This window comes from Mameliella sp. LZ-28, from assembly GCF_012274245.1.
Classification (GTDB): Bacteria; Pseudomonadota; Alphaproteobacteria; order Rhodobacterales; family Rhodobacteraceae; genus Antarctobacter; species Antarctobacter albus.
In genome coordinates this window covers 219,674-431,057 of record NZ_JAANYX010000034.1, presented here as the reverse complement: position 1 = coordinate 431,057, position 211,384 = coordinate 219,674, and the positions used below count along the sequence as shown (strand labels likewise).

The window sequence follows — 211,384 nt, the reverse complement described above, 5'->3', positions numbered from 1 at the left end:
CCGCCCTTGATCAGCTGGTCGCTGAGCGCCTGGGCGTTGCGGATGACGTTCTGCTGGTAAGTCTTGAACTCCGGGCGCAGCGCCTCGCCGAAGGCCACCGCCTTGGCGGCGATGACATGCATCAGCGGGCCGCCCTGGATGCCCGGGAAGATCGCCGAATTCACCTTTTTAGCGATGTCTTCATCATTGGTGAGGATCATGCCCCCACGCGGACCGCGCAGGGTCTTGTGCGTGGTGGTGGTGGCCACATGGGCATGCGGGAAAGGCGAGGGATGTTCGCCCGCGGCCACCAGGCCGGCGAAATGCGCCATGTCGACATGCAGCCAGGCTCCGACCATGTCGGCGATCTGGCGCATGCGGGCGAAATCGATCTGGCGCGGGATGGCAGAGCCGCCGGCGATGATCATCTTGGGCTGGTGTTCCTTGGCCAGCGCCTCGACCTGGTCATAATCCAGCGTGTTGTCCTGCTGGCGCACGCCGTACTGGATGGCGTTGAACCACTTGCCGGACTGGTTCGGCTTGGCACCGTGGGTCAGGTGGCCGCCGGCGTCCAGGCTCATGCCCAGGATGGTGTCGCCGGGCTTGATCAGCGCCTGGAAGACGCCCTGGTTGGCCTGACTGCCCGAGTTCGGCTGCACGTTGGCGAATTCGCAGTCGAACAGCTGCTTGGCGCGGTCGATGGCCAGGTTCTCGGCCACGTCGACCCACTGGCAGCCGCCGTAGTAGCGCCGGCCGGGATAGCCTTCGGCGTATTTGTTGGTCATGACGGAGCCCTGCGCCTCCATCACCGCGCGCGAGACGATGTTCTCGGAGGCGATCAGCTCGATCTCGTCGCGTTGCCGGCCAAGCTCGCCGGTGATCGAGCCAAACAGTTCAGGGTCGCGCGAGGCGAGGGACTCGGTGAAAAAACCGTCGTCACGATGGGGGGCGTTCATGGCGCTGCTCCTTTGGATTCGGATTGCGGGGTTTCGTATAGGAAACCGGCTCTGACTCAAAGTAGGTAAAGCGACGGGCTGCGACATACCAGCGGCATGGCGGCCCGGGCACTGGTCCCTGCCGGGAGTTTGTGCTTCCATCCGCTCCGGATGGAGACGACAGGAAACCCCCGATGAGCTTACGGATCGCCTTTTGTGCGTCCAACGCGCCGATTGCGCAATCGGCGCGCGCAGGCCTGACGCGGCGCTATGGCGACCATGCCGAGCGTGGCGCGGACGTGATCGTCGCGCTGGGTGGCGACGGTTTCATGCTGCACACACTGCACCGGACGCAGGAGCTGGCGGTGCCGGTCTACGGCATGAACCGGGGCACCGTGGGCTTTCTGATGAACGAATATTCGGAACACGGGCTGGTCGAACGGCTGACCGCGGCGGAAGAGGCGGTGATCAACCCGCTGGCCATGCGCGCGACCTGCACCGACGGCGAGGAACACGAGGCGCTGGCGATCAACGAGGTCTCTCTGCACCGTTCGGGCAGCCAGGCGGCGCGGCTGCGGATCAGCGTCGATGGCCAGGTGCGGATGGCGGAACTGGTCTGTGACGGGGCGCTGGTGTCGACGCCCGCCGGATCGACCGCCTACAATTACTCTGCGCACGGGCCGATCCTGCCGATCGGCGCGGATGTGCTGGCCCTGACCCCGGTGGCGGCCTTTCGGCCCCGGCGCTGGCGCGGCGCGCTGCTGCCCAAGGCGGCAGAGGTCAGTTTCGAGGTGCTGGAGGCCGAGAAGCGCCCGGTCATGGCAGAGGCCGACGGGGCGGAGGTGCGCGACGTGCTGGCGGTGCAGATCCGGTCAGAGCCGGGTGTGGCGCACCGGGTGCTGTTCGACCCGGGGCACGGTCTGGAAGAACGGCTGATCCGCGAGCAGTTCGTCTGAGACAAGAGGCGCGATGCATGGAGAAAATGAGCCTCGTCCTGCTGGGAACAGTCGCTTTGATCCTGCTGGTATCCCTCTTGGGCTCACTGCATGCGTTTTTCTCAGAGCGAAAGATCCGCCGCTTTTGGCGTGCCCAACGTGACGCCGCGCGTTTGCAGCGGCGCGTCGGGTTGGAGGATCCGCGCGGTCGCCACTGAGATCGCCTTTCGTTGTGGAGAGGGAAGCGGCAGGTGCCGCCTGCGGAGTCCTCGTCCCATCGCAGGCCTCAGGGTTGCTGTTCTTTCAGCTCGAACCCGTCCAGTTCGTAGCGCTTGCCGCAGGGGCCGGCCTCGTCCCCGTCGCCGCATTGCGATCCCTTGACGATCAGGGTCAGGACGCCCGGTTGCCCGGTGATGGCCGCGTCCTGGATCGCGTTCAGGAAGACGCGACGATAGCGGCCGTCCTCCATGCCCAGCCAGAAGGAGGTCAGACAGCCGGCCGGGCCGCAGACCATGTCGGGCGTGCTGTCGCACAGCATGGCGCCGTGGTTGATCCGCAGGTCCATCGGCGGTTTGCCGTCGATGTCGATCTGCTGCGAGAAGCCGTCGCTGACGGTCAGCTGCCCGTCGAGGACGGTGCAGGCCTCGCGCATGTCGCCAAGGATCTGCGCGGCGGGATCGGGCAGGGTGCGCCGTTCCAGCTCGCGCTGGTCGAAGTCGGGCAGCGGGCAGAATTTCTGGACCTCGGTGATCGCCGCGTTCGACCCGATCAGGGTAAAGCGATGGATCACCGGCGCGCTGTCGGCGCTGTCCCAGACATGCAGTTGCGCACGGATGCCGGCCTTGAGCCGGTCGATGCCGCGCAGCTGGGTTTCCTCAAGCGGGGCATGGAAGCTCTCCAGCCCGGTATGGCTGAAATCCAGCGACCCGGCCAGTTGCGAGCCGACGAACAGCAGGCTGTCGAGGCGTGGCGCCGCCACCATGCCGGGCATGTTCCGCGTCGTCAGGCGGTAGGCCAGCGGCTCTCCGGTGGAGCAGCCCAGTTCAAAGCAGATCACTTCGTCATCGCCGTTGCAGACGCGGGCAACATGTTCGGTCGCCTCCTCGCCGCCGACGAACTCCCAGTTGGCCCAAGCGGCACCGGTCCAGGCGCAGAGGCCGACAATGGCCAGGGTCAGTGCCTTGAAGGCCTTGCTTTGCATGAAGAATCTCCTTTCGCGCGGTCAGGGGATGAGTCCACGCCGCGCACGGCAGGTCAAGTCACACGACAGATCACAATCGCGCAAGCGGATTCCGCGCCATAGTATCGGGCGACTTGGGGGCAGGGCAGGGCGAGTCGCTTTTCAACTTTGCAAAGTCTCGCGATCATCAAAGATCACAGCAAGGATTTCGTGGGTTTGCAAATCTTTGCAGGGCGAATTCGCAAATCTTCTGCGATAATCTGTCCTGACCGCCGGTAACAGACTTGCCCGTTTGGCGGTGCTGCGCCTAAGCGGTTTGTCAGGGAATAGAGGAGGCTCTCTCATGGGGTATCAAGACGTTTATGACCGCGCGCAGGCCGATCCGGAAGGCTTCTGGATGTCGGCGGCCGAGGCGATCGACTGGGAGAAGAAGCCCTCGAAGGCCCTCTTTGACCGTGGCGATCACATGTACGAATGGTTTGCCGACGGCATGGTGAACACCTGCTGGAACGCGGTGGACCGGCACGTCGAGGCCGGGCGCGGCGAGCAGACGGCGATCATCTACGACAGCCCGATCACCCATACCAAGCGCGAGATTTCCTACGTCGAACTGCGCAACCGCGTGGCCAACCTGGCCGGCGCGCTGCGCGCCAAGGGCGTCGAGAAGGGCGACCGCGTCATCATCTACATGCCGATGATCCCCGAGGCGCTGGAGGCCATGCTGGCCTGCGCGCGGCTGGGCGCGGTGCATTCGGTGGTCTTCGGCGGCTTTGCCGCGAGCGAGCTGGCGGTGCGAATCGACGACGCGCAGCCCAAGTGCATCATCGCCGCCTCCTGCGGGATGGAGCCGGGCCGCGTCGTCCACTACAAGCCGCTGCTGGACGGAGCCATCGACCAGGCCAAACACAAGCCCGACTTCTGCGTGATCTTCCAGCGCGAGCAGGAAGTGGCGCACCTGGAAGAGGGGCGCGACTACAACTGGCACGGGTTCCAGTACGGCGTCGAGCCGGCGGACTGCGTGCCGGTCGAGGGCAACCATCCCGCGTACATCCTCTATACCTCGGGCACCACCGGCCAGCCCAAGGGCGTCGTGCGCCCCACGGCTGGGCACCTGGTGGCGCTGAACTGGACCATGAAGAACCTCTACAACGTCGATCCCGGCGACGTGTTCTGGGCCGCCTCGGACGTGGGCTGGGTCGTGGGTCATTCCTACATCTGCTACGGCCCGCTGATCCACGGCAACACCACCATCGTCTTCGAGGGCAAGCCCGTGGGCACCCCCGACGCGGGCACATTCTGGCGGGTGATCTCGGAACACAAGGTAAAGTCCTTCTTTACCGCGCCGACCGCCTTCCGCGCGGTCAAACGCGAGGATCCCAAGGGCGAATTTGTCGGGAAATATGACCTGAGCTGCCTCAAGGCCGTCTACCTGGCGGGCGAACGCGCCGATCCGGACACGATCCAATGGGCGCAGGACCAGCTGAAGGTGCCGGTGATCGACCACTGGTGGCAGACCGAAACCGGCTGGTGCATCGCGGGCAACCCGCTGGGCATCGAGGAATTGCCGACCAAGCTGGGCTCTCCGGCCAAGCCGATGCCGGGCTACGACATCCAGATCCTGGACGAGGGCGGCCACCCCATGAAGCAGGGTGAACTGGGCGCCATCGCGGTCAAGCTGCCGCTGCCGCCGGGCACGCTGCCGACGCTGTGGAACGCCGAGGCGCGGTTCAAGAAGAGCTACCTGGAGCATTTCCCCGGCTACTACGAGACCGGCGACGCGGGCATGATCGACGAGGACGGCTACGTCTACATCATGGCGCGCACCGATGACGTCATCAACGTCGCGGGCCACCGCCTGTCGACCGGCGGCATGGAAGAGGTGCTGGCCTCGCATCCGGACGTGGCCGAATGCGCCGTGATCGGCGTGACCGACCAGCTGAAGGGCCAGCTGCCGCTGGGGTTCCTCTGCCTCTCTTCCGGCGTGAACCGCCCGCACGAGGAGATCGTGGCGGAAAGCGTCAAGCTGGTGCGCGAGAAGATCGGCCCCGTCGCGGCCTTCAAACTGGCCTGCGTGGTGGACCGCCTGCCCAAGACCCGCTCGGGCAAGATCCTGCGCCGGACGATGGTTCAGATCGCGGACGGAGAAGCGTTCAAGATGCCGGCGACCATCGACGACCCGGCGATCCTGGACGAGATCAGGGAAGCCCTGCAGGGGCTGGGCTACGCCAAGGGCTGACACCCGGCGGGCGCTGCGGGCGTTTTCCCAACGGGTGTGAGGGGCGCTGCGGCGCCCTTCTTTGGTTTGAAAAATACCTCGGGGGAGGCGCCGAAGGCGACGGGGGCAGAGCCCCCATCGCGCGGGTTCGGGCCCGCGACGCCGTCTCAGCTGTAGTGATCGACCGGCGTACCTGCGATGGCGGCCATGTTCAGCAGGCCCCGCGCGGTGATCGAGGGTGTCACGATATGGGCGCGGTTGCCCATGCCCATCAGGATCGGCCCGACCTCCAGCCCGCCGCCCTTCATCTTGAGGATGTTGCGCGTGGCCGAGGCGGCATCCGCATGGCCGAAGATCAGCACGTTGGCCGCGCCCTGCATCCGGTTGCCGGGGAAGAGGCGTGCGCGCAGCTCGGGGTCGAGCGCGGCGTCCACGTTCATCTCGCCCTCGTAGCAGAAGTCGCAGCCGCGATCGTCGAGGATCTCGAGCGCCGCGCGCAGCCGCTGGCCCGAGCCTTCGGCCTGGTTGCCGAACTGCGATTGCGAGCAGAGGGCGATGTTGGGCTCGATCCCGAAGCGCCGGACGTGCCGTGCCGCGCCGATGGCGGTCTGGGCCAGTTCCTCGGGCGTGGGCAGCAACCGCACGTGGGTGTCGGCGATGAAGAGCGGCCCGTCTTCGAGGATCATCAGCGATAGCGCGCCATGCGGGTGCAGCTTGGCCGAGCCGAGGATCTGGCGGACATAGTTCAGGTGCCAGCGGTATTCGCCGAAGGTGCCGCAGATCATGCTGTCGGCCTCGTCGCGCTGCACCATGATGGCGCCGATGGCGGTGGTGTTGGTGCGCATGATCGCGCGGGCGAGGTCCGGCGTGACGCCGCGCCGCGCCATGATCTGGTGGTAGGTTTCCCAGTAGTCGCGGTAGCGCGGGTCGTTCTCCGGGTTCACGATGTTGAAATCGCGGTCCGGGCGGATTTCAAGACCCATGCGTTCACATCGGGTCTCGATCACCTCGGGGCGGCCGATCAGGATCGGGGTTTCGGTGGTTTCCTCGAGGATCGCCTGGGCGGCGCGCAGGACCCGTTCGTCTTCGCCCTCGGCAAAGACGATGCGGCGGCTGGCGGTGGCGGCGGCCTGGAAGACCGGGCGCATCAGCAGGGCGGACTTGTAGACGCTTGCGTCAAGGCGCTGCTTGTAGGCCTCGATGTCCTCGAGCGGGCGCATGGCGACGCCGCTTTCCATCGCCGCGCGGGCCACTGCGGTCGAGACGACGCCGGAGAGGCGCGGATCGAAGGGCTTGGGGATCAGGTAGTCGGCGCCGAAGGTCAGCTGCTCGCCCCGGTAGGCGGCGGCGGCCTCTGCCGATGTCGTGGCACGGGCCAGCGCCGCGATGCCCTCGACACAGGCGACCTGCATGGCGTCGTTGATCTCTGTCGCGCCGACGTCCAGCGCACCGCGGAAGATGAAGGGGAAACAGAGGACGTTGTTGACCTGGTTGGGGAAGTCGCTGCGCCCGGTGGCGATGATCGCGTCCGGGGCCGCCTCGCGGGCGAGGTCGGGCATGATCTCGGGCGTGGGGTTGGCCAGAGCAAAGATGATCGGGCGCCGCGACATGCGCCTGACCAGTTCGGGTTTCAGGACGCCGGGACCGGAGAGACCCAGGAAAAGGTCGGCGCCGTCGATCACCTCGTCCAGCGTGCGCTTGTCGGAAGGCTGGGCAAAGGCGGCCTTTTGCGGGTTCATGTCCTCTGCCCGGCCTTCGTAGACCAGCCCGTGAATGTCGCAGAGCCAGACGTTCTCGCGCTTGACGCCCAGTTTCAGCAGCATGTTGAGGCAGGCGATGCCCGCCGCGCCGCCGCCGGTGCTGACGACCTTGATGTCGCCCCAGGCCTTGCCCGCGACGTGCAGAGCATTGGTGGCCGCGGCGCCGACGACGATGGCGGTGCCGTGCTGGTCATCGTGGAACACGGGGATGTTCATCCGCTCGCGGCAGAGTTTTTCGACGATGAAACAGTCGGGCGCCTTGATGTCCTCGAGGTTGATGGCGCCGAAGGTGGGCTCCAGCGCGCAGACGATCTCGGCCAGCTTCTCGGGGTCGGGTTCGTTCACCTCGATGTCGAAACAGTCGATGTCGGCGAATTTCTTGAACAGGACGGCCTTGCCTTCCATCACCGGCTTCGATGCCAGCGCGCCGATATTGCCCAGCCCCAGGACGGCGGTGCCGTTCGAGACAACGGCCACCAGGTTGCCGCGGGTGGTGTAGCGGGCGGCGGCGGCCTCGTCGGCCTTGATCTCCAGGCAGGCCTCGGCGACGCCGGGGGAATAGGCGCGGGAGAGGTCGCGGCCATTGGCCAGCGGCTTGGTCGCGCGGATCTCGAGTTTCCCGGGCTTTGGGTTCTCGTGGTAGAACAGGGCCGCCTGGCGCAAGGTTTCGTTGCTGGATTCGGTCATGGGCAGGCCTTTCGGACAGGGGTAGTTCAACGGTAAACAATCGTGAACGCCGGGTGAAGACTCCTCTTTGGCGGTACAGTTTTCGGCTAATTTTGTAAATCGCGAGAGAGGACCGGTGCCGGGGATGGCGGATTTTCCGACCAGGGCGACCCGGCGTTCACGCTTGCAATCGCGGCGCGCCAGTTTCACGATGAAGGCCCGAAGTCCCGGAGGTTTCATGTCCCTTGCCGATGCGGCCCGCGCCGTGCGCGAAAACGCCTATACGCCCTATTCCAATTTCAAGGTGGGGGCCGCGCTGCGCACGCCCTCGGGGGCGGTCTATGTCGGATGCAACGTCGAGAACGTCGCCTACCCCGAAGGCACCTGCGCCGAGGCGGGGGCAATCGCGGCGATGGTGGCGGCGGGCGAGACCGAGATCGCCGAAGCCTATGTCATCGCCGACAGCGCGCATCCGGTGCCCCCCTGCGGTGGCTGTCGGCAGAAACTGTTCGAGTTTGCCAAGGGGCACACGCCGGTGACGCTGGCCACGCTGGACGGGGTCGAAGAAAAGGTGACCGTGGCGGACCTGCTGCCCGGTGCCTTTGCCAACAGCCACATGGACCGCGCGTGATGGACGCAAGGCGGGTCATTGCCGAGTTGCGGCGGGGCGAGGACCCGTCGCCGCGCGACCTGGCCTGGTTCGCGCAGGGCCTGGCCGATGGCACGGTCAGCGCGGCCCAGGGCGGGGCCTTCGCGATGGGTGTCTGCCTGCGCGGCCTGTCCGAGGCCGGGCGCGTGGCACTGACGCTGGCGATGCGGGATTCGGGCCATGTGCTGGACTGGGACCTGGACGCGCCGGTGGTGGACAAGCATTCGACCGGCGGTGTGGGCGATTGCGTCAGCTTGGTGCTGGCGCCCGCGCTGGCCGCCTGCGGGGTCTACGTGCCGATGATTTCCGGCCGGGGGCTGGGCCATACCGGCGGCACGCTGGACAAGTTGGAAGCGATCCCCGGCTATTCGGTCGGCGTGGACGAGGCCATGTTGCGGCACGTGGTGGGCGATGTCGGCTGCGCCATCGTCAGCGCCTCTGCCGACATCGCGCCCGCCGACAAGCGGCTGTACGCGATCCGCGACGTGACGGCGACGGTCGAGAGCCTCGACCTGATCACCGCCTCTATCCTGTCCAAGAAACTGGCCGCCGGGCTGCAGTCGCTGGTGCTGGACGTCAAGACCGGCTCCGGCGCCTTCATGAAGTCCCCCGACGAGGCGCGCGCGCTGGCCGAGGCATTGGTGAGCACCGCCAATGCCGCCGGGTGCCCCACGACCGCGCTTATCACCGACATGTCGCAACCGCTGGCCCCCGCGCTGGGCAACGCGCTGGAGGTTGATGTTTCGATGGCGGTGCTGACGGGCGAGGCGACGGGGCCGCTCCTGGAGCTCAGCATTGCGCTGGGGTCTGAGCTGCTGACCACCGCCGGGATCGAGGGGGGCGAGGCCAAGCTGCGCAAGGCCATCACCAGTGGCGCGGCGGCGGAACGGTTTGGCCGCATGGTCTATGCCCTTGGCGGGCCGCTGTCCTTTGTCGAGGACTGGCGGCGGTTTCTGCCCGAGGCCACGGTGATCCTGGAGGTGCCCGCCCCCGCCGACGGCGTGGTGACGGCGATGGACGGCGAGGCGCTGGGCCTCGCCGTGGTCGACCTGGGCGGCGGGCGCCGGGTCGAGACGGACATGGTGGACCCGGCGGTGGGCCTGTCGGACATGGTGCGCCTGGGGGACAGGGTCCGCCGGGGGCAGCCGCTGTGCCGCGTGCACGCGGCGCGCGAGGGACAGGCGGCGGCAGCGGCGCAGGCGGTTCTGGAGGCGATCACGCTGGGCGAGAGTGCGCCCGCCGCGACGCCTCTGATTCTGGAACGGGTGAGCTGATGCGGGCCTTTCTGGTGGTCATGGATTCAGTCGGCATCGGCGGGGCGCCGGATGCGGCCAGCTATTTCAACGACAGCGTGCCCGATACCGGCGCCGATACGTTGGGCCATATCTTTGACGCCTGCGCGCGGGGCGCGGCAGAGGAAGGGCGCAGCGGGCCGCTGCACCTGCCCACCCTGGCCGGGCTTGGCCTGTACCAGGCCGCCGACCTGGCCTCTGGTGGCGCCCGCGCCGGGGATCAACCCGTGACCGGCCTATGGGGGGCGGCCACGGAAGTCTCGAAGGGCAAGGACACGCCCTCTGGCCACTGGGAACTGGCCGGCCTGCCGGTGCCCTGGGACTGGCATTATTTCCCCGACAGGGTGCCCGCCTTTCCGCAGGATCTGACCGACGAGGTCTGCCGCCTTGCCGGCACCGATGGTGTGCTGGCCAATTGCCACGGCTCCGGCACCGTCATGCTGGACCAGTTCGGCGAGGAGCATCTCCGCACCGGCAAACCGATCTGCTACACCTCCGCCGACAGCGTCTTTCAGATCGCCGCGCATGAGGAGTACTTTGGCCTCGACCGGCTGCTGACGCTCTGTGCCGATCTGGCGCCGACCCTGCACGCGATGAAGGTGGGCCGGGTGATCGCGCGGCCCTTTGTCGGTGGACCCGGCAGTTTCACCCGCACCGGCAACCGGCATGACTATGCGATCAAGCCGCCGCAACCGATCCTGACCAACTGGGTGCAGGAGGCGGGCCGCCGGGTCTACGCGGTGGGCAAAATCGGCGACATCTTTTCCATGAGCGGCATCGACGAGGTCCGCAAGGGCGACGATGCCAGCCTGATGCGGCACCTGTCGGACCTGGTGGATGAGGCCGAGGAGGGCTCGCTCACCTTTGCCAATTTCGTCGAGTTCGACAGTCTGTACGGCCACCGCCGCAACGTCTCGGGCTATGCGCGGCACCTGGAATGGTTCGACGCGGAACTGGCCCGCCTACTGCCGCGGCTGCGCGAGGGCGATCTGATGCTGATCACCGCCGACCACGGCAACGACCCGACATGGACCGGCACGGATCACACCCGCGAACGGGTGCCGGTGCTGATCGCCGGTCGGGGCGACGGCAGCATCGGGCAGGTAGGGTTTGCGGATGTGGCGGCCAGTATCGCCGCGCATCTGGATGTGCCGGCCCAAGGGCCGGGAAGGAGTTTCCTGTGAAAGACGAAGACGAGCGCCGCCCGATCACGGACGAGGAACAGCTGGACCGCATCGCGCGTCTGCCCAAGGTCGAACTGCACCTGCATTTCGAGGGCGGTGCGCCGCCCGCCTTCATCCGTGGGCTGGCCAAGCAGAAGAAGGTCGACATCGCGCGGATCTTCAACGAGGACGGGTCGTACGCCTACCGCGATTTCTGGCATTTCCTCGAGGTTTACGAGGCGGCGACCTCTGTCCTGAAAACCCCCGAGGATTTCGCCCGCCTCTGCACCGCCGTGCTGGAGGAAAGCGCGAAGAACGGCGTGGTCTATTCGGAAACCTTTCTCAGCCCGGATTTCTGCGGTGGCGGCGATCTCGGCGCCTGGCGTGAATACCTGCAGGCGATCCGCGAGGCGGCAGAGGCGGCGGAACGCGACATGGGCGTGACCCTGCGCGGCGTGGTCACCTGCATCCGCCATTTCGGCCCGGAAAAGGCCAAGCGCGCGGCGTTGTGTGCGGCGGAAACCGCCGGCGACTGGCTGGTGGGCTTTGGCATGGCGGGGGACGAGAAACAGGGCAAGCAACGCGACTTTGCCTATAGTTTCGACATGGCGCGCGAAGCGGGGCTGCGGCTGACCAGCCATGCGGGCGAATGGAACGGCCCGCAGGAGGTGCGCGAGGCGGTCGAGGATCTGCGGGTCGAGCGCATCGGCCACGGCGTGCGCGCCGCGCCCGATCTGGCGGTGGTCGACATGCTGGCCGAGCGGGGGATCACGCTGGAGGTCTGCCCGGGGTCCAATGTCTTCCTTGGGGTCTATCCCGCGCTCAGGGCACATCCCATCGACATGCTGCGCAAACGGGGCGTGAAAGTCACCGTTTCGACCGATGATCCGCCATTCTTCCATACCAGCATGCGGCAAGAGTACCTTGGCCTTGCGCGCGCCTTTGGTTGGGACGAAGAGATATTCGCAGAGATCAACCGCACCGCCCTTGATGCCGCATTCTGCGACGCGGCCACGAAAGAGGCGGTCCTGAAGAAACTGGAGCAGGCATGAGCGAGACCCTTACGATCGTCAAACACCCGCTGGTTCAGCACAAGCTGACCCTGATGCGCGAAAAGGACACCTCGACCGCCAGCTTCCGGCGGCTGTTGCGGGAAATCAGCCTGCTTCTGGCCTATGAGATCACGCGTGATCTGCCCCTGTCGGAGCGACGCATCGAGACGCCCCTGTGCGAGATGGACGCGCCGGTGATCGAGGGCAAGAAACTGGCGCTGATCTCGATCCTGCGGGCGGGCAATGGCCTGCTGGACGGCATCCTGGAGCTGGTCCCGGCGGCGCGGGTCGGCTTTGTCGGGCTCTACCGCGATGAGGAGACGCTGCAGCCGGTCCAATATTACAACAAGCTGCCGACGCAGATGAACTCTCGCCTTGCGATCGTGGTGGACCCGATGCTGGCCACTGGCAATTCCTCGGCCGCTGCCGTCGACCTGGTGAAACAGGCAGGCGCCACTGACATCCGCTTTCTCTGCCTACTGGCGGCGCCCGAGGGGGTTCAGCGCATGGCAGAGGCGCATCCGGACGTGCCGGTCGTCACCGCCGCGCTGGACGAGCGGCTGAACGAAAAAGGCTATATCGTGCCGGGCCTCGGTGACGCGGGCGACCGGATGTTCGGCACCAAATAGAGGCGCAGGCGGCAGGGCGGGCGCAACTCTTGGGACAGGCGCCTCGCCAGCCATGAAAGACACCGGGAAAACCTCCCGTTTTCGGCAGGCCCTTCTGTGGACAACTCGGGCAGCCTAAGGTTTTCAAGGCTTTACAGGTCATGTTTTGACGCGGTACTCTGCTGGGTATCATCTGTGGGGACAGACATGACCTTGAAAACGCTCTCTATTTTTGCGCTTGCCGTTTCCGGATTCGGAATTTTCTCTCTGCCAGCGGCGGCGCAAACCTCCGCCCGGGACGTCCCGGCCAACTTTCCGCCCGCCTCTTACACGGGGCGCCAGTTCGTCGATAACCGGGGCTGTGTCTATGTGCGCGCCGGCTATGACGGGGCGGTGACCTGGGTGCCGCGCGTCTCGCGCCAGCGTGAGCAGATCTGCGGCCAGACACCGACCTTCGGATCGCAAAAGGTGGCCGAGCCTGCCGCGCCGGCGCCCACCACGACCAAGCCGGTCCAGATCACGGCGACACCGCCTGCCGCTGCCCCGGCCCCGGTGCGCACGACGACCACGGCCCCCGCCGCCAAGCCGCGCGCCACCGTCCGCGCTGCCAAGCCGATGGCGGCACAACAGCCGCGCGTCGTCCGCCGCGTGCCCAAAGCCGCCGCACCGGTTGCAAAGGCCCCCGCGCCCCAGGCCGCACCGGGCGAATATGCCTGCGTCAACGGCGAGACCTTCCGCGTCGTGAACGGGATGAAGCTGCGCGCCAGCTGCGGCCCGCAGACGGCGCCCCATGCCACCATCATCCGCCGTGGCGAGGCGCCCGCGCCGGGCAAGAACGTCTACTACAACAAGAACAGCTGGGACGGCAGCAGCCTGAGCCTGCCGCCGGAAACGCGCATCGTGCCCAGACATGTCCTCGAGGAGCAGGACACCCAGGTCGCGCATGTCCCGACGGGCTATCGCCCCGCCTGGAGCGATGACCGGCTGAACCCCTACCGCGCCTGGCAGACCGTCAAGGGCCATCAGGACACCCAAAAGGTCTGGACCAACACCGTTCCGCGCAAGCTGGTCGTCCAGGCCCGCCGCCACGAGGTCAAGCCGCCGGTCATCGCTGGCCGGGCCAAGTCGCCCCTGCCGCTGACCGCCATCGTCGCCTCCAGCGGCAAGGCGCCCAAGTCGACTGGGGAACCTGAGGTCAAGGTGGGCCGCTGGATCGAGGTCGGGGCCTTTACCACGTCGGACAAGGCCCGGTATGCGGCGCATCGGCTGCAATCCTCGGGTCTCAGCGTGCGCATGGCGAATGTCAGCCGCAACGGGCAGGACCTGTCGTTGCTGCGGGTTGGGCCTTATGCCTCTTTCGATGAGCTGAAGATGGCGCTGCGCCGGGTCCACGGCACCGGGTATACCCAGGCCTACATCCGCTGAACGCAATCCATCGCGATCCTTCGACGCCCGCGTGCCCTCGGCAGGCGGGCGTTTTCCTTTGGGTCGCCTTGTCAGGCTCTCAGGCGCCGCAGATCCCCTGCAGGCGCACCCAGTCCGCATCGCTCAGCACCTGCCGGCTGCCGTCGCCGGCGCGGGGGTCCGCCTCGATCAGCGCAAGCGTCCGCTCTCCGGTGATGTCCAGCGCATAGGCAAAGGGCGTGCTGCGGATCTCGGCGCGGTCAAAGGCGGCGATCAGGGGATCGACCGGCGGCAAGGCAGGCGTTTCGGCCATGAGGTATTCGGCATAGGACGATAGTGCGCCATCGGGCAGGGCGCCCGTCGTCAAGAGCCGCAGGCTGGCCACCAGTCCCGCGTGATCCAGCAGCGCGGCCAGCGGATCGGTTTCCGAGGCCCGCACTGCCTCGGTCAGCACAAAGCCCGCCGCGACGTCGGGATCCTCGAAATCCTCGACGACCCCGTGGTTCAGCAGGACGATCCCGCCGGGCAGATGCGCGCTGACCCGCGCGCCGCCGGGCAGGATCACGATCCGCCCGCGGGTGAGCAGGCGGTTGGCCAGCCGGTCCAGCGGTTGCTGCGCATCCCGCGTGGCGCAAGGTTTGCCCGCGACCCTCTCGATATGCTGCAAGAGGTTGTTGCCGATCTCGACCCGCTTGACCGGCGGCACCACGGTTACCGCGTAGCGTTCCAGCGCATCCGGCACCCAGAAGATGGCCGCCGCCGCGATCGCGGCGAGGGTGCCGCCCGTCAGCAGGAACCGCAGCTTGCCGGGGCGCGGACGGCGCCGGTCGATGGCACGCAGCAGCCGGTCGATCCCGTTGATCATCTCGCTCTCGGAGCCGTCCAGTTCCAGCGTTTCCTCGGGCGCGTTGTCGGGATGGTAGATGGCCGGAATATCCTTGCCGTTGGCCCGGTTGACCGCCCCCAGGGACCAATGCGCCAGCGCGGTGCCATTGATGTCCGAAAGCGTCAGGGTCGCCTCGCCCAGGGACACGATCACCTCGCGTCGCTGCTCGTCCGGCGACGGACGCCAGAGGCCGGTCGCTTCGAGACGGGAAAACTGTTTCAGGGCGGTCATCGGGGCCTGCTCTGCCTCGCGTTTTCGCGACGCTAGCACGGGGCGCGGGGCTGGGCAATCTGGCCCGCGTAGCGGACGGGACGATCAGCTGACGATGGAGACGCTGTAGGTGCTGAAGGCCCGATCCCGCACCGGGATCAACTGCTGGTACTCGTCGCTGTCGAACAGGGCATGGACCGCCGCGATGTCGGGGTATTCGACCACCATGATCGCCTCGGCGGGCTTTTCGCCCACCACCACATCGCCCACCGGGAAATGCTGCGATAGCTTGCCGCCCACCTTTTCCAGCAGCGGCAAGGCCGTCGCCATGTAGGTCTGGTAGGCGTCCATCTGCTCCGGGTCGGGCGTCAGGCAGGCAATGACGTAAACACTCATCTATCCCCCCAAGGGTCGGCAAAGGCAATTGTATCTGAGGACACAACATGCCCTGGCCGATGGGAAGATAATATTTCGCTACAGCATTTGAGGGCGTGACAAAGATGACGCTAGGTCACCCCAACGATTTGGCCGCCTCGCGCAGGGCGAATTTCTGGATCTTGCCGGTCGAGGTCTTGGGCAGCTCCTGGAAGACCACGGCCTTGGGCGTCTTGAACCCGGCCAGCCGCTCGCGGGCATAGGCGACCAGGTCGGCCTCGGTGACCTCGTGCCCGTCTTTCAGCTCGACGAAGGCGCAGGGCACCTCGCCCCATTTCTCGTCCGGCTTGGCGACCACGGCGCACAGCAGTACCGCGTCATGGCCCATGAGAACGCCCTCGACCTCGACGGACGAGATGTTCTCGCCGCCCGAGATGATGATGTCCTTGGCCCGGTCGGCGATCTGCAAGTAGTTGTCCGGGTGCATCACGGCGATGTCGCCGGAATGGAAATAGCCGCCGGCGAAGCTTTCCGACGTTGCCTTGGGGTTCTTGTAATAGCCCTTCATCACGCCGTTGCCGCGGAACTTGATCTCACCCTTGGTTTCGCCGTCCCGGGTGACATCCGTCCCGGCCTCGTCATGGACGGTGATGTCCTCCATGAAGGGCATGGCGACCCCCTGGCGGGCCTTTATGGCTGCGCGTTCGTCGCCCCTTGTCGGCTCCCATTCGGCTTTCCAGGTGCATTCCGTGGCCGGACCGTAGGTTTCGGTCAGCCCGTAGACCTGCGTCACGTTGAACCCCATCGGCTCGATCTTGGCCAGGGTGGCGGGGGCGGGCGGGGCGCCGGCGGTAAAGACCTCGACCACATGGTCGAATTCGCGCCGCTCGGACTCGGGCGCGTTGATGAGCGTGTTCAGGACGATCGGCGCACCGCCGAAATGGGTCGCGCCCTCGTCCGCGATGGCGTCATAGATCGCCTTGGCGCGGATCTCGCGGCAGCAGACGATGGTGCCGCCCAGCGCGGGCATCATCCAGGTGTGGCACCAGCCGTTGCAGTGGAACAGTGGCACGATGGTCAGGTAAACCGGGTGCAGCACCATGCGCCAGGACAGGATCTGCCCCATCGCGTTCAGGTAGGCGCCGCGGTGGTGATAGACCACGCCCTTGGGCCGCCCGGTGGTGCCCGAGGTATAGTTGAGCGCAATGCTCTCCCATTCGTCCTCTGGCATGATCCAGTCGAACTCGGGGTCGCCGGTTTCAAGGAAGGCCTCGTAGTCGGTGTAATGGCCGTGGCCATGCACGCCGGCGTGGTCGTCTGCGACCTCGACGATCATGGGCGGCTCACCTTCCATGATCTCGGTCGCCTCGGCGAGGATGGGGAGGAACTGGGGATCACACAGCACGACCTTGGCGCCGCCGTGGTCGAGGATATAGGCCACGGTGGTCACGTCCAGCCGGGTGTTGATCGCGTTCAGGATGGCACCACAGGCGGGCACGCCGAAATGCGCCTCGGCCTGGGCGGGGATGTTGGGCAGCATGGTCGCCACCACGTCGCCGGGGCGGACGCCGGATTGCGCCAGGGCAGAGGCCAGCCGCGTGACGCGGTTGATGTACTGGGCATAGGTCTTGCGGTGCGGGCCGTAGACCACGGCCAGGTGATCCGGCCAGATCGTGCCCGCGCGACGCAGAAAGCTCAGCGGGGTCAGCGGAACGAAATTCGCCGTGTTTTTGCCCAGTCCGGTTTCGTCAGCAAGCCAGCCCATGAGATCCTCCGTTGCCAGGTTTCGGGCGGACTATGCGCAAGAAAGTTGCGCAAGAAAAGCCCCGTTCGGAGGAGCATTTCGCCACGGTGATCGTCCGGAGGGTGCCGCGCTATCGCCTTTCCTCCGGATCGGGTCCTAGTCTAACCTGACGCAATGATCCTGTCGCCCGGTCGCCGGTATATCTTTGTCCATATCCCCAAGACCGGCGGCACCTCGATGGCGCTGGCGCTGGAGGCGCGCGCGCATCGGGACGACATCCTCATCGGAGACACGCCCAAGGCGCGGCGGCGGCGGCCCCGGGCCAAGGCATTGGCGGAACGCGCGCAGGGGCGGATCTGGAAACATTCGACCCTTGCGGATCTCGACGGTGCGCTGACCGCCGAGGAGATCGCGGGGATGTTCTGTTTCTGCCTTGTCCGCAACCCCTGGGACCGGGTGGTCAGCTATTATCACTGGCTGCGCGAACAGGCGTTCGACCATCCCGCCGTGACCCTGGCCAAGGCGCATGATTTCGGGGGTTTCCTGCGCCAGGGGCATACGCAGGCCACGCTGGGCGCCTGGCCCTACGCGCGGTACATGCGCGACGCCGGGGGGCGTGAGCATGGGCATTTCCTGCGCCTGGAACAGCTTGATGCGGACATGGCGCCGCTGGTCGCGCATCTTGGGTTCCGGCCCGAGGTGCCGCACGAGAACCGCTCGGACCGGCGGGCGGACCATGCCGGGTATTACGACGCCGAAACCCGCGCCATCGTGGCCGAGGTCTGTGCCGAGGACATCGCGCGCTTTGGCTATCGCTTTGGCGCGCAGGGCTGACCCGTCCCGCGATCAGGGGCAGACGCCGCCGATGTTGAGATACTGGCCATAGACCCAGCCGTTCGGGTTGGCCGCGCCCCAGAGCGGATTCAGGCAACGGCCCGACATGCATTGCACCTGGTACCAGCTGCCCGATCGGTTCCAGACCGCGATTTCATCGCCCAGGTACAGCTCGCCGATCTGCTGGTAACGCGAGCCGGGGCCGGTGCGCACCGCCAGGAACCCGTTTCCGGTGGCGTGGTTGTATTGGCTGATCGGGCGCAGGCCGACGACCCAGCCGGTGCAATCCCCGGCCCGGGCCTGCGGGGCGACGGTGGTCAGCAGGGCTGCGGCGGTTAGGGCCAGTAAACGTGTCATGTCATGAACTCCTGTCGCAAGGGGGCGCCGGGGGCGGCGCATGTAAAGTCATGCACCGATTCCGGGACACGTCCTTGACCTGCGTCAGAGAGCCGGGGCGCGCCTCAGCGCAGGGGTTCGAACCGCGCGTCCGTCATCCGGCAGTCCCGTACCACGTCCCGGCCGCAGGGCACCGGGTCCAGCCCCTTGGACAGGCAGATGCGCACCTCCTGGATGTGGCCATCCCGGCAGGTGACGGTGATCATGTCCGGCTCCAGCTGCGGATTGGCCTTGATGAAGGCCTCTTCGACCAGCGAGGCGGGCAGGGTCACGGATTTGTCCAGCTTGCGAAAGGCCTCGGGGCGGGTGATCTTGCCATAGGCCTCACGCGAAAGCGCGTAGTATTGCGCCGCCGAAAGGCCGGAACAGACGCCGTGTTTCTTCCACTGGTGCCAGGCCAGCCCGCCAGAGCCCATGATGTCGGTCATCTCGCCGGTCATGCGGCGCGAGGGGGCGCGTTCCACCGTCGGGCAGTAGTCGGGCCAGCCGCGGTGATATTGCGGCCAGAGCCCGTGCAGCAGCCAGCCGGCGTCGCTCTCGCATTGCTCGGCGTTGCGGGCGTCGCCCTCAAGCACGCACCAGTTCGGGGACCAGCTGAGCGCCATGACGTAGTAGTCGAACTCTCCCGCCCGGTCGCCGTCTGCACGCAAACTGCTGCCGATGGACAGGGCGGCCAGCAGCAGAACACTCATCAATCGCATTTTCACTTCCCCTTTGACTGCGAGATCACTATATAGACGCCGAGTTTCCCGACAACGGTAACCCGCTCCGCCCGCCGGAGCCGCCCTTGGCCCCCGACCGGCCTCGGGCCGCGCAGGAGGCATGCCAGCGGGTCCCGCAAGACCAAGGAGTATTGAAATGTCCAAGCTGCTGCACCCCAAGGCGACCGCCGTCTGGCTGGTGGACAACACCACGATGACCTTCAAGCAGATCGCCGATTTCACCGGATTCCACGAGCTTGAGATCCAGGGCATCGCCGATGGCGACGTGGCCACGGGCGTCAAGGGCTTTGACCCGGTTGCCAACAACCAGCTGGAACAGAGCGAGATCGACAAGGCCGAGAACAACCCGCTGCACAAGCTGAAGCTGAAGCACAACCCGGCCGCCCGCGACGAGGAAAAGCGTCGAGGCCCCCGCTATACCCCGCTGTCCAAGCGGCAGGACCGCCCGAACGCGATTCTCTGGCTGGTGAAATTCCACCCGGAACTGGCCGACAGCCAGATCGCCAAGCTGGTCGGCACGACCAAGCCGACGATCCAGTCGATCCGCGAGCGCACCCACTGGAACATCCAGAACATGCAGCCCATCGATCCGGTCGCCCTGGGCCTGTGCAAGCAGTCCGAGCTGGACGCGGCGGTGGCCAAGGCGGCCAAGGACCTGGCCAAGGTCATGACCGACGACGAGCGCCGCAAGCTGGTCTCGACCGAGCAGAGCCTGGAGATGGAGCCGGAACCGCGCCTGCCTTCGGCCATCGAGGGACTCGAGACCTTCAGCCTGTCCGATCCGCGCGGCGAGGAGGACGACGAGGAAGACAGCAAGAGCGACAACGATTACCTCGACGCCGACAGCTTCTTCAACCTGCCCGGTGGCGGCAAGGACGAGGACGACGAAGACGAGGACCGCTGAGGTCCGGCGGGGCGCCGCTTCTGGCCCTCCGGGCCAGATCGCCCCGCCCGCCGTCCCACTGACAGGCGCCCCCACCGGGGCGTCTTTTTTGCTTGCCCCCTTCGATTACCCCCGGGGGCCTGCGGACGTGCCTCAGAACTGCATGCCCAGCTTGATCCCCCAGGAGGTATTGTCGTCCGCGTCGCGCGAGACCTCGAAGCGGCCTTTCAACCCGTTGCCGCCGGTCGCAAAGCTGGCCCCCAGGGCCAGGGCATTGCCGCCGCTGACGTCGTCCGCGTCGAAGGTGGTGCTGGCGCCGCCGACCGAAAAGGTGATGTCGTCGGGAGTGCCGCCGAAGCTGGTCAGGGCCAGGTAAGGGCGCATCGACATGTCGTTCACCTGCATCGGCAGGCCCATTTCGACGCGCAGCGCGGTGGTGGTTGTCGTCCGTTCGCTGATCTTGCCCCCGGCCAGGCCGGACAGGTCGTGGCGCTCTGTCTTGTGGCGCAGGTAGTCGCCCTGCATCACCAGGTCGATGCCGTAGCCTGCGGTCGGGTTCTGCCACAAAAGGCCCCCGCCGCGCAGGCTGATCCCCAGCAGCTGGCCGTCGAAATCGGCGCTGCCGGTATGGCTGTCGGGGCTGTTGATCTTGTTGTGGGTCCGCCCGGCATAGAGCGCGGCGTCATAGCTGAACCGCCCGCGCTCTCCGGTCAGGCCAAGACCCACGAAATACGATCTGATCCGCGTTTCGGTAACTCCGTCGTCGAGGTCGCTGGCGCCCTGGCCGTAGCCCACGAAGGGAGAGATCCCCTGCCAGCCGGTGCCAAAGCCCACCGCGATACCACGGCTGGCATAGTCGGCCCCCTGGGAGCTGTCCGGCGCGATGGTGCCCGCGTTGGCGAAGGTGCCCAGCCAGGGCCCCCGGGCCACCTGGAAGTCCAGCACGCTGCCGCCGATCCCCATGCCCAGTTCCCGCGACAGCCGGTCCGGGGACGAGACCGGTGCCTCGTCCACGACGATCAGCGTCGGCGCGGTGACCACGGCCGCAGGTTTCGCCCCGGGCGCGGGCGCTGCATTCAGCAGGACAAAGCCGCCGCCCCGAACGGTGATCGTTTCTGGCACGGTGGTGCCGAAGGTCAGCACCTGCGACCGGCGGGTCATGACGGCCAGCGTGTCAAGGCCTGCGCCCATCTCGATGGCGCCGGAAACCACGCTGCCGTCCAGCAGGCGCAGGATGTCGTCGCCGCCGCCCAGGTTCACCGCGACACCGCCGCGCCCGATCAGCGTGCCGGAATTCACGATTTCCTGCACGGCGAGGTCGGCGGCATCGGTGTTGATGGCGATATTGCCCTCGATATGGCCGGTGTTGCGGACAAAGGAGGGGCCGGCGGCGGGGGCGTCGAAATCGATTCCGTCCTCGGCGCCGAGGCTGATCAGCCTTCCGTGGTTGGTGATCTTGCCGCTGTCCAGGTCGATGGCATCCTGGTCTCCGGTCGACTGGATCAGGCCGGAGTTGAAGATGTCCGCGAAGTTGCCCGCGTTCACGCCGTCGTCGCCAGCGATCACGGTGCCGGTGTTGGCGACCTGCGCGTAATCGACGTTGACGTTGATGCCCTCGTCCGGTGCGGTGATCGTGCCGTTGTTGATGACCAGCGGGCGTTCCTCCAGCTGTACGCCGTCGTCGTCAAGGCTGGTGATCACGCCGTTGTTGATCACCACGCCATTGTCGTCGATGTTGATGCCGTCGCCACCGACACCGATCACCGTGCCGTTGTTGGTGACAAGGACATCGTTGTCGCCCTGGATGCCGTGATCTCCCGGCCCGCGTACGAAACCGTCGTTGACGATGGTCACGCCGTCATCCACCCGCAGCCCCCGGTCGCCGCCGTCGATCACTCCGGTCGGGGTGATGGTGATGGTGCCGTCATCGAAGCCGTTATCCTCGATCCCCAGGCCGCTGCCGGCGCAGATCACGTCGTCGCCGTCCGCGGGATCGGAGGGCAGGCAGGCCGACTGGGCAAAGGCGCCCGCAGGCAGAAGGGCCATCAGCGCGGCGGCAAGGGCAAGGGGGGAAACGCGGTTCATGGAGAATCCTGGAGTCACTTGGTGATAATCGCGGAGGCCAAGGCCTCCTGTCGGGCGCGGCTACGCCGCGATTGTAACAGTTTCATGTGCGGGGGCGTGAACCCGGCGGCCCCGCGTGCCGGCGCGGCAAACGGGCAACTCCGGGTTTCGGTCACAGCCGTTTGCGCGCGTTCAGCGCGGCGGTGATGGTGCCATCGTCGAGGTAATCCAGTTCGCCGCCGATGGGCACGCCCTGCGCCAGCGAGCTGAGCTGGACGCCCCGGTCTTCCAGCTGGTCGGCGATGTAATGGGCGGTGGTCTGACCGTCGATGGTGGCGTTCAGCGCCAGGATCACCTCTGTCACGCCCTCGGCCCCGATCCGTTGCAGCAGTTGCGGGATGCGCAGGTCCTCTGGTCCGACGCCGTCCAGCGCAGACAGCGTACCGCCAAGGACGTGATAGCGCCCCTTGAAGGTGCCGCCACGTTCCATTGCCCAGAGATCGGCGACCTCCTCGACCACGCAGAGCAGCCCGTTGGCGCGCCCTTCGTCGGCGCAGATGGGGCAGATGTCCGAGGTGCCGACATTGCCGCAGTTCAGGCATTCGCGGGCGCGTTCGGCCACGTCCGCCATTGCCTTGGCCAGCGGCGCCAGCAGGATCGCCCGCTTGCGGATCAGGTGCAGGACCGCGCGGCGGGCAGAGCGGGGGCCAAGCCCGGGCAAGCGGGCCATGAGGTCGATCAGGTGCTCGATCGGGTTGGCGTCACGGGCCATGTCAGGGGGCCTCGCCCGGCAGCGGGATACGGGTCACGTCAAACCCCTCGGCGCGCAGCAGTTCGATCATGCCGTTTTCGCCGGGCAGGTGGAAATTGCCGACCCCGATGAAAACGCCGCCTTCGCGCAGCGCGTCGCGGGCGGCGTTCACGAAGTCCTCGTTGCGCTCATCAACCAGGTATTCGGTCATCCGGGCATAAAGCGCGGGCCCCTCGTTGCCCAGGGCTGCTGTCACCTGCGCCTCGTCCCAGGCCATCATCAGGCCGACCCGCCCGGTCCGGTAAAGCGCCAGCGCGGTGGCGCGCGCCTCGGGGGTGGCGCCGGGCATCAGGTAGACGGCGTAGGTGCCGATGATCGCGCGGGCCAGATCCTCGTTTCCGGGGGTGTTCAGCTTGGCCGACAGCCGGTCGCTGTCTTCCAGCGGCAGGACGGGGATGCCCTCGATATGGGCGAGCGTCTGCAGATAACTGTCCTGAGAGGGCAGGACCCCGGCAGAGAAATCCTCGCACGGATCGTAAAGCAGCAGTTCGGCCAGGGTGCCCAGCTTCAGTTCCGGCAGGGCGTCGGGGGACCAGCCGAGGGCACGCAGGCGCGTGACAAGGTGTTCTTCGAACCGCGCCGGCAACTCCAGGTCGCGGTAGGCCGTGACCGATCCATCCCTGCGATAGACATCGTCGCCGCGCATGTAAGCGTCATGGCTTTCGCGGTCCGGAAAGGTCGGGTCGATTTCCAGCCCCAGCCGGTCGGCGCTGGCCAGTGCCTCGCGCACGGCGGCGGGCAGGCCCAGCACGCTGCGGTGGCTGCTGTGCATCGTCCCCCAGAGATGGGAGACGCCGCCACCCGGTGCCGTGATGCGCCAGAACCGCCCGGTGGCATGGGGGATGGCGGCGGCGCGCGCCTCCAGTTCGGCCCGGCCCTCGGGGGCAAAGACCTCGTCGTGAATCTCGATCCGGGGCGGAAAGCAGAGCTCGCGCGTGGCCCAGTCCTGCGCCACGACCGGGGCCGCGGCGACAAGCAGGCCAAGGCAGGCGATCCCGCCGCGCAGCAGATCCCGACCCCGCCCCGGCATGGATCAGAACGGCAGCTTCATGTCGGCCGGCAGGCCCATTTCCTGGGTCAGCTTCTGCATCTCGGACTGTGCGCGCTCGCTGGCGCGGGCCTGCGCGTCCTTGATCGCGGCCAGGATCAGGTCCTCGGCCACTTCCTTTTCGGACGGGACAAAGATCGAGGGGTCGATTTCAAGGCCCGTCAGTTCGCCCTTGGCGGTGGCGGTCGCCTTGACCAGCCCGGCGCCGGATTCGCCGGTCACGGTCATGCTGGCCAGGTCTTCCTGCATCTGGGCCATCTTGCCCTGCATTTCCTGCGCCTGTTTCATCATCTTGGCCATGTCGCCAAGTCCGCCCAAACCTTTCAGCATGTTCTGTCTCCCGATTAGATGGACCGCCGACCTGATGGCGCGGTGTGAAGGATGCTTGGTCTACATATCGCAGCCACGGCGGCAATGAACAAGCCGCAGGCGCGCCGTCAGGCCGCGTGAGCGGCGAATTGGCGCCGCAGCGGGCGCGCGGTGACCAGCCTTATTCCTCGAAAGGATCCCATTCGTCCTCGACCTCGGGCAGGGCCTCTTCCAGCGCCTCAGTCGCGGCTTCCTGCGCGGTTCGGATATGGGTGATCGTCGCTTTCGGAAAGGCGGCCAGCGCGGCCTGCACAAGCGGGTGTTCCTGCGCCTTGGCCTTCAGCGCCAGTTCGGCGGCGTCGCGTTTCTCGACCACCGTGGGTGTCTCGCAGCCGTTGACCAGGATCACCGCCCAGCGATTGCCGGTCCAGCGTTGCAAGGCCGCGCCCAGCCGTTGCGCCAGATCGGGGGCGGCGTCGTCGGTGGGGGTGAACTCGATCCGGCCCGGCTGATAGGCGGCAAGGCGCACCGATCCCTCGACCTCGACCAGCAGCTTGACGTCGCGGTTGGCGCGGATCAGCTCGAGCACATGGTCGAAGGTGGGGTAGCGGGCCAGCGCCTCGGCGGCCTCGGTGGCAAGAGCCGTGACGGTCCCGCCGGAATGACCGCCGCCGCCGGCGCGTGGCGCATGGGCCTGTGGCGCGTGGGTCATGCCGCCGGAGGGGCCGGCAGGCGCGCCGCCGGGACCGCCGTTCGGCGCGGGCGGCGGCGGGCTGTCCTGCAGCTTGCGCATCAGTTCCTCGGGCGAGGGGCCCTCGGCCACATGGGTCAGGCGGATCACAGCCATCTCGGCGGCCATCATCGCCGAAGGCGCGTTCGAGACCTCCTCGATGGCCTTCAGCAGCATCTGCCAGGCCCGCGCCAGCGCCCGCATCCCCAGGCCATCGGCAAAGGCCTGCCCGCGCCCGCGTTCGTCGGGGGACACGGTGGGATCGTCGGCGGCCTCGGGCGTGATCTTGACCACGGAAATCCAGTGCGTCAGCTCGGCCAGGTCGCGCAGCACCGCCAGCGGGTCGGCACCATCGGCATATTGCGCCGACAGTTCCTCGAGCGCGCCTGCCGCGTCACCGCGCATGATGCGCTCGAACAGGTCCATGACCCGGCCCCGGTCGGCCAGGCCCAGCATGGCGCGCACCTGTTCGGCTGTGGTTTCCCCGGCGCCATGCGAAATCGCCTGGTCCAGCAGCGAGGTCGCGTCCCGCGCGGACCCTTCGGCGGCGCGGGTGATCAGCGCCAGCGCCTCGTCGGTGATCTCTGCCGCTTCGGCCTTGGCGATCTTGCGCAAGAGGCCGATCATGTCCTCCGGCTCGATCCGGCGCAGGTCGAAACGCTGGCAGCGTGACAGGACCGTGACCGGCACCTGCCGAATCTCTGTCGTGGCAAAGATGAATTTCACATGGCTGGGCGGTTCCTCCAGCGTCTTCAAGAGCGCGTTGAACGCGCTCTTGGACAGCATGTGCACCTCGTCGATGATGTAGATCTTGTAGCGTGCGCTGGCCGCCCGGTAGTGCACGCTGTCGATGATCTCGCGGATGTCGTTCACGCCGGTCCGGCTGGCGGCGTCCATCTCGAGGATGTCGACGTGGCGGCCTTCCATGATCGCGACGCAATGTTCGCACTTGCCGCAGGGGTCCGTCGTCGGCCCGCCGTTGCCGTCCTCGCCGATGCAGTTCATGCCCTTGGCGATGATCCGCGCGGTCGTGGTCTTCCCGGTGCCGCGGATGCCGGTCATGATGAAGGCCTGGGCGATCCGGTCGGCGGCAAAGGCGTTCTTCAGCGTGCGCACCATCGCGTCCTGCCCGACGAGATCGGCAAAGGTCTCGGGGCGGTACTTGCGGGCGAGCACCTGGTAGGCGGGGGCGTCGGTCATGGGGGTCCTGTCTGGTGTTGCGGCCAAGGTAAGCGCTGCGCGCCGGGCCGTCCACCGCCCTCTGACGGCAAGCGCGCAGGCAAGGCTTGATTTCCGCGCGGCGACGCGGCACATCTGGGGCAGGGCCGCTTGCCGGGGGCCTCCTGATCCGCGGAAAGCACCTGCGCCGGCCCATATGGAAGACCACCGATCATACGGTTTTCTCTGGCCCGACATGGCGGATCGCGGGCAGTGACGGAGGAACCCGATCATGACCGAGCTTTCCCTCGATTCCCTGCGCCTTGAGGCCAAGCGCCTGCACCGTGCCTATGTCGCGCGCGAGGTCTGGGCCCTGCAGCGCCTGCAACAGCACCCGCCACGGCGCGCACCCGACACCCCGCGCCGCGCCGATTTCCTGCACGTCATCGCGCAGGAAAACGGTTTTCCCAGCTGGCCGCGTCTGAAACTCGCCGCCGAAACCACGGGGCTGGACCGCGCCGCGAAACTGCAACGGCTGAAGATCGCGCTGTTTCACGGCCAGACCCCTGCGGTCGAGGCGCTTCTGGCCGATACGCCCGACCTGGCGGATGGTGTCTTTGGCCTGGAATGCGCGCTTTACCGGCGCGAGGCGGTGGCCGCCGCACTGGCGCGCGATCCCGGCCTGGCCACGCGGCCCCTCGGGCCTCGGACACCGATCCTGCACCTGGCCTTTTCGCGCTGGTTCAAGGCCCGCCCCGAGCTTGAGGGCGACATGCTGGCGGTGGCCGACCTGTTGCTGGCGCATGGGGCCGACGTGAATGATGGCTACCCGGCCGCTGAGGGAGAGGATCACCTGCTCTCGGCGCTCTACGGTGCCATCGGCCACGCGGACAACATGGTGCTGGGCCGCTGGCTGCTGGACCACGGCGCCAACCCCAACGACAACGAGTCGCTCTACCACGCCACAGAACTGGGCCATCACGAAGGACTGCGGATGCTGCTGGAGGCGGGTGCCGATCCGCATGGCACCAACGCGCTGCTCCGGGCGATGGATTTCCACGATCACGCGGCGGTCGAGATGCTGCTGGCGCACGGCGCGCGGCCGGATGACTTCAATCCGGACGAGGTCGGCGGAGAGGCGCCCTGGGTGGTGCCCGCGTTGCACCAGGCGGCCCGGCGGGGCTGTGACCGGCGCATGGTGGACCTGCTGCTGGGGGCGGGCGCCGACCCGGCGCGCACCTGGCAGGGGGCCACGGCCTATGCCTATGCCCGGGTGCATGGCAACCATGCTGTCGCGGAGGCGATCGAGGCGCGCGGTGCCGCGACCCCGCTCAGCCGCGAGGAAGCCCTGCTGGCCCGCGCTGCCGAGGGGCAGGACAGCCCGGGCGAGTACATCGACCCGGCACGCCTGGCCCCGGCCTACGCCAACATTTTGCGTGAGACGTTGCACCTGCCGGACAGGTTGCCGGTGCTGGAACGGCTGGTGGCGCTGGGTCTGCCCTGGGATCTGCCGGACGGCATGGGCGTGACGCCCGTGCAGGCGGCGGGCTGGGAAGGCCTGCCCGAGGTCATGGGGTTCTTCCTGCGGCTGAAGCCGGACCTGTCCCATGTCAACGGCTATGGTGGCACGCTGTTGAGCACGATCCTGCACGGGGCCGAAAACGCGCCCGATCGCGCCGGCCGGGATCACATCGGATGCCTGGAACGGGCCCTGCATCACGGCGTTGCCCTGCCTCGTCGCGAGATCGGCTTTGCCGGTCGAGAAGACATTCGCGCCTTTCTCGAGGACTGGGCCGAGTCGCATCCCGGGCAGGTTGTCTGAGCCGGTCCGCGCCTTCGGGCGCGGGCCTTTGCGTGGCATTCTGAACGCACAACGTGAAAAACTGGCCGCAAGTGCCCGACTCTGGTGGGGATTGCCGGCTGTCTGCGGCCCGAATCGCTAGGCCGGTCTGGACATGCGTGTATTATCCCCGTTGGCGGAAATCCGCGGCCGTTGGGGCGGTCGCCGGCGCCGTCGCTGCCGATTGGGGAGACATTGCATGGTCGAGGATGAGCAGAAAGCAGCCGGCACCGCCGGGCCTGTGGTTCTGCATGTCCTGCCCGTGGGGGGCGGCATCCTTGCCTTTTCCCAGCTGCCCGGCACCGGGGGTGACTATCGCGGCGATCTGGAACACCTGTCCAGCTGGCGCCCGGCGATGGTGATTTCCCTCGTCAGCCATGTCGAGATGCTGGAGGCCGGGGCCAAGACCCTTGGCCAGGACGTACAGGACAAGGGCACGCGCTGGGTGCACATGCCGATCAAGCGCGGCGAGGCGCCCAATGCCACCGTCGAAGAGGACTGGCCAAAGGTCAGCACGCAGGTTCGCAAGGCGCTGCTGGGCGGCGGGCGCGTCATGCTGCACAGCCGTGACGGCAAGGGCCGGTCGGGCATGATGGCCCTGCGCCTGATGATCGAGGCGGGAGAGGCCCCGGACGAGGCCGAGGCCCGTCTGCAATCGGTCCAGCGGGGAGCCTTTCTCGAATCCTGGCAACGCAACTGGTCTCTGCAGGCAGAGCGTGAGCCAGTGCCCTTCGTGCGGCACGCCCGGTCGGGCTGATCGGTTTGCAAACGGTTGGACCGGAAAGGCAACGGCCCGGCGCTTGCGCACCGGGCCGATTGAGGTGAGAGATTGCAACGACCCAAGCGGGGCTCGTTACGGCTGCTTCCTTCCGGACCTGACCGGGTTGGCGAGGCGCTTGCCCGCACAACCTCTCGACCGTCTATCTAAGACGCCGGCGCGGATTTTGCAATGGGGTGCGATGCACTCTCCCGTTTGCCGTGCGGGGCGTTTATGAGGGCGGGATGGACGAGACATTCGAGATTTTCGCAAGCGTGCCGCCGGGGCTGGAACCGCTCTTGCTGGACGAGGTGCGCGCGGCGGGTTTCGCGCAGCCTGCGCAGGTGCCGGGCGGCGTGACCTTTCAGGGCGGCTGGCCCGAGGTGGCGCGGGCCAACCGTGAACTGCGCGGGGCGGGGCGGGTCCTGGCGCGCTTTGCCAGTTTCCGGGCGATGCACCTTGCGCAGCTGGACAAGCGGGCGCGGAAACTGGACTGGGCGGCCGTGCTGCGCCCTGATGTGCCGGTGCGGGTTGAAGTGACCTGCCGCAATTCCAGGATCTACCACGACCGCGCGGCGCGGCAGCGCGTCGAAGGCGCCATCGCCGAGACGGTGGGCGCGCCGGTCCTGAAAGAAGCCTCGGACGAGGCGGTGCGCATCATGCTGCGGATCGAGGACGATCTGGCGGTGTTTTCCGTCGAGACCTCGGGCGAACCGCTGCACCGGCGGGGCCTCAAGCAGCAGGTGGGCAAGGCCCCGATGCGAGAGACGCTGGCGGCGCTTTTCCTTCGCGCCAGCGGCTACGACGGGTCCGAACCTGTGGTGGACCCGATGTGCGGGTCCGGCACCTTTGTCATCGAGGCGGCAGAGATTGCCGCCGGGCTGGCACCCGGGCGGGCGCGGAGCTACGCCTTCGACCGTCTGGCGGTCGAGGTGTCCGAAGCGCCGCAGCCGGTGCGGCGCGAGGTCGGCGCGCGGTTCTACGGATCGGACCGGGACGACGGGGCGATCCGGATGAGCCAGGCCAATGCCGAACGGGCGGGGGTTGCGGATCTCTGCACCTTCACCCGCGCGGCGATCAGCGACCTGCAACGGCCCGAGGGGCCGCCGGGGCTGGTCATGGTGAACCCGCCCTACGGCGCGCGGATCGGCAACCGCAAGCTGCTGTTTGCGCTATACGGTACGCTTGGCGCCGTCCTGCAGGACCGCTTTGCGGGCTGGCGGCTGGGCATGGTGACCTCTGACGGGGGGCTGGCCAAGGCCACTGGCCTGCCCCTGGACGCCGGCCCGCCGGTGAGTTTCGGCGGGCTCAAGGTCAAGCTTTACCAGGCGCGTCTCTAGCGGGCCTCACTCCTCGGCGTCGAAAGCCTCGGCAAAGGCGGATGTGACCATGTCGATCATCTGCGCGTGCAGGTCCGCGCGCGGGCGCCCGGTGCCATCGGGACAGATCGGGTCTTCGATCCCTTCTTCCCGCGCGATTTCGGCGGCCTTGGGATTGCATTCGGGGAACATGGCGGCGTGGGTTGCGCCCTCGATCACCGTGTAATCGGCCCCGGGAATGCCCTGTGCCAGCGGTGCGGCGCGTATCGTCGCGGGAATCCCGGCCTCCTGGCCCAGGTTCACCAGCGCGACCGGCACCGCCACCTCTGCCAGGCTCTCCGCCGCGAAGACATCTGCCGGGGCCGGGTCGATCGCCATGACAAAGCCGATCCGATCGTCCGAGTTGTCGCGGCCCGCGACGGTCATGTCCATCGCGCGCAGGTCCACGCCGCTCATCCGGACCCAACTGCAAAGCGAGGGATTGCGCTCCGCGTCGTCGCAGTATCCCGCCAGCAGGTCCGGGTCGATCCGCGCACCGGCCAGCCCAAGGGCGCTGTTGCCGCCCATCGACAGGCCCAGGGCACCGACCCTGTCCAGGTCGGCATGGGCCGTCAGGTCCGGCGCCATCTCCAGCGCGTCCAGTGCGCGCGACAGGTCTGCGGGCCGCTGCCACAGCTTCATTGTCTGCTCCGCCGAGCGGTCCGGCCCGGTGTTGCCGGGATGGGTGGGGGCGGCGACGATGTACCCCGCCTCGGCCAGCGGCGTGGCCAGCCAACTGGCCGCCGAGGGGCGCCCGCCCAGGCCCGCGCCATGCGACAGCACGATCACCGGGTGTTGTCCGGGCGCAACCGGCGCGTCCTGCATGGCGGCGGTGCCCTGGAAAAAGATGTTTTCGCCCAGTGTCACCGGGGTGCCGCCGCTTGCCGCGGGATACCAGACCGTGACGTCCAGCTCTGTCCCGCGTTCCGCCGAGGGCACCGAAAGTGTCCGCACGCCCGCGGCATGGTCACCGGCGAAAGCCGCGCCGGCGGTGGCAAATGACAGCGTGACCGCCGCGGTCAGTGCCGCGCATGTCCTGCCTGTTGGAAACGAAAAACTCATCACGAGCCTCATCGGGTTTGCATCCTCTGCGGCCAGAGCTATGCGCCCCCCGTCCCGCTTGCAATGGCCGACAAGGTCCCCTGCGGATTTATTCGCGGATCAGCCCGCCGGGGCAGAAGAACCGGGTGTAAAGACCGTAGCAGGTGGCCGTCATCTTGTAGCCGCGCAGGTCGATCCGGGCGTAGACGTAGCGGTCCTCGTAGGTCAGGTCGATGCCGGACATCAGCAGATCGGTGCAGGCGCGATTGTCGGCGCGGCACAGCAGCAAGGCCGCCGCGTCGAGGCCGGACTTGCCGTCGAGCCCTTCGTTCGCAACAGACAGCTGGATCTGACGGCGCACCTCTGCCTCTGCGGCCTCGGGGCCGGGCTTGGTGACCAGGGCACCGATCAGCGCCATGGCAATCATGCCGAGAAGAAAACGATACATGGCAATTCCATTGTCTGACCTCGATGCCTGATGGAGTAGGCGAGCGCGGGCCCCTGCGCAAGCGCGTCAGATGAGGCCCGCCAGTGCCGCCCCCCGCAGCAGGTCGTCGGCCAGGTGATGGGCATGCCCGCCAGAGGGCGGCACGAGGTCGGGCACCTGTACGACGGTCATGCCGGCGGCAAAGCCGGCCTCGGCGCCGGTGTTGCTGTCCTCGAACACAAGGCAGCGGCGCGGCTCTGCTCCCAGCCGGCTGGCGGCCAGCAGGTAGGGCTCGGGCGCCGGTTTGGGCCGGGTCACGCAATCGCGCGTCACGACCACGTCAAAGCGCCGCGCCAGGTCCGATTGCGCCAGCTTGTGCAGGGCAGAGGCACGACGCGACGAGGTGGCGATGGCCACGGGCACCGCCCGCGCCGCAAGCTGGTCCAGCAGGTCGGTCGCACCGGCTTTCAGGGGGATGCCCTGCGCGGTCTGGCGGCGGTCCTCTTCCAGCCAGTCGGCATGGATCGCGTCGAAATCCAGCGCGCCGAAATGCCGTTCGAGGATCGCGCGCCCGGTGTCGTTGGCGGTGCCGACCAGTTGCAGAAAGATCGCCTCTGTCAGGTCGGCGCCGTGGCGGGCCAGCACCCGGCGCCCGGTGACAAAGGCAAGGCTTTCGGTGTCGACCAGCGTTCCGTCCAGGTCGAAGATCACGGCATCATAGGGCATCGGTTTTCCGGTTCGCAGATTTTGGCCAAGGCCTAGACGGAAAACGGGCGGCCCGAAAGCCGCCCGCCATAACGTTTCGTGTCCCGGTCTTACAGCGAGATTCGGAAGAGTGCGAAACCGTCGGCGCCTTCGCCTGCGTCCTCGATGGTGACGCCCTTGACGTCATCGGCATAGTCGCGCGCCTTGGGGCCGGTCTCGAACAGGACGGTGGTGCCTTCCATAGGCTTGAACGACCAGTTGGCATCGGCCGAGGGGTTGATGGTGCCCTGCTCGACGATGTAGCGCACGATCACGTCGCGGTTGGTGTCCGGCGCCTCGAAGATGATGGTGTCGCCCTTGGCGCCGGGGAACGATCCGCCGCCGGAGGCGCGGTAGTTGTTGGTGGCGATGACGAATTCCATGTCCGCCGTCACCGGCTCTCCGTTGAACATCAGGTTCACGATGCGGTTGGCATCGGGGTTTTCCAATTCTCCCTTGGGGCCGAATTTCGACGGCTGGCTGAGGTCGATCTGGTAAGTCACCCCGTCGATCACGTCAAAGTTGTAGGACGGGAAAGAGGGGTTCAGCAGCGGTGCGTCCTGCGTGCCCGGATCGACCTGGTTGAACATGCCCGCCGAGCGTTCCAGCCAGTCCTTGACCTGTGCACCTGTCACCTTCACCGCGCGCACGGTGTTGGGATAAAGGTACAGGTCGGCGACGTTCTTGATCGCCACGGCGCCGGGCGCCACGTCGGTGTAATAGTCCGGCCCGCCACGACCACCGGCCTTGAACGGCGCGGCGGCGGACAGGATCGGCAGGCCCTCGTACTCGGTCCCCTGCATCATCTGTTCGATGTACCATTTCTGCGCGATCGAGACGATCTGGACCGAGGGATCATCGGCCACCAGCGCGAAATAGCTGTGCAGGGGCGCCGAGGTCTGGCCCACCGCGCGGCGGACATAGGCCAGTGTTTCCTCGTGCTCCTTTTGCGTCGCGTCGATGACCGGCTGGTAATCCTCGACCAGCGCGGTGATCGAACGGTCCTCGTTGCGTTTCGAGATCGGACGCGCCTCGGACATGGTGTTGACCACGCGCCAGGTATTGCCGTCACGTTCCAGCAGCAGGTCGATCAGCCCCATGTGCGAGCCCCAGAAGCCCCCCATGACGGCGGGCTTGCCGTGGATCGTGCCCTTGTCCGCGTCGACGGCGGCATAGTCGGCATAGGTGGGCGAGGGGAAGACGAGGTGCGAATGCCCGGTCATCACCGCGTCGATGCCTTCGACCCCGGCCAGCGGCACAGAGGCGTTTTCCATGCCGTCGCTGTGGTCGGCCGACCCGATGCCCGAATGCGACAGGGCCACGATGATTTCCGCCCCCTGTTCCAGCATCTCGGGGACGTAGGATTTCGCCGTCTCGACGATGTCTCGGGCGGTCACGTTGCCCTCAAGGTGCTTGCGGTCCCAGTTCATCACCTGCGGCGGGGTAAAGCCGATGACGCCCACCTTGATCGGATGCGTGTCTCCGGCGCCGTCGGTCAGCATCCGGTCGAGGATGACGTAGGGCTTGAACAGCGTCTCGTCCTCGCGCGCGGTGGCGCCTGTCGTCTTGGCGATGTTGGCCAGGACCACCGGGAAATCGGCGCCCGCCATTGATTTCATCAGGAAGTCGAGGCCGTAGTTGAACTCGTGGTTGCCGATGGTGGCCGCGTCGAATCCCAGCGTGTTCATCGCGGTCACGATCGGGTGCATGTCCCCCTCTTTCATGCCGCGTTCATAGGCGATGTAATCGCCCATCGGGTTGCCCTGCAGGAAATCGCCGTTGTCCAGCAGCATCGTGTTTGTCGCCTCGGCGCGGATGCCCTCGATGATCGAGGCGGTGCGCGACAGGCCGACGGTGTCGCGCGGGCGGTCGGCGTAATAATCGTAGGGATGGACGTGGACGTGAATGTCCGTCGTTTCCATGATCCGCAGGTGCGCCTGATTGGCCGCCGCATGGGCCGAATAGGGGTGCAAGGTGATCAGGGCGGCCCCGGCGGTGGTGCCGGCAAGGAACTGGCGCCGCGTGAGACGTGCATCAAAGGACTGTGACATGGTTTTCCCCAAAGTTTGGCTGCGTGATGGTATTGACCCGGAAATTCCAACAGTGATGTGACGCTAACACGATTCCCGCGCGCCGTGGCGGCTTGACCTTGGGGAAATCGCGCGGGCTTTGGGTTTGCATCCCGGTCCGGGGCGGGCAAATGTGCGGGGCGCTGGAACGGGGGACGGGATGCGGCACGCGGAAGAGGTGACATTCGGGGGATCGGGGCTGGATCGCGCGGCAGAGATCCGGGGCGACATCGGCGCATTGGCCGCCGCGATGCAGGATGCGCGGGCGCGCACGATCCCGATCTGGCGCGGCAAGCCGCTGGTCGCGGGGGAGGGCGCGCTGCAGGCAATGCGCCTGCCGCTGGATCATCCCATCCTGGCGGAGGCCGACGGGCCGCCCATCCTGCTGGGGCGCGAGGACGGCGCGGCGGTCTTTTCGCACGACATCTCGGGCTGGGTGCCCGAGGATTTCGACGCCGAGGCGCAGGCCAGTTTCCTCGACCCCAGCGAGTATGCCCACCCGAGCTGCCCCGACGGCCGCTTTGCTGAACTGCGGCGGATCATGACGCGGGTGAGCGCGCGGGATGCGGAACTGGCGGCGACCGCCAAGGCGGTGCACGGCTGGCACGGAAGCCACCGGTTCTGTTCGCGCTGCGGCGCCGAATCCGAGATGCACCAGGCCGGTTGGACCCGCATCTGCCCGGCCTGCGGCGGGCAGCATTTCCCGCGCACCGACCCGGTGGTCATCATGCTCATCACCCGGGGCAACCGCTGTTTGCTGGGCCGCTCGCCGGGCTGGCCCGAGGGGATGTATTCCTGCCTCGCCGGTTTCGTCGAACCGGGCGAGACGATCGAGGCCGCCGTGCGGCGCGAAGTCTGGGAAGAGGCCGGCATCCGCGTCGGCCCGGTCCGCTACCTGGCCAGCCAGCCCTGGGCCTTTCCCGCCTCGCTGATGTTCGGCTGTCACGGCGAGGCGACAAGCGACGAGATCACCGTGGACCCGGCCGAGCTGGAAGACGCGATATGGGTCACGCGCGAAGAGGTGGCCGAGGCGGCGGCGGGCCTGCGCGAGGGGCTGTTGCCCGCCCGCAAGGGCGCCATCGCGCATTTCATGTTGCTTAACTGGATGGCGGATAGGCTGGACTGAGGCGCAGGTTGCGGTAGGGTGCCGGAAAACAGCCGGACAGGATGAGGCGAAAGCAGGCAGATGGAACTCACGGCACGCGAAGATATCGAGGCCCCGCAGGACCGGGTCTTTGCCATGATGGCGGATTTCGACAGCATCGAACGCCAGGCCATGCGGCGCGGCCTTGACGTGACACGCACCGGGGACGGCCTGGGCGCCGGGATGGCCTGGGACGTGACCTTCCGGTTCCGTGGCAAACGGCGCGAGGCCGCCATCACCCTGGCCGACTACCAGCCGCCAGAGCGGATGGTCTTTGATACCGTGTCAGGCGGGTTGGACATGACGCTGACGCTGGATGTGGTGGCCCTGTCGCCCTCGCGGTCGCGGATCAATGTCACCACGGTCATGGCGGCGCGCAGCCTGTCGGCCCGGCTTCTCCTGCAGTCGATGAAGCTGGCCCGTGGCGGCATGGACAAGCGGTTCCGCAAGCGCGTGGCCGAATTGGCCGGAGAAATGGAAACAAGGCTGCGCGGCGCGGCCTGATCCCGTTGCGTTGAGGTGACATGGCGCTAGATTGCCGCAAAAGGCATAAAGGAGCGCCGCATGTTGCGATTGACCTGGGTCTTGGCCCTGCTGGCCGGGCCGCTGTCGGCTCATGAATTCTGGATCGAGCCCGAGGGCTTTGTGATCCCCGACGAGGCGCCGGTGCTGGCACAGACCCTCGTCGGCACGGAACTGAAGGGCGCGACCTACAGTTACAACCCCCGTAACTTCACCCGTTTCGACATCGTCACCTCCGAAGGGGTCGAACCGGTCGAGGGGCGGCTTGGCGACAAGCCGGCGCTGAACATGGTGCCCGAGGGCACGGGGCTGGCGACCATCGTGCATGTCACCCGCGACTACAGCCTGACCTATACCGAGTGGGAAAAATTCGTCACCTTCGTCGAGCACAAGGATTTCGCCTGGGCGCTTGACCGGCACCTGGATCGCGGACTGGGGCAGGACCGGGTGCGCGAACGCTATTCCCGCCACGCCAAGAGCCTGGTGGCGCTGGGCGATGGCGCGGGTGCCGACCGAGTAGTGGGCCTGTTGACCGAGATCGTGGCCGAGGCGAACCCCTACACCGACGACCTCTCTGACGGGTTGCCGGTGCGCGTCCTCTACCAGGGCGAACCGCGCGTGGACGTGCAAGTGGAACTGTTCGAACGGGGCCCCGAGGGCACGGTGACGATCCGTCTATACCGCACCGACGACGAGGGACGCGCCCGGGTCGAGGTGAAGCCGGGGCATTTCTACCTGGTCGATGCCGTGGTCATGCGGGAACTGGAGATCGAGGAAGAGAAGGATCCGGCATGGGAAAGCCTCTGGGCCTCGCTGACATTCGAGGTCCCGCAATGAGCCTCGTGGATCACCTGCGCGGCGAACTGGACGAATCCGGCGTCCTGACCGGTGAGGACATGGCCGCCTGGTCGCGCGACTGGACCGGGCAATACAGCTGGACACCGCTCTGCGTGGCGCGCCCCCGCAGCACCGCAGAGGTCGCCGCCGTCCTGCGCGCGGCCCATGCGGAACGGGTGCCGGTGGTGACGGTCTCGGGGCACACCGGGCTTGCCGGCGGCACTTCGGGCGACGGGGCCGTGATGCTCTCGCTCGACCGGATGACGAGGATCGAGGAAATCCGCGCCCCGGCCCGGCTGGCCGTGGTCGAGGCGGGCGTGATCCTCAGCGACCTGCACGCCGCCGCGGCGGCCGAGGGTTTGAGTTTCCCGATGACTTTCGGCGCCAAGGGATCGGCCCGGATCGGCGGCATCCTCGCCACCAACGCGGGCGGGTCCAACGTCCTGCGCTATGGCAACACGCGTGACCTGGTGCTGGGGCTGGAGGCGGTGCTGGCCGATGGCCGCGTGGTCGATCTGATGTCGGAACTGCACAAGAACAACACCGGCTACGACCTGCGCCACCTGCTGATCGGATCGGAGGGCACGCTGGGCGTGATCACCCGCGCGGTATTGAAACTGGTGCCAAAGCCGCGCGCCTTTGCCACCGCGATGGTGGCGACAGAGACACTCTCGGGGGCTCTGGAGGTGCTGAATCGCCTGAGGGACGTGACCGGAGGCGCGGTCGAGGCCTTCGAGTTCATGTCGCGTTTCTACATACAGCAATATGCAGCGATGCACCCCGAGGCGCGGCCGGTCCTCGACGGGGAATACGACGTGACCATCCTTGTCGAACTGGGCGCCACCGCCCCGCGCGACGCCGAGCCGGGCCCCGACGGGCAGGTGCCGATCGCGGCCTACCTCGAAGAGGTCCTGGGCGAGATGCTGGAAGAGGGCGCGGTGCTCGACGCCGCGGTTGCGCAAAGCGACACGCAGCGCGAGGCCATGTGGGCCCTGCGCGAGGCGGCGGCGGAGGTCTCGCTCTCGCACGTCCCGCTGGTGAACAACGACATCTCTGTGCCGCTGGACAAGGTCGAGACGTTCCTGGAGCGGGCCGGCGCGCGGCTGGCCGAGATCGACCCGGAGGCGCAGCCCGTCGTCGTCTCTCACCTGGGCGATGGCAACGTGCACTACCCGGTCTGGATCGGCGACGCGGGCCATAAGGACGCGGTGATGGAGGCGGTGGAGGACGTGGTCCTGGGTCTTGGCGGGTCGTTTTCCGCCGAACACGGCATCGGCCTGGCCAAGCGGGCCTCGATGGCGCGGCGCAAGGATGCCGTCGCGCTGGACATGATGCGGGCGATCAAGACGGCGCTGGACCCGGAGGGGATCTTGAACCCGGGAAAGCTCCTGCCCTGACGGGGTGGTTTGGAACAACCCACCCTACACGCATCGCGGGCAGCGGCGCGACCCAGCCCTGCGCCCAAATCCACATGCGGGGCCCGGCTGCGCCGTCGGACGAGGGGGCGCTGCCCCCTCTGACCCCCGGGGTATTTGCACCAAGAAGAAACCAGGAGCGCGCGCCTGCTGTTTCTTCTTGGTGCAAATACCCCAAAACACCCCTGATACCGGGCGCGTCAGGCGTCGCGCCGGGCGATCCAGTCGTGATCGGGATGGTTCCGGAACCGCCACTTGCGCATCGGACCGGCCATGACGTTGAGGTAGTACATCTCGTAGCCATAGGGCGCGCCGCAGGGGTGATGGCCCCTGGGCACCAGCACCACGTCGTGATCGCTGACCGACACCGTGACATCCAGCGATCCGTCCTCGGTAAAGACCCGCTGGTGGCCATACCCCTGCGCCGGGTTCAGCCGGTGGTAGTAGGTTTCCTCGAGATAGGTCATCTCGGGGAAATTATCCTCGTCGTGGCGGTGCGGCGGGTAAGACGACCAGTGTCCCGATGGCGTGTAGACCTCTGTCACCAGCAGCGAGGAGGCAACATCCCGTTCCTCCATCGCGATGGGGTGGATGTAGCGCGTGTTGGTGCCACGCCCGCGTTCCACCAGGTCGATGCCCTCGGGGCCGATTTGCGCCGCCGGGTAGTCGGCGCTGGCGGGCGCCGAGCAGACCGCAAGCGTGCACTCCGTGGTGGCCGTCGCGGTCCAGTCCGCACCGGCGGGCAGGTAGACCGCGTGCGGCGGGATACGGTCAAAGACGCTCATGCGTGCGCCCAGTTCGCCGAAATCCTGGCCGCCGCCGCTGATGTGCGCCTTGCCCTCGACCAGCACCAGGATCACCTCGCGGTCGCCGGTGCGGCCCTCGGCGCGGTCGTCGGCATGCAGCCGCCAGAGGTCGAACCCGACGTATCCCCAATCGGGGCTTTCGGAGGTGCGGGCCTTGTCCACGGTGATCTCGTGGACCTTGCCGGTGGTGCCGGCGGGTTTGCGAAGCAGCTGGGTCATCTTGTCCTTCCCGGGGTCAGGGGTGGCGGCGCGCGTCCTGGTCCGCAAGTGCCTGCGCGAATGCCTCGGGCGAGAGGTCTTCGGACAGGGCGCGGTGGAACAGGGCATTCTGGGTTTCAGGGGCCAGTCCGCCCAGCGGCGGGTCGCTGTCGAGGTTGGTGGGAAAGGAATAGCCCTCGGCGGCGGCGGCCACGGCGGCGGCCAGCGCCTCGTCCCCCAGGCGCCCGGCGGCGCGCAGCGCCTGGATCGCGGGGTACAGCCTGCGGCTCATGGCCGTCCGGTCCACCGTCTCCATCGCGCGGCCAAAGGCCGAGGAGACCTGCAGCAGGTTCGCCATGCGTTCGATGTCGGGGCTGCGGTTCTCTCCCGCCGCGTGGAACAGTGCAGGGTTGAAAAACACCGCGTCGCCCTTGGCCAGCGACAACTGGATGTAGTTCTCCTCGAAGAACTCGCGGAAATCCTCGCGCCGGTAGGCCATGTAGCCGGGGCGGAACAACTGCGAGAAAGGCAGCAGCTTGGTCGGGCCGCTCTCAATGGGCATGTCGCAATGGGCCACCGCCCCTTGCAGGGTCATCACCGCCGAGAGGTCATGCACATGGGCCGGGAACCGTGCCGCCACCTCGGCGGTCTGGAAGCCGAGGTGGTAGTCGCGGTGCGCCGATTGGGCCTGTCCGCCGGGGCAGACCAGGTTCACCTGCGCGGTCATCTGGTAGAAGGGGCCGAGCCAGGCCTCGCAGACGGCCGCGATCGCCGGGTTGCCGTAGTAGAGCGCAAAGCCCTCGGGATCCTCGAGACAGTGTTTCTGCAGCGAATTCCAGATCCGGGCGTTCGACCCGGCCTTGGCGAAATGGTCGCCCGCGCCCAGTCCGGCCTCGCTCTCGCGGGCGATGATCCGGTTGAAGACGGCGGTTGCCGCGTCGACGGGCGCGGTATCCGCATAGGCGCCTTTCAGCGCCAGGACGCCCGCCGACTGGCCCAGGACAAAGCCCCATTCCGCCAGCAGCTCGGCCCGGTGGGCGGGATCGCCCAGCGTCGCCTGCAGGGAGGCCACCTCATAGACCGGCACGTTCTGTTCCACCGCCGAGGCAAATCGCAGGTCCGAGGCAGAGAGGCTTTGCCCGGTCAGCCGGGCGAACTCCGCTAGGTCACAGGACGTGACGTCGAAATAAGCCGTGTCTTTCATGACGATCCTCCTTCGTCGGTGTACTTCTTCCGGATCGCCTCGATGTCGAAGGCGACAAAGAACTGGTGCGCGCAATAGGCCCCGATGGCGGCGAACAGGATCGACCAGCCGGGATTGCCCCAGCTGAGTTCCAGCAGCGCCCAGCCGATACAGGCGGCCACCACGACGATGCGGCGCCAGAGCGGGATGAAGAAGGGGTGCTGGACGTCGAACATGGCCTACCCCCTGTCCAGCCCGGTGGCGCGGGCGGTGTCCCGCAGCGTGGTCAGGCCAAGGGTCTGGTATTTCACCGGGTCGCGCTCCTCGGGGTCCTGTTCGGCCTCGATCACCAGCCAGCCCTCGTAGCCCGTGTCGGCCAGGATCTGCAGGCAGGGGGCAAAGTCGATCGCGCCCTCGGCATCGCCGGGCACGGTAAAGACGCCCCTGCGGACACCTTCGAGAAAGGTCAGGTCTTCGCCCCGGACCTGGTTCATGATGTCGTCACGGACGTTCTTGGCGTGGAAATGGCGCACGCGGGGGGCGTGGCGGGCCAACACTTCGGCCGGGTCGCCGCCGCCGAAATAGCAATGCCCGGTGTCGAACAGCAGATGCGTGGCCGGGCCGGTGGCGGCCATCAGTGCGTCGATGTCCTCAGGGCTCTCGACGATGGTGCCCATGTGGTGGTGATAGACCAGCGTCAGGCCCTGCTCGGCGGTGAACTGCGCGATCTCTTCCAGCCTGGCGCCATAGACGGCCATTTCCTCGGCTGACAGCCGCGGGCGTTGCGACACCGGCGTTACCTGCGAGCCATGCACGGTGTTGGAACATTCGGCGGCGATACAGACCGAACAGCCGTTCACCTTCAGCATGTCCAGATGCGGCTGGATCGCCTGTTTTTCCTCTTCGACGGAGCGCGCGCACAGTTCGAGCGAGTACCAGGCCGAGGGCAGCACCAGCCCGTGACGGCCCAGCAGCTCCTTGAGCGCCTGCGGATCGGCGGGCCAGCGGTGCCCGCCCTCGATCCCGGCGAACCCGATCTCGGCCGCCTCGGAGAGGATCTGGTCGGTCGGGATATGGGCGCCAAGCGTCTGGTCGTCGTCATTGGCCCAGGCGATGGGGTTGGTGCCGTAGCGGATCATTGGCATGCCTTTCCTAGGGGGCGGATGTCACGGCCCATGTCAGATGCGTTCCTTGAGCTGCGCCTCATAGCCCTTGCGGGCCTCGGTCACTTCCTCGCGCGTCGAGACCTCGGGGACGGCCACGTCCCACCAGTGTCCGCCATGCGGCGTGCTGGGGTAGGGGTCGGTGTCGATCACCACGACAAAGGGGCCGGTGGCGTCTGCGGCGCGTTTCAGCGCCTCTTCCAGTTCGGCGATGGTCTGCACATGGACCGCCGCCGCCCCCATGCTGGCGGCATGGGCGGCGAAATCTATGTTGCTCTGCGCCACGCTGGAGTGGTCGAAAAGGTTGTTGAACTCGGCCCCGCCGGTGCCCATCTGCAGCCGGTTGATGCAGCCAAAGCCGCGGTTGTCGGTGACGACCAGGGTGATCTTGATCCCCATCGCCACCGCCGTTGCCAGCTCGGAGTTGGCCATCATGTAGCTGCCGTCGCCCAGCATGCAGACCACGTCGCGCCCGGGCTGGGCCATCTTGATCCCCATCGCGCCGGCGATCTCGTAGCCCATGCAGGAAAATCCGTATTCCATGTGATATGCGCCGGGGCGCGGGGCCTTCCACAGCTTGTGCAATTCGCCCGGCATGGTGCCGGCGGCGCACATCACCACCGTGTCCGGCCCGCTGGCGCGCTGGACCGCACCGATCACTTGCTGGTCCGTGGGCAATTCGTTCCCATCGGCGGGCGCATCCGTCAGCGGATCGACGGCGGCAAACCAGTCCTGTTTGAGCTCCGCCGGGACATCCTCGGCCCGGTAGGAGGTCAGCTCCAGCGCCAGTTCCGTCAACCCGGTCTTCGCGTCCGACTGCAGGGGCAGCGCGCCGTGTTTCACCGCGTCATAGGCGTTGACGTTCAGGCTCACCAGAGTGGCCGCCGGGTTCTTGAACACCGTCCACGAGCCGGTGGTGAAATCCTGGAACCGGGTGCCCACGCCCAGCACAAGATCCGCCTCGGCGCAGATGGCATTGGCCGACGTGGCCCCCGTGACGCCCACGGGGCCAAGGTTCAGCGGATGATCCCAGGCCAGCGCCGACTTGCCCGCCTGCGTCTCGACCACGGGGATGTTATGCGCCTCGGCAAAGCCTTGCAGGTCGCCGCAAGCATCGGCGTAATGCACACCGCCCCCGGCGACGATCACAGGGCGCTTGGCCGCACGGATCTTTTCCACCACCCGGTGCAATTCGTGGTGATCGGGGCGGATGCGGCGGCGATACCAGACGCGCGGCTCGAAGAAGCTGGTTGGATAGTCATGGGCCTCGGCCTGCACGTCCTGGCAAAAGGCCAGCGTGACCGGCCCGCATTGCGCCGGGTCCGTCATCGTGGCCATCGCGCGGGGCAGGGCGGTCAGCAGCTGTTCGGGCCGGGTGATCCGGTCGAAATAACGCGAGACCGGGCGGAAACAGTCGTTGGCCGACACGGTGCCATCCTCGAAATCCTCGACCTGTTGCAGCACCGGGTCCGGGCCACGGTTGGCAAAGACGTCGCCCGGCACCAGCAGCACCGGCAGGCGGTTCACATGCGCCAGCGCGGCGGCGGTGACCATGTTGGTCGCCCCCGGCCCGATCGACGATGTGACCATCATCGCCCGTTGCCGCCCGCTCTGCTTGGCAAAGGCAATCGCGCTATGGGCCATCGTCTGTTCGTTGTGGCCGCGAAAGGTGGGCAGTTCTTCCTGCGCCTGGTACAGCGCCTCGCCCAGCCCGGCGACATTGCCGTGGCCGAAAATGCCCCAGCACCCGGCCAGGAACCTCTCGCCATCCTCGGTCATCTGCGCCGAAAGATAGCGCACCATCGCCTGCGCGGCGGTCAGTCGGATCGTCGTCATGTCTTAGTCCTCCCCGCGTGCGGCATCCCAGTGGCCGCAGAGGCGTGCGAAATTGTCCGTCATCTGCGCCACCGCGTCCGCGTCGCTCATGGCGCCGGTCATCCAGGCCTGCGCCGCATCGGCAAAGATCGTGCGGCCCACGGCAAAGCCCTTGACCAGCGGGAAACGCGCCGCGACCTCGAAACTTTCCTGCAGCGCAGCCTCTCCGGCCCCCAGGCCCAACACCACGATACCACGGGTGTTGGGATCGTTCTCCTCGATTGCATGCACGGTTTTTTGCCATGCCGCGTCCGAGGTCATCGGTTCCAGCTTCCACCAGTCGGGATAGACGCCCAGTTCGTAGAACCGCCGGATCACCTTTGCGGTGGTGTCGTCATCGACCGGCCCGGCCTTCGACGGGATCACCTCCAGCAGGAATTCCAGCCGGTTGCGCCGCGCGGCATGAAACAGGCGGGTCACGGTCGCCTCGTGGTCGGCACGCATCTCGGGCGTGTCGTCGGGGTGGTAAAAACACAGCACCTTGACGACGTGGTCCAGCGGCCATTCGTTCAGCCCGCCGAAGTCCGGTCCGATCTCGGGTTCCAGCGTCAGCGGGCGCGATCCGGGCCATTCCACCGGGCGCCCGATCCACAGACCCGTTCCGGCAGCCTTGTAAAGCGCATCGCGCCCCAGGCGGCTGTCAACCAGCAGGCCGTAGCCGGGCCGCCCGTCCGCCACCTGCGCGCAGGCCTCCAGGCAAAGCGCCTTGAACTGGCCGATCTTCTCGGGCGTGGCGCCGTCCAGCGTTTCCATCTGCATCCGGTGGTCAAAGGCAAAGACCCGCATGGTCGACCAGTCGCCCTTGCGGTTTGTGGCCCAATGCACCTGTTCCAGCTCGGCGTCCTTGCGCAGGGCCTTTTCCTTGACCCCGCGCTGCAGGAAAAACTCCAGCTCGGCCCAGGAGGGATAGGCGGGGGTGCAGCCGTGGCGCGAGACGGCGAAGGCGCCGCAGGCGTTGGCATAGGTCAGTGCGGTGGGCCAGTCCCGGTCGGTCAGCCAGCCTTTCAGCAGGCCGGACATGAAACCGTCACCGGCGCCCAGCACGTTGAAGACCTCGATGGGAAAGCCCGGGCCGCTCTGGCCCTCGTCCAGGGTATCCGCGATCTCTCCGGTAAAGGCGACGGCGCCCATCGGGCCGCGCTTGCAGACCAGCGTCGCGCCCGAGACCTTGCGGACATTGCGCAGCGCCTGGATGGTGTCCGTGGTGCCGCCGGCGATATGGAACTCTTCCTCGGTGCCGACGATCAGGTCGAACAGATGCAGCGTGCTTTGCAGCTTGGCCGTGACCGCATCCGAAGCGATAAAGCGGTTTTCGCCGTCACCGTGCCCGGACAGCCCCCAGAGGTTCGGGCGATAGTCGATGTCCAGCGCCGTCTGCATTCCGTTCCCGCGCGCGATGTTCAGCGCCTTGAGCACCGCCGCTTCGGTGCGCGGATGTGACAGGTGCGTGCCCGTGGCGACGACCGCCCGCGCCTGCGTGATGAACCCCTCGTCGATGTCATCCTCGCACAGCGCCATGTCGGCGCAGTTGTCGCGGTAGAAGATCAGCGGGAACTGTTCCTGGTCGCGGATGCCCAGCAGCACCAGCGCGGTCAGGCGTTCGGGATCGGTGACGACGCCGCGCGTGTCGACGCCCTCCTTGCGCAGCTCCTCGGTGATGAACCGGCCCATGTGTTCATCGCCCACGCGGGTGATCAGTGCCGATTTCAGGCCCAGCCGCGCGGTCCCGGCGGCGATATTGGTGGGCGAGCCGCCGATATACTTGTTGAAGCTCGCCATATCTTCGAGCCGCCCGCCGATCTGCGCGCCATAGAGGTCCACCGAGGACCGGCCAATGGTGATCACATCCAGGGTCTTGCCCATGCCTATCTGCCTTTCCGGATCGTCGAAACATCCGCGCCGCTCTCCTCAGCGCGGCGCATGTTGGCGCAAACCTGAGCCGAGAGGGGCCCGCGGTCAATTCCCCGCAATCCGAATCCTCTCATTCATGAGGGGAGATGAGAGGTATTTCGAGAGGGTTTTCTGCCAAATGAGATGAAGCGTATCAGGCGAGGTCGTGTTGGACCGTTTTGATCCGGAGGCACCGGTATGTCCGACGCGTCCTTGCGACCTGGGGCGGGGCATTCTGACGGGTGAGTCCGGCGGTTTGAGGGTTTTGTACAAAATGCAGAAAACGCCGTACGTTTTGTACAAAACGTACATGGCCGGATGGCCGCGCCGACATCGTCAAACCGACTCGGGCAGGTACAGATCGGGGCGTAGGAAATGCTGTCCGGGGGTGGGGCTTTCCTGCTGCTGAACGGCGGCGACCATCAGCGCCACCGTGTCGGTGCAGAGCTGTTCCAGCGGCGTGGCAATCGACATCTCCGCATAACGATCGGCCAGCGCGGCGCGCGATTCCGGGATCAGCTCGTGCAGGATCAGCGTCACCTGGCCGGGCGCCCGCGCCTCGCGCAGGGCGGCAATCGCGCCCTCCATGCCGCCGCCCGAACAGTACAGCCCCTTGAGATCCGGATGCCGTTGCAACAGTTCCAGCGTGGTTTCATAGGTCAGTTGCCGCGTCTCCAGGTTCACCATCGTGTCGAGGATGCGGAAATCTGGCGCGAACTCCCTGAAATAGCTTCGGAAACCCGTTTCTCGCAGCTCGTGCCCGTGCCAGCGGTAGCCGCCGACGAAGACCGCCAGCTTGCCCGGGCTGCCCACGGTGCGGAACATCATGTGGGCAGCGATGCGTCCCGCCTTCATGTTGTTCAACCCGATATAGCCTTGCCGCACGCCCTGCGCGAAATCGTTGAGCATGGCGAAACAGGGCACCCCCTGCACCTGCAACTGGGCAACGGTATCGGTGATCTGGACGTGGTTGACCGCCGAGGCCGCCAGCGCATCGCAGCGGTCGGCCAGGCCGGTCAGCAAGCCCGCGATGTCGCCGGGGCTTTGCGAGGGCGCGAATTCGACCGCGAACGACCCGCGAATGCCCGGCGCCCGCGCCACAGCCGCCTCCATCTCGCGCGCGACGTCCTGCCAGAACGGCTGCCGCGCCTTGGGAAAGACAAAGCCGAATCGCACCTCCGGCAGGTCCGCGAACATCCGCTGCCCGATCAGCGCGGCGGCATGGTAACCGATGCGTTGGGCGGCCTCGTAGACGCGGCGAGCGGTCTCCTCGCGCACCTTGGCCCGCCCGTTCAGCACGCGGTCAACGGTGGCGACGCTGACCCCCGCCTCGCGGGCCAGATCGGTGATGGTCGGACGTTTGGCCATGTCATGTCCTGACGATTGATGAATTGTGCGCGCGCATCATGAGGGTTTTTGAAAGAAATCCAATCCCCCGGTTGCAATCTCTCTGGGAAGAATCGCGTCACGCGGCTAGGGCTGAGGTGCAAAACGGGAGGGCAGCATGGCAGGATTGGGGATCGGGCTGATCGGGACGGGCTTCATGGGCAAGACCCATGCATTGGCCTGGGGCGCCGCGCGGGCGGTTCTCGGGCGCGACCTGCCCGAAGTGCGGCTGGAGATGCTCTGCGATACGCCCCAGGACCGAGCCGCAGAGATGGCGGACCAGTTCGGCTTTGCCCGCGCGACAGGGGATTGGCGCGCGCTTGTCACCGATCCGGCGGTCGACGTGGTTTCGATCACCACGCCGAACAACCTGCATCACGAAATGGCCTGTACCGCGCTCAGGGCGGGCAAACATGTCTGGTGCGAAAAGCCGATGGCGCTGACCCTGGCCGAGGCCGAAGAGATGGCGCAGGCGGCGCATGAGGCCAGGACCGTCACGATGGTAGGCTACAACTACATCCGGAACCCGGCCTTTCTGCACGCGAAAAAGCTGATCGAGGAGGGGCGCATCGGCCGTGTCGTGCATGTGCGCGGCTGGGTGGACGAAGACTACCAGGCTGACCCCGATCTGCCCTGGACCTGGCGTGCGCGGCTGCAGGACGCGGGCCTTGGCACGCTGGGCGACCTGGGCTGTCACCTGGTGTCGATGGTGATCGGCCTTGCCGGACCGATCGAGAGCCTTGTCGCCGACACGCAGATCATCCACGACACGCGCCCCTTGCCCGACGGATCGGGTCGGGGCGCGGTCGAGAACGAGGATACGGCGACGGCCCTCTTGCGATTTGCCAATGGCGCGCATGGGTCGATCTCCAGTTCTCGGTCGGCCTGGGGCCGCAAGAACAAGCTCGATTGGGAGATCCACGGCACCAGGGGGATGATCTGGTTTGCACAGGAGCGGATGAACGAATTGCAGGTCTACCTGAACGAGGGGCCCAAGGCGGAACAGGGATTCCGCACGATCCTGTCCGGCCCGGAACATCCGCCCTTTGGCGCCTTTGTGCCAGCGCCTGGGCATCAATTGGGCTTTGGCGACCTCAAGACCATCGAGGCGGCGGACCTGCTAACGGCCATCCGCGACGGTGGGCAGGCCTATCCGTCGATGCAGGACGCCTTGGTGTTCGAACGTGTGATCCACGCCATCGCCGACAGTGCCCGGCGGGGCTGTTGCCGGGTGACCCTCTAGGCTTGTTCAGACGTTCGGGTCCTCGGCGGCCTTTTCCAGCGTGTCGAAGGTCTGCATCAGCAGATCGATCTGGCTTTTGTCCAGGTAGGCGCGCAGGGCCTTCTGGCGGGCCTGCATCCTGGGCATCGTCCGCTCAAAGACCTCGCGCCCCTTCTCCGTCAGGTCGAGGTACAGCGCGCGGTTGTCTGTCTGGTCGCGGGTCACGCTCAGGTAGCCCTCGGCGCTCAGAGACTTGACGTTGCGGCTGATCAGACCCTTGTCCATCGCGGTCATCCGCGACAACTGCGCCGAGGTGCAGGGCCCTCCGTCGCCGATCACGGCGATGATGCGCCATTGGGTGATGGTCACGCCCGAGTGTTCCCGCAGGATGCGCGAGGCCTGCGCGTTGAGCTTGGACTGCACCCTGGCAAAGCGATAGGTGAGGAAATTGGCCAGCGGGGCCCGCTGCGGCCCGCCCGTGTCGTGATTGGAGTCCATTCGAAATTCTGTCCTTGCCCGGAAGGTAATGCCCAGAGGCGGCGCGCCCATGACAAGGTAGCTGTGCCATTCCGGGTCAGGCAAGTGTCAAACCGTGCTATTTGCGGCCCACCTGGGACAGGAGAACGGTTTAGGACATAGGCCCCGCCCGGTGACGGGCGGGGCCCGCGGTGTCAGTACTGGCAGACCGTGGTTGCGGTCTGCAGGACGGCGCCGGGCGTGTTGGGCAGGCGCATGAAGGTCACGCGGCGGTTTTCCGGCGCGTCGGGGTAGGCCTCGTTCTTGAGGACATATTCCCCCCAGCCGACCGGGTAGAGCGGCACGCCCACATAGGCCCCTTCCAGGATACGCGTCACCGAGGCCGCGCGGCGCAGGCTGAGATCGCAGTTGTAGCCTGCCGAGCCAACGGCATCGGTGTGGCCCACGACCGCATAAGAGGTGCCCTGCAGCGCGGGATCGTTCAGTGCGGCGATCAGCGTGTTGATCTTGCCGCTCTGGTCCTGCCGGACCTTGTCGCTGTCATAATCGAATTCGATCGTGATAGCGACTGAAGGGATCACGACCTTGCCCGTCTTGGGCGGTTCAGGAGCGTCGTAGTTCAAAGGTTTCGGCTCGTCGTAGCGCGCCGTCACGGGCTCCTGGGGCTTGGGTTTCGCCGTGTCGGTGTAGGTCGGTGTGGGCGGAGGGGGGGCCTTGCTGACAGTGACCTTGTTGTTGTCCAGGTCCAGCACCAGCGTTTCATACTCCACCCCCGGTCCCGCGCTTTCCAGCGCGATCCCGTCCGGGTCGATATCCACACCGGCGCAGGTCGCTGCGTCGGGGTTTAGCAGGCAATTGGCCATCGCGCTTTTCGGCTGCGGTTTGATATCTACCAGGGGATCGTCGCCCGGGATGAAGATTTCGCCACTCTGCGCAAGGCCTGCCGCAGGGGGCAGGCCAAGGCAGAGAGCGACGCCAAGGAAAAGCTTTCGCATCGCTCTCGTCTCCTCAGTAATCGCGGACCACGACCGAGATCTGGGCCTTGGTCACGTCGGGGTTGTGCTTGGACACGGCGCGGTAGTCTACGCCGCTTGCGGTGTGCTTCTTGTCCTTGGCGTCTGCGTCGAGGTCAAGAATGAGGGTTTCCTTGACGATGCCCTCGTAGTGATCCTTGGAGACGGTCTTGTGACCGGCTGCGCAGGACACCTTGGAGGTATCGCGGGTCGCCTTCTTGATGGCCGCGTCGCCGCCGTTGCAGATCGCCAGGATTGTCTCCAGCCCCGGTTCGGAGGTGCGCAGAGCGCCCTTCGGCGGGAAGACGTACTGGGTGCCGCCCGGGATGACGATGTCATCGAGGCCCGGGAAGGGGTACAGCACGCAGCTGTCGTGATCGTCGTCGATCGAGATCAGCGTCAGGCGGCAGTCGTGGCGCGGTTCGATGAAGACCCGCAGTTCGTCACCGACCTTGTACGTGGGCTTGTCGGTGTAGACGGTCAGGTGGCTCTGGGCCGCGGCCGAATGCTGGACCGGATCATAGTCGTCGCCGTACTTCTTGGCGTCGTCATGCGTCTTGATCGGTTCCTTGCCGGTCACGACATAGTCCTTGTCCGTGGGCGTATAGTCGGCGTCTTTCTTGACGACCTTGGTGTCCACATAGCCATCGTCCTTGATCACTTTCACCTTCTTGGCCGGCGGCTCGTAGTCGGTGTCCTTGACCACCTGCTTGACCGAGTAGGACAGGTCCGCCGTCACGACATGGTCGGTCTTGTACGGGTAGTAGTCCGTCAGTTTTTCAAGCAGGACCGGGTAGGCCGCGGTCCATTCGTCGCGCGCAATCGGCGAGGTGTCGAGACGGGTCAGCAGGCTGGCCATCTCGTGCCCGGCAAAGGCCATCCGGCTGCGCAGCGCGTCCGAGGTCAGGCCAAGCTCGTTGGCCGCCTGGTCGAAGTCGATGAAGTAATCGACGTGGTAGACGAAGAGGCCGCGCACCGGCTCCAGGCCTGCGGCCTTGGTGTCGGGTTCGATGCCTGCGCTGGCCAGGGTGTCCAGGAAGGCTTCCATGTCGCGCTGGAAGTACTCGTTCACAACATCCTTGCCGGGATAGATCGCGTCGATGGTCTGACGCGCCGAGGCCGACAGGGACAGGTTGTTCAGGGCGACGTCACGCACGGTGTCGTCGTTGAACCGCATGCCCTTGGAGTGGCACGAGATGCACGAGATGCCGTTGACCACCTCGCCGGTGCCGTCGGGATAGTCGGTGTCGCGCACGATCGAGGTCGGGCCGACGTTCAGACGATCGCCTTCGGCGGTGTTGAGGTAATAGGCGTGGAAGCCGTTGGGCAGGGTGAATATCGACTCGCCGCCATCGTGGAGGAAGGCAAGATCGGGGCCGTAGGCCTCTGTCGGACCCAGCGGGAACTCGAAGAAGCTCTGACGCTTGGCCGACCCGGCAAAGTCATAGGAGGTCCAGAAAAAGCCGGTGCCCATCGGGTGACGTTCGATCAGGCGGTTGTGCGTCGACACGCCCGAGTCCTGAAAGCCGGCGCGGATGACCTGCTCGTTCAGGATGTTCTTCTTCATGTCGATGTTCAGCAGCTTTTCCAGCCCATGCACCGTGTCGGGCAGGCCCAGCATGTCATAGTACATGGGCGAAACCGAAGCGGTCGCGGCGAACCAGTCGGCGCGGATGACCGGGATCTTGGTCCCGGCCAGGTGCTGCAGCGAGCCCAGGTAGGGGTCGGTGTCGCTTTCCATGCCGTAGGGGTACTGCGCTTCCATGTAGCCCCAGGTTTCATGCGTCCAGTCGAGATCGGGCAGGAAGACTCGCAGCAGGATGCCGTGCTCGTCGACCTTTTCGAACTTGTAGACGTTGGGGTTCCAGCTCAGCGCGTTCAGCAGCTTGACCGTCGCGGCCAGGTAGGCGGTGTAGTTCTCGTCGGTGACGTCCGGGTCGTTCCACATCGGCCGCATCGAAATATAGCGGACGCGGTCACGACGGTTGGTCGGCAGGCTCTGCATGTCGGCATGGGCCATCGCGTACATGTCCGCAAGCGAGATGTAGGTGCGCGGCTCGGGCGCGGTGTCACCCAGAGCGACGATCCAGTCCTGCAGTTGCTGCAGCTCTGCCTCGTTCGGCACGCAGCTGGGGTCCCAGCAGTTGTCCGGCATCGCCGGCGCGCCGCCGGTGATGACCTGGTACAGCTTGGACTTGGACGGTTCGCCCACGGCCACGAACTTGGGGTCATGGGACAGGCGGCGCAGGTCGAGGACGTGGCCGAAACCCGCCTTCGGCGTGGTCAGCCCGTCGCCGAGCGCGCCTTGCTGGTGGCAGTCGGCGCAGTACTTGTCCAGAACCGCGTATGCTGCCTTTTCCTGGGCGGTCGCATCGGCGGGCAACTGGTAATCCAGCTCCTCCGGGTCGACCAGCTTGGTCTGGTCCTGCGCCAGTGCGGGCAGGCCGAAAGCGGTCGTCAGGGCGATGACGCTCACCTTCATCAGGTCGTTGGGTTGCATAACATCTTCTCCTGTTCAAAGAGGGATTGGGGTGGAATTCGAATTATTGGCACCGGATCGAGAGGTATTTCTTCGAGGCCCAGCCGGTCACTCCGCCTCTGCCCCGGTGGGGGTTCTGGCACTGTCCCGAGAGGCAGCGGACCTGGGCCCAGTTGCCGCTCTGGTTCAGCACCCTGAGGGTGTCGCCGAGATATGTCTCGGAGATGATCCGGCCGCGGGTACTGGCTTGCGTCCGGATGTTCAGGAAGCCGCTCCCGTTGTTGCGGGTGTGACTGTTGTAGTGGTTCAGGTTCACCACGGTGGCGGTACATTGCGTCACCGGGCGCTGTCGCGGCTTGTCCGAAGCCAGGTAGCGGTTGGAGACCCAGCCGTCCTGGCCGTTCGACAGGCGCACGTTGTTCCAGCCGCCGTTCTGGTTCAGCACGGTCACCTTGTCGCCAAAGTCGATCCGGTTGACGACGCCGTATTGCGTGCCCGGCCCGGAACGGACGTTCAGGTGATCGGTCCCGGTGACATACATCGGGAAGGTGCGGCTGGGCGGCGGCGTCACCACCTTTTCCGGCGTCTTGAGAATGGTGATACGGTCGATCACCACGCGCGAGATGCAATCCGTGTCTGCGCCGCAGCGGTCGCGGGTGTTTATGCGCCAACTCTGCTGGTCGGATGCACTCACCGGGCGCGCGGGGTTCTTGTAGGCGCGCTCCATTTCCTCGTCGAGGCCGGCAAGGTAGCGGTCACCGCAGATCGTGCGCTCGGTCGTGTTGAGGTTGGGCGAGGTGCACCACCACAGCAGCGGTTCTTCGGGGCGGGTATCGACCACCGGGGGAACCGGCTCTTCGGGAGTCTCGGCAATGGTGCACTGACGCGCGACATAGGACTTGGCCAGGATCGAATAGCCGTGGTCGCCGCAGACCTGCAGGTAGGCCTCGTAGGCAAAGCATTCGTCGAATTCCTTGGCCTCGGCATAGAGCGCGTCGCACAGCGCCAGTTCCGGGGCGAGCTCTTCCGGCGGCAGCGGCCGGCCGCTACCTTCGTCGCCGGGCGCCGGGGCCGGCGGCGGCGTGACGGGATCCGGGGCGCCGGGCACGACGGCGGCCTTGAGCACAGAGGACTGGGCCAGGATATCTGCCATCGGGATGGCATAGTTGACCGCGTCGCGGTTCGACCCGGCATGATGCAGGCCGACGACCTTTTGCAGAGAGGCGTCGATCACTGGCGAGCCGGAGTTGCCCGGCAGCGTGTCGCAGGTGTGCAGCAACTGGCGGTTCGACAGGGCGGGCGCATTGGCGCGGCACTTCTCGCGGCTGATGCGCTGGGCTTCTCCCATCGGGTGGCCGATGACCCAGTAGGGATCGTTGTCCTGCGGGGTGACGGCGGCCAGGTCCAGCGTGCCGAAATCGGCCGAGGGATCGCCGATCACCTCGAGCACTGCGTAATCGAGATCCTTGGAGGACTCGACCGGCGTCGGCACGACCGTATAGCGGCGGGTTCCTTCGTCGACGCCAGGCTGGCGATAGCCGGCCACGAAAAGGATCGAGTCGATCCGCGTGGCACCGGCCCGTTCATTGTCGAGGATGCCGGGCACGCAGTGATGATTGGTCAGGATATGCTTGTCGTCGACGATGAAGGCGGTGCAGGGGTAGACGCCGGTATCGGTGAGGATGTCCAGACGGCCCACGGCCAGCCCCATCTTGGAAAAGACGCTGTTGGGGGAATAGTTCAGGATCGGCTCGTTGTTGTAGTCGCCGATGGCAAGTTCGAGGTTGATGTCGCTGCCGCCGCCTGCCGTCTGGTTTCGGCGCAGAACGACACTGCCAAAGCTCGTCCGGTCGAAACCGACGAACTCCTGCGCCCGGGTTTGAACGGGCAAAAAGGCCGCCAGTCCCAGCGAGGTGATCAGTGTGGCCATTGCAGCGGCGGTACGCACGGTATCCATCCTTCGAAAAAAGGTTTGTCATCAAGATGATTTCAGTTTGTTCAGAAGGGGCCGTTGCGTCAACGAAGGAAAACCCGACCCTGCAAAAAGTCGGGCAAATTCCGGTATTTGAGAGGGGCTAGGCGGGGGTGGGGCGCCCGGTGGCTACAATACGCGGGACAGGAAGGCCCGCGTGCGGGTCTCTTGCGGTGCGCCAAAGACCTGCGAGGGCGGCCCGGATTCGAGGATGCGGCCCTGGTCGAGAAAGCAGACCGTGTCCGCAAGTTCACGCGCAAAACCCATCTCATGCGTGGCCAGGACCATCGTCATGCCTTCGGCCCGCAGTTGCCTAAGAACATCCAGAACCTCGCCCACCAGCTCGGGGTCCAGTGCCGATGTGATCTCGTCGAACAGCATGATTTCGGGGCGCATCGCCAGCGCCCGCACGATGGCGACCCGCTGTTGCTGTCCGCCGGACAACTGGTCGGGATAGTGCTGCATCCGGTCGCCCAGGCCAAAACGGGTGAACAGCTCGGCGATACGCGGTTCCAGTGCGGCCCGGTTGTGACCGTGGATGCGGCGCGGCGCCAGCATGGCGTTGTCCATCGCCGTCATGTGCGGGAACAGGTTGTAGCTCTGGAAGACCATGCCGATGCGCTGGCGCACCGGCTGCGGGTTGAAGCCGGGCTCGGAGATGTCCGTCCCGTCCAGCGTGATGGTGCCGTCGTCGATCGGTTCCAGCAGGTTCAGGCAGCGCAGCAGCGTGGATTTACCGGACCCGGATGCGCCGATGAGGCAGATCATCTGGCCAGTGGTGATGTCCAGGTCGATGCCGCGCAGGACCTCGTTGCCGCCAAAGCTCTTGCGGACGTTTTTCAGGGAAAGTGTCGGCATCAGCTGCGGGCCTTGCGCTGGCGGTTCATGAGGTGGTCGGCGTAGCGGGTCGCGGGGATGGTGATCGCCAGAAAGATCAGCGCGGCGCCGACATAGGGCGTGAAATTGGCCAGCAGCGACTTGTAGACACCGGCCTGGCGGAAAATCTCGACCGGGCCGATGAAGCTGAGCAGGGCCACGTCCTTTTGCAGCGCGATGAAGAGGTTCATATTGGCGGGCACCACGCGTCGGATCGCCTGCGGCAGGATCACGAAGCGCATCGCATCAGACGGCGACAGGCCCAGCGACAGCGCCGCCGCGCGCTGGCTTTCGTGGATCGATTCGATGCCCGACCGGACCACCTCGGCGACATAGGCGGAATAGACGAGGATCAGCGCCAGCGACCCCCAGATATAGGGCGAATTCCACGGGCGCGGCAGGCCCAGTCCCGGAATGCCGAAGCCGATCAGGTAGATGACCAGGATCACCGGCAGGCCGCGAAAGATATCCGTGTAGAGGATCGCCGCCAGTTTCACCGGGTAGAGCGCGGGCGTACGCAGGTCACGCGCGATGGCCACCGCCAGTCCCAGCGCCGCGATCAGAGGGGCGCACCAGGCAAAGATCGCGATGTCCAGGAGGAAGGCCTCGAGCAGGCCCGGAAAGGTCTTGGTAAAGACCTCGCCGTTGAAAAAGCTGCGTTGGACCCGGTCCCAGCCGGGAGCCATCGGAACAAACACGACAATGGCCAGGACAACCGCCAGGGTCGAGCCGGCGGCGATCAGGTTGGCGCGTCGGCGCTGGCGGGTCTCGAAGATCTGTCTGCGGGTGGGCATTAACTGTCCGTCAGGCATGGGGGGGGCGGGGCGGGGGGCTCTGCCCCCGGCCCTTCGGGCCTCCCCCGAGGTACTTGGAAAACCAAAGAAGCGGGGGCGCGTTCCGCAATTACTCGATGACCGGAACGCCGGTGGCGTCCTGCAGCCACTCGGCCTCGATCGCGGCCAGCTTGCCGCTATCCTTCAGCGCGGCCAGGGCCTCGTTCACGCAGGTCTTGAGCGGGCTGCCTTCTTCCATCAGCAGGCCGAACTGGTCGGGATTGTCGCTGCGCTCGGGCGGGAACTGGCCCAGGATGGTGCCGTTTTCGACCACCACGGCCGAGAGGTACAGCGCCGTCGGCAGGTCAAAAAGCGCGGCGTCGATCTGGCCCGCCTGCATGGCCGCGGTCACGTCGACGTTGTCGCCGTAGAGCATCGGCTGCTTGTCCGGGCCGATCAGGTCCATCAGCATTGGCACGGCGGTGGTGTTGGCATCAGCCCCCCAGAGCAGGGTTTTCAGGCTGGCCACGGTGGGCTGCGCGCCGCCATCGACCACGGATTGCGTGGTCAGGACCGCCATCGCGGAACTGTAGTAGGGGGCGGAGAAATCGACGACCTTCTCACGCTCTTCGGTGATCGAGAACTGCTGCATGTTGATGTCGAAATTCTTGGCGCCGGGCTGGATCGACTGGTCGAAGGATGTGCGCACCCAGGTGACCTGGTCGGCGGCGAATCCCATTTCCCCGGCCAGGGCATAGGCCACTGCGGCCTCGAATCCCTTGCCGCTTTCGGGGGCGTCATCCAGGACCCAAGGGTAATAGGCGGGATTGCCGGTGGCGATGGTCAGCATGCCGTCGGTCAGGGTCTTGCCGGTGGCACAAGTGTCCTGGGCCAGCGCGGCGCCCGCGAGGCCGCAGGCGAGCGCGGTGAAAGTCATGAGTTTCATCGGAATTACCCCTGTCGGTTTTTGGCTGGTGGCAGAGTTGCCGCCCCTGCGCCGCTTGTCAATTTACCGGTGTCTTTGGCCCCTGCGCACCTGAACCGCAAGCCCTGGTCCGGATGTCGTGATCCTGTGATCCGGCTGTCATAGGGTCGTGGCGATTCGGACGGGGGCTGTGTCATGAAATTCATCCACATGTCGGATATTCACCTGGGCGTGCCGGGCATGCTGATCGAGGGGATCGACCCGCACGAACGCCTTGCCCGCGCCTTTGGTCATATCGCCGAGCATCATTCGGACGCGGTGCGGCTGGTCATCACCGGCGACCTGGCCCATTGGGCAGACCCCGAGGCCTATGCGGCGCTGAAACAGGCACTGCGCGTGCTGCCGATCCCGGTGCGCCTGATGGTGGGCAACCATGACGACAGGACTGCCTTCCTGGAGCAATTCCCAGAACATCCACGCGACGCGGCCGGGTTCATCAACCATGCCGAGGACCTGCCCGAGGGGCGGTTAATTTATTGCGACACAGTCCAGCCGCAGAGCCATGCGGGCCATTTCTGCGAGGTGCGCCTGGACTGGCTGCGGGCGCAGCTGGAGGGCTGTGCCCGCGCGTTCCTGTTCTTTCACCACAACCCGTTGCACCTGGGCGATCCGTCCTCGGACATGCTGTCCCTGAACGACCGTGACCAGGCGGGGCTGAGGCCGCTCTTGAAGGCCCATCGTGACAAGATCGTGCACATTTTCTTTGGTCATGTGCACGAACCGCTGTCGGGCACGCTGGCAGGCATTCCTTTTTCCGGCGTGGCCTCGACAGTGCACCAGGTGATCCCGAACCTGTCGCCCTCGAAGCTTTCCGGCATGGGGCCGCTGGAACCGTCCTACCGCGTTGTGCTGATGCGGGGCGAGGACGTGGTGGTGCACCAGATCCCCTTTGCCTGGGACGGCGAGGTGATCTGGCACGGCAACGACTGGGAAGACTGGGCCAGGGAAGCGTGACCCGGGACGGCGGGGCAAGCCCCGCCCTGCGCGCGTGTTGCCCTCAGCCCGGTTTGTAATCGCGGTTGGCCTCGGGGTCTTCGTCCGAGAAGGGCAGTTTCGACAGCTCGTCCCAGAGCGTCTCCGGCAGTTTCATTGCTGCCCAGTCAAGCGTCTGTTGCACGCGTTCGGGTTTCGACACGCCGACCACGGTCGAGGTGATGCGCGGATCGCGCAGCGAGAACTGCAGCGCCGCCGGGCCGGTCGGCACGCCGTGGCGGGCGCAGACCTCCTCGATGGCGCGCACCGGGGCCAGGGCGGCATCGTCGGCCTGCTGGTAGGTGATGCGCGGCATGGCGGCGCTGCCCTTGGCCAGCACGCCGCTGGCAAAAGGCGCGGCGTTCAACACGGCAATGTCGTTGTCATAGGCATAGTCGAACATCGCATCCGCCGAGCGGTTCAACAGGGTGAACCGGTTGTGCGAGATGAGCGCGTCGAATGGATAGGCGCGCAGGATCGGCTCCATCACATCCAGCCTGCCCGCCGCCAGTCCGACGGCCTGTGCCAGCCCCTCTTCCCTGAGCTTGAACAACTCGTCCAGCGCGCCGCCATCGCCGGTGATCTCGCCCAGGTCGCGGGCATGTTCCGGGTCATGCAGGTGCAGGAGCGGGATGCTGTCGAGGTTCAGCGCCGCCAGGCTTTCCTCCAGCGACTGGCGCACGCGGGCCGCGTCGAAGCGCCCGGTCTCCATCTCGCGGTCCAGCTTGGTCGACAGGACAAAACCTTCGGGCAGGCCGCCACGGTCCTTGATCACGGCACCGATCCGTTCCTCGGACCGGCCGAACCCGTAGTTGCGCGAGGTGTCGAGAAAATTCACCGGCCCGTCAAAGATCGCCTCGACCGTGGCACGCGCGCGGTCCTCATCCACCGAATAGCCATATGTGTCGGGCATGTCGCCCAGGGCGGAGCCACCAAAGCAAAGCTCGGTGACTTCGAGATCGGTCTTGCCAAGGGCGAATTTCGGCATGGGGTCTCCTCCTGTCTGCGCCTGCGTGAAGGGGCAGGACTGCCCGCAAGTTGTGCGACGAAAGCGCCTCGCGGGCAAGGGGAGTGGCCCCGGGGGAGGCCCGGGGCGCGTTTGCCAGAGCCGTCAGGCGGCGTCGTAGTGGGTGAACACGCGCGTCGTCCCATCGCGCAGGATCAGGTGGACGTCGTAGGCCTCGCGCTCATCCTCCGGCCCCATGCCGGGAGAGCCGTAGGGCATGCCCGGCACGGCGAGGCCGCGCGCCTCGGGGCGTTCCTCCAGCAGGCGGCGGATGTCCGCGGCGGGGACGTGACCCTCGATCAGGTAGCCCTCGATCCGCGCGGTGTGGCACGAGGCCATCTTGGGCGGGATGCCGTTGTCCATCTTGTAGCGGATCAGCGCCGCGTTGTGGGTGTCCTCGGTTGTGACCGCAAATCCTTCTTGGCGCAGGATCTTGACCCAGGAACTGCAGCAGCCGCAATTGCGGTCCTTGAGCACGTGGATCTCCGGTGCAGCAGCCCGCAGCATGCCGGGAAGGGCGGTGACCGCAAGGGCGCCCATCAGCAGGCCGCGGCGGTGGAGGGGGGTGATCGGCATGGTTCTTGTCGTCCTTTCTTCTGGCCCAGCTCGGGGTCGCCTGACCAGATAGGGCTTCCCCTTGGGGGAAGGTCAAGGCACGGGGTCATGTACGCGGGCGCGTCATGCCCGGATCAAAGGGGCTAGGCGGGATGACGTCTGCCGGGATCAGGTCCCCCAACAGGTCCAGCTCCACCCGGCTGCCCGGCGCGGCAAGGTCGGGCACGACGAAACCCAGCGCCAGGTTCATCCCCGTGCGGTGCCCGTAGGCGCCGGAGGTGACGGTGCCGACAACCTTGCCGTCCCGCATCATCGAGGCGCCGGGCTGGGCCACACGGTCTGTCGCCTCGTGCCGCAGGGTGACAAGGCACCTTGCCGGACCCTTCGCCCGGCGTCGCATCAGCGCCTCTTTCCCGACAAATGCCTTGGTGGTCGAGACGAAGCGTCCCAACCCGGTCTCGTAGGGGTCGTACTCTGTCAGCAGGTCCGATTTCCAGTGCAGAAAGCTCTTCTCCAGCCGCATGGACTCGATCGCGTGACTGCCGAACAGGCGCATCCCTTGCGCGGTGCCGGCCTCTTGCAGGGCGGAATAGGCGGCCATAAGCGAGGCGTTGGGTACGTGGACCTCATAGGCCAGTTCGCCAGAGAAACTGACCGACAGAACGGTGGCCGGGGCGTAGCCGATGAAGCATTCGCGCGCGGACAGCCAGGGAAAGCCGCTGGCGGACCAGTCGCCGCGCGCGACCTCGGACAGGATCGCGCGGGCGCCGGGGCCGGCGAGCACGAGGATGGTCATGTCCTGCGTCAGGCTGTGCAATTGCACGTCCTCGCCCGGGCGCATGTGCCCGGCCAGCCAGTCATGATCGTGCCGTTCCGAGGCCGCGGCAGAGCCGTACCAGACACGGTCCGTGCCCCGGTCGGAGGCGGGCAGGTTGGCGAAGGTCGCCTCTGCCTTGATGCAGCCATGATCGTTGAGCAGGTAACCCAGCCCGACGCGGCCCGCCTGCCGGGGGACGCGACCACAACAGAGCCGGTCGAGAAACGCATGCCTGTCGCGGCCCGTGATCTCGATGCGGTTGAACCCGTTGATCTCTGCCAGTCCCAAGCGGGTGTGGACGGCCTGGACCTCTTCGGCAACCGTCGCGTGGGTTTCGTCAAACCGGAAGCTGGGCGTGACCTGCAGGTCCGGGGCAAAGACCTCGGCCCGTTCCCATCCGTTGACCGGCGCAAAATGTGCACCCTCGGCCCTAAGGATCGGGGTCAGGGGGGTGGTGCGGGCCATGCGGCCCGCCGGGCGGTGTTCGTTGGGAAAGTGAAAGCGGAACTCGTTCTGGTATTCCTGCACGGCCATGCGGGCGGTCAGCTCGACATTGGTGTGCGGGCCATAGCGGCGCGGGTCCAGCGCCCAGGTGTCGTAGATTGCCTCGCCATGCACGATCTGCTGGGCCAGCAGCCAACCGTGCCCGCCGCCTTCTCCCAGGCCCGCGCGCAACCCGATGATGCAAAAGGCGTTGCGCTTGCCCGGGATCGGCCCAACCAGCGGCGCGCCGTCGATGGTATAGGTGATCGGACCGTTCACGATGGTATGGATGCCCGCGTCGCGCAGGGCTGGCATCCGGGCAAAGGCGCCCTCCAGCACGTCCATGATACGGTCCAGATCGTCGGGGCAGAGCGCGTTGGTAAAGTTCGGGTCGATCCCGTCCATGCCCCAGGTGCGACAGTCCTGTTCGTAGAAACCGATCAGCAGCCCGGTCTTGTCCTGTCGGCAATAGTAGTCCGAGATCGGGCAGCGAAGCAGTGGCATCCGGTGACCCGCGTCCCGGATCGCGGGGATTTCCTCGGTCACGAAGTACTGGTGTTCCATCGACATGACCGGGTGGTGCACACCCATCATCGCCCCGACCTCGTTCACGCGGTAGCCGCAGGCGTTGACGACGACCTCGGTGTGGATCTCGCCCCGGGGCGTGGTGACGATCCAGCTGTCGTCCGGCAACTGGCGCAGGGCGGTGACAGGCGTGTTGCGATGCACCTCTGCCCCGGCTTTTCGGGCCCGCCGTGCCAGGGCCTGGCACAATTGCGCCGGGTCGATGTCGCCGTCCAGCGGATCCCAAAGCCCGCCGACAAGGTTGTCGGTGGAAATCAACGGGTGGCGGCGGGCGCACTCCTGGGCGTCGATGATCTCGAAATGCACCCCCATGCCCCGTGCCATGCTGGCGAAATGGCGATAGCCGTCCATCTGCGCCCCGGTGTTAGCGAGCCGGATGCCACCGTCGGCGTGGTGGTAGGTGATCGGATACTCCGGGTCCTCGGACAATTCCTTGTAGAGCGCGATGGAATGGCTTTTCAGGCCGACCATCGTCTGGGTCATGCCGAAATTCGTCACCTGCGCCGCGGAATGCCAGGTCGTACCAGAGGTCAGCTCGTCCCGTTCCAGCAGCATGACATCGGTCCACCCCTCCTGCGTCAGGTGGTAAAGCGTCGAACATCCGGCGATGCCGCCGCCGATGACGACGGCGCGAGTGGTGGTCTTCATGTGCGGGCCTCCTGGTGCTGTTGCCAATCGGGGGCGAACTCCGACACTTGGGCAAGGCGGCTTTCGCGACTTAAGCGCCTCGAAAAAGGAGTTTTTGAAAGTCTTCAGGTGCATGCGGCGGCTTGTCATGTGCGGCGGTGCAGCCCGTAGTGATCCGCATGGATATCGAAAAGGATCAGCGCGGCCTGCGCCAGGTGCGGGAGGGGAGGCGGCCCGGCGGTCGTCTCGCGCGTCATGCAGCCCGGGCCAAGGGGCTGGCCAGTCCGGCGCCGCCAGGCCAGGTCGGCGGGCAATACGCACCGTTGAGCGATGCCGACATTGTGGCGATCTATGCTGCCGCCAAGCGCCTGCTGGCAGAACTGGGCATGGGCGAGGTCCCCGACCGGCTACGGGCCGATCTGTTGACCGCCGGGGCCGAGGCGCAAGGCCCGCGGGTCCTGTTTCCGGCTGCGCTGGTCGATGCGGCGGTGGACCGGGCGGCAAAACGCTTTGTCCTTCACGGCCGCGATCCCGCCCGCGACATCGAGGTGGGCGGTGACCGGGTGTATTTTGGCACCGGCGGGGCGGCGGTGCAGGTCGTGGACTTGGACAGCGGGTTTTACAGGGCGGCCACCCTGCAGGACCTGCGGGATTTCACCCGCCTGCAGGACGCGCTTGAAAACATCAGCTGGTTCACCCGGTGCTGCATCGCCACCGATGTGTCCGACGCCCGCGACCTGGACCTGAACACCGCCTTCGCGCTGCTGGTCGGGACGACAAAGCCGGTGGCCAGCGCCTTTACCCTGGCCGAAAACGTGGCGCCCGTCGTGGCGATGATGGACATGGCGCTGGGAGGCGAGGGCGCGTTTTCCGCTCGCCCTTTCCTAAAGGCGCATATCAGCCCGGTGATCTCGCCCATGCGGTATGGGGCCGATGCTGTCGAGGTGGTCTATGCCTGCATCGCTGCCAACATGCCGTTGTCCTGCATCACCGCGGCACAGGCCGGGGCGACGGCGCCGGCGACTTTGGCTGGGTTCCTGGCGCAGTCATTGGCCGAAACGCTGGCCAGCCTGGTCATGGTCCATGCCATCCGACCGGGGCATCCGATGGTCTTTTCGAACTGGCCCTTCGTCGTGGATCTTCGCACGGGGTCCTTTTCGGGCGGTGGCGGAGAGGTCGCTTTGCTGAACGCGGCATCGGCGCAGTTATCGAACTGGCTGGATCTGCCGTCTGGGGTGGCCTGTTCGATGACGGATGCGAAGACGGTGGATGCGCAGTACGGGATGGAAAAGGCGATGACGGCGCTGGCGGCGGGGCTTGCGGGCGGCAACCTGGTCTACGAGAGCGCGGGCATGACCGCCGCCTTGCTGGGCGCCAGTTACGAGGGTTTTGTCCTGGACAACGAGATGCTGGGGGCGGTCCAAAGGGTGCTGCGCGGGATCGAGGTCAGCGAGGACACGCTGGGTGTCGAGGCGATCCGGGACGCCGTCCTTGGCCAGGGGCATTTCCTGGGGGCCGACCAGACCCGCGCGGCGATGGAACGGGACTATCTCTATCCGCGCCTCGCGGACCGCAGCGATCCACGCAGCTGGGAACTGGCCGGGGCCCAAGAGGCGCGGACAAGGGCAAAGGCCGAGGCGCGGCATATTCTGGCCACGCATCGGCCTGTTTACCTGGAGGCGGCGCGGGAAAGTGCGATCCGGGCCGCCTTTCCCTGCCTGCGGTGAGCGCGCGCGTCGGTCAGGCGGCCTGGCTTTGCGCGGTCGGTCTGGGGGTGCGCTGAGCAGCCGTTCCGCCGATTTTCAACCCCGCCAGCGCGGCGGCCACTTCGGTGGCGTTCTGGCGCATGATCGAGGCGGCGGCGGTCGTCTGTTCCACCATCGCCGCGTTCTGCTGGGTGACCGAGTCCATCTGGCTGACGGCGGAGTTGACCTCGGAAAGGGCGGTGGACTGCTCGCTGGAGGCGGCGGCGATTGCGGCGGAAAGCCCGGAGACCTTTTCAAAGCTTTCCACGATGGCCTTGAGGTTGCGACCTGCGTTGTCGATCAGGTCGACGCCGCTGGTCACTTCCTTCGAGCTGTTCGAGACCAGCTCGGTGATCTGGCGCGCGGCGTCCGAGGCATTGCCCGCCAGCACCCGCACCTCTTCGGCCACCACGGCAAAGCCGCTGCCCGCGCTGCCGGCGCGCGCCGCCTCGACGCCCGCGTTCAGGGCCAGAAGGTTGGTCTGAAAGGCGATGTCGTCGATCAGCCCGATGATCCGCGTGATCTGGTCCGAGGAGGTCTGGATGCGGGTCATCGCGCCAGAGGCTTCCTCGACGGTGCGCGCGCCTTCCTGCGCGGTCTGCGAGGCCGTCGCGGCGACCTGGTTGGCCTCTTGCGTGTTCTTGGCAGAGCTGGCCACGTTTTCGGTCAGTTCGTGCACCGCAGCGGCGGTTTCTTCCAGCGATGCGGCCTGGTTGGCCGTGCGTTCCGACAGATCGTCGGCCGCGGCCGATACTTCCTCGATGATCTTGACCAGGTTCGACATCGTACCCGTGACCTGTGTCATGGTCTCCCTCAGGTTTTCCGTGGCGCCGTTCAGCTTTCTCCGTACATCGTCGAACCGCTTGGGATAGTCGCTGCTGTCGGGGCCGGGGATGACATGGGTCAGATCCCCCTGTGCCAGTTTCTCGATCGCGGTGTCGATATGGCCAAAGGCGGCGGTCTGTTCCTCTGCGAGGATGCGGAACGTGGTTTCGACAACCCGTTCGATGTCCAGCGCGAAGGCGCGGGTCAGAACGCCGACCATGACGGCTAGGCGGCTGCGCTTGCGCCTGGGGATGCGTTTGAACAGGGCCGCGACAAGGTCGGTGGTGGCCAGCGAATAGGCGGACATGTAGGTATCAAGCGGCAGGTCGATCCGGGCATGTGTGCGCCCGATCCGGTCTACCGAGGCCATGTATTCCGTGTCGAACTCTCCTGATAGCAGGCGGGTCCAGTGCTTTTTCTGGGCATTGCGGGCATATTCCATCCGTTCCGGCCCGTCGAAGAAGGCCGCGGTATCGGGATTGGCCTGGGCGCGCTTGTAGAAGGCTGTCAGCACCGCGTCGAGTTCGGGTTTAAGAAGTTCCCCGACCTCGCGCAGCAAACCTGCGTTTTCGCCGTCCAGCTGGAAGTGCGAGAGTTTCTGTTGAAGGTCCTTGGTCATCTGCTGTTCCGTAAATGATCGGGTCGGTACGGCAGATTAAAGCGCCCATAGGTTAACAAGCCTGTCACTGGCGGTGGCGGGGTGGGGGCTTCTTGGGCCTTGTTTTACTAAACTTGCGTGCGTTGGCAGCTGTGGAGAAATGGTTTACGAGTCAAGGGTCCATTGTCGGCATCAGACCGACACCTTCTTCAGAAGGACCTCGCGCGGGGTGTCCGCCTTGGGCGCATTGTGGATCACCCGGCCACGCTCCAGCGCAACGAAGTGATCGCCAAGATCGTAAGCGAAATCAAAGAACTGCTCGACCAGGATGATGGCCATGTCGCCCTTCTGGCGAAGGTATTTGATGACCTCTCCGATCTGCTTGATGATGTTCGGCTGGATCCCCTCAGTGGGCTCGTCCAGCAGCAGCAGCTTGGGCTGTGCGATCAGCGCGCGGGCGATGGCGAGTTGCTGCTGCTGGCCACCCGAAAGATCGCCGCCACGGCGGGCCAGGAACTGCTTGAGGATCGGGAAAAGCTCGAATGTCTCGTCCGGAATGCCCCAGTCCGACTTGGGCAGGCAGGCATATCCGGTCTCGAGATTCTCTTTCACGGTCATCAGGGGAAAGATGTCGCGGCCTTGCGGGACGTATCCGACACCGGCCCGCGCCAGCGCATGCGCTGGTGTCGTGCGGGCGATGTCCGCCCCGTCCAGCACCATCGCGCCGCCGGACCGGGCATGAGTGCCCGAGATCGCCTTGAGCAGGGATGTCTTGCCCACGCCGTTGGTGCCCATCAGGCAGGTGACCGCGCCGGGCCTTGCCTCCATCGAGATGTCGTAGAGAATCTGGCTGTGGCCATAGTGTAGTGTCAGGTCGGAGAGGCTCAGCATGGGGTGGGCTTTCCTGTCGTCCGGGCGCCGCGCGCGGGAACGTGGGCGCATTGGGGTATTTTCACCAAGAAGAAGCGGCAAGGCATCGTTCAGCGGCCCAGGTAGACTTCGATCACCTGCGGGTTGCTGGTGACATGGTCGATCGAGCCCTCGGCCAGAACCGATCCCTCGTTCAGCACGGTGACCTTGCAATTCAGGCGGCGGACGAACTCCATGTCATGTTCGACCACGACGACGGCCCGGGTCCTGGCCGCCTCGACCAGCATTTCGGTGGTCTTTTCGCGTTCTGCCGGGGTCATGCCGGCAGCGGGTTCGTCGACCAGCAGGAGCCGCGGTTCCTGCGCCAGCAGCATGCCGATCTCCAACCACTGTTTCTGGCCGTGGGAGAGTTCGCCGGCGGGGCGGGTGAGGCTGTCGGTCAGGCCGGTCTGTTCGGCGATTTCCTCGATGCGCTCGGCGCCTCGTTTCGTCTTCTTGTAGAACAGCACGTCGAAGGGGCCGCGCGGGTTCTTTAGCGCCATCGCCAGGTTCTCACGGACGGTTTGCGCCTCGAAGACGGTGGGCTTCTGGAACTTGCGACCGATGCCTTCGCGGGCGATTGCGGATTCCGACATGCCCAGCAGCGAGATACCCTTGTCGCCCCACAGGACATGGCCCTCGTCAGGCTTTGTCTTGCCGGTGATGATGTCCATGAAAGTTGTCTTGCCGGCGCCATTGGGGCCGATGATGGCACGCAGCTCGGGCTCTCCGATCTGGAAGGAGAGCGAGTTGATCGCCTTGAACCCGTCGAAGGAGACCGAAACGCCGGACAGTTCTAGCAGGGTCTTGCTCATGATTTCCTCGCGATCTTGTCGACCAGCCCGCCCAGGCCCTGCGGTGCGAACAGGGTGACGGCGACGAACGAGAGGCCCAGCAGAACAAGCCACCAGTCGGTCCACTGGATGGTGTAGAAGCCGAGGTTGATGTCGGGCGCGCCGCCGCCGGTGAACCAGCTGGAGGCGAGGGTGACGAAGACGGTGCCCATTACCGCGCCATAGAGCCGTCCGCGCCCGCCGATGGCGACCCAGACCGCAAGGTAGATCGAGGCGATGGGGGCGATTTCCGCCGGGTTGATGATGCCGGCCTGCGGGTAATAGAGCGCGCCCGCGATGCCCGCGATTACCGCCGTCAGGGTGAAGACGAAGAGCTTGTAGCTTTCGACGTGGTAGCCGAGGAAGCGTACCCGGGTTTCATCGTCGCGGATGGCGCGGATCACGCTGCCCATCTTGCCCGAGACGACCCAGGCGAAGAGGATGTATCCCAGCGCAAGCGCCAGGGCTGAGGCCCAGAAGAAGACCATCGAGACCATGCTTTGCGGGGTGCTCTCGAAACCGGGGATGTTCTGCAGGCCGGACAGGCCGTTGTTGCCGCGCAAGCCGCTGTCGTTCTGGAACAGGTAGAGCGACAGGGCCAGGGTCATGGCCTGGGTCAGGATCGACAGATAGACGCCGGTCACGCGCGAACGGAAGGCGAGCCAGCCAAAGACCAGTGCAAGCAGGCCGGGCACCAGGACAACCATCAGGAGTTGTAGCGGCAGCGAATGCGCGAAGGCCCAGATTGGCGGAAACTCGGACGCCCCGACCACGCCGAAGATCTGGCTGGCAATGGCGTCAGAAACCTCTTGCGGACTGGGCGGGACCACCTGTGCGGCCATACTGTCAGTGACGATGGTTTCGGTGCGGGCATACATCAGCCACATGCCGATGGCGTAGCCGCCGATCCCGAAAAAGGCGAAATGGCCCAGGCTGAGGATGCCGCAATAGCCCCAGACCACGTCCATCGCGATGGCGACGAGGCACAGGCACAGGGTCTTGCCCAGGGTCTTGACGAAACTGGTGGAGATGAAGCCCGTCCCGGTCGCCTCGGCCATCAGGGTGACGGCCAGCGTGAAGATTCCGAGGAAGGCGAGAAACCAGAGAACCGAGGGGTTCCGGGCGATGAAGCTGCGGTTCATTTCGGCGCTCCGTTCTTGGGATTGCTCCGGTCGGGGGCAGGGGGGCGGTTTCGGGCATCGGGCGGCTCTGCCCCCGGCCTGCGGCCTCCCCCGGCGTGTTTCGGGCCCAAGGAAGACGGGGCGTGCGCGCTGGTGCCGGTGGCGGCGCCACATGTGTGCGGGATCAGGACGCCGTGGCTATGGCTGCAGAACAGGGTGCGCATGGTCTCAGTCTCCTGCCGCGCGGCCCTTGAGGGCGACGATGCCCTTGGGACGGAACTGGATGAAGAGGATGATGAAGAGGATCATGTAGGTCTGTGCCGCCAGGGTGTTCGAAGGGTTGAACCATTCGATCCCCTTTTGCAGCGTGCCGATCATGAAGGCACCGGCGAGCGTCCCCCAGACGTTGCCGACACCGCCCACAACCACGGTCATGAAGCTTTGCACGATATAGTCGGCGCCCATTTCCGAGGTCACCTTGGCATAAAGCCCGATGGCCACGCCGGCGATCCCGGCGATGCCAGAGCCCAGGCCGAAGGTCATCATCTTGATCCTGTCCGGGTTGATGCCCATCGAGGCAGCCATGCGCGGGTTCTGTGTCACGGCGCGCACCTCCAGCCCCAGCCGGGTACGTTTCAGGATGAAAAGAAGAAGGGCCAGGAACAGCAGGGCCAGCACGAAGATGGCGATGCGGATATAGCTGATGGCGATCACGTCGTTGATCTGCCACGCGCCGTCCAGCCAGTCGGGCGAGGTCAGCGGGCGGGCCTGGGTGCCGAAGATGTTCTTCGCCAGCTGCTGCAGGGCAATCGAGACGCCGAAGGTGGCCAGCAGGGTTTCCAGTGGGCGGTTGTAGAGCCAGCGGATCACCAGGCGTTCCATCGCCACGCCGGCGCCAAAGGTGACGGCAAAGGCCAGCGGCAGGGCGACGATGAGCGACAGCGTGTAATCGGGAATGAAAAGCTGGACGACATAGCCGGTATAGGCGCCCATCATGATGAATTCGCCATGCGCCATGTTGATGACGCCCATGACGCCAAAGGTGATGGCCAAACCGATGGCGGCGAGGAAGTAGATCGAGGCCAGCGAGATGGCGTCCAGCGCGAGATCGCCTGCCTGGCTCATCCCGACGCGGGTCTGAACCGCGTCCTGGGTCCTTTCGGCGGCATCGGTGATGGCACTGTCCGGCTCGTCGTAAGCCTCGTAGATGGTCCAGGCGGCAAGGGTTTCGGCGATGATCTCGGGCGTGGCGCGCGGCGGCAGCGTTCCGGCCTCGGCCAGGGTGTCATAGGCGCGCAGGCGTCGGTCGGACGTGCCAAGCTGGCCGACCGGGATGCCGCCGACCTTGCCGTCCTCGACGTGGCGTTCCAGCGTCGTGCGGATCGACGAGGCATCGACCAGCGCGGGCAGGTCTGTCTGTTCTCCGATCATGGCATAGGCCTCGGCCTCGGGCAGATCGGTGCCGGGCACCAGAACGCGCGCGATATTCGCGTCCTCGGGTAGGTCCTCGGCGATTTCGGTCCGGGTGGCGAGGATCTGGGACAGGACGGCGCGGGCATCGACGCTGAGGTCGGAGGACAGCGCCTCGATGGCCTCGATGCGGGCTTCGGACGTGTCACCGAAACGGGCGACAAGGTAATTCAGCAGACGTTCCTTGCGCGTTTTCAGCGCGACGTCCGGTTCGCCGTCGATGGAGGCGGCGAGCGGAGGAATCTGGCTGGGATCCAGTCCGCGCGCGATGGCATCGACGGCGTCGCGACGCTTGGTGATGTCGGGGTCGGAAAGCTGGAACTGGACCAGCGTTTCGGCGATGGCGCGGCGTACCCCGCCGTTCGGCTTGATCTGGTCGAGCGCATCCGATGAGACGCCGGTCGCGACGGCATCGCCGCTGGTGATATCCAGCAGGGTCAGCGTGTCGCCCGTTTCCTCGACGTAGAAGAACAGCCCGTCCGCTTCACGCACATAGACGGCCTTGTCCTGCCAGTGCTCCAGAAAGCGCGGCACCTCGGGCAGGCCGGAAGCCGACAGCGTCTCGAGCACAGGGGTGACGGTGCGGCGCGACGGCTTGGCGACTTCCTCCTGGTGCTCTTGCAGGAGCGATTGCAGATCCTGGGAGAAGCCGGGCGCGGGCAGCCACGCGATCAGGAGAACCGCAAGAAGGGCACGGAGCATGTGTCAGCCTGTGTCTTGGGAGGGATTGGGGCAGGGCGGTCGGGCCGCCCTGCCAGAGTAACCTTGGTCGCCGGGGCGGCACGGCGGCCGCCCCGAGAGGTATCATCAGTAGTTCGACTTGATCTGGACGCAGGTCTCGGTCTCGGTGTTGTACATGCCGCAGCCGAGGTCTTTCCAATCCGACTTCAGCACAGCCGATTCCGGCAGGAAGTCGGTCCAGGCGTCGCCGGGAACCGGGTCGGTCTGGCTGATGATGTCGAACTGGCCGTCCTCTGTGATCTCGCCGATCAACACCGGCTTGGTCAGGTGGTGGTTCGGCAGCATGACCGCGTTGCCGCCGGTCAGGTTCGGGAATTCCTGCCCGTACATTGCGGTGCGGACAGCATCCACGTCGGTGGTGCCGGCCTGGGTCACGGCGTTCACCCACATGTTGAAACCGATGTAATGTGCTTCCATCGGGTCATTGGTCACGCGGTCTTCGCCCATGCGGGCCTTCCATGCAGCGACCCATGCCTCGTTCGCCTCGGTTTCGGCGGACTGGAAGTAGTTCCATGCGGCGAGGTGACCGACCAGGTTCACGGTGTCGAGGCCCGAGAGCTCTTCTTCACCCACCGAGAAGGCGACGACAGGGATATCGTCGGCCGAGATCCCAGCGGCTGCCAGTTCCTTGTAGAACCCGATGTTGGCGTCGCCGTTGATGGTCGAGATCACGCCGACCTGCTTGCCGTCCTCGCCCAGGGCGACGACGTCCGCGACGATGGTGGCCCAGTCAGAATGACCGAAGGGCGTGTAGTTGACGAAGATGTCCTCTTCGGCGATGCCCTTCGATGCCAGGTAGCTGGCCAGGATGTTGTTCGTGGTGCGCGGATAGACGTAGTCGGTGCCCAGCAGGGCGAATTTCTCGACGCCCAGTTCCTCGAGGAAGTAATCCACGGCGGGGATCGCCTGCTGGTTCGGCGCGGCGCCGGTGTAGAAGACGTTCTTGGACGATTCCTCGCCTTCGTACTGCACCGGGTAGAACAGCAGGCCGTTCAGTTCCTCGATCACCGGCAGCACCGATTTCCGCGACACGGAGGTCCAGTTGCCGAAGATCACGTCGACCTCGTGCACGGTCAGCAGTTCACGCGCCTTTTCGGCGAAGAGCGGCCAGTCCGAGGCCGGATCGACCACGACGGCTTCAAGCTCGCAGCCCAGCAGGCCGCCTTTTTCGTTCTGGTCCGCCACCAGCATCAGCATGGTGTCTTTCAGCGTGGTTTCCGAAATCGCCATCGTGCCGGACAACGAGTGCAGGACGCCGACCTTGATGGTGCAGTCCTGGGCGCTTGCGCCGCCCGCGATGATGGCCAGTGCGGCAGCACCGGACAGAAGTTTCGTGAAACGGTTCATTCCTGTCTCCCCGCGGGCGAGCGGCCCTTGTCGGCACGTTTCCGAGCGACTAGGTCCTCCCCCGCAACAACTTGTTGCATCCAGTGTGGCGGCCTGACCGAGGTGCGAACTTGACCGGTCGCCACACGCCCTTTCCGTCCATCTCCTGAGCAGCGCGGCCTGGGCGCCTCGAGTCATCTGGCCCAGGTGCCTTTCGGTCAATCGCGGGAGAGGGGCTGGCAGGTGTGTGGCAGGAAATGCCTAATTATTGACCCGAAACCGGCATGAACGCCTAATTTGTCAGCGAAAATTCCGGCCACCTGTCTGCGAAAGTGCCCAAGCATGTTGCATTGGCCGGTCCGCAGTGGCGGTATCGTGCCGAAAGAGGTCGCGGGGGGACCATGACACTGCACATGCGCAAGGACCGGACGGGAGAGGCCGCGCCCGCGGCAAGTCTGCCCCGGGCGCGCGGCACACTGGACCTGTCGACCAAGTCACGCGCCGACCAATCGGCGATAGACGGCTTGCGCACCTCCGGTTGCCTGCGGGCACTGTTTCCGCGCCGCCAGGCAGGGGTCGAGGCCATTGTCATCAACACGTCGGGAGGGTTGACCGGGGGTGACCGGCTGGACCTCGCTGCCACGGCAGGGCAAGGCTCTCACCTGACGCTGACGACCCAGGCGGCCGAACGTGCATACAAGGCGAGTTCCGACATCGCCAGGGTCCAAACGCGGCTCGAGGCCGGGGCCGACGCGAGTCTGCACTGGTTGCCGCAGGAGTTGATCCTGTTCGAAGGTGCGCGCCTGCGACGGCGCCTGCGGGCCGATCTGGCCTCGGATGCGCGCCTTTTGCTGGTTGAACCGGTGATCTTTGGCCGCAGCGCGATGGGGGAACATCTGCACGACGTGCGTTTCGATGACCGGATCGAAGTCTGGCGCGGGGGCTCACCTCTCTACCTTGATTCCGTGCAGCTGGACGGTGACCTGGAGGCGCGGATGCGGCGCCCGGCGCTTGGCGGCGGTGCGGGTGCGATGGCCAGCCTTGTCTATGTCGCGCCCGACGCCGAGGCGCACCTGGCGGCCCTGCGGCCGATGCTGCCGGAGACCTGCGGCGTGTCGTTGATGCGCGAGGATCTGTTGATCCTGCGGATGCTCGCGCGCGACAGTCTGAATTTGCGGCGCAGCCTGCTGCCCGTGCTGGACCGGCTGAGCCGGGACACCCTGCCGACATCCTGGAGACTTTGAAGAGATGCAACTGACCCCGCGCGAGAAAGACAAGCTGCTGGTCGCGATGGCCGCCGAGGTGGCCCGCAAGCGCCTGAGCCGCGGCGTGAAACTGAACTACCCCGAGGCGATTGCACTGATCACCGACGCCGTGGTCGAAGGCGCCCGGGACGGGCGATCCGTCGCCGACATGATGCAGGCGGGCGCCGAGGTCATCACGCGTGAACAATGCATGGAGGGTGTGCCCGAGATGATCCACGAGGTGCAGGTCGAAGCGACCTTTCCGGACGGCACCAAGCTGGTGACGGTTCACGATCCGATCCGGTGACATTGAGTATTTTCAGAGAGAAGAAAGACGAGGGACAAGGATGAAAAAGCTGATTGCAACTGGCGCCGCACTCATGGCCGCCGCTCCCGCAATGGCGCACCCCGGCTCGCACATGCATCCGCATGGCGCCGAAAGCTGGCTGAGCCTGTTGCCCGCCGTGGCACTGATCGTGGTTGCGGGCCTGATCGCCTGGGGCCGGAGATGATTCCCGGAGAACTGTTCCCTGCCGGGGGCACGCTGACCCTGAACGAAGGCCGCGAGGTGGTGACGCTGCGCGTGGCCAATACCGGCGATCGCCCGGTGCAGGTGGGCTCTCATTACCACTTCGCCGAGGCCAACCCCGCGCTTGATTTCGACCGGACCGCCGCGCGCGGATGCCGGCTTGATATCGCGGCGGGAACGGCGGTGCGGTTCGAGCCGGGGCAGGCGCGCGAGGTCAACCTGATCCCGATTTCGGGGGCGCGCCGGGTCTACGGGTTCAATCAGCAGGTGATGGGCGCGCTGGACTGACGCGCCCGAGTCGGCACAGACTGGTGGGGTTGCAGAAACCAACCAGGGAAGGAAAGACCATGTGCGATGTATGCGTGATGAACTCGGTCAAGGACCGGATGCTGTCGCGGCGCTCGTTCTTCAGGGCGGGGGCCGTTGCCGGTGCCGGGGCCGTTCTGGGGGCCGGACTGCCAAAACCGGCGATGGCGGCAAGCCACGGCAGCGGTGTCGTCGACATGACCCATACCTATGACGAGAGCTTTCCGACCTATTTCGGCGTGCCGGGAATTTCCTACGACAAGGGGGCCGATTTCGCCAAGGACGGGTTCAACCTGTACAGCCTGACGGTCAACGAACACACCGGCACCCATGTGGACGCGCCGTTGCATTTCTCGGCCGATGGGCAGTCGGTGGACGAAATCCCGGTCGACAGCCTGGTCTGCCCGCTGGTCAAGGTGGATATCGCGGCCCGGGCTGCCGAAGACGCTGACACGATGGTGACACCTGACGACCTCAAGGCATGGATCGCCGCACATGGCGATATCCCCGAGGGCGCCTGCGTCGCGATGGATTCGGGCTGGACCGCCAGGCTGGGCACCGACGGGTTCCGCAACGCGGATGGGGACGGGGTGATGCATTTCCCGGGTTTCCACGTCGAGGCGGCCCAGATGCTGGTCGAGGAAACGGGCGCGCGGGCCATCGCGACGGACACGCTGTCGCTGGATCCGGGCAACTCGGCCACCTTCGACGCGCACTACGCATGGTTGCCGACCAATCGCTACGGGATCGAGAATATTGCCAATCTCGGCAATGTCCCGGCCTCCGGGGCCACGCTGATCGTGGGGGCCCCGAAACATGCGCGCGGCACCGGTGGCCCTGCACGCATCTTCGCGATGGTGTGACGCCTATGGTCCGGCTGTCCCCTTTCGATCTCTGGCTCACCGCCTCGCGCTTTGCCTGCATGGCGGCCGAGGCGCAAACGGTGGTGGCCATGCGGGTCCTGGGGATGGCCGGGCTGTGGTCCGTGACCCCCTCCGAGACGGCACGGATGATGCGTGAAAAGGCGGTGAATTTCCCGCTGGCGATGGAACAGGCGACCCGCGCGGCCTGGAAAGGGGAAGATCCCCTTGGCGCCGCGCTGGCCCCGCTGCATCGCCAGACCCGGGCCAACGCGCTGCGGCTGGCGCGGCGCGGACCCAAGTGGAGGATGTAATGGCGACGGTCAAACTGTTGTCCGACGAGGAACTGAGCGCCGAGGCAAAGGCGGTTTTCGACGATATCCGCGCGGTGCGCGGGACGGATTTCATCAACAACTTCTGGCGCGCGCTGGCGCATGACCCGGCGCTGCTGAAGGCGACATGGGACCGGCTCAAGGTGGTGATGGCGCCCGGCGCGCTGGATCCGCTGGTCAAGGAGATGATCTATGTCGCTGTCTCCGGCACCAACGGATGTGACTACTGCGCCCACTCGCACACCGCGGCAGCCCGCGCCAAGGGGATGACGCCCGAGATGTACGGCGAGCTTTTGGCCGTGATGGGCATGGCCAACCAGACCAACGCCCTCGCGAGCGCCCTTCAGGTGCCTGTGGACGAGGTTTTCAAGGAATAGGACGCGGCCCGGACCCGAAGAGGGCCCGCCGATGACAAGCACGAGGACAGGATGCCAGCCACTATTAAACGCTCTGACTACGCCGCCATGTTCGGCCCCACCACCGGCGACCGGCTGCGGCTGGCCGATACCGACCTGATCATCGAGGTCGAAAAGGACCTGACCGGTCCTTACGGCGAAGAGGTGAAATTCGGCGGCGGCAAGGTGATCCGTGACGGCATGGGCCAGGCCCAGACCACACGGGCCGAGGGCGCCGTGGACACGGTCATCACCAATGCGCTGATCGTCGATTACTCGGGCATCTACAAGGCCGATGTGGGGCTGAAGAACGGGCGCATCCACAAGATCGGCAAGGCCGGTAACCCGGACACCCAGCCCGGCGTCGACATCATCGTCGGCCCGGGGACAGAGGCCATCGCGGGCGAAGGGCGCATCCTGACCGCGGGGGGCTTTGACAGCCACATCCATTTCATCTGCCCGCAACAGATCGAGGATGCCCTGCATTCCGGCCTGACCACCATGCTGGGCGGGGGCACCGGCCCGGCGCATGGGACGCTGGCCACCACCTGCACGCCGGGTCCCTGGCACATCGGGCGGATGTTGCAGGCGGCGGATGCCTTTCCGATGAACCTGGCCTTTGCGGGCAAGGGCAACGCCTCGCTGCCCGCGGCACTGGAGGAACAGGTCTTGGGCGGCGCCTGCGCGCTGAAATTGCACGAGGATTGGGGCACGACGCCCGGCGCCATTGACTGCTGCCTGAGCGTGGCGGACGCGATGGACGTGCAGGTGATGATCCACACCGATACGCTGAACGAAAGCGGCTTTGTCGAGAACACAGTCAAGGCCATGAAGGGCCGCACCATCCACGCCTTCCACACCGAAGGGGCCGGGGGCGGCCATGCGCCGGACATCATCAAGATCTGCGGCGAGGAACACGTCTTGCCCTCCTCGACCAACCCGACGCGTCCATTCACCGTGAACACGCTGGAAGAGCATCTCGACATGCTCATGGTCTGCCACCACCTGGACAAGGCGATCCCCGAGGACGTGGCTTTCGCGGAATCGAGGATCCGGCGCGAGACCATCGCCGCCGAGGATATCCTGCACGACATGGGCGCGTTTTCGATCATCGCGTCGGACAGCCAGGCGATGGGCCGCGTGGGTGAGGTGCTGATCCGCACCTGGCAAACCGCCGACAAGATGAAGAAACAGCGCGGGCGGCTGAGCGAGGAGACCGGCGACAACGACAATTTCCGCGTCCGGCGCTACATCGCGAAATACACGATCAATCCGGCCATCGCGCATGGTATCGGCCATGAGATCGGCAGCATCGAGGAAGGCAAGCGCGCCGACCTGGTCCTGTGGAACCCGGCGTTCTTTGGCGTGAAGCCCGAGATGGTGTTGATCGGTGGCACCATCGCCTGCGCGCAGATGGGCGATCCGAATGCCTCGATCCCGACGCCTCAGCCGGTCTATAGCCGGCCCATGTTCGGCGCCTATGGCCGCAGCGTGGAAAACTCTGCCGTCACCTTCGTCTCCGAGGCCGCCCATGCCGAGGGGATCGGCGCCGGGCTGGGGCTGGCCAAGCAGACCGTGGCGGTCAGGAACACGCGTGGCATCGGCAAGAAGGACCTGCTGCTGAACGATGCGACACCTACGGTCGAGGTCGACCCGGAAACCTACGAGGTGCGCGCCAATGGTGAGTTGCTGACCTGCGAACCGGCCAGCGAACTACCGATGGCACAGCGGTATTTCCTGTTCTGAATCGTCCCGGGGCGGCGGGGGACGGCCCCTGCGGGCCGCCGCTTGATATCCGCCAGTTGCTCCCGCAACATGATCCTGGTCCGGGCGTCACCGGACGCGGATCAATCGATTGGAGTTTGAACATGCGCAGCTTGGTCCTGGCCGCCGGCCTTGCTTTCCTTGCCCCCGTGGCCTGGGGGTGTCCCGTGGGATCGGACATCGACAAGGGCATTCGCTTTACCGTCGATGACGTCGATACGGAGGAATACCGCCGCATCGGGCCCGGCATGATCGAGGCGGTCTATTCCGCCTCGGACGGGCTGGTCACGCGCAACCTGCTGGCGCAGGGGGTCTACCTGGTCGAACTGGTCGATCTGGTCGAGGGCGTGCCGGACCAGGATACGCGTGTCACCTATGCTTTTCCGGGCCGCGCAGAAGAACTGGCGGTGCCCGAACCGGGCGGGCAGGTGACCTATGACGTGGCGATCAACAACCTTGGCGATCTCGACAAGGAACGCCAGATCTACGACTTCGGCCCGCTGTCCAAGATCAACTTCGGCGCCTGCGAATACGATCTGATCCCGATCGAGATCCGGTATGAGCCCGACGACAGCGGCACGGTCGACCTGCTGTATTACCTCCCCGCCTTCGGCTTTTCCTACTACGCGGGCAGTGACTATACGGACGGTTCGGACCGCTACAACTATTCCGCCATCGAGGTGATCGAATGAGGGGCAGGCCGCCGCGATGCCTTGCCTCCTACCCCGGACCGCACAGCCTCATGCGGCCAAAAGGAACAAGGTAACTGACTTGAAAACTGAACTGCTTGTTTGCGCCACATCTGTGCTGTGCGGGTTGGGCGCCCCACTTTGGGCGTCCTGTCCGGTGGCCGATGATCTGTACACTGGCATTCGCTTCATGATCGACGGCGGACACGTCGAGACTTTTACCCAGATGCGGCCCGGATTCGTCGAGTCTGTCTGGGAAGAGGGCGATTATGTCGGTTGGATGGATGTCGCCAAAGGGGTCTACATCATGGAGCAGCAGGACCTCGATTCCGACCATAAGCCCATTGGCGACATGGTCCATTACACCTTTGAAACCGAGTCCGGCGTCCTGCCTGTTCCAGAGCCGGGTGGCGGGTTCAGCGCGAAGGTCGTTGTGATCCGGGGTGGCGAGCAATGGACAGAGACGCATGACTATCGGTTCGGCCAAGAGGCGATCAACACCATCGGCGGCTGCGATTACCGCATGATCCCGATCGAGGTCCGCTATGGGGGCGATATCGTGTCAAGCGTCGACTACCTGCGTTACCTGCCCGAGCTTGGGATCACCTACATCGCCGGGTTCGAAAGCGATGGTGAGCGGACGGATTATTACTATGGCAGCATCGAGGTGGTGCAATGACCGAGCTTCCCTTGGTCCAGACCCTGCGACCCGCGGGCAGTTGGTCGGGCGAACATGAGACCTGCCGGCTGACGTATGACGAACGCTTCCTGCGCCGCAAGGTGTTGACGACCGTCAACGGAGAGCGCTTCGTCGTCGACCTGGAAAAGACGACCTCCCTGGAAGAGGGCGACGCGCTGGAATGCGATGACGGGCGCCTGATCGAAGTGGTCGCGGCGGCAGAGGATCTGCTGGCCGTGTCCGGGGATCTGCCTCGTCTGGCTTGGCACATTGGCAACCGTCACACGCCCTGCCAGATGGCAGGGACCGTGCTGCTGATCCAGCGCGACCCGGTCATCCGGCACATGCTGGAACACCTGGGGGCCGGGATTACCGAGGTTCAGGAGCCGTTTACGCCCGAGGGTGGCGCCTATGGCCACGGCCGCACCCACAGCCACGAGCACGGCCATACTGCCCATGCCCATTGACCCGCGCCTGCTGACGCTGACGCAATGGCTGTCCCCTGCCTACCCGGTGGGCGCCTTCGCCTGGTCACACGGTTTGGAAAGCGCCGTGGGGCAGGGTTGGGTGACAGATGCGGAGAGCCTTCAGGCATGGTTGACGGATGTCCTGCGCGACGGGTCCGGCAAGGCGGATGCGCTCTGGATCCGGCTGGCCTGGCAGGGGGATCGCTCCGCGGCCGAGCTCGACGCGCTGGCGCGCGCCTGGCAGCCCTCACGCGAACGCCTGCGCGAGGCGGAACGCCAGGGCGCGGCCTTTGCGCAGGTCACGGCCGAGGTTTGGGACCTGGATTTGCCGCCGATGCTCTTGCCCGTGGCGCTGGGCGATGCGGCGCGGCAGATGGACATGATGATAGAGCCAGTGATCGCGCTTTATCTTCAGTCCTTTGCGGGAAACCTGGTCTCTGCCGCCCAGCGGCTGATGCCCCTGGGGCAGACGGCGGCGCAGGCTGTGCTGGCGCGACTGGCGCCGCTGTGCGCCGAGGTGGCGGCGGGCACGGAGGGGCTGACATTGGACGACATGGCCTCCTGCGCCTTTCTGTCCGATATCGCGTCCATGAAACACGAAACACTTGAACCGAGGCTATTCCAGTCATGACACGGATGAACGGCCCCTTGCGCATTGGCATCGGCGGGCCTGTCGGCGCCGGCAAGACCACCCTGACCGCGCGGCTTGCCGAGCGGCTGAAGGATGATTTCTCGATCGGGGTGATCACCAACGACATCTACACGCAAGAGGACGCCGAGGCGCTGATGCGGATGCAGATCCTGCCCGCGGACCGGGTGATCGGCGTGGAAACCGGAGGGTGTCCGCACACGGCAATCCGCGAGGATGCCTCGATCAACCTGGCCGCCGTGGCCGAGATGCGGCAGCGGCATCCGGAGGTCGAGATCGTCCTGATCGAATCCGGGGGCGACAACCTGTCGGCCACCTTCAGCCCGGAGCTGGCGGACCTCACGGTCTATGTCATTGATGTTGCTGCCGGAGAAGAGATCCCCCGCAAGGGTGGACCGGCGATCACGCGGTCGGATCTGCTGGTCATCAACAAGACCGACCTGGCGCCTTATGTCGGCGCCTCTCTGGAGGTGATGGAGCGCGATGCGACGCGGGTTCGCGCGGGGCGACCGTTCCTGTTCTCAGCTCTCAAGGGCGGGGAAGGGGTCGAGGGGATCGTGGCGAAACTGCGGGACATCGCAGGGCTCTGATCGGTGTGTCCGGCTGGCTTTGGCGGCGCGCTCGCCAAGGGTCCGGGTGCAGGGATTCACTCCCGCAGGTCTTGCATCTGCCCCGGACGGTCCCGGGAAAAACGTATTTGATCAAAGGGTTGGCCGGGCGGTTCAGAAAGCGGCCCAGTCGGTGAACTGGTAGGTCTTGGGCGTGGTGCGGCCCGGGACGGGCATGGTGGGCTGTGCGGGGCGGGGCTGGTTGTGCTTGGTCATGGCGGGTCTCCTTTTCCTGTCTCTGAAGATGGGGGAAGGCGCCCTTTTCCGACAGTCACGAAAACCATACCGGCCAGTTCAGTTTGGCGGGATGACCCCTTTCTTGAGGATGATGTTCCCGTAAAGCCTTGATTCCCCGGTTTGAATCACTGCGAATGCGGTCTTTGCCCGCTCGTAGAAGGCAAAGCGTTCCAGCGTCGCGATGGGCGCGGGGTTGTCCGCGAAATTATCGATAAGGGTTTGAAATTCATTGAAGATTTCTGGGGTGGCCTCGGCGTCGCCGACCACCTGCATGGTATGGGCCGGGTCCTTGACGAAACTGTCCAGCGGCAAGAGTGTCAGAACCGCTTGCAGCACCTGGGTGGCGGACAGGCCATCGAGGCGGTGCACCTTGCATCCCATTGAATAGGCTGGGAAATTGCAATCCGCGATCACGAGGTCATCGCCGTGTCCCATCGCCCGCAGGCTGTACAGGATCTCGGGCGAGAGGATGGCGGGGATGTTGCGCAGCATGGGGGACCCTCCGGAATACCCGACCATGAAAACGCCCTCGGGAGCCTGGCGCAAGGGGGCAGTTGACGGGTGACACCTTGTACAAAACGTACAAAACGTACGCGGATTCTGACGTTTTGTACAAAACCGGCTATGGTCGGGACAAAGGCGGTGCGTGGTGCCGCGCGGGACAGGAAGGAGGCACGGAATGGAACAGGTGACACCAAAGGGCGATCCCACCCTGCGGACGCTGGCCATGCCGGCGGATGCCAATGTCAGCGGCGATATCTTTGGTGGATGGGTGCTCAGCCAGATGGACCTTGCCAGCGGCATCATCGCCGGAGAGCGGGCGCAGGGGCGTGTGGCCACGGTGGCGGTTGACGCGATGAAATTCATCCGTCCGGTGCGGATCGGCGACGTGCTGGAAATCTATGGCTGGGTCGCGCGGGTGGGCCGGACCTCTATGGGGATCGGGCTGGAGGCCTGGGTGATCCGCAACCGGATTGGCAAGCGCGAGAAAGTGACCGAGGCGGTCTTTACCTATGTTGCCCTCGACGAGGAGGGCAACAAGAGGATGGTTCCGCCCGAGGCCTGACGACCCCGGGCGGCGCCGATCAGAGCAGTTCGATGTCCGACGCGCTTTCGCGACCGTCACGGCCGGTGCGCAGTTCGAAGCTGACTTTCTGGTTGTCCTGCAGGCCGGTCAGGCCCGAACGCTCAACAGCAGAGATGTGGACGAAGATGTCCTTGCCGCCGCCCTCGGGCGCGATGAAGCCGTAGCCTTTGGTGGTGTTGAACCATTTCACGGTGCCAGTGGCCATTCCGTGGTCTCCTGTAGATTTGCCGCACGCGGAAGTGCTGCGGCCCGGCAATGTCAGAGCAGTATCGGTTGCGCTGACGCCGTATGACGGAGACAGGTAGGCGATAGTGGTAACGTAGCGGTATTGGATATCGCAGGTTTGCTGAGTCGGAGCAAGAAGGATCGGATTGTCGCAGATGCAATTGCCAGGTCTGCTGCGCCCTGCAAAGGGGCGCTTTCCGGGGCCTGTCGGCCCCGGTCTGCACGGTCAGTTCCGGGTCATTTCGCCGGCGACCCGGTTGGTATAGGGATCACCGCCTGCGTCGAATGTCCCGCCGCCCGTCATCGTGGCCCACTTGCCGGTGCCGCCCAGGACCACCCACTCGCCCTGCGTGCGGCCTTCGGCATCGATGCCATTGGCAACCCATTTGACAACGGCCACGTCGCCGTCGCCGTCGGTGTAGTGGCAAAGACCGTCGCCCGACACCTTGCCCTTGTCGATGAGGATCGCGCCGAAACAGGGGCCCTTTGCGCTGGCAAAGGGATTCATCGGGTCCTCGGTCTCGAAACGCTCGTACATCGAGGTCGCGTGTACGATGACCAGACCATCGGTCACCGGCATCGGTGTGGCGGTAGATGTGCCGTGGCCCACGCCGGCGGCATTCACGGTTTCGGAAAGGGTCGGGGTGGCAAAAATGAAAATGGCCGCCGCGAGGGCGGGCAAACGGATGAAAGACATGAGTTTCTCCTCCAGAATCGGTCCCGGTTGCTCCGGGACCTGTTCCGAGGATACCACGCTTTGAAGTGGGCCGGCCTAGTTGCAGGTAAAGCGTTCCGTCCAGCGGCCCCAGTTGTTCATGTCCATCGTGCGCTGGCGAAAGCCATATGTGTGCGACGAACCGCGGATATGGAAGTGCCGCACGGCGCCGCGCCAGTAGATGCGGCTGTTCACCGGGGCGATGCTTTCGCCGTACATGTAGTAGATGCGGTTGGTGGTAAAGGCGACCGTCGCGGATTCCCCCGGAGCGAGGTTCCACCAGCCGTTTGTCACCCAGTTGCCCGACAGGTCGCGATAGTTGATCGCGGTTTGGATCTGCCGGTTGCAGGCATTCACAAAGATGACGGTGAACTGGTTGTTGTTCTGGGCGTATTGGGTCTGTGCGCGGCTTTCTCCTGCATTGAAAGCGGTCATCAAGCAGAGCGCCAGCATCAATAGACGGTGCATGTATCAATTCCTTGAGCAATTAATCTAAGTCCGGCGCAAGGTTAGGCCGGGTCCGGCGCAGTGGTCAAGATTGTTGGGCGCGGGGCGGTGCGGGCCGGGATGATTGCCACTTTGGCATGCCGGGGTCATGGTGGCGCAAACAGGGAGGGGAGCAATGGGCGTGATCTGGGCAGGCGTGGCGATCGGCATCGGCGGCACGGTGGCGATGGACCTCTGGGCGCTGTTGTTGGACCGGCTGGCGGGGCAGGGGCGACCGAACTGGGGCAACGTGGGCCGCTGGGTCGGCTGGCTGTTCCGGGGGCGGGTCTTTCACGAGGACATCGGGGCAGCGGCTCCGGTGGCGGGAGAGCGCGCGCTGGGCTGGGCGTTTCACTATCTTGTCGGGGTTGTCTACGGCGTGGTCTTTGCCCTGATCGTCGGGGGCGCGTGGTTCGACGCGCCGGTGTTCTGGATGGCCTGGATCTGGGGGATCGTGACGATCGCGGGCGGATGGTTCCTGCTGCATCCCGGCATGGGGCTGGGCTGGGCCCTGGAAGGGGCGCGTCATGGGGCTGCTGGCGCATTCGGTGTTTGCACTGGGCCTGTGGGCGACGGCGCTGGCGCTGTAGCACCGGCGGCGGACCGCCGCCGTCAGCACAGGAATTTTGGCTGAACGGTTGAAACATCGGCGCCAAGGGATTTGGTCGGGGGGAGAGTGCGGTGAGAGCCGCGAAATCCACCTCTGACGGGAGACCGATCATGAGCGTAAGAACGAAAATTCTTGGAACTGCAACCCTCGTGGCACTGGCCGCGGCACCGCTGACGCCGGCCCTGGCGCAATCCGGACCGCAGGCCGACCTGGTCCCGGTACAGGCCGAGGCGCAATACAGCGACAGCGATCTCGAAAGCTTTGTCGATGCGGCGATGAAGGTCATGGCCCTGCGCCAGACCTACCAGGCGCGGCTGCAGGGGGCTGTCAACGAAAAGCAGCAGCAGGCACTGGTCCGCCAGGCGCAGGAAGAGATGAAGGCGGCCATCGTGCAGACCGATGGCATCGACGTGCCGACCTATACCGCCATCGGCGAGGCCGCCCAGGCCGACGACGCATTGAGCCAGCGGATCACCGCGATGTTCCAGGAGCGGATGCCGGGCGACGGCGCGCAGCCGTCGGACGACGGGTGATGGTTCGGCCCGTCGTTCGGGCCGTGTGAGAGATGTGAACCCGCGCGGTGGTCAATGGGCTGCCGCGCGGGTTTTTCGTGTTTGACCCGGACAGGCGATATTTGGCGTTGTGTGCCTGAAGCACTGGGGCATGCGAACAGTTCCCGCGCCTTGGAGGGATAGCTGAGGTGCATCCAAGACAGAAGAGGGGCGGCTTTCGCCGCCCGACGTTTAAACGAACAAGCCGATTATCGTCCGCAAGAGTGCAACGGTTCTGACTACGTCACCGTATTTCACTCGCTCAGTATTTGTAGACCGCCCCTTAATTGGCGGTGCGGTGCGGTCCTATGATCACTTGGAGCACCCTATCGGAGGTCGCCCTTCGAGCTTCCCGCTGTCAGGACCCCCTTAGCAGGATCAGGCTAAGATCCCATATAGCCCTGCTAAGGGCTGACCCACCTTACGGGTCCCACTGATTACCAGCGGTCCGGTTTGCGAGCTTTTGAAAAAAAATATCAAAAAGCTGACGCTGATTCAGGTGTATATGGTATACGCGCAGGCATTCGAGGCCATATCCAGTATGACTTGGGTGCGCTTACGCGCACCCAACGGGAAATCACCGCGTGAACTTCTTGTGCTTCAGCCGCTTCGGCTCCAGCGCATCCGCGCCCAACCGCCGCTTCTTGTCCTCTTCGTAGTCCTCGAAGTTGCCCTCGAACCACTCGACATGCGCCTCGCCCTCGAAGGCCAGGATATGCGTGCAGATCCGGTCGAGGAAGAAACGGTCGTGCGAGATCACGACGGCGCAGCCTGCGAAATCGACCAGCGCGTCTTCGAGCGCCCGCAGGGTTTCCACGTCGAGGTCGTTGGTCGGTTCGTCAAGCAGGATGACGTTGCCGCCTTCCTTGAGCAGGCGTGCCATGTGCACCCGGTTGCGCTCACCACCCGAAAGCAGGCCGACCTTCTTCTGCTGGTCGCCGCCCTTGAAGTTGAAGGCCGAGCAGTAGGCGCGGCTGTTCATCTCGGCGTCACCCAGCTTGATCTGTTCCGCGCCGCCGGAAATCGCCTCCCAGACGGTTGCATCCGCTGCGAGGTCGTCGCGCGACTGGTCGACATAGGCCAATTGCACCGTGTCGCCGAATTCTATGGTGCCGCTGTCGGGCGTTTCCTGCCCGGTGATCATCTTGAACAGCGTCGATTTACCGGCGCCGTTCGGGCCGATCACGCCGACGATGCCACCCGGCGGCAGCGAGAAGGACAGGTCCTCGATCAGCTGCTTGTCGCCCATGTGCTTGTTCAGGTGCTCGACCTCGATCACCTTCTGGCCCAGGCGCTGGCCATTGGGGATGATGATCTGGGCGCGGCTGAGTTTCTCGCGCTCGGACTGGTTGGCCATCTCGTTGTAGGCGCTGATCCGGGCCTTGGATTTCGCCTGCCGGGCCTTGGCGCCCTGGCGCATCCATTCCAGTTCGCGTTCCAGCGTCTTCTGTTTGGCCTTGTCCTCGCGCGCTTCCTGTTCCAGCCGCTTGGCCTTCTGTTCCAGCCAGCTGGAGTAGTTGCCCTCGTAGGGGATGCCCCGACCGCGGTCCAATTCGAGGATCCAGCCGGTGATGTCGTCGAGGAAATAGCGGTCGTGCGTGACGCAGAGGATGGTGCCCTTGTAGTCGATCAGGTGCTGCTGCAACCAGGCGATGGTTTCCGCGTCCAGGTGGTTGGTCGGTTCGTCGAGCAGCAGCATGTCGGGGGCTTCGAGCAAGAGCTTGCACAGCGCGACCCGGCGGCGTTCCCCGCCCGAAAGGTTGGCCGGCATGGCGTCATCGGGGGGGCAGCGCAGCGCCTCCATCGCAACGTCGACCTGGCTGTCCAGATCCCAGAGATTCTGGCTGTCGATCTCGTCCTGCAACTGCGCCATCTCGTCGGCGGTCTCGTCTGAGTAGTTCATCGCCAGTTCGTTGAAGCGATCCAGCTTGGCCTTTTTCTCGGCCACGCCCAGCATGACGTTGTCGCGCACGCTCATCTCTTCTTCCAGCTTCGGCTCCTGCGGGAGGTAGCCGACCTTGGCGCCTTCTGCGGCCCAGGCCTCGCCGGTGAAGTCCTTGTCGATTCCGGCCATGATCCGCATGAGGGTCGACTTACCGGCGCCGTTGACGCCGACGACACCGATCTTGACCCCGGGCAGAAAGCTCAGGCGGATGTTTTCAAAGCATTTCTTGCCGCCCGGATAGGTCTTGGAGACGCCATCCATGTGGTAGACATACTGATACGAGGCCATGATCCGCTCCTGCAGCTTGCGCGTTGTTCGTGACGGAGTAGCGCGTTGGCGTCGGCGGTGCAATCTGCGGCGCGAGACCCGGAAAATTCCGGGCAAATTTGCCTTAAACCGATCTAAAGATTTCCCCGTCATCTAGGTGGTCGTGCCCAAGGGGCCGGGGACCGGGAAAGGCAAGGATGATGCGGAACGCGCCGGAGCAGGGACAGGCACGGCTGGGCCTGCGGTGGTGGCTGCCGGGCTTGGTGGCCGTGGCGTCGTCTTTGGTGGCGCTGGCCGTGGGCGTTCTTGGCGACGGTGCAGCGGGTCGGATGCTGGTGGCCGGGGCGGGTCTGCAGGCGCTGGCTGCCTTCGGTCTGGCCTGGGTCGCGGCGGCACGGCTTGCCCGGCGCCTGCGTGCATTGGAGGCGGCGGTTGTCGCATCGGCGGATGGCGCCTTGACCGTGTTGCCGGATCGCGCTTCGGGTGATGAGATCGGAGGGTTGGCGCGGGCCGTGGGGGAACTTCAGGAGGCGCTTGTCGAGGCACGACAGGAGGCAGCGGCACAACCGGCGCTCGACCTTTGCGCCATCCAGGGCGCCCTGGACCGGGTGGCACGGGGTGAGCCCACGCTGCCGGAGGGATGCGCGCCGGGCATCCTGCGGGCGATTGGGGCCGTAGAGGCAAGGGTCGCGTCGGAGTTGGGTGAACATGTGCGGACCCGGCAGCATGCAGAGCGGCAGTTGGGTCGGCTGACCCTGCAGTTGAGGCAGGCGCAGACAGGCGGCCGTGCGGGCGTCGAGGCAATTGACCAGCTGCGGACCGGGGCAGATGACCTGGGTCGGGGCATCCAGGATGTCCTGGGGGCGGCTCGGGACATGACCGGATCGGTGCAGGCGGCGCGGGCGGTGCTGGATCGGGACGCCGCATTGCCCGGCAGAGCGGTCGAGCAGTTGGCGCGGATCGCGAGTTCGACCGACGAGATCGGGCAGGTGGTCGAGGTGATGCAGGACGTCGCCTTTCAGACCAACCTGCTGGCGTTGAACGCGGGGATCGTGGCGGCGCGGGCCGGGACGGCGGGGCGTGGCTTTGCCGTCGTCGCCGAAGAGATGCACGGTCTGGCTGTCCAATCGGCTGAAAGCGCGGAGCAGGTGAGAGCGCTGATTACTTCCTCGCAAGAGCGGGTCCTGGACGGGGTGCGGCTGGTAAGCGCCCTCGGCAAGCAGGTCGACGGTGCGCAGAGGGAGATCCGTGGCGCCGTCCGGGCGGGGCAGGCGATGCCGGATATGGAGGCGCAGGTTGGTCGTCTGGTCGGCCTCGGGGCGGATCTGGAACAGCTTGGGCGGGAGATGCGCAAATGCTTTGCGGAGGTGCCCGGCGAAGGGCCGGAGTATGGTCCTGCGCAGTTGGGCGGCGCGGTCCGGCGGGTCGGGTAAGGCCCCCGCGCGCAAGGGTTTCTTGCACAAGCCGGTCTGAGCGCGTATCCGGTTGCCCGGTGCGCGCGGGCGCAACTTGGCGGGAGGATGCGGCGTGCCGCAGTCAGGCAGACAGGGGCAGGACCTATTCCCGGCCGGGGCGGGTGCGCTGGATGGGCGTGCACTGCCGCGCGGCTCCCGGATCGGCCTATTGGGTGGTTCTTTCGATCCTCCGCACGCGGGGCATCTGCACCTGTCGCGCGAGGCGCTCAAACGGTTCGGGCTGGACCGAGTCGTCTGGCTGGTCAGCCCGGGGAACCCGCTGAAACCCAATCCCCCGGCGCCGCTGGCAGATCGGATGGCGGTGGCCCGGGCGATGATCGACCACTCGCACATCACCGTCAGCGATTTCGAGGCGCGCGCAGGCACGCGCTATACCGCAGAAACCCTGGCGCGACTGCGGCACCTGTTTCCGAGGGTGCAGTTCACCTGGCTGATGGGGGCCGATAACCTGGCGCAATTCCATCGCTGGGACAACTGGCAGGGCATCCTGCAGGCCGTGCCGCTGGGGATTCTGGCGCGTCCCGGGCTGCGCACGGCGGCGCGCAGCTCTCCGGCGGCGCGGATCTATCGCGCGGCGCGGATACCGGCACAGGCCTCGCACCGGTTGCCCAGCATGTGCCCCCCGGCCTGGTGTTTCGTGAACATGCCGATGACCGACCTCAGCTCGACCGCGATCCGCGCGGCGGGCCACTGGGCAACAGGCCCGAAAACGTGAAGGGCGTGCCCCCAGTTGCCGGTTGCCCGAAGGTCCGGGATTCGCTTAGATCGGGCGCATGACGCATGGCATTTCCAGACGTGCCTTCCTGGGGGGAGTGGCGGGTGCGGCGCTAGGCGGGGCGGCATCGCCCGGCTGGGCGCGCGCGCCCGAAACCTCATTGCGCCCGGTCGCACGGTCCGATGATTTTCGAAAACGCATCCAGCCGCCCGCAGAGGCGCTGATCGAACGCGCGGCGCTTGACGGCGAGGTGGGCTTTGCCGTCGCGCGCCTGCACAGCGGTGAGGTGCTGGAGACACATTCCCCCGACGTGAGCCTGCCCCCGGCCAGCGTGGCCAAGGCCCTGACAGCGGGTTACGCGCTGGACGTGCTGGGCCCGGCGCATCATTTCGTCACCCGCGTGATCGCCACCGGCCCGGTCAAGGACGGGGTGGTGCAGGGCGACCTGGTGCTGGCGGGCGGGGGGGATCCGACGCTGGACACCGACGCCCTTGCCGGGCTGGCCGCAGCGGTCAGCGCCGTCGGTGTCACCGGGCTGACCGGCGGGTTGAAGGTCTGGGGCGGGGCGCTGCCTTCGCTGATCGGCATCGACGCCAGCCAGCCGGATCATGTCGGCTATAATCCGTCGGTTTCGGGGCTGAACCTGAACTACAACCGCGTGCATTTCGAATGGCGCAAGGCGGGCAGCGACTACACCGTGACAATGCAGGCACGCTCTGCAGCGCACCGGCCGGACGTGCGCGTGGCCCGGATGGACCTGATCGACCGCAGCCTGCCGGTCTATACCTACGAAGACAAGTTGGGGCGCGACAACTGGACGGTGGCGCGTGGCGCGCTGGGCGACGGCGGCGCGCGCTGGCTGCCTATCAAAAAGCCCGAAGCCTACGCGGGCGAGGTGTTCCAGACGCTGCTGGCGACGCAGGGCATCAAGACCGGCAAGCCCGAGATCGCCACCGGCTTGCCCGGCGGCGATGAACTGGCCCGCCACGAAAGCCCGCCCTTGCGGGTGATCCTGCGCGACATGCTGAAATGGTCGACCAACCTGACCGCCGAGGTCGTCGGCCTTGCGGCCAGCGTGGCGCGCAGCGGGGCCGTTCCCGCCTCGCTTCAGGCATCGGCGGCGGAAATGAATGCCTGGGCGCAGGAAAAACTGGGGGTCGGCGGCCTGGCGCTGGTCGATCACTCCGGCCTGGGCGACCAGAGCCGGGTCAGCGCGATGCAGATGATGGGATGCCTGCGCGGATTGCGCATGAAGATGGGTATCAAGCCGCTGCTCAAGGACATGCCGCTCCGCGATTCCCGTTACCAGGTGATCGAGAATGCGCCGTTGAAGGTGCGGGCCAAGACCGGCACCCTGAACTTCGTCAGCGGGCTGGCCGGGTTCGTCGATCTGCCCGACGGCACCGAGCTGGTCTTTGCGATTTTTGCCGCCGACATGCCGCGGCGGGACGCGCTGACCAAGGCACAGCGAGAACGCCCCGAAGGCGGACGCAGCTGGAACAGCCGGGCCAAGATCCTGCAACAGGGGCTGATCGGGCGCTGGGGTGTGCTGTACGAAAGCGACCCTGTCTGACCGCGCGCCTTGCGGCGGAGCTAGCGGCTGCATAGGTGCCACAGTGCAAGGACCCGTGGCAGAAGAGTGGAAGGGGCCGTGATGGACATGTTCGAGTCGTTCATCGATCAGGCTTTCAGGCGTGCACAGGAAAACGGCGATCTCGACGACCTGCCGGGCACGGGAAAACCCATCAAGCCGAGCAGCCTGACCGCCGATCCTTTCGCGCATACCTTTGCCGAAAGTGGCGCGATGACGCCCTTCGGCATGTTGCAGGTCCGTATCGACGAGGCCCGCAAACGGCTGGCCGAGGCGAGTGATTCGGAACAGCGGCGCGCTATCCAGTCCGAGATTTCTGCCCTTGAAACCCGCAAGGCGATCGAGATGGAGACCTGGAAGAGGTATAGCTGACCCTCTGTATCGGGCCGTGACGTCCCCTGCGACCAACGAAAAAAGGGCCCCGCGATGCAGGGTCCTTTTCATGTCTGGGCATCTTCATGGCCGGTGGCAGCCGGCCTGGCGGCTCAGTTGTCGATCACGACCTTCATGTTCTTCTTGCCGACCTGTTGGGTCAGTTCGAACAACACGGCGGCATGTTCGGGGTGCAGGCGCACGCAGCCGGCCGAAGCGGGACGGCCGAGGCGGCTGATCTGGTCGGTGCCGTGGATCGCGTAGTCTCCGTTGAAGAAGATCGCAAAGGGCATCGGCGCGTTGTTGTAGATGCTCGACCGGTGGTACTTGGACAGCCAGTAGGCATTCCATTGGCCGCGCGGCGTATGCTTGCCCGCGCGGGCGGTCGAGACCGGCCAGCGATACTCAACCTTGCCGTTGTAGATCACCGTCATGGTCTGGGTCGACACGTCGACCTTGGCCACCAGCGGGGCGGCGGCGGCCATGAGCGGTGAAAAACACAGAAGTGCCGCGGCCAGCGCGGCGGCAAAAAATCGTTTCATTCGTCCCTCCAGGTACAAGCTTGGCAGCTTCGGCGAAAAAATGCCTAGAGGGACGTTACTACGCGGTTACCCGCCGGTCAGTCAGGTATACCCGACCCGGCCCGGTACAGGGGGTAGAGCGGCAAAACCTATGGGATTTTTGCAACAGGCCAGCCCGGGATTCGGGCCGTTTCAAGTCAAATTCACAGGGTCAGGTGCCGCGCCCGGGCGCCACGCTCGATCGCGGCGGCGTGCAGGCGGTCGAGGTTGAGCTCGTAGCGAATCTCTTCGAGCAGGCGCAGTTCCGTTTCCTGCAGCGTGCCATCGGCAGCGGCGACATCGCAGGCCAGCGCGTAGGCGGTTTCGAACAGCCGTTCCGGCAGGTTGTCCCGGATCAGGCCGAACAGCGCGTCCAGCCCGTCTTCCTGTTCGAAAAGCTCGAAGACCAGGGTCGACATCGCGCGCACCCGGTCGCTGTCGTAGCCCGAGAAGACCGGCAGCATCTTGACCGAGGCGTCGATCTTGACCAGTTCGACGGTCCGCACCCTCTCGTCCGAGACGGAAACGGCGATCATCAGGGCCACGAGGCAGTCCTGCGGGCTGAGCGGCTGGGTGGCGTCGGACATGCGGGGGGCCTCGGTCTGCAATGGCGTCGCCGTGCAATTTATTGACGCGGAGGCGGGGGGGCAATAGAGAAGCGCCCGCAACACCCCCCAAGGAGACCGAGAAATGTCCGATCTGCGCGACGCGGCGATGAGCGCCAAGGCCTGGCCCTTCGAAGAGGCGCGCCGGATCCTCAAACGCTATGAAAAGGCGCCGCCTGAAAAGGGTTACGTCCTTTTCGAGACGGGCTATGGCCCCTCGGGCCTGCCGCATATCGGCACCTTTGGCGAGGTGGCGCGGACCACCATGATCCGTCGCGCTTTCGAGGTGATCTCGGACATTCCGACCCGCCTGATCTGTTTCTCGGACGACATGGACGGGATGCGCAAGGTGCCGGGCAACGTGCCCAACCAGGAGCGCCTGCGCGAGGACCTGCAGCGCCCGCTGACCAGCGTCTATGACCCTTTCGAGACGCATGAGTCCTTTGGCCACCACAACAATGCCATGCTGCGGCGGTTCCTCGACACCTTCGGGTTCGAGTACGAGTTCATCAGCGCGACCGAATTCTACAAGTCCGGCCAGTTCGACGAGATCCTGTTGCGCTGCGCAGAACGCTATGACGATCTCATGGCGATCATGCTGAAATCGCTGCGCGACGAGCGGCGCGAGACCTATTCGATCTTCCTGCCGATCCACCCGGAAACGGGCCGCGTGCTGTACGTGCCGATGAAGAACGTCGATGCTGCCAAGGGCGAGATCACCTTCGACGACGAGGACGGCAAGGAATGGACCTTGCCCGTGACCGGCGGCAACGTCAAACTGCAATGGAAGCCGGATTTCGGCGCCCGCTGGGCCGCGCTGGGCGTCGATTTCGAGATGTACGGCAAGGACCACAGCACCAACACGCCGATCTATGACGGCATCTGCCGGACGCTGGGCGTGCGGGCGCCGGAGCATTTCACCTATGAATTGTTCCTGGACGACAAGGGGCAGAAGATCTCGAAATCTTCGGGCAACGGTATCTCGATCGACGAGTGGCTGACCTATGCCTCGACGGAGTCGCTGTCCTATTTCATGTTCCAGAAGCCCAAGACCGCCAAGCGGCTGTTCTTTGACGTGATCCCCAAGGCGGTGGACGAATATCACCAGCAGTTGCGCGCCTACCCGGGGCAGGATCTCAAGGCGCAGGTCAACAACCCGGTCTACCACATCCACAACGGCGACGTGCCGGAATCGAAGATGGTGGTGCCCTTCTCGATGCTGCTGAACCTTGCCAGTGCTGCCGGGGCCGAGGACAAGGCCGCGATGTGGGGCTTCATCCGCCGTTACGCGCCGGATGCCTCGCCGGAAACGCATCCCGACCTGGATGCCGCTGCCGGTTTCGCGGTCAAGTACTACGAGGATTTCGTCAAGCCGACCAAGGTCTTCCGCGCCCCGGACGCCAAGGAACGCGCGGCGATGGAGGACCTGGCCGCGCAGCTTGGGGCGCATGACGGCGCGACCGACGACGAGACGCTGCAAAGCCTCGTGTTTGCCGTCGGCAAAGCACATGAGTTCGAGAACCTCCGCGATTGGTTCAAGGCGCTTTACGAGGTGCTGCTGGGCCAAAGCCAGGGTCCGCGGTTCGGCGGGTTCATCGCGCTCTATGGCGTCGATGAGACCGTGGCACTGATCGAAAAGGGCCTGGCGGGCGATCTGGGCTGACCCCACGCGCCTGAAACTTTGACGGACTCTCCTCGTGTCTTACCTATGGGAAAGCCACGAGGAGAGATCACATGCGCACATTTTTGATGGGGTTGGCCGTGGCGGTCAGCCTGGCAGGGGCGGCTCCGGCACAGGATGCCCTGGCGCCAAACCCGGCAATCCAGGGAACGATCCAGGGCCAGATCGACGCCTTCTTGCAGGACGATTTCGGCGCCGCCTTCGAATTTGCCAGCCCGGGCATCCGCAACACCTTTCGCACACCTCAGAATTTCGGCGCGATGGTGCAAAAGGGCTATCCGATGGTCTGGCGGCCCAGCGACGTGGAGTTCGGCCCGCTGCGCGAGCGGGACGGGGCCCTTTGGCAGCAGGTCCTGATCCGGGACGAGGCCGGCAAGAGCTATATCGTCGAGTACAGGATGCAGAATGTCGATGGCGACTGGCGCATTTCGGGCGTGCGCGTCATTCCGGCGCCGGGCGTGTCCGCCTGACCTTGGGGCCGTTCAGAATTCCGTCCAGAGCCCCATCTTCAGGCCCATAGAGGTGTCCCCGGTCAGCCCCCAGGTGACGCCGGTCTCCAGCTTGAGCGGTCCCCGCAGTGGCACGACCAGCGAGGGCGCGACCCGTACGAAGGGGGCGTAGCCATCCGGCTGGCCGGATTGCAGCTGCAGGATGAGCTTGCGGTCCCTCGGCAGGTTGCGGCCCCACGTGACATCCATCTTGAGGTCGGTCCGGCCGCTGTCGACATAGGCCTCGGCCACGCTGTCGATGGACAGCCAGCCGTTTTGCAGCCCCCAGCCGACAGAAAGCCCGGGCCGCAGGACCTGTTCGCCCGCGATCGTGCCCAGCCCGAACTGGGCGGTCATCTGGGCACCCGTTTCGGCCTGCCGGAGCGGCCATTGCAGGAACAGCACCGATTTCCCGCTGCCGCCGACCGAATGGCCGATGTCGAATCCCAGCGTCAGGCGATCGGTCAGGCCATATTCGAAGAACAGCGTCGAATAGTCCTGTGTCGGGTCCATCGAGGTCCAGGTGCTCATGTCCTGGGGCCAGCCCAGGCGAACGGCGATGCTGCCAAAGCCGCTGTCCTGCTTGCGCGGCCAGGCGCCCGCCCCGGCGGGTGGGGCGGCAAGACAGGCGGCCAGGATGGCGGCCAGAAAGAGGGCTAGAGGACGCATGGCTGGGTCTCTTGGCAGCGTCGGGCCGTTAACCAACCCTTCCAAACCGTAAGGATGCAATGGTTAACGGAAGGTGAAGCAATTGACGCAGGGGGCTGGATTCCCCGATGCCGCAGGTGCACAGTCGCTGACAGGTTTTTCGGGGGATGGAATGGCTGGACATGTGATCACCGTGGCGCAGCAGAAGGGCGGCAGCGGCAAGACCACTTTGGCGGCTCACCTGGCGCTGGCCTTTCACGGTCAGGGCAAGCGGGTGGCCGTGGTGGACCTGGATCCGCAGGGCAGCCTGGGGCGCTGGTTCATGACCCGGGTCGAACGCCAGCCCGAAACCTGCGAGGGGCTGGATTTCGCGACCTCCTCGGCCTGGGGGATCTCCTACGAGGTGCGCAAGCTTTCGGCGGTCAATGATATCGTCATCATCGACACGCCCCCCAAGGCGGACAGCGACCTGCGCCCGGCGCTGCGGGTGGCGGACCTTGTGGTGGTGCCGGTGGCGGTCAGCCATGTCGATCTCTGGGCCACCGAAGGCGTGCTGGACCTGGCCGCGCGGGAAAATTGCGCGACGCTGCTGGTCATGAATCGCACGCGGGTGGGCACGCGGCTGAATGCCGAGGTGGCCGAGGCGGCAACCCGGCTGGGCGCGGCCGTGGCGCAGGCCAGCCTGGGCAACCGCGTGGGCTATGCCGAGGCGCTGGGACAGGGGCGCGGGGCGCATGAAGGAGCCAGGACCCCGGCCCGGGCCGAGATCGAGGCGCTTGCGCAAGAGGTGGCGGAGCGGCTCGGGACGGGGTAAGGGGGCGCGCACAGGAGGCCCCTTGATGACCGATCTCGATGAACTCTCCCGCCTGATCCGGGCCGATGCCCAGTCCCGGGGCCAGACGATTTCCCGGTTGGGCTATTTCTGCGCGCCGTTCCGGCCGGACAGCGGGCCGCTGTCCGACCGGGTGATCAAGGTCTACCGGGGTATGGCGGACGCGGCGGCGCTGGACCGGTTGAAACGCTGCCACGACGACTACGTCGAGGCCCTGTTGGCGGGCGGCGTGCCGATGCCAGCGACTGAGTTCCACTTCGTCGACTTGGGCGGTGCGCGCGTGCCGGTGATCGTGCAGGAGGCCCTGCCGGTCGACAGCTTGATGCGGCCGCGGATGCAGAAGGAACCGCTGGCCTCGACGCTGGAGATGATGGAAGCGGCGGGTCAGGTCATCGCGCGTTTCTGGCTCTGGGCGCGGGACCAGGAGGGGCGGATCGGCTTTCACCCTTCGATCCGGAATTTCGCGGTCATCGAGGGACAGGCCGTGTTCTTCGACACCTTCCCGCCACTGATCCACTATTCGCGGGGCGAGATGGGGAAGATGCTGCTGACCTTCTCGGACAAGCGGCTGATGCGGATCATAGGCCCGCTGATGCAAAAGCGTGTTACGGGTATCCAGGACGAATGGTATTCGCCGCCGGAGACACTGGTCGGGCTGGTCGGGTCAGCCTGCCGGTTGCGCCCCGACGATGCAGAGGCCTACCTCGCCTGGGGGCGCGACTTCGTCACGCGCGAGATGGCGCATTGGTCGGACGAGGCGCTGGCCGGGCTGCAGGCACCGCCCAAGTTGCCGGGATACTGGACCGGGTTCCGCAAGCTTCTGGGCCTGCAGGGAGAGCCCAACGTCTGACGGTACGGCGGGGTCAACCCCGCCCTACGCAGGTTCCGGCGGCAGGTCTGCCTGACCGGCGTTGCGCCGCTTTGTGGGCTGAGTTTGGGTATTTTAGCCAAGAAGAAGCCGAAACAGCGCCCTTCCATGTTTCTTCTTGGTCAAAATACCTCCGGGGGTGTGGGGGCGGCGCCCCCACTCCTGTCCGTTCCGCAGGGCGATCAGACGATTTTGATGCCCGCGCTTTCCGCGTCCTTCAGGAACTGTGCCAGTCCCTTATCGGTCAGCACATGCTCGGCCATCTTCTTGATCACGCCCGGAGGCGCGGTGGCCACGTCGGCGCCGATCTTGGCGGCTTCGGACATGTGGTTGGCCGAGCGGATCGACGCGGCGAGGATCTGGGTGTCGAACCCGTAGTTGTCGTAGATCTCGCGGATGTCGGCAATCAGGTCCATGCCGTCGAGGTTCAGGTCGTCCAGCCGTCCGATGAAAGGCGAGATGAAGGTGGCGCCGGCCTTGGCTGCCAGTAGGGCCTGATTGGCCGAGAAACAGAGCGTCACGTTGACCATGCGGCCCTCGTCGCTCAGCACCTTGCAGGCTTTGAGGCCGTCCCAGGTCAGCGGCACCTTGACCGCGATGTTCTCGGCGATATCCGCCAGCTTGCGGCCTTCGGCGATCATGGCGTCGGCCTCGGTGGCGACCACTTCGGCGGAGACGGGGCCCGAGACCATGTCGCAGATTTCCTTGGTGACCTCGAGGATGTCACGGCCGGATTTCATGATCAGCGAGGGGTTGGTGGTGACCCCGTCCACCATGCCGAGGTCGTTCAGTTCGGCGATGGCGTCGATCTCGGCGGTGTCGACAAAGAATTTCATGGCGCGCGCTCCTTGATGGCTTGGCCTTTCCTGTCCCGCGATTTACCCCTTTTGCATGCCGATCACTACCCCGGAATTCTTTGACGCCGGCACGCTTGTGGGTGTGCTGACCACGCAACCGCTGGATCGGGTGCTGGATTACCGCGCGCCCGAAGGCGGGTGCTGGCGCGGTGCCTTTGTCGAGGTGCCGCTGGGTCCGCGCAAGGTGCTGGGCGTGGTCTGGGGACCGGGGCGGGGGGATTTCGACGCGTCGAAGATCCGTGCCGTGAACCGCGTTCTGGACGTGGCGCCGATGCGTGACGAGTTGCGTGCCTTTATCGAGAAGGCCGCCGGCTACACGCTGACACCGCTGCCGGCCATGTTGCGGCTGGCGACGCGGGCGCCCGGGCTGGGCGATCCGCCGTCGATGCGCAAGGTCTATCGTCTGGGCGAAGGAGAGCCGCCGCGCATGACGGAGGCGCGGACCCGGGTGATCGACGCCGCGCGCGAGATGGGCGGGCTGTCCCTGACGCTCAAGGAGCTGTCCGAAACGGCCGGCGTGACCTCTTCGGTGGTCAAGGGGTTGGTCAAGAGCGGTGCAATCCGGGAGGAAGATACGCCGCGCGACACGGCCTTTCCTCGGCTCGACCCCGGGTATGGCGGCAAGGATCTGACCGAGGACCAGGCCGCGGCGGCAGAGATGCTGCGCGAGGGGCAGCGGGTCGGTGGATACGAGACCGTCCTGCTGAAGGGGGTGACCGGGTCTGGCAAGACCGAGGTCTACCTCGAGGCGGTGGCCGAGGCCCTGCGCGCCGGGCGGCAGGCGCTGGTGCTCTTGCCCGAGATCGCGCTGTCGGCGGAGTTCCTGACCCGGGTCGAGGCGCGGTTCGGCGCGCGCCCGGCCGAGTGGCATTCCGGCGTCACGATGACAGAGCGCCGGCGGGTCTGGCGCATGGTCGGCGAGGGCGGCTGCCAGGTTGTCGTGGGGGCGCGGTCGGCCCTCTTCCTGCCGTTCCAGAACCTTGGCCTGATCGTCGTCGACGAGGAACACGACACATCCTACAAACAGGAAGACGGGGTTCTTTACAATGCGCGCGACATGGCGGTTCTGCGTGCCTCGATCCTGGGGTGCCAGGTGGTGCTCGCCTCGGCCACGCCTTCGCTGGAAAGCTGGGCCAATGCGGATGCGGGAAAGTACAAGCGGCTGGTGCTGACATCGCGCTTTGGCCCCGCCGTCCTGCCCGAGATGCGGGCGCTGGACATGCGGTCCGAGAAACTGCCCGCAGGGCGGTGGATTTCCGGCACGTTGCAACGGTCGGTCAACATGCGGCTGGAGAAAGGGGAGCAAGCGCTCTTGTTCATCAACCGGCGCGGCTATGCGCCGGTGACGCTGTGCCGGGCCTGTGGCGAACAGATCGGCTGTCCGCATTGCGATGCGCGCATGGTCGAGCATCGGTTCCTGAAGCGGCTGGTCTGTCACCAGTGTGGCGAGAGCATGCCGATCCCCGAGGTCTGCCCCTCCTGCGAGGTCGAGGGCAAGCTGGCCGCCGTTGGGCCGGGGGTGGAACGGCTGGCCGAGGAGGCAGCGGCGCTCTTCCCCGAGGCGCGGATCGCGGTGCTGTCCTCGGACCTCTTCGGAACCGCGCGCGAGTTGAAGGACCAGGTGGCGGCGATTGCCCAAGGGGGCGCCGATATCATCATCGGCACGCAACTGGTGGCCAAGGGGCACAATTTTCCGCTGCTGACGCTGGTGGGGGTGATCGACGCGGATCTGGGCCTGCAGGGATCCGACCTGCGCGCGGCCGAGCGGACCTTTCAGCTGATGCGGCAGGTTGCGGGGCGCGCGGGCCGGGCGGAAAAGCCGGGCGTGGCACTGTTGCAGACCTACCAGCCCGAACACCCGGTGATCCGGGCGATCCTGGCGGGGGACGAAGAGGCCTTCTGGTCGGCAGAGGCGGATGAGCGTCGGCTGGCGGGGATGCCGCCCTTTGGTCGGCTGGCCGGGATCATCCTGTCGGGCGGGGACATGGCCAAGGTGTTCGACCTGGGCAATTTCCTGGCCCGCAACGACAGGGCCCTGCGGCAGGTCGGGGCCGAGGTCTGGGGGCCGGCACCCGCGCCAATCGCCCGGGTCAAGGGGCGGCACCGGGTGCGGTTGCTGGTCAAGGCGTCCAAGGGGGTGGCCCTGCAGGGGGCCTTGGCGGATTGGGTCGCGCAGGTCCGCCTGACGGGCGATATGCGGCTGGCCATCGACATCGATCCGCAGAGCTTCTTCTGACGGAACGCCGACGCTTGGCCCGTGCAGCGTCCTTGCGAACGGCGTCCAATGGCGCAGCAGGCTATTGGATTTTGATCCGCTACGGGAAATGAGGCATGGTTGTCCGGAGGTCGCCGGGGGATTTTGTTGTGAAACTTGCCGCCGTTCAGGAAACGCCCGTCTTTTACGACCTTGAAGCCAGTCTTGAAAAAGGCGTCGCGATCATCGCGCGGGTCGCCCGCGAGGGGGCGAACTTGATCGTCTTTCCCGAGGGCTGGTTGCCGAATTACCCTTGCCATGTCTGGGCGATCCAGCCGGACAATTGGCCCAGCCCTGTCGACGAGGCCGACGGTATCCTGTGGCGCAACGCAGTGGATTTGTCGCGCGACGGATTGGCGCCGATCCGCGCGGCGGCACGGGACCATGGTGTGGTCGTCGTCATGGGCATCAACGAGCGTGCGCCAGAGATGAGCGCCGGCACGCTCTACAACACCGGGGTCATCATCGACGCGGACGGGACGATCCTGAACGCCCACCGCAAGCTGATGCCGACCGGGGCAGAGCGCACGGTCTGGGGATTTGGTGACGGCAGCACGCTGAGGGTGGTCGAAACCGCTGTCGGTCGGGTTGGCGTGCTGCTGTGCTGGGAAAATTTCATGCCGCTGGCGCGCATGGCGCTCTATGCGCAGAACCTCGAGATCCTTTGCGCCCCCACAGCCGACCCGATGCCGGAATGGAACGCGACCATGCAGCATATCGGTCGCGAAGGAGGGTGTTTCGTGGTCGGGTGCGGGGCGATCCAGCGCGTCTCAGCGATTCCGAAGGATTTCCCTGAACGAGACAGGTTTGACGAGGGCGGCGAATGGAACCAGCCCGGTGGTGCCGTGGTGGTGGCCCCCGGCGGGCAGATCCTCGCCGGCCCGATGCGCGAGACCATCGGGTCGTTGGGGGCCGAGATCGACAGGTTTGCCCTGCGCTCCGCGCGCCGCGCCTTCGATGTGGCGGGTCACTACGCCCGACCTGACGTGTTTACGCTGACCGTGGACACCTCGGCGCGGGCGCCGGTGCGGTTCACGTCGGGCGGGTGAGGTCGCCGGCGGCTGGCCGTGCCATAGGGGGAAGTGAGGCGGGACGGGCCAGGGTGTGGACGCAGGCCTATTGCGTTTCCGGCCCAGCGCTGACTTTGGCGACCCGAGGGGATCCTGGTCCTGGGCACGTGATCAAAGAAGCCCGCGCAGCGGTGCTATCGCCATTCCATGCGGCAGTTCACCAGCAGCCCAAGGGCGCCGCGCTGGCAGACCTTGACCCGCCGTTTCCTGGGCTTGGCCTGTTCCTCGGCCAGCCAGGCGTCATAAAGTTCGCGGCTGTCCTCGTTCAGTCTTGCGCGCTGGCTTGCGTTCAGGTGGCCGGAGGCGGGAAAGCCCCGCGCCTGTTGCCAGTCCCGGATGGCCCTGCGCGAGTTCGGCCCCAGATCGCCATCGACACCTCCGGTATCGAAGCCGGCCAGCGTCAGGCGGCGCTGGATCTCTTGCCGGGCGGCGCGATCCAGGTTCAGGCGGGCCTCGTCCGCCTCTGTCGCAAGAGGGGCGATCAATGCGGCGGGCGTGGCGGTCGGGGGCGGAGCCTCGGTGCGGGGTGCGTCCGGCGCAGGCATGGGACGGGCACCTGCGAGGGCCTCGAAGAACTGGCCATCGCTCATGCCGGGGCGTTCGGGAATGTCCCTGATCGGCATGTCGGGGGGAAAGAAGAAATAACGGTAGAGGGGCGAGTTCGACAGGACGCCGACGTCAAGGAATTCCACCTTGCCCAAATGGCTGCGTTGCGCGGCGTTGTTTTGCTGAACCAGGCGGCACTTGCTCATTGCCTCGACGTGAAAGAAGTCTCGCGTCGTGATCCTGAGTTCTCCGGCATCCCATTGCGCGCTTTCGATCAAGTCGAGGTTCGGCCCCGTCGTGCGGTTGAACACGGCCAGGACACCGGCGTTCGGGGAACCGTTGGTACAGGCATTCAGGACGGCGCGGTGCCGGTCTGTTGTCGGGAAGCCGACGGGGAACACCTCGATGTTCCAGGTTGCGGCCTCCTGCACTGTCCGGACATAGCGCATCTCTTCGGGCGGGGTGCCGAGAATGGTCAGGAACAGCGCCTGGGGAAAGATGGACTGGCCCATGCCCCTCTTGCTGGCCAGGCGTTCGACGCTCTGAATTGCAACGCGGTATGCGTCGTTCACCGCGTCTTCGGTATAGTCCCCCCGTGGCACGACAAGGCCGGGGGCGTGAAATCCCAATGTACCGCGCGGGTGCAGGCGGCGTTCGGGCAAGATGATGTCCTCGAAGGTGCGAAACGTGCCGTACATGAAGGTGAGGGCACAGGCGCTTTCGCAGGTCCGGTCCGGCCCAACGGCGGTTCGAATGCCGATACTGCCGATCACATTGCCCAGTTCGATGCCCTCAAGGTAGCTGCCGCCGTTGCTGTCGAGACAGAGTGTCCGGATACCATCGGTGCTGCCACTGCCTGCAAAGGCGGGTTCCCATCCGTTTCGCTTGGCAAAGCTGCGCAGCTTGTCCGCATCGCCGTCCCGGATCTCTCCGGTCAGCGTGGCATCGCATTGCATGATGGCATCGCCGCCCGGGGTAATTGTGGCAGCCAAGGCCGTGGCCGGCAGGAACAGTGCCGTCAGGACCAGAAACTGGGCCAGGAACAGGGCAAGGCCTGCTCGGCAGGGGTGTCGCGGTTCATCAATCATCGTGGAGCAGTCTTGGGACCGTCGGGCGGCTTGGCAAGAAAAACCTCGGGTGTGGTTGCCCAGCAGGTTGGCAACATCGCGCGGCGTCAGAGGTAAATGCACCACAACGCGGCGTCTTTTCGGCCCCTGCCTTGTTTGTCCCCTGCACGCTCTCTACATGCCACGCCATGAGACGTTGGGTTCCCTTCATGAAATCCGTTCCGCGGGTGTCCGTCGTGCGCCTGCAGGGCGCCATCGGCGTCCCCGGACGGTCGAGTATCTCTGACCGCTCGGTTGCGCCGTTGCTGGAAAAGGCCTTTCGGTCGAAACCCGACGCGGTCGCGCTGGAAATCAACTCGCCCGGCGGGTCGCCGGTGCAAAGCTCGCTGATCGGGTCCCGCATCCGCAGGCTGGCCGAGGAACACGAGGTGCCCGTGCTGGCCTTTGTCGAGGACGTCGCGGCTTCTGGCGGCTACTGGATCGCCAGTGCGGCGGACGAGATCTGGTCCGACCCCAGCTCGATCCTGGGGTCGATCGGGGTGATCTCTGCCGGTTTCGGCCTGCCGGTCTTCCTGCAACGGCAGGGGATCGAACGGCGGGTTCACACGGCGGGCAAGTCCAAGAGCATGATGGACCCGTTCCAGCCTGAAAAGGAAGAGGACGTGGCCCGTTTGAACCGCCTGCTGGAGCAGCTGCACGAGACCTTTATCGGCCATGTGAAGTCCCGGCGGGGCGACAAGCTGACCGGGAACCCCGACCTCTATACCGGCGAGGTCTGGATCGGCCAGGCGGCTGTGGACGAGGGGCTGGCCGATGGCATCGGTCACCTTGTGCCGTTGATGAAGGACCGTTTTGGCGACAAGACCCGGTTCAAGCGTTACGAGGCGCGCAAGCCGCTGCTGCCGCGCCTTGGCGCGCAGGCGGTTCAGGGCGCGCTGGGCGAAATCGAGGAACGCGCGGACTACGCGCGGTTTGGCCTGTCTTGATCGTCAAGATCGTTGCCCTTTTCCTGGTGTTCATCGCCGTGCTGGGATTTTTCGGAAAGCTCCGGATCCCCGGCGCCAAGCAGCTGGGCCAGCTGCGTGACCGCGCCCGCCTGAACGCCACGAAATGCCCGAAATGCGGTCGCTACCGCATCGGCAAGGGGCCTTGCGACTGTCGAAAGGGTGACAACTGAGATGGTCTACGTCTACGCGGTTCTTGGTCTGCTGATCCTGCTTCTGGCGGGGGACGCGCTGGTCAAGGGGGCGGTGAATCTCTCCCTGCGGGTCGGTATCCCGGCCCTTGTCGTCAGCCTGACCATCGTCGCTTTCGGCACCTCCGCGCCAGAGCTGCTCATTTCGATCAAGGCGGCGCTGGAAAACGCGCCGGGCATCGCGCTGGGCAACGTGGTGGGGTCGAATACCGCCAACGTGTTGCTGGTCCTGGGGGTGCCGGGGCTGATCACGGTCATGCATACCAGCCAGTGCGACACGCGCACCAGCTATCTGCAGATGATGGGCGGCACCCTGGTTTTCATCGCGCTGGGCTTTCGCGGTGTTTTCGACATGACCTCCGGCCTGATCCTTCTGGCACTGCTGCTCGTCATCCTGGGCAGCCAGCTGCGCACCGCGCTGCGGCACCGCGCCGAAGGGCAGGCCGACGAAGAGCTGGAAGAACCGGAGGGCGCGGACCCTGACATGCCGTGGTGGCGGATCGGCCTGTACCTGGTGCTGGGCCTGATCGGCCTGCCCCTTGGGGCCGACCTGCTGGTCGACAGCGCCGAGGAGATCGCCCGCATGTTCGGCGTGCCGGACGCGGTGATCGGGCTGACGCTGGTGGCGCTGGGCACCTCCCTGCCGGAACTGGCGACGACGGTCATGGCCGCGATCCGCCGGCAGGCCGACGTGGCCATCGGCAACGTGATCGGGTCAAACCTGTTCAACCTGCTGGCCATCATCGGTGTCGCGTCCCTGATCGCCCCGATTCAGGTCGGGCCGGGCTTCCTGCAGTTCGACTTCTGGGTGATGCTGGGGGCCTCGCTGCTGCTGCTGCCCTTCGTCTATTTCGGGCGTGACCTCGGGCGGATCTGGGGCTTTGTCTTGTCGGCGCTTTATCTGGGCTATGTCACAGTCGTATTGCTGTGACGGAGAACCACATGGGTGAGGTGAAAGGGCGCGCGCTGGTAACCGGCGCGGGCCGGAGGCTGGGCCGCGCAATGGCCGAGACACTGGCCGCGCAGGGGCATGCCGTGGCGGTGCATTACGCCGGGTCCGAGGCCGCTGCGCAGGAGGTCGTAGCCGGGATCGAGGCGCGTGGCGGTCAGGCCGTGGCCTTGCAGGCGGACCTGCTGGACGAGGCGCAGGCGCAGGCCTTGCTGCCGCGCGCGGCAGAGGTGCTGGGCGGTCCGGTGACGGTTCTGGTGAACAACGCCTCCGTCTTTGAATACGACGACATCGGCAGCGCCACGCGGAATAGCTGGGACCGGCATTTCGAAAGCAACCTGCGCGCGCCCTTCGTGCTGATCCAGGCCCTGGCCGCCCAGGTGCCCGATCCCGCGCTGGACGCGAGAGGCGAGCCGGTGGCGCAGGGCCTGGTGGTCAACATGATCGACCAGCGGGTGCGCAAGCTGACGCCCGAGTTCATGAGCTACACTTTGGCAAAATCCGCGCTCTGGACCCTGACGCAGACCGCGGCACAGGCGCTGGCGCCACGAGTGCGGGTCAACGGGATCGGCCCGGGGCCGACCCTGCAAGGCGGACGGCAGGACGCCGGGGCCTTTGCCCGGCAGAGGGCGTCGACGGTGCTGGAACGGGGCGCCGACCCCGAGGACATCACAGCCGCGCTGACCTACCTTCTGGGGGCGAAAACCGTCACCGGCCAGCTGATTTGCATCGATGGCGGCCAGCACCTGGGATGGCAGACACCCGACGTTGTAGGTGTCGAATAGGGGGATGCGCCCCAGAGTTGTGCACGGGTCACAAAGTCTTAACAAAAGCGTTACGAAAAGGTAAATGGTCTCAATGGCTTGCAACATGACAGCTTTTTTGTGACCTGAAATCAAAGCCTTACGTAGTCGCCTAAAAATTGGGCATCTCGGCGAAGTGGGCCGTAAACAAGGAAAAAATCCACCTACCCGGATTTTGCCCGCAGAGTTATCCACATATTCGGTGGATGTTTAAGTGCTTGAAACGGCCTTCGTTGCATTGCAGCACGGGCAAGGAATCGCGCAACTCGCATATCAGCAGGAATACCACCATTGTGTGAGCAGAACGGGGAACAGGACCGCGTGCCAAAGGGCCACGAGATCATCCACGGATACCTCAAGACGCTGGACTCTTCGCCCGGTGTCTATCGCATGCTGGATGAGCAGAGCCGCGTGCTTTACGTCGGCAAGGCGCGCAATCTCAAGGCGCGGGTGTCGAGCTATGCGCGGCCCAGGGGGCATTCGCGGCGGATTGCCCGGATGATCTCGGAAACCGCGTCGATGATGTTCCTCACGACCCGGACCGAGACCGAGGCGCTGCTGCTTGAACAGAACCTGATCAAGCAGCTCAAGCCCAAGTTCAACGTGCTCTTGCGGGACGACAAGAGTTTTCCGAACATCCTGGTGACCGATCATCCCTTTCCGATGATCAAGAAGCATCGCGGCGCGAAGAAAGAGAAAGGCGCCTATTACGGGCCCTTCGCCAGCGCCGGTGCGGTCAACCGCGTGTTGAACCAGCTGCAAAAGGCCTTTCTCCTGCGCAACTGCACCGACAGCATGTTCGAGACGCGCACGCGGCCCTGCCTGCAGTACCAGATCAAGCGCTGCACCGCGCCCTGTGTCGGCAAGATCTCGGAAGAGGACTATGCCCGCAGCGTGAAGGACGCGCAGCGCTATCTCTCGGGCAAGTCGACCGAGGTGCAGGAGCGGCTCAAGACCCAGATGGCCGAGGCCTCGGATGAGATGGAGTTCGAACGCGCCGCTGCCCTGCGCGACCGCATCCGCGCCTTGACGCAGGTGCAGACATCGCAGGGGATCAATCCGCAGACGACGGCCGAGGCGGATGTGATCGCGTTGTTCATGGAGGGCGGGCAGGCCTGCGTGCAGGTGTTCTTTATCCGGGCGAACCAGAACTGGGGCAACAAGGACTACTACCCGCGCGTCGGTGACGAGATCGACCCCGCCGAGGTCATGCAGGCCTTCCTGGGCCAGTTCTACGACCAGAAGGACCCGGCGCGGCTGATCCTGCTGTCGCACGGGATCGAGGACGAGGACCTGATGTCCGAGGCGCTGGGTGACAAGCTGGGCCGAAAGGTCGAGATCGCGGTGCCGCAACGGGGCGAGAAGGCCGAACTGGTGGACGGCGCCCTGCGCAACGCCAAGGAAAGCCTTGGCCGCAAGATGGCCGAGACGGCGACGCAGGCAAAGCTGCTGCGCGGGCTGGCCGAGGCCTTTGACCTGGACGCGCCGCCGCAGCGGGTGGAGGTCTATGACAACAGCCACATCCAGGGCACCAACGCCGTGGGCGCAATGATCGTCGCCGGGCCGGATGGCTACATGAAGAACCAGTACCGCAAGTTCAACATCAAGGGCGATGACCTGGTGCCCGGCGATGACTTCGGGATGATGAAGGAGGTTCTCAAGCGGCGCCTGACGCGGCTGCAGAAAGAGGACCCGGACCGGAACAAGGGGTTGTGGCCCGACCTGATGCTGATCGACGGCGGCGCGGGCCAGATCAGCGCGGTGGCCGAGATCATGGCCGAACGGGGCGTCGATGACCTGCCCTTCGTCGGTGTTGCCAAGGGGATTGACCGGGATGCCGGCAAGGAGGAATTCCACCGCCCCGGCCAGCGCCCCTTTGCCCTGCGCCACAACGATCCCGTTCTCTACTTCGTGCAGCGCCTTCGAGACGAGGCCCACCGCTTTGCCATCGGCACGCACCGCGCGAAACGGGCGAAATCCCAGATGGCCAACCCGCTGGACGAGGTGCCGGGCGTTGGCGCGGCCCGCAAGCGCGCCCTGCTGGCGCATTTCGGCTCTGCCAAGGCGGTCAGCCGCGCCAACCTGGCCGATCTCAAGGCGGTGGACGGCGTGAGCGGGGCGCTTGCGGAACGCATCTACGCCTATTTCAACGAAAAGGCGTGATCCAGTTGGCACGCCTGCGGCGTGACAGGGGAGCTTGCGTGGCCGCAAGCCAGTGAGGGGCGCTGCCCCTCTGTGCTATGCACATTCACCCGGGAGGTATTTTGAGCCCAAAGAAGCCCAAGGCGTGCGACTGGTGTTTCTTTTGGCAAAAAAATACCTCCGGGGGGGATCGGGGGCTGGCCCCCCGTCCTCTCCTCTCAGCCGCGCAGGGTATCGAATGCGGCGCGGAGCGTTTCGGGAATGGGCGTCGGGCGGCCAGCCTCGCCGGTCAGGACCTGGGTGAAGAACCCTTCGGCACTGGCCGTTTCCTCGTCGTTGCGAAACAGGCCGACCTCGAAGCGGACCGATGATGTGCCGAGGTGCCCGATGCGCAGCCCGGCATGGATCAGGTCAGGAAAGCCGGTTTCGGAGTGGTAGCGGCAGCCGGTTTCCACTGTCAGCAGGCGGAGCGCCTCAGGTCCGCGGATGTTGATGCCGTTGTCCATCTGCCAGAGGCTGATGCCGGTGTCGAAGAAGGAGAGGTAGGTGGCGTTGTTCATGTGCCCGTATTCGTCGTTGTCCATCCAGCGGGTGGGCAGAGTGCGAAAGGCGCGGTAGTCGGCGCGGGTGCCGGGCGGTGTGCGTGTCATTGTGACCTCAGGATGCGGAAGGCGGTGGACGCGCCCCAGCCCGCGGCGATGGCGATGAAGAGCGACATCAGGCCATAGACGAAGGGCTGTTGCCGGGAGAGGACGTAGAGCCAGCGTTCGAGGCCGACCTTGCGCACCTCGATTTCTGTTTCGTAGGTGTTGATGACCCTGCCGCCACGGGTCAGGAAGATGCGCGTGGGATAGCTGCCCTCGGTCAGGTTGGCAGGCATCGAGATGGCGGTGTCAAAAAGCGTCTGTTCCCGGACCGTTACCGTGTTTTCCAGCAGCTGGTAGGTGCCTTCGCGGGTGCGGATGCGGATCACCGCTTCGGTAAAGCTCTGTGCGTCGGGAACGTCCATCGGGGCGCCGACGGAGCGGATGGCGCGGGGGATCGAGACCTTGTGGCGGAGGTCTTCGGTTTCCGAGATCACCTGCGCCCAGGGGGCCGAGGTGGCGATGGCGTAAAAGCTGGGGGCGGCATCGACTTCGACCGCGTGGGCATTGACCCAGATGCCAAAGCGGCGGGCCTGGCGCCAGACCGTGACCGGCTGCTGCGGACCGGCCACGGAGACGATGACCTGCAGCGGCTCGGCCTCGATCGGGGTTTCGCGCTTGATCGCGCCGAAGATCAGGATGTCGGAACCGTCGAAATCGGTGGAAATCTGGACGATTTCCTTGCTGAGGCCCAGCACGACCTGTTCCGCCTTTGCGGGCAGGGCGAACGCCAGCAGGATCAGCAGCAGCAGGCGCATCAGTGGCTCCCTGCCGCGGAAAGGACGTAGAGTTCGGACGGGGTCAGCAGCAGGTCAAGCGCGAGCTTGCCGCAGACCAGCAGCACCAGTCCAGCCAGGAGGATGCGCAGCTGTTCGGCCTTCAGCCGCATCCCGATGGCGGTCCCAGCCTGCGCGCCGAGCACGCCGCCGACCAGCAGGACCACCGCCAGCACCACGTCCACCGTGTAGTTGGTGGTGGCATGCATCATCGTGGTAAAGCCGGTGACGAAGATGATCTGGAAAAGCGACGTGCCGATGACGACCTTGGTCGGCATGTTGAGCAGGTAGATCATTGCGGGCACCATGATGAACCCGCCGCCCACACCCATGATCGCCGCCAGTACCCCGACAGCGAGACCCACCAGCAACGGCGGGATCACCGAGATATAAAGCCCCGAGGTGCGGAACCGCATCTTGAAGGGCAGGGCGTGCACCCAGTTGTGCTTCTTGCGTTTCGGTGGGGTGCCCCGTCGCGACTTGCGCAGCGCATTGAGGCTTTCGATGAACATCAGGGCGCCGATGATGCCCAGGAAGACGACGTAACAGAGGTTGATCAGCAGATCGACCTGGCCCAGCGATTTCAGGTAGTTGAACAGCACGACCCCCAGCGCAGCCCCTATCAGCCCGCCTATGAGCAGCACCGTCCCCATGCGCAGATCGACGGTCCTTCGTTTCAGATGGGCCATCAGACCGGAAACCGAAGAAGCGACGATCTGGTTGGCGCCGGTGGCCACGGCCACGGCGGGGGGCACGCCGATAAAGAACAGCAGCGGCGTCATCAGAAAGCCGCCGCCGACGCCGAACATGCCCGACAGGACGCCCACCAGCCCGCCAAGGCCGAGAAGGACGAAGACGTTGACCGAAACCTCGGCAATGGGGAGGTAGACCTGCATGAGCAAAGTTAGTCCCATGTCGTGGGATTATGCAAGCGCAGCACGGGGGCCGCGCCCGGGGGGCTGGCGGGGCCTATCTCTCCTTGACGTAGGGCTCTCCGCCGGCGCGCGGGGGAATGGCCTTGCCGACGAACCCCGCAAGGATCACGACGGTCAGGATGTAGGGCAGGGCGTCCATGACCTGTACCGGCACGGTAAAGGCGCCCAGGTCGATGTTCTGGAAGCGCAGCGCCACCGCCTGCAGGAAGCCGAAGAGCAGGCAGGCGCCAAGCGCGTACCAGGGGCGCCATTTCGAGAAGATCAGCGCGGCCAGCGCGATATAGCCGCGCCCTGCCGTCATCTCCTTGCCGAAGAAAGGCTGCAGCCCGGTGGCCATGTAGGCGCCCGCGATGCCGCAGAGAATTCCGCAGATCGCGACGGCGGCGAAGCGCAGCCCGACGACGGAGACACCGGCGGTGTCCACCGCCTCGGGCGCCTCGCCCACGGCCCGCAGGCGCAGGCCAAAACGGGTGCGGAACAGCACCCACCATGTGGCGGGCACCAGCGCGAAGGCCAGGTAGACAAGCGGTGCGTGCCCGGACAGGAGGTCGGAATAGATCGGACCCAGGACGGGCACGTCGCGCAAACTGTCGGCAAAGGGCAGGTGCCATTCCGACAGGCGCGCGCCATCGGTCAGGGTGGGCGTCTTGCCGCCCTGCCGGAACCAGTTCTGTGAGATCAGCACCGTCAGGCCGGAGGCGAGGAAATTCAGCGCCACACCGGAGATCAGCTGGTTGCCCCGGAAGGTGATCGAGGCCAGTCCGTGAATGGCCGACAGCGTCAACGAGGCGGCGATGCCCGCCAGCAGCCCGATCCAGACGTTCCCCGAACTGTAGGCCACCGCCGCCGAGAAGAAGGCGGCGATCAGCATCTTGCCCTCAAGCCCGATGTCGAAGATGCCCGCGCGTTCCGAGAACAGCCCGGCCAGACAGGCCAGCAGCAGTGGGGTCGACAGGCGGATGGTCGATTCAAGGACCGGGATGAGCGTGGCAAGATCCATGTGCGGTGTCAGCCTCTTGGTTCGAGGAAGTGCGGATGAGCGGGGCGCCTGGTCATGGTCGTGCCAGCGCCAGACGTAGGGCGGCGAAACAGAAGAACGCCCCGAGCGCCCCGTCGATGGCACGCCGGGCGCGCAGGTAGAGCGCGACCATCGGGCGGGTCGAGAAGGTCAGCGCGTAGAACGCATGGATCAGGGCCGAGTTGAGGGCGGCGCCAAGCACGAAGAGCGCCGCGACAGGCCAGGGGGCGGTGCCACCGAGCGCCAGCGTGACGATGGCCAGGTAGGCGAGAATGGCTTTGGGATTGCTCACCTGTAGCAATAGGCCACGCCGGTAGAGCCGGGTGGGGCTGCCGCTGAGCATGGTCACGGGCGGGGCCGCGCCCGGGGTGGTGGCAGAGCGCAGGGACTTGTACCCGAGCCAGGCCAGGTAGCCCGCGCCCAGGAACTTGATCAAGGTCACGGCATGGGCCCATGTCAGGATCAACGCGCCAAGGCCCGCGATGGCGCCCGAGGCCATGAGGATCGAGCCGGTCACGATCCCCGCGCTCATGGCAAGTGCCTGCCGTCGGCCAGTGCCCATCGCGGTGCCGATCACCGCAAGCACGTTGGCCCCCGGAGAGGCAAGTGCCAGCGCGTGCACGCCCCAGGCGACCAGCAGGGAGGGCAGGTAGTCGGCCAGCATCAGGCCTTGCCCTTGCGAAGGGCCAGGAACAGTTTTTCCAGAGGCATCCGCACCATGTTGTCCAGCGCTCCGGTAAAGAGGATCACCAGCGCCTGGATCACGGTAATCAGCTGCTGCGGGATGCCGGTCCAGAAGGCCAGTTCAAGCCCACCCTGGTAGAGAAAACCAAACAGCAGCGCCGCCATGAAGATGCCGAAGGGGTGCGAACGCCCCATGAGCGCCACGGCGATGCCGATGAACCCCGCGCCTTCGGAGGCGTTCAGAACCAGCCGTTCGGCCTCTCCCATCGTGGCGTTCAATGCCATCATGCCCGCAAGCCCGCCCGAGATGAGCATGGCAATGACCGTGATGCGGACCGGCGAGATGCCTGCGTAGCGTGCCGCGCTTTCGGAATGGCCGAAGGCGCGGATCTGATAGCCCAGCCGCGTACGCCAGATCAGCAGCCAGACGGCGAAACAGGCCAGAACGGCCAGGAAGAAGGAGACGTTGACCGGGGCCGAGCGGAACAGGACCGTGTCGGCGGTCGAAAACATCTCCTGGAAGGTGGGCAGGTGGGTCGGTTCGGGGAACGGGCCAGAGGCCGGTTCCATCGCGCCGCGCGGGCGCAGCATGTTCACGAGGACATAGTTCAGCACCGCCGCGGCGATGAAGTTGAACATGATCGTGGTGATGACGATATGGCTGCCGCGCTTGGCCTGAAGGTAGGCCGGGATCAGCGCCCAGGCGGCGCCAAAGACACCCGCCGCCACCGTCGCCCCCACCAGCGCCAGCGTCCAGTGGGGCCAGGGCACGTAAAGACAGACCAGGGCAACACCCAGCCCGCCCAGAAGCACCTGGCCTTCACCGCCGATGTTGAACATCCGCGCGTGAAAGGCCACCGCCACGGCGAGGCCGGTGAAAATGAAATTCGTCGTGTAATACAGCGTGTTGCCGATCCCGCGCGAGGAGGTCAGGCTTTCCTTGACCATGATCGAGAAGGCCTCGACCGGGTTGTGCCCGATGGCCAGGATCACCAGCGCCGAGATCAGCGCAGCCAGCAAGATGGAAATCAGGGGCACGAGCACCGCGTCGGCCCAGGCGGGCATCTTATCCATTCTGCGGTTCCTTAAGCAAAAACGGTTTCGCGCGACAATCAGCTGTGGCCATGCCGTTTGGCCTCCCGCTCTTTCTGCGCGTCAAGCTGTTCGTCCACAACGTGGATCAGCGGCTTGTCCTTGTCGGGCATCTGGGTCACGCCGGCCATGAGCAGGCCCAGCTCGGTCTGGTTGGTCTCTGACGGCAGGCGTTCGCCCATGATCTGCCCGTCGAACATCACCGCGACCCGGTCCGAGAGCGATAGGATCTCGTCCAGTTCGACCGAGACGAGCAGGATTGCCTTGCCCTGGTCGCGCAGGGCGACGATCTGCTGGTGAATGAACTCGATGGCGCCGATATCGACACCGCGGGTGGGCTGGCCTACCAGTAGGATGTCGGGGTTGCGCTCGATTTCGCGCGCCAGGACGATCTTTTGCTGGTTGCCGCCGGAGAAATTACGGGCGGTGAGGTTGGCGTTGGGCGGGCGCACGTCGAACCGTTCGATCTTGCCCTCGGCGTCACGCTTGATGGCGGCATTGTCCATCAGGATCGCATTCTTCTGGTATTTCGGATCGTGGTGATAGCCGAAAGCGACGTTTTCCCAGGCGGTATAGGGCATGATCAGCCCTTCGTGCTGCCGGTCCTCGGGGACATGGCTGATCCCCCGCGCCCGGCGCGACTGGCCGTCCGAATAGCGCCCGGTGAGGTCGATCTCTTCGCCGTTGACGCGCACGGTGCCGGTGGCGGTCTTCATCCCTCCCAGCACCTGCAGCAGTTCGGACTGGCCGTTGCCCGACACACCCGCGATGCCCAGGATCTCGCCGGCCTGCACCTTGAGCGAAATGCCCTTGAGCCGTTCGACCCCCGCGCTGTCCGTATGGCGCAGGTTTTCGACCTCCAGCACCGATTTTCCGGGTTTGGCAGGGGTTTTGTCGACCCGCAGCAGGACCTTGCGGCCCACCATCAGCTCTGCCAGTTCCTCGGGTGAGGTTTCGGCGGTCTTGACGGTGGCGGTCATCTCGCCGCGTCGCATGACGCTGACGGTATCGGTGATTTCCATGATCTCGCGCAGCTTGTGCGTGATCAGGATGATCGTCTTGCCCTCGCGCTTCAGTCCTTCGAGGATGCGGAACAGGTGATCGGCCTCTGCCGGGGTCAGCACCCCGGTGGGTTCGTCAAGGATCAGGATTTCCGCTTCGCGGTACAGTGCCTTGAGGATTTCCACCCGTTGCTGGTGGCCGACCGAAAGATCCTCGATCATCGCGTCGGGATCGACGTTCAGCTCGTATTCCTGGGCCAGGTGCTGCAGCACGCCGCGCGCCTTGGCCAGCGAGGGTTTCAGCAATCCGCCATCCTCGGCGCCCAGGATGACATTCTCCAGGACGGTGAAATTCTGCACCAGCTTGAAATGCTGGAAAACCATGCCGATGCCAGCGGCGATGGCGGCCTGGCTGTCGGGGATCTGGGTCTGTCTGCCGTTGATGAAAATCTCGCCCGAGTCGGCCTTGTAGAACCCGTAGAGGATCGACATCAGGGTCGACTTGCCCGCGCCGTTTTCGCCGATGATGCCGTGGATCGTGCCGGGCATCACGCGGATCGAGATGTCCTTGTTGGCCTGCACGGGGCCGAAGGACTTGGAAATGCCCTTGAGCTCGATGGCGGGGGTGTCGGTCATGTCTGGGCGGCTTTCGCGGACGTAAGGGAGAGGGGCCGCGCTGGCTTGCGGCCCCTCGGGTCAATCATCCGGGCGGCGTGCCCGGGCGATTTCGATCAGAAGTCGAGAGCCGGGCAGCTGTCGTCCTCGGAGTAGTCGTGGACGGTGACTTCGCCCGCGATGATCTGCTCACGCGCTGCATCGACGGCGGCCTTCATCTCTTCCGACACGAGGTCGGCGTTGTTGTCGTCCAGTGCATAGCCGACACCGTTGCTGTCCAGGCCCAGGGCGATCACGCCGGTTTGCAGGTCGGCACCCGCGGTCATCGCGTCATAGACGGCCACGTCGACGCGTTTCAGCATCGAGGTCAGGACCGAGCCGGGGTGCAGGTAGTTCTGGTTGCTGTCGACGCCGATCGACAGGATGCCCTCGTCCGCGGCGGTCTGCAGCACGCCCAGACCGGTGCCACCGGCGGCGGCATAGATCACGTCCGCGCCCTGGCTGATCTGCGCCTTGGCCAGTTCGGCGCCCTTGACCGGGTCGTTCCATGCGGCGGGGGTGGTGCCGGTCATGTTGGCGATCACGGTCGCGTCAGGGTTCACCGCCAGCACACCCTGCGCATAGCCGCAGGCAAACTTGCGGATCAGCGGGATGTCCATGCCGCCGACAAAGCCGACGGTGTCGGATTCGGAGGCCATCGCCGCCATCATGCCGACCAGGTAGCTGCCCTGGTGTTCTGCGAAGAGGATCGACAGGACGTTCGGGTGCGCCTCGGGGTCGACGTAGCCGTCGATGGTCACGAACTTGGTGTCCGGGTAGTCGGGTGCCACGGCAGCGATCTGCGAGGCGTAGGAAAAGCCGGTGGTCACGACAGGGTTGAAGCCAGCTTCGGCAAAGCGGCGCAGGGCCTGCTCACGCTGGGCTTCGGCCTGGATCTCGATGTCACGATAGCTGCCGCCGGATTCCTCGGCCCAGCGTTCCGCGCCGTTGTAGGCCGCCTCGTTGAAGGATTTGTCGAACTTGCCGCCGAGGTCGTAGATCAGCGCCGGATCGGCCAGCGCGGCGCCGGCGCTCAGCGCCAGTGCTGCGACGGTGCCGAGGGTCTTGGCAAAGAATGTCATGTGAGGCTCCCTGGTGTGACGGAGGCAATGGCCACCCGTTCCGTTTGTGATGGGCCAATCAAAGCCGCAGGGGGCGGGAGGGGTCAACCGGTTTTTGCCGCGCCGCCACGGTGGCGCGGGTGACGTCAGGGCAGTGCGCGCGACATGACCACGGCGTCATCCGGCGGGCCGTCCGGGCGCGGGTAATACCCCCGGCGCAGACCAGTTTCACCGTATCCGTGGCGGGCATAGAAGGCACGCGCCGGGGTGTTGGTGGCGGCTACCTCCAGGAATACCCGGCGGGCACCCCGTTCCAGCGCCTGGGCGTGGAAGGCGTCCAGCGCGCGGCTGGCGGCGCCTTGGCGCTGGTGATCGGGGTCTGCAGCAAGCGCGAGGATTTCCGCCTCGTCCACGATCACGGTGCCAAGGACAAAGGCATGTTCCGTGGCGGCCAGGAGGGTGTGCGGACGGGCGAGCGTTTCGGCGAATTGCGCCATTGTCCAGGGCTTCATGTGCCGGTAGGCGCGCTTGGCCAGATACGCCAGTGCCTCGGGCGTCATTCCAGGATCACCGGGGGCGCATCGCGCGACGGCGCGGCATCGGCGGGTTTGAGGTAGAGCGGCGCGGGGCGCGGCGGGCCGTCCCGCCAGCGCAAGGCGGCAATGCGGGCGATCGCCTCGGCGGGCGCATGGCGGGCGGGCAGGGCCGTTGTGCCCAGCCGTTCGGCCACCTGGGCGGAGGCGGGTCCCACGCAGGTCAGCCCGGGGTGCGCCCATGTGTCGGGCATCTCGGACATGGCGATCAACTGCGCGGGGATCGACGGCGCCATGCCCTGAGACTGGACATAGGCCTGGTCGCGCGGGGCGCTCAGACAGGCGAGCACGGGGCCGGGAGTGTCCAGCGCCGTAGCCTCCAGCAGGCTCACGCCGACCGCCGGGATGTTCAGCGACAGGGCCAATCCGCGCGCCGCGGCCACCGACAGGCGGACGCCGGTGAAATTTCCGGGGCCGATGCCGACGCCGATGGCGGTCAGGTCCTGCCATGTCGCGCCGCCCTGGGCCAGGACCTCTTCGAGCATGGGCATCAGGCGCTCGGCCTGGCCGCGCGCCATGTCCTCATGGGCGGCGGCGACGATGCCGTTGCTGTCCAGCAGTGCCGCGCCGACATGGGCGGAAGACGTGTCGAAACCGAGAATCATGGGAAGGGTTATTGCCGCGTGGCGCGGGGGTTGCAAACCCGCCCTGACGCGGGCCGGAAATGCAAACACCGCGCCGAGGGGCGCGGTGGGCAAATGTCACGATCCGGTGTCAGCGGATCAGACGGTGACGGGGCGCACCTCTGTCACCTCGGGGATGTAGTGGCGCAGCAGGTTCTCGATACCCATCTTCAGCGTCAGCGTGGACGAGGGGCAGCCGGCGCAGGCCCCCTGCATGTGCAGGTAGACGACGCCGCGATCGAACCCGTGGAAGGTGATGTCGCCACCATCCTGCGCAACGGCCGGACGCACGCGGCTGTCCAGCAGCTCCTTGATCTGGCCCACGACCTCGGCATCGGCACCGTCGTGGTCGGCGTGACCGCCGGCCTGCGTGGCGCCATCGGCCATGACCGGCTGGCCGGACTGGAAATGCTCCATGATTGCGCCAAGGATCGCCGGTTTCAGGTGGTCCCAGTCGGTCGCGTCGGTCTTGGTCACGGTCACGAAATCATTGCCGAAGAACACGCCCGACACACCTTCGACGGCAAACAGCCGTTGTGCCAGCGGCGAGGCGCTTGCGGCCTCGGCCGAGGGGAAGTCGGCAGTGCCCATGTCCAGCACGGTATGACCGGGCAGGAACTTGAGCGTGGCGGGGTTCGGCGTCGATTCGGTCTGAATGAACATCTGGGATCACCCTTTTCTGGTTGCCCCCTATATGCGCCTCCATGCGCCGACCGTCAAGGATTGGAACCATTCTAAAGTGGGCTTGGCCCGGAATCAGGTGATGGCTTCCAGCCGTTCCTTCGACAGGTCGCCCGGCACGATCGTGACGGGAACCGGCAAGGCGCCGGAGTTTCGGGTCATGTGGCTGACCAGTGGGCCGGGGCCCTTCTTGTCGGCGGCCGCGCCCAGCACCAGCAGGCCGATTTCAGGATCGTCTTGGACCTGCGCGATGATTTCCGTCGTCGGGTCGCCTTCGCGGATCACCAGCTCGGGGTCGACGCCCTGCTTGTCGCGCATCCACTTGGCGAAGACCTCGAAATGCGCGTGGATACGTTCACGGGCCTCTTCGCGCATGATGTCGCCAACGCCGATCCAGTGATTGAACTCGTCCGGGGGGATGACGGACAGGATCGCGACACCGCCTCCCGACTTGGCGGCGCGCATGGCCGCGAAACGCATCGCGTTCAGGCACTCGCGGCTGTCATCGAGGACGACGAGGAATTTGCGCATGAGGACTCTCCTGGAGGCGGATCGTGGCAGAGGGGTGGGCCTCTGTCCAGCGCCGTCAGTGCAGGGGATCGGCCGACAGCAGGTCCGGCGCGAGCGTGTCGATCCGGTCGAACCCGGCCCGTTCGAGGTGAAAGACGGCGATCTGCGGAAAGTTGTCGAGCGCAAAAAGCCCGCTGTCGCCCGGCATCCGGTCCGTCAGGGCCGTCAGGATCATGCGCAGGATGTCCCTGTCGACCTGGCCTGTCCCGATCCTGGGCGCAAGGTTCAGATCGGTTTCCGCAAAGCGCAGGTGCAGATCGTCCGAGGCGGTGACCTCGCAAGGCACCTCTGCCACGCGCGACAGTTCGGCGACGGCTTCGGCGTAATCCTGCAGGCTGTCAAAGCCATCGGTCTGCAGCAGGCAGGCGCGGGGGCAGAAAGGAGGGTGCGGTGGGCGGTCGACCGGGATCGAATAGGTCAGCAAGAGCAGCCGCCAGGGGTCGCCGCGATAGGTTTCCTCGGGGCCGAAGTCGATAATGTCGGCACGGGTCACACCTGGGGACAGATGCAGCCCCGCGCGGGCCAGCCCGGCGATCTGTTCGTCCAGAGACGGCCCCTCGGGCGGAGGGGCTGCTGGCAGGCGTTGCGGCGAGGGGCGGTTGGCGCGGTGGATCGCAACAATGGCAGCCGCGAACAGCCCCAGCACGACAAGGATGACGACGAGTTTCAGACCCATATGCGCAGGCCCGCCCGATCAGGCGCTGAGCGCCCAGTCCCAGTAAAGCTCGCGCACACGCCGCGTGACCGGGCCGATCTGGTAGGACTTGTCCTCAAACCCGGTCACGGGTGTCACCTTGTTCATGTTGCCGGACATGAAGACCTCGTCCGCCTGTTCGAAGTCCTCGAAGGTCAGCACAGCTTCCTGCACCTCGATTCCGTCGGCGCGCAGGTTGGCCATGTGGCGGGCACGAGTGATCCCGGACAGGAAGGTGCCGTTGGGAATCGGCGTCAGCACCACGCCGTCACGCACCATGAAGATGTTGGCCGTGGCGGTTTCGGCCACGTTGCCCATGACATCCGTCACCAGCGCGTTGGCAAAGCCTCGCCCGCGGACCTCTGCCAGCATCCGGGCGTTGTTGGGGTAAAGGCAGCCGGCCTTGGCATTGACGACAGAGCTTTCCATCACCGGGCGGCGAAACCGCGTGCGTCCCAGCGTTGCGGTGGCGCTGTCCGGCGCCATCGGGATTTCCTCGAGGCAAAGCGCGAAGCCGGTCTCATCCTGTTGCGGGACGATCGCGGTGACGTCGCCGTTGATGCCCCAGTACATGGGGCGGATATAGACGGCTGTGCCCGGTTCGTAAGCTTTCAAACCTTCCTCGACGATGGTCACCATGTCCTCGGTCGTGACGGTCGGGCGCAGCATCATGGCCTCTGCCGAGCGGTTGACCCGCGCACAATGGGCGTCGAGGTCGGGCGTGACGCCCTGCGCACAACGCGCGCCATCGAAGACGGACGACCCCAGCCAGGCGCCGTGATCCGCCGCGCGCATCACCATCGCGTCGCCCTCGTGCCAGGTGCCATTGAAATAGGTGCGGATATTCGTGCCGGTTGCCATGTCAGTCTCCTTCGAGTTGGCGAGAAGCTAGGCGCGGCGGCGGAGAAGGTCCAGAGGGGGCGGGCCGCGTTCCGTGACGGCGCCGGGTGTCCGCGCCGGTTGAAGTCGTCGAAAAACCAGGGGGTTGCGGTTCGTATGCCGCCTGCGCACGTGAAACCCGCATGGCAGGGGGATAGTGCAGATGGTCACTGTGGCGGCGTATGGATGCTGAAAACGGCATATCTTTGCGTTTTCAGGAGCGCCGGCAGGCCAGTTCCGTTGCCCGGGTGCCGGCGGATCACGCCGCGTCGCCCATCGGAAACCCGGGAGGCGTAAAAATGCCTTCGAAGGTCGGGATTGATAGGCGCGGGTCTTCGGTGTCATGCTTTAACATGGCCCAAACGACGGGAGACGCGCATGTCCGAGACGATCCGATTCACGCTCGACGGCCAGGAGGTCGAGGCGGAAAAAGGCATGACGATCTGGGAAGTGGCCAATGGCCGCGGCCTCAAGATTCCGCACCTTTGCCATAAGCCGGCGCCGGGGTATCGCCCCGATGGCAACTGCCGGGCCTGCATGGTCGAGATCGAGGGCGAGCGCACGCTGGCCGCTTCCTGCATCCGCGAGCCGCAAGACGGCATGGTGGTGCAAACCGCCACCGCCCGCGCCAGGAATGCCCGCAAGATGGTCATGGAACTGCTGCTGGCCGACCAGCCCGAGCAGTCGGCGGCGCATGACAAGTCGAGCCACCTCTGGGACATGGCGGCCGAAAGCGGCGTGTCCGAGTCGCGTTTCCCGACGCTCGAGGCCGAGCGTATCCCGCTGCTGGACGACAGCCACGTCGCGATGAAGGTCAACCTCGATGCCTGCATCCAGTGTGGCCTGTGCGTGCGCGCCTGCCGCGAGGTCCAGGTCAACGACGTGATCGGCATGGCCGGTCGCGGCCACGATGCCTACCCGGTCTTCGACCTGGACGACCCGATGGGAGCCTCCTCTTGCGTGGCCTGCGGCGAATGCGTGCAGGCCTGCCCGACCGGCGCACTGATGCCGTCCAGCGTCATGGACGAGAACCAGCAGGGCGACAGCAAGGATTTCGACGAAGAGGTGAAATCGGTCTGCCCCTTCTGCGGCGTCGGCTGCCAGGTCTCGGTCAAGGTCAAGGATGGCAAGGTCAAATACGTCGAGGGCATCAATGGCCCGGCGAACGAAGGCCGTCTCTGTGTCAAGGGCCGTTTCGGTTTTGATTACATCCACCACCCGCACCGCCTGACGAAACCGCTGATCCGCCGTGACGACGCGCCGGAGAAGGGGCTGAACGTCGATCCGAACAACCCCTGGACCCATTTCCGCGAAGCAACCTGGGAAGAGGCGCTGGACAAGGCCGCGCATGGTCTGGCCGACCTGCGCAGCTACTACGGCGGCAAGTCGGTTGCCGGCTTCGGCAGCGCCAAGTGCACCAACGAAGAGGCCTACCTCTTCCAGAAGTTCATCCGCCAGGGCTTTGGCCACAACAACGTCGACCACTGTACCCGACTGTGCCATGCCTCTTCCGTGGCGGCGCTGATGGAGAACGTGGGATCGGGCGCCGTGACGGCGACCTTCAACGAGATCGAGAACGCCGACGTGGCCATCGTGATCGGCGCCAACCCGACCGAGAACCACCCCGTCGCCGCGACCTATTTCAAGCAGTTCACCAAGCGCGGCGGCAAGCTGATCATCATGGACCCGCGCGGCACGGCGATGAAGCGTCACGCCGAACACATGCTGCAATTCCGTCCGGGCACCGACGTGGCGCTGCTGAACGCGATCATGAACGTGATCGTCGAGGAAAAGCTCTACGACCGCCAGTACATCGAGGGCTTCACCGAGGGGTTCTTTGAATTCCGCGAGCACATCCGCGCCTTCACGCCCGAGCGCATGTCCGAACTCTGCGGCATCGATCCGGAAACGATCCGCACCGTGGCGCGCACCTATGCCGATGCGCGGGCGGCGATGATCTTCTGGGGCATGGGCGTTTCCCAGCACATCCACGGCACCGACAACGCCCGCTGCCTGATTTCGCTGGCGCTGCTCTGCGGTCAGGTGGGCCGGCCCGGGTCGGGCCTGCATCCGTTGCGCGGTCAGAACAACGTGCAGGGTGCATCGGACGCCGGTTTGATCCCGCAGGTGCTGCCGGATTACCAGTCGGTGACAGACCCGGAGGTGCGCGCGCTCTTCAAGCACATCTGGCGCGGCACCGAGATCCAGGAAACGCCGGGCCTGACCGTGGTCGAGATCATGGACCGCGTCTATCGCGGCGAGATCAAGGGCATGTACATCCTTGGCGAAAACCCGGCCATGTCCGACCCTGACGTGGAACACGCCCGCAAGGCGCTGGGCCAGCTCGATCACCTGGTGGTGCAGGACATCTTCCTGACCGAAACCGCGAATTTCGCCGACGTGATCCTGCCCGCCTCGGCCCTGCCCGAGAAATCCGGCACCGTGACCAACACCAACCGCCAGGTCCAGGTGGCCCGCAAGGCGGTGAACCCGCCGGGCGAGGCGCGTGAAGACTGGGAAATCCTGGTCGAACTGGCGCGGCGCGTCGGGTTGGACTGGGATTATGACGATCCGAAATCCGTCTTCGACGAGATGAAGATGTCGATGCGCAGCCTGCACCACATCACATGGAAACGGCTGGAGGCCGAGTCGGCCGTCACCTACCCCTGCAACGGCCCGGACGATCCGGGGCAGGCGGTGGTCTTTGGCGACGGGTTCCCGCGTCGCGCGGGACGGGCCATGTTCGCCCCCGCCCGGGTGACGCCCCCGGCCGAGGTGCCCGACGACAGCTTCCCGATGATCCTGACCACGGGGCGACAGCTGGAGCACTGGCACACCGGCTCGATGACCCGCCGGGCCAGCGTGCTGGACGCGGTGGAACCGGAAGCCAACTGTTCGCTGCACCCGTCGACCCTGCGCAAGCTGGGGGTCGAGCCGGGCGGCTTCGTGCGGCTGACCACGCGGCGCGGCTCGGTCGAGGTCATGGCGCGGGCCGACCGCGCGGTGGCGCCGGACATGGTGTTCCTGCCCTTCGCCTATGTCGAAGCGGCGGCCAACATCCTGACCAACCCGGCGCTGGATCCCTTCGGCAAGATCCCCGAGTTCAAGTACTCGGCGGTGCGGGTCGAGGCGGTGGAGGCCGGGGAGATCGCGGCGGAGTAGTAAAACTTGGCTGATGCCTGGCTTGCTTTTTCCTGGCAAGCCGGGCTTCCTAGCCCACATGGGCAAGGCTGTTTTGTTGCACAGGGCGGACTCGATCTACGATGATGCGCCAGACGTGCGTTACGAATTTCCAAAGACCTATCTGAAAGCGGTGCGTGAAGCCGTCGGCGACTGGATTGTCTACTATGAGCCGGTGAAAGCTGGGCCGCGCGGGTACTTTGCCGTCGCGCAGGTGAACGAGGTGATAGAGAGCCCAAGTGGAAACGGGATGTGGTGGGCGATGATCGCGCCCGGATCTTATCTGGAGTTCGATAGTTTCGTACCTCGGCTTTTGCACGGCAGCCCGCTGGAAATGGCTCTGCGCGAGCCTGACGGAACCCCGAAGAAAGGCGGTGCCCAGCAGCTTGCGGTCCGGCGCCTGCCGGATCCCGAGTTTTCCCAGATCGTGAACATGGGGCTGCCGCAGGATCTGGAGGCCAGTGAGGCGCGGCGGTACACTGTTAATGTTGACATGGCTGAGCGCGCTGCACTCTTCGAACGGCCGGTGCTCGAGCGACTGACGCGGCGCGCCTATCGCGACGTAGCCTTTCGGCGTAAGGTGCGGGCCGCTTATGAGGAACGCTGCGCGATTTCAGGGCTGGGGCTACGGAACGGCGGTGGACGGCCCGAGGTTCAGGCGGCGCATATCCGTCCGGTCGAGGAAAATGGCAGTGACTCGGTTCGGAATGGCCTTGCGCTATCGGCAACGCTTCACTGGATGTTCGACCGGGGTTTGATTGCCCTGGACATCCCTGATCCGGCGGCCCCCGGGGATGTCCGGGTCCTGGTTTCCGACAACAAGGTGCCGCGGGATGTGGCGGACCGTCTGATCCGGCCCGACAGGCGGTTGACCTTGCCGGAGGATCGCCGCGACTGGCCGCATCCGGCAAATATTCAGTGGCATCGGGAAAATCGTTTTGGCACGGGGGACCCCTCGGGGCTGTTTTCAAGGTGAGCGCGTCGTGCGGAGCGGAGGTTGGCGATCTCGCCGGCCATTTGCAGAGCCAGGAAGCTCCGGGTTAGGGTCGCGATGAACTTGAACCTGGAGGGGCGGACATGATCGCGGTCGATGAAAAGCGGTTTCTGGAGGATCTTCACACCCTGCGTTCCTTCGGGGCGGCGGGTGTCGGCAAGGGGGTGCAGCGACCCGCCTATACAGAGGCGGACATCGCCGCGCGGGACTGGCTGGCCGAGCGGATGAAGGAGGCGGGGCTGGCGCCGCAGTTCGATCCGATGGGCTCGCTGTTCGGGTTGGTCGAAGGACCTTCGTTGCTGATCGGGTCGCATTCCGACAGCCAGCCCGAGGGCGGCTGGCTGGATGGGGCGCTCGGCGTCATTGCCGGTTTGGAGGTGGCGCGCGCCGCGAAAGAGGCGGGTGGGCCGCCGGTTTCTTGCGTCTCTTTCCAGGACGAGGAAGGGCGGTTCGGCGTCACCACCGGCAGCGCGGTCTGGTCGGGGGCCTTGGCACGCGACAAGGTGGACGGGCTGGTCGATCCCCAGGGCGTGACCCTGCCCGAGGCGCGGGCGGCGATGGGCGACAGGCTGGGGGACTGGATCGACCCGGCGCGGTTCACGGGGTTCCTGGAGATGCACATCGAACAAGGCCCCGTGCTGGACACAAGCGGCGAGGCAGCGGGCGTGGTCGAGGCCATCGTCGGTATCCGCGACATGGTGATCAGCTTCGAAGGTCAGCAGAACCACGCGGGCACCACGCCGATGGCCCTGCGCAAGGATGCCTTTCAGGCGCTGGGCGCTTTCAACAGCCTTCTGAACGACCGGCTGCGGAACGTGGTGACCCCGGCGACGGTCTGGACCATCGGCCATGTCAGCCTGCATCCGAACGCGCATTCCATCGTGCCAGGGCGGGTGAAATTCTCGATGCAGTGGCGGGATGGCGATCCCGACCGGCTGGACCGGATGGAGGCGATCGTGCGCGAGACGGCGCAGGAAATCGCGGGCGACAGGGGGCTGGCGCTGGAGTTCGGGCCGATGCTGGGCGTGGCGCCGGTGGCGATGGACGCGGGCTTTCGCGGCGCGCTGCGCGAGGCGGCAGAAGAGACGGTGCCGGGCCGCTGGCGCGAGATGCCCTCGGGGGCGCTGCACGACGCCTCGAACATGTCGCGGATGATGCCGGCGGCGATGCTTTTCGTGCCCTCGATCGGCGGCATCAGTCACGACTTTGCCGAGGACACGGACGAGGCCGACCTTGTGCGCGGTCTGCAGGTGCTGGCGGGCGCGGCGGCGCGGATCGCCGGCTAAGACGCGGGAATTCCGGAGTATCGCCGCGCCCCTGCCTGTTCTAGGCTGACCCGCAGGAGGTGCGATCATGGACCCTGTATCGCTTGGATTTTATGCCTCGGTCTGCGGGCTCTTGGGCCTTGCGGGGCCGAAACTGGGCGCGGCGCCGATCCGGCTGGGCGTCGGGGCGCTTGTCGGCGTGCTCGCGGTCAGCGTGCTGCCGCATGTGAAAACCCTTTTGGGCGTGGCAGAGGCCTATACGACGATACAGCCCTGAGGCACATCGAAAGGAGGCCCCGGGTCAAGCCCGGGGCGGGGTCGTTCAGCTCCAGCTGACATCCCCCAGAAAGATATAGCCAGCACCATAGATCGTCTTGATCAAGCGGGGATTCTTTGGGTCCTCGCGCAGCTTGGTCCGCAGGCGCGAAATCCGCACATCCATTGCCCGGTCAAAACTCTCACCCGCCGCGCCGCCGAGGGATTCCTGCATGTGGGCGCGGGTGATCAGGCGCTTGGGGCTTTCGAGGAACAGACGCAGCACCTCGCCCTCGGCATGGCTGAAGGTGGTTTCCTCGCCGGTCTCGTCCTCGAGCGCGTAGCGGTCGAAATGCGCGGTCCAGCCGTTGAACCGTGCCGTGTCCGAGGGGGCAGAGCGGGTGCGGGTGCGCAGGCGGGCGCGGATGCGGGCCACAACCTCGGCCGGGTCGAAGGGTTTGATGATGTAGTCATCCGCCCCCAGTTCCAGCCCCGTCACCCGGTCCTGCACCTGCGCGCGGCCCGAGATGATGATGACCGTCGCCCCCTGTTCCAGCGCCAGCCGGTGCACCAGCGTCAGCCCGTCACGGTCCGGCAGGCCCAAGTCGACAAGGCAGACATCCGGCGTGGTGCGGCGCAAGGCGGCCTCGAACTCCGTTGCGCGGCCAAAGGACATGGTGCGGAACCCCGCCTCTGCCAGCGCGTCGGACAGCATTTGGCGGATGGCCGGTTCGTCGTCGAGGATGGTGACAAGGGCGCTCATGGTCCCGGGGTTAGCCCATCTGCGCGGGCGCCGGAAGAGGCACAAGCCCGAGGAAACCGGCAAGGTCGGCGGCAGCGAAGGGTTTGGGCAGTACCGGGCCAAGTCTGTGCGCGCGGATATGCAGCGGATGGTCCGGCGGCAGCGAGGTCATGAAGCGGACAGGCAGGTGCGGCAGGCGGTCAGCCAGCGCAAGGCCCGGGCTGTCGCCCTCCAAAGAGATGTCAGACAGGACAAGTGCGATATCGGGCAGACCCTCGGCCAGGGCGCAGGCCTCTTCGACGGATGCGGCCTCGACCACGGAAAACCCCAGCCCGGTCAGCATCTCTCGGATCGCCTCGCGCAGGTCGGGGCTGTCCTCGGCCAGCAGTGCAAGGCCGGTATCCGGCACGGGGGCCTGTGCCGCGCGGCGCAGCGGCAGGCGCAAAGAGACGCGCGCGCCCCGGCCGGTGTTCGCCAGCCGGACAGAGCCGCCCGCCAGCTTGGTCATGTCATAAACCATCGCGAGGCCCAGCCCCGACCCCTCGCCACCCTTGGTGGTGAAAAACGGTTCAAGCCCGTGGCGCAGCGCGGCTTCGGAAAAGCCGGGTCCGCTGTCCTCGACCGACAATTCCAACCAGGTGTCCTGCACCTCCTGCGCGGACAGGGAGATGGTCCCCGCCTCGCCACAGGCGTCGCGGGCATTCAGCACCAGGTTCAATAGCGCATCCTGTAACAGGCCGGGATCGGCCATGTAGGCGCCGCTGGTGTCGTCCTGTGTCCGCAGTTCCATGCCCTCGGGCAGCGAAGGCGTAGCAAGGGTGCGCAATTCGTCAAGAAAGCCGGGCAGGGAAAGCGGGCGGGGCTGCCAGCCGCGCTGGCTGGTCATGTCTGCGATCCGGTCCAGCAACCGCCCCCCACGCCGTGCCGCCGAAAGCGTTGCAGAGATCAGCGGTTCCGCCTCCGGCCCCAGGTTCATCCGGGCCAGCCGCGACTGCATCCCCAGGATGATGGTCAAGAGGTTCGAGAAATCATGCGCCAGCCCCGAGGTCAGCTGTGCCGCGATCTCCCGGCGGCGGGTCTGTTGCAGGGCGGCGCGGGCCTGGGTTTCCTCGGTCACGTCCTGGCTTAGGATGTAGACCCCCGGTTCCAGCGGATCGGGGGTAAAGGCGGCGCGGATACGACGCGAGGACATCTCGTCGTTGAATTCGAAGGTGCTTTGCCGCCCGTCCTGCGCGGCCTCCAGGTGCGGGTGGACCTTGGCATAGGCCTGCGGTCCCAGGGTTTCCGAGATATGCAGGCCAAGGATATTCGCCGGGCGACCGGGCATCACGTCGCCCAGGCGGTTGTTGGAAAAGGTATAGTGCCCGTCGGCATCGACGCGGGCGATATGGGCGGGCATCATCTGGGTCGTGGTGCGGGTGCGGGCCTCTGTCTCGACCAGTTCGCGACGCGCCTCTTCCAGCGCCTTGTTGGTGGCGGCGAGATTTCGGTTGGTGCGGGCCAGTTCCTCGGACCGTTTCAGAACCTCCTCCGACAGGAGTTCCGAGCGCGTGCGCAACAACTGTTCCTGCGCGCGGGTCTGGGTGATGTCCGTGTAGACCGTGACCCAGCCGCCCTGCGGCAGCGGCGCGCCTTCGACGCTGATGGTGCGGCCGTTGGCGCGGGTGCGCTCCATGTAATGCGGCTCAAAGGCGCGGGCGGTCTCGACGCGGTCATGAATGAAGGTTTCCGGGTCATCGACGGGGCCGTATTCGCCGCGCTCGACAAGGTGGCGGATGGTATCCTCGAACCGCGCGCCGGGCGTGGTGAGGGCATGGGGCAGATCGAACATCTGCGCAAAAGGCGCATTGCAGACCGCAAGCCGCAGGTCGCTGTCGTAGATCGTCAGGGCCTGCTGGATCAGGTTCAGCCCGGCCTGCGTGAGCGCAAGGTTTTTCATGGCCCAAGCCTAGGGCGGCTGCGGCGGCGGCGCCAGAGGGCTGCGCATCGGGACGGGCTGTCTGCCGCCCTGTAGGAATTCGTTACATTTGGGAAATCTTGCGGAAAAAGTTGACCGCAAGCTTGGGACTTGCCCAAATGAAGGCCAGAATCGCGATCAACAGCGAGCGGCCCGGACAGATGGGCACCACGAGGGATGTCGGGGGACCGGCATGGGAGGAATAGACTTGGCACATTTGGCTGAGGGCGTGGAAGGTCTGCGCTCTGTCCCGGCACTGTTGCATCGCAATGCCACCGAGTTCGGCAATGCGCCCGCCTACCGTGAAAAGGAATACGGGATCTGGCAGAGCTGGACCTGGGCGGAGACGGAAAAGGAAATCGAGGCGCTGGCCCTTGGCTTGCTGAACCTCGGCGTCAACGAGGGCGATTACGTCGCCATCATCGGGCGCAACCGTCCCACGCTGTATTGGTCGATGGTTGCCGCGCAAAGTGTCGGCGCGATCCCGGTGCCGCTGTACCAGGATGCGGTGGCCGAAGAGATGGAATACGTGCTGGGCCATTGCGGCGCGCGCTTTGCCATCGTCGCGGACCAGGAACAGGCCGACAAGGTCATCGAGGTGCAGGACGACCTGCACCAGTTCGAACACCTGATCTACGTCGATCCGCGCGGCATGCGGAAATACGAGCATTCCCACCTGCACGAATACAGCCACGTCCAGGACCAGGGACGCGCCGCGCGCGACGAATACCTGCCCGAGCTGAAGCGGCGGCGTGACAAGCTGACCTACGACGACACCTGCGTGATGCTCTACACCTCGGGCACCACGGGCAAGCCCAAGGGCGTGGTCCTGTCGAACCGCAACATCATCGAGGCGGCCAAGTCCTCGTCCGAGTTCGACCATTTGCGGCGCAGCGACAGCGTGCTGGCCTATCTGCCGATGGCCTGGGTGGGCGATTTCATCTTTTCCATCGGCCAGGCCTATTGGTGCGGCTTCTGCGTGAATTGCCCCGAGGCGCCGCAGACCATGTACGAGAACCTGCACGAGATCGGGCCAACCTATTTCTTTGCCCCGCCGCGCTATTTCGAGGAGCGTATCACCGCGATCACCATCCGGATGGAAGACGCGGGCCGGGTCAAGAAATGGCTCTATGACACGTTCATGGCCCATGCGCGCAAGGTCGGGCCGCGGATTCTGGACGGCAAGCCGGTCGGGTTCATGGATCGGCTGAAATATGCGCTGGGCCAGGTGCTGGTCTATGGACCTGTGCGCAACCGCGCGGGCATGACCAAGGTCCGCGTGGCCTATACGGCGGGCGAGGCGATCGGGCCGGAAATCTTCGATTTCTGGCGCTCGCTGGGGATCAATCTCAAACAGCTTTACGGTCAGACGGAGGCCAGCGTCTTCATCACCGTTCAGCCCGATGGCGAGGTGCGCTCGGATACGGTGGGTGTGCCCGCGCCGGGGGTGGAAATCCGCATCGCCGAGAATGGCGAGGTCTTTTACCGGTCGCCCGGCGCCTTCGTGGAGTACTACAAGAACCCCGAAAGCACGCGCGACACCAAGGATGCCGAAGGCTGGGTGGCCACGGGCGATGCCGGTTTCATCGAGGAAGACACCGGCCACCTGCGCATTATCGACCGGGCCAAGGACGTGGGCCAGATGGCGGATGGATCGCTGTTTGCGCCGAAATACGTCGAGAACAAGCTGAAGTTCTTTCCCAATATCCTGGAGGCGGTGGTCTTTGGCGCGGGCAAGGATCGCTGTACGGCCTTCATCAACATCGACCTGACGGCGGTGGGCAACTGGGCGGAACGCAACAACATCGCCTATGCCTCTTACCAGGAACTGGCCGGGCATCCGCAGGTGCTGGAGACGGTGCAGAAACACGTCGAGGAGGTGAACGAGAGCGTGGCGCAGGACGACATGTTGTCGGGCTGCCAGGTGCACCGCTTCCTGATCCTGCACAAGGAGCTGGACGCCGACGATGGCGAATTGACCCGGACCCGCAAGGTGCGCCGCAAGATCATCGGAGAGAAGTTCGAGGACCTGGTGACCGCTTTGTATGACGGGTCGGAGAGCGTCTACACCGAGACCGAGGTCACCTACGAGGACGGGCGCAAGGGCAAGATCAAGGCGACGCTGGAAATCCGCGACGCCAAGGTCTGGCCGGTCAAGCCCAAGGCGATGGCGGCGGAATGACGTGTGACCTGCGCCTATGCCGACACCCCACTTGCCATCCCGTGCGGGGTGTTCGTAGCTTGTTCACATCGTCAGAGTCCAAAGAGAGGATGGCCTTGTTTTCCGTTGCGTATGTGCTTGCCAGGTTTTGTCATTTTTGCGCGAGACTGTCCGAAGCGTTTGAGAGTTGGACCGGACGATTAGGGTTTCTGCGGTGTTTTTTGCTGTGGGTTCTCGTTTTTGCAGTTCTGGCATTGATTTCTCCACGTTCCGTTCTTGCCGTCTTCTTTGGCGCTTTCTTTGTGCTTGCCACATTAGATTTTTTTGCGTCGTTCTCAAAAGAGCCCCGCGTCGTTCCTTGGCAAACGCGCACGTCGAGCGAAGAAGAAATTGCGTCTGGAGTGCGCCGCTATTTTCCACCCGTGTTAGCGTTTATGTTTGTGATCACAGTGTTCAATATCATCCATGACATGTGGAACTTCTCATGAAAGACACCGAGGGATATGTCACCGCGGACGGACGCCAGATCGGCGGCGTGCTGATGGAGATGAAGAACATCACGCTGAAATTCGGCGGGGTGACGGCGATTTCCGATATCTCCTTTGACGTGCATGAGGGCGAGATCCGGGCGATCATCGGGCCGAACGGGGCGGGCAAGTCCTCGATGCTCAACATCATTTCCGGGTTCTATACGCCGACCATCGGCGAGGTCTGGTACAAGGGCGCAAAGCGCCCGCAGATGAAACCCTACGAAGTCGCCCGCATGGGCGTGGCGCGCACCTTTCAGAACATCGCGCTGTTCGAGGGGATGACGGTGCTGGACAACGTGATGACCGGCCGGCTGACGCATATGAACGCCTCGATCGCAAGCCAGGCTCTGTGGTGGGGCCGGGCGCGCAACGAGGAAATGGAGAACCGCGAGATCGTCGAGAAGGTCATCGACTTCCTCGAGATCCAGGCCATCCGCAAGACGCCGGTGGGGCGGCTGCCCTACGGTCTGAAAAAGCGGGTCGAACTGGCGCGCGCGCTGGCCGCCGAACCGTCGATCCTGCTGCTGGACGAACCGATGGCGGGGATGAACGTCGAGGAGAAGGAGGACATGAGCCGCTTTATCCTGGACGTGAACGACGAGTTCGGCACCACGATCTGCCTGATCGAACACGACATGGGCGTGGTCATGGACCTCTCCGACCGGGTCGTGGTGATGGATTACGGCAAGAAGATCGGCGACGGCACGCCCGACGAAGTGCGCAACAACCAGGACGTGATCGACGCCTACCTGGGGGTGCCGCATTGAGACCTGAACACGACACCGTCCCGGGCCCGATCCGGGATCTCCACGCCAGCCATGAGGCCCCGGTCCGGGGCGGAGAGCGCAAGACATGCTGAGAGACATCTTCATCAATCCCTTCGTGGACATGTACGAGGCGCCGGACCTGTTCCTGCAGACCCTCTGGGAGGGGCTGGTATCAGGCGTGCTCTATGCGCTGATCGCGCTGGGGTTCGTGCTGATCTTCCGGTCGAGCCGGATCTTCAACTTTGCTCAGGGCATCATGGTGGTCTTTGCGGCGCTGACGCTGGTGGGGCTTTATGCCTATGGCATCCCCGCCTGGATCGCGGTGCTGCTGACCCTGGGCGTGATGTTCGTGCTGGCGGTCAGCATCGAACGGGTGGTGCTGCGGCCGCTTGTGGGCCAGCCTGACATCATCCTCTTCATGGCAACCATCGGGGTCAGCCTGTTCCTGATCGGCCTGGGCGAGATCATCTTTGGCGGCGAGAACAAGCAGATGATCACCAGCGAGCTGGGCATTCCCACCGGGGAAACCCTGCTGGAACCTTGGGGCGGTCTGCTGATCCTGCCGCATCTCGACATCACCGTGGTCGTGGTTGGCGGGGTGCTGGTGGCGGCGCTGCTGGCCTTCCTCAACTATACCAAGATGGGTCGGGCCATCCGCGCGCTGGGTGACGACCACCAGGCGGCGCTGTCCGTTGGCATCTCTTTGCAGACGATCTGGGTGCTGGTCTGGTTCATCGCGGGGATCATCGCGCTGGTCACGGGTATTGCCTGGGGCGCGCGGGCAGGGGTGAGCTTTGCCCTCGAGGTGATCGCCTACAAGGCACTCCCGGTGCTCATGCTGGGGGGCTTGGAAAGCATCACCGGCGCCATCGTCGGCGGGCTGATGATCGGCATCCTGGAAAAGCTGTTCGACGGCTACTGGGGCTACCCGATCCTGGGCGGCAACACCGAGACCTGGTTCGCCTTCGTGCTGGCGCTGGTCGTGCTGCTGTTCCGCCCGCAGGGCCTGTTCGGGGAACGTATCATCGAAAGGGTCTAGGGCGGTCCGGGTCTGCCCGGATCGGACAAGGTCGGAGGAGCGGGTGGCGCTGGTCCACCCGACGCCCGGAGGAGGGGCGGAAATGTCGAAGCTGATAGCCATTCTGAACGTGATCGCCTGGGCCGGGTTCTGGTCCTTCGGCTACCTTGCCCTGTCCGGCGACCCGGAGGCCGGGGGACGCATGACGATCGCCCTGCTGCTGGCGGCGGCGGGTGCCGCCGTGGGACTCTGGGCCTATTTCTGGCTGGTGCGCCATTCCGAGGCGACCGGCTATGCGAAACCGGCGGCAAGCCGGGCGCGCTACGAGGCGGACGAAGGGCTGGAGGGCTGAGAAGATGAGCACGCCTCGGGAGAGACGGCAGGTCGCGCGCCCCGTGCAGCGCCCCGATCCGGGGATTGCCGATCTGGCGCGCGGTGCCAACGGGCTGGGCGAAAGCGACGACATGGTCAAGATGACCAACGCCATGACGGGGATGGTCTCGGCCGGGATGCACGGCGCGCTGGCGGTGGGCCTGTCCGGTGCCGCGCTGACGCTGAACATGATGGCACGTCTGGCCGGACTGGGGTCCGTTCCAAGGCGCCGCCAGCAGGATGACCGGGAGGACGGCTGAGCCATGACGGAGGCTGCGGCAGGCAAGGACGGTTGGCTGACGGCAGGGCTTGTCTCTGCCGGGGTGACCGGACTCGCCGCCGTGGTGCTGGGGCTCTTTCTCTTCGCGATTCTGGGCGGTGGGCCGGAGTTCCTCTTGGGGATCGTCGTGCTGGTCGTGACCGTTCCGGTGCCCTGGGTCTGCCTGTCGGTGTTGAGCCGGGTCCGTGCGGCCGAACAGGACATCGGCGAGACCGCGCCGCCGCGCTGGCAGGCCTGGGCCACGCTGCTGCTGGCCTTGCTGTTCTGGGCGGCGGTGAACTGGGCGGTGATCGGACTGGTGCGGATGCAGCAGGCGGATCACCCGGGGCAGGACCTGAGCTGGATCCAGATCGGATCGATGGCCGGTTTCCTGTTCGTGCCGCTGCCGGCGCTGATCGCGCTGTTGAATTTCTGCCTGCGGGGACGGCCTGTCCGTCCCGGCGGCTACATCGGAGAAGCCGCGGGCTGAACCGCGACGAGACAAGGGGAGGACGGCGATGCTGTATCGCACCGCTGGGCAGTTCAAGACGAGTTACGAGGCAGACCAGGCGCTGTTCCCGGTCAAGCAGGACGCCTTCCTGCTGGGCTTCATCATGGTGTTGGCCTGGGTGATTTTTCCGCTGACGGCCAGCGAGTTCACCTTTCAGACGCTGCTGATCCCGATCCTGATCTATTCGCTTGCCGCGCTGGGGCTGAACATCCTCACGGGCTACGCCGGGCAGCTGTCGCTGGGCACGGCGGCCTTCATGGGGGTGGGCGCCTATGCCTGCTACAAGATGATCACCATCATGCCGTGGATGAACCCGATCATCGCGATCCTGCTGTCGGGGGTCTTCAGCGCGGGCGTCGGCGTGGCCTTCGGCATCCCCAGCCTGCGGATCAAGGGGTTCTACCTGGCGATCGCGACGCTGGCGGCGCAGTTCTTCCTGGTCTGGCTGTTCGAGAAATGGGCCTGGCTCTACAACTATAATGCCTCCGGCGCGATCCAGGTGCCGAACCTCGACATCTTCGGGCTGTATGTGTCCGGCCCGCAGGCGGATTCGATTGTCCAGTATTACCTGGTGCTGTTCATCGTCTGCCTGCTGACCTGGGTCTGCATCAACCTCACGCGCGGCAACCTTGGCCGGACGTGGAAGGCGACGCGGGACATGGACATCGCCGCCGAGCTGATCGGCATCAACCTGATGAAATCCAAGCTGACGGCCTTTGCGATCTCGTCCTACATCGTGGGCGTGGCGGGGGCGCTGTTCGTCTTCATGTGGCGCGGTGCGGCGGAACCCAACCTTTTCGACATTCCGCTGTCGTTCCGGATCCTGTTCATCGCGATCATCGGCGGGCTGGGGTCGATCCTGGGCAACTACCTGGGTGCGATCCTGATCGTCGGCCTGCCGGTGGTGCTGAACCTGGTGCCCGAGGCGCTTGGCATCCCGCTGTCGTCCTCGATGGTGGAACACCTGAACTTCATGATCGTGGGCGGGCTGATCGTGTTCTTTCTGATCGTCGAGCCGCACGGCCTGGCGCAGCTTTGGCGGCTGTTGCGGGAGAAACTGATCCTCTGGCCGTTCCCCTATTGAGATGGGTGCAAAGCACCCATCCTACGGCCGCGTTCTGCGGCCCAAGAAGAAGACCAAGACGCAATACCCAATGAGACATTCCAAGGGAGGAAAGACATGAAACACTTTACCAGACTGGCCCTTGCGGGCGCGCTGGCGGCGGCAACCGCCGGGGCCTCGATGGCGCAGGAGCTTTACGCACCGAACCTCGCCTACCGGACCGGCCCCTTTGCCGCGACAGGTATCCCGCTGATGAACGGGCAGGCCGACTACATGACCCTGCTGAACGAACGCGATGGCGGTATCGGCGGGGCCAAGATCGACTTCGAGGAATGCGAAACCGGCTATTCCACGGAAAAGGGTGTGGAATGCTATGAAAAGACCAAGGGTAAGGCCATCGTGACCCAGCCCTGGTCGACCGGGATCACCCTGCAGGTGCTGCCCAAGACCAACGTCGACGCCATCCCGATCCTGGCGCCGGGCTATGGTTTCAGCCCGATGATGGACGGCAAGACCTTCCAGTGGGCGTTCAACACGCCGGCTGGCTACTGGGATGCCGCCGACATGATCATCCAGTACCTGGAAAGCCAGGGCAACCTGAACGGCAAGAAAATTGCCTTCCTGCACCTCGATCACCCCTATGGCAAGGAGCCGATCCCGGTGCTGGAGCAACTGGCCGCGGAAAAGGGCTTTGAACTGAGCCCGATCCCGGTGGGCCTGAAGGAAATGCAGAACCAGTCGGCCCAGTGGCTGCAGATCCGGCGCATGCGTCCCGACTATGTCGTGATGTGGGGCTGGGGCGCGATGAACGCCGGCGCCATCACAGAAGCGGTGAAGACCAAATTCCCGATGGAGAACTTCCTGGGTGTCTGGTGGTCCGGTCATGATGCCGATCTTGCTATCGCCGGCGCGGACGCCAAGGGCTACAAGTCGATCAGCTGGTCCTTCCCGAACATGGATGCGCCGGTCATGAAGGACATCCAGTCGATGGTCATCGACAAGGGCATGTCCAAGACCGATGAGACCGAGATGAAAGGCGTGTTCTACTCGCGCGGTATCGTGATCTCGGCGATCCTGGCCGAGGGGATCCGCGCGGCTCAGGCCGAGTATGGCACCGCCGAGATCAACGCGGAACAGCTGCGCTGGGGTCTTGAACACATCGACATGACCGAAGAGCGCATCGCAGAACTGGGACTGGACGGCATGGTGCCGCCCTTCAAGACCTCCTGTGCCAACCACACCGGCCATTCGGGCGGCTGGATGCTGGAATGGGACGGCGAGAAGTTCGTCAAGGTCTCGGATCTGCTGACGCCGAACGTGGCAGGCTACCAGGCGCTGGCAGAGGAAAAGGCGAAGGAATACGCCGATGCCAACGCTCCCTGGCCGGTGAACGAAGGCTGTGACGCGATGTGATCGCGACAGGCCCCGGCGGAGCACCCGCCTCGCCGGGGTCGATTTTCGAGTATTTTCAGAGAGAAGAAGCAGCAGGGGCGGCACCGGGCCGACCCAAAGCGCGAGGTGAGACGATGCTGGATGCGGGACGGACGGACGAGGCCCTGCTCGAGGTCAACAACATCGAGGTGATCTACAACCACGTGATCCTCGTGCTGAAGGGCGTCAGCCTGACCGTGAACAAGGGCGGGATCACCGCGCTTCTGGGCGGCAACGGCGCGGGCAAGACCACGACGCTGAAGGCGATTTCCAATCTTCTGCACTCGGAACGCGGCGAGGTGACCAAGGGCTCCATCGTCTACAAGGGCGAGCGGGTGCAGGACCTTGACCCGGCGGCGCTGGTGAAACGCGGCGTGATCCAGGTGATGGAAGGCCGCCATTGTTTCGAGCACCTGACCGTCGAGGAAAACCTGATGACGGGTGCCTATACGCGCAAGGACGGCAAGGCGGCCGTCGAGGCGGATCTGGAGATGGTCTATTCCTATTTCCCGCGCCTGAAGGAGCGCCGCCGCAGCCAGGCTGGCTATACCTCGGGAGGGGAACAACAGATGACGGCGATCGGGCGGGCGCTGATGTCGCGGCCTGAAACGATCCTGCTGGATGAACCCAGCATGGGGCTGGCGCCGCAGCTGGTGGAACAGATCTTCGAGATCGTGAAATCGGTCAATGAGAACGAGGGCGTAAGTTTCCTGCTGGCCGAGCAGAACACCAACGTGGCGCTGAAATACGCCCATTCCGGCTATATCCTGGAAAACGGGCGCGTCGTGATGGACGGACCCGCCGCCGAGCTGCGGGAAAACCCCGACGTCAAGGAATTCTACCTGGGGATGTCGGACGAAGGGCGCAAATCCTTCCGCGATGTGCGGTCCTACCGGCGCCGCAAGCGGTGGCTCGCCTGAGCCGCTGCCGACACGGCACCGATTGCCGGCGCGAAGGCCGGTCCTTCCAGAGGAGTGATGCAATGATCCGTTCTGCCCCGACCTGTCTTGCGCTTGCTGGCGCCGCCATGCTGGCCTCTGCCGCGCTGCTGGGCGCGACGCCCGCGCAGGCCAGCGACCTGGTGGTGCATGAGGTGCTGTCGGAACAACCGCTCTCGGACGCGCCGGACATGAAGGTGGTCATCAGCCAAGTGACGATCAAGCCGGACGGCACAGTCGGGCGCCATGCCCATCCCGGCGACATGCATGCGGTCGTTCTGCGCGGCGGGCGCATCGAGGGGCCGGACGGCGCCGAACAGGTGCTGGCCGAGGGGACCGTGATCTTTGTGTCCGCGGGGGATGCACATGGCCCGCTGCGCAACCTGGGCGACAGCGATATCGAACTGTTGGTGACCTATGTGGTCAACGTCCTGGAACCTTTTTCCTGGCCGGTCGAGTGACGTGATGGCACGGGATGCGGCATACCGGAACGCTGGGCGAGGGAAACACTACCCGCGCCCCTGCGCAGCCACGGCGTCCTGCGTCGTGGGCCGGGCGGACCGATAGCCATGTTCCGCGCGCATGTCCTCGATCCGGGCCAGCGCCTCGGCGCGCGTGTTGCGGATGTTGGGACGAAAGTCTTGGCTTTCGGCGCGCAGCCGGATGTCGGCCTCAGTCTCGGAGCCCGGCGCATAGCGCACCGTCCCCAGCGAATGATCCAGGTTCAGCTTCTTGCCCCGGTGTGCGTATTGCACCCAGGCGGCAGGCAGGATCTGCGTGCCCTCGTAGTTGATCAGGAAGAACCACCTGTCACGCCCGCTGTCGGCGATGCGGCTTTCGATGTGGTCGTAGAAATCGTTGACGTCGCGGGAATGATTGAAGGTGAACCAGGAAAAATCCACCTCCATGATGCCGGCTTCCTCGTCGAAGGCGATCCGGTGAAAGAAATCCTGCGGCGCGTAGTTCGGATCGTGCTGCACATGGGCGCGGCGGCGGGAAGGCATCTGGCCGAGCCGGATCAGCGCATCGGCCCGGTTGGTGAACAGGTTGGGATCAAAGGCCTCGGTCCGTGCGGCGCGTTCGATCTGGGCGGCGGTCTCCGGCGAGGCGTCGAAGCGCACCGATCCCATCGAGTGTGCCATGTTCAGCGCCCGACCGCGACGGGCGTAGGCTACCCAGGCCGTGCTGTCGATGCGTGTTCCGTTGAGATTGATCAGGAAGAACCACAGCTCTTCGCCGGTGTCCGCGATGCGGGCCTCGATCCGGTCGTAGAAACGGTTCACAGTGGCCGAGTTGTCGAAGTCGAAGCCGGAGAAATCGACCTCCATCACCTGGCGGACGTCGTCGAACCGGATGCGGGCATCAATATCGTCGTGCATCTCGGGGCCTCCTCTCCCTTTGACTGGGCAGACCCTAGGGGCAGTGGCCGGGGGGCACCTTGTTCCAGATCAATTTGCTTGCCGGCACAACGGAGCCGCGGCGTGAACACAAGACGGGACCGGCGCGTCCGGCCGGGACCGGGGATGACGGGGACGCGGGGTAGGGCCGCCTGCGCCCGTACGACGGACTTTCGAAGGAGAGCGTGATGAGCACCTATTTCGACGAGCTGGAGACGCGCAGCCGCGATGCGCGCGAGGCAGCACAGCTGGAGGCGCTGAACGTACAGCTGGCCAGGCAGGGGATCGACCCGCTGGAAGACCTGTCGGGCCTGTCAGCTCTGCCGGTGCTGCGCAAGGCCGACCTGGTTGCGAAACAGGCGGCGGAACCGCCCTTTGGCGGGTTGCCGGTGTCGAACCTGGCGCATGTCTTTCAAAGCCCGGGACCGATCTACGAGCCGGGTGGACTCAGCCACGACTGGTGGCGCATGGGCCGTTTCCTGAACGCCTGCGGGATCGGGCGGGGCGACATCGTGCAGAACTGTTTCGGCTATCACCTGACCCCGGCTGGAATGATCTTTGAATCCGGTGCGCGGGCGGTGGGGGCTGCCGTGCTGCCCGCCGGGACGGGCCAGACCGAACTGCAGGCGCGGGCGGCCCGGGACATCGGGGTGACGGCCTACGCGGGGACGCCGGATTATCTCAAGATGATCCTGGAAAAGGCCGACGAGATGGGGCTGGAACTGGGCATCACGCGGGCGGCGGTCGGGGGCGGCGCGCTCTTCCCCTCGTTGCGTCAGTATTATGCGGATCGCGGCATCCAGTGCCTGCAATGCTACGCCACGGCGGACCTGGGCAATGTCGCCTACGAAAGCCCCGAGATGGAAGGCATGATCCTCGATGAACATGTGATCGTCGAGCTGGTCACGCCGGGCACGGGTGACCCGGTTCCCGAGGGCGAGGTGGGCGAGATCGTGGTGACGACGCTGAACCCCGACTACCCGTTGATCCGCTTTGCCACCGGCGACCTGAGCGCCGTGCTGCCGGGGGAAAGCCCCTGTGGCCGGACCAACACCCGGATCAAGGGCTGGATGGGCCGCGCCGACCAGACGACCAAGATCAAGGGCATGTTCGTGCGCCCCGAACAGGTGGCGCAACTGGTGGCCAAACACGCAGAGATCGCGCGCGCCCGCGTCGTGGCCAGTCGCGAAGGCGAGATGGACGTGATGACGGTCCGGATCGAGGCGGAAGGCGGCGATGCCGCGACCTACGAGGGGACCGTGGCCGAGGTGTTGAAGCTGAAGGGAAAGGTCGAACTGGTCGCCCCGGGGGCACTGCCACGCGACGGGTTGGTGATCGAGGACCAGCGCAGCTACGACTGAGCGGGGAGGGGGCTCTGCCCCCGTCCCTGCGGGACTCCCCCGAGGTATTTTGAAAAACCAAAGAAACAGGGGCGCGCCGGCCCGTTTTCGCGTCCGTAGGGACGGTGCAGGGATGACTTGGGCGAAAGGCCGCCCATTTTCCCCGGAGGTGACGCTTGTTCTGTGGCGGGCAGGCGGTAGGCTTGTCCGGTAACAGACGACCGGGAGGAACTCTCATGCGGATATTCGCCCTTGCCCTGGCGGGCGCGATCCTGGGCGCGACGGGCGCGCAGGCGACCGGCGACGCGCTGGTGATCGGCAACAGCCGCTACACCGCTGTCCAGACGCTGTTCGGGGCGCAACGTGTGACCGTGGCGGCCGATGCCCTGCGCGAAAAGGGATTTGACGTGTCGCTGGCGCAGGACGCGGATGCCGCTGGCATGCGCCGCGCCTTCGCCGAGTTCGCAGCGATGCTGGACGATGATGGCGGGCCTGTGGTGATCCTGCTCTCGGGCGCATTCGTGCATGGGGTCGGGGGCAGCTACCTGGTCCCGGTCACCGGGTCGGGGCGGATCGACGAGGCCGAGGTGCTGGTCCAGGGTTTTCCGCTGGACGCGGCCCTGTCGATCCTGTCAGCCTACCAGGGACGGGCCTTCCTGGTCCTGGGGGAGACCCCGACCGATCCCGACCTGGGCCTGTTCCTGTCCGAGGGGCTGGGTGAACTGGACATCCCGCAGGGGGTGACGGTGATTCGCGGACCGGCGGTGGACGTCGCACGCTATGCGGCGCGGGACCTGGCCCGCACCGGGCGCTTCGTGTTGCGGGCGGCGCTGGACTATGAACTGGAGGTCGAGGGATACGCGCCGCATACGCAGGTGATCGTGCGCGCCGAGGATGTGACCGGGCCCCGTGATCCGTCGGAGCCCGCGCGCCCCGACCCTGCGGCCTTTACGCGGGCGGCGGATGAGGCGGCCTGGCGGCTGGCCCAGGAGGCGGATTCGCCCGACGGCTACCGCGCCTACCTTGACGGATTTCCGGACGGGCAGAATGCCAATGCCGCGCGGCAGCGCCTGAATGCGCTGAATTCCGAGCCCTTCTACCGCGAGCGCCGCGCCGAAGAGGCGCTGGAGCTGACACGAGAGCAACGGCGGGGCATCCAGAGGGCCTTGTCGATCCTCGGGTATGACACGCGCGGCATCGACGGGATCTTTGGCGACGGAACCCGGGGGGCGATCCGGCGCTGGCAGGAGGATTCGGGCCTGCGCGTGACCAGCTATCTCAGCCGGGACCAGATCGTGCGGCTGCAGGATCAATCGGCCCGGCGTGCGGCAGAACTGGAACGCGAAGCAGAAGAACGGCGGCTGGAGCGGGAACGCGAAGAGCGGGCCTATTGGCGGCAGGTCGAACGACGGGGCGAAGAAGCCGGGTTCCGGGACTACCTGCAGAAGTATCCCGAAGGCCAGTTCGCCGAAGAGGCCCGCCGCGTGCTGCAGGAGATCGACGACCGCCGCGCGGAACAGGCCGCCGGTCAGGACCGGCGCGACTGGGCCAAGGCGGCACAGGCCAACACGACCAGCGCCTACCGGACCTATTTGCAGGACTGGCCCAACGGCGCCTTCCGCGCCGAGGCGCAGCAGCGAATCGCCCTTTTGGAACACGATGCCTCCAAGGTGCGTGACGCGGTGGCGGCACGGCAGGAAGAGCAGGCGATGAACCTGAACTTCGTGGCCCGCCAGCTGGCCGAACGGAGGCTGGATCAGCTGGGCCTCAAACCGGGCAAGGTGGACGGCCGATTCGACGAGAACACGCGGGCGGCCATACGCCGATACCAGGATTCGCGCGGGCTGCGTGTGTCGGGCTATCTCGACGAGCAGACGGTGGTGCGGCTCTTGGCAGATGGAATCATCGGGCTGGACCGGGACTGATCCGGTCTGGCCCAGAAATGGGGCACCTGCCCAAAGAAAAACCCCCGCGGCGGATGCCAGCGGGGGTTATTCGGATAGGGCCAGAGGCCCCAAGGCATAAAGCCGGGGTTCAGCCCTGGCGTGCCTTGAATTTCCGCTGCGTCTTGTTGATCACATAGACGCGGCCCTTGCGGCGCACAACGCGGCAGTCGCGGTGGCGCTTCTTGAGCGAGCGGAGCGAGTTAACGACCTTCATGGTCTTCTCCTGTCGTCGCGGCGCGCGAGCGCCATTGGTTGCGGCCAATACCCGACGCACCGAGAGGCATGCCTCCCGGGGTGCCGGGCGATGAATTCATGGTGGGCGATACTGGGATTGAACCAGTGACCCCTTCGATGTCAACGAAGTGCTCTACCGCTGAGCTAACCGCCCTATATGACCCTTGCACATTCCCGTCTGCCTCTTTCGAAGCACCCGGTGATGCGCGCCGGTGGAGGGTCTATAAATGGCTTCTTTCCGGGGATCAAGGGCTTTTGGAGGGTGGAATTTTCGGTCTATTCTCATCCCCGAAAAGGAGCGCGGATGCCTGAAACTTCGTACCACCTGCACATGCCCGAAACACCCGCGTCGCGCGTGGTTTTCGCCTCTCCGCATTCGGGCCGGGACTATCCCGACAGCTTTCTGCGTACAACGATTCTGGACAATCACAGCATTCGGACCTCCGAAGATGCCTATGTAGACCGGCTTTTCGACTGCGCGCCGGAGTTCGGGGCGCCCTTGCTGCGGGCCGGGGCGCCGCGTGCCTACATTGATCTGAATCGCGCTGCCGACGAACTGGACCCGGCGTTGATCGAGGGCTTGCGTCGCGGCGGGCACAATCCACGGGTGGCCAGCGGGCTGGGTGTCGTGCCCCGCGTGGTGGCCAACGGGCGGGCAATCTATCGCGGCAAGCTGACGCGGGCAGAGGCCGACCGGCGAATCGCGCGAATCTGGCAGCCCTACCACGACAAGCTGCACGCCTTGCTGCACGATGCGCGGGCGCGCTTTGGCGAGGCAGTGCTGATCGACTGCCACTCGATGCCGCACGAGGCGCTGGACGGTTCCGCCCGTCACGGTGCACGGCGGCCCGAGGTCGTGATCGGTGACAGGTTCGGTGCGTCGGCCCGTCCCGAGATCGTCGAGCAGGTCGAGGCGGCCTTTGCCGCCGCCGGTTTCGTCGTGGCGCGCAACGCGCCCTTTGCCGGGGCCTATACGACGCAGAACTATGGCCGCCCGTCGCGGGGGCAGCACGCGGTTCAGGTGGAAATCGACCGGGCGCTGTACATGGACGAGGCAAAGATCCTGCCGAACGCCGAGTTCGATTCTGTTCGGCGCCGGTTGCGCGGCGTGGTGGCGGAACTGGCGGCGCTTGGCAGCGAAGGTCAGCAGCAACTGGCCGCGGAATAACCTGTCACGTCTGGCGGTCGAACAGCCGGTCCAGCGCCGCGTCCAGCGGCGCGGGATCGTGGACGTCCAGCCGGACAGGCAGGGTCAGTACCTCGCGCCGCAACTCCGGCGGCAGGCGCACCGCGTCCTTTTCCGTCGTGACCAGTTGCGCGCCCAGCAGCTGTGCCTCACGCATCAACCGGGTGACAAGCGCCTTGGTGAAGGGCTGGTGGTCCTCCAGCGCCTCGGCGCGGCGGATATCGGCGCCCTGGCTGCGCAGGGTGGCAAAGAATTTTTCCGGATGTCCGATCCCGGCAAAGGCGAGCGTCGGCAAGCCTTCCCAGTCCATGCCGGTCTGAAGGGGCGCCAGGTGTCCGGTCAGATGCGGCAAGGAAATGCGCGGACTCCAGTCTGCGGAGAACCTTTTTTGCGCCGCGTCCGGTCCGATCGACAACAGGAGGTCGCCCCGTGACAGACCGACCGCCAGCGGTTCACGCAGCGGCCCGGCAGGCAGGCAGCGCGCATTGCCGAACCCGGCGACCGCGTCGACACAGATGACGGTCAGGTCTTTGGCAACATCCGGGTTCTGCAACCCGTCGTCCAGCACGATCACGTCGGCGCCTGCGGCCTCTGCCTGCCGGGCGCCCGCCGCCCGATCCCGCGCAACCCATGTGGGGCAGAAGGCAGCGATCAACAGCGGTTCGTCCCCGGTCATATCGGCGGTGTGCCGGCCGGGGTCGACCTGTTCCGGGCCGGTGAGGCGGCCGCCGTACCCGCGTGACACCACATGCGGGACAAGCCCGCGCCCGATCAGGCGTTGGACAAGGGCGATGACGGTTGGTGTCTTGCCGGTGCCGCCCGCGTTGACGTTGCCAACACAGATCACAGGAATACCGGGCCGCACTTTTGGCGGGCGGGCGACACGGCGGGCCGTCGCCCGTGCGGTAAGTGCCGCCAAGGGCGCCAGCAGGCGCGCCTGCCACGCCGGGGTGTCGGGTGCTGTCTGCCAGAAACGGGGCGGGCGCATCAGTCCTCGGCCCTCGCGTCCAGCGTGTCGCAGATCTCGGACAGGACACGGTCGACCAGCCGCGCACTGGACGAGATCACGTCCCAGCCCGCATGGGCCATGACCGCCGCCTGATCCGGGGCGACAAGGTGTGACACCGCTGACCCCAGGGAATCGCCGTCGCGCACGATTCGCGCGGCCCCGGCACCGACCAGCCGCGAGTAGGCACCCAGGTGCGCCCCCACGTTGGGGCCATAAAGCACGGCCGCGCCGAGCGCCGCAGCCTCGAAGGGATCCTCTCCCGTGCCGCCGGTGGTCAGCGAACCGCCCAGGAAGGCCAGCGGCGCCAGCCGATACCACAGGCCCAACTCGTCCGGCCCGCCGGCCAGCAGGACCTGCGTGTTCTCGTCCGGCATGTCGCCGTTTTCCCAGTCGCAGACCCGCATCTGGTCGCGGCGCAGCATGGCCGCGATCCTGTCCGCGTCGGCGGGATCCGCCGGGGCCAGGATCAGCAGCAGCCTGTGGGCCAGCCTGCTGGCCTGGCGGTGTGCCATCAGCACGTCGCGTGCCTCGTCCGGGCGGACGCGGGCGGCCAGCCAGACGGGACGGCCGGCGATCAGGCTGGCAATTTCCTCGTGCAACCCGTCAGAGCAATCCAGCGGCGCCTCGGTGTCCAGAAAGGGCGTGGCGTCATGCACGCGGCCGCTTTCGATGCCAAGGCGCCTCAGTCGGCGGCTGGCATCGGGGCCGGTCGTGTAGAGACTGTCGAACAGTGCCAGAACGGCCGGCGCCGGATCGGGCAGCCAGCGCGGTGCCTCTGCCGGAAAAGGGGCATCGGCCAGGTCCAGGGCGATCATGTGGCTGCCACTTTCCGCGAGGGCCGACAGCAGGCCGGGGCGCAGCGCCTGCCCCGTCCACAGCGCCACATCCGGGCGCAACTGGCGAAGGCTGCGCAGATCGTCGGCGGCCATGTCGCGCGGCATAGGGACGGTCATCAGCCCCGGGCGCGACGGCACCCGCCCGCTGAGCCAGACCGTGACCTCGGGGCGCTGTGCGGTCAGTCGCGCGCCAAGGCTGGCCAGCGCGCGCCCGGTTTCGCGGTCTTCGGCAAAGCCCCAGACCAGCGGGCCGGAGGGGCGCGGGGGCCAGTCCGGCGTCTCGCCCGGGGCAGAGGCGCTGCGCGCATAGGCCAGGTAGGCCGAGAGGCTCAGCGCGCGGCGCGTCATGGGTCAGCCCAGTTCCTCGGTCGAGGACGCCTCTTGCGCCTCTTCGCGCAAGCGGTGGAGATGGGCGATGAAATAGCGCATGTGGGCATTGTCGACGGTGCGCTGTGCCTCGGCCTTCCAGGCGTTGTAAGCCTCTTCGTAATTGGGAAAGATGCCGACGATGTGCAGGTCGTTCACGTCCTTGAAGACAGTCTTCGACGGATCGACGAGTTCGCCGCCGAAAACGAGGTGAAGGCGTTGCATAAGGCGCGCTCCCTTTGGGTTGCGGGGTCAGCGCGACCCTAGCGAACGCGCACCGTTGGTCAAGGCGCGGTGAAGAGGCGCGGCGCTGTGACGGGCTGCGTACCGGGCAATGCCCCCGCCTTGGGCGGTTTGCAGCCGGGTCGGTCCACGCAATGCGGCTAGAGCCTGCGTTGCATCAGGGCGGCATGCAGATCGGGGTTCGCCGCGATCATGCCTTCGGCCTTGGGGACCTGCGCGTTGAACCGCAACGGCGCGCCCTTGCCGTCGGTGATGCGTGCCCCGGCCTCGGACAGGATCAGTGCGCCGGGGGCAATGTCCCATTCCCATGTCGGGCGAAAGGTGAACATCGCGTCGTAGCGGCCCTCGGCGACCAGGCTTTGCCGGTAGGCCAGCGAGGGGCGGTAGCTGCGCTTGAGCTTTGGCAGGCCGCCGGGCCAGTGTCCGGCATCCAGGCTGGGGCGGGTGGCCAGCACCTCTGCCTCGTCGGGCCGCGCGGTGGCGCTGGCAGTCACGCGGTCTCCGTTCAGATGGGTGCCGCCGCCCAAACTGGCGGAATAGAGCTTGTCCATCATCGGCAGGTAGACGACCGAAGCAATCGCCTGCCCGTCCTCGACCACCGCAAGCGCATGGGCCCAGGTGTTTTCGCCCTCGATGAAAGAGCGCGTGCCGTCGATCGGGTCGATGATGAAGACGCGTTTTGTGTTCAGCCGGTCGGTGCCATCCGGGGTTTCCTCGCTCAGCCAGCCATAATCGGGCCGTGCCTCACGCAGGAATTGCGTCAGCAGCGTGTTCACCGCCAGGTCGGCCTGGGTGACGGGGCTGTCGTCTACGGCCTTGTACTGCACGCCCAGGTCGCCGCCGACAAAGGCGGTGGCCACTTCGGCAGAGCGGCGGGCCGCTTCGATCAGCAGGTCGAGATCATTCGCCGGCAAGGGTCAATCCTTCGACCAGCAGCGAGGGGACCACGCGGCTGAGATAGGCGCGCGCGTCATTGGCGGGTACGATGGACCGCAGCATGTCCCGCAGGTTGCCCGCGATGGTCACGCCGGACACCGGGTAGGCGGGTTCGCCGTTCTCGATCCAGACACCGGCCGCGCCGCGCGAATAATCGCCCGTATTGGGGTTGATCGTGGACCCGATCATCGAGGTCACCAGCAGGCCGGTGCCCATCTCGCGCATCAGGTCTTCGCGGCTTTGCGAGCCTTGCGTCAGGGTCAGGTTCCACGATGCCGGCGAAACAGAGGCCCCGCCGCGCGCGGCATTTGCGGTGCTCTCCATGCCCAGTTTCCGCGCATTGGCCAGGTCCAGCGTCCAGCCGGTCAGCACGCCCTTGTCGATCACGTCGCGCTTGCGTGTCAGCAGGCCCTCGGCGTCGAAGGGGCGCGAAGCGCTGGCGCGTGGGCGGTGCGGGTCCTCGATCAGGCTGAGATGGTCGGGTAGGATCTGTTCGCCAAGGGCCCCGCGCAGCCAGGATTGGCCGCGCGCCACCTGCGCGCCGTTCGCGGCGGCGACCATGTGACCGATCAGGGACGCGGCGACCCGCTCGTCGAAAAGCACGGGGTAGGCGCCGGTCTTGGGCTTGCGCGGGTTCAGGCGTTCCAGGGCGCGGGCGGCAGCGCTGTCGCCAATGTCCTGCGCGCTGCGCAGATCGGACTGAAAGGTGCGGCTGTCGCCGTCGCTGTCGCGCTCCATCCCCAGGCTCTCGCCCGCGATGGCCACACAGTACAGCGCGCGCGACGTCCGCTTGTAGCTGCCTGAAAACCCGTTGGTTGCCGCCAGGGCGATGGTCTGTGCGGTGTATTGCGCGGCCGCGCTGTCGATCCGGGTGATGCCGTCGTGCGACAGGGCTGCGGCCTCTGCCTGCCGTGCATCTTCCTCCAGCGCGGCGGGTGCCGGTTCCGGCGCGGGATCGGCCAGCTCCAGCGAGGCGACGTCCCAGTCGGTGGCGATCTGATCAGGATCGGCCAGGCCGGCATAGGGGTCCTCGGGCGCCTCGCGCGCCATTGCCACGGCGCGGGTGGCCATTTCGGCCAGCGCCTCGGGCCGGATGTCCGACCCCGAGATCGAGGCGCTGCGCTGCCCCAGGAAGACCCGCAGGCTGAGGTCGCGGTACTCGGCCCGCTCGGCCTGTTCCAGGACGCCGCCGCGCACGTCGATGGACTGTGCCGCGCCATCGACCGCCAGGGCGTCCGCCGCGTCGGCACCTGCCTTGCGGGCGGCGTCGAGCAGGGCATTGGCAAGCGATTGGCAGGTGTCGGTCATGGGAGCCTCTGGATTGATGTCCCTCCGAGGTAAGCCGGACCGGGAAGAGAGGCAAGGCCAAGGCCGTTTCCCTGTGCCCGGTTTCGGAAATAGCCTGATCCGACTGGGACAATCAGGGGGTGGCGATGTTCGGGGCCAAGGCGATTTGTGATGGGCGCATTGCCTTGTTGAGCGCCGTGCAGCCCTTTCCCATGACCGATGTGAATATCCGCCTGGGCAGCACCGCGACCGGAAACGAGCCCGGACTGAACATGGATATGCCTATTCTTGCGGGACGTTCGGACTGCTGCGCATGTGCGGCATCCTGGCAGAACTGACCGGTCCTAGCGTGTGCTCTCGGTGACGGCCACGATCGGCCCCATGCGGCGGCCAAGGTCGGCGCGGTTGATCTGGGGCGCATAAAGCCGCGAGATGTTTCCGTCCAGGAACAGGGCGTTGGGCAGTTTCAGCACATCGCGGAACAGGCGGGCGAACTCGTGAAAGGTGACCGTGTTCTGCGAGATGGCAAAGACCGCGCGGTCACCGTTCGCCGAAGTGCCCACGCCATTGCGGATGTAGCGTGACGAACTGTCCGGCAGGAAACGCGGGTGCAGGGCGCCTTCGATAACCAGCATCGGACCCGACTGGGTGGCATGGCGGCAGCGCGGACGGCGAGCAAGAAAATCCCGTGTCTCGATCACCCGCGCCCAGCCCTCGCCGATGCAGAAGATGCCGTTCGGCAGAAGCCCGAAGTTGCCCTGCGACGGACCCGAGATCACGCGCATCTCTTCGCGACCGTCCTCGAGGTAGTAGCCGACAGGAGAGCGGTCCTCGTGGTACATTCCGGCATTCATGCCAAAGACAAGATCCTTGCCCTTGCTGGCCAGGTCGGCCTTGAGCAGGCTGAAATGTCCGTAGGCGTCGCCACTTTCGTCGGCGCGGAAGAGGCGCAGGTTCTCGCGTCCCGGATCGACCTCGCAGACCACATAGGCGTTGCCCTCATGGTCGATGTCGCGGCATGTCACCGCCTGCGCCGCAGGGGCAATGGCCAGCGTGGCGGTCAGCAGGGCAAGGCAGGCGGCAATTCGGCGCATGAGCTCAGTCGTCGAGATCGCGGCGCACGGCGTCGTCGGAAAACAGGCGGCGGGTGTCGTCGAGGTGGTCGAAGGTCTCGTCGAGGCGAAAGCGCAACTCTGGCGCGAACTTCAGGGTCAGGCCGCGCGACACGGCGCGGCGCAGCTCCCCCTTGTTGCGGTCCAGCAGCTCGAACATGTCGGCCTGGTGCTCGCCGCCCAGGGGCACGACATAGGCGGTCGCGACCTTGAGGTCGGGTGACACCCGGACCTCGCCCACGGTGATCGAGAGCCGGTTGAGATCGGGATCGTGGATATCCCCGCGTTGCAGCACCTCGGACAAGGTGCGGCGGATCAGCTCGGCGACCCGAAGCTGGCGTTGGCTGGGCCCGGGGCCGTCGTGGAATCTGTTGCGTGCCATAGGTCCAGACTTAAGCTTGCTGTCTTCGTTTGCCAAGCGCCCCGCGTGGGGCGTGCATTTGCCGGAGAGGAGCGGTAACAGGGGCGGAACAGTGGCGTCAAGGAGCGGGACGATGGAGGATTACGGCGTTGTGGTGACCGGCGTTTCGGGCCGGATGGGCCAGATGCTGGTACAGCAGGTGGCGGCGCATGAGCGGCTGCACCTTTGCGGAGCCCTGGAGCGGCCCGGACACCCCTGGGTGGGGCAGGACCTGGGGCTGGCCTCGGGCGGCGCGGCATTGGGTGTCATGGTTTCGGATGACCCTCTGGAGGCCTTTGCCCGTGCCCATGCGGTGATCGATTTCACCTCGCCGGCGGCGACCGTGGCCTTTGCCGAACTCGCCGCCCAGGCGCGGCTGGTGCATGTGATCGGCACAACCGGGCTTGCGGAGAGCGATCTTGAGAAGATCGCGCTTGCAGCGCGGCACGCGGTGGTGGTGCGGGCAGGGAACATGAGCCTCGGCGTGAACCTGCTGACGACGGTGACGCGGCAGGTGGCGGCGGCGCTGGACATGGACTGGGACATCGAGATCGTCGAATCGCACCACAACCAGAAGGTGGACGCGCCGTCTGGTACTGCGCTGATGCTGGGCGAGGCCGCGGCCGAGGGGCGGGGCGTTTCGCTGTCCGACGTGTCTGATCGCGGCCGTGACGGGATCACCGGTGCACGCAAGAAAGGGGACATCGGGTTCCATGCGATCCGCGGTGGCGACATCGTGGGCGAGCACGAGGTGATCTTTGCCGCAGCCGGAGAGCGGATCGTGCTGAAACACATTGCTTCGGACCGGGCGCTGTTTGCCCGAGGCGCTTTGAAGGCAGCGCTCTGGGGGCAGGGCAAGGGACCGGGCGAATACGACATGCTGGATGTGCTGGGACTGAAATAAGTCCCGCGCCCGCGCGCCGCCCGGAGCGACGCCCACCCGCCCATCCGCGCGCTCCGTTCGGCACGCGGGCGCGGGCGGTCTGGCGTACTTTCCGGGCGCATCCGGATCAGAAGTCGATGGCGAGGCCCTTCTTCTCCCAGTCGCCGTAGCGCACGGGTTCGGGACCGTCGCGGCCGCCCAGTTCCCGGGGGAGAGCCTGCGTTTCGGCCTCGGCCCTTGCGCGGCGTTCGGCGGCTTCGGCCAGCGCGCGCTGTGCGGCGGCGGGGAGATCGGGCCTGTCGGTCTTGGGGTCGGTCTCGGACATGGGCTTTCCTCGTCTGGTGCTGCTTGATATACGCCCGCCGGTCTGTCGGGCAACCCCGCCCCCCAACCGCCGTTCCGGAGATCGCCCATGTCCAAAGCCCCCAGCCCGGCCCGCCTTGCCGCCGTCGACCTGCTGGACCAGGTCCTGGGACAGGGGCGACCCCTGTCGGAAAGCGAAAGGCTGGAGGTCCTCGCGCCATCGGACCGCGCGGCAGCACAGCGGCTGGCCACGGAAACTCTGCGCGGAATGGAACGGGCCGACCGGCTGCTGAAACCGCACCTGCGCAAGGCGCCTGCGCCAAGGGTCATGAACATCCTGAGGTTGGGTGCGGTGGAACTGTGCCTGGGCGGGACCGCGCACGGCGTGGTCAGCGACTGTGTCGAGATCGCCGCCGCCGGCAAACGCACGCAGGGCGCGCGCGGTCTGGTCAACGCGGTGCTGCGCAAGCTGGCCGAAGAGGGGCCGGCAGCCTGGGGCAAGCTGCGCATCCCGCGCTTGCCGAAATGGCTGCGCGATCCTCTGGTCGAGGCCTGGGGGCCCCAGGCGGTGGCCAACATGGAGCGTGTTCATTTCGAAGGTGCGCCGCTGGACCTGACACCGAAGCCGGGCGCGGATCTTTCGGCGCTGGGGGGCGAGCTGCTGCCCACCGGGTCTGTGCGCCTGCGCGACGTGGGTCAGGTAAGTGCCTTGCCGGGATTTTCCGAAGGCGACTGGTGGGTACAGGATGCCGCTGCTGCGCTGCCGGCGAAACTGTTGGGCGATGTGGCGGGGCAACCTGTGCTGGACATGTGTGCGGCGCCCGGTGGAAAGACGCTGCAACTGGCCGCAGCGGGGGCCAAGGTCACCGCGTTGGACCTGTCCGAGGCGCGGTTGAAGCGGGTGCAGGAAAACCTCGACCGGACCGGGCTGACGGCGACATTGGTTGCAGGCGACGCGCTAGAACACGAAGGCCAGTACGACGCGATCCTGCTGGACGCGCCCTGTTCTGCCACCGGCACGATCCGCCGCCACCCCGACCTGCCGCACGCCCACGAGGGCGAGCGCATCAGCGAGTTGATCGGGTTGCAGGAAGCGATGCTTGACCATGCGCTGCGCCTGCTCAAGCCCGGCGGGCGCCTTGTCTACGCCACCTGTTCGCTGATCCCGGACGAGGGCGAATGCCAGGTGGATGAGGCGCTGGCCCGCCATCCGGACCTGCAGGTGATCCCGCCAGAGGCACCCTGGATCGAGGACCGCTGGCGGTCCGAGGAGGGCGGACTGCGGCTGCGGCCCGATTATTGGGCGCCCAGGGGCGGCATGGACGGGTTCTTCATGGCGGTCCTCACGCGCGGTTAACTCTGTGGTGACTTCCGCCGGGGAGCAATGTATCCTGCTACAAACAAGCCCGAAACGGGCGACCCGAGGCAGATCGCAGAGCAACCGGCCCATGTCCACGGCGCGAAACTGGCGAACCGCGCATGCGCGGATGATGAACCGCATGCAGGCGCGCATGTCGGCCAGTGCCCGTCCGGCCGAAGGGTTTGTGTCTCAACCTGAACCGCGCACCGTGGGGTTCTTTGCCCGGGGGCGGCAGATGCTGGCCGGGAACCTGATGTTCGCGGGCCACCTGGTGCAGGCCGAGGGGCGGTCGATCTGGGCCATAGATCCGCCCGATCCCGCCTTCGAGGAGGAAATCCACGGTTTCGGCTGGCTCGATGACCTGGCGGCGGTGGGGGATGCCAAGGCGCGGGCGCTGGCGCAGGCCTGGCTCTGGGAATGGGTCCGTCGCTATGGCAAGGGCCGGGGGCCCGGCTGGACACCGGAGCTGAGCGGGCGTCGGGTGATCCGCTGGATCCATCATGCGCTGTTCCTGCTGCGCGGGCGCAAGGCCGACGACAGCGAGGCGTTTTATACCGCCCTTGCGGCACAGACCCGTTTTCTGGCCAAGCGCGCCCATGTGGCCGCGCCCGGACTGCCGCGGTTCGAGGCAATGACCGGACTGCTGTACGCGGGCCTCTCCCTGCAGGGGATGGAGGCGCATGTTGCCCCCGCGCGCGAGGCGCTGGGGTCGGATTGCGTCAAACAGGTCGATGCGCAGGGCGGCATTCCCACCCGCAATCCCGAGGAACTGCTGGAGGTCTTTACCCTGCTGACCTGGGCGCAGCAGGCGCTGCAGGAGGCAGATCTCGACCCCGATCCGCGCCACGTCCAGGCGATCGGGCGCATTGCGCCGACACTGCGGACGCTGCGCCATGCCGATGGCGGGCTGGCGCGGTTTCACAGTGGTGGACGGGGTCTTGAGGGGCGGCTTGACCGCGCACTGGCGGCCTCGGGCAACAAGAAACGGCAGGCGGACGGGCTGGCGATGGGGTTTGCCCGGCTCTCGGCCATGCGCACCTCGATCATCGTCGACGCCGCGCCGCCACCGGCAGGGGCGGCCTCGGCCCGCGCCCATGCCTCGACCCTGGCGTTCGAACTGACCTCGGGGCGGCGCCCGGTGATCGTCAACTGTGGCTCCGGCGGTGGGTTCGGCGAGGCATGGCGACGGGCGGGGCGCGCAACGCCCTCTCATTCCACACTGTGCTTGCAGGGCTATTCCTCGGCCCGGCTGGGGGCGCCGCGCTGGATCGGTGAGGCCCGGCGCGAGTTGCTGGAGGACGCGCCGCGCCATGTTCCGGTGCAGATGAGTCACCTGCCCGAAAGCCTGCGGTTTGAGGGCGGGCATGACGGCTATGTCACCGTGCAGGGGCTGACGCATGCGCGCAGCCTGGAATTGTCGCTGGACGGGCGCAGCCTGCGGGGCGAGGACTACCTCGTGGCTCTCGACGCGCCATCGAAGAAACGGTTCGACCGGGCGATGGATTCGATGAAGCTGGCCGGCCTGCCTTACGAGATCCGCTTTCACCTGCATCCGGATGTCGACGTGGCGCTGGACATGGGCGGCACTGCCGTCTCGATGGCGCTGCGCTCGGGCGAAATCTGGGTGTTCCGCTTTGACGGGGCGGTGGACATGGCGCTGGAACCCTCTGTCTATCTGGAAAAGGGACGATTGCAGCCGCGTGCGACGAAGCAGGTCGTTTTATCCGGGCGCGCGATGCAGTATGCGACGCGCGTCCGCTGGTCGCTGGCCAAGGCACAGGAGACGGCCCTTGCCGTCCGTGACCTTGTCCGCGACGAGGTGGACGAGACCGCCTGACACGGTCTCTTGCCGCAATAGAACGACCTTCCGAGGGGATCCTCCATGTCCGACCTTCAGCCCGTGCGCCGCGCGCTGCTTTCCGTATCCGACAAGACCGGCCTGACCGACCTGGGCCGCGCGCTGGCCGCCAGGGGGGTAGAGCTGCTCTCGACCGGCGGGTCCGCCAAGGCGCTGCGCGAGGCAGGGCTGGAGGTGCGCGACGTGGCCGACCTGACCGGCTTCCCCGAGATGATGGACGGTCGGGTCAAGACGCTGCATCCCAAGGTGCATGGTGGGCTGCTGGCACTGCGCGACAACGGGATGCACACGGCGGCGATGGCCGAACACGGAATTGTCCCGATCGACCTGCTGGTCGTGAACCTCTACCCCTTCGAGGAGACAGTGGCCAAGGGCGCCGATTATGACACCTGCATCGAGAACATCGACATCGGCGGCCCGGCGATGATCCGCGCCGCGGCCAAGAACCATGCTTTTGTCACCACCATCGTCGATGTCGAGGATTACGACGCGTTGCTGGCCGAACTGGATGCCAACGACGGCTTGACCTCGATCGAATTCCGCAAGCGGCAGGCGCAGATCGCCTATGCCCGCACCGGCGCCTATGATGCCGCCGTCAGCACCTGGATGGCCGCTGCCATCGGCGAGGCGACCCCGCGTCGCCGCGTGTTCGCCGGGACGCTGGCGCAAAGCCTGCGCTACGGCGAGAACCCGCACCAGAACGCGGCGTTCTACACCGACGGGTCCAACCGTCCGGGCGTTGCGACCGCCGAACAGCTTCAGGGCAAGGAACTGAGCTACAACAACATCAACGACACCGATGCGGCCTTTGAACTGGTGTCGGAATTCCTGCCCGGTGACGGCCCGGCCTGCGCGATCATCAAACATGCCAACCCCTCGGGCGTGGCGCGCGGTGGCAGCATGCTGGAGGCCTACCAAAAGGCGTTCGATTGTGACCGCACCTCGGCCTTTGGCGGCATCGTGGCCCTGAACGGCGCGCTGGACGGCGAGACCGCCGAGGCGATTTCCGAGATCTTCACCGAGGTCGTGATCGCGCCGGCCATCCACCAGGAGGCAAAGGACATCTTTGCCAAGAAGAAGAACCTGCGCCTGATCCTGGCGCCGGGTCTTGCCAATCCCGCATCCGCCGGTCTGGCCTGGCGGCAGGTCGCTGGCGGCCTGCTGGTGCAGGACCGCGACAATGGCGCCCGCGCGCTGGACGACCTGAAGGTGGTGACCAAGGTCGCCCCGACCGAGGCGCAGATGCAAGACCTGCTGTTTGCCTGGAAGGTTGCGAAACACGTCAAGTCCAACGCCATCGTCTACGTCAAGGACCAGGCCACCGTCGGCGTCGGCGCGGGCCAGATGAGCCGGGTCGATTCGGCGCTGATCGCGGCCAAGAAATCCGAGCGCATGGCCGAGGCGCTGGGCCTGCCCGCCCCGCTGACGCAGGGCTCTGCCGTGGCCTCGGACGCGTTTTTCCCCTTCCCCGATGGGCTGATGGAGGCGGCAGCAGCGGGGGCCAGCTGCGTGATCCAGCCCGGCGGCTCGATGCGCGACGACGAGGTGATTGCCGCAGCCGACGAGGCCGGGCTGGCGATGGTCTTTACCGGCATGCGTCACTTCCGCCACTGAGGGGCAGGGGGCGTCGTGATCGGGGGTTTGCTTTCAGCATGACCCCCGTCACCGGCGGCGACTCCTCGGGGTATTTGTACCCGGAAGAAACCTGACGCGGGACGCGGGGCGGCAAAGCCGCTTGCGCGCCCCGTTGCGGCCCACTAGGTCTGCGACCGAAAAATGCGGGAGGCGGTTCTGGCACAGGCGGCGAAACGAACTGGCGGGTTGAGGCTGGTGTTCTGGGTGACGCTGGTCATCTTCCTGCTGGACCAGGTGACCAAATACCTGGTCGTGCATGTCATGGGGCTTGGCAACAAGCTGGCCATCGAAGTCCTGCCGCCTTTCCTCAACTTCCGCATGGCCTGGAACTATGGTGTCAATTTCGGATTGTTCTCGGGCGATGCGGCGGCCACCCGCTGGATCCTGATTTCCGTTGCGATGGGCATCGTCCTGTTCGTCGTGGTCTGGATGCGTCGAGATCCCCCGGGCGTCATGGGCCTGATTTCGGCCGGTTTCCTGATCGGCGGGGCGCTGGGCAACGTGATCGACCGGCTGGTTTACGGTGCGGTGGCGGATTTCCTGAACATGTCGTGCTGCGGCATCGACAATCCCTATGCTTTCAACGTCGCGGACATCGCGATCTTTATCGGCGCTTTCGGGCTGATCCTTTTTCCATCGCGCAAAAAGGCCCCGTGACGCCGGTCCCGAGATGGGGTAAGGCTGGCGAAACTCGGAATTCGGAGGGAAGCGATGCGGCGCGCGCATCTTGTTGCAATCCTTGGCCTGGCGGGTATCGCCTCCTGTTCGGCGATCGACCGTGACAAACCCCTGCACGATCTGCGCACCAACAGCGCAGAGCCGGAGGAGTTCGCCATCGTTCCGAACAAGCCTCTGGTTCAGCCGGAAAGCTATGCGCAACTGCCGCCGCCCACGCCGGGAGGTCCCAACCGGACCGACCAGACGCCCAAGGCAGACGCTGTTGCCGCGCTGGGTGGCAATCCTTCGCGCCTTGTGGCCAGCGGCCCGGGTGTTCCGGCGGGCGACGGCGCACTGATCCAGCGCGCCAGCCGTTTTGGCCGCGATCCGGGCGTGCGCCAGGAACTGGCCCAGAAAGACGCGGACTTCCGTCGCTCCAAGTCGATCTTCAACTGGTCGATCGTGCCGCAGGACGACTACAATCGCGCCTACAGGCGCGAGACGCTGGACCCTTATCGTTGGTTGCGCGTCTACCGCCGTGCCGGGGCCACGACACCGGCCGCGCCGCCCGAATGAGGAACCGGCCCCGCGCGCCGGTCACGAGACCGTAACTCCGGCTTGAAGTTGCCGCCGCCGCGCGTACCTAATGCGACATCCGGAAAACCAGAGGATGCCGCATGCGCCGACTGACCCTGTTATTCGCTTTCGCCCTATCAATGACCGCGCCTGTCGCCGTTTCCGCCCAGGAGGCCGGCAAGGTCACGACCTTCGGGCTGGACAACGGCATGGACGTTGTCGTGATCGAGGATCACCGCGCCCCGGTCGTGGTCCACATGGTCTGGTACCGCGCGGGATCGGCGGATGAACGCCCCGGATCGTCGGGGGTGGCGCATTTCCTGGAGCACCTGTTGTTCAAGGGCACCGATACGCTTGAGCCCGGAGAGTTCAGCGCCACGGTTGCGCTCAATGGCGGCACCGACAACGCCTTTACCAGCTACGACACCACCGCCTATCACCAGCGCGTCGCGGCCGACCGGCTGGGCCTTATGATGAAGATGGAAGCTGACCGCATGGTCAACCTGCGCCTGTCGGAGGCTGATATCCTGACAGAGCGCGAGGTGATCATCGAAGAGCGCAACATGCGGGTGGAAAACAGCCCCGGGGCGCTCTTCCGCGAACAGAAGGACGCCGCGCTATATCTCAACCATCCCTACGGCACGCCGGTGATCGGCTGGCGGCACGAGATGGAGCAGTTGGACCTGGACGATGCGCTGGCCTACTATCGCCAGTTCTACGCGCCCAACAATGCCATCCTGGTGGTGGCCGGGGACGTGACGCCTGAAGAGGTGCGCACCCTGGCAGAGGAACACTATGGCCCCCTGCCAGCCAATCCCGATCTTGGGGAGCGCGACCGCCCGACGGAACCGCGCCACCTGTCGGAACGGCGGATGACCTATACCGATCCGCGCGTCTCGCAGCCCTATATCACTCGCAGCTACCTGGCCCCGGCCCGCACCAGCGGCGCCCAGCAGGAGGCCGCCGCGCTGGCCATCCTGTCGGAGGTCCTGGCCGGTGGGCAGACCTCTGTCCTAACCCAGAAACTGCAGTTCGAAAGCCGGGTCGCGGTCTATACCGACGCCTATTACGACGACACGACGCTGGATGCCTCCAGCTTTACGCTGGTCGTGGTGCCGGCAGCGGGGGTGAGCCTGCAAGAGGCGGAAACCGCGTTGGACGATGTGCTGGCCGAGGTGATCGCGGAGGGGATCGACCCCGACCAGCTTGACCGGATCAAGTTCCAGATCAAGGCGGCCCAGATCTATGCGCTGGACAACCCCGCCAGCATCGCGCGGCGGTACGGCAATGCGCTGACCACCGGCCTGACGGTCGAAGACGTGCAAGACTGGCCCGATGTCCTGCAGGCCGTGACCGGAGAGGACATCGTGGCCGCCGCGCAAAAGGTGTTCGACCGCCGCCATTCCGTGACCGGCTACCTGATGGCGCCGGACGCGCAGACCCCGCAGCAGGAGGTGACCCAATGATCCGCCGCTTTGTCCTTGCCTTCGGCATGATCTGTGCCGGCTTCGCCGCCCATGCCGAGATCGAGATCCAGGAGGTGACAAGCCCCGGTGGCTTCAAGGCCTGGCTAGTCGAGGAGCCGTCTATCCCCTTCGTTGCGCTGGAAATCCGGTTCCTGGGCGGTGCGTCGCTGGATGCGCCGGGCAAGCGTGGGGCGACCAACCTGATGGTCGGTCTGCTGGAAGAGGGCGCCGACGAACTGGATGCGCGCGGCTTTGCCGAGGCGCGTGACGGGATCGCGGCACAGTTCCGCTATGACGTTGGCGACGATACGGTCAGCGTTTCGGCCAAGTTCCTGACCGAGACGCGGGACGAGGCCGTGGACCTGTTGCGCTCGTCGCTGGTCTCGCCCAGTTTCGATGAGGCTGCCATCGACCGTGTCCGCGCGCAGGTGTTGTCCGGTATCCGCTCCGACGCCACCGACCCGGACGAGATCGTGGGCGATGCCTTTTATGAGCTGGTCTTTGGCGACCACCCCTATGGCACCAACCAGAACGGCACGGTCGACAGTGTCACCTCACTGACCCGGGCCGATATCGTCGATGCGCATCGCGCCGCCTTGGCGCAGGATCGCGTTTTTGTCGGCGCCGCAGGCGACATCAGTGCCGAGGAACTGGGTGCTTTGCTGGATCGGCTGTTCTCGGACCTGCCCGAAACCGGCGCGCCGCAGCCAGCCGACGTGGAGGTGCAGACCGAGGCCGGCGTAACCGTGGTGCCCTTTGACACCCCGCAATCGGTGGCGATCTTCGGCCACAAGGGAATGAAGCGGGACGATCCCGACTTCTTTGCCGCCTATGTGCTGAACACGATCTTTGGCGGCGGCGGATTCGAGGCCCGACTGATGAACGAGGTGCGCGAGAAGCGGGGCCTGACCTACGGCGTCTATTCCTACCTTTCGCCGCGCGAGCACGCGGAACTGATGCTGGGCCGCGTGGCCTCTGCCAATGACCGCATCGCCGAGACGGTGCAGGTGATCCGCGACGAATGGACCAGGATGGCGACCGAGGGTGCGACGCCCGAGGAGCTGGAGCGCGCCAAGACCTACCTGACCGGCGCCTATCCGCTACGGTTCGACGGCAACGCACCGATTGCCCGGATCCTGGTGGGCATGCAGATGGACGACCTGTCGCCCGACTACATCACGACGCGCAACGCCAAGATCGAGGCGGTCACGCTGGAAGACGTCAAGCGCGTGGCGGGTGAGTTGATGAAACCGGACGAGCTGCGCTTTGTCGTGGTCGGCCAGCCCGAAGGGCTGGAGGCGACGGTGGGGCAGTAACGCTGTCGCTGACAAATGAAAAAGGGCTGGAAACCGCGAGGTTTCCAGCCCTTTCTTTTTCCGGTCCCGAAAGACCGAAGTCGACTCAATTCATCAGGCCCGCGTGGCGCAGGGCGCTGTCCACCTTGGCGCGTGTCCCTTCGGTCAACGGCACCAGCGGCAGGCGGACCTCGTCGGAACAGAGCCCCAGCCGCGACATGGCGTATTTCGCGCCGCAGAGGCCCGGCTCTGTAAAGATCGCCTGGTGCAGCGGCATCAGCCGGTCCTGGATTTCCAGCGCCTTGCCGTAGTCACCGGCCAGGCAGGCCTCTTGCAGGTCTGCGCAGAGCCGGGGCGCCGCGTTCGCGGTCACCGAAATGCAGCCGACCCCGCCCTGGGCGTTGAACCCGTGCGCGGTGGCATCCTCGCCCGAGATCTGCAGGAAGTCCTGGCCGCAGGTGATGCGTTGCAGGCAGACGCGGGCCAGGTCGCCGGTGGCATCCTTGACGCCGACGATGCGCGGCAGCTTGGCCAGTTCGCCCATCGTGTCCGGCGACATGTCCACGACCGAACGGCCGGGGATGTTGTAGATGATGATCGGGATGTCGGCGCAGTCGTGCACCGCCTTGAAATGCGCGATCAGCCCTGCCTGGGTCGGCTTGTTGTAATAGGGTGTCACCACCAGCGCGCCATCGGCGCCGACCTTGGCGGCATATTCGGTAAAGCGGATCGCCTCGTCGGTGTTGTTCGACCCGGCCCCGGCGATCACCGGGATGCGTCCCGCGACCGCCTCGACCACGCAGGCGATGACCTCTTCGTGTTCACGGTGCGTCAGCGTCGGGCTTTCTCCGGTCGTGCCCACGGGAACCAGCCCGTGCGAGCCTTCCTCGATGTGCCATTCGACCAGCTTCTTGAGCATGTCGAAATCCACGGCGCCGTCCTTGAACGGCGTGACCAGGGCAGGCATTGAACCTTTGAACATGACACGCTCCTTTCATTTTTCCGGCCCGGTGCGGCTTGCGGTGGAAACCCGCCGACCCCGCGACTATGTGAGTTGCACGAGTCCGCCCCGGACGTATCCTTTGCAAGAAGCGTCTATTCCTTTTCATCACGGAAAAAGCAAGTCGATGTCACGTCTCCTTGCCTTGTTGTTGCTGTTCGTCACCGCCCTGCCAGCTTTTGCGCAGGAGCGCGGAGCCTCTTTGGCCAAGGCCATGCAATCCATGCGCGAGGGCAACTGGGCGGCGGCCCGAATCGCGGCGCGCGGCGACGGGCAGGCGGCGGTGGACGTGATCCTCTGGCACGCTCTTAGGGCGGGGCGGGGCGATGCGCGCGAAGTTCAGGACTTCCTGTCGCGTCACCCGGATTGGCCGGGCCTGCCCTACCTGCGCGAGAAATCCGAACCTACCATGTCCGAGGCCTCGCTGGACGAGATCCGGGCCTTCTTTGCCGACGCGCTGCCGCAGACCGGCAGCGGCGCCTTGTCCCTGGCCAAGGCGCATATGGCGCAAGGCAACGAGGGCGCGGCCCAGGCCGACATCGTTCTGGCCTGGCGCACGCTGTCGATGACCTCGGACGAACGACGCGCCTTCCTGACCACCTGGGGCGAGATCCTGCGCGACCATCACGAGGCCCGCCTTGACATGGCGCTGTGGCAGGGGTGGAGCCGCGATGCCGGCCAGATGATGGGGCTTGTCGACGAGGGCTGGCAGGCGCTGGCGCAGGCGCGGCTGGCGCTGCGATCTTCTGCGCCAGGCGTGGATACGCTGATCGCCAAGGTCCCCGAAGAACTGTCCGATCACCCGGGCCTTGCCTACGAGCGGTTCCTGTGGCGGGTGCGCAAGCGACGCACCGAGGACGCCATCGAATTGTTGCGTGCACAGTCGGTCAGCCCGGCGGGGCTGGGCGAACCCTGGGCCTGGGCGCCCGAGCGGATCGACCTGGCCCGCGAGCGGATGCGCGCAGGCGCCTATGCCGAAGCCTACGAGATCGCCGCCCGGCACTGGCTGGTCGAAGGCACCGAATTTGCCGAGCTGGAATGGATCGCGGGCTTTATCGCGCTGCGGTTCCTCGACCGGGCCGACCTGGCCGTGATGCACTTCGAGAATTTCCGCGAGGGGGTCTGGACGCCGATTTCCGTCGGACGCGGGGGCTATTGGCTGGGCCGTGCCTACGAGGCGGCGGGCGAGGCCGAGAAGGCGAAAGAGGCCTATGCGATCGGGGCCGAGTACCAGACGTCATTCTACGGCTTGCTGGCTGCGGAGCGCGCGGGCCTGCCACCGGACCCGACCCTGGCGGGCAACGAGGCCTTTCCGGACTGGCGCCAGGCCGACTTTACCAAGTCCAGCGTCTTTGAGGCGGCGGTGCTTTTGCTGGCCGCAGGAGAGACCAACCTGGGAGAGCGTTTCCTGACACACCTCGCCGAGTCGCTGGACCGCGAAGGCATGGGCCGCATGGGTATGATGCTGATGGAGATGAACCGTCCGCATATCCAGGTCATGCTGGGCAAGCGTGCGGCACAGTTCGGCATCCAGTTGCCGGGCCCCTACTACGCACTGGATCCGCAGGTGACCGAAGGCGAATACCCCGTACCCAAGGAGTTGGTGCTCTCGATCGCGCGGCGCGAGTCCGAGTTCGACCCGGGGGTGATTTCCGGGGCCGGTGCGCGCGGCTACATGCAGCTGATGCCCGGTACGGCCAAGCTGGTCTCGGGCCAGCTGGGGCTGGAATACGACCTTGACCGCCTGCTGACCGATCCGGGCTACAACGCCAAGCTGGGCTCGCGCTACCTGGCCGGGCTGTCCGAGCGGTTCGACGGCAACGCGGTTATGATGGCGGCGGGTTACAACGCGGGGCCGGGGCGGCCGATCGGCTGGATGGAACGCTTTGGCGATCCCCGCAAAGGCGACATCGACATCATCGACTGGATCGAGATGATCCCCTTCGACGAGACCCGCAACTATGTCATGCGCGTCACCGAGAGCCTGCCGGTCTACCGCGCGCGGCTGGGCAAGCCGCCGCACCCGGTGCCCTTCAGCCAAGAACTTGTGGGCGGCACGCTGAAGGCGGTGCTGGACTGACATGTGGCGGCGGGGGCAGGGGGCGCTGCCCCCTCTGGACCTGCGGTCCATTCACCCCTGAGGTATTTGGAGCCCAAAGAAACACGGCGGATGCCTTGGGGTCTTCAACCCTCTTTCTGACGTGCGCGCCACAGGGTAAAGAGCCCGGCCGCCACGATCATCCCGGCACCGAAGACCACGTTCCAGCGCAGCGTCTCGCCAAAGACGACCAGCCCGAGGGTGCTGGCAAAGACCAGTTGCAGGTAGGCAAAGGGCTGAACCGCGCTGGCCTCGGCCACCTCGTAGACGCGGATCATCAGGTAGTGTCCCGCTGCGCCGGTCAGGCACAGGAGGCCCATCCAGGCCCAGTCCGGTCCGGTCATCGGCACCCAGAACCAGCCCCCGATCGCCGTGGCCACGACGACGCCGGATACGCCGGTGTAAAAGAACGAGGTGGCGGAACTGTCCCCCCGCGCCACGTAGCGCGTCAGCAATGCGTATAGGGCGAACATCAGCGCCGCCAGCAACGGGATCGCGGCATAGGGTGAAAATACCCCGCCCGAGGGCTGCAGGATGATGATGACCCCGGCAAAGCCCACCGCGATGGCCGTCCAGCGGCGCCAGCCGACGTGTTCGCCCAGCACCGGGCCGGACAGCGCGGCCACAAGCAGCGGATAGGCGGCAAAGACAGCGTGGCTTTCGACCAGGCCGAGGAAGACGAATGCGAGGACCATCACGTTGATCTCGACCACCAGGAGCGCACCGCGAAAGACCTGAAGCCAGGGAAAGGCGCTTTGCGCCGCCGCGCGCAGGCCCCCCGCCTTGCGGCCCGCCACCGTCAACACGAAGGCGGCGAAGAACCAGTAACGGATCATCACCACCATCATGACGTTGTATTCCCCCGCCAGGTGGCGCGAAATGCCGTCCTGCAGGGCAAAGACGAAGGTGGTGGCCACCATGAGCCAGATGCCGAGGCGCGTGTTCTGCTGAGCCATTGCGATATGTCCGGGGTCGCGCCGTCGCGTGGCATGGCCCCGTCGCGCGGGGTCAGCCGGGGACCGGCGGTTTTAGGGCTGTCGTCATGTGACGTTTCCGGCCATATCCCGCCACGCGTGTGACCTCAAGCCCCGCTGCCGCAAGGGCGCGGCGGACGTGGCCGGCTGCCGTGTAGGTCGCCGCTGTGGCGCCGGGGGGCATGTGCCGGGCGACCTCTGCCATCAGATCCGCGTCCCAAAGCTCGGGGTTCTTGGCCGGCGAGAACCCGTCGAGGAACCAGGCATCGGCCAGACCGTCCCAGCGCGGCAGGGTTTCGCGGGCGTCGCCTTGGATCATCTCGAAGTGCAGGTCGGGCAGGTCAAAACGCGCCTGTCCCCAGTGCGGCGCCAGCGCGTCGGCAAGATCTTCGATCTCCGGGAACCTTGCCTGTGCGCGTGTCATTTCGGCGGGCGACAGGGGGAAGGCCTCGAAGGTGGTGAAATGCAGGACGCCGGTTTGACCGGAGGCGCGCCAGAGCCGCAGCGCGGCCAGAAGGTTCAGCCCGGTGCCGAACCCCAGCTCTGCGATCCGGAACCCGTCGCGGAACCGGTCCGGCAGGCCGTTGCCCGACAGGAAGACATGCGCGGTTTCGGCCAGCCCGTTTTCCAGGCTGTAATAGGGATCGTCGAAACGGGTCGAGACCGGGATCTCGTCCCGCCAGTCCAGATCGCTGCTCTGGTCGGGCATGGCATTCTTCCTTATCAACGGGCCGAGTTCTGACGAGGAGGGCAGGCAATGGCAAGCGTCGAGGTGACGGTGCGCGGGGCGGGGATCTTCGGCCTGTCGGTGGCCTGGGCCTGCACGCGGCGGGGCGCGAAGGTACGCGTCGTCGATCCCCATGGCCCGGGGGCCGGGTCGTCGGGCGGGATCGTCGGCGCGCTGGCGCCGCATGTGCCCGAGAACTGGAACGAGAAGAAGGCCTTTCAGCTCGACAGCCTGCTGATGGCAGAAGGGTTCTGGGCGAGGGTCGGGGAAACCGGCGGCGTCAGTCCCGGCTATGCCCGCACCGGCCGGTTGCAGCCGCTTGCGGATGAAGCCGCCATCGCCCTGGCCCGAACCCGTGCCGAGGGGGCCGAGGCGCTTTGGCAGGGCAGGGCGCATTGGGAGGTGATCCCGGCCGAGGGGCTGTCCGGTCTGTCACCGCAGACCCCTTCGGGCATGCTGATCCGTGATACTCTGACGGCCCGCATGTGTCCGCGCCGCGCCTGCGCCGCACTGGTGGCAGCGCTGGAGGTGTCCGGCGTCGAGATCGTGACCGAGGCGCCGGACGCGGGGGCCGTGGTCTGGGCGACAGGCTGGAAGGGCCTTCACGACCTGACCGAGGCGCTGGGCCGCAAGGTCGGAGACGGGGTGAAAGGGCAGGCCGTGCTCCTTCGCTACGCGGCGCAGGACGATCCGCAGTTGTTCGTCGATGGGCTGCACATCGTCCCGCATGCGGATGGGACCGTGGCCATCGGCTCGACCTCGGAGCGTGACTTTGACGATCCGCTGTCGGTGGACGATCAGTGCCAGGCGCTGGTCGATCGGGCCTATGCGGCGGTGCCTGCCCTGCATGGCGCCGCCGTGCTCGAGCGTTGGGCCGGGGTCCGCCCGCGCGCCCGCTCTCGGGCGCCCCTTCTGGGGGCCTGGCCGGGACGTGCCGGGCATTTCGTGGCCAACGGCGGGTTCAAGATCGGTTTTGGCATGGCGCCCAAGGTGGGCGAGGTCATGGCTGACCTGATGCTGGAGCGGCGCGATGCCATCCCGGCAGGTTTCGGTTTCGACGCCCTGCGCTGAGGATGTCAGGCGTCTGCCTGGCGCGGATCGTGGATGCGACACTTCCAGCTGTGCAGGCGCCACCCCGGGTGGCTGTTCGTCCATTTTGCAAGCTCGGCCTGTCCGTGCAGCATGCAGGCCATCAGGCTGACGTCCTGGAAAAGGAAGTGCCGTTCTTCGCAGTGACCGCGGTCCAGGAGCAGGCAGGTGACAAAGACTAGTTCTATCATGAATGGACCTCCGCTGAAATGTGGCGTCGATCCTACGGTTTGGCCCCGGGGACATGTCCTGAAGAAGTTCTGAATAATATCTGAAAGTTGCCGCGTCCGCGGCTTCCGTGCCCGCTAGGGTTGAGGGGGCACCAAAAGGTACGTGCGACCGTCGAGGGACGCGCGTGCTATGCGGACGGGACCGGGCGAAGAGCCGCCCTGGCGATCAGCGTACCCAGCCCTCGCCCGGCAACCAGCGATAGCCAGCGCGGGACTTGCCGTCCGACAAACCCGTTCCGAACCCGAAGGTCACCGTATCCGGATCGCATTCCAGCCGGGCGAGGTCCTTTCCGTCCTTGGAGACGGTCACGCCACCGAAGCGCTGCGACGTTTCGGTGTCGCCGACCTGCCGTTCGACCCCGGCGAAGACGGTATAGCGGTATTCTTCATTGCGAAAACTGGCCTCTTCCCAGATGTCCCGTCCGACACCCGGCCAGGGCTGGTAGTCGAGCATGGCATAGGGTTCGAACAGCTCCATCTCAGGGCGCCCAGCAGGGCCAAAGCGATAGACGGCGGCATCCTGTTCCGCGCAGACCTCGAGGATCTTCGTTGACCCCGCGATACGACACTGGACAAAGGTGGATTCGGAGGTGGAACAGTCGGCGACAGCCGGTCCGGCGGCGAGGAGAAACAGGGAAAGACAGCGGATCATGAAAGCCCTCGGGAAAATTAATCGTGCCGGACCATAGGTCCGGCACGCGGGGCGCTCAAGACGAGTTCTGATGGCGCGAAGATTGCCCGATCAGTCGAACTTGCGTGACGGCGCCAGGACCTTGGCCTCGCCGATCAGCACCTTCTTGCCATCGACCGAGCAATGGGTTTCCAGCGTCACGCGGCGCTTGGCGTGGTCGATGTCGATCACCTTGACCTCTGCATAGACCATGTCGCCGGGGCGGACGGGGCCAAGGAATTTCAGGGTCTGACCCATGTAGACCGTGCCGTGACCCGGCAGCTGCTCGCCGATGACGGCAGAGATCAGGCCGGCGGTCAGCATCCCGTGGGCGATGCGCCCTTCGAAGATCGTGTCCTGGGCATAGTCGTCATCCAGGTGCACCGGGTTCCGGTCGGTCGAGACCTCGGCGAACATCTCGATGTCCTGATCCGTCACCTGTTTGCGCAGGTAGCGGGTCATCCCCATTTCGATGTCTTCGATGCAGATCGTGCCGCGGGGCATATTGTCCAACATCCGGCCCTCCATGTGCAAACCGTGCGGTAATAAATGCGCGGGTTGTCCGCGCTTTCGGTAATTTTATTACTTTGCGGTTGCAGCAAAGGCAAGCAAAATCTGCCTCATCGGAGCGTTCCAATGGTGAAGATGGGATTGATCATTTCCTTTTCGGTATAGGCCTTTAGCGCGTCTGGGTCGGGTTGCTGCGTCGTTTTGGTCTCTGCCCGCGCCAATCCGCCGCTGATGAAGAGGGAATCGATATCCTCGCCCATCGCCCCGTCGATGTCGGTATGCGCGCCGTCGCCGATGGCCAGGATGCCCGCGTCCGGTACACCCTTGCGGTGTTCGGCAAGGCGGCGGCGGGCCAGGTCGTAGATCGGCGGATGCGGTTTGCCGAAATACAGGCTCTCTCCGCCCATCTCGGTATAAAGTTTCGCCAGCGCGCCCGCACACCATTCCCGCCGCTCGCCCCGGTCGACGACGATGTCGGGATTGGCGCAGAGCAGCTTGATGCCCTTCTGCTTGGCATAGAGGAATTCCGGGCGGTTCACCTCGGGATCGGCGTGGGGGTCGAAGGGACCGCAGCAGATGATGCCCTCGGCTTCGTCCAGCTCGACCCGCTCGATCTCGACCGGGTCCTCGATGATCTTGAGCGGTTCAAAGAAGGAATGGTCAAAGGCCTGCCCCATGAACCAGACCTTGCGCCCGACGGCGCCGCGGAACATCGCGGCCCGGGCGCTGTCGCCGGAGGTGGCAATGTCGTCCCAGGCATCCTGAGGCACACCGAAACGGTCCAGTTGCTTGGCGACCTCGTGACGTGAGCGAGGGGCGTTGGTCACGAGGATCACGCAGCCGCCGCGCTGGCGGTAGCCCTGCAGCGCCTCGACGGCCGAGGGGATCGCCTGCACGCCGTTGTGCACGCAACCCCAGAGATCGACGAAGAGCGCGTCGTAACGGTCGGAGATTTCGGAAAGGGCGGTGATGATCTGGGTCATGTCGGCGGGTCCTCGTCGCGCGATTGTCGACCCGCTCATCCCATATACCGACCGCTCTGGAAAGGGCCGGGGCCCTCAGGCCCGTTTCAGGCCTGCTGGTTCATCCGCTCGACGTGGGCGCGCATTTCCTCGGCGTCCGAACGCGCCTCGCGCAGGCCCTCCATCGCCGCCGACAGCTCGGCCTCGGTCTGGGCCAGCTGGTTGGTCAGCTCGGCCTCGCGCTGTTGCAGGTAAGTGATGGCCTGGTCGCGCGTTTCCTCGGCCTCGTGCAACTCCTGGCTCATCTTTTCCAGCTGGTCCATGTCGGCCTGGCTGACGCGCTTGAACCGATGCACCAGCCAATGGGCGAACCAGCCCAGCAGGAAAGCAACGAAGAGGATCGCTGCGGTCGTCACGATGAATTCGGTCCTATTCATCCCCAGTTCCTCTGCCCTTTGGCGGCCTGATCCTGCCCAGTTCCGGATCCGGTTGCGCCTCTGCCGGTGCACCGGGTTCGATTGCGGGGGGCGCGTCCACCGTTTCCGGGTCGGCGTCTGCCGCAACAGGATCTGCATCCGCGGCCGGGTCCGAATCGCCCGGTTCCGCCCCTTCTTCGCCCTCTTCCGGTTCGGGTTTCAAGAGCTTGAATTCGATCCGGCGGTTGGCCTCGCGGCCTTCCTCGGTGCCATTGTCGGCAATCGGGATCGTCTCGCCATAGCCCTTGGCGGTGTAGGACCGCGTGGGAACCCGCCGCGCGCGCAGCGCGTCCAGAACCGCCTGGGCGCGGTCGCGGCTCAGCTCCTGGTTCATGATCTCGCGGCCCTGGCTGTCGGTGTGGCCACCGATTTCCAGCGCGATGTCGCCACATTGCTTCAGCAGGTCGGCCAGTTCGTCCATGATGTCCTCGGCCGAGGCATCCAGCCGGGCGGAACCGGGCTCGAAGGTGATCTTTCTGTCGCCGATGATCTCGACGATCATCGCCTCGCATTCCTCGGGCGTGGGCAGGCCGGCAACCGGGTCCAGCGCCTCGACGTATTCCACGTCGATCTCGAAGGCCGCGGCTTCACCCAGCTTGGCCACCAGCAAATCCGCGATCTGGGCGCTGGCCTCCGTGTTGCCGGTCTTGCCGGTGACGGTCACAAGGTCGGGTGTCACCGTGACCGCGCCATGCGACAACAGCGCCAAAGCGTCGAGACCGGCGAGAACCCGCACCGTCCAGTCGCTTGGCACGCCCTCTGTGACGCGGGCCGCGGTGTAGACAGCCTCGGAGCTGAAAAGCGCCCGGGCAAAACTGTCCGCCGTGGCGCGGGCCTGTTCCGTGCCCAGCCGTCCGCGCAGCTGCACGGCCCCCTCGGGGCTGAGCGTGGCCACGAAATCCGGTGCGCCCTCGGGTTCCGCCTCGGGTGCCTTGGGCAGGTCGGCGGTCAGGGCAAAGAGATCGGGCAGCGCGGCATCCAGCTCGCCGACAACCCGGTCGAACAGGGCCTGGTTGGTGCCTTCCAGCGCGACAAGGGATACGTCCGCATTCGAGAAGGTCAGCGTGCCTCCGCCCAGTTCCGCCAGCTTGGCAATGCCGATTTCCACCGCGTCGGCCCAGCGGCGCGACGGCACGCCCAGACCCAACCGGCAGCTTGCCTTGCCTTCGAGGCCGGCCTGGGCGGCTGCCCGCAGGATACGGTCGCGACCGGTCTCGGTATCGGCGGAGCAGGCGTCGAACCGTGCGCCGTCCGCGTCGATGGCAAAGCGCAGCGTGAATGGAGAGATGACCGGGCGCGGGGCCGAGAAATCCAACGCCAGGCGCAGGTCCTGAGGCTTGCGCCGGGACAGTGCGGTTTCCAGCCGGCTGCGGGCCTCGGGGCTTTCGGTCATGGCCTTGATCGCCACCTGGTCGGCGGCGACGGAAATCTTGGAGCGGGGCAGGTCCTTGAGGGCGGCAGAGGCAAATCCCAGCGCGTCGGCCCAGCCGTCGGGTTCCGGGAAATCGGCGGTTTCCAGAAGGTCCATTACCTGACCGTCGCCTGAAAGGCTGCGAAAACCCTCGATCAGTGCATCGCGGTCGGTGGAGGCCGGGACCAGTCCGATCACGGATATCCCGGCGTCGTTGCGCAGGATCTCGACCGAGAAACTGGGTGGTGCGATTGCTTCGGGTTCTTCGACCAGCATCTGGTCGATCACCCGGCTGGCATCGACGACGCGGCCCGCCGCGCTCAGCGCCTGGAAGCGCGCCGCTTCGTCCGGGGCGGTGCCGAAAAGAAAGACCTGAAGGCCGTTGGTGTCGACCTCGGCCCAGGTCAGACCGTCCGAATCCAGTTCGGACAGGACGCCGGTCAGCGAGGCGCGTTCCACGGCGTTGCCGGCGAAATTTGCGGTCACGAGGCTGAGCACGCCCGCCGCGGCGAATATGCCACCAGTGATGACTAACGAGGAGAGGCGCATGGGCGCTGGGTTTTCCTTGTTTTTTCAGAACTGATACGCAAGCCCGCCGGGGGGTGCAATCAGGCGATCAGGGCGATGGCAAAAAACAGCACAGGCAGCAGTCCGGCGTCCCGGTTGGATCGGAACAGGCTCAGCAACCGGTCGTGATCGTCCATCTTCAGGCGCCGCAATTGCCAGACCATGTGCCAGCCCATTGCCCAGGGGCCGCCGATCATCAGGATCAGGGCCAGCAGGTTGGCGTCCGGCGCTGCCGCCACGATGGCCAGTCCCATCAGCACGACGGTGGCCACCAGGAACCGGCGCAGCCATTTCGGGGTATCATCGCCAAACAGGCGGGCGGTGGATTTCACCCCGATCAGGGCGTCGTCTTCCTTGTCCTGGTGGGCGTAGATGGTGTCATAGAACAGTGTCCACGCCATTCCGGCCAGATACAGGAGCACCGCCGGCAGTTCCAAACGCCCGCTGTGGGCGGTCCAGGCCAGCAGGGCGCCCCAGTTGAAGGCGATACCCAGGAAGATCTGCGGCCACCATGTGAACCGCTTGGCAAAGGGATAGACCGCGACGGGCAAGAGGCTCAGAACTCCCAGCGCGATGGCCGCGGGCGGAAAGGTGATGAGGATGCAGAAGGCGACCAGGGACTGGATGACCGCCCAGGCGAGGGCCTGTTTCGTCGTCACCTGCCCCGAGGGAATCGGGCGCGAGGCCGTCCGGGCCACCGACCCGTCGATGCCGCGGTCGGTGATGTCGTTCCAGGTGCAGCCCGCCCCGCGCATCAGTACCGCCCCGATCCCGCAGCCCGCAAAGATCCAAAGGTCGAACCAGTAGGCCTGCCCGTTGTTGACCATCGACAGCAGCAGTCCCCACCAGCAGGGCAGCAACAGCAGCCATGTCCCGATGGGCCGGTCCGCGCGGCTCAATCGCAGGTAAGGCCGCGTCCACTGCGGCGCCCAGCTGTCGACCCAGTTGCCGCGCACTGCGTCGCGGACCTGTCCTTCGGCCTCTGGTCTCTGATGCGTCCCGGACATATGGTCCCCTCCATGACGGTGACACCGAAAATCCGGCTCTTTGTAGAGCACCCTTTGGCCGAGGAACAACAGGTGACCCTGTCGCGGGAGCAGGCGCATTATCTCTTTGGGGTGATGCGGCTGACCACCGGCGCGCAGGTGGCCCTGTTCAACGGGCAGGACGGCGAATACCGCGCCGAGGTCGTCGAGGCCGGCAGGCGTGGCGGCACGCTGGTCTGTCGTGACCGGATCGCGCCGCAGTCGATGCCGCCCGATCTCTGGCTGATGTTCGCGCCGATCAAGAAGGCGCGCACCGATTTCATCGTCGAGAAATCGGTCGAGATGGGCGCGCGCCGCATCCTGCCCATCCAGACGGAATTCACGAATTCCGAGCGCATCCGGCAAGACCGGCTGCAGGCCCATGCCACCGAGGCGGCCGAGCAATGTGGTGCCACCTTCGTTCCCGAGGTCACGGAGCTGCACCGGCTGGACCGGCTTCTGGCCGACTGGCCAGAGGACCGGCAGCTGATGTTCTGCGACGAGGCGCAAGCCGGGGCACACGCGCGCCTGCCCGACGCCGATGCCCCCTGGGCGATTCTCATTGGGCCCGAAGGCGGCTTTTCCGATGCCGAACGCGCCCGGCTGCACGCGCTGCCCTATGCGCATGCGGTGGCGCTTGGCCCGCGCATCCTGCGTGCGGACACCGCCGCAGTGGCAGCACTGACCCTCTGGCAGACCACCCTGGGAGACTGGCGATGATCCGCAAGGCAACGCCCGCAGACATAGGCCCGATGGCGGCCTTTCTCGACGCCCATGTCGAGACGTCGATGTTTCTCCTGGGCAACCTCGAGGCGCACGGCACCGAGGACACCACCCATCCGCATGGCACCGCGTTTTTCCTGCGCGAGACCGGCGATGGCATCACGGGGGTCTTCGGCTGCACCAATGGCGGCTTCCTGATGTGCCAGTTGCCCGGGCTGACGGCCACAGAGGCGCAGACCTATGCCCACCTGCTGAAGGGATACACGCTGCAAGGCATGACCGGTGAGGCGGACCAGGTCCAGGTGATCCTGGACGCGCTGCCCGTCCCGCCAGAGGCCTGGAGGCTGAACCGGATCGAACCGCTCTACCGGATGGACATCGGTGGCCTGACCCCTGGCAGCGACATCCGCCCGCCTGCCGAGGCGGATGTGCCGTGGTTGTCCGACTGGTTCGCGCAGTACATGACGGAAACGCAGACAGCGCCGCCGGGCGACCTGCACGCCGCCGCAACGCGCCGGGCCGAACTGGCCGTGGGGGCGCCGCGCATCCGCATCATGGATCGCGACGGCAGTCCCGTGGCGATGGCAGCGATCAACGCCAAGGCCGGGCAGGCGGTTCAGGTCGGCGGGGTCTTCGTTCCCCCGGACCGGCGCGGACAGGGGTTCGGCGGGCAGGTGGTGCAGGCGCTTCTGGCCGAAATGGCAGGGCAGGGCGTCACGACCGCCATTCTGTTCGCCGCATCGCCGGAGGCGGCCAAGACCTATGAACGCATCGGCTTTGCCCGTGTCGGCGGCTATCGCATCGCCATGCTGGACAAGGCCATCCTGCTGGGAGATCCCCGGTGATCCGGCGGGAGGCCGCAGAGGCCCTGCGCCAGTGGCAGGAGGCGCTGATCGGACTCGCCACGATGGCGCTGGGTGCCTATTGGGGGTTCTTCACCGGCGGCGGGCTGCTGCACTGGATCGGCTACCTGGTGATCCTCCTTGGCGTGGCCCTGACCGTGACCGGCGTCCAGCGCGGGCGCTTTCGCCGGGGCGGTGGCGGTCCCGGCGTGGTGCAGGTGGTCGAACGTCGGGTCAGCTATTTCGGGCCGCTGTCGGGCGGGATCGTCGATCTGGACGCGCTCGAGGCACTTAGCCTCGATCCGACCTCGGAACCGCCGGTCTGGCTGCTGATGGCGCCGGGCCAGCCGCGTCTTGAAATTCCCCTGACTGCCAAGGGCGCCGACCAGCTGTTCGATGCCTTCGCCACCCTGCCGGGCATCCGGACCGAGCACATGTTGCGCCAGATGCAAGAGGGCGCGGCACACCAGGTTGTCATCTGGCGCGCGGCATCTGTGCGCGATGCCGCCAGAAGGCTGCATTGACACTCTGGCGGATTGGCGACAACAGGTTAAGTTCAGAACCGCGAGCAGACCGGGAGCCCCAACATGTCCATTCCCCAATCCGGCGGCGGGCCGATCACCTCTCATGATCAGTTGGCAGAGTACCTGGCCTCGGGCTGCAAGCCGAAGGACCAATGGCGCATCGGCACCGAGCATGAGAAGTTCGGCTATTGCAAGGACTCGCTCAAACCCTTGCCCTACGACGGCGAGCGTTCGATCCGCGCGGTGCTCGAAGGGCTGCGCGACCGCCACGGCTGGGACCCGGTCAGCGAGGGCGGGCATATCATCGGCCTGACCAAGGACGGCGCCAATGTCAGTCTGGAGCCGGGCGGCGCGCTGGAACTGTCGGGTGCGCCGCTGGAAACCATTCACCAGACCTGCGACGAGGTGAACGAGCACCTGGCCCAGGTCAAGGACATCGCCGACGAGATCGGCGTGGGTTTCATCGGCCTGGGCGCCGCGCCGATCTGGACGCATGAAGAAATGCCGCTCATGCCCAAGGGGCGCTACAAGCTCATGGATGCCTACATGGACAAGGTGGGCACGACCGGCAAACAGATGATGCGCCGGACCTGCACCGTTCAGGTGAACCTCGATTTCGCGTCAGAGGCGGACATGGTGCAGAAGATGCGCGTCGCGCTGGCGCTGTCGCCCGTAGCCACCGCGCTGTTTGCCAATTCGCCTTTCTTCGAGGGTAAGCCGGTGGGCGTCAAGTCCAAGCGGATGCAGATCTGGGAGACGCTGGACGATTCCCGCACCGGCATGTTGCCTTTCGTCTTCGAAGAGGGTTTCGGCTTCGAACGCTGGGTCGAATACGCGCTGGATGTGCCGATGTACTTTGTCTACCGCGACGGGGTGTATGTCGACGCGCTTGGCATGTCCTTCCGCGATTTCCTTGAAGGCAAGCTGCCGGCATTGCCGGGTGAGGTGCCGACGCTGTCCGACTGGGCCGACCACCTGACCACCGCCTTCCCTGACGCGCGGATGAAGAAATACATCGAGATGCGTGGCGCCGATGGCGGCCCCTGGCGCCGTCTTTGTGCGCTGCCCGCCTTTTGGGTCGGGCTGATGTACGACCAGACCGCGCTGGACGCGGCCTGGGACCTGGCCAAGGGCTGGGACGCGGAAACCCGCGAGGCCCTGCGCCTCGCGGCGACGCGTGACGGCTTGCAGGCTCAGGTCGGTGATATCCGGATGCACGACCTGGCGCGCAACGTGCTAGAGATCGCCGAGGCGGGTCTGGTGGCCCGTGCGCGCCCCGGTGCTGGTGGACTTGTCCCGAACGAGACGCATTTCCTGAATGCGCTCAAGGACAGCGTCGAGTCTGGCAGCGTGCCGTCGGACGAACTGCTGGAGCACTATAACGGCGACTGGAACGGCGACCTCAGCCGGATCTACGCCGAGTATTCCTACTGAGCGGTTTCTGATCCAAGTGACACGCGCCCCGGGCTTGACCCGGGGCCGCGTTTCCTTTCGTCAATAGCCGATCGCGCAGCCGTCCTTGCGCGGGTCCGATGCCCCTTCGAGCACGCCGTTCCGGTGGATGCGGATCGCCTGCGCGCCGCCGATCGGGGCGCTGGGCACCTCGATCTCGTGTCCCATCTCGGCCAGCCGGGCAAAGACCGCCTCGTCATGGCCCCGTTCCAGCTGCAGTTTTCTGCCATCGGCAAAGCTGCGTGGCGCGTCCAGCGCGGCCTGCGGGTCCATGCCGAAATCGATCATGTTGGTCAGCACGCGCGCATGACCGTTGGGCTGGTACTGTCCGCCCATGACGCCGAAGGGCATCGCCACGCGGCCCTCTTCGACCAGCATTCCCGGGATGATCGTGTGCATCGGCCGCTTGCCACCGGCCATCTCGTTCGGATGCCCCTCGGCCAGGGTAAAGCCCGCGCCCCGGTTCTGGAACAGGATGCCGTATTTCTCGGAGGCGATCCCGGAGCCGAAGCTGTTGAAGATCGAGTAGATCAGCGAGACGGCCATGCGATCGCGGTCGACCACGGTGATGTAGATCGTCTCGCGGTGCACCTCTTCGGACAGGGTCGTGGCCGAGGCCATCGCCCGACCGGGGTCGATCAGTGCCGCCAGCCGCGCGGCCGTTTCCGGGCTTTGCAGGTGGTCCAGCCGGGTCATGTGATCGGCATCGGCCAGGAAACGGTTGCGCGCATCGTAGGCCAGCTTGGCGGCCTCGGCCTCGATGTGGATGCGCTCGGCGCCGAACGGGTCCATCGAGGCAATGTCGAAATGCGACAGGATGTTCAGCAGCAGATGGGCGGTCACGCCCTGGCCGTTGGGCGGATGCTCCAGGACCTCGCGGCCCTTGTAGGTCCCCGAGATCGGGTCGCCGATGGTGCAGGCGGTCGCTGCGAAATCATCCAGGCTATGCACGCCACCGGCGGCGTTCAGCGTGGCGCACATGTCCTCGGCCACCTCTCCGGCGTAGAAGCCGTCGCGCCCCTCGGCCGCGATGCGGCGCAGCACTTCGGCATTGCCGGGCAGGCGAAAGATCCCGCCGGTCACGGGCACCGCGCCGCCGTCAAGGTAGTGTACCCGTCCCGCGCCTTGAAGGCGCCCCTGGGCCTCGTCCCAGTCGAAGGCGACGCGCGGCGCCACCGGCACGCCGTCGTCCATCGCCCGGATCGCGGGTGCCAGGCTGTCTGCCAGGCCCAGCCGGCCCCAGCGTTCGGACATGGTGCAGAAGGCATCGACCGCGCCGGGGATGGTGACGGCATGGGCGCTGGCCACTGGCACCGCCTGATGGCCTTCGGCGCGCAGGGCAGTGGCGTCGGCCGCCGCCGGTGCGCGGCCGGATCCGTTGACCGCGACCACCTCGTCCCCGCCTGCGGGTGAGACCAGCGCGAAACAGTCGCCGCCCAGCCCGGTCATCGCCGGTTCGGCCACGCCCAGCAGGACGGCGCCGGCGATTGCCGCGTCCATCGCATTGCCGCCGCGTTGCAGGATGTCGACCGCGGCCTGCGCGGCCAGCGGGTGCGAGGTCGCGCAGAGCCCGTTCAGGGCCAGCACGGGGGATCGTCCGGGTCTGTGGAAATCGCGCATCTGCCTCTCTGCTCCCTTGTTGCCGGGCAGAGCATACGGTGGCGTCTAGCGGCGTCAATCGGGAGGAAGGAACCTCGGCATCACGCACTGGGTGGGGGCTGAAAACGCGTGACGCCGAGGGAAGCCATATGCAGCTACAAGACCAAATTGCCCGCCAATGCGGGCGGAAATGTGGAGGTGTCCGGGTAATGTCATGGCACCGTGCAGGCACGTGCATCAACCGGCGGCCCGGGCGCGGATTGATCGCGACGGGCGGCGACGAATGCATGATGTTCGGGGGGAAGTCCTCGGCGCCGCGCACTGGGTGGGGGCTGAAAACGCGCGACGCCGAGGGAAGCCATATGCAGCTTACATGAAACAGGATGGCTGCGAATCCGGGCCGCATTTGGGCGCGCCCCGGGCAATTCGGCGACACTTGCGCCGCTGTCCGGTTCAGCGCAGGGGGATGGACAGGCGGAGCCGGTTGCTTTCCCCGTCGTGATGATAGTCGAGGTTTTCGGACAGCGAGCGGATCAGGAACCAGCCAAACCCGCCCTCCGGCAATTCCTCGACCGAGACATCGAGGTCTACCGGCGCGCCCGATGGGGGCGTTCCACTGGGCATGGGCTGGCCGAAATCGGTGAATTCCACCGACAGCCTGTCTGGCGAGAACACCAGCCGGAGCAGGATGTCGCCGCCGGCCCGATCCTCATAGGCATGTTCGACGATGTTGTTGAGGACTTCGGCGATCACCAGTTCCCAGTTGCTGTCCCGCGGCGGGGCCATTTCCTGGCCCTGCAGCAGCTCGTTGATGCCTGTCAGGGTCGCGCGCACATCTTCTGCCGTGCTGTCCATTCGGCAGCAAACCAGGAATGCGCCGTCCTCGAGCCGCTCCGCCTGCATGGTCTGTCGCTCCGGCCCGGGATCAAGCGCCGGCGGCGGCTTCGGCGGAGGGGTGGATGGCAAAGATCGAATCCATCCGCGTCATGCGGAATACCTTGTCCACCGCGGGGCGCAGGCCGGCCAGTTCCAGTTTGCCGCCCTTCGGCATCAGTTTCATCGCCGCGACGATTGCGCCCAGGCCGCTGGAATCGATGAAATCGACCTGGCTCAGGTCCAGCACGTAGCGGGGTTTCTCGTTTCCCAGGATCTCGCGCATGCGGTCCTTGAATTGAATCGCCACGGCGGCATCGATTCGGGCAGCGTCGACCGTGATGATGTCCACGCCGTCGCGGTGATCTGTGGTAAGTCTCATGCGGTTCCCCAAGTGATGGATCGGGTGGACCCTAGACGGCAATCCTTACCTTTCTGTATGCACATCCGGGTAAAGGGAGGCATTCGCATGGAAACTGTCGTGATCACCGGGGCGTCGCGGACGCCGATGGGGGGCTTTCAGGGGGTTTTCGCCGAACAGGCGGCCAGCACTTTGGGTGGCGCGGCGATCCGCGCGGCGCTGTCGCAGGCGGGTCGGCCCGCGGTCGACGAACTGCTGATGGGCTGCGTACTGCCGGCGGGACAGGGGCAGGCCCCCGCGCGCCAGGCCGGTTTTGCCGCGGGACTGGGCGAAGAGGTGCCGGCCACCACGCTGAACAAGATGTGCGGGTCCGGCATGAAGGCCGCGATGATGGCCTGGGACCGGCTTGCGCTGGGCCATGCCGCAACCGTCGTCGCAGGCGGGATGGAGTCGATGACCCAGGCGCCCTACATGCTGCCCAAGATGCGCGGCGGCGCCCGCATCGGGCATGGACAGGTCATCGACCACATGTTCCTCGACGGGCTGGAGGACGCCTATGACAAGGGCCGCCTGATGGGCACCTTTGCCGAGGATTGCGCCGAGGCTTTCCAGTTCACCCGCGAGGCGCAGGACCAGTATGCGTTGGCCTCCCTGTCCAACGCCCTGGACGCGGAACGCTCTGGTGCCTTCGATGACGAGATCACGCCTGTCACCCTGCACATGCGGCACGGCGAAGAAATCATCACCCGTGACGAACAACCCGGCAAGGCGCGGCCCGAAAAGATCCCGATGCTGAAGCCCGCCTTCCGCAAAGATGGCACGGTGACGGCGGCCAATTCCTCCTCGATCTCTGACGGGGCGGCGGCACTGGTGCTGTCGACCCTGGATGCCGCCGTGGCCGCCGGGGCGACGCCCCGGGCCAGGATCCTGGGGCACGCATCGCACGCGCAGGCCCCCTCCCTGTTCCCCACGGCCCCCGTTCCGGCCGCGCGCATGCTGCTGGAGCGGATCGGCTGGAAGATCGGCGATGTCGACCTCTGGGAGGTGAACGAGGCTTTTGCCGTGGTGCCAATGGCTTTCATGCATGAAATGGGTCTGCCGCGCGACGTGGTGAACGTCAACGGAGGCGCCTGTGCTCTGGGCCACCCGATCGGCGCTTCGGGAGCGCGGATCATCGTCACGCTGCTGAACGCGCTGGAAAAGCGCGGGGCGAAACGGGGCGTGGCGGCGATCTGCATCGGCGGCGGCGAAGGCACGGCCATCGCCATCGAACGGATCTGACGCGGAGAGGGGCCGGGAATCCAGCCCCGTTCACCGACATCCCACAGACCCTTCTGGGCGCATTTTATCGCGAGACTTCGGGCTTCTCGTGAAAAAGGTCTTGGAAATTTCATGCGACTCGGGCAACGTGAAATCTGAACCTGTTTTTTCACGGATAACACGATGTCGCATCCCTCCCCGCTGCCCAAGACGCTTGGCGCCGATCTGCGCGCGCTGCGGCGCACGCGCGGGCTGACGCTGCAGCAACTGGCCGACCGGCTTGGCCGCTCTGTCGGGTGGCTGAGCCAGGTGGAACGTGATCTTTCCGACCCCTCGATCACCGACCTGCGTCACCTGGCCGATGCGCTGCAGGTCTCTGTTTCCACGCTGGCCCGGCACGAGGCCACGGTCGGGCCGGAGGCTGGCCGGATCGTTCGGCACGGCACGCGCCGCCCGATCGGATCCCGCATGACGGGGCTGGTCGAGGAACTGCTTTCGCCCGACCTGACCGATGATTTCGAGATGGTGCATTCCACCTTCGAGCCGCATTCCGAGATCGGCGAGACGGTGACGCGGCCCACCCAGGAACTAGGCTACCTGGTGTCCGGAAAGCTTGTGCTGACCATCGGGGGGGCGCGTTTCACGATCCATCCCGGTGACAGTTTCCGTATCCGGGGCGAGCCGTTCCGCTGGGAAAACCCCTTTGATGAGGCTGCAGTGGCGATCTGGGTGATTGCGCCGCCCGTCTACTGATGCCGGGGCGGGGTGCCAGTGGCGCAGTCGGATGCCTCCGGCGGGAGTATTCTCAGAAAGAAGAAGCGGCAGGCTGCGCTTCTTCCCCAAGATCGGAGTCGAGATCATGACCAGCGGGCAATGCCTTTGTGGGGCCATCACCTTTGAAACCGATGCAACACCCAAGGGTGTCAGCGTCTGCCACTGCGGTCAGTGCCGGCGCCAGTCGGGGCATCTCTGGGCCTCTGCCTATGTCCCGCGCGCGGCGCTGCGGATCTCGGGGCCGGTACGCTGGTACGACAGCTCTGCCAGTGCGCAGCGGGGGTTTTGCGCGACCTGCGGCAGTTTCCTGTTCTGGCACGCCCATGACGAGGACACGATGAGCTTTGCCCTGGGGGCGCTGGACACGCCGACCGGGCTGCGCCTGGAAAAGCACATCTTCACCGCCGACAAGGGCGATTACTACGAGATCGCGGACGGGGTTCCGCAGAAATGAACGAGGCGATCATGTCCGATTTTCCGACACAGGCCCGGGTGGTCATCATCGGCGGCGGGGCGGTCGGCGCCTCTTGTGCCTATCACCTTGCCAAGGCGGGTTGGGACTGTGTCCTGTTGGAAAAGAACGAGCTGACGGCCGGGTCGACCTGGCACGCGGCCGGCAATTGTCCTTCGTTCAGCACCTCCTGGGCGGTGATGAACATGCAGCGCTATTCGCTGGACCTTTACCGTCGGCTTGCGGATGAGGTCGATTACCCGATGAACTACCATGTCACCGGGTCGATCCGCCTTGGCCATTCGCGTGAACGCATGATGGAGTTCGAGCGCGCGCGCTCGATGGGGCAGTACCAGGGTATGAACCTTGAAATGCTCGCGGTTTCGGATCTGAAAGCGCGCTACCCGTTCCTTGAGACACATGATCTGGCCGGCGCGCTCTACGATCCCGATGACGGCGACATCGACCCGGCGCAGCTCACCCAGGCCCTTGCCAAGGGCGCGCGCCTGGCCGGGGCGCGGATCGAGCGGTTCTGCCCGGCGACGGGTGTCAGCCGCGAGAACGGTGAATGGATCGTGCACACGCACAAGGGCGACATCCGTTGCGAAAAGGTGGTGAATGCGGCCGGTTACTACGCGCAGCGCGTTGGCGAGTGGTTCAGGCCCTTCGGTGGGCGCACCGTGCCGATGGCGGTCATGAGCCACCAGTATTTCCTGACCGAGGAGATCCCGGCGCTGAAGGAATGGTCGCAGGAGAACGGCAAGTTACCCCTGCTGCGGGATGTGGACAGCAGTTACTACCTGCGGCAGGAGAAATTCGGCCTGAACCTTGGCCCCTACGAGCGCAACTGCAAGGCGCACTGGATCACGCCTGACGATCCCATGCCCGAGGATTTCTCGTTCCAGCTCTATCCTGACGACCTGGAGCGGCTGGAGTGGTACATCGAGGACGCGATGGCGCGCGTCCCGCTGTTGGGTGAGGGCGGTGTGGGGCGCAATATCAACGGCCCCATCCCCTATGCGCCGGACGGTCTGCCCTTGCTGGGTCCGATGCCCGGCGTGCCCGATGCCTTCGAGGCCTGTGTCTTTACCTTCGGCATCACCCAGGCGGGCGGTGCGGGCAAGGTGCTGGCGGAATGGGTCACAGAGGGCCAGACCGAATGGGACATGTGGGCCACCGACCCCCGCCGGTTCACCGATCACACCGACCCGCAGTACTGCGTGGACAAGGCGATGGAGGTCTACGGCCACGAATACGCCATGCATTTCCCGCATCACTCCTGGCCCGCCGCGCGGGATCGCAAGACCTCGCCAATGCATGATCGGGTCAAAGCGTTGGGCGGTGTCATGGGCGCCTACAATGGCTGGGAGAGGGCCAACTGGTTCGCGCAGCCGGGTGACGACACCTCCGAGGCCGCGACCCAGACCTGGGATCGTGCAGGCCCTTGGGAGGCGCGCGTGCGCGAGGAATGCGAGGCGGTGCGCGACGGTGTCGGCGTGCTGGACCTGCCCGGCTTTTCGCGGTTCGACGTTCAGGGACCGGGCGCGGCAGACTGGTTGCTGTCGCGGATTGCCGGAACGCTGCCGGAGCCCGGGCGCATGAACCTGGCCTATTTCGCCGATGCCCGGGGCCGTATCCTGACAGAGATGAGCGTCATGGCGCATGGCCCCGATCATTTCATGCTGATCGCCGCCGCCGCCGCGCAATGGCACGACCGTGATCTCCTGCTGGCGGGCAAACCGGCGGAGGTCACCGTGACCGACCGCACGCGCGATTTTTCCGCCCTGATTGTCACCGGCCCCAAGACGCGGGACCTGTTCGTGGCACTGGGCACAGAGGCGGACCTGGCGCTGCCCTGGCTGTCTGTGCAGCAGGCGGTCGTCGCCGGAGTCCCTTGCGGGCTGGCGCGCGTGTCCTTCGCCGGGGAACTGGGGTGGGAAATCCATGCCGCAACGGACGAGATCCCGGCCATCTACGAGGCCGTTCTGGCGGCTGGCGCCAGGCCCTTCGGCATGTTTGCCCTCGACAGTCTGCGCCTCGAAAAGGGTTATCGTGCCTGGAAAGGCGACCTGTCCACCGACTATTCTCTTGTCGAGGCGGGGCTGGAACGGTTCGTCAGGCTCGACAAGCCGCAGGATTTCCCCGGCAAGGAGGCGCTGACGGCCGAGGTGGCCACGGGGCCGAAGAAACGCTTTGTCACGCTGAAAGTCGAGGCGGGCGTGGCGGATGCCCCCTACATGTCGACCCTCTGGCAGGGCGGTGAAATCGTCGGAGAGACCACCTCCGGCGGCTGGGGATACCGTGTCGGCGCCTCCATCGCGTTGGGCATGGTGCGGGCCGATCTGGCCGTGCCGGGTACGGAACTGACCGTGGACATCTTCGGCCAAAGGTGCCGTGCCACGGTTCAGCCGGACGGACCGCTCTGGGATCCGCAAAACGAAAGGTTGAAGGCATGAGTCGCGTAACCCTGCTGGATGGTGGCATGGGGCAAGAACTGGTGCGCCGCAGCGGTGCTCCGGTCAGCCCGCTCTGGGCGACGCAGGTCATGCTGGATCGTCCCGGCCTGGTGGCAGAGGTGCATCGCGACTATGCCCGGGCCGGGGCCAGCGTGGCCACGACCAACACCTATGCCATCCACCGCGACAGGCTGCGGGGCGGGGCCTCTAACCACTATGCCGCCGACGGCACCGAACTGCCGGACCTCGAAGCGCGGTTCGCGGATCTGCATCGTGCCGCCCTGGAAGAGGCCGGGGCGGTCCGCGATCGCGGTCGCATTGCGGGCTCCATCGGGCCGCTGGGGGCCAGTTACCGCGCCGACCTGCACCCGGAAGAGGCCGAGGCCATCCCGCTCTATGCCGAGGTCGCGAAACTTCTGGCGCCCTCCGTCGACCTGCTGCTGTTCGAAACCATCCCGTCGCTCGCCGCCGCCCGCGCCTGCCTGGCAGCGGGCCGGCAGACCGGGCTTCCTGTGTGGCTGGCCTTCACCGTCGACGACGAGGATGGCAGCCGCCTGCGCTCCGGTGAGCCGGTCTCCGAGGCGGTGCGGATCGCGCAAGAGGCCGACGCCGTGCTCGCAAATTGTTCGGCGCCCGAGGCGATGCCTGCCGCTCTCGACGCTTTTTCCGCGGGCGACCGCCCCTTCGGTGCCTATGCCAATGCCTTCACCACCCTGACCAAGGAGTACGTGGCCGGCGGGACCACCGCCGCTGCGCTTTCTGCCCGCCGCGACATGGGGCCAGAGGCCTACGCGGATCACGTCATGGACTGGGTCGACCGGGGTGCCTCCATCGTTGGCGGCTGCTGCGAGACGAACCCCGCACATATCGCCGAAATCGCCCGCCGCCTGCGTGCCTCTGGGCATGAGATCGCCTGATGTTTCTTCTTGGTGAAAATACCCCAAACCGCGCCCGAAGGGCGCGCCGGTCGGACGCGTCTGCGTCCGCAACCCCATGAGGTTCTGACATGTCCCTTCCCGCACAGGCCCGCGCCGTCATCATCGGCGGCGGTGTCATCGGCTGTTCGCTTGCCTATCACCTGGCGAAACTCGGCTGGACCGACGTCGTCCTTCTGGAGCGCAAGCAGCTGACTTCCGGCACCACCTGGCACGCTGCCGGTCTCATCGCGCAGCTGCGCGCCACTGCCAACATGACCCGGCTGGCGAAATACAGCCAGGAACTCTATGGTCGGCTCGAGGAGGAAACCGGCATTGCCACCGGGTTCCGGCGCGTGGGCTCGATCACTGCCGCCCTGACCGCCGAACGGCACGAGGAGTTGCGCCGCTCCGCCGCGATGGCCCGCGCCTTCGGGGTCGAAATCGACGAGATCGAGACGGGTGAGATCGCCCGCAAGTACCCGCATCTCAACACCGATGGCGTTTTGGGCGGGGTCTACCTGCCCAGGGACGGTCAGGGCGATCCGGCCAATATCGCCCTGGCGCTTGCCAAGGGCGCGCGCCAGCGCGGCGCCGTGATTGCCGAGCGGACGAAGGCCACCGGCGTCACTGCCGATGGCGACCGGATCACGCAGGTTCACTGGCAGGCAGAGGATGGCACCTCGGGCAGCATTGCGGCGGAGCACATCGTCAATTGCGCGGGCATGTGGGGGCGCGAGGTGGGGGCCATGCTGGGCACCGACGTCCCACTTCAGGCCTGCGAACACTTTTACATCGTGTCCGAACCGATCCAGGGCCTGACCCAGCTTCCGGTCCTGCGCGTCCCCGACGAATGCGCCTATTACAAGGAGGATGCGGGCAAGCTGATGCTGGGCGCCTTCGAGCCGGGGGCCAAGCCCTGGGCGCTGCAAGGCATCCCGCAGAACTTCGAGTTCGATCAACTGCCCGAGGATTTCGACCATTTCGAGCCGATCCTCGAAAAGGCCGTGCACCGTATGCCGATCCTGGCCAGTGCGGGCATCCATACCTTCTTCAACGGGCCGGAATCCTTTACGCCCGACAATGCCTATTACATGGGGCTGTGTCCCGGGCGCGCGAATGTCTGGGTCGCGGCGGGCTTCAACTCCATCGGTATCCAGTCGGCGGGTGGCGCGGGCATGGCCCTGGCGCAGTGGATGAACGACGGCGAGAAACCCTTTGATCTTGGCGACGTGGACATCGCTCGCGCGCAGGGCTTTCAGACCAACCGCAGCTACCTTGCCGCCCGTGTGTCGGAAACGCTGGGCCTGCTTTACGCCGATCACTATCCCTATCGGCAAAAGGAAACCGCGCGGGGCATCCGCCGGTCTCCCTTCCATGACCGGCTGGCAGAGCGTGGCGCCGTCTTTGGCGAACTGGCCGGGTGGGAGCGTGCCAATTGGTACGCGCGCCCCGGAGAGGATCCGGAGTACCGCTATTCCTGGCGGCGCCAGAACTGGTTTGAGAACGCCGCCGAAGAACACCGCGCCATCCGCGAAAACGTCGCCATGTACGACATGTCGTCTTTCGGCAAGCTGCGGGTCGAAGGGCGCGATGCCGAAGCCTTTCTCAACCACGTCTGTGGCGCCGATCTGTCGACCCCGGTGGGCAAGATCACCTATACCCAGTTCCTCAACGCCAGAGGCGGGATCGAGGCGGATGTGACCGTCACCCGACTTTCCGAAACCGCCTACCTGGTTGTAACCCCCGCCGCCACGCGTCGGGCCGACGAAACCTGGCTGCGCCGCCACGCGGGCGACCGAAACGTCGTCATCACCGATGTGACCGCATCAGAAGGGGTGCTGGCCGTCATGGGGCCGCAGGCGCGTGACCTGATGCGGGCCGTCTCGCCCGATGATTTCTCAAACGCGGCCAACCCTTTCGGGACCGCGCAGCGGATCGAGATCGGCATGGGAGAGGCACGGGTTCATCGCGTCTCCTACGTCGGTGAACTGGGGTGGGAGGTCTATGTCGGCGCCGACATGGCTTGCCATGTCTTCGACACGCTCTGGCAGGCGGGGCAGGACTATGGGCTGACCCTCGCCGGACTGCATGTCATGGACACATGCCGCGCCGAAAAGGCGTTTCGCCATTTTGGCCATGACATCACCTGCGAGGATCACGTCCTGGAGGCCGGGCTGGGCTTTGCCGTGAAAACCGCCAAGCCCGACTTCATCGGCCGTGACGCGGTATTGGAAAAGCGTGAGGCGGGGCTGGACAAAAGGCTGGTGCAATTCCTTCTGAACGATGCCGAACCGCTGCTCTACCACAACGAGCCCGTCCTTCGGGACGGTCAGATCGTCGGCCACCTGAGTTCGGGCGCCTATGGTCATACGCTCGGGGGCGCCGTGGGGTTGGGCTATGTTCCCTGCAAGGGCGAAACCGCTGATCAACTTCTGTCGTCGAGCTATGAAATCGACGTGGCCGGTACGCGCGTGCAGGCGCGGGCCTCGCTCAAACCGCTCTACGATCCGAAATCGGAACGGGTGAAGGTCTAGGCAGACGGGGTTGCGCCCGGGCGCCCCGCTTGTCAAAGGGGGGCATGGCATCCGACTATGATCCCCCCACAGGCGAAATCCCCGTTCTTTACGAGGACACCGACCTGCTGGTCGTCGACAAGCCCGCCGGGCTGTTGTCCGTCCCCGGAAAGGGAGAGGAGCTGCAGGACTGCCTGCTGAGTCGACTGGAAAAGGCCTTTCCCACTGTCCGCCTCGTGCACCGGCTGGACCGGGATACATCGGGTGTCATGGTCTTTGGCCTGACGCCCCATGCGCAGCGTCACCTGGGCAACCAGTTCGAGACGCGCAAGACGAAAAAGACCTATCTCGCCCGCCTGCACGGTCACCTGGAGCCTGCAACCGGAGAGGTCGACCTGCCGCTGATCGTCGACTGGCCCAACCGGCCCCGGCAAAAGGTCTGCCGCGAGACGGGCAAACCCGCGCTGACCGGCTGGAAGGTGCTCAAGAGCGATGAAGGTGAGACCCGCGTGCGCCTCTTTCCGCATACCGGGCGCAGCCACCAGTTGCGGGTGCACACGCTGGCCCTTGGGCACCCGATCCTTGGTGACACGCTATATGCGCCGGAGACGGCGGATCAGTACCCGCGCATGATGCTGCATGCCGAGGAATTGCGCCTGAACCACCCCGAGAGCGGCAAGGGCATGAAATTCCGGGCGCCTGCGCCGTTCTGAGGGACTGGTTGCAAGGCGTTCCGAGCGCGCTAACGCGGTGGGACTTGTGGCGTCGTGATCGGCCTTTGAGAGCCGTCGTGCCGCCCGCCTCGCTCCTGTCTCTGGCAAACGGGATGCCAAACGACGCGTTTGCGAAGGCGCTACAATAGTCGCCCCAATTCTTTGCGCAAATCTGCCACGTCGGCTTCGTCGATCCGGTTTCTGGGCCGGTCCAAAGGACCATCCCTCGCATAGGGTCAACTCGCTTGGCTTGCTCGCCAGGCCACGCAGTCCGAAAGATAGGCCCGGGCATCGGCCGACAGGCGGGCAATGCCCGCATGGCGCGCCAGGTCGAGAACCGGGTCCTCGCTCTTGTTCAATTCGGAACTATGGCGATCATAGAGGTCGGCGATCTCCGTGCGTGAGATGTCCCTGATGGATCGGTCCATCCCCGGGCGGAACGCCAGCCTGTCGGCCTTCGTCCCTGCGGCCCAAAGGAATTCGGTATCTCCCTCCTTATGAATCTCGACCAGGCGGAGCGCCTTGGAGACCTGTCCCGAGATTCGCCGGCCAGTCCGCTGCCAGCCATGCATTCCGGAAACCCGCTTGCCCAGCAGGGCGACCGGCATGGGCCCCTCGCGCTTGACGATGCCCGCAATCAGCCTTTCAAGGACGGGAATGTACTCGGCATCGTAGAATTTTTCGGGGTCCGGGATCGCCTCATCCAAACCTGCATCGTTCGACCGCTCTGCGACGGCTGCGTCTGACGCCCTGGAGTACTGGGCCTCCTGCCGGACAGGATCGGGCTCTGCGGTTGTTTCATTGACAATGGGTTTGGCGGTATCGGGCGCCACTGGCTGACGGTCATTCGAGACTTCGGTGACTTCATCCTGCTGTTCTGGACGCATGGCTTCGCGGGCCGCGTCTTTTTCAGCTCTCTTGATGCGATCCATTTCAAGATGCGCGGTCAGCGCGGCGTTTATGCGTTCGACCACTGCCGCGGGGTTGCGGAACCAGTCGGTCGACCAGATCCGAAATATCGTCCAGCCAAGGTTCTCAAGCACCGCCTGCCGCACCTTGTCACGATCCCGCGCCGTGGCAGAGCCGTGATAGGTTGCGCCGTCGCATTCGATCCCGGCGAGGTAGATGCCAGCATGATCCGGATGCACGACGCCCAGGTCGATACGGAAGCCTGACACGCCGATCTGTGGGCGCAGTTCCCATCCTTTCGCCTCGATGGCGGCCTTGATTGCGGCCTCGAAGAGGTTCTCGACCGGGCCAAGCGAACCTTCGTCCTGGGCGGGGAGCGCCTCGGGACCGCGCGCAGCGAAGTCCAGGAAGTTCTTGAGATGCCTTACGCCAATGGCCCTGGTCCGGGTCAGATCGATCTGGTTGGCACGGATCGAAGCAAAGACATGCAACTCGGCTCGCGCGCGGGTGACTGCCACGTTCAGACGCTTTTCGCCACCATCGCCATTCAGGGCGCCAAAGGCCATTGACAGCTTGCCGGCATGATCTGGACCGAAGGTGATCGAAAACAGCATCACGTCGCGTTCGTCGCCCTGAATGTTCTCCAGGTTCTTGACGATGACCGGCTCTTCCCGGGCGTCCTCGAAGAACCACTCCAGATCGGGGTTCTTGCGCCGCTCTTCGTCGAGCAGGTCCAGGATAAGCCCCTGCTGCTCGGCGTTGAAGGTGATGACGCCGAGCGTCAGTCTCTCTTCCTCCGGCCAGGTCAGCCATTCGTTCAGGCGCCGAACAGTCATGCGGACGATGGCGCGGGCCTCTGCCTCGTTGGTCCGGCCCTGACCCCGACCGTATACGCCATCGACCTGGTGCAGGCTGACCGCCCCCGAAGCCGTTTCCGGAGACGGGAAGGTCACCAGGCGGCCGCCGTAGTAATGCCAGTTGGAGAAGGCGATCAGGGCCTCGTCCCGGCTGCGGTAGTGCCAGTCGAGCTGCTGGGTCGGGATACCTGCTGCGGCGACCTCGTCCAGGATCGATGCAAGATCGCGCTCTGACTCGGGCAATTCTTCTTCGCCGGCGTCGCTGCGCCCGAAGAAATTTGTCGGGGGCAGCTGCTTGGGGTCCCCCACGATGATCGCCTGTTTGCCACGCGCGATGGCGCCAATCGCATCCCAGGTGGTGATCTGCGACGCCTCGTCGAAGATCACAACGTCGAAGGCGGCCTGCCCGGCCGGGAGGTACTGTGCCACCGAAAGAGGGGACATCAGCACACAGGGCGCCAGCTTGGTGAAGGCGTCGGGCATTTCCGAGATCAGCTTGCGGATCGGCATGCTGGGCCGCTGCAGGTTCAGCTGATGCCTCAGGGTTCCGAGTTCCGATTTGCGAGGCACGCCGTCCTGTGCGGGCAGCCCATGCTGGATGCGGGACAGGACCTGACCGGCGGCCATCTCCGTCGCGCGGTCATCCAACGCCCGGAACCGCCTGATCGCATCCTCATGCGACCAATGCGAGAAGCCGCGCAGCTCGGGCTGCGCATCCATCGTTCGCGGAAGCCACCAAGCCGCGTAGGCCGCGGCAAAGGCCGCATCGACGTCGCCCTCGATCCGGCCCTCTTCGACCGCAAGGACCAGGGCATCGAGCCCGGCGCCCTTGGCTTGAGAACGCACTTCGATCCACCGGGTCCAGTCCTGCAAGTGTTCCTTGTTGTCCTGGATTTCCTGCAAGGCCACGAGCAGCTCTGACAGGGCGAGACCTTCGGGCGATGCCTGAGATACTTGCGCGAAGGCGGCGATGTGCTCTTTCCAGGTGTCGTGCTTGCGCTGGAACAGGCTCACTGCGTTTCGCAGATCGCCGGCACTCCGTTTGGCGAGGCTCAGGCACGCCCCATCCCAGCGGGCCGGGTCTGAGACGGCAGGTGCGGCCTCGGCAAGCGCGGCCTTCAATGTGCGCGCCTGTTCGATCCAGCTGGCAAGGTGTGCCGCATCGGTTTCCACGCCCTTGACCGCGGGGCATTCGGTCAGCGGGGTTGCCGCGATCTCGGCCCGGGCGCGATTGGCGTCAGCCAGCGCGGTGATGTCCGAATGGGGATCCGCTTTCCCGCCCTCCGCGTAGGACTGCAAGAGCTTGCGCACCGAGGATTTGGCAAAGACCGAGAAAGGCCACATCTTGGTCAGCGCGAGCCGCCAATCGGCATCGAGTTGATCCAACGGAATGGAATCCAACCGATCCATCGGATAGCGCCCGGCGGTCCGTCCGGCAGCGGCGGTGTAGGCCGCAAGCCTGTCCCGCAGCATTTCGGCCTGCGCCTGCAATTCCTCGACATCGTGCGCCAGCGCCCAGCTAACGTTGTCACCATCGGCGGGGATCGAGGACAGGGCCAACAGTGGCGCCAGCTCGGCAGTCTCGCCGGTCCCCGTCCAGGTCAACCCGGCATGATGAGCGAGGGCCTCGGTTGCCTCGGCCAGCTCTCGGGTTGCCGTGCTCAGCTTGGCACAGCGGTCCAGAAGATCCGCTTGCCAGCCGAAGGACCACTCTTCTGCCTGCACCAGTGGAAGGGGCTTGCGGTCCGCGACGATGTCCCGGCATCGTCCCAGGGACTCGGCTAGTTTCCGAAGGTGTGTGTAGCTTTCCGCGTCATGAGCGTCCTTGTGCGCGAAGGACAGGCTGAAGGGGTGTTCGTGCCCTGTGGCTGTCCCGATGGCCTGGAAGACACTGAAACCCTGTGTCCCCTTTGCGTGCAGCGCCGTAACGTATGTGTTCAACTGTTCGCGGGTGACGGATAGCTCATCCGTCACCTCGATCCATTCGTCCCTCGCACCGCTGGCGGAACGGGCCCAACTGCGGCCAAGCTGGCTCAGCACCGACTTTCGGTCGGACTTGTTGGAATGGAGTTCCAGCACCGCATCACCAAGCCCGTGCGACGCAAGCCGCCGCTGCACCACGTCCAGCGCTGCCGATTTCTCGGCCACGAACAGCACAGTTTTCTGCATGGCGAGGCATTGCGAGATGATGTTGGCGATGGTCTGGCTCTTGCCGGTCCCCGGCGGGCCGATCAGGACGAAATCGTGTCCCTCCTGCGCGGCCAGGACGGCGGCAAGCTGTGAGGAATCCGCGGGCAACGGCGTGAACAGGTCGCGCGGTGCCAGCCTTCTGTCTACATCGATCGCCATCGGCAGCCCCGGCATGTCTTCGGCCAGGAAGGGCTCGGTCGGGTTGTCGACGAGGTGCTTGACCAGCGCGCTTTCGCGCAGGCTGTCTGTCCGCTCTACCAGGTCCTTCCACATGAGGAACTTGGCAAAAGAAAAGGTCGAGAGCGCCAGTTCCTCGACCACCTCGAAACCGGCGACGTCGCGGACCTTGTGGCGCATGATCTCGAAGATCCGAGGCAGGTCGAAACCGCTCTCGTCGCGCGGAAGGTCGCCTTCCAGCTCTGGTACTTGCAGGTCGAAATCGCGCTTGAGGAATTCCAGCAACGTGGTGTTGAAGCGTACCTCGTCTTCGTGATGTTCGATCACGAACTCCGATTGCGCGGACTTTCGCGAGATTTTCACCGGCACCAAAAGCAAGGGGGCGCGGTAGTTGCGGGTATCTCCTTCGGACTTCTTCCAGCGCAGAAAACCGGCGGCCAGGAACAGCGTATTCGTACCGCCCTCCTGCATGTCGCTCTTGGCCCGGCGATGCAGTTCAAGCAGCCTCCGGTCGCTTTCCTTGCGCGTCAGCGGCACCGCGATCTGGCCTTTCCCGAAGGCGTCCTTTGCGACCTCCGCAAGAAGCCTGGGTTCTTCCTGTGCCAGGAGATCGCGCGTGCCGACAGGGTCCTCGTCCTTCAGTGCCAAGGCGCGGAACTTCTTGCCGTCGGCAAGCTGGTCCTCAAGTGCCGAGACATCAGGGCACAGGAAAGGCAGCGTTTGCTTGCTGTCCTTGAAGTTCAACAGTCGATTGCGCAGCGACAAGTCCAGCAACTTGCGCTGCCATCGGGAAATCCGGTCCGCCGGCGTCGCGGCTGCGTCCTCGATCAACTCTCCCGGGAGCAGGCCCAGATCCAGCGGTTGCGGCAAGGCGGCCGGGCTTGCGACCGGCTCTTCCACCTCCGATTCTCGTTCGAGACGATGGCCTGCAAGCGGACGGATCCTTGCGGCCCGGGCGCGCCGGATGTCGACCGCCATGACGAAGCTGTGTTCATTCCGCTCGGAGGTCAGTTCTCGCGCGGTTTCGACAGCTTGTTCGAAACCGACACTGGGTTTCTTCGTCAGCAGCGTGGTCTCCATGACCACGAACTCACGCGCATCGATCGCCTTGCGGACCGTCATCACGTCCGGCTCGCTGACGGTCCCGAAATCCCGTTCGGTCAGCCAGACACCGGTCCAGGCATGCCCCTCGGAGAACAGCACCACGGGATTGAGACCTGCGGCCTCGAAGCAACCGGCCAGCAACAGGGCGCTGTCCAGGCAGGTTGCCAGACCTTCGGATTTGATCCGGCCCGGATCGCGGACCTTTTGACCACGCGTTTCAAAGCTCGCAGGTGGCACCGCGTAGGTCAGCCCCATGCCGGTGACTGCCGACCATATCGCGCCGGCCAACATCCACGCGCGGGCGGGATCACGGGATTGATAACCGTCCATCGCGCCGTTCTGCCCGGCGCCTTCCAGGAGTCGGCTGGCCTCTTTGAGGATGCCGGCAACGACCGCGTCGTTGGGCGACACAAAGGCCGCAAGCAGATGCGCCATGTCGCCCACTCCGCCCCACTCGTCACGAGCGAGCATTTCGATCGGGCGTCGTTCAAGCAGCAGGTCGGTGTCGCCCTGCCGGACAAGGAAGTGCAGGTCTCCCCATTCGGCCTCGTTGAGGCCACCCAGGAGGGTGGTGTCCAACGGGGTCTCCAGGTCATGCAGATCTTGTCGCTGCCCGGGGACCAGTCGATCCAGCGTCCAGCTTTTTGAACGGATCAATCCGGGCATGCAGGTCAAATCGAGTGTAATATTGTCGAGCGGCGTATCGGACAAGTTCTGCAATTGCACCTTTTTCAGGATGGAAACACCATTCTGAGAAGAGGCGAAATTCACTTTCCGCGCGACGGTCAGTTCGAGAATAAGGTCGCCCGGGCTTTCTTTGCCCGTCCCATCAAATGACATTTTCGAAACCCCGTCGCCAAAACAATTCGGAGAATAGTCACGCACAGGGCCAACTGACTGTCAATTCGGCGATGGTTTGCGCTGAACTGCTATACCCTTGTTCCGCATCGTTACGTTGGTCCAATCCAGAGGGGCTGTTTCCGAACGCTGAGGACGCTCCCGCCGGGTGCTCCGTCGAAGGGGGACCAGGGAAGGTGGTGCTTGCGGTCGTTGAGTCCTGTCGCGTGATCGCGCAAAGCGATCCGCCCTGCGGGCGGCCCTTCTGCGGTTGATGGATGTGTCTACGCGGGCATTCAGGCATCCCGCGCCGAAGTCGGCGAAGGCGTTCAGAACCCGGAACCGGGACCCAGGGCATTGGCACCAGGTCGAGCCGCTACCGCTGGCTTGGCTGTTGCGGGATCTGCGGGCGCCGATAGAAGGACTGTCGCCGCTCGAACGCCGGTTCCTTCATCCTGATCCACAGAGCCGTGTCTGCAGGTGGCTGCGACTTGCTTCGACATGCGCGCCGATAAGGGCCCCAGGGCAATGGTCCTTTCAGGGCGGCCAGTAGGGGCGTCGACGCAACGCCACGCGGGCGTTGCGTCGAAATCCCTTCGTGCAGGCAGACTGTCAGGCGTGGCGTCGGATCACTCCGCTGCCCAGCCCGACACGGCCTTGACCTCGACGAAATCATGGATGCCCCAACTGCCACCCTCGCGGCCATTGCCGGACATCTTCATGCCGCCGAAGGGGGCGCCCGCGCCCCGGCTTTCGCCGTTCATCTCGACCATGCCCGACCGCAGGGCGCGGGCCATCCGCGCCCGCCGCGCGCCGTCCTGGCTCTGGACATAGTTGGTCAGCCCGTAGGGCGTGTCATTGGCGATCTGCACCGCCTCGTCCTCGTCCTCGAACTTCAGGATCGACAGCACCGGGCCAAAGATCTCCTCCTGCGCGATGGTCATGTCGTTGGTGACATCGGCAAAGACCGTCGGTCGGACGTAAAAGCCCTTGTTGAACCCCTCGGGACGGCCGGGACCGCCTGCGACCAGCCGGGCACCTTCCTCGATGCCCTTTTCGATCAGGCCCTGGATCTTGTCCCACTGGCTGCCATTGACCACGGGCCCGATGTGCCGCCCTTCCTCGGAGGCCGGACCCACCGTGATCTTCTCGGCAATCGCCGCCGCTTCTTCGACCACGCGATCATAGATCGGCGCCTCGACCAGCATCCGGCTGGGCGCGTTACAGCTTTGCCCCGAATTGTTCATCATGTGCAGCACGCCGCGCTTGACTGCCTTTTCATCCGCATCGGCAAAGACCAGGTTCGCGCCCTTGCCGCCAAGCTCCAGGTGCACGCGCTTCAGCGTGTCCGCCGCGGCGATCGAGATCAGCCGCCCCGCGCGGGTCGAGCCGGTAAAGCTGACCATGTCGACGTCCGGGTGGCTGGACAGTTGCGAACCGACGCCCGCGCCGTCCCCGTTGACCAGGTTGAACACGCCCGGCGGCAGGTCGGCGGCGGCCATGATCTCGGCAAAGATCATGGCGTCCAGCGGGCTTTCCTCGGAGGGTTTCAGGACCATCGTGTTGCCCGCCACCAGCGCCGCGCCCACCTTGAGCGTGATCTGGTTCATCGGCCAGTTCCACGGGGTGATCAGGGCGCAGACGCCCACAGCCTCGTGGATGATCCGGTCGTTCGGGGCGTGGTCGCCCAGCGGGCGTTCCCAGGGAAATTCCTTGGCCGCCTGGATGAAGCTCTTGAGGTGACGGATGCCGGCCCCGGCCTGCAGCGTCTTGGCCATATCGATGGGGGCGCCCATTTCCATGCTGATCGCAGTGCCCAGGTCCTCGGTCCGTGTCTTGTAGGCTGCGTAGACGCGTTCCAGTGCCGCGATGCGCTCTTCGACGGGCGTGGCCATCCAGCCGGGCAGAGCGGCCTTGGCGGCCGCGACGGCGGCATTGGTATCGGCCTCGCCGCCCAGCGAGATCACGGCGCAGGGTTCTTCCGTGGACGGGTCGATCACCTCGTGGGCGGTGCCCGCCAGCGGCTCGACCCAGGCGCCGTTGATGTAGAACTGACGTTTCTCGATCATGTCATAACTCCTGCGTGTAAAGACAGGCGTCCGGCCGTTCCGGAAAGCTCCCGAAACGGCCGGACGCCCGTTTTGCGGCACTCTGTCACCCCCTCCACAGAGGCGCAAGACGGGGCTTTACATCTGCAATTTAGAATGTATCTAAACAGCCATAGTCAAACCCGAGCATTTCGGACAGGAAAGGACATCTGATCATGGCCCTGCGTATCAACGACGAACTTCCCAACCTTACCGTGACCACCGACCTGGGCGAGGTCACCCTGCATGACTGGATTGGCGACAGCTGGGCGATCCTGTTCTCGCACCCCAAGGATTTCACCCCCGTCTGCACCACCGAATTCGGCGCCGTCGCACAGCTGGCCGCCGAGTGGGAAAAGCGCGGCACCAAGGTGATGGGCATTTCCGTCGACGGTGTCGAAGAGCACAAGCAGTGGAAAGGTGACATCGAAAAGACCTCCGGTGCGACGGCTGCGTTCCCGATCATCGCGGACGAGGACATGGCCGTGTCCAAGGCGTTGGACATGCTGCCCGCGGACGCCTACCTGCCCGATGGTCGTACCGCCGCTGACAGCGCCTCGGTGCGCTCGGTCTTCATCGTTGCGCCGAACAAGAAGGTGCAGCTGATGATGACCTACCCGATGTCGGTGGGACGCAACTTTGCCGAGGTCCTGCGCGCGTTGGACGCCCTGCAGGCGACCTATGAAACTCCGATCGCCACCCCGGCCAACTGGACCGTGGGCCAGGACGTGATCGTGGCGCTGTCGCTGAACGACGAGCAGGCCAAGGAAAAGTTCGGCGAGGTCAACGTCGTGCTGCCTTACCTGCGCACCACCAAGATGCCGGCCTGATCCGGCCCCGGACCCGACAGACAGGCGGGCGTCCCATGTGGGGCGCCCGTTTTCATTGATACCGGGCGCTTGCACGCGGGGACGTCGCGGCCTAATCGGAATGGAACAGGAGGCCTCACCATGCGGGACCCGTTCATTCTTGGCGACCAGAAGGTTGCCCCCGGCACACGGCGGACGGTGGATCTGCCGGTCTCCGTGCTGTCCGATCATACCCCGGTGACGCTGTCTGCACATGTGGTGCATGGCAAACGGCCCGGTCCGGTCATGTTCGTCTCGGCTGCCATCCACGGCGACGAGGTCATCGGCGTCGAGATCGTTCGGCGCCTCTTGCGGGCGGCGCCGGTGGCGCGGCTGTCGGGGACGCTGGTGGCGGTGCCGATCGTCAACTCCTTCGGCTTTATCAACCGTTCCAGGTACTTGCCTGACCGGCGCGACCTGAACCGCAGTTTCCCGGGCTCTCCTCAGGGGTCGCTGGCGGCGCGCCTTGCGCATCTCTTCCTGACCGAGATCGTAACCCGCTGCGACGTCGGCATCGACCTGCATTCCGCCGCCGTCGGCCGCACCAACCTGCCGCAGATCCGACTGACGGCGGGGAATGCGCGTCTGCGCGAACTGGGGGGGGCCTTTGCGGCACCGGTGACAATGATGTCCAAGACCCGCGAGGGGTCGCTGCGCCTAGTGGCACAGAACGCCGGTGTCGATGTGCTGCTGTACGAGGCGGGCGAGGGGCTGCGGTTCGACGAACACGCGGCCCGTGCCGGGGTCTCGGGGATCCTGCGGGTGATGGCGCGGCTGGGCATGATCGCGGGGCGCGGCGTGCCGCGCGCGCGGGTCGGTTCGGTGATCTGCGAGCGGTCGTCCTGGGTGCGGGCCTCCTCCGGGGGGCTTCTGCGCACGCTGAAACGCCGGGGTGACTACGTCGAGGCCGGGCAGGTTCTGGGCGTCGTCTCCGACCCGTTCGGAGAGCGCGAGGCCGAGGTGATCGCGGATGTGACCGGCATTCTGGTGGGACGGTCCGACCTGCCCGTGGTGAACGAGGGCGATGCCCTGTTCCATATTGCCGAACCGCTGGAACCCGAAAAGGCCGAAGCGGCGGCGGAACGGTTCGATGCCGACCTGGAGGCGCCGCCCCTCTTCGATGAGGATGAGATCATCTGATTGATCTCAAAGAGTTTATTTCCACACTCCCGGCGTGGGGAAACGTGGTTGCGCTGGCCGTCCCGGCTTGGCAGTCTCGCCGGGCCTGAAACCCGGAGTCGCCTATGCCCTTTACGCTTGCCACCTGGAACATCAACTCGGTCCGGCTGCGGGCGGGGCTGGTCGAGAAGCTCTTGACCGAGGAAGCGCCGGACGTGCTGTGCCTGCAGGAATGCAAGTCGCCGGTGGCCAAGATCCCGCACGAGATCTTTGCGGCGCTGGGCTATACGCACATGGTTGCGCGGGGCGAGAAGGGCTATAACGGCGTGGCGATCCTGTCGAAACTGCCCATCGAGGACGTGGGCGACAAGGATTTCGCTGACCTGGGGCACGCGCGCCATGTTGCGGCGCGCATGGATAACGGTCTGACAATCCACAATTTTTACGTTCCCGCTGGCGGCGATGTGCCGGACCGCGACAAGAACGTGAAGTTCGGCCAGAAACTGGATTACGTCGCCGGGATGCGCGACTGGTTTGCCTCTGAAAAACCGCAAAAGGCGATCCTGGTGGGCGATCTGAACATCGCCCCGCTGGAGGATGACGTCTGGGATCACAAGAAAATGCTCAAGGTGATCTCGCACACGCCGGTCGAGGTCGAGGCGCTGGGCGAGGCACAAGATGCTGGGGGCTGGGTGGATGTGACCCGCAAGGACTTGCCCGTGGGCAAGCTCTATAGCTGGTGGTCCTACCGTGCGAAGGACTGGGATGCCGCCGACAAGGGACGGCGGCTGGACCACGTCTGGGCTACGCCGGACATCGCCAACGCGGCGCACGGCAGCCGTATCCTGCGCGACGCGCGCGGTTGGGAAAAACCGTCGGATCACGCGCCCGTCTTTGCCAGTTTCGACCTCTAGTTTTTTGTACAAAACGTACGTTTTGTACGTCGAAATCGGCAAAACGTACAAAACGCGCCGGAGGCGGCCAAACCGGATGAACCGGGCCGCCGCCCTTGCATCCCGGGCCACGCTACGCCATCTACGCCACTGAACATATTCAACCGCGTGAGGGCGACATGCTGGAACTGGGCGGCGGCCAACCGGCTGCGGACAACCTGATCAAAGACATCTCCGAAGCGGAGTTCATGGCGGAAGTCGTGGACGGCTCTGCCGAGGTTCCCGTCATCGTCGATTTCTGGGCGCCCTGGTGCGGCCCCTGCAAGACGCTTGGCCCGATGCTCGAAGATGCGGTCAAGGCGGCCAAGGGTGCCGTCAAGATGGTCAAGGTCAACGTAGACGAGGCCCAGCAGATCGCCGGGCAATTGCGCATCCAGTCGATCCCGACGGTCTATGCCTTCTTCAAGGGCCAGCCGCTGGACGGGTTCCAGGGCGCGCTGCCGCAATCCGAACTCAAGGCCTTTGTCGATCGCGTCGTGCAGGCGGCGGGTGGCGATGCCTCGGGCGGGCTGGATGATGCCGTGGCCGCAGCCGAAGAGATGCTGGACCAGGGCGCGGCGGTGGATGCGGCGCAGACCTTTGCCGCCATCCTGGAAGAGGACCCGGCCAATGCCGGCGCCTACGCGGGACTGGTGCGCGCGCATATCGCGATGGACGACCTGGAGCAGGCCGAGGCGATTCTGAACGGCGCCCCGGTCGAGATTTCCAAGGCGCCGGAACTGGAAGCGGCCCATGCGGCGCTGGAACTGGCGAAACAGGCGGCGGATGCGGGCCCGGTGGCCGAACTGACCGCCAAGGTCGAGGCCGACCCCGAGGACAAGCAGGCGCGGTTCGACCTGGCGCAGGCGATGTACGCCAATGGCGATGCCGCTGGTGCGGTGGACCAGCTGCTGGAGATCTTCCGCAGCGACCGCGAGTGGAACGATGGCGCCGCCAAGGCCCAGCTTTTCACCATCTTCGAGGCGCTGAAGCCGAATGATCCGGTGGCGTTGAACGGACGCCGCAAATTGAGCTCGATGATATTTGCCTGACCGGTCGCGCAGTCTACCTTGTCGGGCATGACACGGCTCAAAGATCTGCCGGGCAAGATCCCGGTTTTCCCCCTGCCGGGGGCGCTCCTGCTGCCGCGGGCGCGCCTTCCGCTCCACATCTTCGAGCCGCGCTACCTCGCGATGCTCGACGATTGCCTGAAAACGGAAACCCGTCTGATCGGCATGATCCAGCCGCACCAGGTGCCGGGCCGCGAGGAACGGGGCCTGCACCGGATCGGCTGTGCGGGCCGGGTGACGCAGTTCTCGGAAACCGAGGACGGGCGTTACATGATCACGCTGACCGGCATTTCGCGCTTTCGCATCGTGCGAGAGGTCGAGGGGTTCACGCCTTACCGCTGTTGCGAGGTCAACTGGGACGGGTTCGAACGCGACCAGCAGGGGGCAGAGACGGACACGTGCTTCGAGCGGGTGCGTTTCATGGACTTGCTGGATCGCTTTTTCGCGGCCAAGGACCTGTCGGCGGACTGGGATACGCTGCAGCAGGCGGATGACGAGTTGCTGGTGAACTCGCTGTCGATGCTGCTGGACTTCAACCCCGAGGACAAGCAGGCGCTGCTGGAAGCGCCCTCTTTGAGCACACGGCGCGAGACGCTGGTGACATTGATCGAATATGCGCTGCGCGGCGGCGAGGAGGACCTGATTCAATGAGCGTTGAATTTGACCGGCGGATGCTGGAGGCGCTGATCTGCCCGGTGACGCAGACTGGTCTGCGCTATGACGTGGACCGGCAGGAATTGATCAGCACGGCGGCGGGGCTGGCCTATCCGATCCGCGACGGCATCCCGGTCATGCTGCAGGACGAGGCGCGGCGGCTGGACTGAGGGTCAGTCCTGAACCGCGGGCTTGAGAACGCTTGAGCTGTCCAGAATACGGCCTATCGGGATCGCGTGTTCGACGCTGTTTCCGAACCCGCCGAGATGCAGGCCGATCGCCCGGTTTTCGAGAGCGTGGACAAGCGGAGAGCCTTCGTTTCCCGGCAGGGTATCGCAGGTGTGCCGTAGATCGCCGTCCAGTATGGCCGGTGTGGCGACCCAGCAATCCTCGTAAGCGACGTTTTGGGGAAAGCCCAAAGGATGCCCGTAGAGCCGGAGAGGCTGATGGTCGAGCTGGGCTGCGGCGGCGAGCGCAAGGGTGCCGTAGCGTTCGCCCGGCTGGCCCGACGTGATCCTGAGAACCGCATAATTCAGGGCCTCGTCGATTTCGACCGGGGTCGTATCGACCTCGAAGGCTTCGGCGCTTTCGGGATCGGTCTTGTCCAGGTAGCCGAGGGTAAAACGGATGGACTCGATCTCTGCGGCCTTGCCCGTCGGGCGAGGGGTGCCTTGGGCGCAGAGCGCGGTGGTCAGCAGCAGATCCGCGGTGACGAGAAACCCGGTGCAGGACAGGACGCCTGTACCGGTGCTGACATCCAGCCGACCGACCGGGCGTCCGGCTTGCGCGATCATGGAGGTCTTGCCGAAACGCGCGACCTCTTCGATTTCGGGCCTTCCGAAAGGCAGGTATCCCTCGCCACGGTCGCCTTGCATCCAGAGCGGAAGAGGCAGGACGGTGTCCCCGAAGCTGTCGGTCGGGAAGATGTTTTCGTAGTCGGACGCGGCGGGACTGGCCAGAAGACAGGTTGTCGCCAGGACTGCGAGCAAGGATCGGATCATTGGGCTTGGGGGTCGTTTCGCCATGTCGCCTGTTCTCGTACACCGGGGAAGGACAGGGGAGCAAGGCAGGGGCGATTCCGGGCGTCAGGGCAGGAGGCTGCGCATCGCCTCGCGCGTGCGGGGGCCGATGCGGCCGTCGGTGGGGCCCTGGTAGACGCCCGCGCGGGCCAGGGCCTCTTGCAGGGCGCGGGCGGTGTCGCGGGGCCAGTCGGCGGTGTCGCGGGTCACGGGCCCGTCGCTGCCTGCGCGCAGGGCCTCGATGTAGAGCCGGGCCGCCTCTGCCGGGTCCTGGCTGGTGCCGCGCCCATTCTCGGTCATCCATGCCAGGCTTGCGAGCGAGACCGGGTCGCCCTGCGCCGCCGCCTTGCGATACCAGCCGATCGCCGTGGCATCGGAGGCGGCCACGCCGGTCCCTGTCATGTAGAGCGTGCCAAGAGCCTGCTGGGCTTCCGCGTGATCCTGTTCGGCGGCGGCGGTGTACCAGCGGGCGGCGGTTGTCATGGACTTGTCGACTCCGCGGCCATTTTCGTACAGGAGCGCAAGGTTGAATTGCGCCGCGGCATTGCCCTGTTCGGCGGCCCTGGCGAACCAGTAGGCGGCGGTTTCGTCCGACTGATCAACGATGGTTCCGGCCAGGTAGAGGTCACCCAGCTGGTCCTGCGCGCCGTGATAACCGGCCTCGGCGCCCTCACGGTAGAGGGTCAGGGCGCGGTCGGGATCGGCGGGAACGCCTTGACCGTGCTGGTAGATCACGCCCAGCCCGGTCTTGGCGATCGGGTGACCCTGTTCTGCGGATTTCTCGAACATCTCCAATGCCTTGTTCTGGTTCTTCGGTGTGCCCAATCCCCAGAGGTAGGCAACGCCCAGGCCCGCCTGGCCGACGGCGTCGCCGGTGTCAGCGGCGGCCTTGTATGCGGAAAAGGCCTCGTCATAGCGTTCCGCGGCGCTGAATGCCTCTGCCAGGAAGGCGGTCATGCGGGGATGAGCGGGAAAGCTGTCCAGCGCGCGTTGGCAGGCCGCGATGGCGGCACTGGCGTCCATTGCCTCGAAGACCGTGCCGTCGCTGCGCATCAAGCCTGCCGCGCGGTCGGGGTGAAAGCGGTCCCCGGCGAGACGGTCGCAGGCCTGCACGTCGGCATTTGCCGCCATGCGCTCGGCCAGCGTAGGCGGGGGCGGTGGGGCCGGTTGCAGTGCCGCCAGCAGCCGGGCGGCGGTGCGTGCGGCAGAGGTGCCGGGCGCCTCTGTTACCAGCGATTCTAGCGCGATGCGGCGGTCGTCGTCATCGTCGATTAGCAGCGCGTCGGACAGGCGGGTCAGGGCGCGGCCCTCGGCATTGTCCGGCCCGCCGGACCCCTTGGCGGGCGACAGCAGGTTCGAGGCGGCCAGGATCGCCGCCATCGGAATGGCATAGTTGACGCTGTTGTTCGCCGATCCGGCATGATGCAGCCCGACCACCTGCCGCGTGCCTGCGTCGATCACCGGAGAGCCGGAGTTGCCCGGCATGGTATCGCAGGTGTGCAGCAGCTTGTTGTCCGAAAGCGCGGGGGCATTGGCGCGGCATTTCTCGCGGCTGATCCGCTGCGCCTCGCCCATCGGGTGGCCGATGATCCAGTAGGGATCGTTGTCATGGGGCGTGACGGCGGCCAGTTCCAGCGTGCCGAAATCGTGCCCCGGCGTGTCGCCCAGGATGCGCAGCAGCGTGTAATCCAGCGGTTTCGAGGTCTCGACCGGGACCGGGTCGACGAGGAAGGAGCTGGTGCCCTCGGTCACGCCTTCCTGAGTGTAGCCCATGACGAACCGCACGCCGACGATGGATTTCGCCTCGGCCCGGCTGTCGTCGAGGATGCCGGGCACGCAGTGATGGTTGGTCATCAGGATGTCGTCACCTACCAGGAAGGCGGTGCAGGGAAAAACGCCCTTGTCCGTCGCCACGTCCAGCCGCCCGACGGAGCGCCCGATGCGGGCAAAGACCGACTGGCTGGAATAGGCCGAGATGAATTCGTTGTTGTAGGCGCCGTAGGCGGCCTCGGGGATGACATCGCTGCCGAACTGCTTGCGCGACAGGACGGTCTTGCCAAAGCTGTCGAGGTCGAACCCAAGCAGGCGGTCCTGCTGCGCGGCCAGCGGCGTGGCAAGCAGGAGCGCGGCGGCAATGGTCAGGCGGCGGAACATGGGTGTCTCCCAACAGGCGTGTCTGGCCTGCAGTATAGCAGGTTGACGCAACGTCGGGAGCGGGGTTTTCCTGACCTCCCGGCGCGCCTAGACCTCGAGTGCGCGGGCCAGCATGGCCGGATCCAGGTTGCCGCCGGAAATGGTGCAGATCACCGCATCACCGGCCAGTTCGTCACCGTGAAAGAGCGCCGCCGCAAGGGCCACGGCACCGCCCGGTTCAGCCACCAGCTTGAGGTGCCGCAGGGCCAGCGACATGGCACGCAGCACCTCCTGGTCCGTCACCACCACGCCGGGGCCGCAGAGGCGGGCATTGATCGGAAAGGTCAGCTCTCCGGGCATCGGGGTCAGGATCGCGTCGCAGAGACCACCGGCCTCTTGCGCGTTACGCTCGCGACTGCCCGAGTGCAGCGAGCGCGCGGTGTCATCGTAGCCCTCGGGTTCGGCGGGACGCACGCGCAGCCCCGGCGCGCGGGCCTCCAGCGCCAGGGCGATCCCGGCGGTCAGGCCGCCACCGCCGCAACAGACCAGCACGTCGGCCTCTGTCACACCTGCCTCGGCGGCCTGTTCGGCGATTTCCAGTCCGCAGGTGCCCTGGCCGGCGATGACCTGCGGTTCGTCGTAGGGTCTGACCAGCGTCAGCCCGCGTTCGGCGGCAATCGCGGCGCCGATCTCTTCGCGGCTTTCGGTTGTCCGGTCGTAGAGCACGACCTCGGCGCCGTAGCTGCGAGTGCCCTCGATCTTGGCGGCGGGCGCGTCTGACGGCATCAGGATCACCGCCGGAACCCCCAGCTTTTGCGCGGCCAGCGCCACCCCCTGCGCGTGGTTGCCCGAGGAAAAGGCGATCACGCCCTTGGCGCGCTGGTCTTCCGGCAGGGCGGTCAGGGCCGACCAGGCACCGCGGAACTTGAAACTGCCGGTATGTTGCAGGCACTCGGGCTTGACCAGGACGCGGCGCCCGGCGATGGCGTCCAGCGTCGGCGAGGACAAGAGCGGCGTGCGGCGGGTGATGCCGCGGGCGCGGGTGGCGGCGGCCTCGATCATCTGGATGTTCATGGGGTGCTCCGGTGACTGTGGCGGCAGGGGGCCGCAGGCAGGTGTGAATGTCAATCGCCCTTGAACCCCCGGCGCGGGCGGGGCAGCTTGCGGCCATGATCGAAAGGCACGCGGAAAAGGATGGAGAGCGCAGCACTGCCTGGTATTCGCCTTGCGAGCGCTATCGTTACGGGCTGCGCCGGGTCTGGGATCCGGGCGCGGGAGAGGTGCTGTTCGTGATGCTCAACCCCTCGACCGCCAGTGAGCTGGCGAACGACCCGACCATCGAGCGCTGCCAGCGACGGACGAAGGCGCTGGGCTATGGGGCGATGCGGATCGCCAACCTGTTCGCCTTTCGCGCCACCCGGCCCCAGGACCTGCGCCGCGCCGAGGACCCGGAAGGGCCGGAGAATGCCGCACTGTTGCGCGACTGGTCGGGCGCGGCGGATCTGACGCTGGCGGCCTGGGGTGTGCATGGCGCCTTGCAAGGGGCGGGGCCGCGGGCGGCGCCACTGCTGCGGGGTGATGTGCGCCACCTGGGTCTGACAAAGGCGGGCCACCCGCGCCACCCGCTCTATGTGTCCTACGCGGTCCACCCCGAACCCTGGCCGATGGAGATGCGCTATGCCGCCTGAGACAGAGACCGAGGCCCTGCGGCAGGAAGTGGCGCGTCTGGCCGATGAGGTCAAGCGCCTGAATCAGCACCGTTTTGTCCGGGTGCACAACAACCTGGCGCGGTTGATGGCCTTTCAGTTCCTGCGGGGCATGATGCTGGGCCTGGGGACGGCATTGGGGGCCACGGCGCTGGTTTCGGTCGTTGTCCTGCTGCTGAGCCAGATCGAGTTCATCCCGATCCTGGGCGACTGGGCGACCGCGTTGATCGAGGAAATCAAGATCGACGAGGCCGAGTAAGCCTTGCTTTACCCCGTGCTGCCATAGTCGCGGCCTGAACCGGGGCGGCGTGGTGTGCCCGTCGTTGCCGGTAGGGCGGAAAACGGGGCTGCAGCGATGTATCTACTGGCCGGGCTCATGGGGCTGATAGCGCTTGGTTCGGTGGCCATCGTCAGCATCGGTGACGATGCGGACGAGGCGCTTGCCGATACGGGCGACGATGGGGACGATGGCCTGCCGGCCTCGCCCCTGTCGCCGGCCTCACTGGGGGTGTTCCAGTTCTTTCCGCAGGGGATCGACGAGGGCACGCCGGAGGGCACCGCGCTTGAGGACGGGCGGTCGCTGTTTGCGCGCATGGGGTTGATCAACCTCGCCGGGCTGGACCCGGTCGAGGATGCTGAGCTGGCAGACACGGGGGCAGGGGCCTTGCAGCTGGAGTCTTTTGGGGTCGATGTGCCGGCGGCGCCGGACGACGCGTCGGCAGAGCTTGCCGGCGCGGACCCGCTGGACTACGACGCGGAGGAAGATCAGCTGGTGATCGTCTATGACGACAGCGCCGGCGGACCGGAACCCGAGCTGGAGGTGTCCGCCCGCGAGGATGATCCGGAGACGACCGAGATCCGCCTGGGCGGGACGGTTCTGGCCAGCCTGCCCACTGCCGAGGCGCCGCCGCTGTCCTTGATCGTGCTGGTGGGCGAAAGCGATGCCGCCGCGCTGGACCTGGCGACGTAGGTTAGCGGGCTTGCCAAGGGGGCAGGAATCGCGTACCTGCGCGCATCCGCTTTGGCGGACCTCTCCACGGGCCTTGCTGGACGACATCCCGGCTTGTGCCATAACCCTTTGATCCGAAAGGAGACCCCGATGTCGATCACCGCGGAAGAAAAGACCCGCCTGATGAAGGAATACGCCACCAAGGAAGGCGACACCGGTTCGCCCGAAGTGCAGGTGGCCATCCTGACCTCGCGTATCTCGACCCTGACCGAACACTTCAAGACCCACAAGAAGGACAACCACTCGCGTCGTGGCCTTCTGATGATGGTTGCCCAGCGCCGCAAGCTGCTGGACTACCTCAAGGGCAAGGACGAAGAGCGCTATCGCTCGCTGATCGGCCGCCTGGGCATCCGCCGCTAAGGCACTGTCCCGTCGCTGAACGGATTGACCGCGTTTCCCCCCGGGAAGCGCGGTTTTTCTTTGCGCGGTGGGGTTTGGGGCTGGTCGAGATTGTTATGTTATACTATAACGCACCCCTGTTTCTTGTCGAATAGGGAGCTTGACCATGCCCGACACCGATCCCCGCATCCCCGTGACCGTGCTTTCCGGATTCCTGGGGGCGGGTAAGACCACGCTGCTCAACCGGGTGTTGAACAACCGCGAAGGGCGGCGCGTCGCCGTGATCGTGAACGACATGTCCGAGGTGAACATAGACGCCGACCTTGTGCGCGCGGGCGGCGCGAACCTCAGCCAGACGGACGAGACGCTGGTGGAAATGTCCAACGGCTGTATCTGCTGCACCCTGCGCGAGGACCTGCTGGTCGAGGTGCGGCGCCTGGCTGAAGAAGGGCGTTTCGATACGCTGCTGATCGAATCGACCGGCATCGCAGAGCCGCTGCCGGTGGCGGCAAGCTTTGCCTTCCGGGATGACGCGGGCCAGAGCCTGTCGGATGTCGCGCGGCTGGACACGATGGTGACGGTGGTGGATGCCTGCAACCTGCTGGAGGATTTCTCCAGCCATGATTTCCTGGCGGACCGGGGCGAAAGCCTGGGCGAGGAAGACGAGCGCACCCTTGTCGATCTGCTGACGGACCAGATCGAGTTTGCCGATGTCGTCGTTCTGAACAAGGTCAGCGATGCGGGCGCGCTCAAGGTGGACGCAGCGCAAAAAATCATCCGCAGCCTGAATGCCGATGCGCGCATCATCCGCACGGATCACGGCGAGGTGGCGACCGCCGAGATCCTGGAAACCGGGCTGTTCGATTTCGACAAGGCGCACGAACATGCCGCTTGGGCGAAGGAGTTGTACGGTTTTGCCGATCACGTCCCCGAGACCGAGGAATACGGCATCGCCAGCTACGTCTTCCGGGCGCGCGACCCCTTTGACCCGGAGCGTATCCACGCGCTGCTGAACGGCAGCCTGCCGGGCGTGATCCGGGCCAAGGGGCATTTCTGGCTGTCGACGCGGCCCGACTGGGTGGCCGAATTCTCGCTGGCGGGCGCCTTGTCGAGCGTGAAGCCGCTGGGCAAGTGGTGGGCGACGGTCCCGAAGGAGAACTGGCCCAAGGATGCGCGGGCGCAGGAGTATTTCCTGGCCCATTGGGCCGAGCCTTTTGGCGACCGGAGGCAGGAACTGGTCTTTATCGGTGCGGGGATCGACTGGGCCGACCTGAAGGCGCGGTTGGAGGCCTGTCTTGTGTCTGAGGTGACGGGGGCGGAACAACCGGACCCGTTCCCCCAGTGGCGGGACGCGCGAGAGGTGGCGTGATGGCCCGCCGCAACGGCAACCGTGGTGCGGTGGCGATCAGGCCGCGCCGCCGCCGTGGCGATGCGATGCGGGTCTACGACAGCCTGCCGGCGCCGCTGCGGCGTTGGATGGCCGGGGCGGTGCTGCCCTGGTCGCCGGAATCCTGCCTGGCGATCTGGCGCCGGGCAGGAGGCCCGGACGAGGCGCTGGAGCGGCTGAACCGGGCAGAGCGCGCGACGCTGGACAGGGCGGGCCTGTGACTCAGACCAGGTCGGGTTCGCGCCCGACCCGGTTGGCCAGCTTGCCGATGGTCAGCCCCTGCACGATGATCGAGAAGACCACGATCACGTAGGTGACGGTCAGGATCAGCGGCTTCCACTCGCTGTCGGGCAGCGACAGGGCGAGGGCGACAGAGATGCCGCCCTTGAGCCCGCCCCAGGTCATGATCGGCATGACGCCGGGGGCGAAACTCCGGAACGGCCGCAGCATCAGGATCGGTACCACCACCGCGCAAAGCCGCCCGAACAGAGCCAGCGCGATGCAGATCACGCCGGTCACCAGCGTGTCGGTTTCCAGTTGCACGGCAAAGATCTCGACCCCGATCAACATGAAGAGCACGGCGTTCAGGATCTCGTCCACCAGTACCCAGAATTTCTCGACGTATTCGCGGGTTTCCTCGGACATGCCGTGCTTGGCCCCGATGTCGCCGATCAGCAGGCCGGCGCAGACCGCCGCAATGGGGGCCGAGACATGCAGCGCGATGGCCAGTTCGTAGCCGCCGAAGGCCAGCGCCAAGGTCATCAGCACCTCGAGGGAATAATCGTCGATATGGCGCATGACGCGGAAGGTCAGCCAGCCCAGGACAAGACCCAGCACCGCGCCGCCGAGCGCCTCCTGTGCAAAGAGCCTGGCCGCGTCCAGCGCGGGGCTGGCGTGGGCGGCATCGCCGTGGCCATGCGAGAGCGCCGGAAAGGCCAGCCCGACCAGCACCAGGAAGACGACATAGCCCACGCCGTCATTGAACAGGCTTTCGCCCGCGACCTGGGTTTCCAGTGATTTGCGCAGGTTGGCTTGTTTCAGGACGCCCATGACGGCGACGGGATCCGTGGGCGAGATCAGCGCCCCGAAGACCAGCGCAATCAGCAGCGGCGCGCCGGTCAGCCAGTGAAAGCCAAGCCCGATCACCGCGGTAGACAGTGCCACGCCGATGGTGGCCATCAGCAGGACAGTGGGCCAGACCGCGCGCAGGTCCGAGAGTTTGACGTGCAGGGCGCCCGCAAACAGCAACAGTCCCAGCATCCCTTCCAGCAGGGCGTCGGAGAAATCTATGCCGGTGACGATGGCGCGCAGATCCTCGGCCAGCGTGAGCGAGGGCACCATCGTGTCTAGCGCAAGGGCCGCCATCGAGGTCAGCAGGGCGACGACGAGGATGCCGATCGCTGAAGGCAGGCGCAGGACGAAATAGTTGATGGCACCAAAGACCGCGGCAAGGACGATGAGGAGAGAAGCAATCTGAAGAATGTTCATGGGTTTGGCCTGATGAAATCACGTTCCGCGCTGTAACACGCCCTCCGGTAACGGCAAATGGCAATGATCCGGGCCGAACCCGCCGCCAAGAACCTGCCGGGCCGCAAAAAATCGGACTTTGGGGCGGCTGGCATGGAACGCAACGGCTTCACAAAAGGCGCTTGCTGCTGTATGGCGCCAGTCATCTGAGACGTGACGCTTTGACCCCGGCGCATGGGATGATGAAGGGGTCGGCGGCAATGGGGCCGCCATTCAAACGGAGGACCGGCAGGGGCCGGAGCGCCTCCTAGAGGATAACTGATGTTCAAAGAAGTCAAAAAGTCGATGCAGTGGGGCGAGGAAACGCTCACACTGGAAACCGGCAAGGTTGCCCGTCAGGCCGACGGCAGCGTCATCGCCACCCTGGGCGAGACCAGCGTCATGGCCAACGTGACCTTTGCCAAGCAGCAGAAGGAAGGCCAGGACTTCTTTCCGCTGACCGTCCATTACCAGGAAAAATATTACGCGGCCGGCAAGGTGCCCGGTGGCTTCTTCAAGCGTGAAGCACGGCCGACCGAGAAGGAAACGCTGACCGCGCGCCTGATCGACCGTCCGATCCGCCCGCTCTTCGTCCCCGGCTTCAAGAACGAAGTGCTGGTGATGTGCACCGTCCTGTCGCACGACCTGGTCAATGACCCGGACATCGTGGCGATGATCGCCGCAAGCGCCGCGCTGACCATTTCCGGCGCGCCCTTCATGGGCCCGATCGCCGGTGCGCGCGTCGGCTTTGAAGATGGTGAATACGTCCTGAACCCGACCGTCGAGGACATGGACCAGCTGCGCAACAACCCCGAGCAGCGGCTCGACCTGGTTGTCGCGGGCACCAAGGACGCGGTCATGATGGTCGAGTCCGAAGCCTACGAACTGACCGAAGACGAGATGCTGGGCGCGGTTCTTTTCGCGCATGAGCAGATCCAGCCGGTCATCGACCTGATCATCTCGCTGGCCGAAGACGCGGCCAAGGAGCCCTTCGACTTCCAGCCGCCGGATTACTCGGCGCTGTTCGACGTGATCAAGGCCGCGGGCGAAGACAAGATGCGCGCCGCCTACGCGATTTCGGACAAGCAGGAGCGCGTGACCACGGTTGCCGCCGTCAAGGAAGAGATCAAGGCCGGCCTCAGCGAGGAACAGCTTGAAGATCCGAACCTGGGTTCCGCGATCAAGAAGCTGGAATCGATGGTGCTGCGCGGTGATGTGGTCAAGAACGGCCGCCGCATCGACGGCCGCGCCCTTGACCAGGTGCGCCCGATCGTCTGCGAAACCGGCCTGCTGCCGCGGACCCACGGGTCGGCGCTGTTCACCCGTGGCGAAACCCAGGGTCTGGTCGTGACCACGCTGGGCACCGGCGACGATGAGCAGATCATCGACGCGCTGCACGGCAACTACCGTTCGAACTTCCTGCTGCACTACAACTTCCCGCCCTATTCGGTGGGCGAGGTTGGCCGCGTTGGCTCGCCCGGTCGTCGTGAGATCGGCCACGGCAAACTGGCATGGCGCGCGCTGCAGGCGGTGCTGCCGGCGGCAACCGATTTCCCCTACACGATCCGCGTGGTCTCCGAGATCACCGAATCCAACGGCTCGTCCTCGATGGCCTCCGTCTGCGGTGGCTCGCTGTCGATGATGGATGCGGGCGTTCCGCTGAAGGCGCCGGTTGCCGGTGTGGCGATGGGCCTGGTGCTGGAAGAGGACGGTTCCTACGGGATCCTGACCGACATCCTGGGCGACGAGGATCACCTCGGCGACATGGACTTCAAGGTTGCGGGCACCGAGAACGGGATCACCTCGCTGCAGATGGACATCAAGGTCGCGGGCATCACGCCCGAGATCATGAAGGCCGCGCTGGCACAGGCCAAGGACGGCCGCCTGCACATCCTGGGCGAGATGGCCAAGGCCCTGTCCTCGGCTGGTGAGTTCAGCGTGCACGCACCGCGCATCGAGACCATGCAGATCCCGACCGACAAGATCCGTGAAGTGATCGGCTCGGGCGGCAAGGTGATCCGCGAGATCGTCGAAGTGTCGGGCGCCAAGGTGGACATCAACGACGAGGGCATCATCAAGATCGCCTCGCCGGACGGTGAGTCCATCCAGAAGGCCTATGACATGATCTATTCGATCGTGGCAGAGCCGGAAGAGGGCAAGGTCTACAAGGGCAAGGTCGTGAAGATCGTCGATTTCGGCGCCTTCGTGAACTTCTTTGGCAAGCGTGACGGGCTGGTGCACGTCTCCCAGATCGAGAACCGCCGCCTGAACCATCCCTCGGACGTTCTGAAGGAAGGCCAGGAAGTCTACGTCAAGCTGCTGGGCTTTGACGACCGCGGCAAGGTGCGCCTGGCGATGAAGATGGTCGACCAAGAGACCGGTGAAGAGATCACCAAGCAAAAGGAAGAAGCGGAGGAGTGATCCCCGCTGTCCGCCGGCGGCACACGCCGTCGGCAGTTTCCCGGACGGGCGGCCTTTGGGCCGCCCGTTTGCACTTTGATACGAGACGACGACAGGACCCCATGCATCACATTGGCCGGGCCATTCAGCATCCCCCGACAGAGCTTCCCGTCCTGGAATTTTGGGCGCGCGACTACGACCACGTCTTTGCGGTCTACAACCCGTTTTTCACCGTTCCGGGGCATCATCCGGACACGACCCATTACGGGCCTGCGCGCATCACCGTGTCCTCCGCCGACGAGTTGAGCGCGCTGGCCGAGGCCCCGCCCATGCCCGAAAACCCGGCGCCGGACGAGTTTCCCGACCTCATCAAGCAAACCGGCAGCCCGCTGCGCTGGGAGGCGGTGCGCCAGGCGATCGGGGCCCGGGACCGGGCGCTGTTCGAGCGGACGGTCTGGCTCTGGGCGCTGAACATAGAGCGCGACGATACCGACGACGGGATGCGCGCGGCGCTGACCCGCTATTGCACGGCGCAGGGCATCTATCCGCCCGAAGAAGACTGCATGCCCGCGATCATGGAACCGATGCTGAGTGACTACCTGCAGGCGCTGGGCATCGACGAGATCATGCTGTGGGATGAGTACCGCGAAAACGCTCTGCCGGCCCCGCGCGAGGCGCTGGACCGGGACGAGGTCGCCGTCTGGCTGGACGGGGCGACGGGCAATTCCGTGCGCGCGGTCAGCGCGCCGGGGTTCCTCATCAGCTGGGCCTTTGACGACGTGCATGGCGTGTTGGCCCTGACCGACGACCTGTACCGCCGCTGCGCGCCGGACCGTTTCCTGGAATGCCGGGCCTATGGTGTCGGCGGCTACGTCGATCTTTTCAACCCGGCCGAATTCCTGGACCGGCTGCCGCGCACCGGGACACATTGAGGCGCCCGTGCTGGTGCTGGAGAATATCATCAGCGACCGGGGGTCGCGCTACGCGGTCTCCGGCGGGCCGTGCCGCAGTGCCGACGACGCGGCGGCCTTTCTCAAGGAGCTGAAACGGCGCAAGAAATTCGCCAAGGCCACGCATAACACCTGGGCCTGCCTGACCGAGGGCGGCCCGCTCAAGAACGACGATGGCGAAAGCGGCGCCGGCATGGTGATCCTGAGGATGCTGGAGCGCGAGGACCTGCGTGATACCATCGTGGTGGTGACTCGCTGGTACGGTGGTAAGCACCTGGGCGGGGATCGTTTCCGCCATGTCCAGGAGGCCGTGCGCCAGTTCATAGAGGCGCAGGGCGGCTGAAGCCGCGCCCCGCGCCAACTGGGTCAGACGACTTCGGTCTCGACCTCGATATTGCCCTTGGTTGCGTGCGAATAGGGGCAGATGAAGTGGCCGCGCTCGGCGATCTTTTCGGCCACGTCACGGTCGACGCCGGGCATCGAGACCGCCAGTTTCACCTTCAGGCCGAAGCCACCTTCGCTACGCCCACCGATACCGACATGGGCCGTGACCTTGGCGTCTTCGGGCACGGTGCCCAGCTTTTCATTCTGGGCGACAAAGCGCATGGCGCCGAGGTAGCAGGCGGCATAGCCGGTGGCGAAGAGCTCTTCGGGGTTGTGGCCCTTGCCCGAGCCGCCCAGCTCGGTCGGGCTGGTCATCGTGACCGTCAGCATCCCCGTCTCGAGGCCGGCAGAGCCGTTGCGGCCGCCGCCGGTGGCCCAGGCCTCGGTCCAGTATTTCGTGTCGACACTCATGACATTCTCCTTTCGTGCAGGAATTTATCGTGTGCGAAACATCTGTGTCG

202 protein-coding genes, 1 tRNA gene, 1 other RNA gene and 1 pseudogene are annotated in these 211,384 nt (G+C 65.8%); 106 read left to right on the top strand and 99 right to left on the bottom strand.

The window, feature by feature from the left end; translation table 11 throughout:
* On the bottom strand, positions 1-935 hold a 935-nt coding region (gene glyA / locus G9Q80_RS22225), incomplete at its 3' end, for a serine hydroxymethyltransferase (RefSeq protein ID WP_168246579.1).
* Between the two features lie 173 nt (positions 936-1,108).
* On the opposite strand from glyA, the gene G9Q80_RS22220 reads away from it, so the two are divergent.
* Positions 1,109-1,870, top strand: a complete 762-nt coding sequence (locus tag G9Q80_RS22220) for an NAD kinase (protein WP_069209346.1) — start codon at positions 1,109-1,111, stop codon at positions 1,868-1,870.
* A gap of 265 nt (positions 1,871-2,135) precedes the next feature.
* On the opposite strand, the gene G9Q80_RS22215 is transcribed toward G9Q80_RS22220, so the two are convergent.
* Positions 2,136-3,050, bottom strand: coding sequence for a hypothetical protein (locus G9Q80_RS22215; RefSeq protein ID WP_043135821.1), 915 nt, complete (start codon positions 3,048-3,050; stop codon positions 2,136-2,138).
* Between the two features lie 322 nt (positions 3,051-3,372).
* Between G9Q80_RS22215 and prpE the strand changes: the two genes are divergently transcribed.
* Positions 3,373-5,265, top strand: coding sequence for a propionate-CoA ligase PrpE (prpE, locus tag G9Q80_RS22210; protein WP_088715102.1), 1,893 nt, complete (start codon positions 3,373-3,375; stop codon positions 5,263-5,265).
* Between the two features lie 146 nt (positions 5,266-5,411).
* Here prpE and G9Q80_RS22205 read toward each other — a convergent pair whose 3' ends face one another.
* Positions 5,412-7,691, bottom strand: coding sequence for an NADP-dependent malic enzyme (locus G9Q80_RS22205; protein ID WP_088715103.1), 2,280 nt, complete (start codon positions 7,689-7,691; stop codon positions 5,412-5,414).
* A 217-nt stretch (positions 7,692-7,908) separates the two neighbouring features.
* Between G9Q80_RS22205 and G9Q80_RS22200 the strand changes: the two genes are divergently transcribed.
* The 6 genes from G9Q80_RS22200 (at position 7,909) to G9Q80_RS22175 (ending at position 13,859) form a co-directional block, all read left to right on the top strand.
* Entirely contained in the window at positions 7,909-8,301 is a 393-nt protein-coding gene (locus G9Q80_RS22200; RefSeq protein WP_043135829.1) for a cytidine deaminase, read from the top strand.
* The gene (locus G9Q80_RS22195) at positions 8,301-9,593 is read left to right on the top strand and encodes a thymidine phosphorylase (protein ID WP_088715105.1); all 1,293 of its coding nucleotides are present in this window, start codon (positions 8,301-8,303) and stop codon (positions 9,591-9,593) included. Before G9Q80_RS22200 ends, G9Q80_RS22195 begins: the two co-directional genes overlap by 1 nt.
* Complete coding sequence (locus G9Q80_RS22190) at positions 9,590-10,795, top strand: phosphopentomutase (RefSeq protein ID WP_184757152.1); 1,206 nt, start codon at positions 9,590-9,592, stop codon at positions 10,793-10,795. The genes G9Q80_RS22195 and G9Q80_RS22190 overlap by 4 nt, the downstream gene beginning before the upstream one ends.
* Entirely contained in the window at positions 10,792-11,826 is a 1,035-nt protein-coding gene (locus tag G9Q80_RS22185; protein ID WP_082024503.1) for an adenosine deaminase, read from the top strand. Before G9Q80_RS22190 ends, G9Q80_RS22185 begins: the two co-directional genes overlap by 4 nt.
* A complete protein-coding gene (gene upp / locus G9Q80_RS22180) occupies positions 11,823-12,455 on the top strand; it encodes a uracil phosphoribosyltransferase (protein WP_043135834.1) in 633 nt (210 codons plus the stop codon). The genes G9Q80_RS22185 and upp overlap by 4 nt, the downstream gene beginning before the upstream one ends.
* A gap of 186 nt (positions 12,456-12,641) precedes the next feature.
* Positions 12,642-13,859, top strand: a complete 1,218-nt coding sequence (locus tag G9Q80_RS22175) for an SPOR domain-containing protein (protein WP_088715107.1) — start codon at positions 12,642-12,644, stop codon at positions 13,857-13,859.
* A 79-nt stretch (positions 13,860-13,938) separates the two neighbouring features.
* Here G9Q80_RS22175 and G9Q80_RS22170 read toward each other — a convergent pair whose 3' ends face one another.
* From G9Q80_RS22170 to G9Q80_RS22160, 3 genes are all read right to left on the bottom strand, one after another.
* Entirely contained in the window at positions 13,939-14,955 is a 1,017-nt protein-coding gene (locus tag G9Q80_RS22170; protein ID WP_088715108.1) for a hypothetical protein, read from the bottom strand.
* Between the two features lie 84 nt (positions 14,956-15,039).
* Positions 15,040-15,330, bottom strand: coding sequence for a DUF1330 domain-containing protein (locus G9Q80_RS22165; RefSeq protein ID WP_074621021.1), 291 nt, complete (start codon positions 15,328-15,330; stop codon positions 15,040-15,042).
* Between the two features lie 115 nt (positions 15,331-15,445).
* Positions 15,446-17,074, bottom strand: coding sequence for an AMP-binding protein (locus G9Q80_RS22160; RefSeq protein WP_088669495.1), 1,629 nt, complete (start codon positions 17,072-17,074; stop codon positions 15,446-15,448).
* Between the two features lie 153 nt (positions 17,075-17,227).
* Between G9Q80_RS22160 and G9Q80_RS22155 the strand changes: the two genes are divergently transcribed.
* Positions 17,228-17,887: a sulfotransferase family 2 domain-containing protein gene (locus tag G9Q80_RS22155; RefSeq protein WP_088715109.1), complete on the top strand. Its 660-nt coding sequence runs from the start codon at positions 17,228-17,230 to the stop codon at positions 17,885-17,887.
* Between the two features lie 12 nt (positions 17,888-17,899).
* Here G9Q80_RS22155 and G9Q80_RS22150 read toward each other — a convergent pair whose 3' ends face one another.
* Both G9Q80_RS22150 and G9Q80_RS22145 read right to left on the bottom strand, forming a co-directional pair.
* Positions 17,900-18,244, bottom strand: coding sequence for an SH3 domain-containing protein (locus G9Q80_RS22150; protein ID WP_157903826.1), 345 nt, complete (start codon positions 18,242-18,244; stop codon positions 17,900-17,902).
* A 104-nt stretch (positions 18,245-18,348) separates the two neighbouring features.
* On the bottom strand, positions 18,349-18,984 hold the full coding sequence (locus tag G9Q80_RS22145; RefSeq protein ID WP_074621024.1) for a ribonuclease T2 family protein: 636 nt from the start codon (positions 18,982-18,984) through the stop codon (positions 18,349-18,351).
* 157 nt (positions 18,985-19,141) lie between these two features.
* On the opposite strand from G9Q80_RS22145, the gene G9Q80_RS22140 reads away from it, so the two are divergent.
* Positions 19,142-19,909: a DUF1013 domain-containing protein gene (locus G9Q80_RS22140; protein ID WP_043135855.1), complete on the top strand. Its 768-nt coding sequence runs from the start codon at positions 19,142-19,144 to the stop codon at positions 19,907-19,909.
* Positions 19,910-20,041: 132 nt separating this feature from the next.
* On the opposite strand, the gene G9Q80_RS22135 is transcribed toward G9Q80_RS22140, so the two are convergent.
* The 5 genes from G9Q80_RS22135 to G9Q80_RS22115 all read right to left on the bottom strand — a co-directional run bounded on the left by G9Q80_RS22135 (position 20,042) and on the right by G9Q80_RS22115 (position 26,050).
* On the bottom strand, positions 20,042-21,973 hold the full coding sequence (locus G9Q80_RS22135) for an autotransporter outer membrane beta-barrel domain-containing protein (RefSeq protein ID WP_088715111.1): 1,932 nt from the start codon (positions 21,971-21,973) through the stop codon (positions 20,042-20,044).
* Positions 21,974-22,124: 151 nt separating this feature from the next.
* Complete coding sequence (gene recR / locus G9Q80_RS22130; protein WP_043135864.1) at positions 22,125-22,724, bottom strand: recombination mediator RecR; 600 nt, start codon at positions 22,722-22,724, stop codon at positions 22,125-22,127.
* Position 22,725: 1 nt separating this feature from the next.
* Positions 22,726-23,793 carry a TraB/GumN family protein gene (locus tag G9Q80_RS22125; protein WP_088715112.1) on the bottom strand — a complete coding sequence of 356 codons (1,068 nt, stop codon included), beginning with the start codon at positions 23,791-23,793 and terminating at the stop codon, positions 22,726-22,728.
* 3 nt (positions 23,794-23,796) lie between these two features.
* Positions 23,797-24,141: a YbaB/EbfC family nucleoid-associated protein gene (locus tag G9Q80_RS22120; protein WP_043135868.1), complete on the bottom strand. Its 345-nt coding sequence runs from the start codon at positions 24,139-24,141 to the stop codon at positions 23,797-23,799.
* Positions 24,142-24,301: 160 nt separating this feature from the next.
* A complete protein-coding gene (locus G9Q80_RS22115; RefSeq protein ID WP_232788203.1) occupies positions 24,302-26,050 on the bottom strand; it encodes a DNA polymerase III subunit gamma/tau in 1,749 nt (582 codons plus the stop codon).
* Positions 26,051-26,300: 250 nt separating this feature from the next.
* Here G9Q80_RS22115 and G9Q80_RS22110 point away from each other — a divergent pair, with 250 nt between their 5' ends.
* Together G9Q80_RS22110 and G9Q80_RS22105 are read left to right on the top strand one after the other, a co-directional pair.
* Positions 26,301-27,830: an ankyrin repeat domain-containing protein gene (locus G9Q80_RS22110; protein ID WP_088715114.1), complete on the top strand. Its 1,530-nt coding sequence runs from the start codon at positions 26,301-26,303 to the stop codon at positions 27,828-27,830.
* 217 nt (positions 27,831-28,047) lie between these two features.
* Complete coding sequence (locus G9Q80_RS22105) at positions 28,048-28,605, top strand: protein-tyrosine phosphatase family protein (RefSeq protein ID WP_052244194.1); 558 nt, start codon at positions 28,048-28,050, stop codon at positions 28,603-28,605.
* A gap of 60 nt (positions 28,606-28,665) precedes the next feature.
* On the opposite strand, the gene ffs is transcribed toward G9Q80_RS22105, so the two are convergent.
* Positions 28,666-28,765: signal recognition particle sRNA small type (gene ffs, locus G9Q80_RS22100), an RNA gene on the bottom strand.
* Between the two features lie 85 nt (positions 28,766-28,850).
* On the opposite strand from ffs, the gene G9Q80_RS22095 reads away from it, so the two are divergent.
* Positions 28,851-29,945: a THUMP domain-containing class I SAM-dependent RNA methyltransferase gene (locus G9Q80_RS22095; RefSeq protein ID WP_088715115.1), complete on the top strand. Its 1,095-nt coding sequence runs from the start codon at positions 28,851-28,853 to the stop codon at positions 29,943-29,945.
* A 6-nt stretch (positions 29,946-29,951) separates the two neighbouring features.
* Here G9Q80_RS22095 and G9Q80_RS22090 read toward each other — a convergent pair whose 3' ends face one another.
* The 4 genes from G9Q80_RS22090 to G9Q80_RS22075 form a co-directional block, all read right to left on the bottom strand.
* Positions 29,952-31,025 carry an alpha/beta hydrolase family protein gene (locus G9Q80_RS22090; protein ID WP_121497603.1) on the bottom strand — a complete coding sequence of 358 codons (1,074 nt, stop codon included), beginning with the start codon at positions 31,023-31,025 and terminating at the stop codon, positions 29,952-29,954.
* 88 nt (positions 31,026-31,113) lie between these two features.
* Positions 31,114-31,422 carry a hypothetical protein gene (locus tag G9Q80_RS22085; protein ID WP_133066402.1) on the bottom strand — a complete coding sequence of 103 codons (309 nt, stop codon included), beginning with the start codon at positions 31,420-31,422 and terminating at the stop codon, positions 31,114-31,116.
* A gap of 96 nt (positions 31,423-31,518) precedes the next feature.
* Positions 31,519-32,157, bottom strand: coding sequence for an HAD family hydrolase (locus G9Q80_RS22080; protein ID WP_043135883.1), 639 nt, complete (start codon positions 32,155-32,157; stop codon positions 31,519-31,521).
* 89 nt (positions 32,158-32,246) lie between these two features.
* Entirely contained in the window at positions 32,247-34,226 is a 1,980-nt protein-coding gene (locus tag G9Q80_RS22075) for a bifunctional 2',3'-cyclic-nucleotide 2'-phosphodiesterase/3'-nucleotidase (protein ID WP_088715117.1), read from the bottom strand.
* 178 nt (positions 34,227-34,404) lie between these two features.
* On the opposite strand from G9Q80_RS22075, the gene nudC reads away from it, so the two are divergent.
* The 4 genes from nudC to G9Q80_RS22055 are packed head-to-tail and all read left to right on the top strand — an operon-like array spanning position 34,405 to position 38,144.
* On the top strand, positions 34,405-35,370 hold the full coding sequence (nudC, locus tag G9Q80_RS22070; protein WP_088715118.1) for an NAD(+) diphosphatase: 966 nt from the start codon (positions 34,405-34,407) through the stop codon (positions 35,368-35,370).
* A 60-nt stretch (positions 35,371-35,430) separates the two neighbouring features.
* Positions 35,431-35,892, top strand: a complete 462-nt coding sequence (locus G9Q80_RS22065; RefSeq protein WP_088715119.1) for an SRPBCC family protein — start codon at positions 35,431-35,433, stop codon at positions 35,890-35,892.
* Positions 35,893-35,952: 60 nt separating this feature from the next.
* Positions 35,953-36,747 carry a DUF4198 domain-containing protein gene (locus G9Q80_RS22060; protein ID WP_088715120.1) on the top strand — a complete coding sequence of 265 codons (795 nt, stop codon included), beginning with the start codon at positions 35,953-35,955 and terminating at the stop codon, positions 36,745-36,747.
* The gene (locus tag G9Q80_RS22055; protein ID WP_088715121.1) at positions 36,744-38,144 is read left to right on the top strand and encodes an FAD-binding oxidoreductase; all 1,401 of its coding nucleotides are present in this window, start codon (positions 36,744-36,746) and stop codon (positions 38,142-38,144) included. Before G9Q80_RS22060 ends, G9Q80_RS22055 begins: the two co-directional genes overlap by 4 nt.
* A 218-nt stretch (positions 38,145-38,362) precedes the next feature.
* Here the strand turns inward: G9Q80_RS22055 and iolB are convergent, their stop codons facing one another.
* The 7 genes from iolB to G9Q80_RS22020 all read right to left on the bottom strand — a co-directional run bounded on the left by iolB (position 38,363) and on the right by G9Q80_RS22020 (position 46,645).
* Complete coding sequence (iolB, locus tag G9Q80_RS22050; RefSeq protein WP_088715122.1) at positions 38,363-39,187, bottom strand: 5-deoxy-glucuronate isomerase; 825 nt, start codon at positions 39,185-39,187, stop codon at positions 38,363-38,365.
* A 16-nt stretch (positions 39,188-39,203) separates the two neighbouring features.
* Complete coding sequence (locus G9Q80_RS22045) at positions 39,204-40,370, bottom strand: phytanoyl-CoA dioxygenase family protein (RefSeq protein ID WP_088715123.1); 1,167 nt, start codon at positions 40,368-40,370, stop codon at positions 39,204-39,206.
* Complete coding sequence (locus G9Q80_RS22040) at positions 40,367-40,585, bottom strand: hypothetical protein (RefSeq protein ID WP_088715124.1); 219 nt, start codon at positions 40,583-40,585, stop codon at positions 40,367-40,369. The genes G9Q80_RS22045 and G9Q80_RS22040 overlap by 4 nt, the downstream gene beginning before the upstream one ends.
* 3 nt (positions 40,586-40,588) lie before the next feature.
* The gene (gene iolE / locus G9Q80_RS22035) at positions 40,589-41,488 is read right to left on the bottom strand and encodes a myo-inosose-2 dehydratase (RefSeq protein WP_088715125.1); all 900 of its coding nucleotides are present in this window, start codon (positions 41,486-41,488) and stop codon (positions 40,589-40,591) included.
* Between the two features lie 39 nt (positions 41,489-41,527).
* Positions 41,528-43,348 (bottom strand): 3D-(3,5/4)-trihydroxycyclohexane-1,2-dione acylhydrolase (decyclizing), encoded by a 1,821-nt coding sequence (gene iolD / locus G9Q80_RS22030; protein ID WP_088715126.1) that lies wholly within the window; start codon positions 43,346-43,348, stop codon positions 41,528-41,530.
* Positions 43,349-43,351: 3 nt separating this feature from the next.
* Positions 43,352-45,250 (bottom strand): bifunctional 5-dehydro-2-deoxygluconokinase/5-dehydro-2-deoxyphosphogluconate aldolase, encoded by a 1,899-nt coding sequence (locus G9Q80_RS22025; protein ID WP_088715127.1) that lies wholly within the window; start codon positions 45,248-45,250, stop codon positions 43,352-43,354.
* Positions 45,251-45,613: 363 nt separating this feature from the next.
* Positions 45,614-46,645 carry a LacI family DNA-binding transcriptional regulator gene (locus G9Q80_RS22020; RefSeq protein ID WP_088715128.1) on the bottom strand — a complete coding sequence of 344 codons (1,032 nt, stop codon included), beginning with the start codon at positions 46,643-46,645 and terminating at the stop codon, positions 45,614-45,616.
* Positions 46,646-46,781: 136 nt separating this feature from the next.
* On the opposite strand from G9Q80_RS22020, the gene G9Q80_RS22015 reads away from it, so the two are divergent.
* Positions 46,782-47,906, top strand: a complete 1,125-nt coding sequence (locus tag G9Q80_RS22015; protein ID WP_088715129.1) for a Gfo/Idh/MocA family protein — start codon at positions 46,782-46,784, stop codon at positions 47,904-47,906.
* Between the two features lie 6 nt (positions 47,907-47,912).
* Here the strand turns inward: G9Q80_RS22015 and G9Q80_RS22010 are convergent, their stop codons facing one another.
* The 7 genes from G9Q80_RS22010 to G9Q80_RS21980 all read right to left on the bottom strand — a co-directional run bounded on the left by G9Q80_RS22010 (position 47,913) and on the right by G9Q80_RS21980 (position 56,421).
* A complete protein-coding gene (locus tag G9Q80_RS22010) occupies positions 47,913-48,383 on the bottom strand; it encodes a MarR family winged helix-turn-helix transcriptional regulator (RefSeq protein WP_157903827.1) in 471 nt (156 codons plus the stop codon).
* Between the two features lie 173 nt (positions 48,384-48,556).
* Positions 48,557-49,357: an OmpA family protein gene (locus tag G9Q80_RS22005; protein WP_069209322.1), complete on the bottom strand. Its 801-nt coding sequence runs from the start codon at positions 49,355-49,357 to the stop codon at positions 48,557-48,559.
* A gap of 13 nt (positions 49,358-49,370) precedes the next feature.
* Positions 49,371-51,875, bottom strand: a complete 2,505-nt coding sequence (locus tag G9Q80_RS22000; protein WP_069209321.1) for a DUF4384 domain-containing protein — start codon at positions 51,873-51,875, stop codon at positions 49,371-49,373.
* 43 nt (positions 51,876-51,918) lie between these two features.
* Entirely contained in the window at positions 51,919-53,784 is a 1,866-nt protein-coding gene (locus G9Q80_RS21995; protein WP_168246578.1) for an SH3 domain-containing protein, read from the bottom strand.
* A 171-nt stretch (positions 53,785-53,955) separates the two neighbouring features.
* Entirely contained in the window at positions 53,956-54,684 is a 729-nt protein-coding gene (locus G9Q80_RS21990; RefSeq protein WP_088715132.1) for an amino acid ABC transporter ATP-binding protein, read from the bottom strand.
* Complete coding sequence (locus G9Q80_RS21985; protein ID WP_088715133.1) at positions 54,684-55,496, bottom strand: amino acid ABC transporter permease; 813 nt, start codon at positions 55,494-55,496, stop codon at positions 54,684-54,686. Before G9Q80_RS21985 ends, G9Q80_RS21990 begins: the two co-directional genes overlap by 1 nt.
* 109 nt (positions 55,497-55,605) lie before the next feature.
* On the bottom strand, positions 55,606-56,421 hold the full coding sequence (locus tag G9Q80_RS21980; protein WP_088715134.1) for an ABC transporter substrate-binding protein: 816 nt from the start codon (positions 56,419-56,421) through the stop codon (positions 55,606-55,608).
* A 174-nt stretch (positions 56,422-56,595) separates the two neighbouring features.
* On the opposite strand from G9Q80_RS21980, the gene G9Q80_RS21975 reads away from it, so the two are divergent.
* Entirely contained in the window at positions 56,596-57,414 is an 819-nt protein-coding gene (locus tag G9Q80_RS21975) for a metallophosphoesterase (RefSeq protein ID WP_088715135.1), read from the top strand.
* 43 nt (positions 57,415-57,457) lie between these two features.
* Here G9Q80_RS21975 and G9Q80_RS21970 read toward each other — a convergent pair whose 3' ends face one another.
* From G9Q80_RS21970 to G9Q80_RS21960, 3 genes are all read right to left on the bottom strand, one after another.
* Positions 57,458-58,420 carry an aldo/keto reductase gene (locus tag G9Q80_RS21970; protein ID WP_088715136.1) on the bottom strand — a complete coding sequence of 321 codons (963 nt, stop codon included), beginning with the start codon at positions 58,418-58,420 and terminating at the stop codon, positions 57,458-57,460.
* A 123-nt stretch (positions 58,421-58,543) separates the two neighbouring features.
* The gene (locus G9Q80_RS21965) at positions 58,544-59,014 is read right to left on the bottom strand and encodes a DUF411 domain-containing protein (protein ID WP_043135924.1); all 471 of its coding nucleotides are present in this window, start codon (positions 59,012-59,014) and stop codon (positions 58,544-58,546) included.
* 85 nt (positions 59,015-59,099) lie between these two features.
* The gene (locus G9Q80_RS21960; protein WP_088715137.1) at positions 59,100-61,526 is read right to left on the bottom strand and encodes an FAD-dependent oxidoreductase; all 2,427 of its coding nucleotides are present in this window, start codon (positions 61,524-61,526) and stop codon (positions 59,100-59,102) included.
* A 158-nt stretch (positions 61,527-61,684) separates the two neighbouring features.
* On the opposite strand from G9Q80_RS21960, the gene G9Q80_RS21955 reads away from it, so the two are divergent.
* On the top strand, positions 61,685-63,232 hold the full coding sequence (locus G9Q80_RS21955) for a trimethylamine methyltransferase family protein (protein ID WP_088715138.1): 1,548 nt from the start codon (positions 61,685-61,687) through the stop codon (positions 63,230-63,232).
* A 13-nt stretch (positions 63,233-63,245) separates the two neighbouring features.
* On the opposite strand, the gene G9Q80_RS21950 is transcribed toward G9Q80_RS21955, so the two are convergent.
* The 7 genes and pseudogenes from G9Q80_RS21950 to urtA form a co-directional block, all read right to left on the bottom strand.
* Positions 63,246-64,259 carry a methyl-accepting chemotaxis protein gene (locus G9Q80_RS21950; protein ID WP_447257699.1) on the bottom strand — a complete coding sequence of 338 codons (1,014 nt, stop codon included), beginning with the start codon at positions 64,257-64,259 and terminating at the stop codon, positions 63,246-63,248.
* Positions 64,245-64,694 (bottom strand): annotated as a pseudogene (locus tag G9Q80_RS28780) (protoglobin domain-containing protein); the annotation flags it as partial. The pseudogene G9Q80_RS28780 and the gene G9Q80_RS21950, both read right to left, overlap by 15 nt.
* A 171-nt stretch (positions 64,695-64,865) precedes the next feature.
* Positions 64,866-65,564: an urea ABC transporter ATP-binding subunit UrtE gene (urtE, locus tag G9Q80_RS21945; protein ID WP_043135928.1), complete on the bottom strand. Its 699-nt coding sequence runs from the start codon at positions 65,562-65,564 to the stop codon at positions 64,866-64,868.
* An 89-nt stretch (positions 65,565-65,653) separates the two neighbouring features.
* Positions 65,654-66,397, bottom strand: coding sequence for an urea ABC transporter ATP-binding protein UrtD (urtD, locus tag G9Q80_RS21940; RefSeq protein WP_043135930.1), 744 nt, complete (start codon positions 66,395-66,397; stop codon positions 65,654-65,656).
* Positions 66,394-67,557, bottom strand: coding sequence for an urea ABC transporter permease subunit UrtC (urtC, locus tag G9Q80_RS21935; protein ID WP_043135933.1), 1,164 nt, complete (start codon positions 67,555-67,557; stop codon positions 66,394-66,396). Before urtC ends, urtD begins: the two co-directional genes overlap by 4 nt.
* A gap of 207 nt (positions 67,558-67,764) precedes the next feature.
* Positions 67,765-69,708 carry an urea ABC transporter permease subunit UrtB gene (gene urtB, locus G9Q80_RS21930; RefSeq protein WP_088715140.1) on the bottom strand — a complete coding sequence of 648 codons (1,944 nt, stop codon included), beginning with the start codon at positions 69,706-69,708 and terminating at the stop codon, positions 67,765-67,767.
* Positions 69,709-69,813: 105 nt separating this feature from the next.
* Positions 69,814-71,094: an urea ABC transporter substrate-binding protein gene (gene urtA, locus G9Q80_RS21925; protein ID WP_088715141.1), complete on the bottom strand. Its 1,281-nt coding sequence runs from the start codon at positions 71,092-71,094 to the stop codon at positions 69,814-69,816.
* Between the two features lie 380 nt (positions 71,095-71,474).
* On the opposite strand from urtA, the gene G9Q80_RS21920 reads away from it, so the two are divergent.
* From G9Q80_RS21920 to ureG, 13 genes are all read left to right on the top strand, one after another.
* Complete coding sequence (locus tag G9Q80_RS21920; RefSeq protein ID WP_232788204.1) at positions 71,475-72,317, top strand: urease accessory protein UreD; 843 nt, start codon at positions 71,475-71,477, stop codon at positions 72,315-72,317.
* A gap of 4 nt (positions 72,318-72,321) precedes the next feature.
* Positions 72,322-72,624, top strand: coding sequence for an urease subunit gamma (locus tag G9Q80_RS21915; protein ID WP_043135940.1), 303 nt, complete (start codon positions 72,322-72,324; stop codon positions 72,622-72,624).
* 40 nt (positions 72,625-72,664) lie between these two features.
* Complete coding sequence (locus G9Q80_RS21910; protein ID WP_165775088.1) at positions 72,665-72,829, top strand: hypothetical protein; 165 nt, start codon at positions 72,665-72,667, stop codon at positions 72,827-72,829.
* Positions 72,826-73,134 (top strand): urease subunit beta, encoded by a 309-nt coding sequence (locus G9Q80_RS21905; RefSeq protein WP_043135942.1) that lies wholly within the window; start codon positions 72,826-72,828, stop codon positions 73,132-73,134. Before G9Q80_RS21910 ends, G9Q80_RS21905 begins: the two co-directional genes overlap by 4 nt.
* Positions 73,135-73,193: 59 nt before the next feature.
* A complete protein-coding gene (locus tag G9Q80_RS21900; RefSeq protein ID WP_088715142.1) occupies positions 73,194-74,015 on the top strand; it encodes a cyclase family protein in 822 nt (273 codons plus the stop codon).
* 5 nt (positions 74,016-74,020) lie between these two features.
* Positions 74,021-74,326: a hypothetical protein gene (locus G9Q80_RS21895; protein ID WP_074621059.1), complete on the top strand. Its 306-nt coding sequence runs from the start codon at positions 74,021-74,023 to the stop codon at positions 74,324-74,326.
* On the top strand, positions 74,326-74,721 hold the full coding sequence (locus G9Q80_RS21890) for a carboxymuconolactone decarboxylase family protein (RefSeq protein ID WP_088669529.1): 396 nt from the start codon (positions 74,326-74,328) through the stop codon (positions 74,719-74,721). Before G9Q80_RS21895 ends, G9Q80_RS21890 begins: the two co-directional genes overlap by 1 nt.
* 51 nt (positions 74,722-74,772) lie before the next feature.
* Entirely contained in the window at positions 74,773-76,485 is a 1,713-nt protein-coding gene (gene ureC / locus G9Q80_RS21885) for an urease subunit alpha (protein WP_088715143.1), read from the top strand.
* A 122-nt stretch (positions 76,486-76,607) separates the two neighbouring features.
* Positions 76,608-77,195, top strand: a complete 588-nt coding sequence (locus G9Q80_RS21880; RefSeq protein ID WP_088715144.1) for a hypothetical protein — start codon at positions 76,608-76,610, stop codon at positions 77,193-77,195.
* A 187-nt stretch (positions 77,196-77,382) separates the two neighbouring features.
* Entirely contained in the window at positions 77,383-77,871 is a 489-nt protein-coding gene (locus tag G9Q80_RS21875) for a hypothetical protein (protein WP_088715145.1), read from the top strand.
* Complete coding sequence (locus tag G9Q80_RS21870; protein ID WP_088715146.1) at positions 77,868-78,338, top strand: urease accessory protein UreE; 471 nt, start codon at positions 77,868-77,870, stop codon at positions 78,336-78,338. The genes G9Q80_RS21875 and G9Q80_RS21870 overlap by 4 nt, the downstream gene beginning before the upstream one ends.
* Entirely contained in the window at positions 78,328-78,969 is a 642-nt protein-coding gene (locus tag G9Q80_RS21865; RefSeq protein ID WP_088715147.1) for an urease accessory protein UreF, read from the top strand. The genes G9Q80_RS21870 and G9Q80_RS21865 overlap by 11 nt, the downstream gene beginning before the upstream one ends.
* On the top strand, positions 78,966-79,577 hold the full coding sequence (gene ureG, locus G9Q80_RS21860) for an urease accessory protein UreG (protein ID WP_069209304.1): 612 nt from the start codon (positions 78,966-78,968) through the stop codon (positions 79,575-79,577). The genes G9Q80_RS21865 and ureG overlap by 4 nt, the downstream gene beginning before the upstream one ends.
* A gap of 312 nt (positions 79,578-79,889) precedes the next feature.
* On the opposite strand, the gene G9Q80_RS21855 is transcribed toward ureG, so the two are convergent.
* Complete coding sequence (locus G9Q80_RS21855; RefSeq protein ID WP_074621065.1) at positions 79,890-80,324, bottom strand: RbsD/FucU family protein; 435 nt, start codon at positions 80,322-80,324, stop codon at positions 79,890-79,892.
* Positions 80,325-80,511: 187 nt separating this feature from the next.
* On the opposite strand from G9Q80_RS21855, the gene G9Q80_RS21850 reads away from it, so the two are divergent.
* Positions 80,512-80,898, top strand: coding sequence for an acyl-CoA thioesterase (locus G9Q80_RS21850; protein ID WP_043135967.1), 387 nt, complete (start codon positions 80,512-80,514; stop codon positions 80,896-80,898).
* A gap of 19 nt (positions 80,899-80,917) precedes the next feature.
* Here G9Q80_RS21850 and G9Q80_RS21845 read toward each other — a convergent pair whose 3' ends face one another.
* The 3 genes from G9Q80_RS21845 to G9Q80_RS21835 all read right to left on the bottom strand — a co-directional run bounded on the left by G9Q80_RS21845 (position 80,918) and on the right by G9Q80_RS21835 (position 82,327).
* Positions 80,918-81,124 carry a cold-shock protein gene (locus G9Q80_RS21845; protein ID WP_043135970.1) on the bottom strand — a complete coding sequence of 69 codons (207 nt, stop codon included), beginning with the start codon at positions 81,122-81,124 and terminating at the stop codon, positions 80,918-80,920.
* A gap of 246 nt (positions 81,125-81,370) precedes the next feature.
* Entirely contained in the window at positions 81,371-81,841 is a 471-nt protein-coding gene (locus G9Q80_RS21840; RefSeq protein ID WP_088715148.1) for a hypothetical protein, read from the bottom strand.
* A gap of 75 nt (positions 81,842-81,916) precedes the next feature.
* Positions 81,917-82,327, bottom strand: a complete 411-nt coding sequence (locus tag G9Q80_RS21835) for a DUF1036 domain-containing protein (RefSeq protein WP_088715149.1) — start codon at positions 82,325-82,327, stop codon at positions 81,917-81,919.
* A 154-nt stretch (positions 82,328-82,481) separates the two neighbouring features.
* On the opposite strand from G9Q80_RS21835, the gene G9Q80_RS21830 reads away from it, so the two are divergent.
* Positions 82,482-82,979: a DUF2938 family protein gene (locus tag G9Q80_RS21830; protein ID WP_232788205.1), complete on the top strand. Its 498-nt coding sequence runs from the start codon at positions 82,482-82,484 to the stop codon at positions 82,977-82,979.
* Positions 82,980-83,065: 86 nt separating this feature from the next.
* On the top strand, positions 83,066-83,488 hold the full coding sequence (locus G9Q80_RS21825) for a DUF4168 domain-containing protein (RefSeq protein ID WP_043135979.1): 423 nt from the start codon (positions 83,066-83,068) through the stop codon (positions 83,486-83,488).
* A 595-nt stretch (positions 83,489-84,083) separates the two neighbouring features.
* On the opposite strand, the gene ettA is transcribed toward G9Q80_RS21825, so the two are convergent.
* Complete coding sequence (gene ettA / locus G9Q80_RS21820) at positions 84,084-85,739, bottom strand: energy-dependent translational throttle protein EttA (RefSeq protein ID WP_043135983.1); 1,656 nt, start codon at positions 85,737-85,739, stop codon at positions 84,084-84,086.
* Positions 85,740-85,915: 176 nt separating this feature from the next.
* Between ettA and G9Q80_RS21815 the strand changes: the two genes are divergently transcribed.
* The 4 genes from G9Q80_RS21815 (at position 85,916) to G9Q80_RS21800 (ending at position 89,871) form a co-directional block, all read left to right on the top strand.
* The gene (locus tag G9Q80_RS21815) at positions 85,916-87,151 is read left to right on the top strand and encodes a methyl-accepting chemotaxis protein (protein ID WP_088715150.1); all 1,236 of its coding nucleotides are present in this window, start codon (positions 85,916-85,918) and stop codon (positions 87,149-87,151) included.
* A gap of 163 nt (positions 87,152-87,314) precedes the next feature.
* Entirely contained in the window at positions 87,315-87,908 is a 594-nt protein-coding gene (locus G9Q80_RS21810; RefSeq protein ID WP_088715338.1) for a nicotinate-nucleotide adenylyltransferase, read from the top strand.
* A 58-nt stretch (positions 87,909-87,966) separates the two neighbouring features.
* Positions 87,967-89,481 (top strand): D-alanyl-D-alanine carboxypeptidase/D-alanyl-D-alanine endopeptidase, encoded by a 1,515-nt coding sequence (gene dacB, locus G9Q80_RS21805; protein WP_088669539.1) that lies wholly within the window; start codon positions 87,967-87,969, stop codon positions 89,479-89,481.
* Between the two features lie 81 nt (positions 89,482-89,562).
* Positions 89,563-89,871, top strand: coding sequence for a DnaJ family domain-containing protein (locus tag G9Q80_RS21800; RefSeq protein ID WP_088669540.1), 309 nt, complete (start codon positions 89,563-89,565; stop codon positions 89,869-89,871).
* A 113-nt stretch (positions 89,872-89,984) separates the two neighbouring features.
* Here the strand turns inward: G9Q80_RS21800 and G9Q80_RS21795 are convergent, their stop codons facing one another.
* Together G9Q80_RS21795 and G9Q80_RS21790 are read right to left on the bottom strand one after the other, a co-directional pair.
* Positions 89,985-90,413 carry a L,D-transpeptidase gene (locus G9Q80_RS21795; protein ID WP_043135991.1) on the bottom strand — a complete coding sequence of 143 codons (429 nt, stop codon included), beginning with the start codon at positions 90,411-90,413 and terminating at the stop codon, positions 89,985-89,987.
* Positions 90,414-90,595: 182 nt separating this feature from the next.
* The gene (locus G9Q80_RS21790) at positions 90,596-91,018 is read right to left on the bottom strand and encodes a tellurite resistance TerB family protein (RefSeq protein WP_043135992.1); all 423 of its coding nucleotides are present in this window, start codon (positions 91,016-91,018) and stop codon (positions 90,596-90,598) included.
* A 103-nt stretch (positions 91,019-91,121) separates the two neighbouring features.
* Between G9Q80_RS21790 and G9Q80_RS21785 the strand changes: the two genes are divergently transcribed.
* Both G9Q80_RS21785 and G9Q80_RS21780 read left to right on the top strand, forming a co-directional pair.
* Positions 91,122-92,699 (top strand): lysine--tRNA ligase, encoded by a 1,578-nt coding sequence (locus tag G9Q80_RS21785; protein ID WP_088669541.1) that lies wholly within the window; start codon positions 91,122-91,124, stop codon positions 92,697-92,699.
* Positions 92,700-92,770: 71 nt separating this feature from the next.
* Positions 92,771-93,187 carry a DUF4864 domain-containing protein gene (locus tag G9Q80_RS21780; protein ID WP_043135996.1) on the top strand — a complete coding sequence of 139 codons (417 nt, stop codon included), beginning with the start codon at positions 92,771-92,773 and terminating at the stop codon, positions 93,185-93,187.
* Positions 93,188-93,199: 12 nt separating this feature from the next.
* Here G9Q80_RS21780 and G9Q80_RS21775 read toward each other — a convergent pair whose 3' ends face one another.
* Complete coding sequence (locus G9Q80_RS21775; RefSeq protein WP_088715151.1) at positions 93,200-93,874, bottom strand: hypothetical protein; 675 nt, start codon at positions 93,872-93,874, stop codon at positions 93,200-93,202.
* 151 nt (positions 93,875-94,025) lie between these two features.
* Between G9Q80_RS21775 and parA the strand changes: the two genes are divergently transcribed.
* Positions 94,026-94,667 (top strand): ParA family partition ATPase, encoded by a 642-nt coding sequence (parA, locus tag G9Q80_RS21770; RefSeq protein WP_043136002.1) that lies wholly within the window; start codon positions 94,026-94,028, stop codon positions 94,665-94,667.
* 25 nt (positions 94,668-94,692) lie between these two features.
* Positions 94,693-95,535 carry a DUF6206 family protein gene (locus G9Q80_RS21765; RefSeq protein WP_088715152.1) on the top strand — a complete coding sequence of 281 codons (843 nt, stop codon included), beginning with the start codon at positions 94,693-94,695 and terminating at the stop codon, positions 95,533-95,535.
* 200 nt (positions 95,536-95,735) lie between these two features.
* On the opposite strand, the gene fsa is transcribed toward G9Q80_RS21765, so the two are convergent.
* Positions 95,736-96,389, bottom strand: coding sequence for a fructose-6-phosphate aldolase (fsa, locus tag G9Q80_RS21760; protein WP_074621079.1), 654 nt, complete (start codon positions 96,387-96,389; stop codon positions 95,736-95,738).
* A 55-nt stretch (positions 96,390-96,444) separates the two neighbouring features.
* Between fsa and G9Q80_RS21755 the strand changes: the two genes are divergently transcribed.
* Together G9Q80_RS21755 and G9Q80_RS21750 are read left to right on the top strand one after the other, a co-directional pair.
* The gene (locus tag G9Q80_RS21755) at positions 96,445-98,646 is read left to right on the top strand and encodes a primosomal protein N' (protein WP_088715153.1); all 2,202 of its coding nucleotides are present in this window, start codon (positions 96,445-96,447) and stop codon (positions 98,644-98,646) included.
* A gap of 128 nt (positions 98,647-98,774) precedes the next feature.
* A complete protein-coding gene (locus G9Q80_RS21750) occupies positions 98,775-99,713 on the top strand; it encodes a carbon-nitrogen hydrolase family protein (RefSeq protein ID WP_198549981.1) in 939 nt (312 codons plus the stop codon).
* Positions 99,714-99,868: 155 nt separating this feature from the next.
* Here the strand turns inward: G9Q80_RS21750 and G9Q80_RS21745 are convergent, their stop codons facing one another.
* Positions 99,869-101,368: a peptidoglycan-binding protein gene (locus tag G9Q80_RS21745; protein WP_088715155.1), complete on the bottom strand. Its 1,500-nt coding sequence runs from the start codon at positions 101,366-101,368 to the stop codon at positions 99,869-99,871.
* Between the two features lie 167 nt (positions 101,369-101,535).
* Here G9Q80_RS21745 and G9Q80_RS21740 point away from each other — a divergent pair, with 167 nt between their 5' ends.
* The 5 genes from G9Q80_RS21740 (at position 101,536) to uvrC (ending at position 106,457) form a co-directional block, all read left to right on the top strand.
* On the top strand, positions 101,536-102,333 hold the full coding sequence (locus G9Q80_RS21740) for a S49 family peptidase (RefSeq protein WP_088715156.1): 798 nt from the start codon (positions 101,536-101,538) through the stop codon (positions 102,331-102,333).
* A complete protein-coding gene (locus G9Q80_RS21735; protein WP_043136021.1) occupies positions 102,330-102,524 on the top strand; it encodes a hypothetical protein in 195 nt (64 codons plus the stop codon). Before G9Q80_RS21740 ends, G9Q80_RS21735 begins: the two co-directional genes overlap by 4 nt.
* Position 102,525: 1 nt before the next feature.
* Positions 102,526-103,473, top strand: coding sequence for a calcium/sodium antiporter (locus G9Q80_RS21730; protein ID WP_088715157.1), 948 nt, complete (start codon positions 102,526-102,528; stop codon positions 103,471-103,473).
* A gap of 11 nt (positions 103,474-103,484) precedes the next feature.
* On the top strand, positions 103,485-104,276 hold the full coding sequence (locus tag G9Q80_RS21725) for an SDR family oxidoreductase (RefSeq protein ID WP_088715158.1): 792 nt from the start codon (positions 103,485-103,487) through the stop codon (positions 104,274-104,276).
* Positions 104,277-104,585: 309 nt separating this feature from the next.
* Positions 104,586-106,457, top strand: coding sequence for an excinuclease ABC subunit UvrC (uvrC, locus tag G9Q80_RS21720; protein WP_184757167.1), 1,872 nt, complete (start codon positions 104,586-104,588; stop codon positions 106,455-106,457).
* Between the two features lie 197 nt (positions 106,458-106,654).
* On the opposite strand, the gene G9Q80_RS21715 is transcribed toward uvrC, so the two are convergent.
* The 14 genes from G9Q80_RS21715 to G9Q80_RS21650 form a co-directional block, all read right to left on the bottom strand.
* A complete protein-coding gene (locus G9Q80_RS21715) occupies positions 106,655-107,086 on the bottom strand; it encodes an acyl-CoA thioesterase (protein WP_088669550.1) in 432 nt (143 codons plus the stop codon).
* On the bottom strand, positions 107,083-107,841 hold the full coding sequence (locus G9Q80_RS21710; protein ID WP_069209363.1) for a TIGR02186 family protein: 759 nt from the start codon (positions 107,839-107,841) through the stop codon (positions 107,083-107,085). Before G9Q80_RS21710 ends, G9Q80_RS21715 begins: the two co-directional genes overlap by 4 nt.
* Entirely contained in the window at positions 107,838-108,752 is a 915-nt protein-coding gene (locus tag G9Q80_RS21705; RefSeq protein WP_043136032.1) for a sulfite exporter TauE/SafE family protein, read from the bottom strand. The genes G9Q80_RS21710 and G9Q80_RS21705 overlap by 4 nt, the downstream gene beginning before the upstream one ends.
* Positions 108,753-108,825: 73 nt before the next feature.
* Positions 108,826-109,791 carry an ABC transporter permease gene (locus tag G9Q80_RS21700; RefSeq protein ID WP_043136033.1) on the bottom strand — a complete coding sequence of 322 codons (966 nt, stop codon included), beginning with the start codon at positions 109,789-109,791 and terminating at the stop codon, positions 108,826-108,828.
* A gap of 52 nt (positions 109,792-109,843) precedes the next feature.
* Positions 109,844-110,473, bottom strand: a complete 630-nt coding sequence (locus G9Q80_RS21695; RefSeq protein ID WP_088715159.1) for a LysE family translocator — start codon at positions 110,471-110,473, stop codon at positions 109,844-109,846.
* Positions 110,473-111,567 carry an ABC transporter permease gene (locus tag G9Q80_RS21690; protein ID WP_043136036.1) on the bottom strand — a complete coding sequence of 365 codons (1,095 nt, stop codon included), beginning with the start codon at positions 111,565-111,567 and terminating at the stop codon, positions 110,473-110,475. Before G9Q80_RS21690 ends, G9Q80_RS21695 begins: the two co-directional genes overlap by 1 nt.
* Positions 111,568-111,605: 38 nt before the next feature.
* Positions 111,606-113,222 (bottom strand): ABC transporter ATP-binding protein, encoded by a 1,617-nt coding sequence (locus tag G9Q80_RS21685; protein ID WP_088715160.1) that lies wholly within the window; start codon positions 113,220-113,222, stop codon positions 111,606-111,608.
* A gap of 95 nt (positions 113,223-113,317) precedes the next feature.
* Positions 113,318-114,322, bottom strand: coding sequence for a BMP family lipoprotein (locus G9Q80_RS21680; RefSeq protein WP_088715161.1), 1,005 nt, complete (start codon positions 114,320-114,322; stop codon positions 113,318-113,320).
* A 125-nt stretch (positions 114,323-114,447) separates the two neighbouring features.
* Entirely contained in the window at positions 114,448-114,861 is a 414-nt protein-coding gene (gene rimI, locus G9Q80_RS21675) for a ribosomal protein S18-alanine N-acetyltransferase (RefSeq protein WP_088715162.1), read from the bottom strand.
* Entirely contained in the window at positions 114,858-115,499 is a 642-nt protein-coding gene (gene tsaB / locus G9Q80_RS21670) for a tRNA (adenosine(37)-N6)-threonylcarbamoyltransferase complex dimerization subunit type 1 TsaB (RefSeq protein ID WP_088715163.1), read from the bottom strand. The genes rimI and tsaB overlap by 4 nt, the downstream gene beginning before the upstream one ends.
* A 117-nt stretch (positions 115,500-115,616) precedes the next feature.
* Entirely contained in the window at positions 115,617-116,180 is a 564-nt protein-coding gene (locus G9Q80_RS21665; protein WP_088715164.1) for a NifU family protein, read from the bottom strand.
* Between the two features lie 93 nt (positions 116,181-116,273).
* Positions 116,274-116,729: a universal stress protein gene (locus G9Q80_RS21660; RefSeq protein WP_074621091.1), complete on the bottom strand. Its 456-nt coding sequence runs from the start codon at positions 116,727-116,729 to the stop codon at positions 116,274-116,276.
* Between the two features lie 55 nt (positions 116,730-116,784).
* Positions 116,785-117,444, bottom strand: coding sequence for a hypothetical protein (locus G9Q80_RS21655; RefSeq protein WP_088715165.1), 660 nt, complete (start codon positions 117,442-117,444; stop codon positions 116,785-116,787).
* 18 nt (positions 117,445-117,462) lie between these two features.
* Entirely contained in the window at positions 117,463-118,323 is an 861-nt protein-coding gene (locus tag G9Q80_RS21650) for a branched-chain amino acid aminotransferase (protein ID WP_088715166.1), read from the bottom strand.
* A 396-nt stretch (positions 118,324-118,719) separates the two neighbouring features.
* Here G9Q80_RS21650 and fdhF point away from each other — a divergent pair, with 396 nt between their 5' ends.
* The 4 genes from fdhF (at position 118,720) to G9Q80_RS21630 (ending at position 124,057) form a co-directional block, all read left to right on the top strand.
* The gene (fdhF, locus tag G9Q80_RS21645; RefSeq protein ID WP_074621094.1) at positions 118,720-121,503 is read left to right on the top strand and encodes a formate dehydrogenase subunit alpha; all 2,784 of its coding nucleotides are present in this window, start codon (positions 118,720-118,722) and stop codon (positions 121,501-121,503) included.
* A 58-nt stretch (positions 121,504-121,561) separates the two neighbouring features.
* Entirely contained in the window at positions 121,562-122,497 is a 936-nt protein-coding gene (locus tag G9Q80_RS21640; protein ID WP_088715340.1) for an HNH endonuclease, read from the top strand.
* A gap of 101 nt (positions 122,498-122,598) precedes the next feature.
* Positions 122,599-123,801, top strand: a complete 1,203-nt coding sequence (locus tag G9Q80_RS21635) for a hydantoinase/carbamoylase family amidase (protein WP_088715167.1) — start codon at positions 122,599-122,601, stop codon at positions 123,799-123,801.
* 67 nt (positions 123,802-123,868) lie between these two features.
* Positions 123,869-124,057 (top strand): hypothetical protein, encoded by a 189-nt coding sequence (locus G9Q80_RS21630; protein WP_043136065.1) that lies wholly within the window; start codon positions 123,869-123,871, stop codon positions 124,055-124,057.
* A gap of 45 nt (positions 124,058-124,102) precedes the next feature.
* On the opposite strand, the gene G9Q80_RS21625 is transcribed toward G9Q80_RS21630, so the two are convergent.
* Entirely contained in the window at positions 124,103-124,798 is a 696-nt protein-coding gene (locus G9Q80_RS21625; RefSeq protein WP_069209274.1) for a response regulator transcription factor, read from the bottom strand.
* Between the two features lie 10 nt (positions 124,799-124,808).
* Positions 124,809-126,716 carry a PAS-domain containing protein gene (locus G9Q80_RS21620; protein ID WP_088715168.1) on the bottom strand — a complete coding sequence of 636 codons (1,908 nt, stop codon included), beginning with the start codon at positions 126,714-126,716 and terminating at the stop codon, positions 124,809-124,811.
* 235 nt (positions 126,717-126,951) lie between these two features.
* Between G9Q80_RS21620 and G9Q80_RS21615 the strand changes: the two genes are divergently transcribed.
* From G9Q80_RS21615 to G9Q80_RS21565, 11 genes are all read left to right on the top strand, one after another.
* The gene (locus G9Q80_RS21615) at positions 126,952-128,916 is read left to right on the top strand and encodes an AMP-binding protein (protein ID WP_083342181.1); all 1,965 of its coding nucleotides are present in this window, start codon (positions 126,952-126,954) and stop codon (positions 128,914-128,916) included.
* Between the two features lie 89 nt (positions 128,917-129,005).
* Positions 129,006-129,383, top strand: a complete 378-nt coding sequence (locus tag G9Q80_RS21610) for a hypothetical protein (RefSeq protein WP_133066405.1) — start codon at positions 129,006-129,008, stop codon at positions 129,381-129,383.
* The gene (locus tag G9Q80_RS21605) at positions 129,380-130,192 is read left to right on the top strand and encodes an ABC transporter ATP-binding protein (protein WP_043136075.1); all 813 of its coding nucleotides are present in this window, start codon (positions 129,380-129,382) and stop codon (positions 130,190-130,192) included. The genes G9Q80_RS21610 and G9Q80_RS21605 overlap by 4 nt, the downstream gene beginning before the upstream one ends.
* Positions 130,193-130,277: 85 nt before the next feature.
* Complete coding sequence (locus G9Q80_RS21600; protein WP_088715169.1) at positions 130,278-131,231, top strand: branched-chain amino acid ABC transporter permease; 954 nt, start codon at positions 130,278-130,280, stop codon at positions 131,229-131,231.
* An 82-nt stretch (positions 131,232-131,313) separates the two neighbouring features.
* Complete coding sequence (locus G9Q80_RS21595; RefSeq protein WP_088715170.1) at positions 131,314-131,562, top strand: hypothetical protein; 249 nt, start codon at positions 131,314-131,316, stop codon at positions 131,560-131,562.
* A gap of 4 nt (positions 131,563-131,566) precedes the next feature.
* Positions 131,567-131,842 carry a hypothetical protein gene (locus G9Q80_RS21590; RefSeq protein WP_088672239.1) on the top strand — a complete coding sequence of 92 codons (276 nt, stop codon included), beginning with the start codon at positions 131,567-131,569 and terminating at the stop codon, positions 131,840-131,842.
* A gap of 3 nt (positions 131,843-131,845) precedes the next feature.
* Positions 131,846-132,331 (top strand): hypothetical protein, encoded by a 486-nt coding sequence (locus tag G9Q80_RS21585; protein WP_088715171.1) that lies wholly within the window; start codon positions 131,846-131,848, stop codon positions 132,329-132,331.
* A 28-nt stretch (positions 132,332-132,359) separates the two neighbouring features.
* A complete protein-coding gene (locus G9Q80_RS21580) occupies positions 132,360-133,436 on the top strand; it encodes a branched-chain amino acid ABC transporter permease (protein ID WP_043136084.1) in 1,077 nt (358 codons plus the stop codon).
* A gap of 96 nt (positions 133,437-133,532) precedes the next feature.
* Positions 133,533-134,828 carry an ABC transporter substrate-binding protein gene (locus G9Q80_RS21575; RefSeq protein WP_088715172.1) on the top strand — a complete coding sequence of 432 codons (1,296 nt, stop codon included), beginning with the start codon at positions 133,533-133,535 and terminating at the stop codon, positions 134,826-134,828.
* Between the two features lie 113 nt (positions 134,829-134,941).
* A complete protein-coding gene (locus G9Q80_RS21570; RefSeq protein ID WP_043136089.1) occupies positions 134,942-135,766 on the top strand; it encodes an ABC transporter ATP-binding protein in 825 nt (274 codons plus the stop codon).
* A 62-nt stretch (positions 135,767-135,828) separates the two neighbouring features.
* Positions 135,829-136,245 (top strand): cupin domain-containing protein, encoded by a 417-nt coding sequence (locus G9Q80_RS21565; protein ID WP_088715173.1) that lies wholly within the window; start codon positions 135,829-135,831, stop codon positions 136,243-136,245.
* A gap of 48 nt (positions 136,246-136,293) precedes the next feature.
* Here the strand turns inward: G9Q80_RS21565 and G9Q80_RS21560 are convergent, their stop codons facing one another.
* The gene (locus tag G9Q80_RS21560) at positions 136,294-137,163 is read right to left on the bottom strand and encodes a hypothetical protein (protein WP_088715174.1); all 870 of its coding nucleotides are present in this window, start codon (positions 137,161-137,163) and stop codon (positions 136,294-136,296) included.
* Between the two features lie 206 nt (positions 137,164-137,369).
* On the opposite strand from G9Q80_RS21560, the gene G9Q80_RS21555 reads away from it, so the two are divergent.
* Positions 137,370-138,542 carry a phenylacetate--CoA ligase family protein gene (locus tag G9Q80_RS21555; RefSeq protein WP_088669561.1) on the top strand — a complete coding sequence of 391 codons (1,173 nt, stop codon included), beginning with the start codon at positions 137,370-137,372 and terminating at the stop codon, positions 138,540-138,542.
* 215 nt (positions 138,543-138,757) lie between these two features.
* The gene (locus G9Q80_RS21550) at positions 138,758-140,446 is read left to right on the top strand and encodes a peptidoglycan-binding protein (protein WP_088715175.1); all 1,689 of its coding nucleotides are present in this window, start codon (positions 138,758-138,760) and stop codon (positions 140,444-140,446) included.
* A gap of 109 nt (positions 140,447-140,555) precedes the next feature.
* Here G9Q80_RS21550 and ykgO read toward each other — a convergent pair whose 3' ends face one another.
* Positions 140,556-140,681 carry a type B 50S ribosomal protein L36 gene (ykgO, locus tag G9Q80_RS21545; RefSeq protein WP_043136100.1) on the bottom strand — a complete coding sequence of 42 codons (126 nt, stop codon included), beginning with the start codon at positions 140,679-140,681 and terminating at the stop codon, positions 140,556-140,558.
* A 99-nt stretch (positions 140,682-140,780) separates the two neighbouring features.
* Positions 140,781-140,855, bottom strand: a tRNA-Val gene (locus G9Q80_RS21540).
* 150 nt (positions 140,856-141,005) lie between these two features.
* Here G9Q80_RS21540 and G9Q80_RS21535 point away from each other — a divergent pair.
* Positions 141,006-141,869: an N-formylglutamate amidohydrolase gene (locus G9Q80_RS21535; RefSeq protein ID WP_043136102.1), complete on the top strand. Its 864-nt coding sequence runs from the start codon at positions 141,006-141,008 to the stop codon at positions 141,867-141,869.
* 4 nt (positions 141,870-141,873) lie between these two features.
* Here the strand turns inward: G9Q80_RS21535 and lpxK are convergent, their stop codons facing one another.
* The 5 genes from lpxK to G9Q80_RS21510 all read right to left on the bottom strand — a co-directional run bounded on the left by lpxK (position 141,874) and on the right by G9Q80_RS21510 (position 146,585).
* Positions 141,874-142,875: a tetraacyldisaccharide 4'-kinase gene (gene lpxK / locus G9Q80_RS21530; protein ID WP_088715176.1), complete on the bottom strand. Its 1,002-nt coding sequence runs from the start codon at positions 142,873-142,875 to the stop codon at positions 141,874-141,876.
* A complete protein-coding gene (locus tag G9Q80_RS21525) occupies positions 142,875-144,080 on the bottom strand; it encodes a 3-deoxy-D-manno-octulosonic acid transferase (protein WP_043136108.1) in 1,206 nt (401 codons plus the stop codon). The genes lpxK and G9Q80_RS21525 overlap by 1 nt, the downstream gene beginning before the upstream one ends.
* Before the next feature lie 3 nt (positions 144,081-144,083).
* Positions 144,084-144,323, bottom strand: coding sequence for a DUF4170 domain-containing protein (locus G9Q80_RS21520; RefSeq protein WP_043136110.1), 240 nt, complete (start codon positions 144,321-144,323; stop codon positions 144,084-144,086).
* 158 nt (positions 144,324-144,481) lie between these two features.
* On the bottom strand, positions 144,482-145,255 hold the full coding sequence (locus G9Q80_RS21515; RefSeq protein WP_088715177.1) for a 3'(2'),5'-bisphosphate nucleotidase CysQ: 774 nt from the start codon (positions 145,253-145,255) through the stop codon (positions 144,482-144,484).
* Complete coding sequence (locus G9Q80_RS21510) at positions 145,242-146,585, bottom strand: TldD/PmbA family protein (RefSeq protein ID WP_088715178.1); 1,344 nt, start codon at positions 146,583-146,585, stop codon at positions 145,242-145,244. The genes G9Q80_RS21515 and G9Q80_RS21510 overlap by 14 nt, the downstream gene beginning before the upstream one ends.
* A gap of 125 nt (positions 146,586-146,710) precedes the next feature.
* On the opposite strand from G9Q80_RS21510, the gene G9Q80_RS21505 reads away from it, so the two are divergent.
* Positions 146,711-146,902 (top strand): hypothetical protein, encoded by a 192-nt coding sequence (locus G9Q80_RS21505; protein WP_088715179.1) that lies wholly within the window; start codon positions 146,711-146,713, stop codon positions 146,900-146,902.
* 6 nt (positions 146,903-146,908) lie between these two features.
* Here the strand turns inward: G9Q80_RS21505 and G9Q80_RS21500 are convergent, their stop codons facing one another.
* Positions 146,909-147,658, bottom strand: a complete 750-nt coding sequence (locus G9Q80_RS21500; RefSeq protein ID WP_088715180.1) for a phosphodiester glycosidase family protein — start codon at positions 147,656-147,658, stop codon at positions 146,909-146,911.
* 4 nt (positions 147,659-147,662) lie between these two features.
* Positions 147,663-148,058, bottom strand: coding sequence for a 30S ribosome-binding factor RbfA (gene rbfA / locus G9Q80_RS21495; RefSeq protein WP_043136118.1), 396 nt, complete (start codon positions 148,056-148,058; stop codon positions 147,663-147,665).
* Positions 148,059-148,170: 112 nt separating this feature from the next.
* On the opposite strand from rbfA, the gene dapB reads away from it, so the two are divergent.
* On the top strand, positions 148,171-148,980 hold the full coding sequence (dapB, locus tag G9Q80_RS21490) for a 4-hydroxy-tetrahydrodipicolinate reductase (RefSeq protein WP_088715181.1): 810 nt from the start codon (positions 148,171-148,173) through the stop codon (positions 148,978-148,980).
* 106 nt (positions 148,981-149,086) lie between these two features.
* Here the strand turns inward: dapB and G9Q80_RS21485 are convergent, their stop codons facing one another.
* Complete coding sequence (locus tag G9Q80_RS21485) at positions 149,087-149,284, bottom strand: DUF1674 domain-containing protein (RefSeq protein ID WP_088715182.1); 198 nt, start codon at positions 149,282-149,284, stop codon at positions 149,087-149,089.
* A gap of 87 nt (positions 149,285-149,371) precedes the next feature.
* On the opposite strand from G9Q80_RS21485, the gene G9Q80_RS21480 reads away from it, so the two are divergent.
* The 7 genes from G9Q80_RS21480 to G9Q80_RS21450 all read left to right on the top strand — a co-directional run bounded on the left by G9Q80_RS21480 (position 149,372) and on the right by G9Q80_RS21450 (position 158,130).
* Complete coding sequence (locus tag G9Q80_RS21480; protein WP_088715183.1) at positions 149,372-150,619, top strand: RsmB/NOP family class I SAM-dependent RNA methyltransferase; 1,248 nt, start codon at positions 149,372-149,374, stop codon at positions 150,617-150,619.
* Positions 150,620-150,710: 91 nt separating this feature from the next.
* A complete protein-coding gene (locus G9Q80_RS21475; RefSeq protein WP_088715184.1) occupies positions 150,711-152,459 on the top strand; it encodes a heparinase II/III family protein in 1,749 nt (582 codons plus the stop codon).
* Positions 152,460-152,504: 45 nt separating this feature from the next.
* Positions 152,505-154,094, top strand: coding sequence for a bifunctional phosphoribosylaminoimidazolecarboxamide formyltransferase/IMP cyclohydrolase (gene purH, locus G9Q80_RS21470; RefSeq protein WP_043136130.1), 1,590 nt, complete (start codon positions 152,505-152,507; stop codon positions 154,092-154,094).
* 207 nt (positions 154,095-154,301) lie between these two features.
* Positions 154,302-154,772, top strand: coding sequence for a signal peptidase II (lspA, locus tag G9Q80_RS21465; protein WP_069209257.1), 471 nt, complete (start codon positions 154,302-154,304; stop codon positions 154,770-154,772).
* A 54-nt stretch (positions 154,773-154,826) separates the two neighbouring features.
* Entirely contained in the window at positions 154,827-155,348 is a 522-nt protein-coding gene (locus G9Q80_RS21460) for a DUF3035 domain-containing protein (RefSeq protein WP_043136134.1), read from the top strand.
* Between the two features lie 101 nt (positions 155,349-155,449).
* Positions 155,450-156,814: a M16 family metallopeptidase gene (locus G9Q80_RS21455; RefSeq protein WP_088715185.1), complete on the top strand. Its 1,365-nt coding sequence runs from the start codon at positions 155,450-155,452 to the stop codon at positions 156,812-156,814.
* Positions 156,811-158,130: a M16 family metallopeptidase gene (locus tag G9Q80_RS21450; protein ID WP_088715186.1), complete on the top strand. Its 1,320-nt coding sequence runs from the start codon at positions 156,811-156,813 to the stop codon at positions 158,128-158,130. Before G9Q80_RS21455 ends, G9Q80_RS21450 begins: the two co-directional genes overlap by 4 nt.
* 85 nt (positions 158,131-158,215) lie before the next feature.
* Here the strand turns inward: G9Q80_RS21450 and dapA are convergent, their stop codons facing one another.
* A complete protein-coding gene (gene dapA / locus G9Q80_RS21445; protein WP_088715187.1) occupies positions 158,216-159,091 on the bottom strand; it encodes a 4-hydroxy-tetrahydrodipicolinate synthase in 876 nt (291 codons plus the stop codon).
* A gap of 145 nt (positions 159,092-159,236) precedes the next feature.
* On the opposite strand from dapA, the gene G9Q80_RS21440 reads away from it, so the two are divergent.
* Entirely contained in the window at positions 159,237-161,189 is a 1,953-nt protein-coding gene (locus G9Q80_RS21440) for a lytic transglycosylase domain-containing protein (protein WP_088715188.1), read from the top strand.
* A 104-nt stretch (positions 161,190-161,293) separates the two neighbouring features.
* Here G9Q80_RS21440 and G9Q80_RS21435 read toward each other — a convergent pair whose 3' ends face one another.
* Complete coding sequence (locus G9Q80_RS21435; RefSeq protein WP_088715189.1) at positions 161,294-162,163, bottom strand: DMT family transporter; 870 nt, start codon at positions 162,161-162,163, stop codon at positions 161,294-161,296.
* A gap of 52 nt (positions 162,164-162,215) precedes the next feature.
* Positions 162,216-162,890: a tRNA (5-methylaminomethyl-2-thiouridine)(34)-methyltransferase MnmC2 gene (gene mnmC2, locus G9Q80_RS21430; RefSeq protein ID WP_069209253.1), complete on the bottom strand. Its 675-nt coding sequence runs from the start codon at positions 162,888-162,890 to the stop codon at positions 162,216-162,218.
* A gap of 48 nt (positions 162,891-162,938) precedes the next feature.
* On the opposite strand from mnmC2, the gene G9Q80_RS21425 reads away from it, so the two are divergent.
* Complete coding sequence (locus tag G9Q80_RS21425; protein ID WP_088715190.1) at positions 162,939-163,979, top strand: NAD(P)/FAD-dependent oxidoreductase; 1,041 nt, start codon at positions 162,939-162,941, stop codon at positions 163,977-163,979.
* Positions 163,980-163,984: 5 nt separating this feature from the next.
* Here the strand turns inward: G9Q80_RS21425 and G9Q80_RS21420 are convergent, their stop codons facing one another.
* The 7 genes from G9Q80_RS21420 to ubiA form a co-directional block, all read right to left on the bottom strand.
* Complete coding sequence (locus tag G9Q80_RS21420; protein WP_069209251.1) at positions 163,985-164,188, bottom strand: hypothetical protein; 204 nt, start codon at positions 164,186-164,188, stop codon at positions 163,985-163,987.
* Between the two features lie 205 nt (positions 164,189-164,393).
* Complete coding sequence (locus G9Q80_RS21415; protein WP_088715191.1) at positions 164,394-164,879, bottom strand: hypothetical protein; 486 nt, start codon at positions 164,877-164,879, stop codon at positions 164,394-164,396.
* A 90-nt stretch (positions 164,880-164,969) separates the two neighbouring features.
* A complete protein-coding gene (locus G9Q80_RS21410) occupies positions 164,970-165,413 on the bottom strand; it encodes a MaoC family dehydratase (protein WP_043136158.1) in 444 nt (147 codons plus the stop codon).
* A 104-nt stretch (positions 165,414-165,517) separates the two neighbouring features.
* Entirely contained in the window at positions 165,518-166,390 is an 873-nt protein-coding gene (locus G9Q80_RS21405; protein WP_043136162.1) for a TIGR01459 family HAD-type hydrolase, read from the bottom strand.
* 86 nt (positions 166,391-166,476) lie between these two features.
* Positions 166,477-166,806, bottom strand: coding sequence for a hypothetical protein (locus G9Q80_RS21400; protein WP_043136725.1), 330 nt, complete (start codon positions 166,804-166,806; stop codon positions 166,477-166,479).
* Positions 166,799-168,805, bottom strand: a complete 2,007-nt coding sequence (locus G9Q80_RS21395; protein ID WP_088715192.1) for an OmpA family protein — start codon at positions 168,803-168,805, stop codon at positions 166,799-166,801. The genes G9Q80_RS21400 and G9Q80_RS21395 overlap by 8 nt, the downstream gene beginning before the upstream one ends.
* A gap of 59 nt (positions 168,806-168,864) precedes the next feature.
* Positions 168,865-169,830: a 4-hydroxybenzoate octaprenyltransferase gene (ubiA, locus tag G9Q80_RS21390; RefSeq protein WP_088715193.1), complete on the bottom strand. Its 966-nt coding sequence runs from the start codon at positions 169,828-169,830 to the stop codon at positions 168,865-168,867.
* Positions 169,831-169,848: 18 nt separating this feature from the next.
* On the opposite strand from ubiA, the gene G9Q80_RS21385 reads away from it, so the two are divergent.
* The 4 genes from G9Q80_RS21385 to G9Q80_RS21370 all read left to right on the top strand — a co-directional run bounded on the left by G9Q80_RS21385 (position 169,849) and on the right by G9Q80_RS21370 (position 173,371).
* A complete protein-coding gene (locus G9Q80_RS21385; protein WP_184757163.1) occupies positions 169,849-170,568 on the top strand; it encodes a 16S rRNA (uracil(1498)-N(3))-methyltransferase in 720 nt (239 codons plus the stop codon).
* A complete protein-coding gene (locus tag G9Q80_RS21380) occupies positions 170,565-171,416 on the top strand; it encodes a GNAT family N-acetyltransferase (protein ID WP_088715195.1) in 852 nt (283 codons plus the stop codon). The genes G9Q80_RS21385 and G9Q80_RS21380 overlap by 4 nt, the downstream gene beginning before the upstream one ends.
* Complete coding sequence (locus G9Q80_RS21375; protein WP_088715196.1) at positions 171,413-171,937, top strand: hypothetical protein; 525 nt, start codon at positions 171,413-171,415, stop codon at positions 171,935-171,937. The genes G9Q80_RS21380 and G9Q80_RS21375 overlap by 4 nt, the downstream gene beginning before the upstream one ends.
* 63 nt (positions 171,938-172,000) lie before the next feature.
* Positions 172,001-173,371 (top strand): glutamate--cysteine ligase, encoded by a 1,371-nt coding sequence (locus G9Q80_RS21370; protein ID WP_088669581.1) that lies wholly within the window; start codon positions 172,001-172,003, stop codon positions 173,369-173,371.
* 60 nt (positions 173,372-173,431) lie between these two features.
* On the opposite strand, the gene G9Q80_RS21365 is transcribed toward G9Q80_RS21370, so the two are convergent.
* From G9Q80_RS21365 to G9Q80_RS21355, 3 genes are all read right to left on the bottom strand, one after another.
* Entirely contained in the window at positions 173,432-175,009 is a 1,578-nt protein-coding gene (locus tag G9Q80_RS21365) for a gamma-glutamyltransferase family protein (protein ID WP_088715197.1), read from the bottom strand.
* Positions 175,010-175,441: 432 nt separating this feature from the next.
* Entirely contained in the window at positions 175,442-175,843 is a 402-nt protein-coding gene (locus tag G9Q80_RS21360; protein ID WP_043136732.1) for an ATP-binding protein, read from the bottom strand.
* 70 nt (positions 175,844-175,913) lie between these two features.
* Positions 175,914-176,243: an STAS domain-containing protein gene (locus tag G9Q80_RS21355; RefSeq protein ID WP_043136179.1), complete on the bottom strand. Its 330-nt coding sequence runs from the start codon at positions 176,241-176,243 to the stop codon at positions 175,914-175,916.
* An 87-nt stretch (positions 176,244-176,330) separates the two neighbouring features.
* Between G9Q80_RS21355 and G9Q80_RS21350 the strand changes: the two genes are divergently transcribed.
* The 7 genes from G9Q80_RS21350 to G9Q80_RS21320 all read left to right on the top strand — a co-directional run bounded on the left by G9Q80_RS21350 (position 176,331) and on the right by G9Q80_RS21320 (position 185,306).
* On the top strand, positions 176,331-177,503 hold the full coding sequence (locus tag G9Q80_RS21350) for an acetyl-CoA C-acyltransferase (RefSeq protein ID WP_088715198.1): 1,173 nt from the start codon (positions 176,331-176,333) through the stop codon (positions 177,501-177,503).
* A 162-nt stretch (positions 177,504-177,665) separates the two neighbouring features.
* Positions 177,666-178,235, top strand: coding sequence for a helix-turn-helix domain-containing protein (locus tag G9Q80_RS21345; protein ID WP_043136184.1), 570 nt, complete (start codon positions 177,666-177,668; stop codon positions 178,233-178,235).
* Between the two features lie 106 nt (positions 178,236-178,341).
* On the top strand, positions 178,342-178,710 hold the full coding sequence (locus G9Q80_RS21340) for a GFA family protein (RefSeq protein ID WP_184757161.1): 369 nt from the start codon (positions 178,342-178,344) through the stop codon (positions 178,708-178,710).
* An 11-nt stretch (positions 178,711-178,721) separates the two neighbouring features.
* Complete coding sequence (locus G9Q80_RS21335; RefSeq protein WP_088715343.1) at positions 178,722-181,163, top strand: GcvT family protein; 2,442 nt, start codon at positions 178,722-178,724, stop codon at positions 181,161-181,163.
* Positions 181,160-182,080, top strand: a complete 921-nt coding sequence (locus G9Q80_RS21330; RefSeq protein WP_088715199.1) for a homocysteine S-methyltransferase family protein — start codon at positions 181,160-181,162, stop codon at positions 182,078-182,080. The genes G9Q80_RS21335 and G9Q80_RS21330 overlap by 4 nt, the downstream gene beginning before the upstream one ends.
* Positions 182,081-182,169: 89 nt before the next feature.
* Positions 182,170-184,614 (top strand): GcvT family protein, encoded by a 2,445-nt coding sequence (locus G9Q80_RS21325; RefSeq protein WP_088715200.1) that lies wholly within the window; start codon positions 182,170-182,172, stop codon positions 184,612-184,614.
* Positions 184,615-184,658: 44 nt separating this feature from the next.
* Positions 184,659-185,306: an RluA family pseudouridine synthase gene (locus G9Q80_RS21320; protein WP_088715201.1), complete on the top strand. Its 648-nt coding sequence runs from the start codon at positions 184,659-184,661 to the stop codon at positions 185,304-185,306.
* A gap of 236 nt (positions 185,307-185,542) precedes the next feature.
* Here the strand turns inward: G9Q80_RS21320 and proA are convergent, their stop codons facing one another.
* Both proA and G9Q80_RS21310 read right to left on the bottom strand, forming a co-directional pair.
* Positions 185,543-191,383, bottom strand: coding sequence for an anti-phage protein ProA (gene proA / locus G9Q80_RS21315; protein ID WP_088715202.1), 5,841 nt, complete (start codon positions 191,381-191,383; stop codon positions 185,543-185,545).
* A 626-nt stretch (positions 191,384-192,009) separates the two neighbouring features.
* Complete coding sequence (locus G9Q80_RS21310) at positions 192,010-193,449, bottom strand: aldehyde dehydrogenase family protein (protein ID WP_088715203.1); 1,440 nt, start codon at positions 193,447-193,449, stop codon at positions 192,010-192,012.
* A gap of 194 nt (positions 193,450-193,643) precedes the next feature.
* On the opposite strand from G9Q80_RS21310, the gene G9Q80_RS21305 reads away from it, so the two are divergent.
* From G9Q80_RS21305 to G9Q80_RS21280, 6 genes are all read left to right on the top strand, one after another.
* Positions 193,644-194,297 (top strand): peroxiredoxin, encoded by a 654-nt coding sequence (locus tag G9Q80_RS21305; RefSeq protein ID WP_069209238.1) that lies wholly within the window; start codon positions 193,644-193,646, stop codon positions 194,295-194,297.
* 120 nt (positions 194,298-194,417) lie between these two features.
* Positions 194,418-195,455, top strand: a complete 1,038-nt coding sequence (locus G9Q80_RS21300; RefSeq protein WP_088715204.1) for a succinylglutamate desuccinylase/aspartoacylase family protein — start codon at positions 194,418-194,420, stop codon at positions 195,453-195,455.
* Positions 195,456-195,559: 104 nt separating this feature from the next.
* The gene (locus G9Q80_RS21295) at positions 195,560-196,348 is read left to right on the top strand and encodes an exodeoxyribonuclease III (RefSeq protein ID WP_088715205.1); all 789 of its coding nucleotides are present in this window, start codon (positions 195,560-195,562) and stop codon (positions 196,346-196,348) included.
* 158 nt (positions 196,349-196,506) lie between these two features.
* On the top strand, positions 196,507-197,418 hold the full coding sequence (gene trxA, locus G9Q80_RS21290) for a thioredoxin (RefSeq protein WP_069209359.1): 912 nt from the start codon (positions 196,507-196,509) through the stop codon (positions 197,416-197,418).
* 27 nt (positions 197,419-197,445) lie between these two features.
* Positions 197,446-198,087, top strand: a complete 642-nt coding sequence (locus tag G9Q80_RS21285) for an LON peptidase substrate-binding domain-containing protein (protein WP_043136209.1) — start codon at positions 197,446-197,448, stop codon at positions 198,085-198,087.
* Positions 198,084-198,260: a Trm112 family protein gene (locus G9Q80_RS21280; RefSeq protein WP_074621138.1), complete on the top strand. Its 177-nt coding sequence runs from the start codon at positions 198,084-198,086 to the stop codon at positions 198,258-198,260. Before G9Q80_RS21285 ends, G9Q80_RS21280 begins: the two co-directional genes overlap by 4 nt.
* A gap of 3 nt (positions 198,261-198,263) precedes the next feature.
* Here G9Q80_RS21280 and G9Q80_RS21275 read toward each other — a convergent pair whose 3' ends face one another.
* The 3 genes from G9Q80_RS21275 to G9Q80_RS21265 form a co-directional block, all read right to left on the bottom strand.
* Complete coding sequence (locus G9Q80_RS21275; protein WP_157903828.1) at positions 198,264-199,091, bottom strand: trypsin-like serine peptidase; 828 nt, start codon at positions 199,089-199,091, stop codon at positions 198,264-198,266.
* 84 nt (positions 199,092-199,175) lie between these two features.
* A complete protein-coding gene (locus G9Q80_RS21270; RefSeq protein WP_088715207.1) occupies positions 199,176-201,263 on the bottom strand; it encodes a trypsin-like peptidase domain-containing protein in 2,088 nt (695 codons plus the stop codon).
* Between the two features lie 87 nt (positions 201,264-201,350).
* Positions 201,351-202,316, bottom strand: coding sequence for a threonine ammonia-lyase (locus tag G9Q80_RS21265; RefSeq protein WP_088715208.1), 966 nt, complete (start codon positions 202,314-202,316; stop codon positions 201,351-201,353).
* Positions 202,317-202,411: 95 nt separating this feature from the next.
* Here G9Q80_RS21265 and G9Q80_RS21260 point away from each other — a divergent pair, with 95 nt between their 5' ends.
* From G9Q80_RS21260 to G9Q80_RS21235, 6 genes are all read left to right on the top strand, one after another.
* The gene (locus G9Q80_RS21260; protein ID WP_069209358.1) at positions 202,412-202,930 is read left to right on the top strand and encodes a DUF1643 domain-containing protein; all 519 of its coding nucleotides are present in this window, start codon (positions 202,412-202,414) and stop codon (positions 202,928-202,930) included.
* Positions 202,920-203,207 carry a DUF5665 domain-containing protein gene (locus tag G9Q80_RS21255; protein ID WP_043136218.1) on the top strand — a complete coding sequence of 96 codons (288 nt, stop codon included), beginning with the start codon at positions 202,920-202,922 and terminating at the stop codon, positions 203,205-203,207. Before G9Q80_RS21260 ends, G9Q80_RS21255 begins: the two co-directional genes overlap by 11 nt.
* A gap of 96 nt (positions 203,208-203,303) precedes the next feature.
* Positions 203,304-203,918 carry a hypothetical protein gene (locus G9Q80_RS21250; RefSeq protein ID WP_088715209.1) on the top strand — a complete coding sequence of 205 codons (615 nt, stop codon included), beginning with the start codon at positions 203,304-203,306 and terminating at the stop codon, positions 203,916-203,918.
* 129 nt (positions 203,919-204,047) lie between these two features.
* Positions 204,048-204,317: a 30S ribosomal protein S15 gene (gene rpsO / locus G9Q80_RS21245; protein ID WP_043136223.1), complete on the top strand. Its 270-nt coding sequence runs from the start codon at positions 204,048-204,050 to the stop codon at positions 204,315-204,317.
* A 145-nt stretch (positions 204,318-204,462) separates the two neighbouring features.
* A complete protein-coding gene (locus tag G9Q80_RS21240) occupies positions 204,463-205,665 on the top strand; it encodes a GTP-binding protein (protein ID WP_088715210.1) in 1,203 nt (400 codons plus the stop codon).
* Entirely contained in the window at positions 205,665-205,904 is a 240-nt protein-coding gene (locus G9Q80_RS21235) for a DUF6525 family protein (protein WP_043136228.1), read from the top strand. Before G9Q80_RS21240 ends, G9Q80_RS21235 begins: the two co-directional genes overlap by 1 nt.
* A gap of 1 nt (position 205,905) precedes the next feature.
* Here the strand turns inward: G9Q80_RS21235 and G9Q80_RS21230 are convergent, their stop codons facing one another.
* Positions 205,906-207,171, bottom strand: a complete 1,266-nt coding sequence (locus G9Q80_RS21230) for a cation:proton antiporter (RefSeq protein ID WP_088715211.1) — start codon at positions 207,169-207,171, stop codon at positions 205,906-205,908.
* Positions 207,172-207,471: 300 nt separating this feature from the next.
* On the opposite strand from G9Q80_RS21230, the gene pnp reads away from it, so the two are divergent.
* From pnp to G9Q80_RS21215, 3 genes are all read left to right on the top strand, one after another.
* Positions 207,472-209,610 carry a polyribonucleotide nucleotidyltransferase gene (gene pnp, locus G9Q80_RS21225; RefSeq protein ID WP_043136233.1) on the top strand — a complete coding sequence of 713 codons (2,139 nt, stop codon included), beginning with the start codon at positions 207,472-207,474 and terminating at the stop codon, positions 209,608-209,610.
* 101 nt (positions 209,611-209,711) lie between these two features.
* Positions 209,712-210,521, top strand: coding sequence for a DUF2711 family protein (locus G9Q80_RS21220; RefSeq protein ID WP_069209227.1), 810 nt, complete (start codon positions 209,712-209,714; stop codon positions 210,519-210,521).
* A 7-nt stretch (positions 210,522-210,528) separates the two neighbouring features.
* Positions 210,529-210,882, top strand: coding sequence for a YigZ family protein (locus G9Q80_RS21215; RefSeq protein WP_043136235.1), 354 nt, complete (start codon positions 210,529-210,531; stop codon positions 210,880-210,882).
* A gap of 23 nt (positions 210,883-210,905) precedes the next feature.
* Here the strand turns inward: G9Q80_RS21215 and G9Q80_RS21210 are convergent, their stop codons facing one another.
* Complete coding sequence (locus G9Q80_RS21210) at positions 210,906-211,334, bottom strand: organic hydroperoxide resistance protein (protein ID WP_088715212.1); 429 nt, start codon at positions 211,332-211,334, stop codon at positions 210,906-210,908.
* Positions 211,335-211,384: the final 50 nt, after the last annotated feature.

Excerpts from the sequence above, each read along its gene's own strand:
- G9Q80_RS22220 (WP_069209346.1), top strand. The coding sequence starts at position 1,109 with ATGAGCTTACGGATCGCCTTTTGTGCGTCCAACGCGCCGATTGCGCAA.
- G9Q80_RS22215 (WP_043135821.1), bottom strand. The coding sequence starts at position 3,050 with ATGCAAAGCAAGGCCTTCAAGGCACTGACCCTGGCCATTGTCGGCCTC.
- prpE (WP_088715102.1), top strand. The coding sequence starts at position 3,373 with ATGGGGTATCAAGACGTTTATGACCGCGCGCAGGCCGATCCGGAAGGC.
- G9Q80_RS22205 (WP_088715103.1), bottom strand. The coding sequence starts at position 7,691 with ATGACCGAATCCAGCAACGAAACCTTGCGCCAGGCGGCCCTGTTCTAC.
- G9Q80_RS22200 (WP_043135829.1), top strand. The coding sequence starts at position 7,909 with ATGTCCCTTGCCGATGCGGCCCGCGCCGTGCGCGAAAACGCCTATACG.
- G9Q80_RS22195 (WP_088715105.1), top strand. The coding sequence starts at position 8,301 with ATGGACGCAAGGCGGGTCATTGCCGAGTTGCGGCGGGGCGAGGACCCG.
- upp (WP_043135834.1), top strand. The coding sequence starts at position 11,823 with ATGAGCGAGACCCTTACGATCGTCAAACACCCGCTGGTTCAGCACAAG.
- G9Q80_RS22175 (WP_088715107.1), top strand. The coding sequence starts at position 12,642 with ATGACCTTGAAAACGCTCTCTATTTTTGCGCTTGCCGTTTCCGGATTC.
- G9Q80_RS22170 (WP_088715108.1), bottom strand. The coding sequence starts at position 14,955 with ATGACCGCCCTGAAACAGTTTTCCCGTCTCGAAGCGACCGGCCTCTGG.
- G9Q80_RS22165 (WP_074621021.1), bottom strand. The coding sequence starts at position 15,330 with ATGAGTGTTTACGTCATTGCCTGCCTGACGCCCGACCCGGAGCAGATG.
- G9Q80_RS22160 (WP_088669495.1), bottom strand. The coding sequence starts at position 17,074 with ATGGGCTGGCTTGCTGACGAAACCGGACTGGGCAAAAACACGGCGAAT.
- G9Q80_RS22155 (WP_088715109.1), top strand. The coding sequence starts at position 17,228 with ATGATCCTGTCGCCCGGTCGCCGGTATATCTTTGTCCATATCCCCAAG.
- G9Q80_RS22150 (WP_157903826.1), bottom strand. The coding sequence starts at position 18,244 with ATGACACGTTTACTGGCCCTAACCGCCGCAGCCCTGCTGACCACCGTC.
- G9Q80_RS22145 (WP_074621024.1), bottom strand. The coding sequence starts at position 18,984 with ATGCGATTGATGAGTGTTCTGCTGCTGGCCGCCCTGTCCATCGGCAGC.
- G9Q80_RS22140 (WP_043135855.1), top strand. The coding sequence starts at position 19,142 with ATGTCCAAGCTGCTGCACCCCAAGGCGACCGCCGTCTGGCTGGTGGAC.
- G9Q80_RS22135 (WP_088715111.1), bottom strand. The coding sequence starts at position 21,973 with ATGAACCGCGTTTCCCCCCTTGCCCTTGCCGCCGCGCTGATGGCCCTT.
- recR (WP_043135864.1), bottom strand. The coding sequence starts at position 22,724 with ATGGCCCGTGACGCCAACCCGATCGAGCACCTGATCGACCTCATGGCC.
- G9Q80_RS22125 (WP_088715112.1), bottom strand. The coding sequence starts at position 23,793 with ATGCCGGGGCGGGGTCGGGATCTGCTGCGCGGCGGGATCGCCTGCCTT.
- G9Q80_RS22120 (WP_043135868.1), bottom strand. The coding sequence starts at position 24,141 with ATGCTGAAAGGTTTGGGCGGACTTGGCGACATGGCCAAGATGATGAAA.
- G9Q80_RS22115 (WP_232788203.1), bottom strand. The coding sequence starts at position 26,050 with ATGACCGACGCCCCCGCCTACCAGGTGCTCGCCCGCAAGTACCGCCCC.
- G9Q80_RS22110 (WP_088715114.1), top strand. The coding sequence starts at position 26,301 with ATGACCGAGCTTTCCCTCGATTCCCTGCGCCTTGAGGCCAAGCGCCTG.
- G9Q80_RS22105 (WP_052244194.1), top strand. The coding sequence starts at position 28,048 with ATGGTCGAGGATGAGCAGAAAGCAGCCGGCACCGCCGGGCCTGTGGTT.
- G9Q80_RS22095 (WP_088715115.1), top strand. The coding sequence starts at position 28,851 with ATGGACGAGACATTCGAGATTTTCGCAAGCGTGCCGCCGGGGCTGGAA.
- G9Q80_RS22090 (WP_121497603.1), bottom strand. The coding sequence starts at position 31,025 with ATGAGTTTTTCGTTTCCAACAGGCAGGACATGCGCGGCACTGACCGCG.
- G9Q80_RS22085 (WP_133066402.1), bottom strand. The coding sequence starts at position 31,422 with ATGGCGCTGATCGGTGCCCTGGTCACCAAGCCCGGCCCCGAGGCCGCA.
- G9Q80_RS22080 (WP_043135883.1), bottom strand. The coding sequence starts at position 32,157 with ATGCCCTATGATGCCGTGATCTTCGACCTGGACGGAACGCTGGTCGAC.
- G9Q80_RS22075 (WP_088715117.1), bottom strand. The coding sequence starts at position 34,226 with ATGTCACAGTCCTTTGATGCACGTCTCACGCGGCGCCAGTTCCTTGCC.
- nudC (WP_088715118.1), top strand. The coding sequence starts at position 34,405 with ATGCGGCACGCGGAAGAGGTGACATTCGGGGGATCGGGGCTGGATCGC.
- G9Q80_RS22065 (WP_088715119.1), top strand. The coding sequence starts at position 35,431 with ATGGAACTCACGGCACGCGAAGATATCGAGGCCCCGCAGGACCGGGTC.
- G9Q80_RS22060 (WP_088715120.1), top strand. The coding sequence starts at position 35,953 with ATGTTGCGATTGACCTGGGTCTTGGCCCTGCTGGCCGGGCCGCTGTCG.
- G9Q80_RS22055 (WP_088715121.1), top strand. The coding sequence starts at position 36,744 with ATGAGCCTCGTGGATCACCTGCGCGGCGAACTGGACGAATCCGGCGTC.
- iolB (WP_088715122.1), bottom strand. The coding sequence starts at position 39,187 with ATGACCCAGCTGCTTCGCAAACCCGCCGGCACCACCGGCAAGGTCCAC.
- G9Q80_RS22045 (WP_088715123.1), bottom strand. The coding sequence starts at position 40,370 with ATGAAAGACACGGCTTATTTCGACGTCACGTCCTGTGACCTAGCGGAG.
- G9Q80_RS22040 (WP_088715124.1), bottom strand. The coding sequence starts at position 40,585 with ATGTTCGACGTCCAGCACCCCTTCTTCATCCCGCTCTGGCGCCGCATC.
- iolE (WP_088715125.1), bottom strand. The coding sequence starts at position 41,488 with ATGATCCGCTACGGCACCAACCCCATCGCCTGGGCCAATGACGACGAC.
- iolD (WP_088715126.1), bottom strand. The coding sequence starts at position 43,348 with ATGACGACGATCCGACTGACCGCCGCGCAGGCGATGGTGCGCTATCTT.
- G9Q80_RS22025 (WP_088715127.1), bottom strand. The coding sequence starts at position 45,250 with ATGGGCAAGACCCTGGATGTGATCACCATTGGCCGGTCCTCGGTGGAC.
- G9Q80_RS22020 (WP_088715128.1), bottom strand. The coding sequence starts at position 46,645 with ATGGCCAAACGTCCGACCATCACCGATCTGGCCCGCGAGGCGGGGGTC.
- G9Q80_RS22015 (WP_088715129.1), top strand. The coding sequence starts at position 46,782 with ATGGCAGGATTGGGGATCGGGCTGATCGGGACGGGCTTCATGGGCAAG.
- G9Q80_RS22010 (WP_157903827.1), bottom strand. The coding sequence starts at position 48,383 with ATGGACTCCAATCACGACACGGGCGGGCCGCAGCGGGCCCCGCTGGCC.
- G9Q80_RS22005 (WP_069209322.1), bottom strand. The coding sequence starts at position 49,357 with ATGCGAAAGCTTTTCCTTGGCGTCGCTCTCTGCCTTGGCCTGCCCCCT.
- G9Q80_RS22000 (WP_069209321.1), bottom strand. The coding sequence starts at position 51,875 with ATGCAACCCAACGACCTGATGAAGGTGAGCGTCATCGCCCTGACGACC.
- G9Q80_RS21995 (WP_168246578.1), bottom strand. The coding sequence starts at position 53,784 with ATGGCCACACTGATCACCTCGCTGGGACTGGCGGCCTTTTTGCCCGTT.
- G9Q80_RS21990 (WP_088715132.1), bottom strand. The coding sequence starts at position 54,684 with ATGCCGACACTTTCCCTGAAAAACGTCCGCAAGAGCTTTGGCGGCAAC.
- G9Q80_RS21985 (WP_088715133.1), bottom strand. The coding sequence starts at position 55,496 with ATGCCCACCCGCAGACAGATCTTCGAGACCCGCCAGCGCCGACGCGCC.
- G9Q80_RS21980 (WP_088715134.1), bottom strand. The coding sequence starts at position 56,421 with ATGAAACTCATGACTTTCACCGCGCTCGCCTGCGGCCTCGCGGGCGCC.
- G9Q80_RS21975 (WP_088715135.1), top strand. The coding sequence starts at position 56,596 with ATGAAATTCATCCACATGTCGGATATTCACCTGGGCGTGCCGGGCATG.
- G9Q80_RS21970 (WP_088715136.1), bottom strand. The coding sequence starts at position 58,420 with ATGCCGAAATTCGCCCTTGGCAAGACCGATCTCGAAGTCACCGAGCTT.
- G9Q80_RS21965 (WP_043135924.1), bottom strand. The coding sequence starts at position 59,014 with ATGCCGATCACCCCCCTCCACCGCCGCGGCCTGCTGATGGGCGCCCTT.
- G9Q80_RS21960 (WP_088715137.1), bottom strand. The coding sequence starts at position 61,526 with ATGAAGACCACCACTCGCGCCGTCGTCATCGGCGGCGGCATCGCCGGA.
- G9Q80_RS21955 (WP_088715138.1), top strand. The coding sequence starts at position 61,685 with ATGGATATCGAAAAGGATCAGCGCGGCCTGCGCCAGGTGCGGGAGGGG.
- urtE (WP_043135928.1), bottom strand. The coding sequence starts at position 65,564 with ATGCTGAGCCTCTCCGACCTGACACTACACTATGGCCACAGCCAGATT.
- urtD (WP_043135930.1), bottom strand. The coding sequence starts at position 66,397 with ATGAGCAAGACCCTGCTAGAACTGTCCGGCGTTTCGGTCTCCTTCGAC.
- urtC (WP_043135933.1), bottom strand. The coding sequence starts at position 67,557 with ATGAACCGCAGCTTCATCGCCCGGAACCCCTCGGTTCTCTGGTTTCTC.
- urtB (WP_088715140.1), bottom strand. The coding sequence starts at position 69,708 with ATGCTCCGTGCCCTTCTTGCGGTTCTCCTGATCGCGTGGCTGCCCGCG.
- urtA (WP_088715141.1), bottom strand. The coding sequence starts at position 71,094 with ATGAACCGTTTCACGAAACTTCTGTCCGGTGCTGCCGCACTGGCCATC.
- G9Q80_RS21920 (WP_232788204.1), top strand. The coding sequence starts at position 71,475 with ATGACACTGCACATGCGCAAGGACCGGACGGGAGAGGCCGCGCCCGCG.
- G9Q80_RS21915 (WP_043135940.1), top strand. The coding sequence starts at position 72,322 with ATGCAACTGACCCCGCGCGAGAAAGACAAGCTGCTGGTCGCGATGGCC.
- G9Q80_RS21910 (WP_165775088.1), top strand. The coding sequence starts at position 72,665 with ATGAAAAAGCTGATTGCAACTGGCGCCGCACTCATGGCCGCCGCTCCC.
- G9Q80_RS21905 (WP_043135942.1), top strand. The coding sequence starts at position 72,826 with ATGATTCCCGGAGAACTGTTCCCTGCCGGGGGCACGCTGACCCTGAAC.
- G9Q80_RS21900 (WP_088715142.1), top strand. The coding sequence starts at position 73,194 with ATGTGCGATGTATGCGTGATGAACTCGGTCAAGGACCGGATGCTGTCG.
- G9Q80_RS21895 (WP_074621059.1), top strand. The coding sequence starts at position 74,021 with ATGGTCCGGCTGTCCCCTTTCGATCTCTGGCTCACCGCCTCGCGCTTT.
- G9Q80_RS21890 (WP_088669529.1), top strand. The coding sequence starts at position 74,326 with ATGGCGACGGTCAAACTGTTGTCCGACGAGGAACTGAGCGCCGAGGCA.
- ureC (WP_088715143.1), top strand. The coding sequence starts at position 74,773 with ATGCCAGCCACTATTAAACGCTCTGACTACGCCGCCATGTTCGGCCCC.
- G9Q80_RS21880 (WP_088715144.1), top strand. The coding sequence starts at position 76,608 with ATGCGCAGCTTGGTCCTGGCCGCCGGCCTTGCTTTCCTTGCCCCCGTG.
- G9Q80_RS21875 (WP_088715145.1), top strand. The coding sequence starts at position 77,383 with ATGATCGACGGCGGACACGTCGAGACTTTTACCCAGATGCGGCCCGGA.
- G9Q80_RS21870 (WP_088715146.1), top strand. The coding sequence starts at position 77,868 with ATGACCGAGCTTCCCTTGGTCCAGACCCTGCGACCCGCGGGCAGTTGG.
- G9Q80_RS21865 (WP_088715147.1), top strand. The coding sequence starts at position 78,328 with ATGCCCATTGACCCGCGCCTGCTGACGCTGACGCAATGGCTGTCCCCT.
- ureG (WP_069209304.1), top strand. The coding sequence starts at position 78,966 with ATGACACGGATGAACGGCCCCTTGCGCATTGGCATCGGCGGGCCTGTC.
- G9Q80_RS21855 (WP_074621065.1), bottom strand. The coding sequence starts at position 80,324 with ATGCTGCGCAACATCCCCGCCATCCTCTCGCCCGAGATCCTGTACAGC.
- G9Q80_RS21850 (WP_043135967.1), top strand. The coding sequence starts at position 80,512 with ATGGAACAGGTGACACCAAAGGGCGATCCCACCCTGCGGACGCTGGCC.
- G9Q80_RS21845 (WP_043135970.1), bottom strand. The coding sequence starts at position 81,124 with ATGGCCACTGGCACCGTGAAATGGTTCAACACCACCAAAGGCTACGGC.
- G9Q80_RS21840 (WP_088715148.1), bottom strand. The coding sequence starts at position 81,841 with ATGTCTTTCATCCGTTTGCCCGCCCTCGCGGCGGCCATTTTCATTTTT.
- G9Q80_RS21835 (WP_088715149.1), bottom strand. The coding sequence starts at position 82,327 with ATGCACCGTCTATTGATGCTGGCGCTCTGCTTGATGACCGCTTTCAAT.
- G9Q80_RS21830 (WP_232788205.1), top strand. The coding sequence starts at position 82,482 with ATGGGCGTGATCTGGGCAGGCGTGGCGATCGGCATCGGCGGCACGGTG.
- G9Q80_RS21825 (WP_043135979.1), top strand. The coding sequence starts at position 83,066 with ATGAGCGTAAGAACGAAAATTCTTGGAACTGCAACCCTCGTGGCACTG.
- ettA (WP_043135983.1), bottom strand. The coding sequence starts at position 85,739 with ATGGCCTCGTATCAGTATGTCTACCACATGGATGGCGTCTCCAAGACC.
- G9Q80_RS21815 (WP_088715150.1), top strand. The coding sequence starts at position 85,916 with ATGATGCGGAACGCGCCGGAGCAGGGACAGGCACGGCTGGGCCTGCGG.
- dacB (WP_088669539.1), top strand. The coding sequence starts at position 87,967 with ATGACGCATGGCATTTCCAGACGTGCCTTCCTGGGGGGAGTGGCGGGT.
- G9Q80_RS21800 (WP_088669540.1), top strand. The coding sequence starts at position 89,563 with ATGGACATGTTCGAGTCGTTCATCGATCAGGCTTTCAGGCGTGCACAG.
- G9Q80_RS21795 (WP_043135991.1), bottom strand. The coding sequence starts at position 90,413 with ATGAAACGATTTTTTGCCGCCGCGCTGGCCGCGGCACTTCTGTGTTTT.
- G9Q80_RS21790 (WP_043135992.1), bottom strand. The coding sequence starts at position 91,018 with ATGTCCGACGCCACCCAGCCGCTCAGCCCGCAGGACTGCCTCGTGGCC.
- G9Q80_RS21785 (WP_088669541.1), top strand. The coding sequence starts at position 91,122 with ATGTCCGATCTGCGCGACGCGGCGATGAGCGCCAAGGCCTGGCCCTTC.
- G9Q80_RS21780 (WP_043135996.1), top strand. The coding sequence starts at position 92,771 with ATGCGCACATTTTTGATGGGGTTGGCCGTGGCGGTCAGCCTGGCAGGG.
- G9Q80_RS21775 (WP_088715151.1), bottom strand. The coding sequence starts at position 93,874 with ATGCGTCCTCTAGCCCTCTTTCTGGCCGCCATCCTGGCCGCCTGTCTT.
- parA (WP_043136002.1), top strand. The coding sequence starts at position 94,026 with ATGGCTGGACATGTGATCACCGTGGCGCAGCAGAAGGGCGGCAGCGGC.
- G9Q80_RS21765 (WP_088715152.1), top strand. The coding sequence starts at position 94,693 with ATGACCGATCTCGATGAACTCTCCCGCCTGATCCGGGCCGATGCCCAG.
- fsa (WP_074621079.1), bottom strand. The coding sequence starts at position 96,389 with ATGAAATTCTTTGTCGACACCGCCGAGATCGACGCCATCGCCGAACTG.
- G9Q80_RS21755 (WP_088715153.1), top strand. The coding sequence starts at position 96,445 with ATGCCGATCACTACCCCGGAATTCTTTGACGCCGGCACGCTTGTGGGT.
- G9Q80_RS21745 (WP_088715155.1), bottom strand. The coding sequence starts at position 101,368 with ATGATTGATGAACCGCGACACCCCTGCCGAGCAGGCCTTGCCCTGTTC.
- G9Q80_RS21740 (WP_088715156.1), top strand. The coding sequence starts at position 101,536 with ATGAGACGTTGGGTTCCCTTCATGAAATCCGTTCCGCGGGTGTCCGTC.
- G9Q80_RS21730 (WP_088715157.1), top strand. The coding sequence starts at position 102,526 with ATGGTCTACGTCTACGCGGTTCTTGGTCTGCTGATCCTGCTTCTGGCG.
- G9Q80_RS21725 (WP_088715158.1), top strand. The coding sequence starts at position 103,485 with ATGGGTGAGGTGAAAGGGCGCGCGCTGGTAACCGGCGCGGGCCGGAGG.
- G9Q80_RS21715 (WP_088669550.1), bottom strand. The coding sequence starts at position 107,086 with ATGACACGCACACCGCCCGGCACCCGCGCCGACTACCGCGCCTTTCGC.
- G9Q80_RS21705 (WP_043136032.1), bottom strand. The coding sequence starts at position 108,752 with ATGCAGGTCTACCTCCCCATTGCCGAGGTTTCGGTCAACGTCTTCGTC.
- G9Q80_RS21700 (WP_043136033.1), bottom strand. The coding sequence starts at position 109,791 with ATGGATCTTGCCACGCTCATCCCGGTCCTTGAATCGACCATCCGCCTG.
- G9Q80_RS21695 (WP_088715159.1), bottom strand. The coding sequence starts at position 110,473 with ATGCTGGCCGACTACCTGCCCTCCCTGCTGGTCGCCTGGGGCGTGCAC.
- G9Q80_RS21690 (WP_043136036.1), bottom strand. The coding sequence starts at position 111,567 with ATGGATAAGATGCCCGCCTGGGCCGACGCGGTGCTCGTGCCCCTGATT.
- G9Q80_RS21685 (WP_088715160.1), bottom strand. The coding sequence starts at position 113,222 with ATGACCGACACCCCCGCCATCGAGCTCAAGGGCATTTCCAAGTCCTTC.
- G9Q80_RS21680 (WP_088715161.1), bottom strand. The coding sequence starts at position 114,322 with ATGACATTCTTTGCCAAGACCCTCGGCACCGTCGCAGCACTGGCGCTG.
- rimI (WP_088715162.1), bottom strand. The coding sequence starts at position 114,861 with ATGACGCCCGAGGCACTGGCGTATCTGGCCAAGCGCGCCTACCGGCAC.
- tsaB (WP_088715163.1), bottom strand. The coding sequence starts at position 115,499 with ATGATTCTCGGTTTCGACACGTCTTCCGCCCATGTCGGCGCGGCACTG.
- G9Q80_RS21665 (WP_088715164.1), bottom strand. The coding sequence starts at position 116,180 with ATGTTCATTCAGACCGAATCGACGCCGAACCCCGCCACGCTCAAGTTC.
- G9Q80_RS21660 (WP_074621091.1), bottom strand. The coding sequence starts at position 116,729 with ATGCGCAAATTCCTCGTCGTCCTCGATGACAGCCGCGAGTGCCTGAAC.
- G9Q80_RS21655 (WP_088715165.1), bottom strand. The coding sequence starts at position 117,444 with ATGGGTCTGAAACTCGTCGTCATCCTTGTCGTGCTGGGGCTGTTCGCG.
- G9Q80_RS21650 (WP_088715166.1), bottom strand. The coding sequence starts at position 118,323 with ATGGCAACCGGCACGAATATCCGCACCTATTTCAATGGCACCTGGCAC.
- fdhF (WP_074621094.1), top strand. The coding sequence starts at position 118,720 with ATGTCCGAGACGATCCGATTCACGCTCGACGGCCAGGAGGTCGAGGCG.
- G9Q80_RS21640 (WP_088715340.1), top strand. The coding sequence starts at position 121,562 with ATGGGCAAGGCTGTTTTGTTGCACAGGGCGGACTCGATCTACGATGAT.
- G9Q80_RS21635 (WP_088715167.1), top strand. The coding sequence starts at position 122,599 with ATGATCGCGGTCGATGAAAAGCGGTTTCTGGAGGATCTTCACACCCTG.
- G9Q80_RS21630 (WP_043136065.1), top strand. The coding sequence starts at position 123,869 with ATGGACCCTGTATCGCTTGGATTTTATGCCTCGGTCTGCGGGCTCTTG.
- G9Q80_RS21625 (WP_069209274.1), bottom strand. The coding sequence starts at position 124,798 with ATGAGCGCCCTTGTCACCATCCTCGACGACGAACCGGCCATCCGCCAA.
- G9Q80_RS21620 (WP_088715168.1), bottom strand. The coding sequence starts at position 126,716 with ATGAAAAACCTTGCGCTCACGCAGGCCGGGCTGAACCTGATCCAGCAG.
- G9Q80_RS21610 (WP_133066405.1), top strand. The coding sequence starts at position 129,006 with ATGGCCTTGTTTTCCGTTGCGTATGTGCTTGCCAGGTTTTGTCATTTT.
- G9Q80_RS21605 (WP_043136075.1), top strand. The coding sequence starts at position 129,380 with ATGAAAGACACCGAGGGATATGTCACCGCGGACGGACGCCAGATCGGC.
- G9Q80_RS21600 (WP_088715169.1), top strand. The coding sequence starts at position 130,278 with ATGCTGAGAGACATCTTCATCAATCCCTTCGTGGACATGTACGAGGCG.
- G9Q80_RS21595 (WP_088715170.1), top strand. The coding sequence starts at position 131,314 with ATGTCGAAGCTGATAGCCATTCTGAACGTGATCGCCTGGGCCGGGTTC.
- G9Q80_RS21590 (WP_088672239.1), top strand. The coding sequence starts at position 131,567 with ATGAGCACGCCTCGGGAGAGACGGCAGGTCGCGCGCCCCGTGCAGCGC.
- G9Q80_RS21585 (WP_088715171.1), top strand. The coding sequence starts at position 131,846 with ATGACGGAGGCTGCGGCAGGCAAGGACGGTTGGCTGACGGCAGGGCTT.
- G9Q80_RS21580 (WP_043136084.1), top strand. The coding sequence starts at position 132,360 with ATGCTGTATCGCACCGCTGGGCAGTTCAAGACGAGTTACGAGGCAGAC.
- G9Q80_RS21575 (WP_088715172.1), top strand. The coding sequence starts at position 133,533 with ATGAAACACTTTACCAGACTGGCCCTTGCGGGCGCGCTGGCGGCGGCA.
- G9Q80_RS21570 (WP_043136089.1), top strand. The coding sequence starts at position 134,942 with ATGCTGGATGCGGGACGGACGGACGAGGCCCTGCTCGAGGTCAACAAC.
- G9Q80_RS21565 (WP_088715173.1), top strand. The coding sequence starts at position 135,829 with ATGATCCGTTCTGCCCCGACCTGTCTTGCGCTTGCTGGCGCCGCCATG.
- G9Q80_RS21560 (WP_088715174.1), bottom strand. The coding sequence starts at position 137,163 with ATGCACGACGATATTGATGCCCGCATCCGGTTCGACGACGTCCGCCAG.
- G9Q80_RS21555 (WP_088669561.1), top strand. The coding sequence starts at position 137,370 with ATGAGCACCTATTTCGACGAGCTGGAGACGCGCAGCCGCGATGCGCGC.
- G9Q80_RS21550 (WP_088715175.1), top strand. The coding sequence starts at position 138,758 with ATGCGGATATTCGCCCTTGCCCTGGCGGGCGCGATCCTGGGCGCGACG.
- ykgO (WP_043136100.1), bottom strand. The coding sequence starts at position 140,681 with ATGAAGGTCGTTAACTCGCTCCGCTCGCTCAAGAAGCGCCACCGCGAC.
- G9Q80_RS21535 (WP_043136102.1), top strand. The coding sequence starts at position 141,006 with ATGCCTGAAACTTCGTACCACCTGCACATGCCCGAAACACCCGCGTCG.
- lpxK (WP_088715176.1), bottom strand. The coding sequence starts at position 142,875 with ATGCGCCCGCCCCGTTTCTGGCAGACAGCACCCGACACCCCGGCGTGG.
- G9Q80_RS21525 (WP_043136108.1), bottom strand. The coding sequence starts at position 144,080 with ATGACGCGCCGCGCGCTGAGCCTCTCGGCCTACCTGGCCTATGCGCGC.
- G9Q80_RS21520 (WP_043136110.1), bottom strand. The coding sequence starts at position 144,323 with ATGCAACGCCTTCACCTCGTTTTCGGCGGCGAACTCGTCGATCCGTCG.
- G9Q80_RS21510 (WP_088715178.1), bottom strand. The coding sequence starts at position 146,585 with ATGACCGACACCTGCCAATCGCTTGCCAATGCCCTGCTCGACGCCGCC.
- G9Q80_RS21505 (WP_088715179.1), top strand. The coding sequence starts at position 146,711 with ATGTTCGGGGCCAAGGCGATTTGTGATGGGCGCATTGCCTTGTTGAGC.
- G9Q80_RS21500 (WP_088715180.1), bottom strand. The coding sequence starts at position 147,658 with ATGCGCCGAATTGCCGCCTGCCTTGCCCTGCTGACCGCCACGCTGGCC.
- rbfA (WP_043136118.1), bottom strand. The coding sequence starts at position 148,058 with ATGGCACGCAACAGATTCCACGACGGCCCCGGGCCCAGCCAACGCCAG.
- dapB (WP_088715181.1), top strand. The coding sequence starts at position 148,171 with ATGGAGGATTACGGCGTTGTGGTGACCGGCGTTTCGGGCCGGATGGGC.
- G9Q80_RS21485 (WP_088715182.1), bottom strand. The coding sequence starts at position 149,284 with ATGTCCGAGACCGACCCCAAGACCGACAGGCCCGATCTCCCCGCCGCC.
- G9Q80_RS21480 (WP_088715183.1), top strand. The coding sequence starts at position 149,372 with ATGTCCAAAGCCCCCAGCCCGGCCCGCCTTGCCGCCGTCGACCTGCTG.
- G9Q80_RS21475 (WP_088715184.1), top strand. The coding sequence starts at position 150,711 with ATGTCCACGGCGCGAAACTGGCGAACCGCGCATGCGCGGATGATGAAC.
- purH (WP_043136130.1), top strand. The coding sequence starts at position 152,505 with ATGTCCGACCTTCAGCCCGTGCGCCGCGCGCTGCTTTCCGTATCCGAC.
- G9Q80_RS21460 (WP_043136134.1), top strand. The coding sequence starts at position 154,827 with ATGCGGCGCGCGCATCTTGTTGCAATCCTTGGCCTGGCGGGTATCGCC.
- G9Q80_RS21455 (WP_088715185.1), top strand. The coding sequence starts at position 155,450 with ATGCGCCGACTGACCCTGTTATTCGCTTTCGCCCTATCAATGACCGCG.
- G9Q80_RS21450 (WP_088715186.1), top strand. The coding sequence starts at position 156,811 with ATGATCCGCCGCTTTGTCCTTGCCTTCGGCATGATCTGTGCCGGCTTC.
- dapA (WP_088715187.1), bottom strand. The coding sequence starts at position 159,091 with ATGTTCAAAGGTTCAATGCCTGCCCTGGTCACGCCGTTCAAGGACGGC.
- G9Q80_RS21440 (WP_088715188.1), top strand. The coding sequence starts at position 159,237 with ATGTCACGTCTCCTTGCCTTGTTGTTGCTGTTCGTCACCGCCCTGCCA.
- G9Q80_RS21435 (WP_088715189.1), bottom strand. The coding sequence starts at position 162,163 with ATGGCTCAGCAGAACACGCGCCTCGGCATCTGGCTCATGGTGGCCACC.
- mnmC2 (WP_069209253.1), bottom strand. The coding sequence starts at position 162,890 with ATGCCCGACCAGAGCAGCGATCTGGACTGGCGGGACGAGATCCCGGTC.
- G9Q80_RS21425 (WP_088715190.1), top strand. The coding sequence starts at position 162,939 with ATGGCAAGCGTCGAGGTGACGGTGCGCGGGGCGGGGATCTTCGGCCTG.
- G9Q80_RS21420 (WP_069209251.1), bottom strand. The coding sequence starts at position 164,188 with ATGATAGAACTAGTCTTTGTCACCTGCCTGCTCCTGGACCGCGGTCAC.
- G9Q80_RS21415 (WP_088715191.1), bottom strand. The coding sequence starts at position 164,879 with ATGATCCGCTGTCTTTCCCTGTTTCTCCTCGCCGCCGGACCGGCTGTC.
- G9Q80_RS21410 (WP_043136158.1), bottom strand. The coding sequence starts at position 165,413 with ATGTTGGACAATATGCCCCGCGGCACGATCTGCATCGAAGACATCGAA.
- G9Q80_RS21405 (WP_043136162.1), bottom strand. The coding sequence starts at position 166,390 with ATGACCCAGATCATCACCGCCCTTTCCGAAATCTCCGACCGTTACGAC.
- G9Q80_RS21400 (WP_043136725.1), bottom strand. The coding sequence starts at position 166,806 with ATGAATAGGACCGAATTCATCGTGACGACCGCAGCGATCCTCTTCGTT.
- G9Q80_RS21395 (WP_088715192.1), bottom strand. The coding sequence starts at position 168,805 with ATGCGCCTCTCCTCGTTAGTCATCACTGGTGGCATATTCGCCGCGGCG.
- ubiA (WP_088715193.1), bottom strand. The coding sequence starts at position 169,830 with ATGTCCGGGACGCATCAGAGACCAGAGGCCGAAGGACAGGTCCGCGAC.
- G9Q80_RS21380 (WP_088715195.1), top strand. The coding sequence starts at position 170,565 with ATGATCCGCAAGGCAACGCCCGCAGACATAGGCCCGATGGCGGCCTTT.
- G9Q80_RS21370 (WP_088669581.1), top strand. The coding sequence starts at position 172,001 with ATGTCCATTCCCCAATCCGGCGGCGGGCCGATCACCTCTCATGATCAG.
- G9Q80_RS21365 (WP_088715197.1), bottom strand. The coding sequence starts at position 175,009 with ATGCGCGATTTCCACAGACCCGGACGATCCCCCGTGCTGGCCCTGAAC.
- G9Q80_RS21360 (WP_043136732.1), bottom strand. The coding sequence starts at position 175,843 with ATGGACAGCACGGCAGAAGATGTGCGCGCGACCCTGACAGGCATCAAC.
- G9Q80_RS21355 (WP_043136179.1), bottom strand. The coding sequence starts at position 176,243 with ATGAGACTTACCACAGATCACCGCGACGGCGTGGACATCATCACGGTC.
- G9Q80_RS21350 (WP_088715198.1), top strand. The coding sequence starts at position 176,331 with ATGGAAACTGTCGTGATCACCGGGGCGTCGCGGACGCCGATGGGGGGC.
- G9Q80_RS21345 (WP_043136184.1), top strand. The coding sequence starts at position 177,666 with ATGTCGCATCCCTCCCCGCTGCCCAAGACGCTTGGCGCCGATCTGCGC.
- G9Q80_RS21340 (WP_184757161.1), top strand. The coding sequence starts at position 178,342 with ATGACCAGCGGGCAATGCCTTTGTGGGGCCATCACCTTTGAAACCGAT.
- G9Q80_RS21335 (WP_088715343.1), top strand. The coding sequence starts at position 178,722 with ATGTCCGATTTTCCGACACAGGCCCGGGTGGTCATCATCGGCGGCGGG.
- G9Q80_RS21330 (WP_088715199.1), top strand. The coding sequence starts at position 181,160 with ATGAGTCGCGTAACCCTGCTGGATGGTGGCATGGGGCAAGAACTGGTG.
- G9Q80_RS21325 (WP_088715200.1), top strand. The coding sequence starts at position 182,170 with ATGTCCCTTCCCGCACAGGCCCGCGCCGTCATCATCGGCGGCGGTGTC.
- G9Q80_RS21320 (WP_088715201.1), top strand. The coding sequence starts at position 184,659 with ATGGCATCCGACTATGATCCCCCCACAGGCGAAATCCCCGTTCTTTAC.
- proA (WP_088715202.1), bottom strand. The coding sequence starts at position 191,383 with ATGTCATTTGATGGGACGGGCAAAGAAAGCCCGGGCGACCTTATTCTC.
- G9Q80_RS21310 (WP_088715203.1), bottom strand. The coding sequence starts at position 193,449 with ATGATCGAGAAACGTCAGTTCTACATCAACGGCGCCTGGGTCGAGCCG.
- G9Q80_RS21305 (WP_069209238.1), top strand. The coding sequence starts at position 193,644 with ATGGCCCTGCGTATCAACGACGAACTTCCCAACCTTACCGTGACCACC.
- G9Q80_RS21300 (WP_088715204.1), top strand. The coding sequence starts at position 194,418 with ATGCGGGACCCGTTCATTCTTGGCGACCAGAAGGTTGCCCCCGGCACA.
- G9Q80_RS21295 (WP_088715205.1), top strand. The coding sequence starts at position 195,560 with ATGCCCTTTACGCTTGCCACCTGGAACATCAACTCGGTCCGGCTGCGG.
- trxA (WP_069209359.1), top strand. The coding sequence starts at position 196,507 with ATGCTGGAACTGGGCGGCGGCCAACCGGCTGCGGACAACCTGATCAAA.
- G9Q80_RS21285 (WP_043136209.1), top strand. The coding sequence starts at position 197,446 with ATGACACGGCTCAAAGATCTGCCGGGCAAGATCCCGGTTTTCCCCCTG.
- G9Q80_RS21280 (WP_074621138.1), top strand. The coding sequence starts at position 198,084 with ATGAGCGTTGAATTTGACCGGCGGATGCTGGAGGCGCTGATCTGCCCG.
- G9Q80_RS21275 (WP_157903828.1), bottom strand. The coding sequence starts at position 199,091 with ATGATCCGATCCTTGCTCGCAGTCCTGGCGACAACCTGTCTTCTGGCC.
- G9Q80_RS21270 (WP_088715207.1), bottom strand. The coding sequence starts at position 201,263 with ATGTTCCGCCGCCTGACCATTGCCGCCGCGCTCCTGCTTGCCACGCCG.
- G9Q80_RS21265 (WP_088715208.1), bottom strand. The coding sequence starts at position 202,316 with ATGAACATCCAGATGATCGAGGCCGCCGCCACCCGCGCCCGCGGCATC.
- G9Q80_RS21260 (WP_069209358.1), top strand. The coding sequence starts at position 202,412 with ATGATCGAAAGGCACGCGGAAAAGGATGGAGAGCGCAGCACTGCCTGG.
- G9Q80_RS21255 (WP_043136218.1), top strand. The coding sequence starts at position 202,920 with ATGCCGCCTGAGACAGAGACCGAGGCCCTGCGGCAGGAAGTGGCGCGT.
- G9Q80_RS21250 (WP_088715209.1), top strand. The coding sequence starts at position 203,304 with ATGTATCTACTGGCCGGGCTCATGGGGCTGATAGCGCTTGGTTCGGTG.
- rpsO (WP_043136223.1), top strand. The coding sequence starts at position 204,048 with ATGTCGATCACCGCGGAAGAAAAGACCCGCCTGATGAAGGAATACGCC.
- G9Q80_RS21240 (WP_088715210.1), top strand. The coding sequence starts at position 204,463 with ATGCCCGACACCGATCCCCGCATCCCCGTGACCGTGCTTTCCGGATTC.
- G9Q80_RS21235 (WP_043136228.1), top strand. The coding sequence starts at position 205,665 with ATGGCCCGCCGCAACGGCAACCGTGGTGCGGTGGCGATCAGGCCGCGC.
- G9Q80_RS21230 (WP_088715211.1), bottom strand. The coding sequence starts at position 207,171 with ATGAACATTCTTCAGATTGCTTCTCTCCTCATCGTCCTTGCCGCGGTC.
- pnp (WP_043136233.1), top strand. The coding sequence starts at position 207,472 with ATGTTCAAAGAAGTCAAAAAGTCGATGCAGTGGGGCGAGGAAACGCTC.
- G9Q80_RS21220 (WP_069209227.1), top strand. The coding sequence starts at position 209,712 with ATGCATCACATTGGCCGGGCCATTCAGCATCCCCCGACAGAGCTTCCC.
- G9Q80_RS21210 (WP_088715212.1), bottom strand. The coding sequence starts at position 211,334 with ATGAGTGTCGACACGAAATACTGGACCGAGGCCTGGGCCACCGGCGGC.